At 58.9% G+C, this 230,686-nt stretch carries 196 protein-coding genes, 2 tRNA genes, 1 other RNA gene, 2 pseudogenes and 1 riboswitch (1 of these 202 cut by a window edge); of the genes and pseudogenes, 126 read left to right on the top strand and 75 right to left on the bottom strand.

Features of this window, described 5'->3' with window-relative positions; translation table 11 throughout:
- From F0184_RS00005 to F0184_RS00020, 5 genes and pseudogenes are all read right to left on the bottom strand, one after another.
- Positions 1 to 324, bottom strand: a 324-nt coding sequence (locus tag F0184_RS00005; protein ID WP_244298942.1) for an ATP-binding protein, incomplete at its 3' end; no start/stop codon positions are given.
- A pseudogene (locus tag F0184_RS20840) lies at positions 314 to 691 on the bottom strand (IS21 family transposase); the annotation flags it as partial. The pseudogene F0184_RS20840 and the gene F0184_RS00005, both read right to left, overlap by 11 nt.
- Before the next feature lie 9 nt (positions 692 to 700).
- Positions 701 to 1,198 (bottom strand): annotated as a pseudogene (locus F0184_RS20845) (AAA family ATPase); the annotation flags it as partial.
- 618 nt (positions 1,199 to 1,816) lie between these two features.
- Complete coding sequence (locus tag F0184_RS00015; protein WP_150493190.1) at positions 1,817 to 3,451, bottom strand: BCCT family transporter; 1,635 nt, start codon at positions 3,449 to 3,451, stop codon at positions 1,817 to 1,819.
- A gap of 50 nt (positions 3,452 to 3,501) precedes the next feature.
- Entirely contained in the window at positions 3,502 to 3,921 is a 420-nt protein-coding gene (locus F0184_RS00020) for a universal stress protein (protein ID WP_150494540.1), read from the bottom strand.
- Positions 3,922 to 4,206: 285 nt separating this feature from the next.
- Here F0184_RS00020 and F0184_RS00025 point away from each other — a divergent pair, with 285 nt between their 5' ends.
- Positions 4,207 to 4,734: an NADPH-dependent FMN reductase gene (locus tag F0184_RS00025; protein WP_150493192.1), complete on the top strand. Its 528-nt coding sequence runs from the start codon at positions 4,207 to 4,209 to the stop codon at positions 4,732 to 4,734.
- Between the two features lie 48 nt (positions 4,735 to 4,782).
- Here F0184_RS00025 and F0184_RS00030 read toward each other — a convergent pair whose 3' ends face one another.
- Positions 4,783 to 6,951, bottom strand: coding sequence for a diguanylate cyclase (locus F0184_RS00030; RefSeq protein ID WP_150493194.1), 2,169 nt, complete (start codon positions 6,949 to 6,951; stop codon positions 4,783 to 4,785).
- 276 nt (positions 6,952 to 7,227) lie between these two features.
- On the opposite strand from F0184_RS00030, the gene F0184_RS00035 reads away from it, so the two are divergent.
- The gene (locus tag F0184_RS00035; protein WP_150494542.1) at positions 7,228 to 8,163 is read left to right on the top strand and encodes a 2-hydroxyacid dehydrogenase; all 936 of its coding nucleotides are present in this window, start codon (positions 7,228 to 7,230) and stop codon (positions 8,161 to 8,163) included.
- 12 nt (positions 8,164 to 8,175) lie between these two features.
- Here the strand turns inward: F0184_RS00035 and F0184_RS00040 are convergent, their stop codons facing one another.
- A complete protein-coding gene (locus F0184_RS00040; RefSeq protein WP_150493196.1) occupies positions 8,176 to 9,351 on the bottom strand; it encodes a pyridoxal phosphate-dependent aminotransferase in 1,176 nt (391 codons plus the stop codon).
- A gap of 220 nt (positions 9,352 to 9,571) precedes the next feature.
- Here F0184_RS00040 and F0184_RS00045 point away from each other — a divergent pair, with 220 nt between their 5' ends.
- The 5 genes from F0184_RS00045 (at position 9,572) to F0184_RS00065 (ending at position 14,769) form a co-directional block, all read left to right on the top strand.
- Positions 9,572 to 10,630, top strand: coding sequence for a CobW family GTP-binding protein (locus F0184_RS00045; RefSeq protein ID WP_150493198.1), 1,059 nt, complete (start codon positions 9,572 to 9,574; stop codon positions 10,628 to 10,630).
- A 41-nt stretch (positions 10,631 to 10,671) separates the two neighbouring features.
- Complete coding sequence (locus F0184_RS00050; protein ID WP_443096440.1) at positions 10,672 to 11,625, top strand: WD40 repeat domain-containing protein; 954 nt, start codon at positions 10,672 to 10,674, stop codon at positions 11,623 to 11,625.
- A gap of 19 nt (positions 11,626 to 11,644) precedes the next feature.
- Positions 11,645 to 12,142 carry a DUF2937 family protein gene (locus tag F0184_RS00055; RefSeq protein ID WP_150493202.1) on the top strand — a complete coding sequence of 166 codons (498 nt, stop codon included), beginning with the start codon at positions 11,645 to 11,647 and terminating at the stop codon, positions 12,140 to 12,142.
- A 15-nt stretch (positions 12,143 to 12,157) separates the two neighbouring features.
- Positions 12,158 to 13,750: a gamma-glutamyltransferase family protein gene (locus tag F0184_RS00060; RefSeq protein WP_150493204.1), complete on the top strand. Its 1,593-nt coding sequence runs from the start codon at positions 12,158 to 12,160 to the stop codon at positions 13,748 to 13,750.
- An 86-nt stretch (positions 13,751 to 13,836) separates the two neighbouring features.
- Complete coding sequence (locus F0184_RS00065; protein ID WP_150493206.1) at positions 13,837 to 14,769, top strand: LysR family transcriptional regulator; 933 nt, start codon at positions 13,837 to 13,839, stop codon at positions 14,767 to 14,769.
- A gap of 50 nt (positions 14,770 to 14,819) precedes the next feature.
- Here the strand turns inward: F0184_RS00065 and F0184_RS00070 are convergent, their stop codons facing one another.
- The gene (locus F0184_RS00070; RefSeq protein ID WP_150493208.1) at positions 14,820 to 15,887 is read right to left on the bottom strand and encodes a Glu/Leu/Phe/Val family dehydrogenase; all 1,068 of its coding nucleotides are present in this window, start codon (positions 15,885 to 15,887) and stop codon (positions 14,820 to 14,822) included.
- Positions 15,888 to 16,123: 236 nt separating this feature from the next.
- Between F0184_RS00070 and F0184_RS00075 the strand changes: the two genes are divergently transcribed.
- On the top strand, positions 16,124 to 18,028 hold the full coding sequence (locus tag F0184_RS00075; RefSeq protein WP_150493210.1) for a HoxN/HupN/NixA family nickel/cobalt transporter: 1,905 nt from the start codon (positions 16,124 to 16,126) through the stop codon (positions 18,026 to 18,028).
- Between the two features lie 100 nt (positions 18,029 to 18,128).
- Here the strand turns inward: F0184_RS00075 and F0184_RS00080 are convergent, their stop codons facing one another.
- Genes F0184_RS00080 through F0184_RS00090 form a run of 3 tightly spaced genes read right to left on the bottom strand, consistent with a single transcriptional unit; the run spans position 18,129 to position 20,975 of the window.
- Positions 18,129 to 18,899 (bottom strand): gamma-glutamyl-gamma-aminobutyrate hydrolase family protein, encoded by a 771-nt coding sequence (locus tag F0184_RS00080; protein WP_150493212.1) that lies wholly within the window; start codon positions 18,897 to 18,899, stop codon positions 18,129 to 18,131.
- Positions 18,900 to 18,930: 31 nt separating this feature from the next.
- The gene (locus F0184_RS00085) at positions 18,931 to 19,590 is read right to left on the bottom strand and encodes a response regulator (RefSeq protein WP_150493214.1); all 660 of its coding nucleotides are present in this window, start codon (positions 19,588 to 19,590) and stop codon (positions 18,931 to 18,933) included.
- A gap of 17 nt (positions 19,591 to 19,607) precedes the next feature.
- Positions 19,608 to 20,975: a cache domain-containing protein gene (locus F0184_RS00090; RefSeq protein ID WP_150493216.1), complete on the bottom strand. Its 1,368-nt coding sequence runs from the start codon at positions 20,973 to 20,975 to the stop codon at positions 19,608 to 19,610.
- 189 nt (positions 20,976 to 21,164) lie between these two features.
- Here F0184_RS00090 and F0184_RS00095 point away from each other — a divergent pair, with 189 nt between their 5' ends.
- The 5 genes from F0184_RS00095 (at position 21,165) to F0184_RS00115 (ending at position 28,278) form a co-directional block, all read left to right on the top strand.
- The gene (locus tag F0184_RS00095; RefSeq protein WP_150493218.1) at positions 21,165 to 22,265 is read left to right on the top strand and encodes a TRAP transporter substrate-binding protein; all 1,101 of its coding nucleotides are present in this window, start codon (positions 21,165 to 21,167) and stop codon (positions 22,263 to 22,265) included.
- A 91-nt stretch (positions 22,266 to 22,356) separates the two neighbouring features.
- Positions 22,357 to 23,394 carry a TRAP transporter small permease subunit gene (locus F0184_RS00100; RefSeq protein WP_150493220.1) on the top strand — a complete coding sequence of 346 codons (1,038 nt, stop codon included), beginning with the start codon at positions 22,357 to 22,359 and terminating at the stop codon, positions 23,392 to 23,394.
- A 20-nt stretch (positions 23,395 to 23,414) separates the two neighbouring features.
- Positions 23,415 to 26,081, top strand: a complete 2,667-nt coding sequence (locus F0184_RS00105) for a TRAP transporter large permease subunit (protein ID WP_150493222.1) — start codon at positions 23,415 to 23,417, stop codon at positions 26,079 to 26,081.
- Between the two features lie 74 nt (positions 26,082 to 26,155).
- Positions 26,156 to 26,689, top strand: a complete 534-nt coding sequence (locus tag F0184_RS00110) for a TRAP transporter small permease subunit (RefSeq protein ID WP_150493224.1) — start codon at positions 26,156 to 26,158, stop codon at positions 26,687 to 26,689.
- A complete protein-coding gene (locus tag F0184_RS00115) occupies positions 26,686 to 28,278 on the top strand; it encodes a TRAP transporter large permease (RefSeq protein ID WP_150493226.1) in 1,593 nt (530 codons plus the stop codon). The genes F0184_RS00110 and F0184_RS00115 overlap by 4 nt, the downstream gene beginning before the upstream one ends.
- A 13-nt stretch (positions 28,279 to 28,291) precedes the next feature.
- Here the strand turns inward: F0184_RS00115 and F0184_RS00120 are convergent, their stop codons facing one another.
- Positions 28,292 to 29,044: a response regulator transcription factor gene (locus F0184_RS00120; protein ID WP_150493228.1), complete on the bottom strand. Its 753-nt coding sequence runs from the start codon at positions 29,042 to 29,044 to the stop codon at positions 28,292 to 28,294.
- The gene (locus F0184_RS00125; protein ID WP_150493230.1) at positions 29,041 to 31,008 is read right to left on the bottom strand and encodes a PAS-domain containing protein; all 1,968 of its coding nucleotides are present in this window, start codon (positions 31,006 to 31,008) and stop codon (positions 29,041 to 29,043) included. Before F0184_RS00125 ends, F0184_RS00120 begins: the two co-directional genes overlap by 4 nt.
- Before the next feature lie 251 nt (positions 31,009 to 31,259).
- Between F0184_RS00125 and F0184_RS00130 the strand changes: the two genes are divergently transcribed.
- From F0184_RS00130 to F0184_RS00175, 10 genes are all read left to right on the top strand, one after another.
- On the top strand, positions 31,260 to 33,242 hold the full coding sequence (locus tag F0184_RS00130; RefSeq protein WP_150493232.1) for an AMP-dependent synthetase/ligase: 1,983 nt from the start codon (positions 31,260 to 31,262) through the stop codon (positions 33,240 to 33,242).
- Positions 33,239 to 34,060, top strand: a complete 822-nt coding sequence (locus tag F0184_RS00135; protein WP_150493234.1) for an ABC transporter ATP-binding protein — start codon at positions 33,239 to 33,241, stop codon at positions 34,058 to 34,060. The genes F0184_RS00130 and F0184_RS00135 overlap by 4 nt, the downstream gene beginning before the upstream one ends.
- A 15-nt stretch (positions 34,061 to 34,075) precedes the next feature.
- The gene (locus tag F0184_RS00140) at positions 34,076 to 35,029 is read left to right on the top strand and encodes a branched-chain amino acid ABC transporter permease (protein ID WP_150493236.1); all 954 of its coding nucleotides are present in this window, start codon (positions 34,076 to 34,078) and stop codon (positions 35,027 to 35,029) included.
- A gap of 6 nt (positions 35,030 to 35,035) precedes the next feature.
- A complete protein-coding gene (locus F0184_RS00145; RefSeq protein WP_150493238.1) occupies positions 35,036 to 36,112 on the top strand; it encodes a branched-chain amino acid ABC transporter permease in 1,077 nt (358 codons plus the stop codon).
- A gap of 103 nt (positions 36,113 to 36,215) precedes the next feature.
- Positions 36,216 to 37,547: an ABC transporter substrate-binding protein gene (locus tag F0184_RS00150; RefSeq protein ID WP_150493240.1), complete on the top strand. Its 1,332-nt coding sequence runs from the start codon at positions 36,216 to 36,218 to the stop codon at positions 37,545 to 37,547.
- 74 nt (positions 37,548 to 37,621) lie between these two features.
- On the top strand, positions 37,622 to 38,479 hold the full coding sequence (locus F0184_RS00155) for an ABC transporter ATP-binding protein (RefSeq protein WP_150493242.1): 858 nt from the start codon (positions 37,622 to 37,624) through the stop codon (positions 38,477 to 38,479).
- 37 nt (positions 38,480 to 38,516) lie between these two features.
- Complete coding sequence (locus tag F0184_RS00160; RefSeq protein WP_150493244.1) at positions 38,517 to 39,752, top strand: phenylacetate--CoA ligase family protein; 1,236 nt, start codon at positions 38,517 to 38,519, stop codon at positions 39,750 to 39,752.
- Between the two features lie 169 nt (positions 39,753 to 39,921).
- Positions 39,922 to 41,001 carry a ferrochelatase gene (hemH, locus tag F0184_RS00165; protein ID WP_150493246.1) on the top strand — a complete coding sequence of 360 codons (1,080 nt, stop codon included), beginning with the start codon at positions 39,922 to 39,924 and terminating at the stop codon, positions 40,999 to 41,001.
- A gap of 492 nt (positions 41,002 to 41,493) precedes the next feature.
- Positions 41,494 to 42,495 (top strand): SPFH domain-containing protein, encoded by a 1,002-nt coding sequence (locus F0184_RS00170; RefSeq protein WP_172971917.1) that lies wholly within the window; start codon positions 41,494 to 41,496, stop codon positions 42,493 to 42,495.
- Positions 42,492 to 42,947, top strand: coding sequence for an NfeD family protein (locus F0184_RS00175; RefSeq protein WP_150493248.1), 456 nt, complete (start codon positions 42,492 to 42,494; stop codon positions 42,945 to 42,947). The genes F0184_RS00170 and F0184_RS00175 overlap by 4 nt, the downstream gene beginning before the upstream one ends.
- Positions 42,948 to 42,972: 25 nt before the next feature.
- Here the strand turns inward: F0184_RS00175 and F0184_RS00180 are convergent, their stop codons facing one another.
- From F0184_RS00180 to F0184_RS00190, 3 genes are all read right to left on the bottom strand, one after another.
- On the bottom strand, positions 42,973 to 43,827 hold the full coding sequence (locus tag F0184_RS00180; protein ID WP_150493250.1) for a flagellar motor protein MotB: 855 nt from the start codon (positions 43,825 to 43,827) through the stop codon (positions 42,973 to 42,975).
- Between the two features lie 24 nt (positions 43,828 to 43,851).
- Positions 43,852 to 44,619 carry a motility protein A gene (locus F0184_RS00185; RefSeq protein ID WP_150493252.1) on the bottom strand — a complete coding sequence of 256 codons (768 nt, stop codon included), beginning with the start codon at positions 44,617 to 44,619 and terminating at the stop codon, positions 43,852 to 43,854.
- 244 nt (positions 44,620 to 44,863) lie between these two features.
- On the bottom strand, positions 44,864 to 45,874 hold the full coding sequence (locus tag F0184_RS00190; RefSeq protein ID WP_150493254.1) for a KpsF/GutQ family sugar-phosphate isomerase: 1,011 nt from the start codon (positions 45,872 to 45,874) through the stop codon (positions 44,864 to 44,866).
- Between the two features lie 553 nt (positions 45,875 to 46,427).
- On the opposite strand from F0184_RS00190, the gene F0184_RS00195 reads away from it, so the two are divergent.
- From F0184_RS00195 to F0184_RS00205, 3 genes are all read left to right on the top strand, one after another.
- Entirely contained in the window at positions 46,428 to 47,579 is a 1,152-nt protein-coding gene (locus F0184_RS00195) for an outer membrane beta-barrel protein (protein ID WP_208998259.1), read from the top strand.
- A gap of 79 nt (positions 47,580 to 47,658) precedes the next feature.
- Complete coding sequence (locus tag F0184_RS00200) at positions 47,659 to 48,903, top strand: lytic murein transglycosylase (protein ID WP_150493259.1); 1,245 nt, start codon at positions 47,659 to 47,661, stop codon at positions 48,901 to 48,903.
- Positions 48,904 to 49,221: 318 nt separating this feature from the next.
- On the top strand, positions 49,222 to 50,121 hold the full coding sequence (locus tag F0184_RS00205; RefSeq protein WP_208998260.1) for an SGNH/GDSL hydrolase family protein: 900 nt from the start codon (positions 49,222 to 49,224) through the stop codon (positions 50,119 to 50,121).
- A gap of 43 nt (positions 50,122 to 50,164) precedes the next feature.
- On the opposite strand, the gene F0184_RS00210 is transcribed toward F0184_RS00205, so the two are convergent.
- Together F0184_RS00210 and gltB are read right to left on the bottom strand one after the other, a co-directional pair.
- Complete coding sequence (locus F0184_RS00210; protein ID WP_150493261.1) at positions 50,165 to 51,595, bottom strand: glutamate synthase subunit beta; 1,431 nt, start codon at positions 51,593 to 51,595, stop codon at positions 50,165 to 50,167.
- Positions 51,596 to 51,679: 84 nt separating this feature from the next.
- Positions 51,680 to 56,413, bottom strand: a complete 4,734-nt coding sequence (gltB, locus tag F0184_RS00215; protein ID WP_150493263.1) for a glutamate synthase large subunit — start codon at positions 56,411 to 56,413, stop codon at positions 51,680 to 51,682.
- Between the two features lie 593 nt (positions 56,414 to 57,006).
- On the opposite strand from gltB, the gene F0184_RS00220 reads away from it, so the two are divergent.
- From F0184_RS00220 to F0184_RS00240, 5 genes are all read left to right on the top strand, one after another.
- Positions 57,007 to 57,327 carry a BufA1 family periplasmic bufferin-type metallophore gene (locus F0184_RS00220; protein ID WP_150493265.1) on the top strand — a complete coding sequence of 107 codons (321 nt, stop codon included), beginning with the start codon at positions 57,007 to 57,009 and terminating at the stop codon, positions 57,325 to 57,327.
- A gap of 99 nt (positions 57,328 to 57,426) precedes the next feature.
- Complete coding sequence (gene bufB, locus F0184_RS00225; RefSeq protein ID WP_150493267.1) at positions 57,427 to 58,296, top strand: MNIO family bufferin maturase; 870 nt, start codon at positions 57,427 to 57,429, stop codon at positions 58,294 to 58,296.
- On the top strand, positions 58,286 to 59,059 hold the full coding sequence (locus F0184_RS00230; RefSeq protein ID WP_150493268.1) for an HvfC/BufC N-terminal domain-containing protein: 774 nt from the start codon (positions 58,286 to 58,288) through the stop codon (positions 59,057 to 59,059). Before bufB ends, F0184_RS00230 begins: the two co-directional genes overlap by 11 nt.
- Positions 59,060 to 59,099: 40 nt before the next feature.
- Positions 59,100 to 59,684 carry a DoxX family protein gene (locus tag F0184_RS00235; RefSeq protein WP_150493270.1) on the top strand — a complete coding sequence of 195 codons (585 nt, stop codon included), beginning with the start codon at positions 59,100 to 59,102 and terminating at the stop codon, positions 59,682 to 59,684.
- A 45-nt stretch (positions 59,685 to 59,729) separates the two neighbouring features.
- Positions 59,730 to 60,794: a threonine aldolase family protein gene (locus F0184_RS00240; protein WP_150493273.1), complete on the top strand. Its 1,065-nt coding sequence runs from the start codon at positions 59,730 to 59,732 to the stop codon at positions 60,792 to 60,794.
- A gap of 59 nt (positions 60,795 to 60,853) precedes the next feature.
- Here the strand turns inward: F0184_RS00240 and F0184_RS00245 are convergent, their stop codons facing one another.
- Positions 60,854 to 61,300, bottom strand: coding sequence for an Hsp20 family protein (locus tag F0184_RS00245; protein WP_150493275.1), 447 nt, complete (start codon positions 61,298 to 61,300; stop codon positions 60,854 to 60,856).
- Between the two features lie 818 nt (positions 61,301 to 62,118).
- Between F0184_RS00245 and F0184_RS00250 the strand changes: the two genes are divergently transcribed.
- Complete coding sequence (locus tag F0184_RS00250; RefSeq protein ID WP_150493277.1) at positions 62,119 to 63,183, top strand: alpha/beta fold hydrolase; 1,065 nt, start codon at positions 62,119 to 62,121, stop codon at positions 63,181 to 63,183.
- A gap of 120 nt (positions 63,184 to 63,303) precedes the next feature.
- On the opposite strand, the gene hisN is transcribed toward F0184_RS00250, so the two are convergent.
- Both hisN and F0184_RS00260 read right to left on the bottom strand, forming a co-directional pair.
- The gene (hisN, locus tag F0184_RS00255; RefSeq protein ID WP_150493279.1) at positions 63,304 to 64,095 is read right to left on the bottom strand and encodes a histidinol-phosphatase; all 792 of its coding nucleotides are present in this window, start codon (positions 64,093 to 64,095) and stop codon (positions 63,304 to 63,306) included.
- 311 nt (positions 64,096 to 64,406) lie between these two features.
- On the bottom strand, positions 64,407 to 65,351 hold the full coding sequence (locus F0184_RS00260; RefSeq protein ID WP_150493281.1) for an N-formylglutamate amidohydrolase: 945 nt from the start codon (positions 65,349 to 65,351) through the stop codon (positions 64,407 to 64,409).
- Positions 65,352 to 65,510: 159 nt separating this feature from the next.
- Here F0184_RS00260 and cpdR point away from each other — a divergent pair, with 159 nt between their 5' ends.
- The 5 genes from cpdR (at position 65,511) to F0184_RS00285 (ending at position 68,192) form a co-directional block, all read left to right on the top strand.
- Complete coding sequence (gene cpdR / locus F0184_RS00265; RefSeq protein WP_150493283.1) at positions 65,511 to 65,870, top strand: cell cycle two-component system response regulator CpdR; 360 nt, start codon at positions 65,511 to 65,513, stop codon at positions 65,868 to 65,870.
- Positions 65,871 to 65,997: 127 nt separating this feature from the next.
- Positions 65,998 to 66,072 (top strand) — tRNA-Val (locus tag F0184_RS00270).
- 157 nt (positions 66,073 to 66,229) lie between these two features.
- Complete coding sequence (ykgO, locus tag F0184_RS00275) at positions 66,230 to 66,355, top strand: type B 50S ribosomal protein L36 (protein ID WP_150493285.1); 126 nt, start codon at positions 66,230 to 66,232, stop codon at positions 66,353 to 66,355.
- A gap of 141 nt (positions 66,356 to 66,496) precedes the next feature.
- On the top strand, positions 66,497 to 67,099 hold the full coding sequence (locus F0184_RS00280) for a tetratricopeptide repeat protein (RefSeq protein WP_208998261.1): 603 nt from the start codon (positions 66,497 to 66,499) through the stop codon (positions 67,097 to 67,099).
- A gap of 49 nt (positions 67,100 to 67,148) precedes the next feature.
- The gene (locus F0184_RS00285; RefSeq protein ID WP_150493289.1) at positions 67,149 to 68,192 is read left to right on the top strand and encodes an alpha/beta fold hydrolase; all 1,044 of its coding nucleotides are present in this window, start codon (positions 67,149 to 67,151) and stop codon (positions 68,190 to 68,192) included.
- An 84-nt stretch (positions 68,193 to 68,276) separates the two neighbouring features.
- Here the strand turns inward: F0184_RS00285 and pyk are convergent, their stop codons facing one another.
- Both pyk and F0184_RS00295 read right to left on the bottom strand, forming a co-directional pair.
- Complete coding sequence (gene pyk, locus F0184_RS00290) at positions 68,277 to 69,713, bottom strand: pyruvate kinase (protein ID WP_150493291.1); 1,437 nt, start codon at positions 69,711 to 69,713, stop codon at positions 68,277 to 68,279.
- On the bottom strand, positions 69,710 to 70,195 hold the full coding sequence (locus F0184_RS00295) for a DUF1036 domain-containing protein (RefSeq protein WP_208998262.1): 486 nt from the start codon (positions 70,193 to 70,195) through the stop codon (positions 69,710 to 69,712). The genes pyk and F0184_RS00295 overlap by 4 nt, the downstream gene beginning before the upstream one ends.
- 500 nt (positions 70,196 to 70,695) lie before the next feature.
- Between F0184_RS00295 and F0184_RS00300 the strand changes: the two genes are divergently transcribed.
- The 3 genes from F0184_RS00300 (at position 70,696) to F0184_RS00310 (ending at position 72,205) form a co-directional block, all read left to right on the top strand.
- A complete protein-coding gene (locus F0184_RS00300) occupies positions 70,696 to 71,505 on the top strand; it encodes an N-formylglutamate amidohydrolase (protein ID WP_150493293.1) in 810 nt (269 codons plus the stop codon).
- A 42-nt stretch (positions 71,506 to 71,547) separates the two neighbouring features.
- Positions 71,548 to 71,844 (top strand): DUF1244 domain-containing protein, encoded by a 297-nt coding sequence (locus F0184_RS00305; RefSeq protein WP_206668294.1) that lies wholly within the window; start codon positions 71,548 to 71,550, stop codon positions 71,842 to 71,844.
- Between the two features lie 103 nt (positions 71,845 to 71,947).
- Positions 71,948 to 72,205 (top strand): DUF2312 domain-containing protein, encoded by a 258-nt coding sequence (locus F0184_RS00310; protein ID WP_150493295.1) that lies wholly within the window; start codon positions 71,948 to 71,950, stop codon positions 72,203 to 72,205.
- Between the two features lie 88 nt (positions 72,206 to 72,293).
- Here the strand turns inward: F0184_RS00310 and mepK are convergent, their stop codons facing one another.
- Both mepK and F0184_RS00320 read right to left on the bottom strand, forming a co-directional pair.
- Positions 72,294 to 74,123: a peptidoglycan L,D-endopeptidase MepK gene (gene mepK, locus F0184_RS00315; RefSeq protein ID WP_244298943.1), complete on the bottom strand. Its 1,830-nt coding sequence runs from the start codon at positions 74,121 to 74,123 to the stop codon at positions 72,294 to 72,296.
- A gap of 214 nt (positions 74,124 to 74,337) precedes the next feature.
- A complete protein-coding gene (locus F0184_RS00320; protein WP_150493297.1) occupies positions 74,338 to 75,879 on the bottom strand; it encodes a sigma-54-dependent transcriptional regulator in 1,542 nt (513 codons plus the stop codon).
- Between the two features lie 192 nt (positions 75,880 to 76,071).
- On the opposite strand from F0184_RS00320, the gene F0184_RS00325 reads away from it, so the two are divergent.
- From F0184_RS00325 to F0184_RS00360, 8 genes are all read left to right on the top strand, one after another.
- Complete coding sequence (locus F0184_RS00325; RefSeq protein ID WP_172971919.1) at positions 76,072 to 77,898, top strand: M3 family oligoendopeptidase; 1,827 nt, start codon at positions 76,072 to 76,074, stop codon at positions 77,896 to 77,898.
- A gap of 8 nt (positions 77,899 to 77,906) precedes the next feature.
- Positions 77,907 to 78,818, top strand: coding sequence for a heme-dependent oxidative N-demethylase family protein (locus F0184_RS00330; RefSeq protein ID WP_150493299.1), 912 nt, complete (start codon positions 77,907 to 77,909; stop codon positions 78,816 to 78,818).
- A gap of 113 nt (positions 78,819 to 78,931) precedes the next feature.
- On the top strand, positions 78,932 to 80,305 hold the full coding sequence (locus F0184_RS00335) for an ABC1 kinase family protein (protein ID WP_150493301.1): 1,374 nt from the start codon (positions 78,932 to 78,934) through the stop codon (positions 80,303 to 80,305).
- 88 nt (positions 80,306 to 80,393) lie between these two features.
- Complete coding sequence (locus F0184_RS00340; RefSeq protein WP_150493303.1) at positions 80,394 to 80,675, top strand: aa3-type cytochrome c oxidase subunit IV; 282 nt, start codon at positions 80,394 to 80,396, stop codon at positions 80,673 to 80,675.
- A 56-nt stretch (positions 80,676 to 80,731) separates the two neighbouring features.
- A complete protein-coding gene (locus F0184_RS00345) occupies positions 80,732 to 81,874 on the top strand; it encodes a Re/Si-specific NAD(P)(+) transhydrogenase subunit alpha (protein ID WP_150493305.1) in 1,143 nt (380 codons plus the stop codon).
- A gap of 9 nt (positions 81,875 to 81,883) precedes the next feature.
- Positions 81,884 to 82,357 carry a proton-translocating transhydrogenase family protein gene (locus F0184_RS20735; protein WP_150493307.1) on the top strand — a complete coding sequence of 158 codons (474 nt, stop codon included), beginning with the start codon at positions 81,884 to 81,886 and terminating at the stop codon, positions 82,355 to 82,357.
- Between the two features lie 12 nt (positions 82,358 to 82,369).
- On the top strand, positions 82,370 to 83,764 hold the full coding sequence (locus F0184_RS00355) for an NAD(P)(+) transhydrogenase (Re/Si-specific) subunit beta (protein ID WP_150493309.1): 1,395 nt from the start codon (positions 82,370 to 82,372) through the stop codon (positions 83,762 to 83,764).
- A gap of 82 nt (positions 83,765 to 83,846) precedes the next feature.
- Entirely contained in the window at positions 83,847 to 84,521 is a 675-nt protein-coding gene (locus F0184_RS00360; RefSeq protein ID WP_150493311.1) for a pseudouridine synthase, read from the top strand.
- Positions 84,522 to 84,584: 63 nt separating this feature from the next.
- Here F0184_RS00360 and F0184_RS00365 read toward each other — a convergent pair whose 3' ends face one another.
- The 3 genes from F0184_RS00365 to rpsU all read right to left on the bottom strand — a co-directional run bounded on the left by F0184_RS00365 (position 84,585) and on the right by rpsU (position 86,549).
- A complete protein-coding gene (locus F0184_RS00365) occupies positions 84,585 to 85,175 on the bottom strand; it encodes an NAD(P)H-dependent oxidoreductase (protein WP_150493313.1) in 591 nt (196 codons plus the stop codon).
- 159 nt (positions 85,176 to 85,334) lie between these two features.
- Positions 85,335 to 86,183, bottom strand: a complete 849-nt coding sequence (locus F0184_RS00370) for a tetratricopeptide repeat protein (RefSeq protein ID WP_150493315.1) — start codon at positions 86,181 to 86,183, stop codon at positions 85,335 to 85,337.
- Between the two features lie 138 nt (positions 86,184 to 86,321).
- Positions 86,322 to 86,549, bottom strand: coding sequence for a 30S ribosomal protein S21 (gene rpsU, locus F0184_RS00375; RefSeq protein ID WP_150493317.1), 228 nt, complete (start codon positions 86,547 to 86,549; stop codon positions 86,322 to 86,324).
- 322 nt (positions 86,550 to 86,871) lie between these two features.
- Here rpsU and F0184_RS00380 point away from each other — a divergent pair, with 322 nt between their 5' ends.
- Positions 86,872 to 88,269: an MATE family efflux transporter gene (locus F0184_RS00380; protein ID WP_150493319.1), complete on the top strand. Its 1,398-nt coding sequence runs from the start codon at positions 86,872 to 86,874 to the stop codon at positions 88,267 to 88,269.
- Here F0184_RS00380 and F0184_RS00385 read toward each other — a convergent pair.
- The 3 genes from F0184_RS00385 to F0184_RS00395 form a co-directional block, all read right to left on the bottom strand.
- The gene (locus tag F0184_RS00385; RefSeq protein ID WP_150493321.1) at positions 88,249 to 89,370 is read right to left on the bottom strand and encodes a 5-(carboxyamino)imidazole ribonucleotide synthase; all 1,122 of its coding nucleotides are present in this window, start codon (positions 89,368 to 89,370) and stop codon (positions 88,249 to 88,251) included. The two genes, F0184_RS00380 and F0184_RS00385, sit on opposite strands and share 21 nt — an antisense overlap.
- Positions 89,371 to 89,396: 26 nt before the next feature.
- On the bottom strand, positions 89,397 to 89,885 hold the full coding sequence (gene purE, locus F0184_RS00390; protein ID WP_150493323.1) for a 5-(carboxyamino)imidazole ribonucleotide mutase: 489 nt from the start codon (positions 89,883 to 89,885) through the stop codon (positions 89,397 to 89,399).
- 81 nt (positions 89,886 to 89,966) lie between these two features.
- Positions 89,967 to 90,173, bottom strand: a complete 207-nt coding sequence (locus F0184_RS00395) for a YdcH family protein (protein WP_150493325.1) — start codon at positions 90,171 to 90,173, stop codon at positions 89,967 to 89,969.
- A gap of 342 nt (positions 90,174 to 90,515) precedes the next feature.
- Here F0184_RS00395 and F0184_RS00400 point away from each other — a divergent pair, with 342 nt between their 5' ends.
- Positions 90,516 to 90,695 (top strand): YdcH family protein, encoded by a 180-nt coding sequence (locus tag F0184_RS00400; RefSeq protein ID WP_150493327.1) that lies wholly within the window; start codon positions 90,516 to 90,518, stop codon positions 90,693 to 90,695.
- A gap of 163 nt (positions 90,696 to 90,858) precedes the next feature.
- On the opposite strand, the gene F0184_RS00405 is transcribed toward F0184_RS00400, so the two are convergent.
- Both F0184_RS00405 and F0184_RS00410 read right to left on the bottom strand, forming a co-directional pair.
- Positions 90,859 to 92,499 carry an acyl-CoA synthetase gene (locus F0184_RS00405; protein ID WP_172971921.1) on the bottom strand — a complete coding sequence of 547 codons (1,641 nt, stop codon included), beginning with the start codon at positions 92,497 to 92,499 and terminating at the stop codon, positions 90,859 to 90,861.
- Between the two features lie 86 nt (positions 92,500 to 92,585).
- Positions 92,586 to 93,350, bottom strand: a complete 765-nt coding sequence (locus F0184_RS00410) for a sulfite exporter TauE/SafE family protein (RefSeq protein WP_150493329.1) — start codon at positions 93,348 to 93,350, stop codon at positions 92,586 to 92,588.
- A gap of 186 nt (positions 93,351 to 93,536) precedes the next feature.
- Here F0184_RS00410 and F0184_RS00415 point away from each other — a divergent pair, with 186 nt between their 5' ends.
- Together F0184_RS00415 and F0184_RS00420 are read left to right on the top strand one after the other, a co-directional pair.
- Positions 93,537 to 95,447: a propionyl-CoA synthetase gene (locus F0184_RS00415; RefSeq protein ID WP_150493331.1), complete on the top strand. Its 1,911-nt coding sequence runs from the start codon at positions 93,537 to 93,539 to the stop codon at positions 95,445 to 95,447.
- 120 nt (positions 95,448 to 95,567) lie between these two features.
- Positions 95,568 to 96,371: an SDR family NAD(P)-dependent oxidoreductase gene (locus tag F0184_RS00420; protein ID WP_206668283.1), complete on the top strand. Its 804-nt coding sequence runs from the start codon at positions 95,568 to 95,570 to the stop codon at positions 96,369 to 96,371.
- A gap of 3 nt (positions 96,372 to 96,374) precedes the next feature.
- Here the strand turns inward: F0184_RS00420 and F0184_RS00425 are convergent, their stop codons facing one another.
- The gene (locus F0184_RS00425) at positions 96,375 to 98,189 is read right to left on the bottom strand and encodes an ABC transporter transmembrane domain-containing protein (RefSeq protein WP_150493335.1); all 1,815 of its coding nucleotides are present in this window, start codon (positions 98,187 to 98,189) and stop codon (positions 96,375 to 96,377) included.
- A gap of 359 nt (positions 98,190 to 98,548) precedes the next feature.
- Between F0184_RS00425 and rpmE the strand changes: the two genes are divergently transcribed.
- Positions 98,549 to 98,773: a 50S ribosomal protein L31 gene (gene rpmE / locus F0184_RS00430; RefSeq protein ID WP_150493337.1), complete on the top strand. Its 225-nt coding sequence runs from the start codon at positions 98,549 to 98,551 to the stop codon at positions 98,771 to 98,773.
- A 338-nt stretch (positions 98,774 to 99,111) separates the two neighbouring features.
- Here rpmE and rcdA read toward each other — a convergent pair whose 3' ends face one another.
- Positions 99,112 to 99,651, bottom strand: a complete 540-nt coding sequence (rcdA, locus tag F0184_RS00435) for a protease adaptor protein RcdA (RefSeq protein WP_150493339.1) — start codon at positions 99,649 to 99,651, stop codon at positions 99,112 to 99,114.
- Between the two features lie 385 nt (positions 99,652 to 100,036).
- A complete protein-coding gene (locus tag F0184_RS00440) occupies positions 100,037 to 100,249 on the bottom strand; it encodes a DUF1192 domain-containing protein (protein ID WP_206668284.1) in 213 nt (70 codons plus the stop codon).
- 90 nt (positions 100,250 to 100,339) lie between these two features.
- On the opposite strand from F0184_RS00440, the gene F0184_RS00445 reads away from it, so the two are divergent.
- The gene (locus F0184_RS00445; protein ID WP_150493341.1) at positions 100,340 to 101,341 is read left to right on the top strand and encodes an NAD(P)H-quinone oxidoreductase; all 1,002 of its coding nucleotides are present in this window, start codon (positions 100,340 to 100,342) and stop codon (positions 101,339 to 101,341) included.
- Positions 101,342 to 101,485: 144 nt separating this feature from the next.
- Positions 101,486 to 102,226 carry a DUF1013 domain-containing protein gene (locus tag F0184_RS00450; RefSeq protein ID WP_150493343.1) on the top strand — a complete coding sequence of 247 codons (741 nt, stop codon included), beginning with the start codon at positions 101,486 to 101,488 and terminating at the stop codon, positions 102,224 to 102,226.
- A 156-nt stretch (positions 102,227 to 102,382) separates the two neighbouring features.
- Here F0184_RS00450 and F0184_RS00455 read toward each other — a convergent pair whose 3' ends face one another.
- The 13 genes from F0184_RS00455 to tkt form a co-directional block, all read right to left on the bottom strand.
- Positions 102,383 to 102,766, bottom strand: a complete 384-nt coding sequence (locus F0184_RS00455; protein WP_150493345.1) for a GFA family protein — start codon at positions 102,764 to 102,766, stop codon at positions 102,383 to 102,385.
- A gap of 81 nt (positions 102,767 to 102,847) precedes the next feature.
- Positions 102,848 to 103,882 (bottom strand): peptidoglycan -binding protein, encoded by a 1,035-nt coding sequence (locus F0184_RS00460; protein ID WP_150493347.1) that lies wholly within the window; start codon positions 103,880 to 103,882, stop codon positions 102,848 to 102,850.
- 3 nt (positions 103,883 to 103,885) lie between these two features.
- Positions 103,886 to 104,875 (bottom strand): flagellar motor protein MotA, encoded by a 990-nt coding sequence (locus F0184_RS00465; protein WP_150493349.1) that lies wholly within the window; start codon positions 104,873 to 104,875, stop codon positions 103,886 to 103,888.
- A 172-nt stretch (positions 104,876 to 105,047) separates the two neighbouring features.
- Positions 105,048 to 105,845: an inositol monophosphatase family protein gene (locus F0184_RS00470; protein ID WP_150493351.1), complete on the bottom strand. Its 798-nt coding sequence runs from the start codon at positions 105,843 to 105,845 to the stop codon at positions 105,048 to 105,050.
- Positions 105,846 to 105,902: 57 nt separating this feature from the next.
- Positions 105,903 to 106,466, bottom strand: coding sequence for an elongation factor P (gene efp, locus F0184_RS00475; RefSeq protein ID WP_150493353.1), 564 nt, complete (start codon positions 106,464 to 106,466; stop codon positions 105,903 to 105,905).
- A gap of 155 nt (positions 106,467 to 106,621) precedes the next feature.
- Positions 106,622 to 107,698, bottom strand: coding sequence for a tetratricopeptide repeat protein (locus tag F0184_RS00480; protein WP_150493355.1), 1,077 nt, complete (start codon positions 107,696 to 107,698; stop codon positions 106,622 to 106,624).
- Positions 107,699 to 107,786: 88 nt separating this feature from the next.
- Entirely contained in the window at positions 107,787 to 108,428 is a 642-nt protein-coding gene (locus F0184_RS00485) for a thiamine phosphate synthase (protein WP_150493357.1), read from the bottom strand.
- Between the two features lie 129 nt (positions 108,429 to 108,557).
- Positions 108,558 to 109,625 (bottom strand): class II fructose-bisphosphate aldolase, encoded by a 1,068-nt coding sequence (fba, locus tag F0184_RS00490; RefSeq protein ID WP_150493359.1) that lies wholly within the window; start codon positions 109,623 to 109,625, stop codon positions 108,558 to 108,560.
- 201 nt (positions 109,626 to 109,826) lie between these two features.
- Positions 109,827 to 110,216 (bottom strand): VOC family protein, encoded by a 390-nt coding sequence (locus tag F0184_RS00495; protein WP_150493361.1) that lies wholly within the window; start codon positions 110,214 to 110,216, stop codon positions 109,827 to 109,829.
- Positions 110,217 to 110,242: 26 nt separating this feature from the next.
- On the bottom strand, positions 110,243 to 111,439 hold the full coding sequence (locus F0184_RS00500) for a phosphoglycerate kinase (protein WP_208998291.1): 1,197 nt from the start codon (positions 111,437 to 111,439) through the stop codon (positions 110,243 to 110,245).
- A gap of 19 nt (positions 111,440 to 111,458) precedes the next feature.
- Positions 111,459 to 112,082 (bottom strand): LysE family transporter, encoded by a 624-nt coding sequence (locus F0184_RS00505; protein WP_150493365.1) that lies wholly within the window; start codon positions 112,080 to 112,082, stop codon positions 111,459 to 111,461.
- Between the two features lie 86 nt (positions 112,083 to 112,168).
- A complete protein-coding gene (gene gap, locus F0184_RS00510) occupies positions 112,169 to 113,179 on the bottom strand; it encodes a type I glyceraldehyde-3-phosphate dehydrogenase (RefSeq protein WP_150493367.1) in 1,011 nt (336 codons plus the stop codon).
- Positions 113,180 to 113,301: 122 nt separating this feature from the next.
- Positions 113,302 to 115,290, bottom strand: a complete 1,989-nt coding sequence (gene tkt / locus F0184_RS00515) for a transketolase (protein ID WP_150493369.1) — start codon at positions 115,288 to 115,290, stop codon at positions 113,302 to 113,304.
- A 424-nt stretch (positions 115,291 to 115,714) separates the two neighbouring features.
- Between tkt and F0184_RS00520 the strand changes: the two genes are divergently transcribed.
- The 6 genes from F0184_RS00520 to F0184_RS00540 all read left to right on the top strand — a co-directional run bounded on the left by F0184_RS00520 (position 115,715) and on the right by F0184_RS00540 (position 119,005).
- Positions 115,715 to 116,011: a DUF4164 domain-containing protein gene (locus F0184_RS00520; RefSeq protein WP_150493371.1), complete on the top strand. Its 297-nt coding sequence runs from the start codon at positions 115,715 to 115,717 to the stop codon at positions 116,009 to 116,011.
- Positions 116,012 to 116,017: 6 nt separating this feature from the next.
- Positions 116,018 to 116,389: a cell division protein ZapA gene (locus tag F0184_RS00525; protein WP_150493373.1), complete on the top strand. Its 372-nt coding sequence runs from the start codon at positions 116,018 to 116,020 to the stop codon at positions 116,387 to 116,389.
- A gap of 93 nt (positions 116,390 to 116,482) precedes the next feature.
- Positions 116,483 to 116,637: non-coding RNA, 6S RNA (ssrS, locus tag F0184_RS21095), on the top strand.
- Positions 116,638 to 116,666: 29 nt separating this feature from the next.
- Entirely contained in the window at positions 116,667 to 117,275 is a 609-nt protein-coding gene (locus F0184_RS00530) for a 5-formyltetrahydrofolate cyclo-ligase (protein ID WP_150493375.1), read from the top strand.
- A 32-nt stretch (positions 117,276 to 117,307) separates the two neighbouring features.
- Complete coding sequence (locus tag F0184_RS00535; protein WP_150493377.1) at positions 117,308 to 118,129, top strand: TIGR00282 family metallophosphoesterase; 822 nt, start codon at positions 117,308 to 117,310, stop codon at positions 118,127 to 118,129.
- 129 nt (positions 118,130 to 118,258) lie between these two features.
- Positions 118,259 to 119,005 (top strand): YebC/PmpR family DNA-binding transcriptional regulator, encoded by a 747-nt coding sequence (locus F0184_RS00540; protein WP_150493379.1) that lies wholly within the window; start codon positions 118,259 to 118,261, stop codon positions 119,003 to 119,005.
- 122 nt (positions 119,006 to 119,127) lie between these two features.
- On the opposite strand, the gene F0184_RS00545 is transcribed toward F0184_RS00540, so the two are convergent.
- Positions 119,128 to 119,889, bottom strand: a complete 762-nt coding sequence (locus tag F0184_RS00545) for a sulfite exporter TauE/SafE family protein (RefSeq protein WP_150493381.1) — start codon at positions 119,887 to 119,889, stop codon at positions 119,128 to 119,130.
- 95 nt (positions 119,890 to 119,984) lie between these two features.
- Between F0184_RS00545 and ruvC the strand changes: the two genes are divergently transcribed.
- From ruvC to serA, 18 genes are all read left to right on the top strand, one after another.
- A complete protein-coding gene (gene ruvC, locus F0184_RS00550; RefSeq protein WP_150493383.1) occupies positions 119,985 to 120,500 on the top strand; it encodes a crossover junction endodeoxyribonuclease RuvC in 516 nt (171 codons plus the stop codon).
- Positions 120,497 to 121,114, top strand: coding sequence for a Holliday junction branch migration protein RuvA (ruvA, locus tag F0184_RS00555; protein ID WP_150493385.1), 618 nt, complete (start codon positions 120,497 to 120,499; stop codon positions 121,112 to 121,114). Before ruvC ends, ruvA begins: the two co-directional genes overlap by 4 nt.
- Entirely contained in the window at positions 121,111 to 121,356 is a 246-nt protein-coding gene (locus F0184_RS00560; protein ID WP_150493387.1) for an endonuclease, read from the top strand. The genes ruvA and F0184_RS00560 overlap by 4 nt, the downstream gene beginning before the upstream one ends.
- Positions 121,346 to 122,386: a Holliday junction branch migration DNA helicase RuvB gene (gene ruvB, locus F0184_RS00565; protein WP_150493389.1), complete on the top strand. Its 1,041-nt coding sequence runs from the start codon at positions 121,346 to 121,348 to the stop codon at positions 122,384 to 122,386. Before F0184_RS00560 ends, ruvB begins: the two co-directional genes overlap by 11 nt.
- Before the next feature lie 75 nt (positions 122,387 to 122,461).
- Positions 122,462 to 124,576, top strand: coding sequence for a methyl-accepting chemotaxis protein (locus F0184_RS00570; RefSeq protein ID WP_208998264.1), 2,115 nt, complete (start codon positions 122,462 to 122,464; stop codon positions 124,574 to 124,576).
- A gap of 96 nt (positions 124,577 to 124,672) precedes the next feature.
- Positions 124,673 to 125,143 carry a YbgC/FadM family acyl-CoA thioesterase gene (locus F0184_RS00575; protein ID WP_206668285.1) on the top strand — a complete coding sequence of 157 codons (471 nt, stop codon included), beginning with the start codon at positions 124,673 to 124,675 and terminating at the stop codon, positions 125,141 to 125,143.
- A 297-nt stretch (positions 125,144 to 125,440) separates the two neighbouring features.
- Positions 125,441 to 126,148 (top strand): protein TolQ, encoded by a 708-nt coding sequence (gene tolQ, locus F0184_RS00580; protein WP_150493393.1) that lies wholly within the window; start codon positions 125,441 to 125,443, stop codon positions 126,146 to 126,148.
- A gap of 3 nt (positions 126,149 to 126,151) precedes the next feature.
- Positions 126,152 to 126,601 (top strand): protein TolR, encoded by a 450-nt coding sequence (tolR, locus tag F0184_RS00585; RefSeq protein ID WP_150493395.1) that lies wholly within the window; start codon positions 126,152 to 126,154, stop codon positions 126,599 to 126,601.
- Between the two features lie 9 nt (positions 126,602 to 126,610).
- Complete coding sequence (locus F0184_RS00590; protein ID WP_150493397.1) at positions 126,611 to 127,543, top strand: TonB C-terminal domain-containing protein; 933 nt, start codon at positions 126,611 to 126,613, stop codon at positions 127,541 to 127,543.
- A gap of 58 nt (positions 127,544 to 127,601) precedes the next feature.
- Positions 127,602 to 128,924, top strand: a complete 1,323-nt coding sequence (tolB, locus tag F0184_RS00595; protein WP_208998292.1) for a Tol-Pal system beta propeller repeat protein TolB — start codon at positions 127,602 to 127,604, stop codon at positions 128,922 to 128,924.
- A 149-nt stretch (positions 128,925 to 129,073) separates the two neighbouring features.
- A complete protein-coding gene (pal, locus tag F0184_RS00600; RefSeq protein ID WP_150493401.1) occupies positions 129,074 to 129,559 on the top strand; it encodes a peptidoglycan-associated lipoprotein Pal in 486 nt (161 codons plus the stop codon).
- Between the two features lie 191 nt (positions 129,560 to 129,750).
- On the top strand, positions 129,751 to 130,680 hold the full coding sequence (gene ybgF, locus F0184_RS00605; RefSeq protein ID WP_150493403.1) for a tol-pal system protein YbgF: 930 nt from the start codon (positions 129,751 to 129,753) through the stop codon (positions 130,678 to 130,680).
- A gap of 19 nt (positions 130,681 to 130,699) precedes the next feature.
- Positions 130,700 to 132,001 (top strand): tRNA lysidine(34) synthetase TilS, encoded by a 1,302-nt coding sequence (gene tilS / locus F0184_RS00610; RefSeq protein WP_172971926.1) that lies wholly within the window; start codon positions 130,700 to 130,702, stop codon positions 131,999 to 132,001.
- Between the two features lie 206 nt (positions 132,002 to 132,207).
- Positions 132,208 to 134,127 carry an ATP-dependent zinc metalloprotease FtsH gene (ftsH, locus tag F0184_RS00615; protein ID WP_150493407.1) on the top strand — a complete coding sequence of 640 codons (1,920 nt, stop codon included), beginning with the start codon at positions 132,208 to 132,210 and terminating at the stop codon, positions 134,125 to 134,127.
- A gap of 160 nt (positions 134,128 to 134,287) precedes the next feature.
- Entirely contained in the window at positions 134,288 to 135,631 is a 1,344-nt protein-coding gene (glmM, locus tag F0184_RS00620; protein ID WP_150493409.1) for a phosphoglucosamine mutase, read from the top strand.
- A 217-nt stretch (positions 135,632 to 135,848) separates the two neighbouring features.
- Positions 135,849 to 136,670 (top strand): outer membrane protein, encoded by an 822-nt coding sequence (locus F0184_RS00625; protein WP_150493411.1) that lies wholly within the window; start codon positions 135,849 to 135,851, stop codon positions 136,668 to 136,670.
- Between the two features lie 166 nt (positions 136,671 to 136,836).
- Entirely contained in the window at positions 136,837 to 138,015 is a 1,179-nt protein-coding gene (locus F0184_RS00630; protein ID WP_172971928.1) for a phosphoserine transaminase, read from the top strand.
- An 81-nt stretch (positions 138,016 to 138,096) separates the two neighbouring features.
- On the top strand, positions 138,097 to 139,683 hold the full coding sequence (gene serA / locus F0184_RS00635; RefSeq protein ID WP_150493413.1) for a phosphoglycerate dehydrogenase: 1,587 nt from the start codon (positions 138,097 to 138,099) through the stop codon (positions 139,681 to 139,683).
- On the opposite strand, the gene F0184_RS00640 is transcribed toward serA, so the two are convergent.
- Entirely contained in the window at positions 139,684 to 140,589 is a 906-nt protein-coding gene (locus F0184_RS00640) for a DMT family transporter (RefSeq protein WP_150493415.1), read from the bottom strand.
- A 320-nt stretch (positions 140,590 to 140,909) separates the two neighbouring features.
- Between F0184_RS00640 and F0184_RS00645 the strand changes: the two genes are divergently transcribed.
- From F0184_RS00645 to F0184_RS00660, 4 genes are all read left to right on the top strand, one after another.
- Positions 140,910 to 142,202: an adenylosuccinate synthase gene (locus tag F0184_RS00645; RefSeq protein WP_150493417.1), complete on the top strand. Its 1,293-nt coding sequence runs from the start codon at positions 140,910 to 140,912 to the stop codon at positions 142,200 to 142,202.
- A 221-nt stretch (positions 142,203 to 142,423) separates the two neighbouring features.
- Complete coding sequence (locus F0184_RS00650) at positions 142,424 to 144,262, top strand: hypothetical protein (RefSeq protein ID WP_150493419.1); 1,839 nt, start codon at positions 142,424 to 142,426, stop codon at positions 144,260 to 144,262.
- Between the two features lie 352 nt (positions 144,263 to 144,614).
- Positions 144,615 to 144,719, top strand: a riboswitch (TPP riboswitch).
- A 231-nt stretch (positions 144,720 to 144,950) separates the two neighbouring features.
- Positions 144,951 to 145,604, top strand: a complete 654-nt coding sequence (locus tag F0184_RS00655; protein WP_150494564.1) for an ABC transporter permease — start codon at positions 144,951 to 144,953, stop codon at positions 145,602 to 145,604.
- Between the two features lie 27 nt (positions 145,605 to 145,631).
- Complete coding sequence (locus F0184_RS00660; RefSeq protein WP_150493421.1) at positions 145,632 to 146,573, top strand: ABC transporter substrate-binding protein; 942 nt, start codon at positions 145,632 to 145,634, stop codon at positions 146,571 to 146,573.
- Between the two features lie 79 nt (positions 146,574 to 146,652).
- Here F0184_RS00660 and rpoH read toward each other — a convergent pair whose 3' ends face one another.
- Positions 146,653 to 147,537 (bottom strand): RNA polymerase sigma factor RpoH, encoded by an 885-nt coding sequence (gene rpoH / locus F0184_RS00665; protein ID WP_150493423.1) that lies wholly within the window; start codon positions 147,535 to 147,537, stop codon positions 146,653 to 146,655.
- A 176-nt stretch (positions 147,538 to 147,713) separates the two neighbouring features.
- Positions 147,714 to 148,739, bottom strand: coding sequence for an RluA family pseudouridine synthase (locus tag F0184_RS00670; RefSeq protein WP_150493425.1), 1,026 nt, complete (start codon positions 148,737 to 148,739; stop codon positions 147,714 to 147,716).
- Here F0184_RS00670 and F0184_RS00675 point away from each other — a divergent pair.
- Positions 148,738 to 149,091 carry a DUF6476 family protein gene (locus tag F0184_RS00675; protein WP_150493427.1) on the top strand — a complete coding sequence of 118 codons (354 nt, stop codon included), beginning with the start codon at positions 148,738 to 148,740 and terminating at the stop codon, positions 149,089 to 149,091. The two genes, F0184_RS00670 and F0184_RS00675, sit on opposite strands and share 2 nt — an antisense overlap.
- A gap of 137 nt (positions 149,092 to 149,228) precedes the next feature.
- A tRNA-Glu gene (locus tag F0184_RS00680) sits at positions 149,229 to 149,304 on the top strand.
- A gap of 97 nt (positions 149,305 to 149,401) precedes the next feature.
- On the opposite strand, the gene F0184_RS00685 is transcribed toward F0184_RS00680, so the two are convergent.
- From F0184_RS00685 to F0184_RS00695, 3 genes are all read right to left on the bottom strand, one after another.
- Complete coding sequence (locus F0184_RS00685) at positions 149,402 to 150,193, bottom strand: DeoR/GlpR family DNA-binding transcription regulator (RefSeq protein ID WP_150493429.1); 792 nt, start codon at positions 150,191 to 150,193, stop codon at positions 149,402 to 149,404.
- 59 nt (positions 150,194 to 150,252) lie between these two features.
- Positions 150,253 to 151,572, bottom strand: coding sequence for a coiled-coil domain-containing protein (locus F0184_RS00690; RefSeq protein ID WP_150493431.1), 1,320 nt, complete (start codon positions 151,570 to 151,572; stop codon positions 150,253 to 150,255).
- A 92-nt stretch (positions 151,573 to 151,664) separates the two neighbouring features.
- Positions 151,665 to 152,249, bottom strand: a complete 585-nt coding sequence (locus tag F0184_RS00695) for a DUF1134 domain-containing protein (protein WP_172971930.1) — start codon at positions 152,247 to 152,249, stop codon at positions 151,665 to 151,667.
- Positions 152,250 to 152,446: 197 nt separating this feature from the next.
- On the opposite strand from F0184_RS00695, the gene F0184_RS00700 reads away from it, so the two are divergent.
- The 8 genes from F0184_RS00700 (at position 152,447) to F0184_RS00735 (ending at position 160,937) form a co-directional block, all read left to right on the top strand.
- A complete protein-coding gene (locus F0184_RS00700; protein ID WP_208998265.1) occupies positions 152,447 to 152,890 on the top strand; it encodes a YHS domain-containing (seleno)protein in 444 nt (147 codons plus the stop codon).
- 101 nt (positions 152,891 to 152,991) lie between these two features.
- Positions 152,992 to 153,645 carry a histidine phosphotransferase ChpT gene (chpT, locus tag F0184_RS00705; RefSeq protein WP_150493433.1) on the top strand — a complete coding sequence of 218 codons (654 nt, stop codon included), beginning with the start codon at positions 152,992 to 152,994 and terminating at the stop codon, positions 153,643 to 153,645.
- A gap of 126 nt (positions 153,646 to 153,771) precedes the next feature.
- Complete coding sequence (locus tag F0184_RS00710) at positions 153,772 to 156,564, top strand: hybrid sensor histidine kinase/response regulator (RefSeq protein WP_150493435.1); 2,793 nt, start codon at positions 153,772 to 153,774, stop codon at positions 156,562 to 156,564.
- Positions 156,561 to 157,043 carry a chemotaxis protein CheW gene (locus F0184_RS00715; protein WP_150493437.1) on the top strand — a complete coding sequence of 161 codons (483 nt, stop codon included), beginning with the start codon at positions 156,561 to 156,563 and terminating at the stop codon, positions 157,041 to 157,043. The genes F0184_RS00710 and F0184_RS00715 overlap by 4 nt, the downstream gene beginning before the upstream one ends.
- Positions 157,044 to 157,076: 33 nt before the next feature.
- On the top strand, positions 157,077 to 157,442 hold the full coding sequence (locus F0184_RS00720; RefSeq protein ID WP_150493439.1) for a response regulator: 366 nt from the start codon (positions 157,077 to 157,079) through the stop codon (positions 157,440 to 157,442).
- A 20-nt stretch (positions 157,443 to 157,462) separates the two neighbouring features.
- Positions 157,463 to 158,689 (top strand): protein-glutamate methylesterase/protein-glutamine glutaminase, encoded by a 1,227-nt coding sequence (locus F0184_RS00725; protein ID WP_150493441.1) that lies wholly within the window; start codon positions 157,463 to 157,465, stop codon positions 158,687 to 158,689.
- Entirely contained in the window at positions 158,686 to 159,561 is an 876-nt protein-coding gene (locus F0184_RS00730; RefSeq protein ID WP_150493443.1) for a CheR family methyltransferase, read from the top strand. Before F0184_RS00725 ends, F0184_RS00730 begins: the two co-directional genes overlap by 4 nt.
- A gap of 401 nt (positions 159,562 to 159,962) precedes the next feature.
- Positions 159,963 to 160,937, top strand: coding sequence for an MBL fold metallo-hydrolase (locus F0184_RS00735; protein WP_150493445.1), 975 nt, complete (start codon positions 159,963 to 159,965; stop codon positions 160,935 to 160,937).
- A gap of 116 nt (positions 160,938 to 161,053) precedes the next feature.
- Here F0184_RS00735 and ctrA read toward each other — a convergent pair whose 3' ends face one another.
- Positions 161,054 to 161,746 (bottom strand): response regulator transcription factor CtrA, encoded by a 693-nt coding sequence (ctrA, locus tag F0184_RS00740; RefSeq protein ID WP_150493447.1) that lies wholly within the window; start codon positions 161,744 to 161,746, stop codon positions 161,054 to 161,056.
- A 373-nt stretch (positions 161,747 to 162,119) separates the two neighbouring features.
- On the opposite strand from ctrA, the gene fliI reads away from it, so the two are divergent.
- Both fliI and fliJ read left to right on the top strand, forming a co-directional pair.
- A complete protein-coding gene (gene fliI / locus F0184_RS00745; RefSeq protein ID WP_150493449.1) occupies positions 162,120 to 163,445 on the top strand; it encodes a flagellar protein export ATPase FliI in 1,326 nt (441 codons plus the stop codon).
- Positions 163,446 to 163,473: 28 nt separating this feature from the next.
- A complete protein-coding gene (fliJ, locus tag F0184_RS00750; protein WP_150494571.1) occupies positions 163,474 to 163,881 on the top strand; it encodes a flagellar export protein FliJ in 408 nt (135 codons plus the stop codon).
- Between the two features lie 379 nt (positions 163,882 to 164,260).
- Here the strand turns inward: fliJ and F0184_RS00755 are convergent, their stop codons facing one another.
- Positions 164,261 to 165,391, bottom strand: coding sequence for a DUF2336 domain-containing protein (locus F0184_RS00755; RefSeq protein WP_150493451.1), 1,131 nt, complete (start codon positions 165,389 to 165,391; stop codon positions 164,261 to 164,263).
- Between the two features lie 301 nt (positions 165,392 to 165,692).
- Between F0184_RS00755 and F0184_RS00760 the strand changes: the two genes are divergently transcribed.
- The 9 genes from F0184_RS00760 (at position 165,693) to F0184_RS00800 (ending at position 177,349) form a co-directional block, all read left to right on the top strand.
- Positions 165,693 to 168,038 (top strand): mechanosensitive ion channel domain-containing protein, encoded by a 2,346-nt coding sequence (locus tag F0184_RS00760; RefSeq protein WP_150493453.1) that lies wholly within the window; start codon positions 165,693 to 165,695, stop codon positions 168,036 to 168,038.
- Between the two features lie 175 nt (positions 168,039 to 168,213).
- Positions 168,214 to 169,737 (top strand): glycerol-3-phosphate dehydrogenase, encoded by a 1,524-nt coding sequence (gene glpD, locus F0184_RS00765; RefSeq protein ID WP_150493455.1) that lies wholly within the window; start codon positions 168,214 to 168,216, stop codon positions 169,735 to 169,737.
- A 72-nt stretch (positions 169,738 to 169,809) separates the two neighbouring features.
- Positions 169,810 to 171,300, top strand: coding sequence for a glycerol kinase GlpK (gene glpK / locus F0184_RS00770; protein WP_150493457.1), 1,491 nt, complete (start codon positions 169,810 to 169,812; stop codon positions 171,298 to 171,300).
- 173 nt (positions 171,301 to 171,473) lie between these two features.
- The gene (locus F0184_RS00775; RefSeq protein ID WP_150493459.1) at positions 171,474 to 173,072 is read left to right on the top strand and encodes an ABC transporter substrate-binding protein; all 1,599 of its coding nucleotides are present in this window, start codon (positions 171,474 to 171,476) and stop codon (positions 173,070 to 173,072) included.
- 69 nt (positions 173,073 to 173,141) lie between these two features.
- Entirely contained in the window at positions 173,142 to 173,507 is a 366-nt protein-coding gene (locus F0184_RS00780; RefSeq protein WP_150493461.1) for an ArsR/SmtB family transcription factor, read from the top strand.
- 10 nt (positions 173,508 to 173,517) lie between these two features.
- Positions 173,518 to 174,024, top strand: coding sequence for an arsenate reductase ArsC (locus F0184_RS00785; protein WP_150493463.1), 507 nt, complete (start codon positions 173,518 to 173,520; stop codon positions 174,022 to 174,024).
- Positions 174,021 to 174,707 carry an MIP/aquaporin family protein gene (locus F0184_RS00790; RefSeq protein WP_150493465.1) on the top strand — a complete coding sequence of 229 codons (687 nt, stop codon included), beginning with the start codon at positions 174,021 to 174,023 and terminating at the stop codon, positions 174,705 to 174,707. The genes F0184_RS00785 and F0184_RS00790 overlap by 4 nt, the downstream gene beginning before the upstream one ends.
- Positions 174,708 to 174,905: 198 nt before the next feature.
- Positions 174,906 to 176,147, top strand: coding sequence for an NAD(P)/FAD-dependent oxidoreductase (locus F0184_RS00795; RefSeq protein WP_150493467.1), 1,242 nt, complete (start codon positions 174,906 to 174,908; stop codon positions 176,145 to 176,147).
- A gap of 80 nt (positions 176,148 to 176,227) precedes the next feature.
- Positions 176,228 to 177,349 carry an ATP-dependent DNA helicase gene (locus F0184_RS00800; protein WP_150493469.1) on the top strand — a complete coding sequence of 374 codons (1,122 nt, stop codon included), beginning with the start codon at positions 176,228 to 176,230 and terminating at the stop codon, positions 177,347 to 177,349.
- Positions 177,350 to 177,368: 19 nt separating this feature from the next.
- On the opposite strand, the gene F0184_RS00805 is transcribed toward F0184_RS00800, so the two are convergent.
- On the bottom strand, positions 177,369 to 177,878 hold the full coding sequence (locus F0184_RS00805; protein WP_150493471.1) for a CBS domain-containing protein: 510 nt from the start codon (positions 177,876 to 177,878) through the stop codon (positions 177,369 to 177,371).
- Between the two features lie 221 nt (positions 177,879 to 178,099).
- Here F0184_RS00805 and F0184_RS00810 point away from each other — a divergent pair, with 221 nt between their 5' ends.
- The 3 genes from F0184_RS00810 (at position 178,100) to F0184_RS00820 (ending at position 182,556) form a co-directional block, all read left to right on the top strand.
- A complete protein-coding gene (locus tag F0184_RS00810; RefSeq protein WP_150493473.1) occupies positions 178,100 to 180,523 on the top strand; it encodes a Tex family protein in 2,424 nt (807 codons plus the stop codon).
- 264 nt (positions 180,524 to 180,787) lie between these two features.
- Positions 180,788 to 181,711 carry a fatty acid desaturase gene (locus tag F0184_RS00815; protein WP_150493475.1) on the top strand — a complete coding sequence of 308 codons (924 nt, stop codon included), beginning with the start codon at positions 180,788 to 180,790 and terminating at the stop codon, positions 181,709 to 181,711.
- Positions 181,708 to 182,556, top strand: coding sequence for a phosphate/phosphite/phosphonate ABC transporter substrate-binding protein (locus tag F0184_RS00820; RefSeq protein ID WP_150493477.1), 849 nt, complete (start codon positions 181,708 to 181,710; stop codon positions 182,554 to 182,556). The genes F0184_RS00815 and F0184_RS00820 overlap by 4 nt, the downstream gene beginning before the upstream one ends.
- Positions 182,557 to 182,745: 189 nt before the next feature.
- Here F0184_RS00820 and F0184_RS20480 read toward each other — a convergent pair whose 3' ends face one another.
- Positions 182,746 to 182,886 (bottom strand): hypothetical protein, encoded by a 141-nt coding sequence (locus tag F0184_RS20480; protein WP_172971932.1) that lies wholly within the window; start codon positions 182,884 to 182,886, stop codon positions 182,746 to 182,748.
- A gap of 161 nt (positions 182,887 to 183,047) precedes the next feature.
- Between F0184_RS20480 and F0184_RS00825 the strand changes: the two genes are divergently transcribed.
- Together F0184_RS00825 and F0184_RS00830 are read left to right on the top strand one after the other, a co-directional pair.
- Positions 183,048 to 183,965 carry a LysR substrate-binding domain-containing protein gene (locus F0184_RS00825; RefSeq protein ID WP_150493479.1) on the top strand — a complete coding sequence of 306 codons (918 nt, stop codon included), beginning with the start codon at positions 183,048 to 183,050 and terminating at the stop codon, positions 183,963 to 183,965.
- A gap of 157 nt (positions 183,966 to 184,122) precedes the next feature.
- The gene (locus F0184_RS00830; protein ID WP_150493481.1) at positions 184,123 to 185,178 is read left to right on the top strand and encodes an ABC transporter ATP-binding protein; all 1,056 of its coding nucleotides are present in this window, start codon (positions 184,123 to 184,125) and stop codon (positions 185,176 to 185,178) included.
- Here the strand turns inward: F0184_RS00830 and F0184_RS00835 are convergent.
- Together F0184_RS00835 and F0184_RS00840 are read right to left on the bottom strand one after the other, a co-directional pair.
- Positions 185,175 to 186,875, bottom strand: coding sequence for an ABC transporter permease (locus tag F0184_RS00835; protein WP_150493483.1), 1,701 nt, complete (start codon positions 186,873 to 186,875; stop codon positions 185,175 to 185,177). The two genes, F0184_RS00830 and F0184_RS00835, sit on opposite strands and share 4 nt — an antisense overlap.
- Positions 186,876 to 186,954: 79 nt before the next feature.
- Positions 186,955 to 187,935, bottom strand: coding sequence for an ABC transporter substrate-binding protein (locus F0184_RS00840; RefSeq protein ID WP_150493485.1), 981 nt, complete (start codon positions 187,933 to 187,935; stop codon positions 186,955 to 186,957).
- A 211-nt stretch (positions 187,936 to 188,146) separates the two neighbouring features.
- Between F0184_RS00840 and gndA the strand changes: the two genes are divergently transcribed.
- Entirely contained in the window at positions 188,147 to 189,577 is a 1,431-nt protein-coding gene (gene gndA / locus F0184_RS00845) for an NADP-dependent phosphogluconate dehydrogenase (RefSeq protein ID WP_150493487.1), read from the top strand.
- A gap of 51 nt (positions 189,578 to 189,628) precedes the next feature.
- Here the strand turns inward: gndA and F0184_RS00850 are convergent, their stop codons facing one another.
- From F0184_RS00850 to F0184_RS00860, 3 genes are all read right to left on the bottom strand, one after another.
- Entirely contained in the window at positions 189,629 to 190,447 is an 819-nt protein-coding gene (locus tag F0184_RS00850) for a sugar phosphate isomerase/epimerase family protein (protein ID WP_150493489.1), read from the bottom strand.
- A gap of 81 nt (positions 190,448 to 190,528) precedes the next feature.
- Positions 190,529 to 191,476, bottom strand: coding sequence for a 2-hydroxyacid dehydrogenase (locus F0184_RS00855; RefSeq protein WP_150493492.1), 948 nt, complete (start codon positions 191,474 to 191,476; stop codon positions 190,529 to 190,531).
- A complete protein-coding gene (locus F0184_RS00860; protein WP_150493494.1) occupies positions 191,473 to 191,886 on the bottom strand; it encodes a VOC family protein in 414 nt (137 codons plus the stop codon). Before F0184_RS00860 ends, F0184_RS00855 begins: the two co-directional genes overlap by 4 nt.
- A 618-nt stretch (positions 191,887 to 192,504) precedes the next feature.
- Between F0184_RS00860 and F0184_RS00865 the strand changes: the two genes are divergently transcribed.
- The 3 genes from F0184_RS00865 to F0184_RS00875 all read left to right on the top strand — a co-directional run bounded on the left by F0184_RS00865 (position 192,505) and on the right by F0184_RS00875 (position 195,492).
- On the top strand, positions 192,505 to 193,497 hold the full coding sequence (locus tag F0184_RS00865) for an ABC transporter substrate-binding protein (RefSeq protein WP_150493496.1): 993 nt from the start codon (positions 192,505 to 192,507) through the stop codon (positions 193,495 to 193,497).
- An 86-nt stretch (positions 193,498 to 193,583) separates the two neighbouring features.
- Positions 193,584 to 194,468: an ABC transporter permease gene (locus tag F0184_RS00870; RefSeq protein WP_150493498.1), complete on the top strand. Its 885-nt coding sequence runs from the start codon at positions 193,584 to 193,586 to the stop codon at positions 194,466 to 194,468.
- The gene (locus tag F0184_RS00875) at positions 194,461 to 195,492 is read left to right on the top strand and encodes a quaternary amine ABC transporter ATP-binding protein (RefSeq protein ID WP_150493500.1); all 1,032 of its coding nucleotides are present in this window, start codon (positions 194,461 to 194,463) and stop codon (positions 195,490 to 195,492) included. The genes F0184_RS00870 and F0184_RS00875 overlap by 8 nt, the downstream gene beginning before the upstream one ends.
- Positions 195,493 to 195,568: 76 nt before the next feature.
- Here the strand turns inward: F0184_RS00875 and F0184_RS00880 are convergent, their stop codons facing one another.
- The 3 genes from F0184_RS00880 to F0184_RS00890 are packed head-to-tail and all read right to left on the bottom strand — an operon-like array spanning position 195,569 to position 200,949.
- The gene (locus tag F0184_RS00880; RefSeq protein ID WP_150493502.1) at positions 195,569 to 196,909 is read right to left on the bottom strand and encodes an HlyD family type I secretion periplasmic adaptor subunit; all 1,341 of its coding nucleotides are present in this window, start codon (positions 196,907 to 196,909) and stop codon (positions 195,569 to 195,571) included.
- A 42-nt stretch (positions 196,910 to 196,951) separates the two neighbouring features.
- Complete coding sequence (locus F0184_RS00885; protein ID WP_150493504.1) at positions 196,952 to 199,162, bottom strand: peptidase domain-containing ABC transporter; 2,211 nt, start codon at positions 199,160 to 199,162, stop codon at positions 196,952 to 196,954.
- 11 nt (positions 199,163 to 199,173) lie between these two features.
- Positions 199,174 to 200,949 carry a peptidase domain-containing ABC transporter gene (locus F0184_RS00890; RefSeq protein ID WP_150493506.1) on the bottom strand — a complete coding sequence of 592 codons (1,776 nt, stop codon included), beginning with the start codon at positions 200,947 to 200,949 and terminating at the stop codon, positions 199,174 to 199,176.
- A 175-nt stretch (positions 200,950 to 201,124) separates the two neighbouring features.
- On the opposite strand from F0184_RS00890, the gene F0184_RS00895 reads away from it, so the two are divergent.
- Positions 201,125 to 209,791, top strand: a complete 8,667-nt coding sequence (locus F0184_RS00895) for a cadherin domain-containing protein (RefSeq protein WP_150493508.1) — start codon at positions 201,125 to 201,127, stop codon at positions 209,789 to 209,791.
- Between the two features lie 60 nt (positions 209,792 to 209,851).
- Here the strand turns inward: F0184_RS00895 and F0184_RS00900 are convergent, their stop codons facing one another.
- Together F0184_RS00900 and F0184_RS00905 are read right to left on the bottom strand one after the other, a co-directional pair.
- Complete coding sequence (locus tag F0184_RS00900; RefSeq protein ID WP_208998266.1) at positions 209,852 to 211,264, bottom strand: TolC family outer membrane protein; 1,413 nt, start codon at positions 211,262 to 211,264, stop codon at positions 209,852 to 209,854.
- A gap of 240 nt (positions 211,265 to 211,504) precedes the next feature.
- Positions 211,505 to 213,541 (bottom strand): putative bifunctional diguanylate cyclase/phosphodiesterase, encoded by a 2,037-nt coding sequence (locus F0184_RS00905; RefSeq protein WP_150493512.1) that lies wholly within the window; start codon positions 213,539 to 213,541, stop codon positions 211,505 to 211,507.
- A gap of 577 nt (positions 213,542 to 214,118) precedes the next feature.
- Between F0184_RS00905 and F0184_RS00910 the strand changes: the two genes are divergently transcribed.
- From F0184_RS00910 to F0184_RS00965, 12 genes are all read left to right on the top strand, one after another.
- On the top strand, positions 214,119 to 214,790 hold the full coding sequence (locus F0184_RS00910) for a GntR family transcriptional regulator (protein ID WP_150493514.1): 672 nt from the start codon (positions 214,119 to 214,121) through the stop codon (positions 214,788 to 214,790).
- 451 nt (positions 214,791 to 215,241) lie between these two features.
- Positions 215,242 to 216,033: a DeoR/GlpR family DNA-binding transcription regulator gene (locus F0184_RS00915; protein WP_150493516.1), complete on the top strand. Its 792-nt coding sequence runs from the start codon at positions 215,242 to 215,244 to the stop codon at positions 216,031 to 216,033.
- Positions 216,033 to 217,103, top strand: a complete 1,071-nt coding sequence (locus F0184_RS00920) for an ABC transporter ATP-binding protein (RefSeq protein WP_150493518.1) — start codon at positions 216,033 to 216,035, stop codon at positions 217,101 to 217,103. Before F0184_RS00915 ends, F0184_RS00920 begins: the two co-directional genes overlap by 1 nt.
- A gap of 67 nt (positions 217,104 to 217,170) precedes the next feature.
- Positions 217,171 to 218,454: an ABC transporter substrate-binding protein gene (locus tag F0184_RS00925; protein ID WP_150493520.1), complete on the top strand. Its 1,284-nt coding sequence runs from the start codon at positions 217,171 to 217,173 to the stop codon at positions 218,452 to 218,454.
- An 82-nt stretch (positions 218,455 to 218,536) separates the two neighbouring features.
- On the top strand, positions 218,537 to 219,424 hold the full coding sequence (locus F0184_RS00930; RefSeq protein ID WP_150493522.1) for a carbohydrate ABC transporter permease: 888 nt from the start codon (positions 218,537 to 218,539) through the stop codon (positions 219,422 to 219,424).
- Complete coding sequence (locus F0184_RS00935; protein WP_150493524.1) at positions 219,421 to 220,242, top strand: carbohydrate ABC transporter permease; 822 nt, start codon at positions 219,421 to 219,423, stop codon at positions 220,240 to 220,242. Before F0184_RS00930 ends, F0184_RS00935 begins: the two co-directional genes overlap by 4 nt.
- A 393-nt stretch (positions 220,243 to 220,635) precedes the next feature.
- On the top strand, positions 220,636 to 222,372 hold the full coding sequence (locus F0184_RS00940; RefSeq protein WP_150493526.1) for an ABC transporter substrate-binding protein: 1,737 nt from the start codon (positions 220,636 to 220,638) through the stop codon (positions 222,370 to 222,372).
- Positions 222,373 to 222,481: 109 nt separating this feature from the next.
- On the top strand, positions 222,482 to 223,549 hold the full coding sequence (locus F0184_RS00945) for an ABC transporter ATP-binding protein (RefSeq protein WP_150493528.1): 1,068 nt from the start codon (positions 222,482 to 222,484) through the stop codon (positions 223,547 to 223,549).
- Between the two features lie 24 nt (positions 223,550 to 223,573).
- A complete protein-coding gene (locus tag F0184_RS00950; RefSeq protein ID WP_150493530.1) occupies positions 223,574 to 224,647 on the top strand; it encodes an ABC transporter ATP-binding protein in 1,074 nt (357 codons plus the stop codon).
- A gap of 2 nt (positions 224,648 to 224,649) precedes the next feature.
- Positions 224,650 to 225,513, top strand: a complete 864-nt coding sequence (locus tag F0184_RS00955) for a carbohydrate ABC transporter permease (RefSeq protein ID WP_150493532.1) — start codon at positions 224,650 to 224,652, stop codon at positions 225,511 to 225,513.
- Positions 225,510 to 226,313 (top strand): carbohydrate ABC transporter permease, encoded by an 804-nt coding sequence (locus F0184_RS00960; RefSeq protein ID WP_208998267.1) that lies wholly within the window; start codon positions 225,510 to 225,512, stop codon positions 226,311 to 226,313. Before F0184_RS00955 ends, F0184_RS00960 begins: the two co-directional genes overlap by 4 nt.
- 12 nt (positions 226,314 to 226,325) lie before the next feature.
- Positions 226,326 to 226,649 (top strand): DUF2160 domain-containing protein, encoded by a 324-nt coding sequence (locus tag F0184_RS00965; RefSeq protein WP_150493534.1) that lies wholly within the window; start codon positions 226,326 to 226,328, stop codon positions 226,647 to 226,649.
- Positions 226,650 to 226,763: 114 nt separating this feature from the next.
- Here F0184_RS00965 and F0184_RS00970 read toward each other — a convergent pair whose 3' ends face one another.
- The 5 genes in view from F0184_RS00970 to F0184_RS00990 are tightly spaced (at most 14 nt apart) and all read right to left on the bottom strand, a layout consistent with a single transcriptional unit that may run on beyond the window.
- A complete protein-coding gene (locus tag F0184_RS00970) occupies positions 226,764 to 228,611 on the bottom strand; it encodes a V-type ATP synthase subunit A (protein WP_150493536.1) in 1,848 nt (615 codons plus the stop codon).
- Positions 228,608 to 229,330, bottom strand: a complete 723-nt coding sequence (locus tag F0184_RS00975) for a hypothetical protein (RefSeq protein ID WP_150493538.1) — start codon at positions 229,328 to 229,330, stop codon at positions 228,608 to 228,610. The genes F0184_RS00970 and F0184_RS00975 overlap by 4 nt, the downstream gene beginning before the upstream one ends.
- Positions 229,331 to 229,333: 3 nt before the next feature.
- Entirely contained in the window at positions 229,334 to 230,035 is a 702-nt protein-coding gene (locus F0184_RS00980; protein WP_150493540.1) for a hypothetical protein, read from the bottom strand.
- Between the two features lie 14 nt (positions 230,036 to 230,049).
- Positions 230,050 to 230,499: an ATP synthase subunit C gene (locus F0184_RS00985; protein ID WP_150493542.1), complete on the bottom strand. Its 450-nt coding sequence runs from the start codon at positions 230,497 to 230,499 to the stop codon at positions 230,050 to 230,052.
- Positions 230,496 to 230,686, bottom strand: the end of a protein-coding gene (locus F0184_RS00990; protein ID WP_150493544.1) for a V-type ATP synthase subunit I. 1,603 nt of this gene lie beyond the right edge of the window; only the last 191 of its 1,794 coding nucleotides appear in the window; its start codon lies off the right edge, out of view; its stop codon occupies positions 230,496 to 230,498. The genes F0184_RS00985 and F0184_RS00990 overlap by 4 nt, the downstream gene beginning before the upstream one ends.

Below are 230,686 nucleotides of genomic sequence, written 5' to 3' on the forward strand. Positions count from 1 at the left end.
GAGGAAGACGGCATTGTGAGCCTGCGCGATGAACTCGCAGCGGTGAAGCTGGCGCACGAGTGCCTCGTTGACTTCGCTGCTGGTAAAGTCGAATCCGTTCAGGTCCCTGTAGGCTGGAAAGCGTGCCGCCTTGAGCTGATAGGCCACGGATCTGACCTCCCGCTCCGCCGTCTCGGCCTTGAGCAACTGGGACAGGATCGGGATGGCAGCCTCGAAGGCGGGAGAGCCCTGTTCGGTGAGGTCGCCGACGGCTTGGGCCATGCCGTGCATCTTGAGGCTCTTGAGCATGATGACGACGGCGGCGCTGGCTGGATCATGACGCATGGCGGGCCTCCTTCAGTTTGCGCAGGGCGTCATAGCGTTCGACGTTGGCCTTCGGTTCCTGGTTGAGAGACAGGGCCTGTGGCGCCCGAATGGCTGGAGGGGTCACCGGCTTTCCGTCCGTCAGCCGGTGCAGCAGGTTGAGGACATGCGTCTTTGTCGGAACGCCTGCCTCCAATGCCGTCTCGACTGCCGTCAGGACAGCCTGCTCGTCATGATGAAGCACGAGAGCGAGGATCTCGGCCATTTCCCTGTCCCCGCCAGGCTTCTTGAGCAGATGCCGTTGTAATGACGTGAAGGCTTCCGGCAGTTCGGCGAAGGGGGCACCATTACGAAGCGCACCTGGTTTGCGTTGGATGACGGCCAGATAACCCGCGCCGATGGCCTGAAGCTGGTCCCGGTCCCCGGTGAACAGAACTTTCGCACCGGCATTGTCAGCGGCTGTGAGTAGACCGTGCATTTCCCTTGAAGACAGAAGACCGGCCTCATCGACGATCAGGACTGTGCGATCATTGAGGAAGGGCCTGCCAAGTTCAGATCGGGCCAGCCAAGAAGTCGTCGCTCGTGCCTCGATACCGAGATCGTCTCTCAGTGCGTTCGCGACCCGCCAGGCTGTCGCGGCGCCGACAACACGATACCCTTCCGCCTTCCAGGCTTCGACCAAGGGCGAGAGCAAAGTCGTCTTGCCCGTTCCAGGGGCACCCTCGACCACGGCGATCCGCTGCGGACGAGCCGCATCCTGAACCGCGGTGGTCTGTTCCTCGCTGAGGCCCTTGCCTCGGCAATCGGCTTCAAGCTTCTCTCGCACAATTGCAAAACCGTCCGTCCCGGAGAGCTTCGACGCGATATCGACAATCTCGCGTTCGATGCGAACCATTTCCGGCGTCGAGTAGCCCGGGAAAGGGCGGCTTTTTTGTTGGGTAAACGATCCAGATTCGAACCTGAAACCCGCCCGCAAAAAAGCCAAAACCCCACACCGCCAGAAAAAAAATCCCACCGAGCCGTCGCCCAAATCCAAATCCCAAAACCAGCCAGCTATCTATACCCCGCTAAATAAAACCGGCGCTCTGGTCTGCGTTGGCCATCGAGCTTGTGCGGAAACTCCGCAATCCCATTGCCAAGGACCCATTGCCACAGCATCAGCGCGCAGACGCAGTAAAACTAGTACCGCCGGGCCCCGGACGCGGGAGACAATTTGCGGTCAGATCCATGTGAGGTCGCGGCTGCCGGGTCACCGGAGAACAAGGGGCTGAGTGAACCCGCGGGGCGAGGCGATTTGCATCCTATTGGGGATTGCCGGTGGATTAATCCTGTTGCCAGGTGGCCTCTCAGCGGGGATCCGATCAGCGGGCGCACGCTGTTTTGGATAAACCGCCCGCTGCAGGTGTTCCGGCCAGCAGACCAGCGGGCGTCTAACGGGAACCGAATACACGCCGCTGATCGCTGCTTGAGTGCCTATGCATCTTTGGGTGTTTCAATCAAAACGCCCGACGCTCTAACGCGGTTCGCTGGCCAGTCCCTTGAAAATGGCATAGCAGGCCAATAGCAAGACTATGGTGAAGGGAAGGCCGGTTGACACCGCCATTGCCTGCAAGGCGCCCAGGCCGCCGCCCAGCAGAAGGGCGATCGCGACAAGTCCCTCGAAGGTGCACCAGAAAACACGTTGGGCCACGGGTGCGTCGACCTTGCCTCCCGCCGTGATGGTGTCGATCACAAGAGATCCTGAGTCCGATGATGTCACGAAGAACACGATCACCAGCACAATCGCGATGAAGGAAGTGACGGCCGCGAACGGCAGATCGGCCAGCATGCCAAACAAGGACAGTTCGGGGCTGTAACTTATGATCACGTACTGATTCACTTGGCTGTTGACGTTTGTCAGAACCTGATCGATTGCGGTGCCTCCAAAGGCCGTCATCCAGACCACGGACACGAAGGTGGGGATGATCAACACACAGGTGATGAATTCGCGAACTGTCCGGCCGCGGCTCACGCGTGCGATGAACATTCCGACAAACGGCGACCAGGAAATCCACCAGGCCCAATAAAAAGACGTCCAGCCTTGGCGGAATCCGTCATCTTCCCGCCCGAATGGCATGGACAGAGGGACAACTTCCTTGAGGTACTCTACCGAATTGTTGAATATCCCGCTGAAGATCGAGAGCGTGGGGCCGGCTAAGATGACAAAGCCGAGCAAAAGCCCCGCGATGATCATGTTGATTTCCGACAGAACCTTCACGCCGCCATCAAGCCCCCGGATCACCGAGACAAGAGCCAACGCGGTGATGCCCAGGATGAGAACGACCTGCGCGGTATCGCTCACGGGAATTCCGAACACGAACTCAAGACCGGCATTGGCTTGCTGGGCCCCGAAACCGAGGGAGGTGGCAAGGCCGAACAGCGTCGCGAAAACGGCAAGGATATCGATGATATGGCCGGGCCAGCCCCAGATGCGCTCGCCGAAGATCGGATAGAACACGGAGCGCATGGTCAGCGGCAGCCCCTTGTTGTAGGCAAACAGGGCAAGCGACAATGCAACGACGGCATAGATGGCCCATGGATGAAGCCCCCAGTGGTAAATCGTGGCGGCCATCCCCATGGCTTTTGCGGCCGCGACATTCTCCTCAATGAGGTTTCCGTCGGCGTCGAAGGGGGATGGCACACCGATCGGCTCGGAAAAGGCCATGTGGTAAACGGGTTCAAGAACGCCGAAGAACATCAGGCCGATGCCCATCCCGGCGGCGAAGAGCATGGCAAACCAACCGAAATAGGAATAATCCGGCTCGGCCTCCTTGCCGCCAATGCGGACATTTCCCAGGGGGGTGATGATGAGCGCAAGACAGACCAGCACAAAAACGTTGCCGGACAGGATGAAAAACCAGTCGAGATTGGCGGTGAGCCAACCGCGCATCGCGTCGAAGAGCGGCGCTACGCTGGATTGGAAGGCAAGGGTAAGGAATGTAAAGGCGACAACGGTCAGTCCGGAGATTAAAAAAACGGGATTGTGGATGTCGAGGCCGAAGGGACCGACCCGGGTTTCAATGTTGTCCTGGCCGATTTCGTAGTCGGTCTCAATGAGATTCGCGGCGCCCTCGGGCTCCGGAATCCCGGTCGATATGTCTTCTGTCATGGGAGAGTTCCCTTTCTGTTTCCAATGGTGCGGCGATGTCTCCGTCCTGCCTAATTGTCGCGAATGACAAAAACTGAGGCTTTGCTGCGGCTGGCAATGGTGCCGCCATTCGATGGCCATAAACGGTCGGCGATATTGGGGATGTGGGATGCCATGATCACCACGTCCGCCCCGATATCGTCGACCGCTTTGAGCAGCGTATTGTCCAGATCGACGGTCGGATCGTGGCTGGTGAGGGCTTTGGTCTCCACCGTGATCCCGAAGCGTTCCGCCTCCGAAGAGCCGAAAGCTTCCACTTTTGCGGCAAATTCGCTGGGGTTGTGACCGAGCGCACCCGGGGTGGAGGGCGCGACTGCGACATAACAGATCGGAACCCCGTAATGTCTGGCCAAATCCGCACCGGCGGTCCGGGCCTTTTCCAATTTATCCGCATGCGCCAAATCGATTGGCATCATGATTTTTCGAAACATGTGTCTCCCCTTACTGGCAGTAGGTTTCAAAAGGCGGCAATGATCTCCTTCGTTGAGAACCGCACCATTGCGGGCGGCATTGGGTGATCGGTGAGGAAAGTCTTCCGCCGATCGGGCAACGAGGATGTCGCAGATACGCATTGGGAAAGTGGTATTGCGACAAATGGCGCGGGCATGCCGCGCTTGGTCACCCTAGCAGAGCCGATCTGAGGATGATACCGGTAGCTTGAACAAGTTTGATAAGATATTTATTTCCAAATTACGCGAAACGTGGAGGGGCTATGGATGAAGGATGTCATGTTGTTGGGAAGCTCCGGTTCCTTGCGCAAAGGATCGGTCAACACCTTGTTGGTGAAAGAAGCTGCCCGCCTTTTTGTTCCCGAGACATTCGTTCTCGCAGACATTCGCATGCCGCTTTATGACGGGGATCTCGAAGACTTGGAGGGCATACCGGAAGCTGCCCGGGTGCTCTATGATCAGATGCGGGAGGCCGACGCGATCGTGATCTCGACGCCCGAATACAACAAGGGCGTTCCCGGCGTTTTGAAGAACGCTCTGGACTGGGTCAGCCGCAAGCAACCCATGCCGCTTGCCGGCAAGCCTGTCGCTGTCTTATCCGCTGGCGGCTGGACCGGCGGGGCGCGGTCCCAATACATGCTTCGCCATTGCCTGACCCCATTCGATCCGCGCCTGCTCTCCGGCCCTGAGGTTCTGATTGCAAACGCTGGCACCGCGTTTTGCGAAGACGGACGCCTCAAAGACCCCGCCAGCGTTTCATTGCTGCAACAGCTCATGGACAAGCTGAAGACCTAAGCCGCTCTCCACCGGAATACCGATGGCTGAGGCCGGAGCGGTTCCGGCTCAGATCGTAGCCAGGTCTTTTTGACGGGAATAGATGACGCAGCGGTTCCGGCCTTCTTCCTTTGCCCGGTACAGCGCGTTGTCCGCACGCTGCAACAGAGCGGAGATATCGACGTCGCCGTCTTCGATGGTGGTCAATCCCATGCTGCAGGTCACGTCCCACTCGACCGGTGCTACGCTGCAACTGTTCGCGATTTTGGCCCTGATCCGGTCGGCAACCAACAGGCCGTCTTCGATGGTCGTGTTGTGCAGCAAAAGGCAGAATTCCTCTCCGCCGACCCGACCAAACACGTCTACCGCCCGCAAGGCGCCGTTGACCAGGGCCGCAAACTGTTTCAAGACTTCATCTCCGACCGCGTGACCATATGTGTCGTTGATCGTCTTGAAATGGTCCACATCCATCATGATGGTGGTGAAAGGGCGCCGGGTTCGCCGGAAACGGGCGACTTCGGTGCTTGCGCGTTCAAGGAAAGCCCGCCGGTTCATGATCCCGGTCAGGTCATCGATACTGGCGATGCGTTCCATGCGGATCTTGGCTTCCATCAACGCCTCATGATCGCGGTGACGGGCGATTTCATGGCCGACCCAATCCGCGAATTGGCGAATGATCTCGCAATCGGTCGGGCTGAACTCCCGGCGCCTTGGCTCTGGGCCGCTAAAATTGATCGTGCCGTAGACTTCACCGTCCACAAGCAGCGGCGCGCCGATATAGGCTTGCAGCGGAAATTTCCGGGCGCATGGATGGGAAGCCAGTTCGGACTCGGCCGTATGCGAGACCGCAAATGCACTGTCACTCTGGAGTGTCTTTGCGCAGAATGTTTCGCCCAAGTCGTATTGCTCGCCAACCTGTATTTCCCCGTTGGGACTTTCAGCTCGAACGACCGTGTAGCGATCCTCGATCACATGGCTGATGATCCCGAAAGGCAAGCCGAAATGCTCGCAGCCAAGGCGCACGATTAGATTGATCTTCTCATCCTGGCCGAGTTCCCGGGTTGACGTGATCGCGTAGAGCTCGGCCAGGGTCCGTTCAGTTGTCTTGCGTTCGGTGATATCGACCGCATAGGTGATGACGCCCTCGATTTCATTGAATTCGTTGTATTTCGGAATGTATTCCAGCAACACGTCCCGGGTCATGCCATCGGGAAACAGCATATTGATTTCCATGGTCGAGCTTTCGCCGCCAAGTGCTTTCTCAAACTGCGTAATGCTGGAGTCCAGGTACGCTTTTGGAAGCCTTTCACGTATCCGTGTGCCTTTGAGCTGCTCCGGGCTTGTCGCGAACCATTCCGCGGCAATTCGATTGACGAACTTACAGATCCCATCCCGGTCGGCTTCGACGATTGAGCAAGACAGACTGTTTGCGAGCGTCTCAAGGCTGGCATACGCCGCCCGTGTTGCCGCCTGTGCCTGCTTGAGGGCAGTGATGTCGGTCCGGATTCCGGCAATGCCTCCCGACCGGGTCCGGTGCTCGGAAATCTGCAACCAGCGGCCATCCGCTAGGTTTTGTTCGACCAACGCCCCATCGGCAGCCTGGTGACGTCTCACGCGCTCGGCAAGCCAGTCGCCTTGGCTCTTGTCGCCGGTGTTGTATTGGTTCTGGCTCAGCCCATACGCCACGATTTCCTCGAAGGTACGCCCCGGGATGAGAGCGTTCGCGGATTGCTCATAGATTTCGCGGTACTTCTCATTGAAGATAATGAGCCGATCATCCTTGTCGTAGAGAGCAAAGCCTTCAGAAATCGCTTCCATGGCGTCTTCAAGCGTCTGGGCTGCCTCGCGGGCAGCCATTTCAGCGCTGAGGCGGTCGGAAATATCGCGGGCGAGGATCAACGAGCCGAGGTTTGTGCCACCCGTATTGACCAGACTGGCATTGACGATCTCCGCGCTGAATGCCTCTCCGCTCTTGCGCTTCATGAGCACCTGCGTTCTGGGCGCAGTGCCGACAGAGCGCGAACCGGAGGGCATGTAAAACCGCTTGTGGTCGTCTGGATCGGCGAAAATATCTGCTGCGTCCAGCCCGTCCAGTTCAGACCGGCTATAGCCCAAGGCGGCCTCTGCTGAGCGATTGGCGTAGACAAGTTGGTTGTCTGGGTTGGTGATCAAAACGCAATCCGGTATTGCGCCGAAGGTCGCTTCCAGATCCAGTTCGACTGCGGTCACGTCATTCATGTGTGCTACGCCCGTACTTGCTTCTTTCATGACGAAGCGTGAAGTGAAAATTTTAATAATCTGATACGAGCAATATAAATTTCGACAGAATATTGCTTCTGAATTGTCAATATTGACAGTGTGTTTTAAGTTATCGGCTACGCTTGGCTTTTGGCCGGAAGGGCCACTGTCAAATTTCGCTAGTTGAATCCGCCTGTTTAGAATGGGCCGCACTGGAATCAGTCCGACGTTTTGGAGGTTGCCTTGGGTAAGCCCGTTATCTTGCTGCCGCGTCCCATGTTGCCGGTTGTCACAAGACAACTAACCGAGAGATTTGAGGTGATTTTGCCCTTCAATGACATCGATCCGGACGCGATCGTCCAGGCGGCGGCGCCCCGTGTTCAGGGTCTGGCCGTGATGGGCACCCCCATTGACGCGCGCTATATCGAACGCTTCCCCAAGCTTGAGATCGTCGCGAATTTCGGTGTCGGCTATGACAACGTCGCCGTCTACGATTGCAGCGCCCGCGATGTTGTTGTGACTCACACGCCGGATGTTTTGAGCGACGAAGTCGCGGATATCGCAATTGGGTTGCTGATCATGACGGTTCGCCAATTGGGCGCGGCGGAACGGTGGGTCAGGGACAGAAACTGGCTCCAGAAGGGAAGCTTTCCCTTGACCCCAGGGACGCTCCGGGGACGGACGCTCGGGATATTCGGTCTGGGGCGGATCGGCAAGGCGATCGCGCGGCGGGCGGAGGCTTTCGATTTGAAGATCCGCTACCATGGGCGAAGCCCACAAGCCGACGTTCCCTACCCCTATCACGCCGATCTGGAGGATCTGGCTGCCGCATGTGATACATTGATGATTGCAGCGCCTGGGACCGCCGAAACGCGGCACGCGGTGTCCGAAGGTGTCTTGCATGCCCTTGGCCCTCATGGCGTGGTCATCAATATCGGGCGCGGATCGGTGATCGACGAAGCCGCTTTGATCGATGCCCTTGAGACAGACAGGATCATGGGGGCCGGGCTCGATGTGTTCGCAGATGAGCCGTTCGTGCCGCGTCCCCTTTTGATCCGTGACAATGTCGTCACGCTGCCCCATGTCGGTTCGGCTTCGGTCCATACCCGCAATGCCATGGGGCAACTCGTTGTCGACAACCTTGTCAGCTGGTTTGAAAAGGGCGAGGCTGTCACTCCCGTCCCTGAGACCCCGATAACACGGCGGCCCTGATCCGCCGCTGCGTTAGCTGGGATCTTTCAAGAAGTCATTGATGCGGTCCAGCGCGCGGGAAATGTTTTCGCTGGAGTTTGCGTAGGACAGCCGGATGTAACCTTCGCCCATGATCCCGAAGTCGGGTCCGCCAATGGTGGCAACCCCGGCCTTTTCCAACAAGGCAGAGGCGAGTTCCTTTGCCTTGTATCCAGTGCTCGATATGTTCGGGAAGGCATAGAACGCGCCCTTGGGCGTGCGGCATGTCACATTCGGCAAGGTGTTCAGCCCGTCCACAACCAGCCGCCGGCGTTTGTCGAACTCGCTCATCATCTGTTGAACCGCGTCCTGCGGTCCGGTCAGCGCGGCCAGGCCGGCGTGTTGAGCAGGCGCGTTGACGCAGGACCAGGCGTTGACCGCCAGCTTGCGGGCCTTGTCCATCAGCCCATCGGGCCACAAGGCATACCCCATGCGCCAGCCGGTCATGGCATAGGTCTTCGACCAGCCATCAAGCAGGATCAGGCGGTCGGACAGCTCCTCGAAGCTGGCCAGCGACACGTGTTGCGCGCCGTCATATGTCATCTGACCATAGATTTCGTCCGACAGGACCGCAACGTCAGGGTGGTTGGCCAAACCCGAGACAAGCGTTTCGATTTCCGGGCGCGGCGTCACGCCTCCCGTCGGATTGGCAGGCGAATTGGCAATCAAGAGACGGGTCCGGTCCGTTATCAGGGAAAGGGTCTCTCTTGCGGAAAACGCGAAATCATTTTCCTCCCGGATGGGGACTGGCACTGGCGTCGCGCCGGTGAACTCAATCATGGATCGGTAGATCGGGAAACCGGGATCCGGATAGAGGATCTCCGCGCCAGGTTCGCCGAACATCAGTATGGCCATGAACATGGTCACTTTGCCGCCAGGCACGATCAAAATGTTGTCCGGGTTCGGGTTGATGCCGATGCGCCTGTTCAGGTCAGCGCAAACGGCCTCCCTCAAGGGCAGGATTCCCGTTGCCGGCGTGTAACCGTGGTGACCGTCTTTCAGGGCCTTTATCGCGGCCTCGACAATGTGCTCCGGTGTCTGGAAATCCGGCTGACCAATGCCCAGATTGATGATATCGCGACCTTGGGATGACAGTTGCGTTGCCCGTGCGAGAACGGCAAAGGCATTTTCCTCCCCGATCCTGTCAAATCCTGAAATGGTGTTCAGCATTATCGTCTTCCTCCCAAATGTGCTGGGAAGAGCGATAGCCGAGCTCGGGGGGCATGGAAAGGTCCGGGACGTGCGAAGGCGTTCCGGGGGTGTTCCAGCATCTCATCCGTTCGGGCAACAAACCGCATGAGCCCCTCCCGTTGGCCGGGTCCAGGGCTTATAGTCCCGCCGAGTCGCATGCCGGAGTGCCGGCCTTGCACAAGCATGAAAGGGAGTGGGCATGACCGCCACCGAAACAACAGACCGGGCGCAGATACCGGTCACCGTGCTGACGGGATATCTCGGCGCCGGGAAGACCACGCTGCTGAACCGGATCCTCACCGAGAATCATGGCCAGCGCTATGCGGTGATCGTCAATGAATTCGGCGAAGTCGGGATCGACAACGATCTGCTCGTCGAATCCGACGAAGAGATTTTTGAAATGAACAACGGGTGCATCTGTTGCACCGTCCGGGGCGACTTGATCAGAACAGTCCAGAACCTCATGAAGAGGCGCGGAGCCTTCGATGCTATTGTCGTTGAAACCACTGGTGTGGCCGATCCGGCACCTGTGGCACAGACCTTTTTCATGGATGATGATGTGCGCAAGGCGGCAAAGCTGGATGCGGTCGTCACCGTTGTCGATGCACGCCATGTGCTGCAGCGCTTGGAGGATACTGCCGAGGCAGAAGATCAGATCGCCTTTGCCGATGTGGTCCTGCTCAACAAAACCGACCTTGTGGGCGTGGAAGAACTGACGGCGGTCGAGGCCCGGATCAGATCCATCAATCCCTATGCCGTGCTGCACCGGACTGAAAGGTGCGCCATCGATCTGAAGGCGGTTCTTGATCGCGGTGCCTTTGATCTGGATCGCATATTGTCCCTCGATCCGCATTTTCTGGAGCATGGCCATCACGCCCACGAGTGCAGCCCGGATTGCGATCACGATCATCACGGCCATGGTCACCATCATTCCCATGACGGCCATGCGCATGACGCTCCGCATTCGGTCAAGAGCATTTCCCTGACCGCGGGCGAACTCGACCCGCAGATGTTCTTTCCCTGGATCAATCAGGTAACCCAAGTCCAAGGTCCCAATATCTTGCGGCTCAAGGGAATTCTGGCGTTCAAGGACGATCCTCAACGCTACGTGATTCAAGGTGTTCACATGATCGTTGAAGGGGATCATCAGCGCGACTGGAAGACGGGTGAGGAGCGGGTCAGCCGCCTGGTGTTCATCGGCCGGGACCTCAACTGGGATGTCCTGAAGCAGAGTTTTGCGGCCTGTGCGGCCGGGTAACGAAAGAAAGTAATGTCGTGGCGACACTTGCTCCTGTGGACATGGATGGGTTCATTGTTCGTGCCGGCTTTTTGAAAGGCGTTCCTTTTTTTGTTTCGGGGTCCGGACCGGTTCGGTTTATCGGCGCAGAGCCGAAGGTCCTTACACCCCATGATGGCGGTGTTCTGGCCGCCGAAATCACCAAGGATGGCAACAGCCTGATCACGTCGGGCGACGATGGTAAGATCATGCAGAGCGATCTGGATGGAAACATGGTCCGATTGGCTGAACGTCCCCGGAAGTGGATCGATGTTCTGGCCTGCGGTCCGTCGGGGGCGGTTGCCTTTGCCTCGGGCCGCGCGGCCTGGGTTCGGTTGGCCGACGGCACCGAGAAGGAATTCCAGCATGAGCGGGCGGTAGGAGGCCTTGCCTTCGCCCCGAAAGGTCTCCGGTTGGCCGTCGCGCGCTATGACGGGGCAACGCTCTGGTGGGTGAACACCAGCGGCAAGCCGGTGGAGCTTGGCTGGAAAGGCGCACATCTCGATATTGCTTTTTCTCCAGAGGGCAAATATCTGGTCACGACCATGCAGGAAAACGCGCTCCATGGCTGGCGTTTGGCGGACAGCCAGGACATGCGCATGACCGGCTATCCGGCCAAGGTGAAATCCTGGAGCTGGTCAGTTAAAGGCCGGCATTTGGCGACCGCGGGAGCGTCTGCCGCCATTGTGTGGCCATTCACGGGCAAGACCGGTCCGATGGGTCAAACACCACTTCAGCTCGGTGTTCGGGGCGATTCACTGGTCACTTGCGTCGCCTGTCATCCGAAGGAAGAGGTTGTTGCGATCGGTTACGCCGACGGCATGATCATGATGGTCCGGTTTCAGGACAATGCCGAAGTCCTGCTTAAGCGCCCTGGCGCGGGGCCGATTTCCACACTTGCCTGGGACACGGCTGGAATGCGGATCGCGTTCGGCAGCGAAGAGGCCGAGGCGGGCGTCATCGATCTGCAAGGATGATTGAATTTCCGGAGGCGTGATGGGTCGCATCTTTGTTCTGATTGTGATGCTGCTGGCCGGCGGTGCAACCTCGCAACTTCCAGAATTCAGCCAGCAATACCGCCAGCGGCTCGGCGGGGCGATTGATGCATTGTCCCAGGTTGTTGCAGAGTTTGAACGCGATGCATCGTCGTTCGGGCTCACCACCAGCGAAGCCATAGACAGGCTCGGTACACTGCCGGATGCGTTTGCCCGCCAGAGAGCGCAGACCATTTCCTCCACACTGGTCCGCCTGGATCGGCTCAAAGCGCAGCAAATCGCTTTGACATCGGCAGCGCCCTTTGAGCGCATAGGTGTTTTTCTTGCCGGTATGGATCCGGAACTTGCCCGGGCGACCGCTGGAGACTACGAACCTGCGGTGCCGATCACAGCTGAAGGATTTCTCAGCGCCGGGCTCGGCGGTCTTGCCGGACTGCTCCTTGGCCGAGGCTGCCTCTTCCTGGGCCGGCTGCGGATACGCCGGCGGACGGCGCCGTGATACAGCGAGATAAACATGGATACGATCACTTCTTCAGGTGGGATGGTTGTTGCCCCCCACAAAGCGGCCGCAGAGGCCGGTGCGGATATTTTGCGCGACGGCGGGTCCGCGGTGGAAGCCATGGTCGCGGCCGCGGCGACGATCGCCGTTGTCTATCCCCACATGAACGCTATCGGCGGCGACGGCTTCTGGTTGATCGCCGAACCCGGGAAAGATCCCAAGGCTCTGATGGCCTGTGGCCGGGCCGGTTCGAACGCGACCATCGAACACTATAATGCCAGGGGATATGGCGAGATCCCGGCGCGGGGGCCGCTCGCGGCTGTGACGGTTGCCGGCACGGTTGGCGGGTGGGATGCCGCTTTGAAGGCGGCCAGCACGGTCGGTGCGGCGCGCATGTCCCGAAAGGATCTGCTCTGCTCCGCAATCGGATACGCCAAGGCGGGTATGGCTGTGAGCCGCAGCCAGGCCGCCCTCACGGCCGCCAAACTCGTGGAATTGAAAGACCAGCCGGGCTTTGCGGATGTCTTTCTCGTTGATGGGGAGGCGCCTCCGGAGGGGTATCTGCTGAAACAGCCGCGGCTTGCCGATACACTCGACCATCTGGCGTATGAAGGCTTCGATGAATTCTATCGCGGCGATGTTGGTGCCGCTATTGCCGAAGATCTTGAACGCATCGGCACGCCAATCACGAAAAAGGATCTTGAACGGTTTGAAGCCCGGTTCCGTACCCCGCTGAAAGTGACCCTCAAATGCGGCGACGTGTTCAACGCACCGCCGCCAACACAGGGACTGGCGTCCTTGATTTTGCTTGGGCTCTTCGACCGTCTCGATGTCCCGCACGACCAAGGCTTCGACTATGTCCACGGGCTGGTCGAGGCTACCAAGCGGGCTTTCCTGGTTCGGGACCGCGTCGTCACGGATCCGGACCGGTTGCCTGAACCGGTCTCGGGCTTTCTTGATGCGGAGTGGCTCGACCGGGAAGCAATGAAGATCTCAAGGACACGGGCTCTTCGCTGGCCCACAGACCCGTCGGCCGGGGATACCATCTGGATGGGAGCCATCGACAAGACCGGATTGGCCGTTTCATTCATCCAATCCATTTACTGGGAGTTCGGGTCCGGCTGCGTGCTGCCGAAAACCGGAGTGACCTGGCAGAACCGGGGCGCGAGCTTTTCCCTGCGGCCGGATGCCCTGAACAGGTTGGAGCCGGGCCGCCAGCCATTCCACACGCTTAACCCCGCCATGGCCCGTCTTCGCGACGGACGGACACTGACATACGGGACCATGGGCGGCGAAGGCCAGCCACAGACACAGGCGATGATTTTCACCCGCCATGTCTTGCACAGCATGCCCGTTGGAGAAGCGATCGACAGGCCGCGTTGGCTTTTGGGCCGGACCTGGGGCGATGAGACCACGTCCTTAAGGCTTGAGAGCCGGTTTGACCCGGACATTGCCCGCGACTTGATGCGGGCCGGGCATGAGGTCGTTGTTATCGATGAGGCCTATTCGGATACTATGGGGCATGCGGGCATGATTGCACGCAACTCCGCAGGCGGTCTGGAAGGCGCGCATGACCCCAGGGCAGATGGTGGAGCCGCCATCGCCTAATTCCAGGCGGTTCTTGTCAAATCCGTTGAATTGGGGCTGATTATTTGACCCGGTTTGACTTTGTGCTCAAGTCTCGAGGTTTGTTCATGGACCAACTCACGCGGATGCGCTGCTTCATCCAAGTCGTCGACAACAAAGGGTTCTCGTCGGCGGCACGGGAAATGGGCCGGTCGAAGGCTTTGGTGTCCAAATACATCGGTGAGCTTGAAGACGATCTCGGCGTGCGGCTCCTCAACCGGACAACACGGCAGGTATCCCTAACGGAGGTTGGCGAGGCTTACTACAAGGAGGCGGCCGAGATCCTCCAGCGGATCGACGATCTTCAGGCATCGGTTCAGTCATCTCATCAGGCCGTTCGCGGTCGGCTCCGCATTGCGGCGCCCCGGTCCATGGGAGACGGGCTGATCAACCAGGCGGTGATGCAGTTCCTGGTCGATAACCCTGATGTGACCGTCGATCTCCGCCTCGAAGATCGATTTGTCGATCTGGTCGAGGAAGGTTTCGACCTCGCGATCAGGGTGACGGACCTGGAAGATTCCAGTCTGATCGCCCGCCGGATCGCGCCGTTCCGAACTGTCGTGGTTGCTTCGGCGCAAGTGATCGAAACACACGGGCTGCCCCAGGTGCCACAGGACCTGGCGTCCCGGCCTTGCATCATCGACACCAACTATCGGTTCAAACAGAACTGGGGTTTTGAGCAGAACGGCCAACGCTTGACCGTCAGCGTTCGCGGCCCCGTGGAAGTCAACAGCGCATCCGCCGCCTGCGAGGCAGCGGTCAATCATCTCGGTTTTTTGAGAACGCCGTTGATTTTCGTCAGCCGCGAAGTGCGCAATGGCAGGCTGCAAATCATTCTTGAGCCGTTCGAGCCGCCCCTGCGCGGGATTTACGCGGTTTATCCGCATCGCCGTCATCTGACCGGCAAGGTCCGCGCGTTCGTGGACTTCATGGTCGCCTGGTTTGCGGAGCGCAAAAAGACCAATGACCATTGCCCGTATGAACTACTCCATGTGGACTGATGCGCTGTCGGACCGGTCGCCTCACCCGGCCCGGCTGGGTGTGCTGACCGTTAGACGTGCTGAGTCAACCGCTCCTGCGCCATCTCGTCGGCAATTTGCTCGGGACGCCGCCCTTCTGTTCCGGATCTGCTGAAGATTTCGGTGAGGGTATCACCAATCGCCAGCGTCTTCTCGCGCACCAGCCCGTCGTCCATTCCCGGTTTTGCCAATGCGATGGAAATGACGCCTCCCGCATTGATGACATAGTCCGGAGCATAGAGAATCTGGCGGGCAGCCAACTCAGCACCGTCTTGGGGGGAATGAAGCTGATTGTTGGCAGCCCCGGCGACGATCCGGGCCTTCAATTCGGGTATTGTTTTCGAGTTGAGACCGGCGCCAAGGGCACAAGGTGCAAATATATCAGCCGTCACCGCATGCGCCTCACCCGGAGAAACCGCCGTCGCTCCGTACGCCGCCACTGCCCGCTCGACCGCCGGCGCATGAATGTCTGATACGATCAACCGGGCACCTGCCTCATGCAGATGGCGCGCAAGGGCTCGCCCGACATTTCCCAATCCTTGAAGAGAGACAGATCGGCCGCGCAAGTCATCCGAACCGAAGACGTGCCGCGCTGCCGCCTTGATCCCGGCAAACACGCCAAGTGCCGTATAGGGAGACGGGTCGCCGAGCCCGGTCGCATGTGTTCCGCGCACGTGCTCTGTCTGCCGGGCAACGGCTTCCATATCGGCCGGTGAGACACCGACATCCTCTGCCGTGATATAGGTGCCGGACAGGCGGGCCACATGGCGTCCGAAAGCCTCCATCAGCGCCGGCGTCTTGGCCGTCTTCGGGTCAGCCAGGATGACGGCTTTGCCGCCGCCCAAAGGCAATCCGGCCACGGCATTCTTGTAGGTCATGCCGCGCGACAGGCGCAGCGCGTCCGTGAGGGCTTCCCCGGGATGGGCGTAAGTCCACATGCGGCACCCGCCCAAGGCCGGGCCAAGCGCGGTGTCATGTACGGCGATGATGGCCGAAAGACCGGTTTCAGCGTCCCGCGCGAAGACCACATTTTCGTGGTCGTGAAACTCCGGGTGATCAAAAACGGCGCCGGAAGAGACTGTCTTGAGAATGGCGTTCATTGCATTGGCTCTGGAAGTGATTGTTTGTGGTGCTAATTTGCCGCAACTGAACGGAAAAAGGCCGTTTTTCATCTGCTTTAATGAACGTTTTTGAGAAAAATAACCCGTACGTTGGCCCTACTTCGGGAAATTCTGGTTTCGTTTTTTGAAGCGGTGCGAAACGGAATGGCCTTGATCCTGCCGCCTTCCCTTGTCACATGATGTAATTGAGTAACGCACAATCGCGACGGGGTCTGATGACCAGCTTCCTCCATCTGCTGCCCGCTTTCCGGCATTCTTGGCTGATTGCCGCTTCCCTCTGTTTATTCCTGTCCCAGGCCCTCGCGCACCCGCACGTGTTCGTCGAAGCCAGGTCGGCGCTGGTTTTTGATGACACGGGCAAGGCGACGGCCGTACAACACACATTCCGGTTCGATGACGCGTTTACCGCGTTTGCGATCCAGGGTTTCGACGCCAATGGGGACGGGATCTATTCCCGCGACGAACTCGGCGAACTCGCCCAGGTCAATGTCGAAAGCATGGCGGATTTCGGTTATTTCACCTTCGGAGATGACACACGGATCGAGCTCGATTTCCATCAACCGGAGGAATACTTCCTCGAGTTGGTGACTGTTCCCCTTGAAGATTATTGGGTCATGAAGCCCGAAGATTTCGCGGCCATGCGGGAGGATATTGCTCTCAATGGCGGGTCGATGCCGGCGGATGTCCGGCTTCTTGAACTCACCTTCACCCTGCCCTTCCAGATACCGGTTCCCGCGGACCGTGAGATCACGCTCGATGTCTATGACCCAACCTACTATGTTGACTTCCGGTTTTCCCGGGCCGATGGCGCGCTCGGCGTTATAAACCCGCCAGGGACATGCAACGTCGTCCGGAAGGAACCGCCGCCTCTGGATGCGGCTGCCGCCTATGCGCTGGCCCAAATCGGTCCTGATCAACGCGAGCTCCCACCGGAACTCCAAGCCTATGCCTCCACGCAAATCAATCAGATGATTGTGACATGTGCCGGTGGTGCAGCTGCGGACGAAACCCTTGCAAGCGGTGAGTTGCCCGACGGATCCCGAACGGCGGTCGCCAGCGATCCCTTCGCTGCCGTTCTCAATGAACAGCCGAACGAGTCGGCCCAGCCAATGTCCAGAACAACACCCGGTATGGGCACGGCCGCCTCGGAGGACACCACCGGGCCGGGTGTCCTGGATCGGTGGTTTGGAACAATCGCGGCGTTGCAGAGCGAGTTCTATCAGAAGCTCGTCGGCGAGTTGCGCGCTTTTAACGCGAACCCCAATGCGGCTTGGATCCTGATGGGGTTGTCTTTTGCCTACGGCGTGTTTCATGCCGCGGGCCCAGGTCATGGCAAGGCTATCATTTCGTCCTATGTCCTTGCAAATAATGAGACCTTGAGACGGGGAATTGTGCTGTCTTTCGTCTCTGCACTTGCCCAGGCGGTGACCGCAATCCTTCTGGTCGGCGGGGCGGCGGTCCTGTTCAAGCTGACATCGATCGCGATACAGGACACGGCCCGGTGGCTGGAAATCGGATCCTATCTCCTTGTCACGTTACTCGGTGGCTGGTTGCTCTGGCAAAGGGCATTGCACCCACTGGCTCTTCGGCTGGCAAAACTGGTTCCAGTCCCCGGATCGGAAAAGCTCGCCTTGGCCGGGGGGGCATCTGACCTTGGCGAAACAGCGTCCCATCGGACAAGCGTTCACCACGGCCACACCCATCATCACAAGCACGACCACTCACCGGGTCCCGATGGGGTATGCTCCTCTTGCGGCCATGCGCATGCACCGACGCCAGACATGTTGACGGGCCGACTCTCGCTGTCGCGTGCCGGCTCAATCGTGCTGGCGGTCGGTCTTCGTCCCTGTACCGGGGCGCTGGTCGTTCTGGTCTTCGCGTTGTCACAGGGCATGATCCTGGCCGGTATCGGATCGACCCTGGCGATGGCGGTTGGAACCGGCATCACGGTATCGGTCCTGGCGGCCATGGCCGTTGGGGCAAAGGGGGTAGCCTTGCGCCTGTTCGGTCACGGCAGCCCGGTGGCTGGGCGGGTATCTAAAGGCATCGAGATTGTCGCCGCCCTTTTTGTCTTTCTGCTTGGTTTTACACTCCTGACCGCTGCCATTGGATGGGGTTAGAGCATGGGAGGCCGGATGAACACCGGCCAGTTGCTGTTTTTCATCTAAGGGAGGTTGCAGGTCTCGGACGCAAGGCGGTCCCGGCAGATCATCCGGGAAGCTAGGCCGGCAGGAGTGTTGCCAGCCGCTGCTTGCGGTAGGCGCTTGCGGCATCGCCGAAAGCCTCAAACAGCCGACGGGACGGGCTATCGGTTTCGGCCCAGTATTCGGGATGCCACTGGGTGGCCACAAGGTAGCCCGGAGCGTCCGGAACCGAGACGGCCTCTATGGTGCCGTCTTCGGCACGCGCCTCCACCTGCAAACGGTCTCCCAGCGTGCCGAGCGCTTGACGATGCAAGGAATTCACCCGGACCGGATCCGTGCCGATCACCCGGCCGATCCGGCTGCCGGCCTCGATCACAACCGGATGAGCGATCTTGAACCGTTCATCCTGACTGTCTGAGGCTGGCGCCCTGTGATCGGAGCGGCCGTCGAGGTTCTGGATTTCCGCCAGAAGGGTGCCGCCAAGCGCCACATTCAATTCTTGCATGCCTCTACAGATGGCAAATACCGGAATGCCGCGTTCGACCGCCCGTTTCAGAAGCGGTAGGGTTGTGCTGTCGCGCGCCGGATCGTAAGGGCCATTTGCTTCAGTTGCCTCGCCGCCATACAGATCCGGATGGACATTCGACCGGGATCCGGTTGCAAGAACGCCATCCACGTCGCCAAGGATCGCGTCAATCTCGATCTCGCTACCGAGTGAGGGAAGAATGACGGGCGTTGCCCCGGCACACCGTGTCAAGGCGGTCAGGTAGGTCGAAGGCGCAGCATGCCAAACGTAATTGTCCATGTGCTTGACATCGGCAGTCACCAAAACGAGCGGGCGTGTCATTGTGCGGGGTCCTTCCTATCAGGTGCAGTCGTTATTCCAGAAGCCCAAGCTCTTGCGCAACCTTGTAAAGCTGTGCGGCATTCTTGCTGCCCACTTTTTCCCGCAGGTTCAGCCTGTGGGCTTCAACGGTCCGAACACTGATACCGAGCGTCTTGGCCACTTCCTTGTTCGGCAAGCCCTGCGCGATCGCGCGCAAGACCTCGCGTTCCCGCTCGGTGAGGCCGTAAGGATCGTTTACAGGCGTCCCGGGTCGCGCGCCCACCAGCGTTGGCCCGATCGCCGCGGAAAAATAGTAGCCACCTTTCGCCACGCTCGTGATCGCCGTGATCATCTCGCTCGCCGAGATGTCCTTGAGGATGTAGCCTTTTGCGCCACAGCGCACGACACCGCGCACATATTCGGGATTGTCATAAATCGAGAGAATCAGAACAGCGATCTTCGGATAACGATCCCGGATCGCTTCTGCGGCTTCAAGCCCGTTGAGCAGGGGCATGGACACATCCATCAGCACCACATCCGGCAACAATGCACCGGCCAGTTCCACAGCTTCCCGGCCGTTGGTCGCCTCGCCCACGACTTGCAACAGGTCGACCTTGGACAAGCGCGCCCGGATTCCATCGCGCACCAGTTCATGATCATCCGCCAAAAGGACCGTCACCGGTTTTTCGGATTGTGAGGCTCCGTTGGACATGGTTCGAGGATCCAGTTTCAGGCCGCCCGGCCGGGGTAGGTGGTCTTCTCCAAAGGCAGTTGAACCATGATCAAGGCACCGCCTTTCAGCGAGTTTGAAAAAGACAGTCTGCCCCGATGGGTTTCGATCCGTTCCCGCATGTTCCGAAAGCCAAGACCGCTACCGATCAGGTTCGAACTTGGAAGTCCGGAGCCGTTGTCCTGGACAGTGAGTGTCACCTGCTGATCGTCCAGAGACAGATCGACGTCAACTTCGGTTGCGCCGGAATGACGGGCCACATTCGTCAAACACTCCTGAACAATCCGGTAAAGTGCCGTTTTCGCGGAATCCGACAGGCGATCATAGGCCCGATCCGCCGAGACACAGACCCGGATGCCCGATTGAGATTCGAACTCCTGCCCCAAACTCGTCAGCGCCGAGGCAAGCCCCATGTCGTCCAGGACGCTGGGCCGCAGATCGCGCGAAATGCGCCGGACTTCGGCAATGGCATCATCAAGTGCCTTGAGGCATTTGGTTGCCTGGACCTGCAAGCCCGAAACGGGCCCGGCTTCGCTGTGAATGAGTTCGACACCGTAACGCACCGAGACAAGAAGCTGCGATATGCTGTCATGCAACTCCGAAGAAACGCGTTTTCTTTCCTGTTCCTGGACTTCCATGATCCGGTTGGTCAGTTCTTTAAGACGGGCATCGGCGAACCGCTGTTCTGAAAACCGAACGCTTGCGATTACCGCGCCAACGATCACGATGGCAGCGAGCGCAATGGCGAAGATCACGAGCAGGGTCTGCCGGATGTTGTGGGCGAACCCGGCCTGAATGGTCGCGATTTCCTTCGCGATATCGTCAATGTAGAGACCGGTGCCGAGCATCCATCCCCATCTCTCCAGGAGAATCGCATAGCCGAGTTTTTCTTCGACATATCCCACAGAGGGCTTGTGCCAGACATATTGGTGGAACCCGCCACCAGCCTTTGCGGCGGCAATGAGGTTCTGAATCACGAAGTCGCCGTTCTCATCCTGAAGATCCCACCAGTTGCCCCCTATCAGGTGCGGAAGTTTCGGATGAACCAGATTTGTTCCGTCCAATGCGTAGACGAAGAAATAGCCGTCGTAGTCAAACGTCATGTTCGTCAATATCTGTTTCACTTCCGCCTGGGCGGCCTCGCGTCCCCCTGGTTCGTCGGCATAAATCTGCGAAATCGATGTCAGTGCGAGAGAGATGTAATTGAGAATCTCTTGTTTCTTGGCCGACAGAACCCTTTGTTCGACCGCTTGTGTTTCCGCCTCGATCAGGGCACGGGCCTGAAAGTAGGTGGCTGTGCCGATGAGAAAGGCGACTGCAACCAGGGGGAGCAGGGTGATCAGGAGCAATTTGGTCTTAAATGACACCGCTTTAATCCGCATGTTGCGTCTAAGATCCCGGTTGCGACCCGTTCTTGCCTTCGATTTGGTAGTACTACTTAGACATTGCGCAGAACCACGAATAGCCTAACGGTCGTAGCTTCACCTAGACATACTTCCCAATCGGTGCAAGTGTATCGCCGATTGGATGCATATCCGATATGGGAGGAAAACCTTATGGATCGTCGTTCATTTATCAAGAAAGCCGGCCTTGGTGTCGGGGGTGTTGCCGCCGCATCAACGCTGGCAGCACCGGCCATCGCGCAAGCAAGGTCAGACATGGTCATCGTGTCAACCTGGGGCCGGGATTTCCCGGGCTTGGGCGTTTCCGCACAGCGTCTTGCGGCGCGGATCGGGGAACTGACCGAAGGCCGGATCGCCGTGCAGTACTTCGCCGCTGGTGAACGTGTCGGTGCGTTCGACGTGTTCGACGAAGTGGCTTCCGGAAACGCGCAAGCCTACATCGCCGCCGACTATTACTGGAAGGGCAAGCACCCGGCGTGGTCCTACTTTACGTCCGTTCCCTTTGGTCTGACCTATGCAGAGATCGATGCCTGGATCAAGTATGGCGGCGGTCAGGAACTGTGGGATGAAGTGGCCGACCAGTTCGGTCTCAAGAATTTCGCTGCAGGCAACACCGGCGTTCAGATGGGCGGCTGGTTCAACAAGGAAATCGAAACCGCAGACGACCTGAAAGGTCTGAAAATGCGGATTCCGGGCCTCGGCGGCGACGTGATGGCGAAGCTGGGCGCCTCTCCGGTTTCTCTGCCGGGCGGTCAAATCTACGAAAATCTGGTGTCCGGCGCGGTCGATGCAACTGAGTGGGTTGGTCCTTACAACGACTACTTCATGAAGTTCTATGAAGCTGCAAAGTACTACTACTATCCTGGCATGCATGAGCCGGGTTCCCAGTTGGCACTGGGCCTCAACAAGTCCTGGTTCAGCACGCTGTCTGCCACCGATCAGGCGATCATCGAAGCCGCGTGCAACGAAGAAAACGCCCGGCAGATGGCCGAAACCAATGCTGAGAACGGTGTATACCTCAATCGCTTGATCACCGAGCATGGCGTTGAGTTGAAGCAATTCAGCGACGAGGTCTATGACGCATTCGGTGAGGCAGCCGAGGAAGTGTTCGAGGAAACAATCCAGCACTCGGACCTTGCCGCTCGTACGCATGAGAGCTTCGCCAAAGCGCGTTCCGAGTTGGGCCGCTGGATGCTTCTGGCTGACACCGGCTACACCCAGCAGCGGAACCGCGTTCTGGGCATCACCGTCTAACGGGTCCCAGTTTTCGAGCGATACAAGGGGGCGGACACGGGTCCGTCCCCCACTTTCTATATAAAACAAAACAAAAAGGGGCACCTTCGCCATGACTGCCATGGGCGGCGTTGAAGACGGCGTGTCTGCTGGTGGGACATCTTCCCAGGGAACACATAAAAGTGCGGTGCCGTACCGGACCTTCGGCTGGTTGGTCCTCGTGGTGATGGCAGCCTTTGTCTTAAATAACTACCTCACCTATTGGCAGGACCTTCCGGGAGTAGCGCCGATCTTCGGTGGCGCAGCCAACGGGTCCATGCCGATTATCTGGTCGTGGCTGCAACTCGGTCTCTACGCCGCATTCGTTATCTGGGCGGTGATGCATGTCCAGCGGACCAAAACGGTCAGCTTGCGTGATGACAGCAAGCGCATCAGCAATATCAATGCCTACTTGATCCGGGCCATGTTCTGGGCGGTTTTGCTCGTCGGCCTGACCGATTCAGTTATCTCGTTCTTGCGCGTGGAGGGATTGCTGGCCGCCGTGGTTGGGGAAGACTTGGCGTCAAGCTTGGGGCGCTCCCAATTCCGGGGCGCCTATGTGCATATGCCCCTGGTGGGATTGTCGTTCGTGATCGCCGCGTTCACCCGTACGCTCGGTTTCATCTGGCTTGCATTGCTTGTCGTCATGGCCGAGTTGATGATCGTGATTGGCCGGTTCATCCTGTCTTACGAACAAGCCTTCATGGCCGACCTTGTGCGCTTCTGGTATGCCGCGCTGTTCCTGTTTGCCAGTGCCTATACTCTGTTGGAAGAAGGCCATGTCCGGGTCGATGTTTTTTATGCCGGGATGAAAGCCAAGACCAAGGGCTACGTGAATGCCTTCGGCTCTCTCTTTCTGGGTATGACCCTGTGCGCCGTGATCCTTTACATCGGCATGGGCGGCAAACAGAACGCCATCAACGCCCCCATGCTGGCCTATGAGGTCACCCAGGCCGGTTTCGGGCTTTATGTGAAGTACCTGATGGCCGGGTTCCTCGGCGTGTTCGCCGTCACAATGATGGTTCAATTCGTGAGCTATTTCCTCGAAGCTGTTGCCGACATCCGCGGTGAACCGGGTGGCCGGGATCACTCCTCGACCGCTGCCCACTAAAGTTACCGAGATCGCCCGATATGGAACTTCTCTTCCTTGCCATCCTCGTCGTCCTGATGGCCTTCGCCCTTGGCGCCGGCTTTCCGGTCGCATTCGCTCTTCCCGGGTCTGCTATCCTGGCCATCGGCCTGGCGGCTGCGACCGGATATCTGTTTTCGTCCGGCCCGGATGCATTCTTCGACAGCGGTTCGGCCATGCAATGGCTAAGTGCCGGCGTCACCAACTTTCGAGGGATCTACTGGGAGGCGGAACGGGATACGCTGATAGCCATTCCGCTCTTCGTCTTCATGGGCATCATGCTTCAGCGGTCCAAGATCGCCGAGGACTTGCTTGTCACCATGGCCCGGCTGTTTGGCCCGGTTCCCGGCGGCCTCGGGATTTCCGTGGTCTTCGTGGGCGCGCTTCTTGCCGCAACGACCGGTATTGTCGGCGCGACCGTCGTCGCCATGGGCTTGATCTCCCTCCCAGCGATGCTGCGCAACAATTACTCGGTCCCGCTGGCGACCGGCACGATTGCTGCGTCCGGTACCTTGGGCCAGATTATTCCACCGTCGATCGTGCTCATCATTCTGGCCGATCAGTTGGCCAGTGCGGTCGATCAGGCAGGCAACCTGCGGCAGACCCTTTACCGCGATTCGACGGGCGAGATTTCGATGCCCTCGGATTTCGCGGTGACGTCGACCAGCGCCGGTGAAATGTTTCTGGGCGCCTTCCTTCCGGGCCTCGTCCTGGTCGGGCTGTACATGCTGTTTATCCTCGGTTTCGCTCTGTTGAAACCGAAGTCAGCGCCTGCCGTTCATGAGGAAGGCACGTTCGACCGGCAATTTGCGGTGAAGGTGTTCACCACGCTGGTGCCGCCGCTTGCTCTCATCTTCCTTGTTCTGGGCTCCATTCTCGGCGGCATCGCCACCGTGAACCAGGCTGGTGCGATCGGTGCCGTTGGCGCCATGATCATGGCCGGTTACCGGCTGAAGGAAGGGGAAAAGGGCGCTTATTCACCTGCCATAATCGCCGTCCTCTCGCTGCTTGGCCTTGCTGTTGTGATCAGTTTCTTCGGCGAGGTGAACATCAAGCGGATTGAGACCAGCGACGACATGCTGGGTCTCATTCTGGCACTGATCGCCGTATCCCTCGTTCTGTTCGCGATCGCCTGGAGCGGATGGCGGACCTTCAAACTCGAAGACACGCTTCGCGGCGTCATGATTGAAACGGCCAAGACCACATCGCTGGTTTTCGTCATTCTGCTGGGCGCCGCGATGCTGACCTCCGCGTTCCGCGCGTTCGGCGGTGAGCATCTGGTGAAGGAGTTCCTCCAGGGGCTTCCCGGTGGATTCTGGGCGCAATTCCTGATCGTCATGCTCGTGGTGTTCATCCTCGGCTTCTTTCTCGATTTCATCGAGATCGCCGTGGTCGTGGTCCCGATTGTCGCCCCGATCCTGTTGGCGGATCCCTCGGCCAACGTGACCGCGGTCTGGCTGGGCGTCATGATCGGTCTGAACATTCAGACATCTTTCCTGACCCCGCCTTTCGGCTTTGCCCTGTTCTACTTGCGCGGGGTGGCGCCGGCGGTGGTGAAAACGCTGGACATGTACAAGGGCGTGGTCGCCTTCATCGGACTGCAGTTGTTTGCCCTGGTCATCGTCGGATTCTATCCGCAACTGGTCAACTATCTCCCGAACCGCCAGTCGCTGCTGTCGGAAACAGCTCCGCCCCCCTCCAACCCGCGTCTGCAATACTGCATGGAAAACCTGATCTATGAGGATTTCCAGCGCAACGGCGACACCGTGCTCGCTGCGATCAACACCGCGGCCAGCCTCGACTACAGCTATCTTCCCGAAGATTCCCGGGATTCCATGGCCGAGAGTTTCGAAAAGGCACGGCAGGCAATCCCGCAGATGAATGCCATCCGGGAAGCCGAGGATGCGGTGGCGGTGGCCGCAGTCGACTATCGTCCGCTTCACGTTGAAGTTCGCGCGCTTGAACGAGACGCACGACGTTATGAGCAGAGGATCGAGGAGCTGAAGATTATCGTCCAGCGCTCCGGCCCGACAGGCGTCTACACTGCCGAGCAAGGGGAACTTGCGCAGTCTCAGATCGATCGATACACGGCCGAAAAAGAGGCGCTTCTCGCGCAAATCCCCGAGGAGTGGGATCCGAGGCATGACGCGTTTGCTCAGATCCAGGGCGCGGAAACCAAAGCCCGGCGCGACTACCGCCGGACGGTGGACGATGCCTACGAGCCGCTTCTCGAACTCAAGACCGTGCTCCGGCAAGCCGATCAATTGGCGGCACTCGAGCCGGTCATCGCCGGGTTGAAAGACGAGATCCGCCAGCTTGAAAAGGACGCCGCTGTCGACCGGCTGGCCGAAGTCCGGTCGATGATCGGAGACATCGAAGGCGCTGGTTCGGTCCGCGATGGCGTCAATGAAGCCCGAAGGATCATGCGCGGGGATAATCCCGACCTGGCGGCGGCTGATGCCGAGATCGACAATTCGCTTGCGGCGCTGGCGGCTGACCTTTCGTGGCGCAGGCGCGGCGAAGCGGAGTTGCTGCCAGGGCTGCTCGCTTACGATGAGGTCATCAAGCTCAACATCGGCCTCCGCCAGCAAGACCGGCTGCCAAACGACATGGCACTTGATGTCGCGGCTTGCCTCTCCGATCACAGGGACGTGTCCCTCAACTTCTAAGCGGCACGGCTCTTGATCTAAACGGCGGGACGGGTGACTGTCCCGCCGTTTCATTTTGGATTTGGAGTCCCGCCGTGACCGTTCTTGGGCACGTATCGAAAGCCGCCGAAAGGTTGAATGCCGCGATCGGGTTCGTGTGCGGCTGGCTGCTTCTCATCATGATCGGCGTCCAGTGCGCCGTGGTTGTTCTGCGGTATGCGCTTAATGCCGGATATGTGTGGATGCAGGAGGTCGTGGTTTACCTGCATGCCAGCGCCGCCCTGTTGGCCTGCGCCTATGCGCTGTCCAAAGGGGCGCATGTCCGGGTGGATATCATCTACCGCCATGTTGAGCCCGGCACCCGACGGGTGATAAACCTTTTCGGCACCGTGCTCTTTCTGCTTCCTCTTGTCGGCATAATCGCCGCAACAGGCTGGCCCTTTGCCGCATCGTCCTGGGCCGTGTGGGAGCGATCCGCCCAACCCGCAGGGCTTCCGGCGGTCTTCCTTTTGAAGACCCTGATTCCCGTATTTGCCATTCTGCTTGGAATTCAGGCGGTTGCCTGCTTGCTTCTTCCCGGTGACAGGTTTCCTCACGATCGCCCAACCAATCCAGATCCGACACAATGACCGATGCTTCCGCCCCGTTTGACTTGATCCTGCTCGCGGCGGTTTGCCTTGCTCTGATGGCCGGTTTTCCCGTGGCATTCACGCTGGGCGGAACAGCTGTGCTTGTTGCGGCAACAGCGAGTGTCTTTGGCGCGGACATCGCATGGGGCGCTGTGCCCTTGCGGATCTACGGGATCGTTACCAATCCGACACTCCTTGCCATTCCCTTCTTCGTGCTGATGGGTTTGGTTCTGGAGAAGTCCCGTCTTGCCGAAGACCTCCTGCTGGCGATGGCCGGCGCGTTCCGGAAAACACGCGGTGGGTTGCTCCTTTCAGTCACGCTGGTCGGGGCCCTTCTTGCGGCCTCCACCGGCATTGTCGGTGCGACTGTGGTGACGATGACGCTCATCGCCCTGCCCAGCCTGCTCAGATCCGGCTACCCGCCCGCACTATCCGCCGGTTCGATCGCAGCGGCCGGCACCTTGGGCCAGATCATCCCGCCATCCATTGTCCTGATTGTGTTGTCCGACCAGATTTCGACCGCCTACCAAACAGCCCAACGGGCCCAAGGCGCCTTCGCTCCAGATCCCTTCTCGGTGGCGGATCTGTTCGCCGCCGCGCTCCTTCCCGGTCTTTGTCTGGTCGGGATGTATCTTGTCTACCAGTTCATCCGGTGCCGGTCTGGCGCAGCCGAGATGCTGGTTCCAGAACCCGTTCTGCCCGCCTTTCCGCAAGCAGACCCTGCACCTCCCATATCGCAGAGGACAGGAGCGGCCTTCATTGTGTTGGCGCCCCTGGTCCTGATCCTGTGCGTTCTGGGCGCCATCCTTGGTGGCATGGCAACAACGACGGAGGCTGCTGCCCTTGGCGCTGCGGGGGCTATCGTGCTGGCCGGTTACCGTGTGTCGGGAAACAGGCCGGTACTGCTGCTGCTCCCCGCGTGCGCAGTGGCTGGCCTGATCGTGGGCAAGCTGGCGCAAGACATGACAAGTTTGCAGCCAGGTCCAAATCTGGTGGCCACGGCCTTCACCGTGTTATGTGCGTTGGGTCTGCTTGGGGGGCTTGTCCTGAACATCCGTTTCTTGCATCGGGCCAACCTCCTTGGACCGGTGCTCGACAACGGGATCCAGATGATCGCTATGATTTTCGCGATTGTCGTCGGTGCGACTGTTTTCGCCCTCATGTTTCGGGAACTGGGCGGGGATCAGACCATCGATACCGTGCTGTCCGGGCTTCCAGGTGGAACACTCGGCGCAATTCTTGCCGTGATGCTCGTCATGTTCATTTTGGGGTTCTTTCTCGATTTTCTGGAAATTGTCTTCGTCGTGGTCCCCCTTGTCGCCCCCATTCTTCTCCAGATGACTCTCCCAGATGGCTCCATGGTCTCTCCAGCCTGGCTGGCGGTGATGATGGCGGTCAACCTTCAAACATCCTTTTTGACCCCGCCGTTCGGTTTTGCATTGTTTTATTTCCGCGGCGCGGCCGGCGACCTGGTCAGCACAGTCCAGCTATACAAAGGTGTCGCCCCTTTTGTGGGATTGCAGCTTTGTCTGCTCGTTTTGCTGTGGTTGATGCCCGGTCTGGCGACATGGTTGCCGTCGGTGCTTTGACAAGTCTTGCCCGTTAAAGCCAGTCCACATTTGCCGTGAACATATAGCCAGCGCCGTAAACCGTGCGGATCAGGTCCGCTTGATCAGGCAGACTCAGCTTCTTGCGGATACGCGAGATCCGCACATCGATGGAGCGGTCAAGACTGTCGTCGCGGCCGCCATGTTCCAAGAGATAGTCACGGCTAAGGACCCGCTTGGGCGCCCGAAGCAGAGCTTCGAGCAGATGGGCTTCCCCGGTCGGCAAATAGGTCTCCTCGCCGTGGTCCGAGATCAGGCAGTGGGATTGCGGATTGTAGGTCCATCCGCTGAAACTGGCGCGCAACGGCCCGTGCTGCGGGGCTGCGACCCGGCCCTCGGAAGACCTGCGCAGGATCGAACGGATCCGGGCAACAACTTCGCGCGGATCAAACGGCTTGACAACATAGTCGTCGGCCCCGAGTTCCAGACCCATCACCCTGTCCGATGCGTGGCCACGTGCCGAAAGAACCAGAATCGGTACTGAGGAGTGTTTCCTGATCTCGTTTATGAGATGCATCCCCTCCATGTCCGGAAGACCGAGATCGACGATGCAAACATCGGGGACTTCGTGGTCAAGCGCGGCAAGGAGGGAGGCGGCGCTGATAAAAGCCTTTGAGTCCATCCCGAATGGCGACATGGTTTCCGTCAAAATCGCGCAGATATCCGGCTCATCGTCCACAATGAAGGCGAGCGTTCTTTGGGTCTGTCCAGCCGGGGGCACGGCGCGGGGCGGATCTTGCAACGTCATCGATCGGTGATCTGCTTTAGAGTTCGCGCGAGGCTTCCACTTTCAAATGGTTTTGGCAAGACTGGAAAACCGCAATCGTCGGCGCGACCATCTGCGCCCGTCCAGTTCGCATAGCCTGTCATCAATGCGATTCCGAGATCCGCGCGCGCGGCTTTGATGTCCCGGGCGAGGGTCAGTCCGTTGATTTGCCCGGGCATGACTATGTCGCTTAGGACGCCGCGCAACTCCGGCAGATCGGCCGCAAGATGGCGGGCATCTTCCGCGTCTTCCGCAACCATGACCGTGTAGCCCAACTCGGTGATTTGGCTGGCAAGCACCGCGGCCACATCCGCGTCGTCTTCAACAAGCAGGATTAATTCTCCGGCTCCGTGTGGAACGTCGACCATCTCCGCAAGGTCGCTCCGGCCGTCAGAGCGAGGGCCTGCTTTGGCCCCTCGCGCCAGGGGCAGGTAGAGCGTGATGGTTGTTCCGCGCCCGGGGGTGGATTGAATGTCGACGGCGCCCCCGGCCTGTTTCATGAACCCGTAAACCATGGACATCCCAAGACCACTGCCAGTCCCGAATGTCTTGGTCGTGAAGAAAGGTTCAAAAACACGCAATTTCGTGACCTCGTCCATACCGACCCCGGAATCGCTGACCGTGATGGCTGCATAAGGGCCAGGGACCATGTCCAGGGTTTCGGCAACCGGCTTTTCGATGTTCTGCGTGTGAAGTGCAATCGCGAGAGTGCCTCCGTCCGGCATGGCGTCACGTGCGTTGAAAGCCAGGTTCACAAGTGCCGTTTCAAGCTGGGTCGGGTCAATCTTCGCTGTAATCGGCCTGCTCGCTCCCGGTTCCAATGTGAGTGTTATCGAAGCTGGCAGTGACCCGTTCAGCAGGGTGCTCACATTGGCGATCAAGCCTGACAGTTCCACCGTTTGCGGTGTCACTGTTTCGCCCCTGCTGAAAGCGAGAAGCCGGTGGGTGAGGTCGGAGCCCCGCCGGGTGGCCTTCAGCATCGGGGTGAGATGCTTTTCCATCTCGAGAGCGTCCACGGCGCCGTGTTTCCGGCTGAGGCTGAGGAGATTGCCCATCAAAATGGTCAAAAGGTTGTTGAAGTCGTGCGCCAGACCGCCGGTCAATTTGCCCACCGCATCCATGCGCTGTGATTGGAGCAACGTCGCTTCATTTTGCTTTTGCTCGCTCACGTCCAGCGACAGGACAAATGCGCCCAAGGTTCGTCCGTCCTTGGTCATGTCCGGGATCAGGGTTGAGCGCATGTGGACCGTGCCGCCGTCAGGAGCCTTTCGGGCGTATTCGTAGGAAACGGCATTGCCCTCGAAAGCTTTGGCAATATGAGGCTCGATCTCGCGGAACAGTTCTTCGCCAACGACCTCCGGTCCTGTTCGGCCCACAATGGAGGCCACCGAATGCCCGAACCACTCCGCGTATCTCCGGTTGGCGAACCGGAAGACAGGACCGGGCGCCATATAGGCGATCAGGGCCGGAATGTTATCCGTCACAAGCCGAAGCCAGTCTTCAGACTGCTGCAGGGCCCGGGTACGCTCTTGTACGGTTTGTTCCAGTTTTTCCTGGCGCCGCCGTGTTTCCGTGACATCCGTATAGGTGGTAACGAAACCACCTTGCGGCAGCGGAGTGCCACTGACCGCGATGATTTGCCCGTTTGGCCGGACCCGTTCGAAATAATGGGGCACAAACTGCTGAGCCCGCTCGAGGCGGCGCTGGATCTTGCCTTCGATATCGCCCGGACCATACTCGCCCCGTTCCGCATTCACGCGAAGAAAATCCGCAAGATGGGCGCCCCGGTGAGCGAGACCGGGTGGAAAATCCAGCATTTCCCAAAGGCCGCGGTTCCACGCGACGAGTTTCAGATCCGCGTCGAATACTGAAAAGCCCTGGTTCACATGGTCGAGTGCAGCTTGCAGCAAATCGAGCTGAGATTGGAGCTGGTCTTCTGGTTTCATGCCGGGAGCTTAGGAGGCGCTGGCCGTTCTGGCCAGAGCCAAAGGATTTTGCACGGCACAATAGATGAAACAATTCGTCATAATTGAAACACACTGCGGCAAACCGGCCGGACTAGCGTTTCGATACTGTCTGACGAGCGCTTTGTTCGACGTGGGAAAAATAGACCTTGAAGGCGGCCCGCTGGAGTTGTTTCATCAGATCAGAAACGCGACCCTGAAAACGGGGCGAACTTCTAGGGATGGAAAACGCTATGGCAAGGCTGGCCGAAGCTGCCTCTGGCGGCGAGGACACCTTTCCGAAGATCCTTCTGCGCAATGCGCGGGTCTTCGGTGACCGGACCGCTGTCCGGGAAAAGGATCTGGGGATCTGGCAAAGCTGGACCTGGTCCGGGGTGCTTGATGAAATCCGGGCTTTTTCAGTTGGGTTGAAAGACCTGGGGCTTGCCCCGGGCGACAAGGTGGCGATCATTGGGGCCAATCGGCCACGCCTGTATTGGTCCATGGTCGCGGCGCAGGCGCTCGGCGCCATACCCGTTCCAGTCTATGCAGATTCTGTCGCTGAGGAAATGGCGTTTGTTCTTGGCCATGCCGAAGTCAGATTTGCGGTCGTGGAAGACCAAGAGCAGGTGGACAAGCTCCTGTCCATGGACAATCTGCCGACGCTTGAACACGTGATCTACGATGAGCCCCGGGGCCTGCGGGATTATGATCACACGCGCCTTCATGCCTATACCGACGTTCAGGATCGGGGCCGAAAGCTTCTATCGGCTGACGCCGGCGCGACGGCCGCCTGGGAGCAGGGGTTCCAAGATATGAACGGCCGGGACCTCGCCGTCATGCTATACACGTCCGGCACGACCGGGCGGCCCAAAGGTGTAATGCTGTCCTTCGACAACCTGATTGTCTCCGCCCGCAATGGCAACGCCTTTGACAGCTTGAACGAGACCGAGGAGGTTCTGGCCTATCTGCCGATGGCTTGGATCGGAGACCACGTCTTTTCACTCGCCCAGGCCTTTACCGCCGGATACTGCGTCAATTGCCCAGAAAGCCTGGACACCATCGATGTCGATCGGCTTGAAATCGCGCCGACCTATTTCTTCGCTCCACCACGGGTCTTCGAAAACCTCCTGACCCGGATCATGGTGCGGATGGAGGATGCCGGCCGCATCAAGCGAAGCATGTTCCACTTTTTCATGGGAGTGGCCCGGCGGTCAGGGGAAAAAATCCTGAATGGGGAAGCTGTTCCCTTTACGGACCGGGTCCTCTACCGGCTTGGTGAGTATCTGGTCTACGGACCCTTGAAAAACCGGATCGGCTTCACCCGGCTGAAGGTCGGATATACGGCAGGGGAGGCAATCGGCCCGGAGATTTTCCAGTTCTTCCGCGCGCTCGGCCTCAATCTCAAACAACTCTACGGTCAAACCGAGGCCAGCGTGTACATCACGCTGCAGCCAGACGGTGAGATTTTCGGTGACACGGTTGGTAAACCCGCGCCCGGAGTGGAACTGAAGATCGCCGATAACGGCGAAGTGCTCTACCGTTCTCCGGGTGTCTTTGTCGGATACTACAAGAACGATGAGGCCACGAAATCGACAAAGACACCCGAAGGCTGGGTGCACACCGGCGACGCAGGAATTATCGCGGAAAACGGCCATCTGAAAATTATCGACCGGGCAAAGGATGTCGGAAAACTGACCGACGGCTCTCTGTTTGCGCCGAAATACATCGAAAACAAGCTCAAGTTCTTCCCGAACATCAAGGAAGCCGTGGCCTTTGGTCACGAGCGCGACAAGGTCTGCGTGTTCTTGAATATCGATCTTACCGCGGTCGGATCCTGGGCTGAGCGCAACAACGTCAATTATGCGTCTTATCAGGAGCTTGCGGCACACCCGGATGTCTACGGAATGATCCAGGCTCATGTGGATCAGGTGAACAAGGACCTGTCTCAAGAGCCGATGATGGCCGGCGCGCAAATCCACCGCTTCTTGATTCTTCACAAGGAGCTTGATGCAGATGACGGCGAACTGACCCGCACCCAAAAGGTTCGCCGGTCGTTTATCGCGGAGCGCTATGAGCCCCTGATCGAGGCCCTTTATGATGGGTCGACGTCCAAGCATGTGCGGACCGAGGTCGTGTATGAGGACGGCCGGAAAGGGGCGATTGAAGCCACGGTCGAAATCCGGGAACTGACCCCATACCCAGCGAGCGGCGCGACGCGGGAGGCTGCCGAATGAATGCTATCGTGACCAAGGAGAGCCTTCCCGAGCCGCGGCCGGCAAGTGAACGGGAACTGCTGCTGCGGGTCGATAACGTGTCGCTCTCCTTCGGCGGCGTGAAAGCGATCACCGATATTTCCTTCGACATCCGCAAGGGTGAAGTGCGTGCGATCATCGGGCCCAATGGTGCGGGGAAAACATCGATGCTCAACGTGATCAATGGTTTTTACCACCCCCAGGAGGGAACGATCACCTGGCGCGGCGAGGTCCGGCGCAAGATGAGGCCATACGAGGCGGCCAGCCAAGGAATCGCAAGGACCTTCCAGAATGTGGCCCTGTTCAAGGGCATGACCACACTCGACAACATCATGTCCGGACGGTCGCTCAAGATGAGCCGGAACTTTTTCTGGCAGCTGTTGTGGCGGGGGCCAGCCGAACGGGAGGAGATCGAACATCGGCGCAAAGTCGAGGAGATCATCGACTTCCTGGAAATCCAAGCGATCCGTAAAACGCCGGTTGGCCGGCTTCCCTACGGCTTGCAGAAGCGTGTCGAGCTTGGCCGCGCCCTTGCCATGGAGCCCGAGCTGCTTCTGCTGGATGAGCCGATGGCGGGCATGAACCTTGAAGAAAAAGAAGACATGAGTCGCTTCATCCTCGACGTGAACAGCGAATTTGGAACAACAATCGCACTGATCGAACATGACATGGGGGTGGTCATGGATCTGTCGGATCGCGTTGTTGTTCTCGACTATGGAAAAAAGATTGCGGACGGGACCCCGGAAGAGGTCCAGGCCAATCAGGCCGTGATCGACGCTTATCTCGGCGTCAGCCACTAGCCGAGGGGAAGAACCATGCTTTACGACATTTTTGTCGATCCGTTCGTTCAGATGTACCAAATGCCGGACTTTTTCCTGCAAGTGCTCTGGGAAGGTTTCGTCGCGGGGATCCTCTATGCGCTGATTGCGCTGGGCTTTGTGCTGATTTTCAAGGCCTCGGGTGTTTTCAACTTCGCACAGGGTATCATGGTGGTGTTTGCCGGCCTGACGCTGGTCGGTCTGCACGAAAACGGTGTGCCTGCCTACCTGGCCCTGATCTTGACCATCGGTGTCATGGCTGTTCTGGCTTACGGGATCGAGCGCATTGTCATGCGGCCGCTGGTCAACCAGCCAGACATCATCTTGCTGATGGCGACGATTGGCCTGACCTATTTCTTGATCGGATTTGGCGAGCTGATCTTCGGCGGAGAGCCCAAGCGCATGATCACCGAGGAGCTGGGATTGCCAACCGGTTCGACCGCGTTTGAATTCGGCGAACGCGGACTCGTGATACTGCAGCACATCGATATTGCCGCCGCGGTGATCGCGATCTTGATGGTGGGCGCGCTTGCGGTGTTCTTCAACAAGACCAGGATCGGACGGGCGCTCCGCGCGGTCGCCGACGACCACCAGGCCGCTCTGTCGGTTGGCATTTCCCTGAACCAGATCTGGGCCATCGTTTGGTTCGCTGCCGGCCTTGTCGCGCTGGCCACGGGCATCATGTGGGGCGCGCGCTCCGACGTGTCCTTCGCCCTGGAAATCATCGCGTTCAAGGCCTTGCCGGTCCTCATTCTGGGCGGGTTCACGTCCATTCCCGGTGCGATTATCGGTGGGTTGATCATCGGGTTCGGCGAGAAAATCGCAGAGCTCTACTGGGGTGGTCTCGTCGGCGGGGGGATTGAATCCTGGTTCGCCTACATCATCGCCCTCATCTTTCTGCTGTTCCGGCCGCAAGGTCTCTTCGGCGAAAAAATCATCGAACGGGTGTAAGTCGACATGTTTTACCGTGAAGCCGGACAATTCAAGACAAGCTACGAGGCGGATCAGGCACTCTTTCCGATCCGTCAGGACAAGATCGGCCTTGGGATCATCCTTCTTGTCGCATTCGTTGTGATCCCGCTGACCGCCAACGATTTCTTCCTGGCCTCGGTCATGATCCCCTTCCTGGTCTTCTCGTTAGCCGCTATCGGGCTCAACGTGCTGACGGGTTTTTGCGGCCAGCTGTCGCTGGGAACAGGCGCTTTCATGGGGGTCGGGGCATATGCAGCCTACAAACTGACCACGATCTTCCCCGACGTGAACGTGATTTTTCTCGTTCTGGTATCCGGGTTTTTCTCGGCTGCGATCGGTGCCATCTTCGGGTTGCCGAGCTTGCGCATCAAGGGGCTGTATCTGGCCGTGACCACGTTGGCGGCGCAATTCTTCCTGGAGTGGTGCTTTATCCGGATCGGCTGGCTGTACAATTACAATGCGTCCGGTGCGATCGAGATCCCGACCCGTGAGATGTTCGGAGTGATCATTTCCGGCGCGGAAGCAACGCCGCTGGCCCGGTACTTTGTGGTGCTAACCATTACGGTTTTGATCGCCTTCTTGATCGCCAATGTTCTTCGCGGGCGCATCGGCCGGTCGTGGATGATGATCCGGGATATGGACATCGCGGCGGAACTGATGGGTATCCGACCGTTGCAGACCAAGCTGATGGCGTTTGCGGTTTCGTCCTATGTCTGCGGCGTGGCTGGCGCGATGATGGTGTTCTTCTGGCTCAACGCGGCCGAGCCGTCGTCCTACTCCATCACACTGTCGTTCCAGATCCTGTTCATGGTCATTTTGGGTGGCCTGGGCAGTGTAGGGGGCGCTTTTATGGGGGCGGCCTTTATCTGGATCCTGCCGATCGTCCTGCGGGCCATTCCGAACATGCTGGATGTCGACATAGGGGCAGAGACGGTGGAGCATCTTGCCTTCATGGTTGTTGGCGCCTTGATCATCTTCTTCTTGATCGTCGAGCCGCACGGGTTTGCCCGGCTATGGCAAATCGCCAAGCAGAAACTCAGGGTCTGGCCGTTCCCCTATTGACGGCCAACCCAACAGCCATCCGGACGTCGGACCGGTCCGGGGAGGATGGCTCAATCGGTCCGGTGGCTTCTGGAAGCTTTCAGATCCGCAAGGGAGGAAATGAATGAAACACTTGAAAACCTGGGCATGCGCCACTGCTTTGGCTGTTGGCGTTACGGCGGGTGCCGTCGCACCTCAGCCGGCCCAAGCACAAGACACAAACTATGTGCCGCTTCTGACTTACCGCACCGGCCCATTCGCTGGATCCGGCATTCATATCGCAAACGGCATGAATGACTATCTGCAGATGCTGAACGAGCGCGATGGCGGCATCGGAGGCGTACCGATCGCAATCGAGGAGTGCGAAACCAGCTACAACGCGCAAAAGGGCGTGGAATGCTATGAGGCGACCAAAGGCAAGGGAGCTCTGGTCTACAATCCGTATTCCACCGGCATCACCCTACAGCTGATTCCGAAAGCCTCGGTGGATAAAATCCCTGTTCTTTCCATGGGGTACGGATTGTCCGCGGCAGCCGTGGGCGATGTGTTTCCCTGGGTTTTCAACGTGCCCGTAACGTATTGGGACGGCGCGTCCGTGGTGATCAACTACATCGCCGATCAGGAAGGTGGTCTGGACAGCCTGAGCGGGAAGAAGATCGGCTATATCTTCCTGGATGCCGGCTATGGCCGCGAACCGATCCCCCTGCTGGAACAGTTGGCCGAAAAACACGGTTTCGAGCTTCTGCAATATCCGGTGCCTGCAAACCAGATGCAAAACCAGTCTTCTCAGTGGCTCAATGTCCGGCGTGACCGGCCCGACTACATGATCATGTGGGGTTGGGGGGCAATGAACCCGACGGCGATCAAAGAAGCCGTGAAGATCCGCTATCCGATGGACAAGTTCATTGGTGTCTGGTGGTCAGCCGGCGAGGACGATGCCGCCGCCGGCGGGCAGGACGCGGCCGGTTACAAGGCCTTGAACTTCTCCGGCGTCGGTATGGATTTCCCGGCTCTCCAGGACATCAAGACCCTGGTTGTGGATGCAGGCAAGACCCAGACCGATCCGGCGAGCATTGGGACCACTCTGTATAACCGTGGCGTTCTGAATTCCGTTATTATCGCTGAAGGGATCCGGACCGCACAGGAATTGACCGGCAAAAAGGTCATCACCGGTGAAGACATGCGGGTGGGCCTCGAGGCATTGAACCTGACGCAAGAACGGCTCGCCGAAATTGGCCTTGCCGGGTTTGCCCATCCAATGAAGGTAACCTGTGAGGACCATGCCGGCAGCCATCCTGTGTTCATTCAGGAGTGGGACGGCGAACGCTTCGTGAAGGTGACTGACTGGATCGAGCCGATGACCGACGTTGTCCGGCCGCTGCTCGAGGCTGCTGCGGCAGACTATGCCGAAAAGAATGCTCCGTGGCCGGAGCGGACTGAAGCCTGCGCTCAGTAGGACCCATGACCGGCGCTTCGCGGTCGGATCCGCGAAGCGCTTCCCCCGAAATGGCTTTGGAGCAAGCGAAACCCATGTCGACACTGGAACTTGACCGGACCGGCGACAAGACCAGCATCACCGAGGCGCAGGACACGATCCTGACCGTGAACAATATCGAGGTGATCTATGATCACGTGATTCTGGTGTTGAAGGGTGTGTCTTTGACCGTCCCGCGAGGGGGGATCGTCGCGCTTCTGGGGGCCAATGGGGCCGGCAAGACCACAACCTTGAAGGCCGTCTCCAACTTGCTCGGTGCGGAACGGGGCGAAGTGACCAAGGGCAAGATCGTCTTCGAAGGCGAGGAGGTCCAGGCCCTGTCCCCCAATGATTTGGTGCGACGTGGTTGTATTCAGGTCATGGAAGGTCGCCACTGTTTCGGCCACCTCAGTATCGAGGAAAACCTCCTGACGGGGGCCTATACCCGCAAGGACGGGGCTGCGGCCATCAAGTCAGACCTTGAAATGGTCTACACCTATTTTCCCCGGCTAAGGGAGCGCCGGAATTCCCAGGCGGGCTATACCTCTGGCGGCGAGCAGCAGATGTGCGCGATCGGCCGGGCCTTGATGAGCCGCCCAAAGATGATCCTGCTGGACGAACCATCCATGGGACTGGCGCCGCAGTTGGTGGAAGAAATCTTCGAAATCGTCAAGCAACTGAATGACAACGAAGGCGTGTCCTTCCTGCTCGCCGAGCAAAACACGAATGTCGCTCTGCGGTATGCGACCTATGGATACATTCTCGAAGCCGGCCGGATCGTTCTGGATGGTGATGCCAAGGCATTGCGGGACAATGAGGATGTCAAGGAATTCTATCTGGGCGTGGGTGGCGAAGGCCGCCGTTCGTTCCGGAACGTGAAGCACTACAAACGCCGGAAACGTTGGCTGTCCTAGGCAACGGTTCGCGGGGACGAGACAAGCGGAGACGATCATGAGCGGGCTATATGAGCCGCGCGAGGGCCAGGAACCGGCCGCGCGTGAACAGGACCTGTTTGGCAGATTACCGGGCCTTTTGTCCCATGCGGTAGAGAACGCAGCGGGGTGGGCAAGGCACCTTCACGGTCACGATGTGGCCCGTGTGGCGGATCGGGCCGCTCTGGCGGCGCTTCCGGTCCTGCGCAAGTCCGATCTCATGGCCCATCAGAAAGAAAATCCGCCCTTTGGCGGCTTTCTTGCCGCCCCCCTCCATCATGCAACCCGGGTCTTCATGTCCCCCGGGCCGATCTGGGAACCGCAGGGCGCCGGTTCCGATCCATGGAATGGCGCGCGGGCGCTCTTTGCCTCCGGTTTCCGGCGTGGCGACGTTGTTCTCAACGCGTTTTCCTATCACCTTACCCCGGGCGGGTTCATTCTCGATCAGGGCGCGACGGCCATGGGTTGCACCGTTTTTCCGGCCGGGGTGGGCAATACGGACATGCAGGCGGAAGCAGTGGAGGTCCTCAGGCCCGCCGGTTTTATCGGTACGCCGGATTACCTCAAAGTGCTTTTGGACCGTGGCGCGGACCTTGGCCGCGACATGTCGTCGATCGTGAAAGCCCTCGTTTCCGGGGGGGCATTGTTTCCTTCGCTGCGCGACGAGTACGCGGCCCGCGGTGTTGCCGTGGCCCAGTGCTATGCCACAGCTGATCTCGGCGTCATCGCGTATGAGAGTTCCGCGCGAGACGGCATGATCGTGAACGAGGACTACATCGTTGAGATCGTCCGCCCGGGAACCAACGATCCGGTACCGGACGGTGAAGTGGGCGAACTTGTGGTCACCGCTTTCAACGAAATCTATCCGCTGATCCGGTTTGCCACAGGGGACCTGTCCAAAATACTGCCTGGGCCGTCCGCCTGCGGCCGCACAAATATGCGGATTGCCGGCTGGATGGGCCGCGCGGATCAACGCACGAAGATCAAGGGGATGTTTGTGGATCCTGCGCAGATCGCGGAGATTCAAAAACACCATGCCGAAATCAAAAAGGCCCGTTTGACGGTCACGCGGGCCGAAGAGGCGGACAAGATGGTGCTTTCGATCGAAGCTATCGTTGTTGAGGATTCGTTGGCGGATGCGATAGCCGCCACCTTGCGCGATGTGACCCGGCTCAAAGGCGAAGTCGAAATCGTTCCGCTTGGAATGCTTCCGAATGACGGTAAAGTCATCGCGGACGAGCGTGAGTACGGCTAACCACTTTACCAGCGGCGACCTTCCGGAAATGGCCAATATATGGCATGTTCGTTATGCTCTGTGCGGTGATCTGGCATCATCGACATGCGTACACACCTAAGCGGGTTGGATAATTCGGCTCGCCTAATTATGTACGTTTCGAGTCTCAACATCGTGCCACGGATTAGCCATGACCGTTCAACCGACTGCCCCCCTTGCCGCTGACCCAAACCTTGAAATGCGGAAGGTGAAGCTGCCGGCCGACCATCCAAAGGTCAAGACGGGCAAAATCGGTGTCCTCCTCGTCAATCTTGGAACGCCGGATGCGACATCCTATTGGCCGATGCGCCGTTACCTCAGGCAGTTTCTGTCGGACAAGCGGGTGATCGAATGGCCCAAGGCCGTCTGGTACCCGATCCTTTACGGCATCGTGCTGATGACCCGTCCGGGGAAATCCGGCAAGGCGTATGAGGAAATCTGGAACCACGAAGCCGACGAATCGCCCCTGCGCACAATTACCCGCAGCCAATCGGACAAGCTTCTCGAATCGATGGGCAATCATGGCGGCCGGCTTCACATCGATTGGGCCATGCGCTACGGCCAGCCGTCGATCCCTGACCGTTTGAAGGCCCTAAAAGATGAGGGATGCGATCGAATTCTGGTTTTCCCGCTGTATCCCCAGTATTCCGCTACGACAACGGCAACCGTGAATGACGAGGTGTGCCGCACCCTTCTCGATTTGCGCTGGCAACCTGCCATTCGGACCGTGCCCGCCTACCACGATGATCCGGTTTATGTGACGGCGCTGGCCAAATCCGTTGAGCGTCACCTCGAGACGTTGGACTTTGAACCCGACCTCGTTCTGACCTCGTATCATGGCATTCCACAGTCCTACTTCCGCCGCGGCGACCCCTACCATTGTCATTGCCACAAGACGACACGCTTGATGCGAGATGTTCTTGGCTGGGATGAAAACAAGCTCCAGACCACCTTCCAGTCCCGGTTCGGCCCCGAGGAATGGCTACAGCCCTACACCGACAAGACCGTTGAGCAGCTTGCCAAGGATGGCGTCAAGAACATCGCTGTGATGAATCCCGGTTTCGTGTCGGACTGTCTGGAAACGCTCGAGGAAATCGCGGGCGAGGCGGGTGAAATATTCGAGGAGAATGGCGGGGAGCATTTCAGCCATATCCCCTGTCTCAACGACAGCGACCTTGGAATGGAAGTGATTGAGCACATTGTGCGCCGCGAGTTGTCTGGCTGGCTCTGATCTCTTGCCATCCTTGCGGATCGCATGCTGCTGAACACGGTGCCAACTTCGGTTATCCATCGACCGGCCCGGACACCGGTTTTCAACCGGACGTAAGATCGGTTTGCCGTTGAGATCCAGGATGTTCAACCTTCGCCGGTTCGACTGGCGGCAAGGCTGTGGCGGCGGGCGGCGATGTTCGCCCGAAAGATGGTTTGAATGCTTCGACAGCTTTCGATGCTCTAAAACTTGAAGATTGCCGGCAATTCTCCCGGTCAGATTGGAGCGTACCTCTTCAAGCTGACCCGGAGTCGTTCCAGTGCTGAAGGGCGCTTTTTGGCCGGCCGGTTTGCACAGGTTTTTGATCGCGCTTGCAGGTGCGCGGTCCAGCAGTCCTCAAAATGCAATATCCAGCGCCTACCTTTCAACGGGTATGCCGGAGCATCACTGGATTGCCGGTGATTTCCGGCGCATACTCTCGCCGCCTGATCATCGCGCTCGCCGGAGATATCCATGCCCGTTGAAATTCTGGGGTTTGACATTGCCCTGATCATTCTGCTCTCCCTCGTGATCCTGGTCATCTTGTCGGGCGTGAAAACTGTTCCGCAAGGCTTCAACTACACCATCGAACGGTTCGGCCGCTATCGCCGGACTCTTGCTCCAGGTCTCAATCTGATCGTCCCTTTTGTCGACAGGATCGGTCACAAACTCAATATGATGGAACAGGTTCTCGATGTTCCTGCGCAGGAGGTCATAACCCGTGACAACGCGACGATCACTGCGGATGGGGTGACGTTCTATCAGGTTCTCGACGCGGCCCGGGCGGCCTATGAAATCTTAGGCCTGCAGAATGCAATCCTGAATCTGACGATGACCAATATTCGCTCAGTGATGGGGTCGATGGATCTGGATGAACTGCTGTCCAATCGCGACGAGATCAATTCCCGGCTTCTTCGGGTTGTCGATGCGGCGGCCGAGCCGTGGGGCATCAAAGTGACGCGTATCGAAATCAAGGATATCAATCCTCCACGGGATCTGGTTGAGGCGATGGCCCGCCAGATGAAAGCAGAGCGCGAAAAGCGGGCCGCCATTCTGGAAGCGGAAGGGAAGCGGCAATCGGAAATCCTGCAGGCCGAAGGAGAGAAGCAATCCCTCATTCTTGAGGCCGAAGGTCGGCGCGAAGCCGCTTTCCGCGATGCGGAAGCCCGGGAACGGGAAGCCGAGGCCGAAGCCAAGGCAACGCAAATGGTCAGTGACGCGATAGCGTCGGGAAATGTCCAGGCGATCAACTACTTCGTGGCCAGCAAATATGTCGAGGCTTTCAAGGAACTTGCGACATCACGCAATCAGAAGACGCTGATCCTGCCCATGGAAGCGACCTCGCTGCTCGGAGCCCTGACCGGGATTGGGGAGATTGCGAAAGAGGCCTTCGGTAAGGACGGGGATGCCGAACCATCGCGGTCTTCCGGCCGCGTTCCGAACACCGCGCCGCCCCGAAACGGGGACGGCACATGATCGCCGGTCTTGTTGAAGAGCTTCGCCCGTGGACGTGGTGGATCCTCGGGCTTTTGTTGCTCGGCCTTGAGATCCTCGCGCCGGGAACGGTCTTCCTGTGGTTCGGGATATCCGCGATCCTCGTCGGGACCTTCGCGCTGTTCACCGACTTTCCGTGGCAGGTTTATATCGGGCTTTTTCTGGTCTTGTCCCTCGTAAGCCTCGTGCTCGGGCGCCGGCTGGTCTCCAGGCTGAGTGAGGAAAGCGGAGATCCCAACCTCAACCGGCGGGGGAGCAGGTATATCGGCCGGGAATTTACGCTCCATGCGCCCATCCAGCAAGGAGAGGGCCGGCTTTCGATAGATGACACGGTGTGGCGGGTTTCGGGCCCTGATTTACCGGCGGGCACGCGCATCCGGGTCGACCGTGTCGATGGTGCGCGCCTTGTTGTCATCGAAGCAGGAGAAGCCTGAAGCCCGTCTCAATGGGAAGGCTTTTTCAGGGGGAATGCCCTGGCGGGATTGGCGGCTCTTCCTTTTTCAAAAGGATCTCGATCCGCCGGTTGGCCGCCAGAAACGGATCGTTCGGAAAAAGCGGCTCGGTATCGGCCTTGCCGACGACCGCGAAGAACTGGTCTTTCTGAACGCCGTATTCGGCCAGGATCTGGCGCGCAACATTCGCCCGCTCCGATGACAGGTCCCAGCCTGTGTAGGATGGATCGATGTTTTGCCGCCCGGCGGTCGTGTGCCCGGTGATCTCGATACGGTTGGGCATCTGGGCCAGAACCGGAGCCATCTTGGCAATCAGGCGGCGGGTCGTTTCATAGGGAAATTTCGACCCCTCGCGGAACATCGACCGTCCATCCTGATCAACCAGCATGATGTTCAGTCCCTCCTCCGTCTCGACAAGAATGATGTTGTTCGAAATTTCGGTGATTTCGGGCATTTCCTGCCAGGCCTGCCTGAGCGATGCCGCAGCTGTCGCAAACTGACGCGGTTTTTCGATGTCCGCCTCAAGCGTATCGTGTGTATTGGCCTCAGGACCTTGCTTCCGGCGCCGGTCGTGTTCCTCATTGGCGAAATCGGAATCCATTGAGTGCTCAACCTGGCTGACATCCTTCATGTACTCCCGGATCGGGATGCCGTTGACCTCGATGACCCCGGTTCTCTTGGAATCCTCCTTCACGCCGAAAGCTTCACGCATGGATCCGGCCACGACTTGAAGTTTCTCCTTGTCCTGGATCGAAAAGGAAATGATCAGAACGAAGAAGCAGACGAGCAGCGACATCAGATCGGCAAAAGTGACCAGCCACAGGGGCGCACCGGGATCGACTTTTTTCTGCTTCTTTGCCAAGGCGTTTCTCGTGTGAGGTTGAACCTACGCGGCGGCTTCCAGCGCTTCCCGGTCCTTGCCAGGAAGGTAGGCTATCAGCATTTCCCGGATTAGAGCCGGGCTCTTTGATTCGCGGATCTGCATGACCCCGTCGATGATGAGAGTCTGGTTCAACTCATCCCCATCGAACTTGGCGTCAAGCTTGTCGACAATGGGCAAGCAGATGATGTTTGAGATCAGCGCGCCATACAAAGTCGTCAGAAGGGCGATGGCCATGGATGGGCCGATCGCGGATGGATCGTCCATGTTGGCCAGCATTTGGACCAGGCCGACCAGGGTCCCGATCATGCCGAACGCGGGAGCCGAGTCGCCCAAAGCCTTGAAGACCCGCTTGCCTTCGGAGAGGCGGGTAAGCTGCAAGTCGCGCTCCCGCTCCATCGATTCTTTGATGAACTCAATATCGTAGCCATCCGCTATGTACTGCACCCCCTTGCCGAGGATCGGATCGGAAACGTCGACATTCTCCAAACCCAGCGGGCCGGACTTCCGGACGATTTCGCCCAAATGTGAGATCTCTTCAATGAGATCGCGTGGCGACGCGCTTTTGCCTTGCAAAGCCACTTTGAAGCCGGTCGCAAAGGCAGCGGCAATGTCTGACAGCTGGAAGCGGATCAACGTCGCGGCAAGACCGCCGCCGACAACGATCAGGATCGAGGGAACGTCAACGAATTGGCCGAAGCTTCCGCCAAGAAAAATGGCGGTTACAACGATGCCGAAGGCACCGACAATGCCGATAAGGGTCGCCAGATCCATTCCACACACCAACAAAGGGGCCCGAAGCCCGATGCAACTCGGTGTGCAGTTTAGGAGGAGTAACGCTAACTATTCCCTAATCCGTCCGCGAAGAGGGCACCAAAAAATGCAATAGACACGCACGCTGACGGACATGTGATGAGAGTGGAACCGCGAATGTTAAACAAACGCTCAAGAATTGTCCTGATACCTGAAACGCGTTCGGTGTCCGGCCGGAGGCAGCTTCCAGCTTGTTGTCAATTGATCAGGCCGCGCCGATCCGAAGCAGATCGTGAAGATGAACGATACCGATCGGTCTTTGGTCTTCGACCACAAACACCGAAGAGATGGCCGACGAATTGACCATTTCCAGGATGGATGCCGCCATCATGTCCTTTGAAACCGTCTTCGGGCCCGCTGTCATGATTTCAGACACGCTCTTGTCCAAAAAATTCGTGCTGATATGACGGCGCAAGTCGCCATCCGTCACGATGCCCACCAAGCGGTTCAGCTCATCCTGCACGCCAAGGACACCGAAGCCCTTTTGGGTCATGAGAACGATCCCGTCCCGCATGATGGTGTATGCCTGCACGAGCGGAAGAGCCTCGCCCTTGTGCATGATGTCCTTGGCCGTCATAAGACTTGCGCCGAGGCGCCCCCCTGGGTGGAAGACCCGAAAGTCCTGCGCTGAAAACCCGCGTGTTTCCAGGAGAGCAACGGCAAGCGCGTCTCCCATAGCCAGCTGGATAAGGGCGGAGGTGGTCGGCGCGAGACCGTGGGGACACGCTTCGGCGACGCTGGGGAGCTTCAAGACAATGTCTGACGCCCGGCCAAGCGTACTGTCGGATCGTGACGTGATGGCAATCAGCGGGACGCGAAAACGCCTTGTGTAGGCAACGATGCTGGCAAGTTCCTGCGTTTCACCCGACCAGGACAGTGCGATCACAGCGTCTTGCTCAGTTATCATTCCAAGATCGCCGTGGCTGGCCTCGCTGGCATGAACAAAAAACGCGGGCGTGCCGGTGGACGCCAGACTGGCGGCCAGTTTGGTCCCGATATGGCCGCTCTTGCCGATACCGGTCACGATCAGACGGCCGCTCAAGCGGTTGATGAGTTCGACGGCATTGGCGAAAGGCAGGGCGAGATTGTCTTTCAAGGCGGCCCTTAGAGCGCTCATTCCCGCCATTTCGGTCTCAAGGGTTCGCTCCGCAGAAACGAGAGCTCGGGCGCCCGTATCGCTGGTCACGGCAGATGTATCGTTATGTGCAATTGCCATCTTGTTTCCCGGTCATTCTTTTTCGCGTCCTGGACCGCGAATTTGGCTTACGTCAGTCTGAGAGCGCCCGCAACTGCGTCCCCGTGTTTTTAAGGCAATAGGACCTTGCCCGCTTTGTTCCGCACCGGCGGTCATCTTGCAATTTGCAAGCAGAAGAAACCAGTCATTAACCATAGGCTTGTATCCATTTGGCTTGACTGATCCATCCCCTACCCAGACCGGGAAAGTCATGGCGCGTGCCTTTGCCCCACTTGCTGCATTGCTCTTTCTCTGTCAACCGGCAGAGGCTCAGAGTGTTGGTCCCGCGTTGCGCGGCACCATCACGGAACAAGAACCCGCTATGGATGTGGCTGCTGCCCGCGCCGACGATCTGAGCGTTCTTGGCGACCGGCCAAGCATTTTTCCTTCTGAGTTCAACCAAGGTCAATCCAATGCCGCCACCGCCGAGACCGGGTCAACTGGCTTGGGCAGGGCCGGACGTGTTGAGCCTGTCACCCGGTTTTCTGATCGGATTGTGGCCGTTTCGGGGATATCCAACAATTCTGGCGGTGGATTGGATAACAACGTTTTCGGTGGCGATACCGAGTTCGACGCTGCCGAAGGGTTTCGCGTTGGCACATTCACGATCTTTCCCGAATTCACGGTCAGCGGGGGATGGACGGACAACCGGTCGCAAACCGCAAATGGCGATTCTGGAAAATTGTACACGATCGCCCCCAACATCACGGCACGTTCGGAGTGGGCGCGCCATCAGCTCGATTTCGCCTTGAGGGGCACCTATACGGGTTTCCCGGACGCCAACGATGATGACGATCCCAACCTCACGGTTTCCAGCAGCTTGCGGCTGGACCTCTCGGCGGCCACCAGCGCGACGGGCGACGTGTCCTATTCCTATTCCCGGGAAGACCGGTCCAGCGCGGAAAGTGCAAATGGCGCGAGCGACATTCACATCTTGTCCGGCTCCCTGTCTGCGACACGTGCGGCTGGCTTGCTTCGCCTGACTGGATCGGTTGGAGCGGACCGGACCATTTACACCAACGATGACACTGGCTCTGCTACCGATACAAGTGCGCGCGACAACACGCTCTATTCAGCGGGCCTGCGTCTGCAAAGCAATGGGGGCGGGGTCCTGTCGCCATTTGCCGAAGCGGCCGCCTTGGCCCGCCGATTTGACCGAGACTGCACCGACGCGGCATGTGAGAACCGTGCATCCACAGGCTACGAACTGCGCGGTGGAGCCGTCATTGACGCGGGTCCGAAGGTTGCTGGCGAAATCGCAGCGGGCTGGCGGGTAGAAAATCTGGAAGACAACCGTCTTGATCCATTGTCCGGCATGCTCATTGACGCGTCTTTGGTCTGGTCGCCTAGCCGCTTGACAACGGTGACCGCCGGTCTGGGGACGGACTTCGCGACAACGGATATCGATGGTGCGAGTGGATCCATCATTTATTCCGGTGACTTGCGGCTTGCGCGCGGGTTTACCAGCCGGTTGGTTGGGGAGGTCGGCGTAGGCTACAGTTACCGCACCTATCAGGGGGTCGCGATTGACGAGCGCACATTCACAGGCCTCGCGGGACTTACCTATGCGCTCACGAGCACGCTCGCGCTGACCGCCGACTATACTTATCGCGATTTTGACAGCTCACAGGCGGGGGCGGACTATACCGAAAACAGGATCGAGGCCGGTATTCGTATTCGGCATTAACCTCTTGGTCACCATTTTGCCCGAGATCCATGGAAGGGGTAATGGGGCATGCAGGCGGCGGCACGAGGAGGCCTGGGAAATGTTTGGTGGGCGGCACTTTAAGATTTCGAATGCGTTCCGGGCAGCGCTTGGCTGGGGCCGGGTTCTGCTGGCTGCCGGGGCCTTTGCCGCCTCCAGTGCGGCCGCGCAGGCGGATGCCGGTTTTGACCGGTTCATCGCGGACTTCTGGCCGACCGCCCAAGCAGGCGGAGTGACAGCGCAGACATATCGCCACGTCTTTAACGGCATGGAGCCAGACAACGACACGGTGCGATTGATGAACCGCCAGTCCGAGTTCGTGAAGCCAATTTGGGAGTATCTGGACACCGCCGTCTCTGAAACACGTGTCAATCGTGGCCGCGAACTGCTCGTGGAATATGCCGATGTGCTTCGCACCATCGAAGCCCGTTACGGCGTCGATCGGGAAGCGGTGCTCGCCATCTGGGGGATGGAGACCAACTACGGATCTTTCATGGGCCGTCACAACGTGATCCAGGCGTTGGCGACATTGGCTTATGCTGCACCTCGGCGGCAGGAATTTTGGCGGCAGGAACTTGTGAAGGCGCTGTTGATCGTCCAGGGCGGTCATGTGCGCTTTGAGGACATGGAAGGGTCATGGGCTGGCGCAATGGGGCATACCCAGTTCATGCCGACCAGTTGGAAAGCCTATTCCGCCGATTACAACGGCGACGGCCGCCGCGATATCTGGACCTCCATTCCCGATGCCCTGGCATCCACCGCCCTCTATTTGCAAAAGCATGGATGGCAAACCGGCAGGACCTGGGGCTACGAGATCAAGGTGCCGGCCAATTTCGATTTCACCATTGCAGATGACGATACCGAGATGACACTGGAGCAGTGGACTCGCCTCGGTGTGCGGCGGGCCAATGGTGCTGCATTTCCGCGGCCTTCGGACAAGGCCATTCTCGTCATGCCGGCAGGTGCGGCTGGGCCGAAATTCCTGATGTTGCGGAATTTTTACGTTATCAAACGCTACAACAACGCCACGGCCTATGCGCTTGCCGTTGGACATCTTGCTGACCGGATCATCGGCGGCGGCCCTCTGGCGGGCGACTGGTCGCGGGAATACCTGCCACTGAAGCGATCCGAAGTCGCCGAACTGCAATCCTATCTGAACCAAAAAGGGTTCCATGTGGGCACGGTTGATGGGCGGATCGGACCGGCCACCCGGCGTGGCATCCGAGCCTATCAACAGTCCCGGGGCCTTGTCCCTGACGGATACGCCTCGGTGGTTTTGCTGGCGAAAATCAAGCTGGACAGTTAATCTCCCGCCATGACGGCTGAGCCGGGGAGATGAATGGACATGCTTTTAGCGCGGTCCTTGATCGTGTTTAACGTTTCAAAGCCTGGTATCGTGCTGTGCTTGGTCATGTGTATTGGGCTTACCTTGTTGTGGGCCCAAGAGTCCCTCCACGCTCAGAGCGTCCAAGCTCCCATCCAGCTGGCCCAGAGCGAAAACCAAGGCTTTAATCCGTTTCGCGCTCTTGGCCGGATCTTCCGCAATGATCGCGAGTCCGAGCGTGAGCGGTCGCGTTCGAATGCTCCTAGACAGAACCGGCAGCCCGCCGTCCCGCAAGCTCCAGTGCTAGTGGAGGAGCCGAAAGACCCGGACGCGGGCGTAATTTTGGTTGTGGGCGACCGGATGGCGCGCGGTGTTGCGGATGGTTTGCGGCACGCTCTGGCCAAGCAACCAATGGCCCGGGTGGAAGAAATCACCCGGGACGACATGGGTCTTGCGGGCGACACCGCCCCGGATTGGCCGCAGCTTGTCCTGTCAAAGGTTCGTGGGGCCAATGTGGAGGCTGTGGTCGTGATGCTCGGCCGGCACGATCTGAGCAAAACTTTTCCCGCCGAGCCACCGACCGAGTTCATGACCGACGCTTGGCAACGGACCTATCGGGACAAGGTCGATGCCCTGGTCAGGGCGGTCCGACGCGAACGTCTGCCAATTGTCTGGGTTGGTTTGCCGCCAACCAATACCCAGCTCATGAATGCTGATTTCACGACGCTCAACGGCATCTTCAAGGATGCGAATATTGAGCGCCGGGCCCGGTTTATCGATATCTGGGATATCTTTTTATCCGATGCTGGCGAGTATACGTCTTTTGGTCCCGATGTTGATGGAACCAACCGCCGTCTCCGAACGTCGGACAGGATCGGCTTTACTTGGGCGGGGCATCAGAAGATCGCGTTCTTCGTGGAGCGCGAGTTGATACGCCTTCTCGGCGGCTTTGGCGGATTGGTTTTTGAAGGCGTGGACGACGACCCGAACTTCATGGTGCTGACCGGCCGTACAACCTCCCCGGAAGCTGAACTTCTGGGAGGCGATGCACGCATGCCTGAACCTGACACCAACTCGCAGACATACAGATTTCTCGTCCTAGGGGAGCCAATAGCAGCGGTTCCCGGACGTGTGGATAGTCCCCTATTGGCCGTCCGGCCCGGGTCGAGCCAGACGGCTGGGGCGCCGAGCGGGTCCTGATCGAGAACCCGGGGGACTGACCGGGTTCATTTGTTGATATCAATCAGCGTGGCAAATCGCTGGATCCCGTAAGGTATTCATCGACCGAGCGCGCTGCCTGCCGCCCTTCGCGGATAGCCCACACGACAAGCGACTGGCCCCTTCGCACATCGCCTGCTGCGAAGATTTTATCGATGCTTGTTTTATAGTCTTCGGTGTTGGCCTTGACGTTGGTGCGGCCGTCCAGCTCAAGGCGTTCGTTTGCCTGTGCAATGAACGTATCGAGGGCGGGTCCGGAAAACCCAATGGCCGCCAGCACCAGATCAGCCCGCAAGACAAACTCCGTTCCCGGGATCGGTTTGCGGCTCTCATCCACCCGGGCGCATTTCACGCCCGTGACGTGGCCGTCTTCGCCGACAAGGCCGAGGGTCGCCGCGGCAAATTCCCGCTCAGCGCCTTCGGCCTGGGACGAGGAGGTGCGGAACTTCGTCGGCCAGTACGGCCAGATCGCAAGCTTGTCTTCCTTCATCGGCGGGATCGGACGGATGTCCAACTGGGTAACGGACAGGGCGCCTTGCCGGAAGGCCGTGCCCACGCAGTCCGAGGCGGTGTCGCCGCCGCCGATGACGACAACATGCTTGCCTGCGGCCCAAATCGGCGCTTCGGGCCTTTCCGGTTCGCCCCCGACGCGCCTGTTCTGCTGGACCAGATAGTCCATGGCCCAGTGACAACCGTCGAGTTCCATGCCTTCGACCCCGGGGTCACGCGGGCGCTCGGCTCCGGCGCACAGGATCACCGCGTCATGCCGCTCGGCAAGCTCGTCGAGCGAGGTGTCGACGCCAATGTTCACATTGTAGTGGAAGGTCACTCCTTCCGCTTCCATCTGTGCGACACGGCGGTCGATGTGATATTTTTCCATCTTGAAGTCGGGAATGCCGTAGCGCAAAAGGCCGCCCGCTTTCGGTTCCCGTTCATAGACGTGAACCGTATGCCCGGCACGGGCCAGCTGCTGCGCGGCGGCCATCCCGGCCGGACCGGATCCCACGATCGCGACCGCTTTGCCGGTTTTGCGCATCGCCGGTTGGGGCACAATCCAGCCTTCTTCGAAGCCCTTGTCGGCGATGGCCTGTTCGATGCTCTTGATGTTGACCGGCACATCTTCGAGGTTGAGGGTACAGGCCTCTTCGCACGGCGCGGGGCAGATCCGTCCGGTGAACTCCGGGAAGTTGTTTGTCGAATGCAAGTTCTGCAGCGCAATGTCCCAGTCACCGCGATAAACGAGGTCGTTCCAGTCCGGTATTTGGTTGTTGACCGGACAGCCCGTGGGGCCATGACAGAACGGAATGCCACAATCCATGCAGCGGGCTGCCTGATTTGCGATCTCGCCGTCGTTCAACGGAATGGTGAATTCACGGAAATGGCGAATGCGATCGGAAGCAGGCTGATACTTTTGTTCCTGCCGGTCGATCTCTAGAAATCCGGTGACCTTGCCCAAGGTAACCCTCCTCAAACGTCAATTGTTTCCCTTGCGGCTGCCATCCGGCCCGAAAGAGCCGGAGAGCCACCCTTCATGATGCTGTTACTCGGCCGCAACCATGCCCATGCGCTGTTCTTCCATTTCGCGAAGGGCACGGCGGTATTCCAACGGCATGACTTTCACGAACTTTGGACGGTATGTTGTCCATTCATCCAGAATGGTTTGAGCCCGCGAAGAGCCTGTGTGCTCGATGTGCTTGGTCAGCAACTGGCGCAAGCGCTCGTCATCGTGGCGTGTCATGTCGCCCGACACATCGACGCGGCCTTTGTGCTCAATGTCGCCGCCATGATGGTGCAGCTTCTCAAGCAGATCGTCTTCTTCCGTGACCGGCTCCAGATCAACCATCGCAAGATTGCAGCGCGACCCGAAGGTGCCGTCCATATCCAGAACATAAGCGATGCCGCCCGACATGCCAGCCGCAAAATTTCTGCCGGTCTGACCAATCACGACGACAACGCCGCCTGTCATGTACTCGCAGCCGTGGTCTCCGACGCCTTCGACCACCGCGACGGCACCTGAATTTCGAACGGCGAAACGCTCGCCGGCCACGCCACGGAAATAGCATTCGCCGGTGGTTGCGCCATAGAGAACCGTGTTCCCGACAATGATGCTGTCCTCGGCAATGATGCGCGTGTTTTCAGGGGGGCGGACGATAATCCGGCCGCCTGAGAGCCCCTTGCCGACATAGTCGTTGGCATCACCGACAAGTCGCAGAGTGACGCCTTTTGCTGCAAAAGCGCCAAAGGCCTGTCCCGCTGTTCCCGACAGGTTCACCTGCAAGGTGTTATCGGGGAGCCCTTTGTTGCCATAACGTTTTGCAATCTCACCCGACAGCATAGCCCCAACGGACCGGTCAACGGACGAGATCGTTTCCTCGATAACCGTCGGTTCCCGGTTTTCAAGGGCAGGCCCTGCCGCGGCGATCAGCCGCCGGTCCAGAATGTCGTCAATCGGATGTTGCTGGGTTTCGGTCCAGCGGATGGCGTTAGCAGGGGCATCCGGTTTGAAGAAGATCCGGCTGAAATCCAAGCCTTGCGCCTTCCAATGGCGGATCGCCGCATTCTTGTCCAGAAACTCGGAACGCCCGACCAACTCCTCCAGTTTCGCGACCCCCAGTTCAGCCATCATTTCGCGGACCTCTTCGGCAACGAAGAAGAAGAAGTTGATGACGTGCTCGGGTGTTCCCTTGAACCGTTTGCGCAGCACCGGGTCCTGCGTCGCGATTCCGACCGGGCAGGTGTTGAGGTGGCACTTGCGCATCATCAAGCAGCCGGCCGCGATGAGCGGGGCAGTTGAGAAGCCGAATTCATCGGCTCCCAGGAGCGCGCCCACCAAGACGTCCCGGCCAGTCCGCAGGCCGCCGTCGACCTGAAGGCAAACGCGGGAACGCAGTCCATTCAGGACCAGGGTCTGCTGTGTTTCGGCCAAACCGATTTCCCAGGGAGAGCCGGCGTGCTTGATTGAAGTCAGCGGGGAGGCGCCCGTTCCCCCGTCATACCCGGAAATGGTGATATGATCTGCCCGGGCCTTCGCCACACCAGCCGCGACGGTCCCCACGCCCACCTCAGACACCAGTTTGACCGAGATATCGGCCGCCGGGTTGACGTTCTTCAAATCGTAGATCAGCTGAGCGAGATCCTCGATCGAATAGATGTCGTGGTGCGGGGGCGGAGAGATCAGACCGACCCCTGGTGTCGAATGACGCACTTTCGCGATGACCGCATCCACCTTGTGGCCGGGCAGCTGACCGCCTTCACCCGGTTTTGCGCCTTGTGCCACCTTGATCTGTATCATGTCCGAATTGACCAGATACTCCGTGGTCACCCCGAAACGGCCCGACGCCACTTGTTTGATTGCGGAACGCTGCGGGTTCATCGAGCCATCGGGAAGCGGATTGAAGCGCTCAGGCTCCTCTCCGCCTTCGCCGGTGTTGGACTTTCCGCCGATCCGGTTCATGGCAACGGCAAGCGTCGCATGTGCTTCCTTGGAGATCGAGCCAAAGGACATGGCGCCGGTAACGAAGCGCTTGACGATGTCTGCTGCGGGTTCGACGTCGCCAATGTCGATCGGTTTGCGACCCAGTTCTTCGGCCGTTTTGATCCTGAAAAGCCCGCGAATGGCGTAGCGTCCGCTCTCCTCATTCACAGCTTTCGCAAAATCCCGATACTTCTCGGGAAGGTTTGAGCGAACGGCGTGTTGGAGATATGCAATGCTGTCCGGTGTCCACATGTGGCTTTCGCCCCGGGTCCGGTACGCATACTCGCCCCCGACCTCCAGGGACCGGCGCATGACTTCGTAATCTCCGAAAGCGGCAGCGTGCCGACTGACCGTTTCCTTGGCCACTTCGGCAAGCCCGATGCCCTCGATCATCGTCGCGGTGCCGAAGAAGTATTTGTCGACAAAAGCGCTTGAGAGACCGACGGCATCGAAGATTTGGGCGCCGCAATAGGATTGATAGGTCGAAATGCCCATTTTGGACATAACCTTCAATATACCCTTGTCGATCGACTTGATATAGCGGTGCACGACCTCATCGGCGTCCACTTCCTCCGGGAAGTCCATCTCCATATGCATCGACAACAGCGTTTCGAAGGCAAGATACGGGTTGATGGCTTCGGCGCCGTATCCCGCCAGCACGCAGAAGTGATGGACTTCACGGGCTTCACCCGTTTCCACGACAAGTCCAACCGAGGTGCGTAGGCCCTTCCGGATCAGGTGGTGGTGGACCGCAGCCGTCGCAAGCAAGGCCGGTATCGCGATCCGTGTCCGCGAAATCAGCCGGTCGGAGAGGATGATGATATTGTTGCCGTCATGGACCGCTTTTTCCGCGCGGTCGCACAGTTCCGTCAGGGCCTTTTCCATCCCCTCAGCGCCTCTGTCCGCCGCATAGGAAATATCCAGCGTTTTCGCCGCGAACTGGTTATCCGCGATATCGCCAATGGCGCGGATTTTTTCCAGATCCTCGTTTGTCAAAATGGGCTGACGCACTTCCAGCCGCTTGGAGGTCGAGGCCCCCTTCAGATCAAAGATATTCGGGCGCGGCCCGATGAAGGACACCAGGCTCATGACCAGTTCTTCGCGGATCGGATCGATTGGCGGGTTGGTGACCTGAGCGAAGTTTTGCTTGAAATAGGTGTAAAGCAGCTTTGACTTGTCCGAGAGCGCTGAAATCGGCGTATCGGTGCCCATGGAACCGATGGCTTCCTGGCCGATGGTTGCCATGGGCTGCATCAGCAGCTTGATGTCTTCCTCTGTGTAGCCGAAGGCTTGCTGGCGATCGAGCAGGCTTTCCCCCGCAACGGGCGCGCGCATGCGGACTGGCGGCATGTCTTCCAGAACGATCTGCGATCGGTGCAGCCAATCCTTGTAAGGGTTGGCTGTCGAGAGCTGGCGCTTGATCTCGTCGTCCGAGATGATGCGGCCCTCATCAAGATCGATCAAGAGCATGCGGCCCGGCTGAAGCCGCCATTTGCGCACGATCTTTTCTTCCTCGACCGGAAGAACGCCGACCTCGGAAGACATGATTACGAAATCATCTTCGGTTACAATGTAGCGGGCCGGGCGCAAACCGTTCCGGTCCAGGGTCGCGCCAATTTGGCGGCCATCGGTGAAGGCCACCGCAGCCGGACCATCCCATGGCTCCATCAGGGCTGCATGATATTCGTAGAACGCACGCCGGTTGTCGTCCATCAGCGGGTTCCCCGCCCATGCTTCCGGGATCAGCATCATGGCGGCATGAGCGAGTGAATAGCCGCCCATGGTGAGGAATTCGAGCGCGTTGTCGAAACACGCCGTGTCCGATTGCCCCTCATAGGAGATCGGCCAGAGTTTGGAGATATCGTCGCCCAGCAATGCCGACGACACTGAAGCCTGACGTGCGGCCATCCAGTTCACATTGCCGCGCAGCGTGTTGATCTCGCCGTTGTGGGCGACCATCCGGTAGGGGTGGGACAGGTCCCAGGACGGGAAGGTATTTGTCGAAAAGCGCTGGTGAACGAGAGCCAGGGCTGAGGTGAACCGCTCATCGCGCAAGTCGGCATAATAAGCGCCGAGCTGATAGGCGAGGAACATGCCCTTGTAGACAACGGTCCGGCTGGACAGCGAAACGATGTAAAAGCCATGTTTGACGGCGTCAGTCTCGGCCCGAACGGTGTTTGAAATCACCTTACGCAGGACATAGAGGCGGCGTTCGAACTCATCCTGGTTTTCACCGGTCTTCCGCGCGATGAAGACCTGCTTCGACACGGGCTCCGTCGCGGCGATGTCCGGCGCCTTGGAGAGGCTGGAATTGTCAACAGGGACGGTCCGCCAGCCGATCAGTTCCTGACCTTCGGCCGCGATAACCCGCTCGACGATCTCCTCGCACTTCGCCCGCAGCGTGCCGTCTTGCGGCAGAAAAAGGAAGCCGACCCCGTAGGCGCCGGTATCCGGCAGAACGGTCCCCGCGGTTTCGAGCTCCGCCGCGAAAAAGCTATGGGGGATTTGAACGAGCATGCCAGCACCGTCGCCCATCAAGGGGTCAGCCCCGACCGCGCCGCGATGGGTCAGGTTTTCGAGAACCTGCAGGCCATCCTCCACCACCTTGTGGGACTTCTCGCCCTTCATATGGGCGACAAATCCCACGCCGCATGCGTCATGTTCACGGGACGGAGTGTAGAGCCCTTTCTCAGCAGCCAGGTCCAGCCGTTTACGCAACGCGGTCGGTTCTGCCGTTTTCGTTGCGGTTTCTGCGGTGGCTTGCATGGCTGTGCTGCCCGTCAGCTCGTGTCTCGTCATGTGCGCCCTCTTGCATTCCGTTTTCCGCCGACAATTGCGCCCGGTCTCGTTCGGGTCGCGTCCCTTTAAGAACGCGGCTCGTGCGACACCTTGGCGATTTGCCGCGGTACTGCCGAAGTTTCTAGCGCTTCGCCCCCATAAAGCGAACCGCTCCCTTTGACGCAGCGGGATATCCGCTGCCGGAAACACGGTTTCCGCGATTGCCGGCATACACCACCATGCCGCTCGGTCCGCCCAGGCTTTTCCGACTTGTTGCCAGCTCCAAGCTTGGCTTGGGAAAAGGGACAGTAATCCTGTCCTATCCAGGGCGCCGCGACCATGACAGATTTCGCCGCCATCGGCAAGAGCGTTTATTTACCCGATTATTATAATTATTTCGCGCAGATTATTCCATGCGATGGGATGCGTCTCAGGATGCGGGTTCATTGAAATTTTCTTGCGCATGGTTCCAACTCGGCGATGAGCCTTTAACATGAGTGTCACGCCCGTTTGATTTCCCATTGAACTGCTGGCGGATCATGGTCGATCGCATGGCGGACGGCAAAGCTATCGTTCGCCGTGCTTTTGACGAAGAAACCGATGAGGTTGGAGCAATGACGAGCAAGACAGTAACAGCGGCAGTGGTTGCCGGCGCGGTGGCAACCGCGCTTGGCGGATTGTCCGTGGCAACGCCGGCCCATGCCCAGGCAAAGGAAAAATGCTATGGTATTTCTCTGAAGGGCCAGAACGATTGCAAGGCTGGACCGGGCACCACCTGTGCCGGGTCATCGACCATCGACTATCAGGGCAATGCCTGGACGCTTGTCCCGAAGGGTGACTGCGTAAAGTACGGTGTGGACGGGGGCGAGTTTGCGTTGCCCGATGGTCGTAAGGGGTCACTGACTGAACTCGATCGTGACAACCCGCAAGCCTGATGGTGTTTTCGATCTGATACCGGCCGAGACGCCTGATTTCCGCCCGGGTTGCCCGGGCGGCCGCCGATCTCGAAACGGAACCGAGGAACAGCGATTTTCATGGTTCGACCCAAACTCCTTTTGGCAGAAACCGCGGGTGCCGGCCTCAAAGCCGAACACGCTGTGGAGATCCTGCGAACCTCGCCTGAAGTCGGGTTTTTCGAGATCCATGCCGAAAACTATATGGGCGCGGGCGGCGCGCCCCATCGGATTTTGTCTGCGATCCGGGACAGGTATCCAGTCTCACTGCATGGTGTTGGATTGTCGATCGGAGCCGAGGGGCCGCTCGATCGGGATCATCTTTGTCGGTTGAAAGCGCTGAATGATCGTTATCAGCCGGCGTTGTTTTCCGAGCATCTAGCCTGGTCCACACATGATACGACCTATTTCAATGATCTTTTGCCGGTTCCCTATACCGAAGGCGCATTACGACGCGTGTGTGACCACATTGACGAGGTCCAGAACACCATGGGGCGCCGCATGCTTCTGGAGAATCCGTCGACCTATGTCGCCTTTTCGCAAAGCACCATGACTGAGCTGGATTTTCTCCGCGAAATCGTGGTGCGAACGGGCTGCGGGCTGTTGCTGGACGTCAACAATGTCTTCGTTTCCTGCACGAACCATGAAATGGCACCCGAAGAGTATCTATCCGCTTTTCCGCTCGACCATGTCGATGAGATCCATCTTGGCGGACACGCGCCGGACACCGACAGTGCGGGGCGCCCGTTGCTGATTGACACCCACGACCGCGAGGTGGACGAGGCGGTTTGGGCCCTGTTCAGATCGGTGATCGACGTTTGCGGACCGGTTCCAACCCTGATCGAATGGGATAATGACGTGCCCCCATGGCCTGTCCTGTGTCATGAGGTCGCCGCCGCGTCAAAAATCCTGCGCGCGCGGGCGAGCGGCGAGATACGGCATGCGAGTTGATCCGAAAGCCCCGGCCGCGCGAGACTTCGCCGAGGGTTTGCTTTTCCCCGGTCATCCGGTTCCCGCGGGCGTTGTCGGACCTGATGGCGCCCCGGACCTCAAGCGGTTCAACGTCTACAGAAACAATGTCATCGCCAGTCTGACCGACGCTTTGGCGGCGACCTACCCGGCCGTCCGCCGTTTGTTGGGTGAAACCTATTTCTCCGCGCTCGCCCGGGAGTTCATTCGCGCCCATCCGCCCCGGTCGCCTGTCTTGATTTGGTTCGGCCAAGCCTTCCCGGGCTTCATGGAGACATTTCCGCCGCTTGCCGGCTATCCCTATCTGGGCGACGTGGCGCGGGCGGAGTGGTTCTGGCTGCAAGCGTATCATGCCGCGGATGTTGCTCCGCTCGATCCGGCTCTTTTGCAGGCCGTTCCCTCTGATGGTCTGGGATTGGTCCGCTTCCAACCGCATCCGGCGGCATCCGTCGTCCGGTCGCGTTTTCCGGTTCATTGCCTGCTGCAAGCCAACAGGTTCCTTGCGGGCCAGGAGGTTGATGTGGACATGACGCAGTCCCAGGACGTCTTGATCTCAAGGCCGGATGTCGACGTGCTGGTCGTGAGGTTGAAACCCGGCGGTGCCGTGTTCACGCAGGCGCTTCTCGACGGAGTGGCGCTTGAACAGGCCGCGCAACAGGCGTCTGAAACAACCGAGGGCTTTTCGTTGGCGCCATGTCTGCGGGACGTTTTGGCAAGCGGTGCGCTTGCCCATATGAACCGTTGATCTGAAATTTGATAGTTTTGACAAATTGAGGGCTTCAATAATGCGTGCTTTGACCGGTTTTCTTGTGCGGATCTACACGACAATGTTCGGTGCGCTGGAGCGCCTCACCAACGGCTGGTTCCTGGGCCTGGCCGCGCGATTCGTCTTCGCGAGTGTTCTGTTGATGTACTTCTGGAATTCGGGTCTGACCAAACTTGGAAACGGCTTCCTTGGTTTCCTGTCGCCAAGTGCCGGCGCTTATGCCCAGATCCTTCCTCAAATGATGGAGCAAGTCAGCTACGATACCAGTCAGATTGCGTTTTTTCCCTTCGGACTAATCGTTTTGCTTGGAACTTGGGCTGAATTCATCCTCCCGCTGCTGATCGTGGTTGGACTTTTCACGCGGGCCGCATCGCTGGGGATGATCGTGTTCATTATCGTGATGAGCTACGTGGATGTTGTCGGTCATGGGGCGGATCCGAGTACGATTGGGGCATTGTTCGACGGGAACCCGAGTTCGATGATCGCGGACCAAAGGCTGCTTTGGATCTTCCTGTTGCTGGTGCCGCTTCTCAAGGGGCCGGGATGGGTGTCCCTGGATGCGCTTTTCGGTGCGTCCTACCGCAGACGCGAGCGGTATTATTGAGCAGGCTTCTTGCCCTGTGAGGGCCACTCTGCCAAAACGCCGGTCATGAACTTTGCCAGCGACAACTGGGCGGGCGCCAGCGCTTCCGTGATGGAGGCTCTGGCCCGCCATTCGGCCGGGGTTACGCCCGCTTATGGATCGGATCCGCTCACGGAGGCTGTTTCCGAAAGGTTTAGCGAGATTTTTGACCGGCAAGTCGCGGTCTTCTTCGTTCCAACGGGCACGGCGGCAAACGCGCTGGCCTTGTCGGCCTATGCCCGGCCGGGCGGGGCGGTGTTCTGCCATGCGGATTCCCATATCCAGGTTGACGAGTGCGGCTGTCCTGAATTCTTGACCGGAGGGAACAAGCTTGTCGGTCTGAACGGGACGGGCGGAAAGATCACGGCATCTGGGCTTGGCAAGACCATGCAGGCGTTTCCCGATGGTGTCGTTCATCATGGCCAGGTTTCCGCCGTTTCCATCACCCAGGCGACGGAAAGCGGAACCGTCTATGGACTGGATGAAATCCGGGCCATCAAGACCGAGGCGTTTGCACGCGGAATTCCGTTGCATATGGATGGGGCCCGTTTCGCCAATGCCCTGGTTTCGCTGGACGTATCGCCCGCCGAGATGACCTGGAAGTCCGGCGTCGATGTGGTGTCCTTTGGCGCGACGAAAAACGGCTGCTGGTGTGCGGAAGCGGTGGTGTTTTTCGATCTGGAGGCGGCGCGCGGGTTTGAATACCTACGGAAACGGGCGGGGCACCTGTTGTCAAAGAGCCGATTCGTGGCCGCGCAGTTCGATGGCTATTTCCAGGATGACACGTGGCTTGCCACGGCGCGTCACGCCAACGCGATGGCCGGACGCCTTGCCGCGGGTATTCTGGAGTTTGGCGGCCGCATCCCATGGCCGGTTCAGGCCAATGAGGTCTTCCCGGTCCTCAAGCGAAGCGTTGTCGAACAGTGTCAGGCTGCCGGAGCGAAGATTTATGAATGGCCGACATCTGCCTTGTCTGTTGAAGATGCGCCCGCCCCCGACGAAGTCATGGTCCGGATGGTCACGAGCTTTGCGACAACCGAGGCCGATGTCGATGGTTTTCTGTCCGTTCTTGCTGGCGCAGAAGCGGCCTAATTAGATAAGAGCGCCCTTGGCGGGGCGCTCTTGACGATACGCAGATTGCATACGCGGCTTTAGTGGGCCGTGTTCTCAATCTGCTTTTGAGAGCCGGAACCGATCTCTATTTTGCGCGGTTTCATGGTTTCCGGCAGTTCGCGCACGAGATCGATATGCAAGAGCCCGTTTTCCAGATGGGCCCCGTCGACCCGGACAAACTCCGCAAGCTGAAACCGGCGCTCGAAGGCGCGCGAGGCGATACCGCGATACAGGATTTCACGGTCGGCATCGCTTTCGGGTTTTTCACCCCGGATCGTCAGCACATGTTCCTTTGCTTCCAGTTCCAGCTCACTGTCGCTGAACCCGGCAACGGCCATGGTGATCCGGTAGGCGTTTTCCCCGGTGCGCTCAATGTTGTAGGGCGGGTAGCTCGGGGTTTCCGATGCAGCGTTGTCCAGCATGGAAAACAGGCGGTCGAAACCGACCGTCGAGCGATACAGGGGGCTTAAGTCGAAATGACGCATGATACATGTCCTCTTCTTTGAGCAACATTCACGTTGTTTTGCCGTCGGCTTCCAGTCTGGAGGCAAGCCTCGGCAATCTCACACGCGGACCCAGTCTTCGGCGTCCGCATCAAGTATTTGGGGGCTGGATCGTGAGGTTTCAAGGGTGCCGGTCCGAAAGGCTTTCGTGAAAAACCGGCCACCTGAACCTGGGATGAACAGGGCTTTCCGGTCCGGTTCAAGTGTCAGCCACCATTCTGACTCCATCACGCGCTGGGCAGCGGGGCTCATCAGATGGAGAAAAGATGATGATCACTTTCCATTCCTCAAAAGCGAGACGGGCGTTGGCTCTGATTGCACTCTTGGCTTCCGTTGCCGCGCTGCCTCTGCCGGCTGCTTCGGCCAGTCCGCAGGCTTCGATTTCGAACTCCGGTGGGGTCGCTGCGGGGTTCCGCAGTGTGGAGCACCCGGGCCGTGCTGGCGAATTCCGGCATGGTCCCGATGAAAGATGGCTCCACCGGAAGCTTGGGCCCCGCCAAATCCGCCAATCGCTCCGCCAGCGCGGGTTCTACCAGATCCGGTTTCTCAAAGAGCGCCCACATGTCTACGTGGTTCGGGCGATAGGATGGCGCGGGCATCCCGTTCGTCTGGTCGTCGATGCGCGCACAGGTGAAATTTTGCGCGGGCGGCCGATCCGAAACGGTTACAATTGGGGTTACGGGTGGTCCCAAGGCTGGTGAGATACCTAGCCAGGAGAATGTGGTCCTCCCGCCGTTTCGGCTTGAGCCAAATGCGGGGGGCCGTTATCAGGGAGGGACCCGTTTGCATGCGATCCCTCCATGACACTGTCCGACATTCCTGAAAATCCCGTCCCCAGAGGGGCCAAAGCCGGTTTCGTCGTTACACGTGACGGTGTTCAACTCCGCTATGCGCATTGGCCTGCCCTTGGCTCCCGCCGGCTCGGAACGGTCACGATCCTGCAGGGCCGGGCGGAATTCATCGAAAAATACTTTGAAGTGGTCACGGACCTGCGCGACAGAGGGTTTGCGGTGGTGGCGTTTGACTGGCGCGGACAGGGCGGCTCTGACCGTCTCTTGGGCAACCGCTTCAAGGGGCATGTGCGAAGCTTTGCCCAGTATCGCGAGGACCTGCGTACTGTTCTCAAACAGGTCTCGCTCGCGGAGTATCCGGGACCGCATTTCGCGCTCGCCCATTCGATGGGCGGTGCCATTCTGCTGTCGGATTCGGCCCGGCTTCGCACCATGCTCGACCGCGCTGTCCTGTGCGCACCCATGATTGCCTTGCCCAGAGGGCAGTGGCTTCCGGATATATTTGGTGGTTTGCGCCGCCTGGTCAACTCGGCAACTTTCGGTTTTTACAAGGTTCCGCCGGACATCCGCAGGTTTGGCGCGACCTCAAGGTTTTTGAACAAGGTCGTTTTTCCATTTGTCCGGGTTCTTGGCTTTCTCGGATTGGGCCGTTTTTTCCTTCCTGGTGGCACCGGCGAGATCCTGCTGGATTTTGAAACCAATCGCCAAACCAGCGACCGGAGCCGGTTTGAGCGCTTCAATGCGGTGCTGAAAGCCACGCCGGAGCGGGGCATTGGGGCCCCAACGATCGGCTGGCTGAGCGCGGCCATAAAGACGATGCGCAAGTTTTCGCTGCGCGAGACGGGACCCGGGATCAAGCTTCCCTGCCTAGTGATCGCGGCTGGACGTGACCGCATTGTCTCGACGCCAGCGATCGAGGAATTCGTCTCCCGAGTGAAGGTCGCCGGATATATTGAGATCGCCGGAGGCGAACATGAGCTGCTGATGGAGGCCGATGTGTATCGGGATCAGTTTTTTGCCGCGTTCGATGCATTCATCCCGGGGCTTGACGGTCGGAAGGATCCTGAGGCCTAGCTGTCACCGCCAAGTAGGGTGGTCACGCGCTTCCAGGGTGTGGGTGCCGCCGATGTTGCCGATGGCACCCGCAAGCACGCATTCCAGGCTCAGAATCTCCGCCGCGTGCGCATGGCCGGCTCAAACCGCGACCGTGTTCAGGCGGGCCAGGAGCGCGTCGTGGAGGCGCGCGTCGCCGCTTGCCAGGATTTGACCGCCATCCGCGGGCGACCCTCCTGTCCAATTCGACACGATCCCGCCCGCGCCTTCTACAATCGGAACCAGGGCGACGATGTCATAGGGCTGCAAGCCCGATTCGATCACCGCGTCCCCCAGGCCCGCGGCGACCATGCTGTAGCCATAACAATCCGTGCCATATCGCACCAGTTTCGCCTCGGTTTCGATGCTGTCGAAGACCTCCCGTTCGCCGGGCGAAAAAAGCGCCGGTGTTGTGGTGAAGATCACGGCATCGGCAATCGACCCGCAAGCCCGGGAGGCGAGCTGCTTTCTTCCGATTGGGCCTTCATACCAGGCAGTGTTCCCGTCGCCGGCATACCGTTCGTTGACATAGGGCTGGACCATCATCCCCAAGGATGGGATTCCGTTCGAGCGAAGTCCTATGAGCGTTCCCCAAGTCGGAAGCCCCGTAATGAATGCGCGTGTCCCGTCGATGGGGTCGAGGACCCAGACATGCTCAGCTTCCAGGTTTTCCGAACCGTATTCCTCGCCCAATATGCCATGCTGCGGATGGCGCGCATTGATCAGGGTTCGCATTGCCCGTTCGCCCGCCTTGTCGGCTTCGGTGACCGGATCGAAACCGGCTGTCAATTTGTTCTCAATGGCCGGTTCGGCACGGAAAAACGGCATGATGGCGGTGCTGGCCGCCTCGGCCAGTTCGTCCAGGAATGGCGCTAACTCATGCGAATTTTGCATGTCTGCTATGTGTCCTGATAGGGGCTTGCAGCCTAAAGCTTAGGCATATCGCGATTTTCTCGCATATTGTGGCGTCTGGTTCAGCACTTTATTTGGGAGCCATGTGTGGAGAGGTCTGTTTTCCAAAGTTCAAATCAGGTCCTGGGGGTAGGGGGGGCTGGCCCAGGGGTTGACCTTTGTGCAATGCGGTGCGATCTTATTGCAGCGCGAAAGGACATGTTGTCCAAGTACCGCCGCCCTCCTTGGGCGTTTCCTCCCTAGACTCGGGCCGCCTTTCAAAGGCGGCCTCTTTTTTGCCGTGCTGGCTGGGCTCACTCTGCGGCAATTGCGTCGGCGGGGAATGCGGCATCCGGTATGGTCATCAATTCCGCGGCAAATGCGGCAAGATCCCGTGCGAGCCGCATGAAGCCCGTGTGCCGGACATGTTCGACTTCATCCATATAGAGACCGCGGTTGATTTCGATTTGCAGTGCGTGCAGCCCGCTTGCCGGGCGGCCGTAATGTTCGGTGATGAACCCGCCGGCATAGGGTTTATTCCGCGTCACGCGGTAGCCCATGCCAGTCAAGAGATCGGCGGCGAGATCGGTCAGTTCCGGCGCACAGCTTGTCCCGTAGCGATCTCCAAGGACGAAGTCGGCACGTTTGTCGGTTCCCTGGCATTTCACGCTGGATGGCATCGAATGGCAATCAATCAGGATCGCGTGGCCGAAGGTGACGTGGGTTTGGGCCAGCAAGCGCCGTAGCGTGGAATGATAGGGCTTATAGATGTTTTCCACCCGATGCAGCGCTTCGGCTACCGGTAGACGGTGCTTGTAGATTTCATGGTTTTCGCTCACGACGCGCGCAATGGTTCCAAGGCCGCCGGCCACGCGCACCGATCTGACATTGGCATATGACGGAAGGCGTCCGTCAAACATCTTTGGGTCGAGTTCGTAGGGTTCGCGATTGACGTCAAGATAGGCGCGAGGAAAGTTCGCGCGCAGCAATGGAGCGCCCTGGGTGACCGCGGCAAGGAACAGGTCATCCACAAAGGCGTCCTCTGAACGGCGGATCGCCTTTTCATCCAGCCGGGAGACCTCGAGAAAGGAGAGCGGGTATTGCCGTCCGGAATGAGGAGAGTTGAACACAAACGGCACGCGTTGGTCTGCCGGAGCCAGCAATTCGAAGGGTGGTAGCCCGTTAAAATCGACCTGTGTTTCATTAGCCGGATGATGCGGCGTGATGTCTTGCAAAAGCTCGGCCCCCGTAGCTGCCATTGTATGGTGCCAAGGAATCAACATGCCGTCCACAAAAAGACAGTGTAATTCACCGCCAAGCCATTTCACGCTATCTTTGCGGGGAATTCCGACTATAACCGCTCTGTGTGTGCCGGTAAGGTACGTCCGTCAAAGTTGTCCAGATCGATGGTTGTTAATATGCCGCGTATTCTCCTTGCGGAAGACGATAATGACATGCGCAGGTTTCTTGCCAAGGCGCTCGAAAATGCCGGGCATGATGTCATTTCCTTTGACAATGGAAAAAGTGCGTATGAACGGTTGCGCGAAGAGCCTTTTTCCCTGCTTCTGACCGACATTGTCATGCCCGAAATGGACGGCATCGAACTCGCCCGGCGGGCAACGCAACTCGATCCAGATCTCAAGGTGATGTTCATTACCGGGTTCGCGGCCGTGGCTCTTAATCCAGGATCCGAAGCACCAAAAGACGCCAAGGTCCTGTCGAAACCTTTCCATCTCAAGGATCTGGTTCAGGAAGTGGACCGCATGCTGGCCGCATAGAAGACCGCGTGTCGTTCCGGGCGGAAAAGAGTGCGCCACTTCCCCAAAAAGGGGCTTGCGCTCTAGATCCAAGCCCGTTATATCGCATCCCACCACGGCGCCGGGGGGTGCCGAAACCGAGAAATTCGGGCGTGTAGCTCAGCGGGAGAGCACTTCGTTGACATCGAAGGGGTCACAGGTTCAATCCCTGTCACGCCCACCATTTTGAAGATCGGGTTCTGAAAAGGCTTGGTCAAATTCGCGCCTCGGGTCTGTGCGCTGATCTTATGATCACATGCGCCGGCCGGGGAAAGGTCAAAGGGCGCCGACGGCGCTCTTTTCATGTTTAGGCAAATGAGGCCCTTTCGAGGGACAGCGTCATGAAAATCAAGAACTCGCTCAAAGCTCTGATGGGCCGTCATCGTGAGAATCGCATGGTTCGCCGTAAGGGCCGCGTCTACATCATCAATAAGAAGAACCCGCGTTTTAAAGCCCGCCAGGGCTAAGGGCCGCCGCGCGCTGTTGGCGCGGCGAAAATATGCGGTTTTGACATCTTACGCATTGACCGCCGCTGCCGTCGCTCCATAATCGACGGCATGCGGCTTTTACTGTTTTCCACCTTATTGTGTTTTTCGGCTTGGGGGGCAATGGCCCAGCCGGTTCCAGACCTGGGCCCGGATCTGGAGCCTCCATCCGCCGAAGACCTGCATGCGCTGCCGGATATCGACGAAGATCAAGGCGCCCGGGCCGTGGGCGAAGCCCCGGAGGACAGGTCCGTTCTGGACAGTCTTTTCGCTGAATTGGCAACGGCCTCGTCCGATGAGGACGCAACCTGGATCGCCCGAAAGATCCAGACCGCCTGGTTGCAATCGGGCAGCGATACGGTTGACGTCCTGATGCGCAGGGCTGGCGAAGCGATGAAGGCCGAAAAGACGGCGCTCGCGCTTGACCTTCTGGACCGCATCCTTGTTCTTCAGCCGGATTTCGCAGAGGCATGGAACCGCCGTGCCACTGTCTATTACATGCAAGAAGAGTTCGGGAAGTCGCTTGCCGACATCGAACGGACGCTGGCCCTTGAGACCCGGCACTGGGGCGCCATGAGCGGTCTGGCGATCATTCAGCGCCGACTGGGTCAGGAAACGCAGGCTCAGGAAACCTTCAAGAGGGTTCTCCAGATTTACCCGGGGCTGGAAAACGCCCGGAAGGCCCTGGATGAGCTTGAGGCCAAGAACGAAGGTGAGCCGATCTAGGAGGCGGCCTTAGGCGTATAGGTACGGCTATGACACGCATGGGACCGCAATGCTCTCGACAATCCTGGTCGCAATCATCACCCCACTCATTTGCCTTGCCGGTTACACCGCCTTTCGGACTCGGGAAATCAGCCGCCGCCATCGTGCGGACGGAAGCTTTGCGGAAATCTACGGTACGCGGCTCCACTACCATATGTTGTCCGCGACCAAGCATCCGGACCGCCCGTTTTTGGTTTTCATTCATGGCGCCAGCGGGAATGCACATGACCAGATGCTTGCGTTCAAAGAACGTTTTGCAGGGGAGTTCCCCCTGCTTTTCGTCGACCGCCCCGGGTTGGGATTTTCGGATCGGGACATGGCCGGCCATGCCTCTCCGAAAGCGCAAGCGGAACTCATCGGCGGACTTTTGAGACATCTGCAAATCGAGGCCGCCGTCGTTGTTGGACATTCTCTGGGAGCCGCTATTGCCGCGGCACTCGCGCTGGAAGAGCCCGATAGGGTCAAGCGTCTCGTTTTCTTGGCGCCTGCCACTCACCCCTGGCCAGGTGGCGTCCACTGGTACTACTCCGTGGCCGCCATGCCCGTCATCGGGTCGCTGTTTTGCTGGACACTGACCCTGCCGGTTGGGGAGCGGCTGGTTCCAAGATCCCTGGCCAATGTTTTTCAGCCCGCTGCACCGCCCGCCGGTTATGCGCGGACGATCCGTCTATCCCTTCTGTTTCGCCCGAAATCCTTTCGCGCCAATGCGATGGATATCGCGCTTTTGAAGCCGCATCTGGTCAATCAATCAAAACGTTATGGCGAAATCACACAACCGGCCGTGATCGTGACGGGAACGCAGGACACGGTGGTGTGGCCGAGCATCCACAGCAAAGGCTTAGAGAGCGATCTTCCGAATGCCCGGCTGGTTGTTCTGGACGGCGCGGGTCACATGCCCCACCTGACCCACGGTGCAGAAATCGAAGCGGAAATACGGGCGGTTTGCGATGGGGTGTCTGTGGACGCACCCGGCCTTCTTCGAGACGCGGATGTCGGGTATCCGAACGAAGACGAAGACGAAGCCGCAGTCGGGCGCGCCTTTGTGGGTGCGTGAGCGATGCACACAGCGGCTGGCCTTTTGGGCGGGGCCGAGCACTGGGCACCTTCTGGGCGCCCAATGCTCTAATCGATTGAAAGCTCAAATGCCGCCTTTGCCGTCGCTGCCAACGAAGGCAATCCTGAGCATATTCGTGGATCCCGGTGTGCCAAATGGCACACCCGCGGTCACGATGATCCGTTGACCGGGCTTGGCGAACCCTTCCGAACAGGCAATGCGGCATGCGCGATCGACCATGTCGTCTTCCGTGTTCGCATCCTCGCTCATCACGCAATGAAGACCCCAGCCGAGCGCCAGACGGCGGGCAGTGGACAACACCGGTGACAATACGATTATCGGGGATGAAGGCCGCTCTCGCGACGCGCGCAGGCCTGTGGCGCCCGATGTCGTGTAGCAGATCACGGCAGCCAGGTTCAACGTTTCGGCTATCTGCCGGGCTGCGGCCGATATGGCATCGGCACCGGTTGCTTCCGGGTCGGTGCGTTGCGCGTGAATGATCGCCCGGTAGTTCTTGTCTTGCTCGACTTGCTGGGCAATGCGGTCCATCGTGGCGACGGCTTCGACGGGATAATCCCCTGCCGCCGACTCCGCCGATAGCATGATCGCATCCGCGCCTTCAAAGACAGCCGTGGCAACGTCGGAGACTTCCGCTCGTGTCGGCACGGGTGCGGAAATCATTGATTCGAGCATCTGTGTCGCGATCACGACCGGCTTGCCGGCGCCGCGTGCGGCGCGCGTGATTTGCTTTTGAAGGCCGGGCACCTGCTCAAGCGGCATTTCAACGCCGAGGTCGCCGCGGGCAACCATGATGGCATCCGACAGCTCGATAATTTCCGCCAAGCGGCCGATTGCCTGGGGCTTTTCAATCTTGGCAAGCACGCCTGCCCGCCCGCGGGTGATCTTGCGGACTTCGGCGATGTCATCCGGGCGCTGGACGAATGACAGGGCGATCCAGTCGACATTCTGATCAAGTGCGGCGATCAGGTCGCGGTGGTCCTTTTCTGTCATGGCACTGGTCGCGATTTCCGAATCCGGAACGCTGACGCCTTTGCGGTCCGACAAGCGGCCCCCGACAACCACTTCCGTCACCGCTTTCTTGGGGCTCGCTTCCAGCACCTTCAGCTGGATTTTGCCGTCGTCCAGCAGCAAACGGTGGCCTGGCTCGAGCGCTGACAGGATTTCCGGGTGCGGTAGGTGGACACGCGATCGGTCACCGGGCGCCGGATCGGCATCCAGGGTGAATGTCTCACCGTTTTGCAGGTCGACCGGGCCATTGCTGAACTGTCCGACCCGCAGTTTTGGCCCCTGCAGGTCCGCAAGCACACCTATTGGCCGTCCCACCTTCTCCTCAACAGACCGGATGCGTTCCACCAGCATCCTCAATCGATCATGATCTGTGTGACTCATATTGATGCGGAAAACGTCCGCACCTGCTTCAAACAGCTTTTCGATGATGTCTTGTTCTGAGGAGGAGGGACCGAGAGTAGCTAGAATTTTAACCCGCCGGTTTCGCCTCATCGCCCACCTGTCCCTTGTTGCACGGGTTCTGTGAGCTGGACTGTCCAACTGCTTTGTTCGCCCGTGTCTATTTCAAAAAAACCTGTCCGCTCGTAACCGCGAGCAACGCAATCTTCTATTCCGCGGATGGTGAATTCTTTTTCTCGGGTGCACATGAACGCGCGCCCACCCCATTCGCCGAATTGGTCGTAATCCACCGCATAAATATAATAATAGCGTGACACCAATGTCCCCGGCACGAGTGTTTCACACGCACTGGGGGAAATGTTCCACCAGCCTTCTGTGACCCATTCATTGTCGCTCTTGTAACCGATCGCAACGCCGACTTGGCTTTCTGTCTTGTTGCACAAACGCAAATCAGCTCGCGCATCGTCCGACCCAAGTAGCAGAAATCCGCATGCGAGGACACTCAACGCGACGGCGCTGGTCAGGCCGTGTCTTCGGCGTCCTGTGGACCTGGATCGTTTCGGGTTTGAAGCCATGTGTGGTTTTCGTCTCGCGGCTTGATAGACATTTGTTTTTTGCGCGCAGGCATCGCGGATGTCAACGATACCGGAGCGAAAGTCGTTGACAGAACGATTCGCAGATCTTGCCGGAACGCATGAAGACTATCGGACTTTGTTTGCCGTCGTCTTAACGCCGAGAATTGAGGCGTCAACATGGCGGCAAGGGGAGCCGCATGCTGCACGGAGCCAGAGAAACCCTGCAAATGAAGGGTGTTTGCCTTATGTCGTTTCCATAATGTTAAAATTCTTGTTCCCCGGCTTTCATGAGGGTCTAGCGGATTTGACCCGGTGGAGGGGGGTGGGAACTGAAACCCGACCGCAAAACCGGCTGTGGTCAAGCGCCGGGCATGGTTTCTGTGGAGTGTTCAAATTGCCGCCACTCGTGGTAAACCGGCAGCCGACAGGGCGCTTTCCGGATGTGGGTTCCGGCGCGCGTATCCATCGACTTGGTCATCAAATCTCAACCGATCCGACTGATGCAACAAACGGCTTCCGGCTACACCGATTTTTCACCGTTCGAAACCATGTCCGGCAAACCGGACAGCGGCATCCTGCTGCTCTGTGACCATGCGCGCAACGAAATGCCGGCCGACTATAAGGATCTTGGCATGCCGCGCGCCCAATTGGAGCGGCATATCGGCTATGATATCGGGGCGCGCGCGCTGACGATTGCGTTGGCAAGGCGGCTCGGCGCCCCTGCTGTCTTGTCGACCTACTCCAGATTGCTGATCGACCCAAATCGCGGCGAAGATGACCCAACGCTCATCATGCGGCTGTCGGATGGAGCCGTTGTGCCGGGCAATGCGCGGATCGACAAGACCGAGCGGGCCCTGCGGATCGACCGGTTTCACCGGCCGTATCATGACGAGATCGACCGGGTTCTGGATCAACTGCTTGCCGATAGGCCGCCGCCGGTTATCGTTTCGATCCATAGTTTCACGCCGGTTTGGCGGGGCGTGCCGCGTCCTTGGCATGCGACGGTCCTGTGGGATAGGGACCCGCGGGCTGTGGACCCGATGATGGAGGGCCTGCGCGCCCAAAGAGATCTCGTCGTGGACGACAATGAGCCGTACGATGGCGCGCTCAAAAATGACACGATGTACCGCCATGCCACCCTTAGGGGTTTGGCGCAGCTTCTTCTGGAAATCCGGCAGGACCTCATCGCCGGTCCGGACGGGGTTGAGGAGTGGGCGGACCGGCTTTCCCCGATCCTCGCGAGCATTGCGAAGCGCCCCGAATGCCGGAAATTGGAGAAATTCGGGTCCCGATGCGATGCCGACACTTGAATGGACAGCTACAGCGACGACGAACCGCAAGAGGGTATGACCATGGATGAAAAGACCAGAACAGAACTCGAAGCTGCTGCATTCCGCCGGCTTGTGGCACATCTGCGGGAGCGGACGGATGTGCAGAACATCGACATGATGAACCTGGCCGGCTTCTGCCGCAATTGCTTGTCCAACTGGTATCAGGAGGCGGCCAGGGACAGCGGCCTTGACATGGACAAAGCCGACGCCCGGCAGGTGGTCTACGGCATGCCTTACGATGAGTGGAAGGAGCGGTATCAGACAGAAGCGAACGAAGCGCAAAAGACAGCTTTTGAACAAAATAAGCCCGCCCATTGAAGCGATCCCCAACCCGGCTTAGAAAGCGGTCCATCCGCGCGGCCCCTTCGGGGGCTTCATCTACTTTCCCAACAAGACCAACAAGAGTTCAGGAGTAAAATGCATGTCGGATCCAAGTGGCGTCGCCGGTGATCAACTTCGCGCGTTTGTGGAGCGGATCGAACGCCTTGAGGAAGAAAAGAAGGTGATCGCCGATGACATCAAGGATGTCTATGCGGAAGCCAAGGGCAATGGTTTTGACGTTAAGATCCTGCGTAAAGTGGTGTCCTTGCGGAAAAAGCAGCCGCACGAGCGGGAAGAGGAAGAAGCCGTGCTCGACCTGTACCTTCAAGCACTGGGTATGAACGGCCCGGCAAGCTGATTGCCGCATGATCCCGATGCAGGTTTGATGTGCACCGGACAATGAAAAAGGCGGCCTGGCGCCGCCTTTGTTTTTGAGCCTGATCCTGTCAGCGTGCAAACGTGACGGGGAGAACGACAATCGCCGGCCCGTCAAAGCGGTCGGTGCGCAACGTTCCGTATGGGATCTGACCAAATCCGCCACTTACAAAACGGTTGCCGGGTTGGACAAGGGTCGTGAGGGTGCGCTGGTTTGGATGCCTCAAGCTGGCAAAAAGTGCATGGCGCATTGTTCCCTCGCTGGACAGCAACTTCGGTTCGGACTTGTCCGGCAAGCTGGCAAACCCGGCAAGCGGGTCCTTGATCTGATCCCGCGGGATACGTCCTGCGACCGACGGACGCGGTCTGTCATCCGAGCGCGGAGCTGCGGAACTCGCCGGTGACCGCGGTGCTTCCAGCGATCTTGCGACAGGCGTGCCGAGAGGAGCCGCCGGGATGGCCGTTGCCGATGCATAGGCAAGTGTGGTTGGGGCCGGCGCCAAAGTGCCTTGGGGCGCGCCCGGGTTCCGTATGGCCGGTCCTGCTGCCGCAACGATGGCTGCGACCGGGTCGTTTCCGGATACATTGTCTGGCGCAGGTGCGGGTATTGGTGCCGTCGCCGCCGTTTGCGATGCGGCAAGCAACGCGGGCTGCGGTTTCTTGTTCGGAATGATCCCTGCAATGTCGAATCTGTCGGCGTCGGCCGGACCTTGTGGCGCGGATGCTGGGTTCGGCGCATTTTGTGCCAAGGCAATCCGCTGCGCATCAAGAGTGCCGGGAGGTGCGGATTCAGGCGGCCGGGCGCCTGCCAGGGCGGGTTTTTCGGCGGGTGCGATGTCGGTGGCCGATGCAAGGGCGATCGGTGCCTCCGGTTGATCCGCAGCGGATTGCGCGACAAGTTGCGGCGCCACACTTGCCTTGGCAATCGGGATCGGCGGGGCCTCGACCACGGGCGAAACAGCGCTGGCGACACTGCGATTGGCCGGCTGGGTTTCCTGCTGAGGCCGCACGGCGCCCGGCGGTGTCGGCGCATCGTTGCCGCGCCCGAACAGGGTTGCGAGCAGGTTTCCGCCTTCTGAGGGTTCAGCGGGACTTGTGGCAGGCCTGACGATGTCACCCGGATTGGACAGGCTTTGTCCGGTCGTTCGTGGCTGGGACGGAGCCGAACTTGCGAACAGCGTTCGTCCGGACTGGCCCCGGTTGACGATCCCCAGTTTTCCGGACCGTTCCGCGGCTTCGGCCACCTTGTAGCCGCTGAGCGGCTTCCCGTTGCTGGGCAGATGGAGGGTCTTTCCGTCCGGAAAGAGTTGTGCCAATTCGTTCCGGCTCATCCTGGGCCAGTGGCGCACCCGGCCCGTATCCAAATGCACAAACGGCGAGCCCGAGCGCGGATAGTATCCGACCCCGCCAACCTGCCGCTTCAGCCCCGCCTTGCGCAACGTGGCGATGTTGACCCCGGGAATGTAAAAGTCCATCGCCCGGCCAACCGTGTGCATGCTTTTCTGCGCCACGCCACCGGAGCGCTTTCTCAACATATTGTTGGTCGCCGGGGACCGGTAGCTGGATACAACGTGAATGTAGTCCCGCGCACCGACCTCCTGATAAACTTCCCAAACGAGATCGAGCAGTTCCGGGTCGATTTTGGTGATTTCGTTGCGGCGCCAATCGCGGAGAAACCGGTTGGCTTCGCGCAATCCGGCCGGAATGTAGCGGCCATTCTTTTTGAAGGTGACGCTTACACGTTCCTTCGTGTGGGTGTTGTAGAGCTTCAGAGTGCGCGTTTCAGCGTAAGCTGCCCCGGAGAGCAGCCAAACCAGGCCCATCATCGCAATGATGGCCAGAGCCGCGCCACGCTTCAGCCCTGCAGCGGTCTCGTTTTCAAACAACCGTGTGCGCAACAATCTCGTCTCGTCGTTCGTTGAAGGCCAAATGGCCAACTCGAGCCCCCCACCGGAGAAGGAGACTATCCCCACCAGGTTAAGAACCTTTTACCCTATTCCTGTTTGCGCGCCAAACGTGGCGGAAATGCAACGGCGTCTTTGCCCAAGGGATTATTTTCGGCTTTTCCAAGGCCCACCAAGGCCTGTTTGACGGCCCGAATTCTTCTGGCTCGAATCATGCGGCCGCATCTGTGCCGTTTTCGTCGATCCCGTATTCCTTGAGTTTGCGATACAGCGTGGACCGTCCGATCCCAAGCCGTTTGGCCACTTCGGTCATGCGGCCTGAATAATGCGCGATTGCCGTTCGGATCAGTTCCGCCTCCACGTCCTCCAGCTTCCGGATATGTCCCTGGTCGTCGAGGCTTCGGGTGAACCCGAATGGAGCCGCTGTTTCAAAACCTGTCGACGGCAATGGCTGTGACGCGTGGTGCGCCGGCGCATTCGAAGACGATCTTGGCGCTTGTTGTGTCTCTAGAGGCGGGCGTGCGGATGCAACAGGCGCGGCGGGCGAAATCGGATGGTCAAGGGCCGCGGCGACCTGGGGGAAATCGTCGACCGAAAGCTCTGCCCGATCGCACAATACCACGGCCCTGAAAACGGCATTCTCGAGCTGACGGATGTTCCCGGGCCAGTGGTAGGCCTGCAAAAGGTCGAGAGCGTCCGTTTGGATCGAAGAGACGTGGGGCTTGCGCTCCTCCGCCGAAAAGCGGGCCAGGAAATGGCGCGCCAGGGCTGGGATGTCTTCCTTTCTGTCACGCAACGGCGGGATCCAGATCGGAAAGACGTTCAGCCGATAGTACAGATCCTCGCGGAATGCGCCGTCCTTGACCTGGTCGATCAGACGGCGGTTTGTTGCGGAGATCAGGCGAAAATCCACTTTAACCGGCCGTTTCGCGCCGATCGGGTCGATCTCGCTTTCCTGCAAGGCCCGCAGCAGCTTGACCTGGACATCCGGAGGGAGTTCGCCCACTTCGTCTAGGAAAAGCGTCCCGCCATGGGCTTCCTGGAACTTGCCGATATGTTTCTCCGCAGCGCCCGTAAAGGCCCCTTTTTCATGACCAAAGAGGATGGACTCCACAAGGTTTTCCGGGATAGCGCCGCAATTCACCGTAACCATGGGCTTTGCCTTGCGGTCGCCCGAGCCCTGGATCGCGCTGGCGATCAGTTCCTTGCCGACCCCGCTTTCCCCCTCGATCAGGATCGGAATGCTGGAGGATGCGGCGCGCTTTCCAAGATCGAGCACCCGTTCCATGGAAGGGGAGTGGGTAATGATATCGGCAAAGGTGAGCGTTCCGGTTGCTTGCTTGCGGAACCGGGTAATCTCGCCTTCCAGTGCGGACACCTTAAGAAGATTGCGAATCGAAACGTTCAAGCGCTCGGGGGCCACGGGTTTGATCACGAAGTCCTGCGCGCCTGCATTCATGGCGCTGACGACAACATCGATCCCGCCATGCGCGGTTTGCACGATTACCGGCGTCGAGATTTTTTCAGCGCGCATCCTGGCCAGAACGCCGAGCCCGTCCAGTTCCGGCATAACCATATCGAGGATCACAAGATCGAACTCGCTGGCCTGTGTTCCGATCATCATCTTGATCGCTTCGGCGCCGTTTTCCGCCAGTTTCACTTTGTGTCCCGATTTCTGGACGACTTCTTGAAGGAGCCGCCTCTGGATCGGGTCGTCATCAACAATCAGAACTCTACCGCTGGTGGATTGCATATGACTTGCCTGCCGATTTGTGGGGGTGTCTCAATTCGGTCCACTCTGGTCGCAAACCGGTAAACAAATCGTCCAGCCAGCCCTATAAATTTCAAGGCCGCATCATTGCAGGTGTCCGCAAAACAGGCCTACACAAGACGAGACCTTTCCTGGTTCGGGCCGAACGACGAAAAGCTTATCTGGAGAAACAGCATGCCAATCACCGACGTCGCGTATACCGCAGCCAACGCCTCGGCCTCCGCAGATGTCGGGTTGCTGCCGGAATGGAACCTGCAAGATCTTTACGCCGGGTTGGACGCGCCCGAGGTCGCAAGGGATCTGAAAGAAGCTTTGGACCGGTCCAAGACCTTCGAGGCGTCCTATAAAGGCCGGTTGGCGGACCTTGCTGCCGGAAACACGCCGGGTCTGGTGACGGCGATCCGCGCCTACGAGGAACTGGAAGATGGTTTGGGCAAGCTGATTTCCTATGCCGGACTGGTTTATGCCGGGAACACGACCGACCCGGCGGCCCAAAAGTTCTATGGCGATATTCAGGAAAAGATCACCGCGGCGAGCACACATTTGCTGTTTTTCACTCTGGAGATGAACAAGATCGATGATGCCGTGATGGATGCCGCGCTTTCCGACGCGGGCCTTGCCCATTACCGGCCTTGGATTGATGACCTGCGCAAGGACAAGCCCTATCAGCTTGAGGACAAGGTCGAGCAGTTGTTCCACGAGAAAAGCGTGACCGGGCGGGGCGCCTGGAACCGGCTTTTCGACGAAACCATGGCCAGCCTGACTTTTGAGGTCGACGGCGAGGCGTTGACCCTTGAGCCGACCTTGAACCTCTTGCAGGACGCCGCCTCCAACAAGCGTGAAGCCGGGTTTCAGGCGCTCAGCAAGACATTTGCCGACAATCAACGCACGTTCACGTTGATCACCAATACGCTGGCGAAGGACAAGGAAATTTCGGACCGCTGGAGGGGATTTACGGATATTGCGGATAGCAGGCATTTGGCCAACCGTGTCGAGCGGGACGTCGTCGACGCTCTTGTCGATGCGGTTCGCGAAGCCTATCCCCGGCTTTCCCATCGGTACTATCGAATGAAGGCCGGTTGGCTGGGCATGGACCGGATGAATATCTGGGATCGCAATGCGCCTCTTCCCAAGGCCGACACCAGGGTAATTCCGTGGGTCGAGGCCCGCGATACGGTTCTGGCGGCTTATGGCGGCTTTTCCGGAGAGATGGCGGAGATCGCGCAGCGGTTCTTCGACCGCGGCTGGATCGATGCCCCGGCCCGGCCGGGCAAGGCGCCTGGTGCTTTTGCCCACCCGACAGTTCCGAGCGCGCATCCCTATGTGCTGCTCAACTATCAGGGGAAGACCCGCGATGTGATGACGCTTGCACATGAATTGGGGCACGGTGTCCATCAGGTTCTGGCAGCCCAAAACGGACCTCTCATGGCGCCGACACCGCTGACGCTGGCAGAGACCGCGAGCGTTTTCGGAGAGATGCTCACATTCCGCGCCCTTTTGGAGAAGGCATCGACACCAAAGGCACGGAAGATCCTCCTCGCCTCCAAGGCGGAAGACATGATCAACACGGTCGTGCGCCAGATCGCTTTCTATTCCTTTGAACGTAAGCTGCATGAGGAGCGCCGCGCGGGCGAACTGACATCCGTTCAAATCGGCGAACTCTGGATGTCGGTTCAAGGTGAAAGCCTCGGCCCGGCCATCAAGCTGAATGACGGGTACGAAACCTTCTGGAGCTATATTCCGCATTTCATTCATTCGCCGTTCTACGTTTACGCTTACGCTTTCGGCGATTGCCTGGTGAATTCGCTGTATGCGGTCTATGAAGAAGCCGAAAGCGGCTTCCAGGAGAAATATTTCGGCCTGCTTAAGGCTGGTGGGACCAAACATCATTCCGAACTGCTTGCCCCCTTCGGTCTGGACGCCAGTGATCCGGCCTTCTGGAAGAAGGGATTGCTGGTGATCGAGCGGTTGATTGATGAGTTGGAAGCCCTTGAGGAGTGAAGGCCCTGATGGCAGTTGTGCAGCCGCCGTACGCCCACAGGCCCTATGACGGGTCTACCCGTCCTTTCACGGTCGGATTGACCCCGATCAGTGAGCCCGAATGGCTGGAACCGGATGCAAATCTGGTCCCCCATCTGCGCCGCAAGGACGAGCTTCTCGCCATCGACCGCGCCGCAGTTGTGCGAACGGAGGATGGGACGGAGGACGCGCAGGACGAAGTACTGCAACTCGTTCTGCAAGCGCTTCGCGGCATGCATGGCGGTTGCTACCAAGTCGGACAAGAAGAGGTCATCATCGACGGTCAGGTCTCGGTGCCGCTTGCCGGGGCTGATCCAATGGTGACCGCGGCGCGGCTTATCCAGGAGGATCTTGTCCTGATGCGGCCAGCGCCGGGTGGATACCGGTTAGTCGCCGCCTGCCTTTGTTTTCCGTCCTCATGGTCGCTGGCGGAGAAGTTCGGTCAAAGCATGCCGGAAATCCATGAAAATGTTCCCGGTTTCAACGGATCGCGCATGGGAAACGTCGTGGCACGGCTCTTTGACAATCTTCGGGTTGGCCAACTAGTGTGCCGCTATAATTGGTCGATCTATGATGACGCCAACCTGCATCACCCAAAACCAAAGCAGATTGCACCGCAAGTGAGCGCTGACGGCGAAAGCCTTGTGGGACGCCTTTTTTTGCGTGTCGAACGGCAGACGCTCAGACGGTTGGCGGGATCGGGCGACATTCTCTTCACGATAAAAATTCACCACGATCCGCTGTCCTTGCTCCGGAGTCAGCCTGACCGTGCCGGCATCGCGGCTGGTTTGAAACAGCAGCTTCTGGCGCTCGAGCCCGCGCAATTGATCTACAAGGGACTGACCCAGCATCAGCAAGCCCTTGCGGCGGAACTCGACCGGCTCTCTGACTTGGAAACTTGACCGGTCCGGGATGCGTTCCAGCCTGGTTACTGGTTCTTTTCGTTCCGGCATCTACATAAGAGATGCGCGGGGGCGTCCTCCCGCAACTTCATGAACTGGAGCGACCTGTCACTATGGCGAAAGATCGGGAAAGCAATCGGTTTTCAGCCCGCGTTGGGCGCTATGCCCGCGTCGGCACGGGAGTGGGAGGTCTCGCGGCAAAAGTGGCCGGTGCCCGGCTGTTCGGGATGGAACTGGACAACGAGAAAAACGCCGCTGAACTTGCCGCGGCGCTGGGCGGGCTCAAGGGGCCGTTGATGAAAGTCGCCCAGCTTCTCTCCACCATCCCGGACGCCCTTCCGCCCGAATACACCACGCAACTGGCCCAATTGCAGGCCAACGCACCGCCTATGGGGTGGGCGTTTGTCAAGCGCCGGATGCGCGCGGAGCTGGGGGCGGATTGGCAGTCCGAATTTGGCAGTTTCGAGAAGGAACCGGCGGCGGCCGCGTCCCTCGGGCAGGTTCACCGGGCGGTTGCGAAGGACGGCCGTGTTCTAGCTTGCAAGCTGCAATACCCTGATATGGCATCTGCGGTAGAAGCAGACCTCAGGCAACTTCAGGTTCTGTTTTCCGTGCATCGGCGCATGCAGCCAGCAATCGATACCCGGGAGATTGCGAAGGAAATCAGTGCCCGGGTGCGCGAAGAACTGGACTATGTGCGCGAGGCCGCGCAGATGAGCATCTATCGGACGATCCTGGAACCGGATCATCGCATCCGTGTGCCGGATGTGATCGAGTCGCTTTCCACCCAGCGCTTGCTCACCATGGGATGGCTCGAAGGCCGGCCCATGCTCGATTACAAGGAACACTCCCAGGAAGAGCGAAATTTCCTCGCGCGAACGATGTTCCACGCCTGGTGGCACCCGTTTAGCCATTTCGGCTTGATTCATGGGGATCCACATCTTGGAAACTACACCGTTTTTGGGGACGGCGACGACCCTCACGGGATCAACCTGCTCGACTATGGGTGTATCCGGATTTTTCCTGCAGGATTTGTGAAAGGCGTTGTCGATTTGTACATGGGGCTCCTGGAGGACGACGATGAGCGGATCGTGTCGGCCTATGAACGCTGGGGGTTTCGCAACCTGAAGCGCGAAGTAATCGATGTCCTCAACATCTGGGCAAGGTTTATTTACGGGCCGTTGTTGACGGACCGGACGCGTGCCATAGCCGAGGGGATCAGTCCGGCAGAATATGGCCGGGGCGAGGCGTTCAAGGTGCACAAGGCCCTGAAAGAATTGGGGCCCGTGACCGTCCCGCAAGAATTTGTTTTCATGGATCGTGCGGCAATAGGCCTCGGGGGCGTCTTTCTGCATTTGCGCGCGGAGCTGAATTTTTTTCAGCTTTTCAATGAGCAAATCGACCAATTCGATCCTGAAATCGTGGGGCAGCGGCAACAAGATGCGCTGCAGGCGGCTGGTTTGCAGGTCATGCATTCGGCAGCCTGATCCGGGGCTTCTCTCTCTAGCCGTTGCCCTGTGTGTTGTCTTTATTGTAAGGGTTGCTGCTGAAGAGCGTTTTTAACCGGGGGACTGAATGTCTGAACAAAATGCGCCCGCGATGGACTATCAGGAGCATGAGCGCACCTATGAGGGGTTCATCAACTTTTCCAAGATCGGAACAATCGCTGTTCTGAACGTTGTTCTTTGCCTGATCATGTTCGCATTCGGCGGCGGGGCAGCCTTCTTTTTCGGCTGGGTCATGCTTCTGGCGGCAACGGTCGCAGCCGGCATAGGGATGGCGCTCGGGGAGTCTGGATGGATACCTCCGGCTGCCGTCTTCGGCCTGACGGTCCTGATCGCGATCGTCACCGTTTAGTATTCCAGGCAGGCACCCCGGCTCCGGGGTGCCTGTTTTTCTTTGGGAGGATTTTCATGAAAATTGCTGTGCCGCGCGAGACTGACGCGGTCGAGACGCGCGTGGGCGCGACGCCGGACACGATCAAGAAACTGGTCGGTCTCGGTGCGACCGTTACCGTTGAAAAAGGCGCCGGGTCTGGATCGCGGATCCCGGATACCGACTACGAGGCCGCCGGCGCAACGATTGCCGACGACACCGGCGCCGCTCTTGGCGAAGCCGACGTTGTCCTGAAGGTTCGCCGCCCGGATGCGGATCAGCTCAAGGCCATGAAAAAGGGCGCGCTGGTGATCGCGACCATGGATCCGTTCGGGAACGAGGCCGAAATCCAAGCCATGGCCGATGCGGGCATCGTTGCCTTCGCCATGGAACTGATGCCGCGCATCACCCGGGCGCAGGTCATGGATGTTTTGTCTTCCCAGGCCAATCTTGCTGGGTATCAGGCCGTGATTGACGCCGCCGCGGAGTATGGCAAGGCCATGCCGATGATGATGACTGCCGCAGGCACCATTCCGGCCGCCCGGGTATTCATCATGGGCGCTGGTGTGGCAGGTCTCCAGGCTATTGCCACGGCCCGCCGTCTTGGCGCGATCGTGACAGCCACCGATGTGCGCCCCGCGGCCAAGGAACAGGTCGAATCCCTCGGTGCCAAGTTCATCGCGGTGGAGGACGAGGAATTCAAGCAGGCAGAGACCTCAGGCGGCTACGCCAAGGAAATGTCCGATGAATACAAGAAAAAGCAGGCCGATCTAATTGCGTCCCACATCGCCAAGCAGGACATCGTGATCACGACGGCGTTGATCCCGGGGCGTCCGGCGCCGAAGCTTGTGTCCAAAGACATGGTAAGCAGCATGAAGCCGGGTTCCGTACTTGTCGATCTCGCGGTCGAGCGCGGCGGAAATGTGGAAGGGGCCAAGCTTGGCAAGATTGCCACGGTATCGGGTGTGAAGATTGTAGGCCATGCCAACATGGCGGGCCGGATCGGCGCATCCGCCTCGGCGCTCTACGCCAAGAACCTGCTCGCGTTTCTCGACACGATGGTGGACAAAGAAACCAAGGCACTCAATCCGAATTGGGACGACGAACTAATAACGGCCACACTGCTGACGCGCGATGGCAAGGTGGTGCATTCCGCCTTCGCCAAGGCCACCGGTGAATAGGGGGGAGTAATGAGCGATTTGTCTCAGGCCGAGGCGCTGGACCGGGCCGAAGCGGCTGCGGCTGCGGCGCGCGAAGCCGCCGAAACCGCCGGTCAGGCCGCCCAGGCAGCACAAGGCTATGCCGACCAGATTGCCGCGGGCGCACTCGATGCGGCGGTAAACGCGGCCGGCGCGACCGGCATGATCGAGCCCTTCGTGTTCCTTTTCTCCATTTTCGTGCTGGCGATTTTCGTCGGCTACTATGTGGTTTGGTCGGTGACGCCGGCCCTGCACACGCCGCTGATGGCGGTGACGAATGCGATTTCTTCGGTGATCGTCGTGGGCGCCATCCTGGCGGTTGGCGTTGACGCGTCGGCTGGGGAAGGAGCGACGGCCGCGCGGGTGCTCGGGTTCATCGCCCTTGTCCTGGCTAGCGTGAACATCTTCGGTGGCTTCCTCGTCACCAGCCGGATGCTTGCCATGTACAAGAAAAAGCAGCGGTAAAGGGGCCGGACCATGTCAGCAAATGTAACTTCGATCCTTTACCTCATTTCCGCCGTTCTCTTCATCATGGCGCTCCGTGGCCTGTCGAGCCCCGAAACGTCGCGCCAAGGCAACATCTTTGGCATGATCGGCATGGGCATTGCGGTGGTCACCACCCTGTTCGCGTCCGGTCTGTCCGGCATATCCGGTCTCTTGCTCGTGGTGGGTGTGGGCATTGGCGGTGCCATCGGGGCACTCATTGCCCAGCGGATCGCGATGACAGCCATGCCGCAACTCGTCGCCGGGTTCCACTCGCTGGTGGGGATGGCGGCTGTCTTGGTCGCCGCCAGCGCGTTTTATGCACCGTCCGCTTTTGGTATCGGGGCACCCGGAAACATCTACACCTCTGCGATCATCGAAGGGGCTATCGGGGCCGCCATCGGGGCAATCACCTTCACCGGGTCGGTTATCGCATTTTTGAAGCTTGACGGGCGCATGTCCGGAAAGCCGATCATGCTGCCCGGCCGTCACGCGATCAACATCGGACTGGCCGCGGCCATGGTGATCCTGACCATCGTGATGGTCACCTCCGAGAGCATGACGGTATTCTGGCTTCTGGTAATCGTCGCGCTTGTTTTCGGTGTTTTGATCATCATTCCGATCGGCGGGGCGGACATGCCCGTTGTCGTGTCCATGTTGAACTCCTATTCGGGCTGGGCGGCGGCCGGTATTGGCTTCACCGTCTCCAACATGGCCCTGATCATCACCGGGGCGCTGGTCGGCTCGTCTGGCGCGATCCTGTCCTACATCATGTGCAAAGGCATGAACCGCTCATTCATCTCGGTCATCATGGGCGGCTTCGGCGGGGAAACCTCTGGCGGATCGGGTGGCGACGGCGAGGAGCGCCCTGTCAAGCAAGGCGCTGCCGACGACGCTGCGTTCATCATGAAAAACGCGTCAAAGGTCATCATCGTTCCGGGCTACGGCATGGCGGTCGCCCAAGCGCAGCACGCTCTGCGTGAAATGGTGGATGCCCTGAAAGAGGAAGGCGTGGAAGTCAAATACGCCATCCATCCGGTCGCCGGACGGATGCCCGGGCACATGAACGTGCTTCTTGCGGAGGCCAATGTGCCGTATGATGAGGTGTTTGAACTGGAAGACATCAACTCCGAGTTCTCGCAGGCCGATGTGGTCTATGTGATCGGTGCGAATGATGTCACGAATCCGGCCGCGCGCGATGATCCAGACTCGCCAATTTACGGCATGCCGATCCTCGATGTGGACAAGGCCGGAACAGTTCTGTTCGTCAAGCGCGGCATGGGCTCCGGCTACGCGGGCATCCAGAACGAACTCTTCTTCCTCGATAAGACCATGATGCTTTTCGGCGATGCGAAAAAAATGACCGAGGAAATCGTCAAGGCAATCTAAGCGGTCGGATCCGACCCGCAAGGAAGGCGTGGACCAATGGTCCGCGCCTTTCGTTTTCCCGGGCATGCGATATAAGCGTGCCATGACAGTCGCTTCCCCCAATCCACCCTTTGTCTACGATCCGCCGCAGGACCCATGGCTGGATATTCTGCACCAGGACGCGGATTTGCTTGTGCTGAACAAACCAAGCGGGCTGTTGAGCGTGCCGGGCAAAGCACCAGAGCATGCCGATTGCATTGAGAAGAGGGCCAAGGCCACCTTTCCGGAGGCCCGCATCGTGCACCGGCTGGATATGGACACGTCCGGGGTCATGGTTCTGGCGTTGAACGCGGCGGCCCACCGGCATCTCGGTTTGCAATTTGAACGGCGGAAAACGCGCAAGACCTATTTGGCGGACATTTGGGGGCGGCCTGACAGCGATGGCGGCGACGTGAACCTGCCGCTGCGCTGCGACTGGCCCAACCGGCCGAGGCAAATGGTGTGTCATGAGCATGGCCGGTCGGCCTTGACCCGTTGGGCTGTTGTGGGGCGCGGGGCGGCGAGCACACGGGTGCAACTGATGCCCCATACCGGCCGCTCGCACCAATTGCGGGTTCACATGAAAGAGCTCGGCCATCCGATCTTGGGTGACCGGTTCTATGCCGATGGAGATGCGCTTGCCGCCAGCGACCGTTTGCGTCTGCATGCGGCGGAACTGGTCTTGCATCATCCGGCGAACGGTTTGCAGGTACAATTCTCAGTGAAGTGCCCCTTTTAGCAGTTTGGACAGCGCGCAGGGCATATTGCGGATCGGCCTTGAAACCGGTTGGGGACCTTTGATTTAGCGGACCCTTCTGCCGAGCTGCTCAACCTGTCTCAGCCATTTTTGGCGCTTGGCGTCTCCAACCGCTTCAACCATCCCGAAAACGGTATCACGCACCGGCTTGAAGCCGATAAACTTGAAGATGTTCCGCTCCAGACTCTTCAGGCTGTGAGCGCCATAAAAATATCGGTAGATCAGGGTCGGCATGCCCATTGTCACGATGATCCGGGCCGACTTGCCTTTGAACTTCCCTATAGGGAAGCGGGCTCCTTCCGGCTGCTCGAAAACGGTCTCTTTGTGAAACACCTGTTCGAGAAACGCCTTGGTCGCTGCTGGCAAGGTGCCAAGCCACAGTGGATAGATGAGAACGACATGGTCCGCTGCGATCAGGCTGTTCGCCGCCGGCTGGAGCGCAGGTGGAACCGGCCCCGCGTATTCGGCTTCCGAGCGCAGAAGGTCGAACTCCAGGTCACCGATTTGGATCAGTTCACATTCGTGGCCGGCCGCACTGGCTCCTGCCAGATAGGCTTTCGCGATGGCCGAACACAGGTGCGATGGACTGGAATCCGGGTGGCCATTGACAATAGCAATCGATCGTACCTGGGCCATGGCGTATCCTTGGAAAGCTTCGCAGGACGTCTCGATCCTACATCCTTCGGAGGATACTGCGTTTGACCCAAGTCACCCGGGATTGAAATGCGGGGAACAGGGTGAAGAGTGACCCGACCGACCGGCGGAAAGGCCCGCTGTTCGGCGGGGGACCAGACCTCAGAGCGTCCGCTGTCCGCGATTGACCCTGGCCAGACCGTCGCGTGCGAGGTCGTTTGAATTGTCCAGATTGAGTGCTCTGGTGTAATTTCGGCGCGCATCGGTCGTTTCGCCAAGAAGCTCAAGAGCCACGCCCCGATTGGCCCATGCCACGGATGAATCACGATCAAGATTGACTGCCACCGAGAGGTCTTCCAAGGCCGCGTTCGGGTCATTCACCTTCAGATACGAGATACCGCGGGCGATATAGGGTTCACTGACATTCGGGTTCAGCCCGATGGCCGTCGCGAAGTCCTCAATCGCTGTGATGTGCTGGTTCTGGGCCTGATAGATCAAACCACGATTGTAAAAGGCCCGTGCATCGGAACTGTTGCGGGCAATCACGGCATTGAAGTCCGCCAGTGCAGCTCCGTATTGCCCCTTTTGCCTGTAGGTGTTGCCCCTGCCGACCAGTGCGGCATCAAAATCGGGCTTGATGTTGATCGCCCGGGTGTAATCGGCGATCGCCGCATCCAGTTGCCCCCGGCGGCGTTCGACCAGCGCCCGGTTCGCATAGGCCTGATGGGACGACGGGTTCAGCTGAAGGGCGCGATTGAAGTCCTCGAGCGCGTTATCCAACCGCCCGGCCTGGCCATAGGCGATGCCGCGTGTGTTGTACGCATCCGCATCTTGCGGATTCGATTCAATAACGGCGGTCAGGGACGCAATGTTCGCGGTAGACCCCACGGCTGTGTTGACGGGCACGTTGGAATAGACACCGCCGTCGCTCTGGCAGGCGGCCAGTCCGAGCACCAGGCCCGCGTAGATCAACGCGCGCAAAGGGCGGTTCGGCTGATGGTCTGGTCGCATCGAACGGTGTCGTGAAGTCATGGTCACCAGTCAGGCAGCAGCGCGATTGAGGCCTCAATGAAAAAAGCCGGCCGAAGGAACGGCCGGCTGATCAGAAGCAGGCTGCTTGCCGCCTCTTTTCCGTTGCCAAACCGCAGATTAGCGGGGTGCGGACTTTCCGGGCATCAGGCCTTCACGCTGTGCGCGCTTGCGAGCCAGCTTGCGGGCGCGGCGGACCGCTTCGGCTTTTTCACGAGCCTTTTTCTCGGAAGGCTTCTCGAAGTGGCCGCGGAGTTTCATCTCGCGGAACACGCCCTCACGTTGCAGTTTTTTCTTGAGCGCTTTCAGCGCCTGATCAACATTGTTGTCGCGAACCAGTACCTGCACGCTTCATTTCCCGTCTTTAAGTGTCGCGTCTTATGCGACCTGATAAAACCATACCAAGCTTCGGACGCAGCCGGGAGAGCATAAGGACCCGCCTATACCCTTGAACGATCTCAGGTTTTGGAGGGTACAACGCTTGCGCCGCCGCTGACGCGTCGTTCATTTCGGCGCTCTAATATCAGAGGTCTTGGTTTTTGTCCACAACCCGGGATCAAGAAATTGCCGTACGTGCTGGCCTTGGCGCATGTGGACAGGCGGCTGAAAGCGGACTAGAGGGGTGTTCCCGGCCGTTTTGCCGGCGTTTCACGTAAGTCTGGAGGCACCGATGGCCAGCGAGCGGATCAAGGCTGCCGGCGACCGTTCCATGTCGGCCCTATGGCGAAGCGATATTCGCCCAACGCTGGCGCTTGGTTTGCCACTTGCGGGGGCTCAGCTGGCGCAGATGGCGATCAATACCACCGATGTATTGATGATTGGCCGGCTCGGAGCGGAGGAACTCGCCGCAGCCGTGCTTGCCTTCAATGTCTACATGCTGATGTGGTTTTTCGGCATGGGCGTCATCCAGGCTGTGATTCCCTTGGCTGCCCGCGCCCGAGGACAACGCGCGATGCGGGATTTGCGCCGCTCTGTGCGCATGGGCTTCTGGGTGGTGTTCCTCTACTGTTTCCCGGTTTGGCTCGTGATGTTTTTCACTGCCGATATTTTGAAGGCCTTGGGCCAAGATCCGGCGGTTTCCGACATGGCAGGGCAGTATATGCGGGTTCTGCAATGGACGTTGCTGCCCGCCCTTTTGGTCATGGCGGTCCGCGCATTCTTGACCGTGATGGAACTTGCACAGGTGGTTCTTTATGCAACCATTGCAGGGGCTGTCGTGAATGCGATCCTCGACTATCTCCTGATCTTTGGAAATTTCGGTTTTCCGCGTCTCGAACTGGTCGGTGCAGGACTGGCTTCGGTTGGAAGTTCGCTCGCGACATTCGTTCTGCTCGCATTTTATGCCGGGTTTCATCGGAAGCTGAAAAGGCTTGCGATTTTCGGCCGGATTTGGAAGCCGGATTGGCCTGTGTTCTTCCAGATCTGGCGGCTTGGCTGGCCCATCGCTGTCACCATTGTCGCCGAAGCGGGATTGTTTTCCGCCTCCGCCATCATGATCGGCTGGATCGGGACCATGGAGCTTGCCGGACATGGGATCGCCCTACAGATCGCCTCACTTACGTTTATGGTGCCTGTGGGGCTTAGCCAGGCGGCCATGACCCGTGTAGGTCTCGCGGCGGGCCGCAAGGACTATGCGGCGATTGGCAGAGCGGGGTGGACTGCCTTCGCGGTCACATTCTGTTTCATGGCCGTTTTTGCCGTCTGCTTCTGGACCATGCCGGAAACTTTGGTCGGGCTTTATCTGGATTTTGATAACCCCCAGGCGGAAACCGTTTTGGCTTTCGGCGCGTCCTATCTGATTGTGGCGGCGCTTTTTCAGCTTGCGGATGGGGCGCAAATCATCGGAATCAACAATCTGCGTGGATTGGGCGATACGACGGTGCCGCTGTTCTATGCCCTGTTCGGGTATTGGGTTGTCGGGCTCGGCTTGTCCCTCGGCCTTGGTTTTTGGCTCGGATTTGATGGCGTCGGTGTCTGGATCGGTTTGGCGGGCGGGCTCGCGACGGTCGCCATTCTTGCAAACCGGCGGTTTGCCCGGCGGCGGCTGCTAGGACTTTTGACCGGATGAACCGTTCCCGGCCTGGTGCGGCGTGATCCGGTTCCAGTGGCCCATTTTCCGTCCAGGGCGGCTTTCCGTTTTTCCGTAGAGGTGAAGCCGGGCCGAGGGGTCTCTCAGGATATCCGGCCAGCTATCGCAGGCATCGCCGATCAGATTTGTCATCACGGCATCGGAATGCCGCTCGAACGTGCCGAGCGGCCACCCGGCAACGGCGCGTATGTGCTGTTCGAACTGATCGCATAGGCATGCGTCCTGGGTCCAGTGTCCCGAATTGTGAACCCGGGGTGCGATCTCGTTCACGAGCACCGTTTCACCAACTGGCGACGGTACGACGAACAGCTCGACCCCCATCACCCCGACATAGTCCATGGCCTCGGCGATCCTGATCGCCATGGCGCGTGCCGTTTCAGCAAGTGCGGGTCCGATCCCAGCCGGGACGGTGGAGGTGTGGAGAATGTGGTTCCGGTGCAGATTTTCGCTGACGTCAAAAGCGCCGCACGTGCCCGCCGCGTCGCGGGCCACGATAACCGACATTTCCCGGTCGAACGGGATGAGGGCTTCCAGCACGGCAGGCGCGTTCCCAATCCGCTCCAGCGCGGTGTCGGTATCTTCTGCGGCCCGGATCATGACCTGGCCCTTGCCGTCATAGCCGAACCGCCGGGTTTTCAGAACGCCTTGGCCGCCGAAGGCGGCAAGCGCGGCGAAAAGATCCCCTTCGTTGGCGATATCCCGATAGGGCGCGACGTCTGCGCCGGCCGCCTCAAGGAATTGTTTTTCGGTCAACCGATCCTGGGATATTTCCAGCGCCCTGGCCCCCGGGCGCAGAACAACACGGTTTTCGAGGAAAGCCGCCGTTCCCGCGGGCACGTTCTCGAATTCGTAGGTCACCGCGTCGCAGGTTTCGGCAAACCGTTCCAGAGCGCCTTGGTCTTCATAGTCCGCAATGGTATGCGCATCAGCCACTTCAAATGCCGGGCTTTGCGGATCTGGACAGAAGATATGTGTTTTCAATCCCAAAGGGGCGGCCGCCAGAGCCAGCATGCGGCCGAGCTGGCCACCCCCAAGAATGCCGATCGTGTCGCCGGGACGAAGAGAGGCGCGTAGAGGCATGACGTGAGTACCCTCGATGACCGGCTTCAGGCGTCGACCGGAAAATCTGCGACGGCATCGGTGCGGGCTGCCCGGAATGCCGTCAAACGTTGGTCGATGTCCGCATCGGACAGGGCGAGCACCGCCGCGGCGAGAAGCGCGGCGTTGGTCGCGCCAGCCTTGCCGATCGCGAGTGTTCCGACCGGAATGCCACCGGGCATTTGGACGATGGACAAAAGACTGTCCTCGCCTGAAAGAGCCTGACTTTGGACCGGAACCCCAAAGACTGGCAGCGTGGTCAGTGAGGCTGTCATGCCCGGCAGGTGGGCCGCGCCGCCCGCACCGGCAATGATGACCTTGAAACCGGCGCCTTTCGCGCTTTTCGCAAACTCATACATCCGCTCCGGCGTTCGGTGCGCGGAGATGATGCGCGCTTCATAGCTGATCTGGAGTTCCTCCAAAATGTCCGCGGCATGTTTCATCGTGGGCCAATCCGATTGGCTGCCCATGATGATGGCGACATCAATCTGTTTCATGAAGGAGCTCCAGAACGCACGGTCAGAAATCACACGGAGTATTGATGCCGCTTGACGAATGCAAGAAAAAGGTCCTCATCATCAGGCGATAATGTCTGGAAACAGCTGATCTTCCAAAGCGCAAATCCGGTCCTTGATGACAAGCTTCTTTTTCTTCAGTCTTTGCAGTTGAAGGGCGTCAGCATTCGCGCTGCCGGCAAGCGCTGCGACAGCCGCGTCGAGGTCGCGGTGCTCCTGACGGAGTTCGACCAGTTCGGCGCGTAAGGCTTCTTCGACGGATAAGGCCATGCCAGGAGTTCCCGAACTGCGGAGGACCTGATTTTCCTAGAGCAGAAGTTGGTCACAAGACAAGGTCTTGTTCGTATCTTGGGCGATCTTCGATCGGTTCCTGTGCGCTGTTTGGCTTGTCTCAAGCCCATATCGGGGGCTCCAGGCAAATGCCGCAATATGGGCCGCGCAGCATAGGCCAGCTTTTCGCGGTGCCGCGTTCACCATCTGGCAACGATAGAAAAACTCCCATGCTGTTCAATATCCGCAATATTTGCCAGCTATGCACAATCGGCAATCGACAAGGCCTTTCAGCTTGTGGCACGCTATTCGTATTGAGCCAACAGACAGGAGGACTTGTTGATGTCCATACAGTCACATCTCGCAGAACTTCAGCGCCGTCATGAGGAAATGGAACGCCAAATTGAGGACGCGAGGCTTCACCCGAGTTTTGACTCCCTGGAACTGGCGGATCTGAAACGAAAAAAGCTAAAGCTAAAGGATGAGATCGAACGAATACGCCACAAGCACACCGTCCATTGACCGTGTTCTTCTGGAAAAACAACGCCGCGGTTCACCGTGGCGTTTTTTGTTGGTGGACAGTGTCTGTACCGGCAGGCGACCAGCCGGCTCCTTCTTTCCCACCGAAGCTGATCGGCTCCAATAGGCCGGAGTGTTGTGCGCTCCGCTTCGAACGCCCCAGGCTCTAGAGTAATCGGGCCTGTTCGCGCAGGGCGAATTTCTGGATCTTTCCCGTCGAGGTCTTCGGAAGCTCGCAGAAAACAATGGTCTTCGGCACCTTGAAGTGGGCCATGTTGTCGCGGCAGAAGGCGATGAGATCGGCAGAGGTCGGCTCCCGTCCCTCTTTCAGCTCGACAAATGCGCAAGGCGTCTCCCCCCATTTTTCATCCGGCCGGGCCACCACGGCGACGACCTGGACGTCCGGGTGCTTGTACAGGACATCTTCCACCTCGATCGACGAGATGTTCTCGCCACCTGAAATGATGATGTCCTTTGAGCGATCCTTGAGTTGAATGTAGCCGTCCGGATGAAGCACGCCGAGATCGCCGGAGTGAAACCAGCCGCCCGCGAATGCTTCCGAGGTTGCTTCTGGGTTTTTCAAGTAGCCCTTCATCACCACGTTCCCGCGGAACATGACTTCGCCGATTGTGGTTCCATCGGCCGGAACGGGCTCCATCGTGGCGGGGTCGAGGACCTTGAGGTCTTCCAGGGCAACATAACGCACACCCTGGCGGGCCTTTTTCCGGGCCTGCTGATCCGCCGGCAGTTGGTCCCACTCCGATTTCCAATCATTCACGACGGCTGGGCCATAGACTTCCGTCAGTCCATAAAGGTGGGTGACATTGAAACCGGCCTGGCTCATCGCCGCCAGAACACTCTCCGGGGGCGGTGCGGCTGCGGTGAAAAATTCGATCTTCCGGTCCAATGGGCGTTTCATCTCGGCAGGGGCGTTGAGCAGCGTCGACATGATGATCGGTGCGCCGCAGAGATGGGTCACGCCTTCGTCCGCCAGCAGGTCCCACAAGGTGTTGGGCCGGACCCAGCGCAGGCAGATATGCGTGCCGGCAACAATGGAGATCGACCACGGGAAACACCAGCCATTGCAGTGAAACATTGGCAGGGTCCACAGATAGACCGGATGTTTCGACATCGACGCGGTGATGATGTTGGCCTGGGCAAGCAGATACGCGCCGCGATGGTGATAGACGACCCCTTTCGGGTTGCCTGTGGTGCCGGATGTGTAATTGAGCGAAATCGCGTCCCATTCGTCGGTGGGCAGCGACCAGGCAAAGTCCGGGCAACCCGTATCCACAAACGATTCGTAGTCGAGAGTTCCCAGCAATTCACCGTCTTGCGGGAAAACCGGATCCGAATAATCGATGATCACCGGTTTGACCTTGGCGAGGCTCAGCGCTTCCTTCATCACGCCGGCATATTCGCGATCCGTGATCAGCACCTTGGTACCGGCGTGATCGAGCTGAAAGGCGATGACCGCTGCGTCCAGCCGGGTGTTCATGGAATGCAGAACCGCACCGGTCATCGGAACTCCGTAATGGGCTTCCAGCATCGGCGGGACATTGGGCAACAGAACGGAGACCGTATCGGCCTTGCCAACACCGATCCGGCTGAGTGCCGACGCGAGCTGGCGGCAGCGGTGGTAAAAGGTCCGGTAATCCATTCTCCGGCTTCCGTGCACAACCGCTATCTGGTCGGGAAACACGTCGGCGGATCTTGCCAGGAAGCTCAACGGGCTCAGCGATGCGTAATTGGCCGGCGTCTTGTCCAGGCTGGTCTCGTATGGATTGCTCGCGGCGTCCATCGTCATGTCCTCTCATATGTCATGTCGGCGCCATGAAACCGGTGTTTGGCCGGCAACGCAATCATCAGAATGACTGGGGTGCAAACGGCGCGCTAACTGAAAAACGATGCGAGCCCGTCATAACAAAGCTTGAGGCCGATGATGCCCATGAGGGCATAGATGAGCTTGTAGAACAGGTTCGCATCGATGATGCGGACAAGCCGGACGCCAGCGAGTGTTGCCAGCGGGGCGATCGGCAAAAGCACAAGCGAGGTCATCAAGTTGGTTCCATCGAACTGCCCCAGCATAAAGTAGGGAACCAGCTTAACCGCGTTGACCGTGGCGAAGAAAACCACCGCCGTGCCGGCAAAAAGCGTCGGCGCCAGTCGCAACGGCAAGGTGTAGAGCTGAAATGGCGGCCCGCCGGTATGACTAACAAAACTTGTGAACCCTGCTACCGTGCCCCAGATCAACCCCTTGGGAACGCTATGCGGAGCCGGCCTGGAAGCCACGTTTTTCTTGAGCAGATAGTCGGCAACGAACACCAACGACAAGATCCCGATCAGCAAAGTGACGAATGCGTCGTCCACATAGGCCGCTGTCGCCCATCCCACCGCAATCCCGCCAAAGGCGGCGGGCAGCAGGATCGCCAGCGTGCGGCGGTCCGCCTCGCCCCGGTATGCGATGAGCGCAATGATATCCATGACCACCAGGATTGGGAGCATGATTCCGGCCGCCTGCACGGGTGATACGACGAGGGCCATCGCCGGAACACCGAGCATTGCCAGAGTTCCGCCAAACCCGCCTTTTGACAATCCGACGACAAAGACAGCCGGGAGGGCCGCAACATAAAACCAGGGATCTGTGATGGGAGTCATGTCGGATGGGGCTGGAGAGAGCGTAAAGCAAGCAATGCACGCCTTCCGGACCTACGTAAAGCCCTGCTCCCTTCTAATGTCGTATCGGCACTGACTTGTAAGAGCGGATATGTATGCCGCAATGTAAGCGAAAACCGCGCCGTTGTGGAGCTAAGAGACGGCGCAGCGTTTGGGAGGAGGCAAATCATGGCGAGCCGCTATTCGGAAACCTATGGCGAGTGGAAAAGCAACCCGGAGGCCTTCTGGCGCAAGGCTGCGGGAGAGATCGATTGGGTTCAGGAAGGGACGGACGTCTTCGATCCGGATCTGGGTCAATATGGCCAGTGGTTCCCGGACTGGGAATGCAACACCTGCTACAATTGCCTTGACCGGCATGTTGAAAACGGACGGGCAGATCAACTCGCGGTCATTTACGACAGTCCGATCACCGGACAGCAAAGAACATTGACCTATGCGGAGCTACTCGCTCGGGTTGAGGCTGTCTCCGCTGTCCTTCAGGACAAGGGAATTGGAAAAGGTGACCGGGTGATCATCTACATGCCTATGATCCCCGAAGCGGTGATTGCGATGCTGGCCTGCGCGCGCCTTGGCGCCATCCACTCGGTTGTGTTCGGAGGCTTTGCGGCGCACGAACTGGCGACCCGGATCAACGATGCCACGCCCAAAGCGATCATCGCCGCCTCCTGCGGAATCGAGCCCGGCCGGGTCATCGCCTACAAGCCGTTGATCGATGCGGCCATCGAACAGGCCGCGCATAAGCCGGAAAGCTGCTTTGTCTTTCAGCGTCCGGAGCAGGTGGCCAGCCTTGAGGAAGGCCGGGACTTCGATCTGGGTGTCCTCATGGAAACAGCCCTGGCGGAGGGGCGCCGGATCCCATGTGTCAGCGTCAAAGCGACCGATCCGCTCTACGTCCTCTATACCTCCGGGACCACGGGCCAGCCCAAGGGCGTGGTGCGGGACAATGGCGGTCACATGGTGGCGCTGAAGTGGTCGATGCATAACCTTTACGGGATCGATCCGGGCGAGGTTTTCTGGGCCGCTTCGGATGTCGGCTGGGTCGTGGGGCACTCCTACATCGTCTACGGGCCCTTGCTGCATGGATGCACCACGATCGTTTTCGAGGGCAAGCCGGTTGGGACACCCGATGCCGGCGTTTTCTGGCGGGTCATCTCGGAGCACAAGATTGTCTCCTTGTTCACGGCCCCCACGGCCTTCCGCGCCATCCGCAAGGAAGACCCGGAGGGGACTTTCATCGAAAAATACGACCTGACGCATTTCCGGTCCCTGTTTCTGGCCGGGGAGCGCGCGGATCCGGAAACCGTCAAGTGGGCTGCGGAGCAGTTGAAGGTTCCCGTCATCGACCATTGGTGGCAAACGGAAACCGGCTGGTGCATGGTGGGCAACCCGTTGGGGCTGGGCGCACTGGAGATCAAACCGGGCTCGCCCACCGTCCCGATGCCGGGATATGACGTGCGGATCGTCGACGATTCCGGGCAGCCTCTGCCCGCGAACACACTTGGCAATATCGTCGTCAAGCTGCCCATGCCGCCCGGATGTCTGCCAACGCTGTGGAACGCGGACAAGCGCTTTTTCGACGCCTACCTGGCCGACTTTCCAGGCTACTACAAGACTGCTGACGCGGGTGTCATGGACGATGATGGATATCTTTCGATCATGTCCCGGACGGACGATATCATCAACGTGGCCGGCCATCGATTGTCCACGGGTGCGATGGAAGAGGTCTTGGCGCAACACAAGGATGTGGCCGAATGCGCTGTCGTCGGAATTCATGACGCCCTGAAAGGCCAGTTGCCCTGCGGGTTCGTCGTGCTCAAGTCCGGGGTGGAGCGGGAGCATGCCGAGGTCGAAAAGGAGCTGATCAAGCTGGTCCGCGACCAGATCGGGCCTGTGGCGGCATTCAAGATCGCCATCACCGTGGACCGGTTGCCGAAAACCCGTTCGGGAAAAATCCTGCGGGCGACCATGCGCCAAATCGCAGACGGGGAGGAGTATCGGGTGCCCGCCACGATCGATGATCCCGCTATCCTTGATGAAATCACCGAGGCTCTCAAATCGCACGGAATTGCGGCGTCCTGACCCGGACGCCGTAAGGGAAGGGTAAAACGGCCATCGACAGGTGCTGTGCGCGTGCCTATGGTCGGCCTTCTTCGTGCGGCTCGTTGTGACCTGGGCCGCCTTTTGTTCGATGATCCAGATATGGGGTTTTCCGTGACTCTCGAAAACAAGGTGGCCATCATCACAGGCGCGGCGCGGGGCATCGGTTTGGCCGTCGCCAAGCGTTTCGTCATGGATGGTGCGAAGGTTGTCATTGCCGATGTCGACGACACGGCGGGACATGAGGCGGAAGAGGATTTGAAAAGCCTCGGCGAAGCCACCTATATCCATTGCAATGTGGCGGAACGGCTTGATGTGCGAAATCTGGTCGCCGGGACGCTGAACGCTTATGGCGATATCGATGTTCTCGTGAACAACGCAGGGGTGGTGGCCGGATCGAGCTTTCTGGATCTGGACGAGGAGGATTTCGACCGTGTCCTCGCGATAAACCTCAAGGGCACCTTCCTGTGTTCACAGGCTGTGGCACGGCATATGGTGGAAAAGGTCGAGCAGGGCGGCGATCCCGGGTCCATCATCAACATGTCGTCGATCAACGCGGTGGTCGCCATTCCGGACCAAATTCCCTATTGCGTTTCCAAGGGCGGCATAACCCAGTTGACCAAAACAACGGCTCTGTCGCTCGCGCCCTATGGAATCAGGGTGAATGCCATCGGTCCGGGCTCGATCATGACGGAGATGCTGGCGACCGTGAATTCGGATCCGGCCGCCCGGAACAAGATCTTGTCCCGCACGCCGATGCAGCGGATTGGCGAGCCTTCTGAGATCGCCGGCGTTGCGGCCTTTCTCGCATCGGCAGATGCGAGCTACGTGACCGGCCAGACGATCTTTGCCGATGGTGGCCGTTTGCCGCTGAATTATACCGTTGCGGTTCCGGACGGCGATTGAGGATTATGGCGAGACCGCCTCGGCGGTCTCCCTGATGCCCAGGCCGCTGACCCCTGCCTCGAACTGCAATTTGGCCAGTTTCGCATAGAGGCCGTTCTTGCTGGACAATTCGGCGTGGGTGCCGGTTTCAACGATCCGCCCCCCGTCCATCACAATAATCCGGTCCGCCTTCAAGACGGTCGCCAGACGGTGGGCGATGACGAGTGTTGTGCGTCCCTGCATCAGGCTATCGAGCGCCTGTTGCACAAGGCTCTCGCTTTCCGCGTCAAGCGCGCTTGTCGCCTCGTCCAGCAAAAGGATCGGCGCATCTTTCAAGATGGCGCGCGCAATGGCGATTCGCTGCCGCTGGCCTCCGGAGAGCGTGATTCCCCGTTCTCCGACCAATGTGTCATAGCCCTCCGGCATGCCCTCAATAAATGGCGCGGCCAATGCGGCTTGGGCTGCCGCCTGGATGGCATGGCGATCTGCATCGGGGCGGCCATAGCAAATGTTTTCAGCGACGCTTGCCGCAAAGATCGCTGTGTCCTGGGGCACCAGAGCGATCGACGCACGGAGTTCTTTCGGGTCAAGCCGCTGGATGTCTGCGCCGTTGATCGTGATATGTCCCGAGGTTGGGTCGTAGTAGCGCATCAACAGGTGAAACAGCGTTGATTTTCCGGCGCCGGACGGTCCAACAATCGCGACTGTTTCGCCCGGCTCGATGGTGAGTGAAACGCCGTCGAGGACCGGCAGTTCCTGTGCGGTCCGGTAGGCAAAGCGCACATTGGCGAAAACAATCTCGCCGCGCGGTTCTGACGGCAGTCTCACCGGGTCGGGCGGAGCGGAAATCTCGGGGTCTATATCCAGCAGATCGCTGAGGCGTTCCGCGGCTCCCGCCGCCTGAGACAGTTCCCCCCAGACTTCCGACAGGCTGGCCAGAGCGCCTGCCGCCAGAATGGAATAGAGCAGAAACTGGCTGAGTTCTCCTCCGGTCATCCGGCCTGAGAATACGTCGCTTGCGCCGATCCACAAGACCGCGACGACGCTCGAGCCTATGATGAATATGGCGAAGGCCGTCAGGATGGAGCGGGCTGCCGTTGCTTTCCGGGCCGCTGTGAAGGCCCGCTCGACCGCCTCGGAAAACCGCTGGCTGGCGATACGTTCATGCGTGAAGGCTTGCAGGGTGCGGATCGCGCCGAGCATTTCATTTGCATAGGCGGATGCATCGGCCAGAGTGTCTTGCGCAAACCGGGACCGGCGGCGGACCGACCGGCCGAAACCGATGAGCGGAACGAGGATCACCGGGATCGCGGCCAGAACGATGATTGACAGGCGCGGGCTCGTGAAGACCATCATGACACTGGCCCCGATGAACATCACGAGATTGCGCATGGCGACCGAGGCACTCGCCCCGAAGGCGGACTTGATCTGGGTGGTGTCGGCGGTCAGGCGGGATAGGATTTCGCCGGATTTGGCACTGTCATAAAAGCCGGGGCTGAGATGCGTCATATGGGCGAAAACGTCCGCACGAACTTCCGCAACAATCCGCTCGCCTATCCACATGACGAGGAAGTACCGCACGGCGCTCGCAAGCGCCAAGCCACCGACCACGCCCATCAGCAAGCCGAAATACGCGTTGATCAAGGAGGGATCGTCTGCTCCGAAACCATAGTCGATCATCCGGCGGACCGCTGTCGGCAAAATGAGCGTGATGACCGCCGCCGTGATCAAGGCGGCCAGCGCAGCGAAAGCCATGTTCCTGTGCCGTTTCAGATATGGAAACAGGCGCACCAAAGGGCGCAGGGAGCGGCCGCGTTTCGGCTCTGGGTCGTTTGCCATCAGGATCCAATCAGTTCCTTGTTCTTGAACGCCAATAGACCGTTTTTCTAAGGATCGTGGCAAGCAGCCGCCACTGCTTTTTCGCAGTGATCTGTTGAACCGATGAGCTGCAGACAAATTGCCGCGGTAGAAACGGCGTCCGGACCGAGTGCCGATGACCGGTTGCGCCGGATCGATTTTCGATCTCCGGGACCTCCATTGTCCTGAAACTCTTGGAATGCGGCTTGTTTCCCAAGGGATCCTGGAGTATACGCGCCCATGATTATCGATGGCGTGGGTTTAAGCGGCATCAAAAACAACACACACTCTGGGCGGCTGGATCCCTTGAACTGGCCGTGGAGTGCAGGAAAGGAACAGCCATGAAGACGGATATTCATCCCGACTACCACACCATCAAGGTTGTGATGACCGATGGGACGGAATTTTTCACCAGGTCGACTTACGGCTCCGAGGGTGACACGCTGCAGCTCGATATCGATCCGAATTCCCACCCGGCTTGGACCGGTGGTGACCGCCAGCTGATGGATCGCGGTGGCCGCGTCTCCCGCTTCAAGAACAAGTATGCAGGTTTTCTCGGTTCCTGAGTTTGCTGCCGAGCCGAATACAAAAGCCCCGTCCGTTCGGCCGGGGCTTTTTTCTTGTTCGGTTTGTGGCAGGGGCCGTCTGTCATGTGAAGACGCTTTTGATACCGGCGGCGAGGCGCCGTCCACTTCCAACGCACCGCTCGCGGCCCGTTCGTGACGGATAGTTCAAGTAGCTGAATAGACGGTTGACCGCCCGCCGCGCCACGCGGACAAAGGTGCGCCGGTAGCAGATCCGTGCCCTGGAAGACATCCGGCGTGGCGATCCGGTGTCATTTTGACACGGCTGCCTCAGGGCAGTTTCGCGCCCCAGGGGTGGGCTCCAGCGCTGGCACCGGGCGTCAGCGCGTGGTGCCGAAAGCCGCGCTCAGCTGATTGAGCTGCGCAGCCACCGGGTTGGTCTCCGTGCCGGCGATTTCTTCGGGTTCAGTTTGGCGGTACAGCATTTGGTCGAGGTGCACGACCCGCTCTTGCAGACGGACGGACCGCGTGATCAGCTCCCGCAGTGTCTCCGGCAGAAGCGGCCATGAAGCCCCCCCGGTCGCACTGGACAGTCTTTCCAATCTCACCTTGTTCTTGTCGCTCCCGGCCTGTTCTCTCGACATCTCGCCTTCATTCACCGCCCGCTGGAGCAGGAGCCAAGACGCCAGTTGCATCAAACGGGTGGTCAAACGCATCGACTCGGTGGCGTAGGCGAGCGATCCGGCGCGCTCAAGTTCCTTGGCTTCGCGGCGGCCATCGCCATCGAGATACATGGCTGTTTCCTCAACCAGCGACATGCCTTCTTGAAACAGCGCCTGGAAGTTGTCAGAGGCCGCAAGCCGGTTCGCGAACTGCACCGTTGCGGGCGTTTTGGCCTTGAGCTTGTGATCGTCGGTCATCTGTCGATACGCTTTCCTGCTTGAACCCGATATCCCACAGGCCAACGGCACATCAACATTGTGTATGCGGTGTACCGGTTTGGGACGCTGTGAGCGCTCGGTGCCGAAACTGCAAGCCATGTGCCAATCGGCCGGATGCCTGTCTTGCGCTCTGTTACCGAACATAAGGCCATTGGAAGGCAAAAAAAAGAGCCGCGGAACCGCGGCTCAAAGTCTATTAACAGGGAGGCGTCAAACAGAGTGGACAGGAGCCACTCCAAATCCAGATGACTGGATACACATATTTATGATTTGGAAAGATTAATAAGTGGTAAATGATTAAAATTTTACGTTTACGTGTACAGAAGCGTCACTTGATGTAGGGTGCCGAAAACAAATAACTGTCCTATTTTACATTGTTTTCTGCGAATAATGCCTTTGCGGCATCGCGAATTTTACTGCGTTCCGACAACGTTGCCTCGGTTCTTTCGATTTCCCGCTGAAGCTGAGCGATCCGCTCCTTGAGATCGGCTTCCGAAAGCTGTGACAGATCCTCGCCCACCTGAACCGGCTTTGGATTATTGGCTGGCATGTGGCCGTCCTCGTCGAATATGCCCATTCCGATCTCCTGTCGCCTCTCTCCGGTTGCGCCATTGTCACACTGGATAGAAGTGCCTACACAACATAAATCGTTCATAGGGGACTTAGCATGACCGATCTGCCCAGCACCATGACCGCTATCGCCATCTCAGAACCGGGCGGGCCTGAAGTGCTTAAACCGGTGAGCCGCCCGATTCCCGATCTGGGGCAGGGCGAGATCCTGATCCGCGTTCACTCCGCGGGGGTGAACCGCCCAGATATCCTGCAACGTAAGGGCGCCTACCCGCCGCCCAAGGATGCGTCCGATCTGCCCGGACTTGAGGTGGCCGGCACAGTCGTCGCGCTTGGAGAAGGGTGCCAAAGATATCTTGTCGGCGATCAGGTCACAGCACTCACGCCGGGTGGCGGCTATGCCGAATTCTGCAAAACCCCCGAAGATCATGCGCTTCCCGTTCCCATAGGCCTATCCATGGAACAGGCAGCGTCTTTGCCGGAAACCTTTTTCACCGTGTGGAGCAATGTGTTCGACCGGGTCGGATTGAAGGCGGGTGAGCGTTTTCTTGTGCATGGCGGGTCGTCCGGAATTGGCACGACCGCCATTCAATTGGCCAAGGCCTTCGGCGCGGAAGTCTTCTCGACGGTTGGTTCAAGCGAAAAGGCAGAAGCGGTTCAAGCGCTGGGCGCCGATCACGTAATCAACTACAAAACGGAAGACTTCGTCGAGGTGGTCCGTGACACAACGAACGGTGAGGGCGTTCACGTCATTCTGGATATGGTTGGCGGCGACTATGTGATGAAAAACTGGAAGGCCGCGGCCGTGGAGGGGCGGGTGTGCCAGATTGCGACACTCAATGGTCCGTCGCCGGACGTCAATCTTTCGCTCTTGATGGTCAAGCGGCTCATTCATACGGGTTCGACCCTCCGCCCGCGGGACAATGCATTCAAGGCCGCGATCGCGAAGGCTCTGGAGGAAAAGGTCTGGCCGCTTCTGTCGTCGGGCGCCGTCAAGCCCGTGATGGATTCGAGCTTTGATTTGCGGGACGCGGTTTCCGCTCATGAGCGGATGGAGAGCTCTGGCCACATCGGAAAGATCATCCTGACGGTTCGTTGACTGGCGGATCCGGCGGGATTGTTCGAACACGGTTTGCGTTTGCCGGGAGATGCCCTTATATTGCAGCCAATCCCCGATTAACTCGTATTCTGCAATGCTTTTTCGCCTGGCCCGGCGGGGAAGCCTACAAGAGGAATGTAACTGATGGCGAACACGCCGCTGATGCCGAAGGCAACCGCCGTCTGGCTCGTTGACAACACCGCCTTGACGTTTACCCAGATCGCGACCTTCTGCAAACTTCATCCGCTGGAGGTGAAGGCGATCGCCGACGGTGAGGCGGCACAGGGTATCAAGGGACTCGATCCGATCCTCACCGGCCAGCTGAGCCGGGAAGAACTTGAACGCGCCGAGAACAACCCAAATCACACGTTGAAGCTCCAGGGCTCGAAGGTCGTGGTGCCCGAAAGCAAGCGCAAAGGGCCGCGCTACACTCCGGTCTCGCGCCGGCAGGACCGTCCGAATGCCATTCTCTGGCTGGTGCGCAACCATCCGGAACTGAAGGATGCGCAGATTATCCGCCTTGTCGGGACCACAAAGCCGACCATTGCCGCGATACGGGACAGAACCCATTGGAACTCGGCGAACCTCACGCCTTCCGATCCTGTAACGCTTGGGCTGTGCAGTCAGCTTGAACTGGATATGGAAGTCGAAAAAGCGGCCAAGGATGCGCCGTTGCCGTCCCAACCCGAGGTCTCCGAAACCCTCATGTCCGTGGAGGAATCGACGTCGGATGACGCGATTGCGGCAGCCTTCACATTCAATACTTCAAAGCCGAGGGAAGAGCCGGAAGAAGAAGAGTTCGATCCGGATGCGGTCTTTGCCAAATTGAATTCTCTGAAGGGCGAGCGCGGCGGAGACGACAGCGACGACGACAACGATCGGTAGGCATCTTCGGCCTGGCATTTTGGACGAACGGTTGGGCCATGCCTGCCGTTCGTTCCTCTCCAGACTGGTGGCCCTGTGCGAGTGGGCAAAAAGCACCGAAGAACCGCTTTCATCTGGTTCTCAACTCCCGGACGCGGCTGTGTTCAATCCATCCCGTCAATATGTCTCGATCTGCGGCAGGCCATCTGTGATGTCATAGTAGTCTGCCTTGTCCTTGACGAAGATGTGTTTGCTGACCTCGAGATTTGTCGGGGTGTCGAGGCATCCTGCGGCGATGGCGATCCCCTCTTCATCATTCAGCCGGTAAAAGAGGCTGGAGCCGCAGAATTTGCAGAAGCCCCGCTTGGCGAAGCCGGATGACGCGTACCAGCTCAGTCCCGTGTCGGCGGTGAAACGAAGTTTCTCGAAAGGTGCTTTGGTGGATGCCCAAAGGTGGCCACTGGTGCGCCTGCACTGGCTGCAATGGCAGACCGTCACGGTTTCGCGGACGTCTCTCACTTCAAAGCGGACTTGTCCGCACTCACATCCGCCCTTTTGCATGTCCTGTTCCTTGCACAATGAGCCTTGGTGCATTCCCGGTCGGATTGATCGCGAAGCGTTTCAATCCAACCGCGAGTTCCTTTAGCGTTCGGTCAGTTTCAGTTCGATCCGGCGGTTCCGGGCGAGCACCTCTGGGCTGTCGCCTTCCTCCAGTGGCTGGAATTCCCCGAACCCAGCCGCCACGAGGCGATCCGGCGCGACACCTTGATCAATCAGGTAGCGGACAACGGAAATCGCACGGGCCGCGGACAGGTCCCAGTTGTTCCGGAACCGGCCGGTACCGGATAGCGGGCGCGCGTCGGTGTGGCCATCCACCCGCAATACCCAGCTGATTTCATCGGGGATCTGGACGGAGAGTTCGTTGATTGCTGCGGCAAGCTTGTCCAGCTCGTCCTGGCCCGCCGGATTGATCTGATCAGAACCCGAATCGAACAGCACTTCGGACTGGAAAACGAAACGATCGCCAACCACGCGAATATCGGATCGCTGAGAGAGGATTTCCCTCAATCTCCCAAAAAAGTCAGACCGGTATCGCGATAACTCCTGCACCCTCTGCACAAGCGCGGCATTGAGCCTGCGTCCGAGGCTGGCAATCTTGGCCTGACTTTCCGCTTCCTTTGCTTCTGAGGCTTCAAGCGCGGCATTGGCCGCGGCGATCTGACGCCGCAGGGCCGCGATCTGCTGGTTGAGCAACTCAACCTGGGCCAGGGCCCGCTGACTGACCTGTTTCTCTTCATCCAGCAACGACTCAAGCCGGGCTGCCCGTCCACCGGCGGCGTCCGCCTCGCCGGCACGGCTGTCCAGAAGGCCAAGCAGATTGTCCCGCTCGCTTTCCACATCAGACAAGCTGGCCTGGAGGCCGGAGATCGTGTCTTCAAGTTCACGCGCGCCGGCGCGCTCTAGGGCCAGAAGTTCGGTCAATTCACTGATCTGGGCGTTTAACCGGTTGAGAACCGAATCCCTGCCGGACAACTGCTGCGACAGGAAAAACTGCGCAAGCATGAAAATCGACAGCAAAAAGATGATGACAAGGAGCAGCGTGGCCATCGCGTCCACGAAGCCTGGCCAATAATCCGTAGTGGGTGTCCGGCGGCGGGCCCGCAAGCCTCCAGCCATGCCTTACTCCTTCGCGCGATCAAACGCGGCTGCGATTGAGGTCAAGAGCCCCTCGATGCGTTTTTGCTGCTCGCCCTGGCTTTCCGCCCAGTCCCGCATCATCTGTTGTTCGGAACGCACATGCTTGACCAGCCCTTGGATCCCTTCGGCAAGGTTGGCCATGGCTTGCGCCGCATTGCGGCTTCCGCCTTCTTCGACCGACTTTTGCAAGGCGGCGATGGAGGCCTGGATCTGTTCCGTATGAGTCGGTTGCATCGCGAACAGGGCGTTGTCCTCGGGCTCCAGATCGGTCACGGTCGACAGCCAGTCTTCGAGTTCGGTGTAAAACCGGTTCTGGGCCTGTCCGGCCTGAAGGTCCAGAAAGCCGAGGATCAGCGATCCGGTCAGACCGAACAGAGAGGAAGAAAACGCCGTCCCCATGCCCGACAATGGGGCTTCCAGACCGGCTTTCAAATCCTCGAAAATGACGTTGGAGTCACCGGACCCAACATCCAGGGACTGGATCGTTGCGCCAACCGAACTGACGGTTTGCAATAGACCCCAGAATGTTCCCAGAAGGCCAAGAAAAACCAGCAATCCGGTCATGTAGCGGGAGATCTCCCGCGATTCTTCCAGACGCATCCCGATCGATTCGAGAATTGACCGCGCGGTCGCGGGCGTCACTGTCATGTCACCGACCTTGTTGCCCAGGAGCGTTGCCATGGGGGCAAGCAGCCGGGGCGAACGGGTGTCGAGGCCCGGATCACCGAGGCGGAAGTTGTTGACCCATGCAATTTCGGGAAACAGCCGGATGACGCGGCCGAACAACAGCAAAATTCCAAAGGCGGCCACCATGATGATCAGGCCGTTCAGGCCCGGATTGCTCATGAAGGCGGTAGCGATCTGCTGATATAGAATAAAAGCAATAAAGGCGACGATCACCAGGAAGATGATCATGAAGGACAGATATGCCCGCGGACTGGACAGGCTGTAAGGATCGAAGTCGCGTGCCATAATTCGCCATTGTCGCCTATTAACCGTAGCCGATTGATAGCGCGATTTGATTGGCGAAGAAAACCGTTAATCCCGGCCCCGTGCGCCTTAACCACGATTAAGGCGCCGTGCGGGCCAGATTATGCGCGCGGGCGCAGCGGCTGCGCGGGACGGGGATCAGGATGGCGTGGCGTCAGACGTCGGATGCCGCTTTTATGAGGCGCAGCAAATGCTTGTGGGCGTATTCGTTGCCTGCGACGACGTCGCCATTTTCGAGCATCTTGTCCCGGCCTGAAAAGTCGCTGACATAGCCGCCAGCTTCCTTGACCAGCAAGATCCCGGCCGCGATGTCCCACGAATTCAGGTTGTGCTCCCAGTAGCCGTCCATGCGGCCGGCGGCTGTCCAGGCAAGATCCAGCGAGGCGGCGCCGCACCGGCGAATACCGGCAACTTCCGGCATGACATGCCGCAGTTCCTTGAGGGCTCGTCCGTGATCTCCGTGCCCGATGAAAGGCAGGCCCGTGCCCATGACCATTTCTGGAAGTTCCATCCGTCCCGCAACGCGCAAACGGCGGTCGTTCAGAAAGGCGCCCCGACCGCGTTCGGCCGTGTAGAGCTCGTCCATAACCGGATTGTAGACAACCGCGGCAACAATCTGTCCCGCACGTTCCAGCGCGATCGATGTGGCGAAGATCGGTATCCCATGGAGGAAGTTGGTGGTGCCATCGAGCGGGTCGATATGCCAGCGGTGTTGTCCGTCCGTCCCTTCGACCTCGCCGCTTTCTTCCATTACCAGACCATAGGTTGGCCGCGCCTTGGTAAGTTCGGCGCGAAGGATCTCTTCCGCCTTGCGGTCGGCTGCCGAAACGAAATCACCAGGCCCCTTGCGGGAGACCTGAAGGTTTTCCACTTCGCCGAAGTCGCGCACAAGAACCCGGCCTGCCTTGGTGGCAGCCTGGACCATGACGTTCAGTATCGCGGTGCGAGCCATTTGCTATACCGTCTTTTTGGGTGGCCCGGGATCCGGGCCAAACCGGAAAAATGGGGATCAGTCGGCGCGCTTCACGTATTCAAGCGAACCGGTGTCGACGATAATACGCTCGCCCGCCGTGATGAACGGCGGAACCATGACGCGGACCCCGTTCTCCATGATGGCCGGCTTGTAGGAGGAAGACTGGGTCTGGCCCTTGACGACGGCATCGGCCTCGCGGATTTCGAGCGTGACATACTGGGGCAGGGTGATGCCGATCGGGCGCTCGTCATGAAGTTCCACAGTCACCATCATGCCATCTTGAAGGAAGGCCGCCCGGTCACCGACGAAATCGGCCTGAAGCTCCAACTGCTCATAGGTCTCGGTATCCATGAAGATCAGCATTTCTTCTTGGGTGTACAGGTACTGGAAGTCTTTCTGCTCCAGACGGACCCGTTCCACCTTGTCCTCGGACCGGAAACGCTCATTGAGCTTGCGGCCATCCAGCAGGTTTTTCATTTCCACCTGGGCAAAGGCGCCGCCTTTGCCCGGTTTCACGTGTTCGACCTTTACGACCGCCCACAGGGTATCCTGATGCTGAAGGACATTGCCCGGCTTTATTTCGTTTCCGTTGATTTTCATGGAGCAACCGATTTCACATTGAGTAGGGATCTGTCAGCGCGACAGGTGGATAGGAACAGGCGCGCTGTGAGGTTGGCGTCTGTCCATCACACTTACGCGCACGTTTCAAGGAAAAAACACGGTAAACGCGCGGGATGAAGCATTCTACCGGGCGGTCACGGTGTGGGCCTGTTCAGATCATCGGTGGGCGCCATGATTGTTGCGGTGTAGCGCTCGGCCTGTTTGCGGGCGTCTGCGAGCTGTGTTTCCGGCAGGCTTGAGACAAAACTGTCGAGCATCATGTCGGGAACGCCCGCCGCGCGTGCCACATAATGCCATGCCGCGGCATTGACCGGATCGTATTCCATTCCCCTCCCATTGGCATAAAGCCTGGCGAGCCGGTTCATGGCCACGGGATTTCCCTTTGTGGCGGCCCGCTCGAACCAAGCGGCGGCTTCCGCCTCGTTCGGATCGACGCCCCGGCCCTGAAACCGCAGGATGCCGTAATAGACTTGCGCCGACGTATGCCCACGGCGGGCGGCCCGTCCGAGCCAGAACGCGCCTTGGCCGGCATCCGGCTCTCCGCTCAAGCCTTCGAGATAGGACAGGCCAAGGGTATACTGGGCTTCTGGATCGTTGCCATGAGCCGCTTTCTCAAGGAGTTCGCGGGCTTTCGCTTCGTCATACGGTCGGCCTTCACCGGACTGGTACAGGATGGCAAGATTGTATTGGGCATTGGCAAGGCCGGCATTTGCGGCGATTTCGAAGTAATCCGCTGCTTTCGATTTGTCCTGCTCCACACCTTGGCCGAGGAGGAAGAATTGGGCGAGGCGCACGGCGGCGTCGGAATTTCCCTGAGCGGCGGCAAGCGAGTACCAGTCCGCGGCCTTGCTGTAGTCCTGCTTGATGCCCTGTCCGGTTTCGTGGAGAACGCCGACGAGCGTTTGCGCGGCGGGATCGCCCGATTCCGCGAGCGGCGTCGCAAGCGCCAAGGCGTTCAGATATAGCCCGCGTTGATAGGAGCCGTAAGCGATGTCCGCCGTAAGCTGACCATCGGGATCGATTTGAGGCGGGCCAATCTCGAAGGCGTTGATAAGCCGCCGGGGTTGATCCGGAGCGCCGGTTTCAGCGTCCGGACCGGGCAAGATGTCTGCCGGGGAGGGCGTTCCGATTGACGGCAAGTCTTGTTGCGTTTCGACGGGGGACGGATCCGCCTGGTCCTGGGCGGAGGCCGCAGTACAAAGCACTGCCATAAGCAGCGCGGCCCCCAGCCCGGATCGCTTGCGCGGGGTAGACCTATTCAGATCTGGCGCCGCCGAAAGGGGTGCGTCCGTCATCGACTTAGTCGCCATCGTCAAACGGGTATTGCTCCAGTATCGTGTTTGCCTCGCGTACCGCTGCCGCGGGACCGTCGGCATGCTGCCAGATCGCGTCCTTCAAAGCCACGAAATCCGCACCTGTTTTTGCCGCTTCTTCCGCGGAGGCCGTGATATTTCCGGCGAGGGCGACACAGGGCGTTTGGAACAATTCAGCCCACCAGCCGGCTCTCTGGATCGTTTTTGGATGTGCCTCTTCCCGTTCGTCGAGGTCAAGCCGGCCATAAAACAGGTAGTCAATACCGGTTTCTGCCCACTCCATATCCTCATGCTTGAGCTTGGTTCCGCCCGCTCCAACGATCCGGTCAGGCTTGAAGCTTTCGACGGCCAGTTTGAGGTCTTCCAGTGAGGTATCGATATGAACCCCGTCGGCGCCCGAGCGCCCGGCCGCCTGGGTGTCTCCGTACACGATCGCGGCGCCGCCGCCCTTCTGGATGATGGGCACCAGCTGTTCGGCGGCCTTTTGGCGGTCTCTGGACAAGGCGTCCGGCATGTAGATCAGCACGCAAGCAACATCGCCGCCGGACAATGCGGCTTCAAGCTGCGTTCCAAAGGGGACCGGATCAAAGGCCGGGGGCGTGATGAGGAAGAGGCGTGGCCGGTTCACGGAGGATCTCTTGAATAACGGTGCAAGGAAAAGTGTGATCCTTGTCCCTAAAGACGGCAAAAGAGGGACGCAAGGTCCCTCTCCCACTACAAGGCTTCTTTTTGGGTCCCGGGGCTGAAAGATGACCCCCTATCCAATCTTCGGATCAAGGCTGCCATCCTTGTAGCGGCTGGCCATCTCGGCAAGTGTAGCAACACGGGTAATTTTCGAAGCCTTTCCCGCCGTATTGAATGCTTCCAGCCGCTCGGCACACAGCTTCTGCATGGCGTCGCGCGCAGGCTTCAGATACTTGCGGGGGTCGAACTCGCCAGGGTTTTCCGCCAGGATTTTTCTGATCTGCCCGGTCATCGCCATGCGATTGTCCGTATCGATATTGATCTTGCGGACGCCGTTCTTGATGCCGCGCTGGATTTCCTCAACGGGGACACCCCATGTCTGAGGCATTTTCCCGCCATACTGGTTGATGATGTCCTGCAGATCTTGCGGCACGGATGAGGAGCCATGCATGACAAGATGGGTGTCGGGCAGCCGGCGGTGGATTTCCTCGATCACATGCATGGCCAGAATGTCGCCGTCGGGCTGGCGGGTGAACTTGTAGGCCCCGTGACTGGTCCCCATGGCGATGGCAAGAGCATCCACCTTGGTTTCCTGCACGAATTTCACCGCTTCATCCGGGTCGGTCAGAAGCTGGTCATGGCTCAGCTTGCCCTCCGCGCCATGGCCGTCTTCCTTGTCGCCCATGCCGGTTTCAAGAGACCCGAGCACGCCAAGCTCGCCTTCGACCGAAATGCCGCCGAGGTGAGCCATGTCAGTGACGGTCTTGCTCACGCCGACATTGTAGTCCCATCCGGCGGGGGTCTTGCCGTCAGCTTCGAGTGAGCCGTCCATCATTACGGAGGTGAAGCCGGCCTGAATGGCGGTCATGCAGGTGGCCGGCTCGTTGCCATGGTCCAAATGCACGCAAACCGGGATATGCGGATAGATTTCCGCTACCGCGTCCATCATGTGCTTCAGCATGATGTCATGGGCATAGGACCGTGCACCGCGGGAGGCCTGGATGATCACCGGAGAATCGGTCTGATCCGCTGCCGCCATGATGGCCAGCGCCTGCTCCATGTTGTTGATGTTGAACGCAGGTACCCCATAGTCATGCTCAGCGGCGTGGTCGAGCAACTGGCGAAGCGTGATCCGAGCCATTCATATCTCCCGTTTGTCGGTGTCATCGGTCCCGTCCGTTTGACCGCTATCGGGTGACACCTTTCTGGCACTGCATAGTACCCCGACGTTCTAGCAAAGCCCGCCATATTTGGAAGACGGCGGGTGGCGCTTAAATCAATTAAATTCCGGAGCCCGGCGGGTTTTCGTGCCGCGGTATTAATTCGTGTTCCGAAATTAATGTCAGGGCAGGGGCGGGCGTTCAGAGGCCGGTGAGCTGATATCCACAAAGGTGCCTGCAGGGTCTTTCAGGATCATCCGCCGCTGGCCATAAGGCATGTCTGTTGGAGGCTCGACAATCTCATATCCGCGCTGCAAAGCAGCGGCGTGCACCGTGTCGCAATCGGCTACGACAAATGTGACCAAGATGCCGGACGGGATGCCGCTGGCACCGTCCGGAACGACGTTATGGGAACGGTCAAGAACGCCATACTCGAGATCCGGCCGATCCGGATGCGTCAGGATGATGAACCAATCGGAGTTGAAATGCCGGGTCATCCCCAGGAGGGTCTCGTAGAAGGCGGCTGCATGCTCGACATTTTCGGCCAAGATGCTGGTAAAACAGCGTTGCATTCGAACCGCCTCCCGTTATTTGGGTCTTAACTCTCCAAGGCCTTCACGCCGGGGAGTTCTTTGCCTTCAAGCCATTCGAGAAAGGCCCCTCCAGCAGTCGAGACATAGGAAAAAGCCTCGGCCACTCCCGCATGGTTCAACGCTGCCACCGTATCTCCGCCGCCGGCGACCGAGTTGAGCTTGCCGGCTTTTGTCCGTTTGGCGGCATGTTGGGCGGCCGCAACGGTCGCCGCGTCGAATGGCTCGATCTCGAAGGCCCCGAGGGGACCGTTCCAGACAAGCGTTTTCGCCTTGTCAATCGCGTCCCGGATCATGTTGATTGTCGCCTCGCCCGCATCCAGGATCATGCCATCGGTGGGAATTGCATCGACCGGCATGCGCCGGTGCTCCGCCCCAGCCTTGAACTCGCGGGCTACCACGGCATCGACCGGCAGGATGATATCGCACTCGCCCAGCTTTGCCGCATTCATGATCTTTTGCGCGGTGTCGGCGAGGTCGTGTTCGCAAAGCGATTTGCCAACGTCCAGACCATTGGCGGCCAGAAAAGTGTTGGCCATTCCCCCGCCAATCACCAGCATGTCCACCTTGGCCACCAGGTTTTCAAGCAAATCGATCTTCGATGACACCTTCGCGCCGCCGACGACGGCGAGAACTGGCCGCTCCGGTGCCCCGAGGGCGGACTGCAACGCCTCCAACTCTGCCTGCATGGTCCGGCCCGCAAAGGAGGGAAGCAAACGTGCTATGCCCTCGGTCGATCCATGGGCGCGGTGCGCTGCGGAAAAGGCATCATTTATATAGAGGTCGCCATTTTGTGCGAGCGCTTTGGTGAACTCGGGATCGTTCTTTTCCTCACCGGAGTGGAACCGGGTGTTCTCTAAAAGGAGAATGTCGCCATCCGCCATGGAGGCAATCGCCTCCGCGACTGCATCGCCAATGCAGTCGGGGGCGAAGCCAACCGGTTTGCCAAGCAACTCAGCGACGGCGGGAGCGACAGGGCCGAGCGACATGTCCGGAACTGCCTGGCCCTTGGGGCGCCCGAAATGCGCCAGCAAGATCACCTTGGCGCCCTTGCCCGAGAGTTCCCGCAAGGTCGGCAGGACCCGTTCGATGCGGGTTGTGTCCGTGACCTTGCCACCATCCATGGGCACATTGAGGTCAACCCGGACCAGAGCCCTTTTGCCGGCAGCCTCGGTGAGATCGTCGAGTGTCTTGTATGTCATGATCTATCCTGCGTTCACGGTGTCAGGGACGGGAGGAGTTTGTGGTCGCGGCAAGGCCGATGCCGAACAAGGTCAGCAAAATCCCAAAGGACCGTTCCATCCACAGCTTGATCTTCATGAACCCGAGACGCACCACGGGCAACGTGAAGAATATCGTCACGAGCACAAACCAGAGAAACACGCCACCCGCCATAATCGCGCCATAGCCGATCTTGGTCCAGACCGCCGTCTCGGGTGACGTGACCTGTAGGAACACGCTGAGGGCGAACATGGTGGCCTTCGGATTCGTCACGTTGGTCAGGAAGCCCCAGCGCAACGCCTTCATCGGGTGCATGCCAGTCGTGTGCGTATCGACAGGCCCGGCAGGCGAGGCGGACCGGAACATCGTCACCCCGAGGAAGATCAGATAGGCCGCGCCAATCAGCTTCAGCGCGTTGAACAGAAGGATCGACTGGGACACGATCAGGCCGATGCCGGCAATCGCGTAGGTGACATGAACCGCAAGCGCCAGCGCGATGCCAAGCGCGGTCATGATGCCTGCGAGACGTCCACCGACCAGCGCATTGCGCAGGACAACCGCGAAATCCGGACCGGGGACAATCGCAACCACGACAGTCAGTGAAATGACGGCAAAGAGTTCAAGCATGGTGGGGCTTTCGTGAAAAAGGCGGAAGCGTTTGCGCGCTCCCGCCGACGTTTGATTAACTTGCCATTTCCAAGGCGTCATCCAGGTTAGATCAGCTTTGCCATCGCCACCGCCGTATCGGCCATGCGGTTGGAGAAGCCCCATTCATTGTCGTACCAGGTCAGGATCCGGACGAAGGTGCCGTCCATGACTTTCGTTTGATCCATGTGGAAGACCGAGGAATGCGGGTCATGGTTGAAGTCCATGGACACCAGCTGCTCCTCTGTGTAGCCGAGAATGCCCTTCAACGGGCCGTCGGCGGCTTCCTTGATCGCGGCATTGACTTCCTCGGCGGTCGTTTCCCGGCTTGCTATGAAGTTGAGATCAACGACGGACACGTTCGGGGTGGGAACCCGGATCGCGACACCGTCCAGTTTGCCGTTCAACTCGGGCAGAACCAGCCCAACAGCCTTGGCGGCTCCGGTGGAGGTCGGGATCATGGACATGGCGGCGGCACGGGCCCGGTAGAGATCCTTGTGCATGGTGTCCAGCGTGGGCTGGTCGCCGGTGTAGGAATGGATGGTGGTCATGAAGCCTTTTTCGATGCCGAGCTTTTCGTTCAGCACATAGGCGACCGGCGCCAGGCAATTGGTGGTGCAGGACGCGTTCGAGACAACCAGATCCTCTTTGGTCAGACTGTTGTGATTCACACCATAGACGATCGTTTTGTCGGCACCTGTCGCGGGGGCCGATACCAGAACGCGCTTGGCGCCCGCGTCGAGGTGGGCGGTCGCCTTTTCCTTAGCGGTGAAGATGCCGGTGCACTCCATGGCGATATCAACGCCGAGTTCGCCCCACGGCAGGTCTTTCGGGTCACGGATCGCGGTCACTTTGATCGGCTTGCCGCCGCCGACGGAAATCGTGTCGCCGGAAACGGTAACCTCGGCCGGGAAACGCCCATGGACGGAATCGTAGCGCAGCAGATGCGCGTTCGTCTCCACCGGTCCCAGATCGTTGATGCCGACAATCTCGATATCGGTGCGGCCGGATTCAACGATCCCGCGCAGAACATTCCGCCCGATCCGGCCGAAGCCGTTGATTGCTACCTTCGTTACCATAGTCCACTCCCGCTCTCGGTGCGCCTCGAGCACACCCGTTTATTCCCGCTCCGGCAAGCGGTCCCATGCCGGTCTTGTGAATAGGCCAGGTTTCAAAAAGTCCTGGCATGTTTCTGGCTGGATCAGCCCGAAATTCTGGATTTGGCTGCTGCTACAACAGCGTCGCTGGTGATTCCGAAGTGCTCGTAAAGGCTTTTGTACGGACCGCTTGCCCCGAAACCGGACATGCCGATAAAGGCGCCGCCCGTGCCGATAAAGCGGTCCCAGCCCATGCGGATACCTGCTTCAACCGCGATCTTGACCGGACTGTTGCCCACGACAGCATCCTGGTAGTCGTCCGATTGCTGCTCGAACAGTTCGAAGCACGGGACGGACACAACGCGGGTCGCGATGCCCTCTTCCGTCAGTTTCGCGTGGGCCGCAGTTGCGATTTCCACTTCCGATCCGGAGGCGAAGATTGTGACTTGGGCTTCGTCATCGCTATCGATGAGAACATAAGCGCCGCGGGCACACAGGTTTTTGTCTTCGTATGTCTTGCGCTGGGAGGCGAGATTCTGCCGGGTCAAGGCGAGGATCGATGGCGTCTCCTTCGCCTCCAGGGCGAGCTGCCAGCATTCCAGGGTCTCTGTGATGTCCGCCGGGCGGAAGAAGTTAAGTCCGGGAATGGCCCGCAGCGCGGCATAATGTTCCACGGGCTGGTGGGTCGGCCCGTCTTCGCCAAGACCAATGGAATCGTGGGTCATCACATGAATGACGCGCTGTTTCATCAAGGCCGCGAGGCGGATTGCCGGACGGCAATAGTCGGAAAAGACAAGGAAGCCGCCGGAATAGGGGATCAATCCACCGTGCAGCGCCATGCCGTTCATGGCCGCAGCCATCCCATGTTCCCGTACGCCCCAATGAATGTAGCGGCCGGAGAAGTCATCCGGCGTGACAGGGGCCGTCTGTTCTGTCTTCGTGTTGTTTGACCCGGTCAGGTCGGCCGACCCGCCAATGGTTTCAGGAACCACGCCATTGATCACTGACAGAACGGCTTCTGAGGCCTTTCGTGTCGCCATGGTCGGTTGATCATCCGCAAGCTGCTTCTTGTAGGCTTGCAGGGCTTCGTGCAGATCTGCGGGCAGATCGCCGCGCAACCGGCGCTCGAACTCGGCTCGGGTGTCCGCGTCCTTGTTGGCGAAGCGTTTTTCCCAGTCCTTGCGAGCGTGGGCCGATTTCAATCCGGCAATCCGCCAGGCGTCCAGAATATCGCTTGGAACGTCGAACGCATCATGGGGCCAGTTGAGCGCTTCGCGCGCGCCCTTGATCTCGTCGGCGCCAAGCGGTGCGCCATGAACCTTGGCCGTGCCAGCCTTTGTCGGAGCGCCGAAGCCAATCGTGGTCTTGGCCGCGATCAGAGTCGGTCGGTCGCTGGCCTGAGCCTGCCTGATCGCCGTCTCGATTGCGGACGGGTCATGGCCGTCAATCGACAGTGTGTTCCAGCCCGAAGCTGCAAATCGAGCCACCTGATCGGTGCTGTCCGTGAGGCTGACGGCACCGTCGATGGAGATCCCGTTGTCGTCCCAGATGACGATCAGCTTGTTCAGCTTGAGATGTCCGGCCAGCGAAAGCGCTTCCTGGCTGATGCCCTCCATCAGGCAGCCATCACCCGCGAGTACATATGTGTAATGATCAACCAGGTCGCTTCCGAATCGGGTCTCGAGCAGGCGCTCGGCGATGGCCATGCCAACGGCGTTGGCCAGCCCCTGGCCAAGCGGACCTGTCGTGGTCTCGATGCCCGCGCCATGCCCGTATTCGGGATGCCCAGCGGTTAGTGCGCCGATCTGACGAAAGTTCTTCAACTGGTCGAGCGTGAAATCCTCATAGCCGAGCAAGTACAGAAGGCTGTATTGCAGCATTGAACCATGACCGGCTGAGAGCACGAAGCGGTCACGATCCGCCCAGTTGGGAGCGGTCGGGTCGAATTTCAGGAACTGCGTGAACAGAACCGTGGCGATATCGGCAGCGCCCATGGGCAGGCCAGGGTGACCGGAATTGGCTTGCTCGACGGCATCGACAGAGAGAAAGCGGATCGCATTCGCCATGCGCTGATGTTTTTCAAGATCGGTCATCGTCGTCCTGTTTGTTGGCGGCGGCCTCGCCACAACTGATCTGTCAGCCCGATGCTTGAATCTCGGTGCGGAAGGGGCACAGCACCCGGACCCGTCGGAAACCCAGCCAGCATCGGCCGAAAAGGCGCCCGACACATATCAGGAACGTTCCGCAAGTCAACAAAGGCGCCCGGGTTGCGATGAACGACGCGCGGCCGCGCTTTGTTCGGCTTTGTCACGTTTCCATTGACGCGAATAATAGTCAGCTTCTAGTGTTTGGAGCGGGTGTCTTGGCGAGTGTTGCCAAAGCATCAATCGGTTGGCGTTCAATCTTGTCATCTCACTTAATGTTGAGGAAATTTGCGAGCCCGATCCCCCGTAATCTGGAATTGGGATTATATGCACGAAGATCGCCGGAAAAGGCCGGCCTGGGAAAACAGGGACAATGGCACAAACCGATACGACTCCCGTCCTCTCGCTTGAAGCTGCTTTTGAACGTCTAGAGCGCGCGGTCGGCGGCCTGGAGAGCGCGGTGCAAAGACGTGTCGATGCCGATCGGTCCCTGAACTCTCTGGAAGACGATATCCAACGACTGGGGCAGGACCGCGCGGAACTGGCCGAGACCCTCGACCGGGCGCAAGCCCGGGCAGAACGGTTGGAAGAAGCCAATAGAGATGTATCCCGCCGGCTGGTGACGGCCATGGAATCCATCCGCTTCGTCCTCGAAGAACGGGGCAGCTAACTGGCGATGGCGCAGATCACGGTTACGATCAATGGCAAGACATTCCGGATGGCTTGCGATGATGGCGAGGAAGAGCGCTTGATGGGTCTGGCCCGGCGGTTCGATGGCTGGATTTCAGAGCTCAAAGGCGCTTTCGGGGAAATCGGGGATCAGCGGCTTACCGTCATGGCCGGGATCATGGCCACCGATCAGCTCTCCGAGGCTGAGCGCAAACTTGATGAATTGACAGCAGAATTGACGGCACTGCGGCATGCGCAAGAAACCGCTGCATCGAGCCGGGCCGCCAGCGAAGGGGAAATTGTCCGACTGATCGATCGGACCGCCTCTCGGCTCGAGGTTTTGAGCGAAAGCCTGAGCAAAACTCTCAAGACACAGTAGGCTGTTGGCGCCCCAATTTCGATTGGTTGGTGTTTGCACCCCATCTGCGCGCACATGGGGTGGCGTTTTATCAGCCTGGGCCTTATATCTGGTAGGCGGCTGCGCGGCCCGTGAGGAAACATTTCCCCGGGGCCTTACGCTTTCTCGCGGGAGCTGTCCCTGCTTCGGACCGTGGTCTGTCGCACACGGCGCCCACCTACTTTGTAGGTTCCCGGGATCGCACATTCCCACGGTCGGGCGGCTGCACCTCATCTGCAATCCGGCGTGGAGTTTTCCGATGGGTGTTGTCCAAGTCCCGAAAGTGACGGACAAAAAAGCGTCTTTGCGGAAAATGGCTCTCAAGCGCAGGATGGCCTTGGATCCAACCTATCGGATCGAGGTTGCATTGAGTGTTGCCGAGTATGCGGGGGATCTTGATCTCCCGGACGGCGCGATCGTGGCCGGGTACTGGCCAATTCGGGATGAATTGGACCCCCGTCCTCTTCTGGCGCGCTTGCGCGAGCGCGGACACCTTCTTTGTTTGCCAGTCGTTGCCGAACCGCACCTTGTGTTCCGGGCTTTTGACCGGGAGAGCGATTTCGAACCTGCGGGATTCGGAACCATGGCGCCTGGTGCCGCGGCGGAGGAGCTTCGCCCCGATGTGCTCTTGATGCCGTTGTCGGCCTTCGATGGCGTCGGGAACCGTATTGGTTACGGCAAGGGGCACTACGATACAGTGATTGCCGCCCTGGAAGGGACTGGTCCCGTTGTGTGTATCGGGCTTGCATTCGACACGCAAAAGGTGGACACCGTGCCCGCGGAGCCCCACGATAAACGTCTTTCAGGCATACTGACCGAAAGTGGATTTCAAAGGTTCGCACAACCGCCCGGCGCAGCGTCCGGGTAGGGACGGTTCTAAAAACTTATCGGGCAAGGACGATGCGGCTACTGTTTTTGGGGGATCTTGTCGGCCGATCCGGCCGCACCGCCGTCATTGGACAATTGCCGGGTTTGGTCGAGCAATACCGTCTGGATTTCGTGGTGGTGAATGGCGAAAATTCCGCTTCCGGTTTCGGCATCACGGAGGCCATTCTTCAAGATGTGGTCGATGCCGGGGCCGATGTTGTCACAACGGGCAACCACGTTTGGGACCAGCGCGATACGCTGGTTTATATCGAGCGGCAGGATCGTCTGCTCCGGCCGGTCAACTTTCCCTCTGGAACACCGGGGCGCGGCGCGAACCTCTTCACCGCACGAAACGGCGCGCAGGTTCTGGTCGCCAACGTGATGGGCCGGGTTTTCATGGAGTCCCTTGATGATCCGTTTGCTGCGATCGATAACGTGGTCAACGACTGTCCGCTCGGTCAGGTCGCGGACGCGATCCTGATCGACGTTCATGCTGAAGCAACCAGCGAAAAGCAGGCTCTGGGCCATTTTCTCGACGGCCGCGTGAGCGTGGTCGTGGGAACTCACACCCACGTTCCCACAGCCGACCATCAGATCCTGCCCGGCGGTACGGCCTATCAGTCGGATGCGGGCATGTGCGGCGATTACGACAGCGTGCTCGGCATGGAGAAGGACGAGCCCGTCCAGCGCTTCCAGCGCAAGATCCCCGGCGGCCGCTTTACTCCGGCCTTGGGTGAAAGCACGATTTGTGGCCTTGCTGTTGAAACAGACGACCGGACCGGGTTGGCCACCCAAGTTGCCCCGTTGCGCATCGGCGGCCGGCTGGACCAGGTTGTTCCCCATTTTTGGAGCTGACGGGGGATGCCGTGATCTGCCCGATCCGGCGAAACTCCTGAGCCGTCAATGCTGGATTTCAGCTTCGCCTTTGCATATAAGCGTCGCGATCCTATCCAAATAGCCGTCGCACACAGCCTGAGAAGAACCATGGCAGGACATTCAAAATTCAAAAACATCATGCACCGCAAGGGGCGCCAGGACGCTGCCCGGTCGAAGATGTTTTCCAAGCTGTCCAAGGAAATCACCGTCGCCGCGAAAATGGGCGATCCGGATCCCGATTCAAATCCGCGCCTGCGTCTGGCCGTTCAGAACGCCAAGGCGCAGTCCATGCCCAAGGACAACATCCAGCGCGCGATCAACAAGTCCCAATCCGGTGATGCGGAGAATTACGAGGAAATCCGCTACGAAGGATATGGTCCCGCCGGCGTCGCCGTTGTGGTGGAAGCCTTGACCGACAACCGGAACCGTTCGGCCTCCAACATCCGGTCTTATTTCACCAAATGTGGAGGGTCGCTCGGGGAGACCGGCTCTGTTTCGTTCATGTTCGATCGCGTTGGCGAGATAACCTACAAGCGAGAAGCAGGGGAAGCCGACGCGGTGCTCGAGGCGGCGATCGAAGCGGGCGCTGAAGATGTGCAGTCTGACGAGAACGGTCACACTGTCTATACGGCATTTGAAGATCTGAATGAGGTCGCAAAGGCATTGGAAACCGCGCTGGGCGAGGCGGACTCCACCAAAATCATCTGGAAGCCGCAGAACCTGATACCCGTTGATGGGGAAAAGGCGCAAACGCTGTTCAAGTTGATCGACATGCTTGAGGACGATGACGACGTGCAGAATGTGTACGCCAATTTCGATGTTGACGACGCTACCATGGAACAGCTTGCATCCTGAGGCGGCCCGACCGATTTCAAAGCCCCGGCGTGCCGGGGCTTTAACTTTCTGACAAGCCGGTCCGGTTTTTGCCTGGGTTCAACAGGCGGATCGGCGGGCAATCCGCCAAATGCCAGGCGAAGCTATCGCAGCAGAGGGTCCAGAGCTGGCATGCTGGTGATCGCAGCCAGTCCGATGAGGCTGTAGGCGACCCACCGATAGATCTTTGGATCCGCTGCGCCAAAGCCTTTGGAGCCAAGGTAAAGGCCAAGAGCATAAGCGGGAACCGCGGCGATCAGTAGATGGAACACCGCGATCGTGAAGAACCCGTTGATGAAATACGCGACAAATGTTCCGACGCTCGCAAGCGCGAAATAGACAATCAGGTTGGCGCGGACGACTGCCGGCACTTCTTTGCCCGTCAGCCAAAACGCGACAACAGGTGGGGCGGACACCTGACTGACGCCGGCAAGAACACCGGCGACACTGCCCACGCCGAAGGAAACAGGCCGCGTTGGCCGGCCTTGATACCGCCACCCGGACACAAGCAGCGCCAGCAATGATGTCACGATTGCGAAAAGAACCCACCGGAGGGTCAGGATGTCTGCGTTTGCCAGGAGCCAAGCCCCGGCATGAACGAACACGATCGATCCAGCGACGACAGGCAGGACGGTCGACCAGTCGCAGATCCTGATCGCTCTCACGATCAAGGGAGCGGCAACCAGACCGTCGATGAACAGGAAGGTGGCCGCCGCCGTCACTGGCGAAATGAAACTCGCGGCGACCGGCATGAAGATCATGCCCGCCCCAAAACCGGCGAACCCGCGCACGCATCCCGCAATGAAAATGACGGTGCCCAGAAGCGCGAGAAGCGCTGGCGAGAAGCTTGCGAACACGTCAAGCATGACGTGACGATCGGGCACAAAATACTGACATGCGCACAGCGGTACGCTCCGCTTTGGCTAGCGTCAAGACGAAAGCTTTGTTACCGCTTTGTTCCATGATGACTCCGATTCGAATTCTTGGGATTGACCCAGGGCTGCGGCGCACCGGCTGGGGCGTGATCGAAACGCTGGGCAACCGGTTGTCTTTCATCGCATCGGGCACGGTCACCTCGGACAATAGACTGGAGCTTGCCCGCCGCCTGGTCCAATTGCATGACGGGCTCGCGGAGGTTGTCCAGCGGCAGGCGCCTATGGAAGCTGCCGTGGAACTCACTTTCGTCAACAAGGACGCGGGGGCGACGTTGAAACTGGGGCAGGCGCGCGGCGTTGCTTTGCTTGTTCCGTCGCTCGCCGGTCTGCAGGTGGCGGAATACGCGCCCAATCTTGTGAAGAAGACCGTGGTCGGGACAGGGCATGCCGAAAAGGAACAAATTCGGGCAATGGTCAAGGTTTTGATGCCCAAAGCCGTGTTTAACAGTGATGATGCCGCCGATGCGCTTGCCATTGCCATCTGCCACGCGCATCACCGTAAAGCGCCCTTGGGACGTTTGGCGCAGGTGGGGGGCGTATGATCGGAAAGTTAAAAGGGACCTTGGAGAGTATCGGCGAGGATCATGTCATCCTTGACGTTCATGGTGTCGGCTATCAGGTGTTTTGCCCTTCCCGGGTGCTGCAGGGGCTGCCGCGACCAGGAGAGGCGGCGGTTCTCCACATTGAGACAATCGTTCGCGAGGATATGATCCGCCTGTACGGCTTCGCCCAGGAAGCGGAACGGGAATGGTTCCGGCTTCTGATGACAGTGCAGGGCGTTGGCGCGAAAGTCGCTCTGGCTGTCCTGGGGATTCTGAAGGCCGGTGAGATCGCCAATGCCATCGCGCTGTCGGACAAGGCGACCATTTCGCGCGCGCCGGGTGTTGGCAGGAGGGTGGCCGAACGCATTCTGGCGGAACTGAAAGACAAGGCGCCGGGGTTTGCCTCGGTTGACGGTCCGACGCTTGCGGTTGCCCGGGACGTGTCCGAAAACCTTGCGGCAAGACCGGTTGCGGATGCGGTATCGGCTCTGACGAACCTGGGCTACGGCCAGCCGCAAGCGAGTGCGGCTGTCGCGAAGGCCATCCAGACCGCCGGCGATACCGCCACAACAGAACAATTGATCCGTCTTGGCCTGAAGGAGCTTGCCCAGTGACCGCTGTCATTTTCGGCCTCATCGCTGTCGTTTTCATCGTGTCCGGCCTGGGCGGGATCATGTTTATTGACCACCAGTTCGCGAAATCGGTGGAGGGCCGGATTTATGCGGTGAAGGGGCGCCGGGTGGAGACGGACGACCCCTTCGTGCGCAAGCAATTCCGTAAGTTTTACGCCCTGCGCGTGGCCTATGCCATGTTCCTGCTTGTGATGCTGATCTGGGTGGCCGGCAATGTCGGATGATGCCCGGCTGGTCACGCCCGAAATTCGCGGCGACGAAATCGACAGCACGATGCGCCCCCAGGCGCTGGACGACTTCGTTGGACAGGCGCAAGCGCGGGCCAATCTCAAGATTTTCATAGAGGCGGCCAAGGCCCGGGGAGAGGCTCTCGATCATGTGCTGTTCGTTGGGCCGCCGGGATTGGGCAAGACCACGCTTGCGCAGATCATGGCCCGGGAATTGGGTGTAAATTTCCGGGCGACATCGGGGCCCGTGATTGCCAAGGCAGGGGACCTGGCGGCGCTGCTCACCAATCTTGAAGAGCGGGACGTACTCTTTATCGACGAGATCCATCGCCTCAATCCCGCGGTGGAAGAGATCCTTTACCCCGCCATGGAGGACTATCAGCTCGATCTCATCATCGGGGAAGGGCCGGCGGCCCGCTCGGTCAAGATCGATCTGGCCAGGTTCACGCTTGTTGCCGCAACGACCCGGCTTGGTCTTCTGACCACGCCTCTGCGGGACCGGTTTGGCATACCGGTCCGTCTGCAGTTTTACACCGTTGCCGAACTTGAGCATATCGTCAAACGCGGCGCGCGGATCATCGGTGTGGGGATGGCCGAGGATGGCGCCCGCGAAATCGCGAAACGGTCCAGGGGAACCCCGAGAATCGCAGGCCGCCTGTTGAGACGCGTCCGAGATTTTGCGGTCGTGGCGGGCGCGGACACGATCAATCGGGAACTGGCGGACAAGGCCCTGTCGCAGCTTGAGGTGGATGCCGCAGGACTGGACAGTCTCGATCTGCGCTATCTCAACCAGATCGCACGGAACTTTGGCGGCGGCCCGGTCGGCATCGAGACGCTGGCGGCTGCCTTGTCGGAGCCGCGCGATGCGATTGAAGAAATCGTCGAGCCCTATTTGATCCAGACCGGCTTCTTGCAGCGCACGCCACGGGGCCGCGTGCTCAGTCCTCAGGCGTTTGCCCATCTTGGCATGGCGGTGCCGCGCGAAGGCGTGGCTGCGCAACCGGGCCTGTTCGAAGACCCTAGGTAGTTTTGACGCACCCATTAAAACTTTATTTGCGATCCGTCATGAATAATCCGCTCGCGCTTTGATGCGGGGGGAAGAATGATCAGAAAAAGACTGTCGACAAAACTTGCCTTGATGTTCCTGGGCGGAGCGCTGGGCATGTGCGTGGCTATAGTCGCGGTTACGGCAAATCTGGCGGGTGGCGTAGCAAATCGTCAGGCTGATACGGCACTTTCGAGCGCCACCTACGGCAAGCAGCGGGTTCTGGAGCTTGCCGTGGCCCAGGTGGCGGACAATGTGCGCTTTTTCCTGCCGCTTGAGGAAGCGAAGAACAGCTTGATGAAAATGCTTGTCGGCTGGAAGAATCTTGGCGAGAATCAAACGGCGCAACTGCGCGAAATCTTCGTGACGAACAATCCCCATGGCGAGGGGGAGCGGCACCTTCTGGTCGAACCAGAGGTGACCAACTACTACGTCACCAATCACCGTGAAATCCATGAAACGTTTGCCGGCATGATGTCCAAGGGCGTCTTTTCCGATGTGGCACTCATCGATCCGGACGGCAACATTACCTACAGCTATGGCAAGGATGCGGTCTATGCCCGGACCATCGATGCATCCGAGATCGCGAATCATCCGGTCGTCAAGGCGGCAGCCCCGCTGATGGAAAAGGCCAAGGCCGGGGCGATTACGGCCGGCGAGCTGGCAAGTTCGGGATTTGTCGCCGACGAGAATGGCGCGGTTTCGCTCGTGATTGCGGGACCTGTATTCTATCTGGACCGGTTTTTCGGTGTTGTCGCCTTCACGGCGGATATGCAGCGCATCTCCAGCCTGTTGAACGAAGCGTCCGGTTTGGGGAACACCGAAAAAACCATTCTTGTCGATGCGAACGGACTGGCGGTCGAACTCGATATGGCCGGAACGGTCAGCACCGTCCTCGGCGCTGCCTTGTTGGACGCTCCAAAAGGCGAAATCGCATTGTCCGACGGCACCTACCGGTATGCCAAATCCACAGGTGACATTGTCGGACAGCCGTTTGCCGTTGCCAAGGCTCTCCAGCAAAGTGAGCTTGCAACCGCCCGTGATCAGATCGTTTATGGCGTCATCATTACCGGCGTTCTCTGCCTTCTGCCGGTCGTTTTGATCATCTGGTGGCTGACCACCCGTATGTTTGCCCCTTTGCAAACCCTGTCGGGTTCCGCACGGCGGATTGCGGATGGCGATTTGGACGTGACAATCGAGGCGACAGACCGTCACGATGAGATCGGTGACATGGCCCGGTGTGTCGAGGTCTTCAAAGACAATTCGGTCGAACGCGAAAGACTTGCTGCCGAACGCAAGCTCGGGCACATCGCCCGCGAGGAGCGGGAGCGCAAGATCGACGGGTTGATCGGCGCGTTCCGTGCGGAGGCCCAGCAAGTGCTTGCGGTGGTCGAGGACAATCTGGCGCGGGTCGAGGATCTGTCGAACGCCTTGTCGGAACGGTCCAGCGCGTCGGAACAACGCGGGCGCGGGGCGGTCCAGGACGCGGAACAGGCCTCTGCGAATGTCCAGGCGGTTGCGTCTGCCACCGAGGAACTGAATGCGTCAATCGCCGAGATCTCGCGGCAGGTGCAAACCACCTCTGAGATTGTTGGGCGCACGACCGAGAGTGCCCAGGCCTCGAACCAGAAGATCGCCGGATTGGCGGAGGCCGCAAACCGGATCGGGGATGTCGTGTCTCTGATTTCGGAGATCGCGGAACAGACCAACCTTCTGGCGCTCAATGCCACGATCGAAGCGGCCCGCGCGGGCGAAGCCGGCCGTGGCTTTGCGGTGGTTGCCGCTGAAGTGAAGGAACTGGCAACCCAGACATCCAAGGCCACGGAAGAGATTTCAACACAGATCGCCGCAATCCAGGCCTCGACAACGGATGCGGTGGGAGAGATCAGCCGTGTCTCCAGTTCAGTTGGCGAAGTCAATGAGTACACCGCCTCGATCGCCGCTGCGGTGGAACAGCAGGGCGCGGCCACCGGCGAGATTTCCAGAAACGTCGGGGAAGCTGCCCACGGAACGCAAAATGTGTCCGCGGTGGTCTCCAGTTTGAACGACGACGTGGTCGAGAACGCGCAAGCCGTCGAACGCATGCGGCAGGCTTCTGCGGAAATGAAGGCGCAGGCGGGCAAGCTGAGAGAATCCGTCGAGAGCTTTTTGCAGGAAGTGGCCGCAGCCTGATCTTCTGATTTGGCGAACACCAAAATCCGGTCGGGACTGGTCCTGGCCGGATTTTTTGTTTAGAGGCTGATGCCACGCTGGAAGGAGACAGCTTCGATGGATTGGCCCGATCTTGCCGGACGCCTGAATGGGCAAACCCATGAGTTGCCCGTGCGTGTCTACTATGAAGACACCGACTTCACCGGCATCGTGTACCACGGAAGTTATGTGCGATTCTTCGAGAGGGGACGTTCGGACCTTTTGCGGTTGGCGGGCATCAACCACGCCGACCTGCGAGACGGCGGCAGAGACGGTCCGGCGCTGGCCTTCGCAGTGCGCCGGCTGAACCTCGATTTCTTGAAAACGGCAACGATCGACGATCTTTTGATCGTGCGCACCATCGTGCGCGAACATCGCGGTGCCCGTATTCGGCTGGATCAGTCCATTTGGCGCGGCGATGATCTTTCGGTCAAGGCCGATGTCGAGGTCGCCGTCATCACGTCGGCGGGCAGACCGACCCGGCTTCCGTCCCCGGCCGCTGGCAAGCTGGCGTCCCTCGTGAGCGCCGGAGACCTGGATCAAGGGTGAGAGCGCCCCCTAGGGAACCGCGACACCGAAGACGGCTGAGCAGCGTGAGGCGTCCGGCGTTTGATCGAGCGATTGGCTAAAACAGGATCGCTTGTCTTAAGGAAGCAGTAACCATAGTTGAGTCCATTAGAGGCGGCGGGTTTTCTGCGCGAAAGTCCCAGTTTTGCCTGATTCGGAGCCCATGGAGGCACCAATGGCAAATGGACGTCCGGAAAACCAGCGTGAGCCTACGGGGACCGCAGGGCGCGGCCCCGAACCGTTCCGACAATGCAACATGGCCAAGAGGTCTCAAGATCAATGGATCAACTCGTTCAGTCCACTTTGGCGGCGCCGGAAGGCGAGCTGTCGTTCTTTGCTCTGTTCTGGCAGGCGCATCTCATCGTCAAGCTCGTCATGGTTGGGCTGTTGATCGCGTCCGTTTGGTGCTGGGCGATCATCGTTGACAAGGTAATGCTGCTCGGGCGCATGATGCGGCAGATGAACCGGTTCGAGAACGTGTTCTGGTCTGGTCAATCTCTGGAAGACCTCTATGGCACGCTCCAGAACCGCTCCAACCAGGGCATGGCGGCATTGTTCGTGGCGGCGATGCGAGAGTGGAAGCGCAGTCATGAAGGGGCGCGCCCCGCAATCGCCAGCCTTCAGCAGCGGATCGACCGGGTCATGGACGTCGCGATCCAGCGGGAGGCCGAACGGATGGAAAGCCGGCTTCTGGTTCTGGCGTCGGTCGGATCGGCAGGGCCGTTTATTGGCCTGTTCGGCACGGTTTGGGGCATCATGACATCCTTCCAGGCGATCGCAAACTCTGAAAGCACCAATCTTGCTGTTGTCGCACCCGGTATTGCGGAAGCGTTGTTCGCGACCGCGCTGGGCCTTCTCGCCGCAATTCCGGCGGTTATTGCCTACAACATGCTGAGCAATCGCGTGGCGAAGGCGGTGACGCGGATGGAAGGGTTCGCCGACGAATTCTCCGCCATTTTGTCACGCCAGATCGATCAGGGACTTTAGGCCATGGGCATGCAGACAGGTGCAGGCGGCGCGGCCGGTGGACGGCGGGGACGTCGGCGCCGGCGCAACCAAATGATCAGCGAGATCAACGTGACGCCCTTTGTGGACGTCATGCTTGTTCTGTTGATCATCTTCATGGTGGCCGCGCCTCTTCTCACGGTTGGCGTTCCCATCGATCTTCCAGAAACCCGGGCGAATGCGCTCGAGGGAGATAATGAACCGATCACGATTTCGGTGAACGCAGACGGTCAGATTTTCATTCAGGATACCGAGATCGCCATTGATGAAGTTGTCCCGAAACTCGAGGCAATTGCCGAGAATGGCTACGAAGAGAGGATCTATATCCGCGGCGATCAGAACTCTGACTACGGCACGATGATGCGGCTGATGGGCCGGATCAATTCGGCAGGTTTCAACCGGCTTGGTCTCGTGACCCTGCAAGAACAGGACTAGTGGCACACGATGCGTGTCGGTCTTTTCGCTTCTATGGCCGGTCATTCGGCCATCATCGTCTGGGGGCTTTTGGCGCTTCCCGATGCTGGGAGCTTTCCGACACCGTCTGTCGAAACACTGCCCGTGGAACTCGTATCGGTTTCCGAGTTTACGCAGTTGCAGCTTGGGGAGCGCGACGCGGACCAAGTCCGCGATGTTTCGGCTCTTGCCCCCACCGAGACGCCGGCCGAGGAAGTGCCCGCACCCGTGGAGCGCCCCGCAGAGCCACGGCAGGTCCAGCCAACCCCGCCAGCTCCAACACCGCCAGCCCCGACACCACCTGAGCCGACCCCGCCGGCCCCGACGCTGGAAACGGAACCCGAACCGGTCCCGGACGCCGCTGCGGAGGCTGGCCCTGCTCCCGAAGCAGCCCCCGTTTCCGAACCGGTGCCAGCAGCCGATCCGGCCCCGCAACCGATCGTGACTACTGCGCGCCCGCGCACCAAACCCGCTCCACCCCGGCCGACCCGGCAGGAGCAGGATTTCAATTCCAACCAGATCGCAGCACTGTTGAACAAGGTTGAGCCGTCGGGCGGGACGACATCGAACACGGATCAGCCGGCCTCGTTGGGAACCCGATCGGGACGGGAAAACATCCGGATGACCCAGTCGGAGCTCGATGCCTTGCGAAGTCAGGTGTCGGCATGCTGGAACCCGCCGGTCGGGGCCGCCGGCGCCGAGGATCTGAGTGTCCGCGTGCGGTTCAATCTGTCTCAATCGGGCGAGGTATCCGGTGGGCCGGAAGTCTTGAACTCCAGCACCAATCCGGCCTTCCAGGCCGCGGCCAGCAGCGCGGTGCGGGCCGTTATGCGTTGTGCTCCTTACTCGTTGCCGATCGCGAAGTATGATGATTGGCAAGAAGTTATTCTCAATTTCGACCCCAGAGAACTTTTGGGTGGTTAAAATGTCAAAAAATCAAGGACATGGAGCTTATATGCTTGCATTTTCCCCCGCTTGGGACATGGCCCGCACGCTGAAGGCGGCTTTTGCCATCGTTCTTGGTTTCGCCTGCCTCGTTCTGATCAGTCAGCCGGCTCGAGCCTTGATCGAGCTCGACATTACCCAAGGCAACATCGAGCCGCTTCCCATCGCGCTGCCGGATTTCGCAGCGGGCGGCGGAGATCCGAAACTGGCCTCCGACATGACCTCGGTCATTGCCGACAATCTCCGGCGTTCGGGATTGTTCCGGCCACTGGATCCGGCCGCATTCATCCAGAAGAACATGGGCGTCGACACCACCCCGCGTTTCGGCGACTGGCGGACCATCGGCGCGCAGGCGCTGGTCAGCGGTACGGTTTCCCGCCAGCCCGATGGACGGCTGCGGGCCGAGTTCCGCCTTTGGGATGTGTTTGCCGCCGAGCAAATGCTTGGCCAGCAATTCTATACGACCCCGGAAAACTGGCGCAGGCTTGCCCATATCATTTCGGATGCGATCTATGAGCGCCTGACCGGAGAAAAGGGATATTTCGACACGCGGATCGTGTTCGTGGACGAAACAGGCCCCAAGGACGCCAGGGTCAAACGCCTTGCGATCATGGATCAGGACGGGGCCAACGTCCGCTATCTGACCCGTGGGGATGAACTCGTTCTTACACCGCGGTTCTCCCCGACCAGCCAGGAAATCACCTACATGTCCTATGCGGGCACGGACCCAAGCGTCTACTTGCTCAACATTGAGACGGGGCAACGCGAGATCGTGGGCAACTTTCCGGGAATGACTTTCGCTCCGCGCTTTTCCCCGGACGGTCAGAGCGTGATCATGAGCCTGCAGCAGGGCGGCAATGCGAACATCTTCAAAATGGATTTGCGGTCGCGCCGGACGACCCGTTTGTCCAATTCGGCGGCGATCGACACGAGCCCGTCCTATTCGCCGGATGGCCAGCGTATCGTGTTCGAATCCGACAGAGGCGGCTCCCAGCAACTCTATGTCATGAGCGCCAACGGCCAAAATCCGCAGCGTATTTCGTTCGGCCCAGGGCGCTATTCGACACCGGTCTGGTCACCTCGCGGAGATTTGATCGCGTTCACCAAAATGCACCAGGGGCGGTTCATGATCGGCGTGATGAAGCCTGACGGCAGTGGAGAACGCATCTTGACCGAAGGTTATCACAATGAGGGGCCGGCTTGGTCACCAAATGGCCGTGTTTTGGTGTTCTTCCGCGATACCCCTGGTGCGAATGGCGGACCGCAAGTTTGGACCGTGGACCTGACCGGCTACAATGAACAACGGCTTGGAACACCGGCCTTCGCGTCTGATCCATCGTGGTCTCCGTTGCTCGACTAGCAGGCTGGCAATCCCGAATCCTAAACGGGGTCGGTAGGGTTTCGTTTACCATGTTTGCCAATCGCGCCTTAACCCTCTTTGGATACAAGCTGTTCACCATGCGCTCGGGTGGGCATGTCCGGCAAAGGCCGGGTAGTAGGAGTTGATAGATGTTGGTTGTGAACAAAATCGCGCAAGGCGCGCGGTTTGCGGGTGTGGTCGCGGTCATGATGTTTCTGGCCGCCTGCGCCCAAACCAAACCGGACCTGGCGAGCGGCACTGCGGCGCCGGGCACGGGACAGGACTTTGTCGTCAATGTCGGAGACCGGGTGTTTTTCCTTGAGGATCAGTCGACATTGACTGCGCAAGCGAGGGCAACGCTGGACAAGCAGGCGCAGTGGCTGAACCGGTACTCAAGCTACACGGTTACGGTCGAGGGCCACGCGGACGAGCGAGGAACACGCCAGTACAACCTTGCTCTCGGTGCCCGCAGGGCGAACGCCGCCCGGGATTATCTGGTCGCAAATGGTGTTCCGGCTGCGCGCATCAAGACGATTTCATACGGCAAGGAACGGCCGGTCGCTGTTTGCAACAATGACAGCTGCTGGTCGCAAAACCGCCGGGCAGTCACGGTCTTGAACAACGCGACCAACTAATCCGGGCCGCCGTGCGATTGTTCGTTTGAACAAACACACGGATCGACCGGGAAAGCTTGACCGCTGGGCCTGTCCCGGCGGTTTTCTTTTTGAGTGCCGTCAAAATTTGGCCGAACTCGAAGCGCCGATATGATATGCAGGCGCTTGATTGGCGGATGCATGAAGGCTGGCATGCCCAATAGGAGGAATGAATGATTAAGCTTCGCTTTGCGGTCATGACGCTCGCAATTGCGTTTGTTGCGACGAGCGTGGTGCCTTCGCATGCTCAGCTGTTCGGGCGCAGAACAGACGATGCAGCGGTTCGCATCAATGAAATGGAAGAACGGCTGCGCGCGCTCACCGGACAGCTCGAACAGCTTTCCTTCCAGCTTCGCGAATTGCAGGAGCAGATGCGCCGCATGCAGGAAGACAACGAGTACCGGTTCCAGCAGCTCGAGGGCGGCACGCCGCGCGATCGCTCAGATCTCGGCAATCCCAGCTCCTTGGGCTCGGCGCCTTCGACCGATCTGGCCGGATCTGTCGGGACCCTTGGAACACTTTCGACCTCCGGATCCGGCGATGGAGCATGGTCGGCCACCGGCGGCTACGAGCCCGGCGGCAATACCGGGCTTCCAGGCAGCGGACCGATAGATCTGTCCGCCCTTGCCGGTGGCAATGCCTCTGCGCTTCCGGGGGGTGGCGGCTTTCAATCCAGCCCGGGTCTGGGCTCACAGGCGGCCAGCCTTGGTTCGTCCGGCGATCCGCGCATGGATTACGATCAGGCGTATAGTTCAGCGGTGAACGGGGATTACCGGGGCGCGGAGGCCGGTTTCCGGACCTTTCTCGAAACCTATCCCAATCATGAAATGGCGCCGAATGCACAATACTGGCTAGGCGAAAGCCTGCTAGCGCAACAAAATTTCCGGGATGCTGCGGATGCGTTTCTCAAGACCTACACCGAGTATCCGCAAACCAGCAAAGCGCCCGACAGCCTTCTGAAACTTGGGGTGTCCTTGCGCGGTCTGGGCGAAGCCAACGCGGCCTGTGCAACGTTTTCCGAGCTCTTGAACAAATATCCGTCTGCCGCTCCGGCAGTGCTCCAGCAGGCGCGGGATGAACAGCGTCGCGCGCAATGTTCCTGAGACGGAGAGCCATCGTGGAATGGGTCTGACGTCTGACGAAATCGACAGCATTTTCCGACCACAGTTCCCTCTTTGCCGCCTCGTTTTGGGGGTGTCCGGCGGGCCGGATTCCCTTGCATTGCTCTACTTGTTTCATGAGTGGACAAAACGGGTGGGATGGACCGGTGATATTCTGGTTGCGACAATAGATCACGGACTTCGGCCGGAGAGCGCCGCCGAGGCCCAGCAGGTTGGCGAACGGGCCCGGGCAATGGGATTGCGGCACGTTGTTCGGACGTGGGAGGGGGAAAAGCCATCCTCCAACATTCAGGCGCAGGCGCGGGCGGCCCGCTATCGCTTGTTCGCTCAGGAAATGGCAAGCATCGGCGCCGACGCGCTCGTCCTTGCCCATCATTTGGATGATCAAGCCGAAACATTTCTGGATCGCCTCACGCGCGGTAGCGGGGTGTATGGTCTTGGGGCGATGATCGGAGACGATAGCGGGGGACCGGAAGGCCTGCGCATCATGCGCCCCTTTCTGGAGGTGCCAAAATCGGCCTTGATGGACGCGCTGCGCGCGCGCGGGATTCCATGGGTATGCGATCCGAGCAATTATGATCCCGCCTATAAGCGCGCCCGGCTGCGCCAGATCATGGGCGGTCTTGCGGAAGAAGGGCTGACATCACAGCGCCTTGCTGACACCGCGCGGCGCATGCGCCGCGCCCGCGAGGGGCTCGACTATTGCTGCCGTAGCATTTTGAACGCACATTTGGTCTGTCACCCGGCTGGTCCTGTCAGACTTCCGTGGAACTCGATCGGTGACCCGCCCGAGGAGATCCGCCTTCGGCTTTTGGCGCATTTGATCTTGGGAGTCACCGGACAGCAAGCGCCCGGCAGGCTCGCGAAACTGGAAGGCCTGCTGTTCACCCTTGAAGCGCATGAGCGTGTGAAACAGACACTGTCCGGTGCCGTGGTACAACGGCAGGATGACACCTTGTACCTTTGGAAAGAGGTGGGGCGAACGCCCCCGGCCGTTTGTCGGGTTGCGGACCTGGTTGCCGCCGCGCAGGCCAACGGTCGTCCGGCAATATGGGACGGGCGCTATCACCTTGGCCTCGAGGGCGCGGGCTTTTTGAACTCAGATGTGGTGATTGGTCCACTGGTTCGTGCGCCTGGCCCAAGAGATGGCCTCACTTTGCCATCCGACTTTCCGGTGGCGGCTTTCGCGTGTGCGCCTGCCTTTTGGGACAGCGAAGGTCTTCTGTACGTGCCGGATTTGTTTCAAATGCGTGGTTCTGAGGCCGCTTATCCTTTGTCCTTGAAGCGGACCGGGCTGTTTTAGGCGGTCCGGCGGACCCCGCATTGGTGTTAATCGGCGCCGCCTGGTACTCTGACGCGGGTTTTAAACCAGGTGCTCATCTTAAGGAAATTCATAGACGCTGTGCGCAAGAATGGCGCACCGCCTTGGCATTGGGCTTCCGCCGACCTATCTTGCCAGTTAAGATGGAAATCCGAGTATAGGCCGTGTCGCACGGTCAAGGGATCGAAATGAACGCACACTTCCGCAATTTTGCCCTGTGGGTGATCATCGCATTGCTGCTGATCGCTCTTTTCCAGCTGTTTCAAAGCCCAGCTCAGCGCGGGGCCACGAATGAGATAGCTTTTTCGCAGTTCCTTGACCAAGTCGATCGGGGAGAGGTTCGCGAGGTCACGATCCAGGATCAGCAAATATCGGGAACGACCACGACTGGACAGTCGTTCCAGACCTATGCGCCAACCGGAGCCCAGTTCGTGGATGAACTGCGGGCGAAGCAGGTTGCCATCAATGCGCGCCCGCCGGCCGAGAATTTCTCTCTCCTTGGCGCTCTGATCTCCTGGTTGCCCATGCTGATCATCCTCGGGATCTGGATTTTCGTGATGCGTCAGATGCAAGGTTCGGGCGGCAAGGCGATGGGCTTTGGCAAATCCAAGGCCAAGCTTCTGACCGAGGCTCACGGTCGGGTCGTGTTTGACGACGTGGCCGGAATCGACGAAGCGAAGGAAGACCTGCAGGAAATCGTTGAATTCTTGCGCGATCCTCAGAAGTTCCAACGACTTGGTGGCCGCATCCCGCGCGGGGTTCTGCTCGTCGGCCCCCCGGGCACGGGTAAGACCCTGACCGCTAAGGCTGTTGCGGGCGAAGCAAATGTGCCCTTCTTCACTATTTCGGGCTCGGACTTCGTTGAGATGTTTGTCGGTGTCGGTGCAAGCCGTGTCCGCGACATGTTCGAACAGGCCAAAAAGAATTCGCCGTGTATCATCTTCATCGACGAGATCGATGCGGTCGGCCGTCACCGGGGTGCGGGCCTTGGCGGGGGGAATGACGAGCGTGAGCAAACCTTGAACCAGCTTCTCGTGGAGATGGACGGGTTCGAGCCCAACGAAGGCATCATCATCATTGCGGCGACCAACCGGCCCGACGTGCTCGATCCGGCGCTGTTGCGTCCGGGCCGCTTCGACCGCCAGATCGTTGTTCCGAATCCCGACATCACCGGCCGCGAGAAGATCTTGAAAGTCCACATGCGCAAAGTGCCTTTGGCGCCCGATGTGGATGTGAAGGTTCTGGCGCGGGGAACCCCCGGTTTCTCTGGCGCAGACCTCATGAACCTGGTCAATGAGGCGGCTCTTCTGGCGGCTCGGCGGTCGAAGCGTCTCGTCACCATGGCGGAGTTTGAAGACGCCAAGGACAAGGTAATGATGGGTGCCGAGCGCCGCACGCTGGTCATGACCGAGGAGGAGAAGACGCTCACCGCCTATCATGAAGCGGGACACGCGCTGGTCGCTCTCCACCAGCCTGCTTCGGACCCGATTCACAAGGCGACCATCATTCCGCGCGGTCGGGCTCTTGGCATGGTCATGCGGCTGCCCGAGAAAGATCAGGTGTCGTTGACACGAGCCAAGTGCAAGGCGGATCTGGCTGTTGCGATGGGTGGCCGGGTCGCTGAAGAAATGATCTTCGGCTACGAGAAGGTCACGTCCGGCGCGTCCGGGGACATCCAAATGGCGACGAAGCTCGCCCGCGCCATGGCGACCCAGTTCGGCATGTCGGACAAGCTTGGTCCGCTTCTATACGGGGAAAACCAGGAGGAGGTTTTCCTGGGCCATTCCGTCGCGAAAAGTCAGAATGTGTCCGATGAAACCCAGAAGATTGTCGACGCCGAAATCAAAACCTTCGTCAATCAGGGATATGAGACCGCGAAGCACATTCTCACCGAGCATGAAGATCAGTTGCACACCATTGCCAAGGGTTTGTTGGAATACGAAACGCTCTCCGGCGATGAGATCCGCGATCTTTTGGATGGCAAGCCACCTGTTCGGGATACTGACGACGATCAGCCTGTCGGACGCGGGTCTGCGGTCCCGGTCGCTGGCATCAAGCGCGGCGGCGGGGAGCCGAGCGGTGGCATGGAGCCACAACCCCAAACCTGATCGGGCTTTCCCTGGAAGGTTCATGACAAAACCCGGCGCTTCCCGCGCCGGGTTTTTCAGTTATGAACAAGTTACAAACAATCATAATATGTGAAGCGTTTTTGCCGCAGCTTTGCGATAAAACACCGCAAAGTGAATAAGAACCGGGCAGTATCAAGAAATGCGGAAATACTTCGGAACCGATGGGATTCGCGGACGGGCCAACACATCCCCCATGACAGCGGAAATGGCGTTGAAGGTGGGAATGGCAGCGGGGCTATCGTTCAAGAACGGCGGTCACCGGCACCGCGTGGTGATCGGGAAGGACACCCGGCTTTCCGGGTACATGCTCGAGAACGCTCTGGTCGCCGGTTTCACATCCGTGGGTATGGACGTCTTCTTGCTGGGCCCCATGCCGACGCCCGCTGTGGCCATGTTGACCCGGTCTCTTCGGTGCGACCTGGGGGTGATGATTTCAGCGTCCCACAATCCGTTTGAAGACAACGGAATCAAGTTCTTCGGCCCCGACGGCTTCAAGCTCAGCGACGAAATTGAATTGCAGATCGAAGGCCTTATGGAGGCTGATCTGAGTTCGCATTTGCCAGGTGCATCGGAGTTGGGCCGGGCCAAGCGGATCGACGGCGCGCAGCAGCGCTATATCGAGTTTGCCAAGCGAACCTTACCACGGGAGATGAGCCTTGAAGGCTTGCGGGTGGTCATCGATTGCGCGAACGGGGCGGCCTACAAGGTCGCGCCCGAAGCCTTGTGGGAACTCGGCGCCGAGGTGTTCTCGATCGGCGTCCAGCCGAACGGGTTCAACATCAATCAGGAATGCGGGTCGACATCCACGGCCGCATTGAGCCGCAAGGTTCATGAAGTCCGGGCTGATATCGGCATCGCTTTGGACGGAGATGCGGATCGCGTCATTATCGTGGACGAAAATGGTGCCACAATCGATGGGGATCAGCTCATGGCGGTCGTGGCGCAATCGTGGCAGTCCCAAGATCGGCTATCGGCCCCCGGCATTGTTGCGACCGTCATGTCAAATCTGGGTCTCGAGAGGTATCTGGACGGACTTGGGTTGGGCCTCGCGCGAACAAAGGTCGGCGATCGTTACGTGGTCGAGCGCATGCGGGCAGATGGATACAATGTCGGGGGAGAGCAGTCGGGCCATATCGTCTTGTCGGACTTTGCGACCACCGGAGATGGCCTTATTGCTGCTTTGCAGGTTTTGGCCTGCGTGAAGGATCAGGATCGCCCTGTTTCGGAAGTGTGCAAGCGTTTTGACCCGGTGCCGCAAATCCTGAAGAACGTCCGCTACAGTGGCGGCAAGCCTTTGGAGCTTGACGAGGTCAAGATGGCGATCAACGAGGGCGAAGCGCGGCTTGGCAATCAAGGGCGCCTTGTGATCCGGGCTTCGGGCACGGAACCGCTCATCCGCGTCATGGCAGAGGGCGATGATGCCGATCTTGTCAATCAGGTTGTCAATGATATCGCCGGTGTCGTGAAAAAGTCCGCGGCATAAGCGGCTGCCAGTGAATGGCATCCCCGACAGTCAAAGCAGAGATCGCAATATCTTACGGTTTCGTAAACGCTCGTTTCTCGTGTTCATAAATACTTAAGGTAAAAAAGCTCGGTTAAAGAATACGGTTAAGTGGTTCTTAATCAGTTTTCTGCATGTTCTGACAGTGACCCAGGTGCGCCCTGCTTCGCAGCGGACGCTCGATTTGGAGGACGAGAACATGGACAAGCTTTTCAAGAGACTGTCTTTGGTCGGCGTCGCGGTACTTCTGTCCACTGCGGGTAACGCTGCGGACCTGCCGCCGCCGATCATTGAACATATTCCCCACGTGCCGGCCGCAGCACCCGGCGGCTTCTACTTGCGTGGTGACATCGGCTACAAGATCTACGGTGATCCGTCGGGAAGTTTCAATGACCCGATCGTCGGTGACCTGCGTTTTCAGCGCGAGAGCGTCGACGACACGTGGATGGTTGGTCTTGGTGTCGGTTATAAATTCAACAGCTATCTGCGTACGGACTTGACAGTCGACTACGAGGCTCCGGCTCAGGTTAAGGGCTACGCACCCTGTTTCGGCTGTGTTGGCGGCTTTTCGACCGAGACGGCTGACATCGATGTCTGGACCGTCATGTTGAACGGTTATCTGGATATCGGGACCTGGAACAATATCACGCCGTATGTCGGCGGCGGTATTGGCGCGGCATGGGTCAACACCAGCGGCCAGACGTCCGTGAACCCGGGTGTTGGCGGGACAACCACCACCACTTACGATGGCTCGAACAGCGAATGGAATTTCGCCTGGGCGCTGATGGCGGGTGCGTCCTATGCCGTGACACCGAATTTCGCGATTGATGCGGGCTATCGCTACAAGGATCTTGGCGAGGCCAAGACCGTCCGTCTTCACGACGTGGGAACCGGCAGCACGCGGATCAAGTATGAAGACCTGACCGCACATGAATTCCGCCTCGGTGCGCGCTACACGTTCAATACGGCAGCGCCCGCACCGAGCTTCCTGCATTCCGGGCCGATTAGCAGCAATTTCTGACTTGGTTCGCGACTGAGCAATGACCAAAGGGCCGGCAACCGCCGGCCCTTTCCATTTGGAACTGGCGTTCATGTAAGGAGTATTTGACTGGCCGATTGGTCCGGCGTAGGTGTTTTGGCGGGCCACCCCTCCCCACCGAGGGGCAACTATCTGAAAGGGTAGTCTGATGATCGACCGCAATGCTCAGCCGGATGTTCGTCCGGCCAATCCCCATTTCTCGTCCGGACCGTGCTCGAAGCGCCCGGGTTGGACGCTTGAGGCTCTGAAGGACGCGCCCCTTGGCCGTTCTCACCGGGCAAGTCCCGGAAAGGCGAAACTTGCCGAAGCCATTGACCTGACCCGGTCCGTTTTGCAAGTGCCCGATGACTACCGCATTGGCATAGTCCCGGCCTCGGACACGGGGGCCGTCGAACTTGCCATGTGGTCGCTCCTTGGCGAGCGGGGCGTGGACATGCTGGCCTGGGAAAGTTTCGGCTCTGCTTGGGTCACCGATGTTGTCAAACAGCTGCGTTTGGAAAAAGCCCGTGTTTTGGAAGCGCCTTACGGACAACTGCCTGACCTGTCATCGGTGAATTTCGACCATGATGTGGTGTTCACCTGGAATGGAACCACCTCAGGGGTCCGGGTTCCGAATGCGGACTGGATCCCGGACAATCGGGCTGGTTTGACGATCTGTGACGCCACCTCCGCGGCCTTTGCACAGGCCTTGGATTTCTCCAAACTCGATGTCGTGACCTTCTCATGGCAAAAAGTCCTGGGTGGTGAAGCCGCCCATGGCATGCTGATTCTGAGCCCGCGGGCCGTGGAACGCCTGGAGACCTATACTCCGGCCTGGCCGCTTCCCAAGATTTTCCGGCTTACCAAAGGGGGCAAGCTGAACGAGGGCATCTTTCGCGGTGAAACGATCAACACGCCGTCCATGCTCTGCGTCGAAGACTATCTGGATGCCTTGAAATGGGCTGCAAGTATTGGCGGCTTGTCAGGGCTCATGAGCCGCGCGAACGAGGCATTGCGGATCCTGGAGACCTGGGTTGCTCAGACCCCTTGGGTGGATTTTCTCGCCGAAGATCCCGCCACCCGGTCTAACACCTCGGTGTGTTTGCGCGTCAGCGATCCGGACATCACCGGCTTGCCGGACGCGGATCAACTGGCCTTTTCAAAAGCCATGGTCCGCGCGCTTGAAGCCGAGGGCGTCGCATTCGACATCGGGTCCTACCGGGACGCGCCGGCCGGTTTGCGGATCTGGACCGGTGCGACGGTTGAGCCGTCCGATGTCGCGAAGCTGACCCCATGGCTCGACTGGGCCTTCACTCTTGCCAAGGCGAAACACGCCGAAGTGGCGTGACAAGGCCTTCTCCAGCATGTCAGTCGGCGGGCGGCGTGCGCGCTGCCCGTCCCGTTGCGTCAAGCGAACTGGGAGGGGTCGATGGCTCCGCGTGTATTGATTTCAGATAAATTGTCAGCTGCCGCCGTTCAGATTTTCGCGGACCGGGGCGTTGATGCGGATTTTCTGCCCGACATAGGGAAGGACAAGGCCCGGCTCCAGGAGATCATCGGCGGCTATGATGGCCTTGCGATCCGCTCTGCCACGAAAGTCACGGAAAAACTGATTGGAGCTGCCGGACGGCTCAAGGTCATCGGCCGCGCGGGGATCGGCGTGGACAATGTCGATATCAAGGCGGCAACCAGCCGCGGTATCATTGTGATGAACACCCCCTTTGGCAACGCCATCACCACCGCAGAACATGCACTGTCCATGATGATGGCCGCTATCCGGCAAATTCCGGCTGCCGATGCCTCTACCCAGGCAGGCAAGTGGGAAAAGTCGAAGTTCATCGGGAGGGAACTGACCGGCAAGACGCTGGGCTTGATCGGTTGCGGCAATATCGGGTCGATCGTCGCGGACCGGGCTTTGGGCCTGAAAATGAAAGTGATCGCCTATGATCCCTTCCTGACCCCTGAGCGTGCCATTTCTCTGGGGGTGGAAAAGGTGGAACTGGAGACACTGCTGGCGCGTGCCGATGTCATTTCCCTTCATACCCCTTTGACCGATAAAACACGAAACATCATCAACGATGAGACCCTTGCCGCGATGAAGCCGGGCGCCGTTCTGATCAATTGCGCGCGCGGCGGGTTGGCGGACGAGATGGCCGTTCGCGCGGCCCTGGATTCTGGAAAACTCGGGGCGGCTGCTTTTGACGTATTTGTGGAAGAGCCCGCCGAAACCAACCCGTTGTTCGGGGCGCCCAACTTTGTCGCCACCCCGCATCTGGGAGCATCCACCCTGGAGGCACAGGAAAATGTTGCGCTCCAGGTCGCGGAACAAATGTGCGACTATCTTCTTCATGGCGCTGTGACCAACGCGTTGAACATGCCTTCGATCTCGGCAGAAGAAGCGCCGAAGCTGGCGCCCTTTGTCCGGCTGGCCGAGCAACTGGGTCTGTTTGCTGGCCAACTTACCGAGAGCGGGATTGAAACGGTGCGGCTGGAATATGCCGGCGCGGTCGCCGAGTTGAAGACAGAAGCCCTGACGGCCGCCGCGCTCACGGGTCTGCTCACACCGTTGCTCCAGACTGTCAACATGGTATCCGCACCGGCGCTGGCGGCCGAACGCGGGCTTTCGGTTGAAGAGCTTCGCCGCGGGAAACGAGGCGCCTATGAAACGTATATTCGCCTGACCGTCGTAACGGAAAGACAAGAGCGCTCCGTGGCCGGCACCGTTTTCGCAGACGGCAAACCCCGGATTATCCAGGTAAAGGGCATCAATATGGAGGCCGAACTCGGCGCCCACATGCTCTACATTACCAATGAGGACAAGCCCGGTTTTATCGGGCATTTGGGCACGGAATTGGGCTCAGCCGGGGTGAACATTGCGACATTCAATCTGGGCCGCAGCGCGCCTGGGCAAGATGCGATCTGCCTGGTCGAGGTTGATGGCGAAGTGCCCCCGGATGTTATGGCCCGCTTGCAGGCTGTTTCGCATGTGAAGCAGGTCAAGGCCTTGCGGTTCTAGCTAGGTGGATCGCCAGGGTTTGCTCGCGACCAGCGAGACCGCCCTGCCGTCCAGAATGACCAACCCGGTGAGCAGCAGCACCAATCCAATCAAATGGCCGGTGTCTAGCTGCTCGCCGAGAAGAGTTGAGCCGAAAAAGATCGCGGTTCCCGGAACGATCAGCGTCACAAGCGAGGCATTGGTCGCGCCCGCTTCGGCAAGAAGCCTGAAATAGATGAGGTAGGCAGCGCCGGTAGCTACAATACCGAGTGCGAGTACATTCAACCAGGCGAGGCCGGAGACGGCAGCGGGGGACCAGGCTTGGGCCGCGAAAAGGGCAGGAACGACCAGCAAGAGACTCGATCCTGTCAGTTGTCCTGCTGCTGAAACGATTGGTTCCGAATTCCTGAAAGTCTTCGCGTAGGCTGCTGCAAAACCGTAGGACAAGGCTGCGCCAAGGCATGCAAGCTGGGCTGTAATAGGCGTGGAAACGAGGCCCATCAGGCTGTTGGACAGCATGAAGACAACACCGGCAAAACCGATCAAAACACCCGCTAAACGGTGCCATGCCGCTTGTTCCTGGGACAGCCACACGACGGCAATCACGTAGGTGAAGAGCGGCGTGGCGGCGTTCAAGATGGACGCAAGGCCCGCGCCGATCTGGGTTTGGCCCCAAAGGACAAGAGAAAACGGAACAGCATTGTTCAAAAAGCCCATGATCAAAAACGGCTTGAAGGTCTGCCAACTGACAGGGAAAGTCCGGCCGGTCAGTTTTAGCAATGCGTGAAGCATCAAGCACGCTGAGAACACGCGAAAGAAGGCGAGCGTGAAAGGCGGGATCTCGGCAACGGCTACCTTGCCGAACAAAAAAGAACCGCCCCAGATTGCGCCAAGGCCGATGAGCAGGAACCAATTGCGGATGGTCATTTCGGGTGTCCGTGCGTGGAAGCGTGTCAGATGAGTATCCAGTCGCCCAATATGGGAGGCGTCAGCCACCCGTTTTCCGATGTCGAACCTTGAAAGCTTCGACTGACCGGTGGCCTGGGTCCTCCTTTGGATGCCAAGACATTGCAAAAACGGGCTTATTCTTTTCCAAAGACATCAATGCAAAAACCCGGAACTATGGTCTCGCAAGTTGCCCGGCAAATGGCTATAGTCCGGCGCGTTTGCCCCGGACCGCGCGTTCGGGGTTTCCTGTGTTTGCGCAGCGTGTGCGCGGTCGGCCGCTTAGGAGGGCGTTTGAAGTAATGGCGAATGTGGTTGTTGTCGGGTCACAGTGGGGCGATGAAGGCAAGGGTAAGATCGTCGACTGGCTCTCCGAAAAAGCCGACGTCATCGTGCGCTTTCAAGGCGGGCACAATGCCGGTCACACACTGGTCATCGATGGGGTCAGCTACAAGCTGTCGCTTCTGCCGTCCGGGGTCGCGCGACCAGGCAAAATGTCGGTGATTGGCAATGGGGTTGTTCTGGATCCCCATGCGCTGGTTGATGAAATTGCCCGTTTGGGCAAACAGGGCGTTGTTGTCACGCCTGAAACGCTGCGTATTGCTGAAAACGCGACCTTGATCCTGTCTCTCCACCGGGAATTGGATGCCTTGCGCGAGAGCTCCAATACCGGCACCCGGATTGGCACCACCAAGCGCGGCATTGGCCCGGCTTACGAGGACAAGGTCGGACGGCGCGCCATTCGCCTGATGGATCTCAAAAACCTGACGACCCTGCCCGCAAAGATCGACCGGATGCTGGTGCATCACAACGCCTTGCGCCGGGGGCTTGGCCAGGATGAAATTTCCGCGCAAGCCATCTACGATGAATTGTCGAGTGTCGCCGCGCAGGTCCTTCCCTATATGGATTCGGTCTGGCGTTTCCTCGATCGCAGCCGCCGGGAAGGCAAACGAATCCTGTTTGAGGGCGCTCAGGGCGCTCTGCTGGACATTGATCACGGAACCTATCCGTTCGTGACCTCATCCAACACGGTGGCCGGTCAGGCGGCCACGGGCTGCGGCCTTGGCCCGAATTCCATCGATTACGTTTTGGGAATCACGAAGGCCTACACGACCCGTGTGGGGGAAGGCCCGTTTCCGACCGAGCAAAAAAATGAAATTGGGGAGTTTCTTGGCACCCGCGGGCACGAGTTTGGCACTGTCACCGGCCGCCGCCGGAGGTGTGGGTGGTTCGACGCCGTTCTCGTCCGGCAAACCGTCTGTACGTCCGGCATCAGCGGTATCGCGCTGACCAAACTGGACGTGCTGGACGGTCTGGAAGAAATCAAGATCTGCGTCGGCTACGAACTCGACGGCGAGCGGATTGACTACCTTCCTGCATCTCAAGGAGCTCAGGACCGGGTGGTTCCCATCTATGAAACGATGTCCGGGTGGCAGGAATCGACCGAAGGTGCCCGGTCTTGGGCGGAGTTGCCGGCACAGGCGGTCAAGTATGTCCGACATATCGAGGAACTGATCGGCGCGCCAGTGGCGCTGCTGTCGACCAGTCCAGAGCGCGACGACACGATTCTTGTGCAGAATCCGTTTCAGGATTGAGACATGTAGTGGATCGGTTCCAATACTGTTCAAGGGGCGAATCTGTCATGCGGGGATGCCCCACAACCGACCAAATCGTCCGGTACCGGTAAATACTTCCTCGCGGCAGGCGGGGGCGGGCGTTAAGAAATAGTATGTCGGGCTGGAACTTGGTATATGCCTGACAGCGGCGGACAAATGCGACTGGAAACGGGCTAACTGGACGGCCAACGGGCAAGGGAATGGCTGACTATTATTCGATTTTGAAAAGAACGATCGCCTCGCTGCCGGAAAGCAACGGCGCTGCCCGGCGGAGTGTGTACAGCAGGGCGCGAAATGCGATCGTGAATCAGCTGAAAGCCTATGAGCCCCCGCTTTCGCCCTCCGAGATTACGGCTGAGCAGCTGCGTCTGGAAGAAGCTATCCGCAAGGTTGAAGCTGAAGCGGCACGCGAAAGCCTGGGTCTTGGACCTTCGGTGAAAACCGCGCCTGCTTCTGGTCCGGCCGGGGTTTCCACTCCTCCAGCATCGGTTCCGCCCCAGGCCGCAGCGCCTGAAGCTTCCTCCCAGCTTTCCAGCGGATACGGTCAGGCGTCGGTGGCGCCTGATACGAACATCGGCGCTGGACGCGGTCCGTCTCAAGAACCGCCAGCGGCGCCTTACGTCGCGCCCGGCGCCACCGAGCCGCAGCCGTCCGGCGAACGCCAGGAACCTAGCGCCAGTGGAGAGGTTCCACCGGCGAGGGACGAACGGGAACCGGGTGAGCGCGTCGGCGCCGTTTCTAGCGGTGCGGTAGCGGGCAACCGCCGGTCTTTCGACGATCAACCGGAACAAGGTCTGCCGGAACCGCGTCAAGAGCCCGCGTTTTCCAGCCCTTCAGCCAGTGTTTCAGACGATGACGATAGCCTGTTCGTGGCCGAGACAAGCGCCGACGGCAATCCGATCAGGCCAGGGTCGATTGCGGCTGGGCAAGTGACCGATGCGGGCCGCAGGGGCGAGCGAAAGTCCCGGAAGCGCGCGGCGGAAGCCCTGTCGACGGCGCGCCGCCCAAGTATGCTGCACATGCTCTTGATCGCCGTTCTCATTCTGATCTTGGCCAGCATAGGGGGCGTAATTTATTCCCAACGCGATCTGATCGCCAGCCTCACAGGACCTTCGCAACCGGCAGAGCCTGAAGGGCAGGCCTCGGTGCCGGTTGACGATGTCTCGGATGCACCTGGTGAAGAGGCGAACGGCGCTCCGCAAAAGAACACAGCCCGGCTGCTGGACGGGAATGGCGAACCGCCGGTCGCGCCAGATGCGCGTAGCGTGACAACAACATTGATCACGCCGGGACAAACCGAAACCCGGCTTATCGAGCCCGATCCGCCTGTATCGCCGATCGATGTTCCGGCCACCCCTCCCGTGGAAACACCGCCACCCGCAGGGGATGACGGGTCCCTCGATGCGGCGACACCGAACGACCCGGCGTCTGCTGAAGGTCAACAGTTCGCCGCCGTTGCGCCGGAAACAGCAACTGCCCCGGGGCCGGATACGCCTTCGGCGCAAAGGTCCATTCTTTATGAAGAGGGCGCGGAGGCGAGCGGCGCGGGAACCGCCTCACAAGGCGCCGTTGTGTGGCGTTTGGAAGATGAAACCGCCCTCGATGGTCAGAAGCAGGTTGTGCTTGTCGCGGATGTCGAGATCCCGGAACGGAACGTGCGGGTCAACTTGCGGATCAAGCCGAATGACGACAATTCGCTCCCGGCCAGCCATCTGGTTGAAATCAAGTATGAACTTCCAAAGGAATTCGCGTCCGGAACGGTCGTGAACGTACCGGGTCTGGTGATGAAGCCGACGGAGGAAGCCCGGGGTGATGCCCTCCTGGGCGCATCGGTCAAGGTTTCAGAAGGATATTTCTGGATCGCGTTGTCCAGTCTGTCGAGCGAACAGGAGCGGAATCTCGGTTTGTTGCGCGAACGCGGCTGGATCGACATTCCAATGCTCTATACAAACGGCAAGCGAGGAATCCTGACCCTGGAGAAGGGGGCAACCGGATCCGACGCAGTGGAAAGAGCCATTGCGGCCTGGGCGGCAGGTTGAAGCACCGGGCGGTATCCCGGAAACTTGGAAAATATTACGGGCCCGAATAACGCGCAGCCGCGAATGCTTTCGATCATTTGCGATTTGCCGCGCATGGATCTGCTGCCAAACAAAGCGATTAAATGTGTTTTGAGTTCGGTGGGCGTCCCCTGGATCATCTCCTGAGAGGGTTCAATCGCCCCGCGATCGTTCGCATCCGGACAAGACGTTCTACCACTTTAAAACTGCGAGCGTTTTTCACGGGTAGTTTTGAGTGTGCCGCGTCAACCGGACCGAGGATTGCGCCACTCCGCCTCCATGAAAATCATGGTGGTCACGTCTTGCCTTTTTTCTCCCGCCGGGGCATGGTCGGCCCCGGTCCGAGGGGTGTTCCAGAACCGGAACTGAGATGGCAAGCGCCGAACCCTTAGAACCTGATCCGGGTCATGCCGGCGAAGGGACGGAATTACCTTTAGCCTATCCCGGATCTCCAGTGTCATTTTCGGTTGTTCCGAAGACGGGAGATCCTTGCGTGTTTGAAAACTCGGCGCTCGCGAGCGCTTCACCCCTCTTGGCCCGAACATTTCGCGGCCCTTTCACCGCAATCGGATTGTCGGTACTCAAACGGCTGGCGCGGTTCCTGGCGGGCCTCGGCATCTTCCTGGTTCTTTGGCACTCCCTTGTGACGGTTCTGGATATTCCGCCGTTTATGCTGCCCGGACCCTTGAAGGTCGCCGAGGCGTTTCAGGCCCGTGGGGCCTTCCTGCTCGAGCATGCCGCCATCACCGCTTCAGAAACCCTTCTGGGCTTCTTCTTTGGTGTGCTGGCCGGCACATCCATCGCGTTGATCATGTGGCTTTTTCCACTGGCCCGGCGGGGACTGTTGCCGGTTGTGCTGGTGACCCAGGCCCTGCCTGTGTTCGCGATTGCCCCCATTCTCGTGCTTTGGCTGGGCTTTGGGCTCGCGTCCAAGGTCGTTATGGCGGTTCTGGTAATTTTCTTCGCCGTGACCTCGACCTTCTATGACGGACTGCGCCGAGCAGATCCGGGATACACCGATCTGGCACGCCTTTATCGGGTAGGACGGTTGAAGGAGCTCATCTACTTCCGGTTCCCTGCGGCTCTCCCGGCCTTGGCGTCCGGCGTCAGGATCGCGGCCGTTTTTGCGCCGATCGGCGCCATTGTGGGGGAATGGGTTGGGGCCAAGGGCGGCCTCGCGTTCATTATGCTGCAGAGCAATGCGCGGATGCAAACCGACGTGATGTTCGCCGCCCTGATCTTGTTAGCCCTGATGGTTCTGGCGCTGCGCTATTCGGTCGAATGGGCAGCCAGAGCCATGGTGCCCTGGCAAGCCGAAGACTGATTTCCCAAACACAAAAAGGAGACTTCCATGAAAAGACGCGTGATCGCGGGGCTTTTTGCCATTGCGGCGCTGCTGGCGGTGCCCGCGCAAGCACAGGACAAGCTGACGGTGCTGCTCGACTGGTTCACCAACCCGGACCATGCGCCAATCGTTGTCGCCCAGCAAAAGGGGTTCTTCGCGGCCGAAGGTCTGGACGTTGAGCTGATCGAGCCGGCTGACCCGGCCATGCCGCCAAAACTCGTGGCTGCCGGGCAGGGGGATATCGCTGTATCCTATCAGCCGACGCTTCATGCGCAAATCGAAGAAGGCTTGCCGCTGAAGTGGATTGGCACGCTCGTCGCGACCCCTCTCAACTCGCTCATTGTTCTGGAAGATGGACCGATCAAGGCGTTGGAAGACTTGAAGGGCAAAACGATCGGCTTCTCGGTATCCGGGTTTGAAGACGTGATGCTCAATCAGATGCTGAAATCGGTGGGCTTGAGCATCAAGGACGTGGAGCTGATCAATGTCAATTTTGCCCTGTCGCCGTCCTTGATGTCCGGCCAGGTCGATGCCGTTATCGGGGCCTACCGCAATTTCGAACTCACGCAAATCGAGATCGAAGGCAAGACCGGCAAGGCCTTCTTTCCCGAAGAACATGGTGTGCCCGTCTTCGACGAATTGATCTATGTCGTCCATAAAGACCGGACCGATGATGCCCGCTTTGCCCGCTTCATGGCGGCAATAGAAGCGGCCACCGTCTATCTGATCAACCATCCGGATGAGGCTTGGGAAGCATTTATCGCGGCTTATCCAAGCCTTGACGACGAGCTCAACCGCCGGGCATGGGCGGATACGCTTCCCCGGTTCGCCAAGCGGCCCTCCGCCTTGGATCAGGGCCGGTATCAGCGCTTTGCCGAATTCATGGCAGAAAACGGATTGCTGGAAACGGTCCCGCCGGTAGACAGCTACACCGCCGAGCTGCGTTAGGCCGGATCAAAACAAACACCGCCGGGCATGACCCGGCGGTGTTTGGTGTCGGATTGATGGCCATTTAATGCGGCCCGATTTATGCGGCGGGCAGTTCGCGGCTCCGCGCGGCTGTTTTCACGGCCTTTTGGACCTTTTCGAAAGCCCGCACTTCGATTTGACGCACGCGCTCACGGCTGACGCCGAACTCGGTCGAAAGGTCCTCCAGGGTCATGGGATCCTCCGCGAGACGGCGGGCCTCGAAAATACGGCGCTCACGCTCATTCAGAACCCCCATCGCGTCGCCCAGCATCTGGCGCCTTTGATCAAGTTCTTCCTGATTGGCCAGCATCGTCTCCTGGCTCTCGCTCTCGTCGACCAGCCAGTCCTGCCATTCGCCGGCATCGGCTTCGGCACGAACGGGGGCGTTCAAGCTCGCATCCCCGCCCAACCGGCGGTTCATGGACACCACTTCTTCCGGTAAAACTCCGAGTTTCGTGGCGATCTCATTTACCTGCTCGGGCTTCAGATCGCCCTCATCCAACGCTTGGATTTTGCCTTTCAGGCGGCGCAAATTGAAAAAAAGACGCTTCTGGTTTGCGGTCGTGCCCATTTTGACGAGCGACCAGGACCGAAGGATGTATTCCTGAATAGCCGCCTTGATCCACCACATCGCATAGGTGGCAAGACGGAACCCCTTGTCCGGCTCGAAACGCTTGACCGCTTGCATCAGGCCGACATTGCCTTCGGACACAACCTCGCCGATGGGCAGACCATATCCGCGGTATCCCATCGCAATCTTGGCAACGAGGCGTAAATGCGACGTCACCAGCCGTTCGGCCGCCTCGGGATCTTCATGCTCTTTGTAGCGCTTGGCGAGCATGTACTCTTCCTGCGGCTGGAGCATCGGAAATTTACGGATTTCGTCCAGATAGCGGCTCAGGCCGCCTTCTCCGGACGTTAGCATCGGTACATTCTGGGCCATAAATGCGCCCCCTTTCTCCCAAGTCTTGCGTTCCCTCCCGGCGATGCCGTGGAGCGTCCACAGTCACCCCGCTTGGTAGAGGCAAACGCATTTCTTCCAGCGTCCGTGATCGGCACGCCGAAATTTAATATAGGTAGAAATATGCCATTTGCATGGCGCCGAAGTGGAATCAGAATCTAAAAATGGCGAAAACCCGATAAAAGGTCATTAAAATCAGATGGGTAGGGACTTTCGAACCTGAGAGTTTCTCCGGTGACCGGATGGGCAAATGCCAAAAGGCCGGCATGGAGCGCCTGCCGCGAAAACCGCTCGACGCGGTCCTTGAGATGGGGCGGCAGCCGATTGGCCTTGGTCTTGAACCCTGTCCCGTAATCCTGGTCGCCAATCAAGGGGTGCCCGATATGCGCCATATGAACACGGATCTGGTGAGTGCGACCGGTCTCCAGGCGGCATTCGACAAGGGCGGCAACGGATGGATCCTGCGCCGGGCCGAAGCGTTCTTTCACCTGCCAATGGGTCACCGCATGGCGGCCGCTGGTTTTGACCACCGCGATCTTCTGCCGGTTGGCTTGTGATCGGGCAAGATTGGCGTTGATCGTTCCCTTCAAACTTTGAGGCGCGCCCCAGACCAGCGCAGAGTAGGCGCGCTCCAGAGGGCCTGTCTTGCCATGATCCGCAAATTGCGCGGCCAGGCCCTGGTGTGCCTCGTCTGACTTCGCAACAACCAGAAGACCGCTTGTGTCCTTGTCGATGCGGTGGACAATTCCGGGCCGTTTGACGCCGCCGATCCCCGACAGGCTGTCGCCGCAATGGTGGAGAAGCGCGTTGACCAGCGTCCCCGTCCAGTTCCCGGCGCCGGGATGCACCACCAATCCGGCGGGTTTGTCCACGACGATGAGGTGAGCGTCTTCGAAGACAACCGTAATGGGGATGGCTTCCGCTTCCGGATCCGCATCAACCGGCTCAGGCAGAGTGATCGCGATCTCCCACCCTTCATTGACCCGGTGTTTGGGCTCCACTATCTTCCGGCCGTCAACGGTGACTTCACCGCTTTTGATCAGCGTTTGGATGCGATTGCGGCTGAGCGTTGGGATATGGGCGGCCAACACGGCATCAAGACGCTTTCCGTGGTCGTCTGCGGCAATCCTCAAATCGTATTGCAGATCCGGATCTGTCGGATTCTGCTCACTGGTGTATGACATGACAAATCCCAAACTGCGCGACGATGAGCTTGACGAGGCTCCTCTCGATCCGGCGGCCCAGCGTCTGCAAGTTAAATTGCGCCGCCTTCTGCTTGGATCATCGCTGATCATGTTTCTTGGCTTCGTCGCCGTCTTCGCAGCAATTATCTATAAGATCAATGAGCCAAGTGACGATGAAGGCGTGATCTTCGCCGAAACGATCGTTCTTCCCGAACCCCTGGACATTCGAAGCGTCAATCTGTCGGATGGGGTTCTGACGCTTGTCGGAGGGCAAGGGGGAGCGACAGTGCTTGTCTTTGTGGATGCGCAATCTGGCGAAGTGCTTGGAACCTCCCGTGTGTTGAGCAGATAGTCGCATCCGGCTAGCGGGCGCGGCCGCTTGTAAGCCGGGTTATTAACAGGTGCCGGAATTTTTGTTGCCTGGTGGCCTTGCGCAGTCTGCGTCGGCGCCTTATACCGCCGGGTATCAGCACTTCGGTGCTGCACCGCGCGCCCATCGTCTAGCGGTCTAGGACGCCGCCCTTTCACGGCGGAAACACGGGTTCGAGTCCCGTTGGGCGTGCCACTTCTTCCAACAAGCCAATTGCAGTCTTTTCTGGTAATGACCTGCCTCCGCGGATCTGTCGGGCGCATGTCCTGTGCAACCCGATCCGGACAGAAGTTCATTTTGCGCGAGATGCGACGGCAATTTGATCCGTGTCCGTTTCAAGCAATGTGACATCGTGTTCCCTGGCGATTTGTGCCATTTGCCGGGATGGGCATTTATCCGTCACGAATGTTGTCACTTGGGAAAGATGCCCCACCCGAACCGGGGCAGTGCGCTCGAACTTGGTACTGTCGGCCACCAGCACAACATGCCGGGCGTTCTGCATGATGGTTTGGGTTACCCGCACCTCCCGGTAGTCATAGTCGAGCAAGGATCCGTCCGGATCGATGGCGGATGCCCCGATGATCGCGAAATCGACCTTGAATTGGGCCATGAAATCGACCGCTTGTTCGCCGACGATGCCGCCGTCCGCATGGCGAAGCACGCCTCCGGCAATCACAACCTCGATCTGGCTGTAGCCCCGCAGGAGACTGGCCACGTTGATATTGTTGGTAATGACCATCAGGCCGCTGTGCTGAAGAAGCGCCTGGGCTACAGCCTCGGTCGTCGTGCCGATATTGATGAACAGGGAGGCATTGTCGGGGATCAATGCAGCCGCCCGGGCCGCAATGTCCGCTTTTTCCCGGCTCGAGATAATCCGCCTTGCCTCGTATCCGACGTTTTGCACACCGGATGACAGAAGGGCGCCGCCATGGGTGCGCGCTAAAAGCCGGCGTTCACACAATTCGTTGAGATCTTTTCTGATGGTCTGGGGGCTGACCTCGAACCGTCTTGCCAGATCGTCAACCGTGACCCGGCCGTTTTGCCGGGCAATTTCCAATATCGCATTGTGGCGCGCGATGAGCATTGCGGGTTGCTTTCGTTTCCTACCAAAGGCGAAGGGTTAAATCACCCTAAACAGCCTGGTCATGCAACACCCATCTTTTTCGCCGGCTGGCTGGGAGAGGTTTGTTTGGTCTTGCGTTTTGGCGCTGCCGGGTCCGTTTTCTCACCTTTTTCCCTGGCCGAAACGCTCGCTGTCTGGTCTGCGGCTGAGCCGGTGACTGCACCCCGCTGGGCATTGACAACCCGGCGGACCAGATCTCTTGCCGCCGATGGGACGGGATGGGTGTCTGCCGGAACTTCGGCGGCCTTTTGACCCTGCTTGTTTGGAACGTCCACCCCCTGTTCGGCACCGACCTGCCCCCGGCGGGGTGTCTTGGATTTGCCGGGTTTTGCGGTCCCTGCCATGTCCGAATTTTTGTTAGCCGTGCCCGCTTTCGCATTTGCCGAGGATTTGGATGCCAGGATGGCCTGGACGATTTCATGCAACTCTTTGCGCATGTCCGCGAGCAGCGGCTGGTTCAGGTCGCGCTGTAGTTGCTGAAGCTTGGTGCGCGCACGGGCGAGCGTCCTGTCCCGGTCGTGAAGCTCCGCTTTGAGACGCGCGCGATCGGCCTGAATGGCCCGCAGTTCATTGTCCGTGTGCTCGCTCTGGCCGGCGCGGGCCCCACTGGTAAAGTCCAGTTGCGCGGTCAGGCGGGTGACATCGCTCTGTGCGGATATGTACTTTGCTTCGCTGTCAATCAATTGGCGCTCTAGGTTGGCGATGATGGCGCGTTCGTTGCCTTGATCGAGTTCCGGACGAAGCAACACGCTGCTCGCAGCCCGAGTCTCCGCTTCGGCAAGCCGTGTCTTGAGGACCGCGATTTCCCTCTCCAGACTGGAAACCGTCGATGCAGCTGCCATGTCATCAGGTGGAAGCCAGCCGAGTTTCGCGTCGCGCTCGCGCCGCAAACCTTCCGCTTCATTGCGAACAGCGGCGAGCGTTCGCTCCATGCTTTCAATGCGCGCCTTTGCGGTTTCCAGGTCTTGTCGCACAGCCTTCGCGGCTTCGATCTTCGCATTCGCGACATCAAGTTCCGTCCGGAGGGACACCAAGTCTGCGGCGTGGGCCTCTTGCAGATTGACGAGCTGAGCCTGCAATTCGCCCGACTGCCTCTTCTGCGCAGTCAGTGCGTCGCGCTCTGTTTCAAGCCGCCGCTCGAGCCGTCTGAATTCGACCGCGTGCCGCGCCAGGGCCTGGTCCTGGGCGGCGCGGACTTCCGCGTAGGTGGACGGATTGGTTGCATCTATCGCTTCTTTGGTGAGCCGGACAGCGCGTTTATAGAAAGCGGGAAAGACCGCAAGACTCAGCAGACCTGATACGCAGAATCCCAACACGATGTACATCGCTGCTTCGATCAAGGCCGACTCCCCAAAGCTGGCATCAAGCTTCTCCGGCTATCAATAGCTCAGCGGGCCGGTAGCGCCAAGTGTCCCGTTTGCGCTGCGTCATGTCAAAACGGGTTCCACGTCGGCTCAGCCGTAAACTTCAGATAACCGACATTCACGCCAAGGCGCGCGCCCACGCCCGCCCGGACAGGAACCACATATGTGTTGTGATTGCTCAACACAGTCATGCCGACACCGCCAACAAGATATGCCGACCCGTTCACACCCAGGTACCGCTGGTACATTGAATCGACGGAAGGGAGATTGTAGATCAGCATCATCACGCGCGCGCCATCGCCGCCAAAATCCCAGCCGACCGATGGACCTTGCCAGAACACCTTGTGGGTACCCGCGTTCCGGGTGTAGAGCGTGCCCTCTCCGTACCGTGCGCCTGCGACAAAAGCCCCCGCGCCTTCCTCTCCCAGTATATAGCCATTGGGTTCACCATAGCTGCTGAATGCCCGCTCGACGACGGAGGCCAGGCCGCCGGATACCGTCCCGAAGAACTTGTGCCCGGCCACGACGACTTCGTCCTCGCTGTAGGTATCGGGTTGCGCGGTGGTCTGAGCCAAGGCGGCCGGAAGTCCCGCAAGCGCAAGACCCATGAGGCCGAAAGCGATGTTTAGTATCGTTTTCCGCAAAACCGTCATTTTTTTCTACTCCACGTTCCTCGAAGGGCAAGCCGTGCTGGCGGTGGCCGCTTGCGCTATTGTTGGCATAGTTTGCCCGATTCGTGCTTGGATGGGGCAATAACGGGAAACTATGCCGTGTCAGATCGATAGTGTTGAATTCAGACGGAGGTATGGCTGCGTTGAGGGCCGGTCGAAAAGTCCACAGGCGACTTGTTGTGGCGGCGTTGTGTCTCTTGATCGGCTGGGGTGCGGCCGTGACCGCGCGTCCGCAGATATTTGTTCCGGACCCTGTCTCTGGATATGCGCTAGGCGGACATGACCCGGTCGCCTATTTCGTTGACGGCTACCCGCGAAAAGGCCGACGCGACTATGTGGCTTCCTGGGGTGGGGCCGATTGGATCTTCGTGAACGAAGGCAACAAGGCTGCATTTGAGGGCGCGCCGCAGACCTACGCCCCGCTCTTTGCCGGTTGTGGCGCCTATGGTTTGGCCGAAGGTTTTGCAGCCGCGGGAAGTCCTTTGATCTTCGCATTTGTCGAGGGGCAATTGGTCTTCTTCTATTCCAGGGTCAACCGCTTCCTGTTCCTGATCAATGCCGGCCAGTTGCGTGAGGACGCGGACGGAAATGCGCGGATAACCGGCTGCGTGCCGGATCTGTAAGGGTCTTCACACCTTGGCATTGCTGGCAGTGGCATGTAACGCTTTGGGATCTTCCGCGATTCGAGCGGTGAGCAAAATGCCAGACGAGATTTGATAGCGCCATGCCCGAACTGAAAGAGCTTTCGTCCCTCGATTTGTCTGCCCTGGTTGCAAGCCGCGTCTGTCACGACATCATCAGTCCTGTCGGCGCGATTACCAACGGCCTCGAAGTACTCGACGAGGAGGGGTCCGAAGACATGCGCGAGTTTGCGATGGATCTCATCCGCAAGAGCGCACGGCAAGCATCGGCGAAACTTCAATTCGCGCGGCTGGCATTTGGGGCCGCTGGGTCGGCCGGGGCCGAAATCGATCTTGGCGATGCGCAACTCGTCGCGGTTGGATTTATGGAAAATGAAAAATCCAACCTCGATTGGCAGGTTGCACGGCATTTGATGCCGAAAAATTACGTAAAGTTGCTTTTGAACCTCATCTTGATTGCAAACCAGTGCGTGCCGCGCGGGGGCGATATCACCGTAACGATGGACGGATCACCGTCCGATCCCGGCTTTAGCCTGAGGGCGGAAGGGCTTAATCCCAGGATACCGCTGGGAATGGCCGAGACGTTGAGCGGTCAGGAGCCGGAGCGTGTTGATGCTCATTCCGTACAGCCGATTTACACAGTCCTGCTTGCAAGAGAATGCGGTATGACTCTCAGCATCCAAAAAGATGACAATGTGGTCAGCATTGCGGCCAAGAAGACTGAAGAACGAATGTAAAATAAGAAGCTGTGCGCTTCAGCGTATCTTAACTGTTTGACCTCACTCTCTGTGACTATGGACATCCGGGTCCAGCCGCCTCTGCCTGGAGGCGCGGAACAGTCATTAGTCGGGTGAGAGCAGGCCATGGACGACCTTCTTAGGGAATTTATTACCGAGACCAATGAAAGTCTCGATGTCGTGGACGTCGAACTGGTCAAGTTCGAACAAGAGCCAAACAACGCCACGATTTTGGACAATATTTTTCGTCTTGTTCATACAATCAAAGGCACTTGCGGCTTCCTAGGCCTGCCGCGGCTCGAGGGCATCGCCCACGCCGCCGAAACGCTGATGGGCAAGTTTCGGGATGGCGCTCCTGTCACACAGGAAGCCGTTTCTCTCATCCTGACGTCGATCGACAAGATCAAAGACATTCTGTCGGAGTTGGAAGACGCCGAAGGAGAGGAACCCCAGGGTGATGACAGCGAGCTGATCGCCGAACTCGAGGCAATGTCGGCGAAGGCCGATGCGGCAAAGAATGGCCCGCCAGTCGAAGAACAAGGCTCAGCCGCATCGCAGGCCGCCGCCGAGGAAGCCGACAGCACCCCCGACCAGACTCTGGAGCGGCCGCTGCGTCCGGGCGAGGTGTCTCTCGATGAACTTGAGCGTGCCTTCCGTGAGACGGAAATCGAAGTCGAAATAGCCGATGGCGACGGAGACGCGGATACCGCCGCACCGGTTGCCCAGGTTTCCGAAAGCGCCAAAATCGAAGCCACCATGAAGATTGCTGACGCAAAGGCTGCCGCAGCGTCCGACAAACCCGCAGCCGAGAAGGCGCCGGGTGAAAAGAAAGCCGGTGGCGGCGTTTCCAATAAAAGCATTCGGGTGGCTGTCGATACGCTTGAGCACCTGATGACGATGGTGTCCGAGCTCGTTCTGACCCGAAACCAGCTTCTCGAAATTGTCCGGCGTCATGAGGACAGTGAGTTCAAGGTTCCGCTGCAGCGCCTGTCCAACGTCACGGCCGAACTGCAGGAAGGCGTGATGGCCACGCGGATGCAGCCGATCGGTAACGCTTGGCAGAAACTGCCTCGTATTGTCCGCGATTTGAGCCAGGAACTCGATAAGCCGATCGAGCTTGACATGCGCGGTGCGGAAACCGAGCTCGACCGTCAGGTTCTCGAACTCATCAAAGACCCGCTCACACACATGGTGCGCAACTCCGCCGACCACGGCTTGGAACACCCTGCCGAGCGCAGAGCGGCCGGTAAGCCGGAGAAGGGCACGATCACACTCGCTGCCTATCACGAAGGCGGGCACATCATCATCGAAGTAAAGGATGATGGTAAAGGTCTCGACGTCGCCAAGATAAAGTCGAAGGTTCTGGAGCGTGGTCTCGCGACCGAGGCCGAATTCGACAAGATGACGGACGCCCAGATCCACAAGTATATCTTTGCCGCCGGGTTCTCAACGGCTGCAAACGTTACCAGTGTTTCCGGCCGCGGCGTCGGCATGGACGTGGTGCGCAACAACATCGAGCTGATCGGCGGTACGGTCGATCTTCGTTCGACGCCGGGCAAGGGCACGGCCTTCATCATCAAGATCCCGCTCACGTTGGCAATCGTTTCGACGCTCATCGTCGAGGCCGGTGGCGATCGCTTCGCCATCCCGCAGCTGTCTGTGGTTGAACTGGTGCGTGTCCAGACCAATTCCGAGCACAGGATAGAGCGGATCAAGGACACCCCTGTCCTGCGCTTGCGGAACAAACTGTTGCCGCTCGTGCATATGTCCCATCTGCTTGGCATCGCCGAGGCCAAGGTGGCCGAAGAGGCGTTCGACGCGGACAACGGATTTATCGTTGTCATGCAGGTCGGCAGCCAGACCTTCGGGGTTGTTGTCGACGGGGTCTTCCATACGGAAGAAATCGTGGTCAAGCCGATGTCCACGATGCTGCGGAACCTGACCATGTTCTCCGGAAATACAATTCTGGGCGACGGATCGGTCATCATGATCATCGATCCGAACGGGGTCGCCAGTGCCATGGCAAGCCATGCATCCAGCGCCGTGGCGGAGCAGAACGAGGAAGAGGAGGCCGAGGAGCTCAGCCGCAAGGCCATCACCAATACTTCGGCGATTTCCCTGCTGTTGTTCCGGGCCGGTTCTCCAGAGCCGAAGGCGGTCCCGCTCTCGCTCGTTACCCGTCTCGAAGAGTTCGAGGTCAGCAAGATCGAGCGGTCCAACGGACGCGATCTGGTTCAGTATCGCGGCGCGTTGATGCCTTTGGTCTATGTCAACGATGGGGATTGCCACAAGACGGAGGGGACACAGCCTATGCTTGTATTCTCCGACAGCGGCCGATCCATGGGTCTTGTTGTCGACGAGATCGTCGACATCGTGGAAGACCGCATGAACATCGAAGTCGGTTCGGAACGTCCGGGCATCCTCGGGTCCGCGGTCATCAAGGACCGCGCGACGGAAATCATCGACCTTGGGTACTACCTCCCGCAGGCCTTCGAAGACTGGTTCATGCGCAAGGAAATGGATATCGAGGCGCTGACCAAGAAGGTGCTTTTTGTCGATGACTCGCCATTCTTCCGGAACATGCTCACGCCGGTGCTCAAAGCGGCCGGCTACGACGTGACGACCTGCAACGGACCGGGCGAAGCCTTCGAACTGTTGGAAAACGGCGCGAAGTACCATGCGATCGTCAGCGATATCGAGATGCCTGAAATCAACGGCTTCGAATTCTGCGAGGCGCTCCGGCGGGATCCGAGATTCCGCAACATTCCGATCCTTGCCCTGTCCGCAATGGTGACGCCGGCCTCGATCGAGCGGGGCCGCCAGGCAGGGTTTGACGACTATGTCGCCAAATTCGACCGTCCGGGGCTGATTGCTGCTCTGAAAGACGTCTTTTCGGGTGAAATGGGAGCTGCGGCATGACAATGCTGGAAAAAAACATCAAGGCAACCGGCAGTGACATGATCCAATATGTCACGGTCGTGATCGGAGGTCAGTTGTTCGGCTTGCCGATCTCTCAAGTGCATGACGTGTTTGTCCCGGAGAGTGTTACGCGGGTTCCGCTCTCCGCGCCGGAAGTGGCGGGCGTGCTCAACCTTCGCGGCCGGATCGTGACCGCAATCGACATGCGCCGCCGGCTTCATTTGCCGCCACTTGAGGAAGGCCAGATGATGGCCGTCGGGATCGAGTACAAGCATGAAAGTTACGGTCTGGTGATCGATACGGTTGGCGAGGTGCTCACGTTGCCGATCAGCAGTTCGGAGCCAAATCCCTCCAATCTGGACAAGCGTTGGGCGGAAATATCCGGTGGGGTGCATCGGCTTGATGGACGATTGATGGTGATCCTGGATGTCGACCGGTTGCTGGGGGCCATGTTCACCGAACCAATGGTCGCGGCTTGATTGACGTAGGGTGAAAAACTTGGGGAGAGCCCGATGAAACAATGCCTCGTAGTGGACGATTCAAGTGTCATCAGAAAAGTCGCGCGTCGTATTCTCGAAGACCTGAACTTCGAAATCACCGAAGCTGAAGACGGACAGCAGGCTCTTGATGTCTGCCGGCAGACCATGCCCGATGCAATCCTGCTGGACTGGAACATGCCCGTGATGGACGGACTGGAGTTTCTGACCAGTCTGAGGGGAGAAGCTGGTGGTGAGAAACCGGTCGTTGTTTTCTGCACGACCGAGAACGACGTCGCCCACATCGCCCGTGCCATTCGTGCCGGTGCCAATGAGTACATCATGAAGCCTTTCGACCGGGAAATCGTGGAAGCGAAGTTTCAGGAAGTTGGTCTCATTTAACGGCATGGCGGACCCATTGAATGGCATTTGCGCAAACAACCATAACGACCGGTGCAAAACCGAGCAGTGATCCAATCAAAGTCATGGTGGTCGACGACGCTGTCGTGATCCGCGGGCTGTTGAGCCGCTGGCTTGATGCCGATCCGGATATATCCGTCGTCAGCTCCCACAGAAATGGCAAACTCGCGGTCGACGATATCGAAAAAAGCAACCCCGACGTCGTGGTCCTCGACATCGAGATGCCGGAAATGGACGGCATGACGGCTTTGCCTTTGATGCTGGCGAAGAAGCGGGACCTCGTCGTGATTATGGCGTCCACTTTGACCCGCCGGAATGCGGAGATCAGTCTCAAGGCCCTGTCCTTGGGCGCCGCCGATTACGTTCCAAAGCCAGAATCCACCTCGGAGGTCACAACGTCGGTCGATTTCCGCCGGGAGCTCATCGACAAGGTCAAGGCGCTTGGCCAACGTGCGATCCGGATGCGAGGACCCGCGCGCCCTGCACGGGCGATGCGCGCCGAAACAACGGCAGGCCGGGCGGCGGCGCCGGTCCAGAATCGCGTAGAACAACCGGTGAACACGCGGGAAGCTTTCCGAAGTGCACCGGCGGCGCCGGTTGCCAAGGGAAAAGCGCCCATCAAGCTGAAGCCGTATTCCTCGGTTCGGCCGCGGGTGCTCGTGATCGGGTCGTCAACCGGCGGGCCGCAGGCGCTTCAGGACGTGATGAAGGAAATTGGCACGGCCATGAACGACGTGCCGGTTCTCATTACCCAGCATATGCCCCCGACCTTTACTTCAATCCTTGCCGAGCATGTTGGCAAAGCAGCGTTGCGCCCGTCCAAGGAAGGGGATGACGGTGAGGTGGTGCGTCCAGGCAATATCTATGTTGCGCCGGGCGGCAAACACATGATCGTGGAGAAGACGCCTGCGGGCGTGACGATCCGGCTCACCAACGGTGCGCCCGTTAATTTCTGCAAGCCCGCGGTCGATCCCTTGTTTGAAAGTGCGGCAACGGCTTTTGGCTCCGCGACCCTCGGCTTGATTTTGACCGGAATGGGACAAGACGGTGCCGAAGGCGTGCGGAAGATCTCGGCTGCTGGTGGTAGTATCGTGACCCAGGACGAAGAAAGCAGTGTCGTGTGGGGGATGCCAGGTGCTGCGGCAATGACCGGGATGTGCAGCGATTGTCTGCCGCTGAAGCAAATTGGACCGAAGATCGCTCGTGTTCTGAAGGGGAGTACCCGATGACACCAACAGAATTCGAGTTCTTGAAGAAGTTTTTGAAAACCCGGTCGGGTTTGGTGTTGTCGAATGACAAGCAGTATCTGGTCGAGAGCCGTTTGCTTCCGGTTGCCCGGACCGCGAAACTGGAAACGCTGAGCGCGCTGGTTCAGTCGCTTCAGCGTGGCGGAAACCGGTCAATGGAGGAAAACGTGGTGGAGGCCATGACCACCAATGAATCCTTCTTCTTTCGCGACAAAACGCCGTTTGAGCATTTCAAGGATACGATGCTTCCGCATCTTCTTGAGAGCCGCGCGAGAACAAGAGCGATCAAGGTCTGGTGTGCAGCTTGCTCCACTGGTCAAGAGCCTTACTCCCTATCGATCGTTCTCAAGGAAGAGGCCGCAAGGGTCGCCGGTTGGCGGATCCGGATTCTGGGAACAGACCTTTCGAACGAAGTTCTCGATAAGGCGAAAGCCGGAATCTACAGCCAGTTCGAAGTCCAGCGGGGACTGCCGATCCAGCTCTTGCTGAAATATTTCGAACAAAAGGGTGATGTTTGGCAGATCAACCCTGGACTGCGGGCGATGGTGGAATGGCGCAAGCTCAACCTTCTTGAAAGCTTCTCCCATCTGGGCGAATTCGACATCGTGTTCTGCCGCAATGTGTTGATCTATTTTGACCAGCCGACGAAGACGGAAATCCTCGATCGCCTCGCCAAGAGCTTACCTGAAGACGGGTACCTCGTCCTGGGGGCAGCCGAAACGGTGGTCGGGCTGACCGAGGCATTCAAGCCGGTGCCGGGAAAACGCGGCTTGTTTCAAAAGAAGCAGGTCGCCAATACGACCACCCGGCCCGTGCCCGCGCGCATGGTTGCTGGAGCCGGACTTACCAGATAACTCTCGGTATCGTGCACGCGATCGGAAAACGATCGGGAAAGCCGGCGGATCGCCGGCTTTTTCATGTCCCGACTTTGGCTGCGCTCGCCCCGGGCCGTACGTCACCGGTCACTGGGCCCGGTCTTTGCGAAATGAATGGGCTCCTGATCGCGCATCGTGTCTCTCCAAACCGTTGCTATTCGCGATAGATGACCCCCGAAATCATCTAAGCTTGTGATCTATTGGAAAAATATCGGAAAACGCCCTTCGTTCGCAGTTTCGTGAACGGAGCAAACAAGAAGTGGCCAATTGCCGCGGGAGCGCCAAATACCTGTTGGCTCCGGCCCGTCCTCACGAAGTTTTTCGCGAGGCGGATCGTTGACATGAAATTCTGCTCATGAAGAGCGATTGGGAGTGATGGCATGACATCGATCAATGTGAATTTGACACGCCGCGGGGCCCTTTTGGGCGGCGGAGGGCTGATAATCGGGGCAGGGATGGCAATAACGGCCGGCCCCGCGTTCGCTGCCGCCGAGCAACAAGGGGAAATGGTCCGACCAGTTGCCCGGTTCATGGTGGGCGATTTCGAAGTAACTACACTTCTGGATGGCGCCGTTACGGTGGGCGAGCCCCAAAACACATTCGGTATGAATGTTGACGCAGACACCTTCGCTGCCACCTCGGCCGACAATTTCATACCCGCCGACACCTTCAAGGCCTTTTTCACACCGACTGTCGTGAACACGGGGTCTGAGTTGATCCTTTTCGATACAGGCGTGGGCGAAGGCGGGCGGCCTGCGCGCGGGAACATGCGGGCTGCCCTTCAGAGCGCCGGCTACAGCCCGGAACAGGTGGATGTAGTGGTGCTGACGCACATGCATCCGGACCACATCGGTGGATTGATGGAAGCGGGGGCGCCTGCATTTCCAAACGCGCGGTACGTGACCGGCAGGGCAGAATACGATTTTTGGGCTCCCATGGATCCTGGATCCAATGGCGTTGCACGGTTGGTGGCGCAGAACGTGGTCCCGATAGCCGGCAACATGACATTTCTAGAAGATGGTGGCAGCGTCGCACCAGGCGTGACAGCGATGGCAGCGTTTGGCCACACACCCGGGCATATGACCTACATGCTGGAAAGCAACGGTCAGCAATTGCTGCTTGTCGCCGATATGGCGAACCACTACGTCTGGTCGCTGGCCAAGCCTGACTGGGAAGTCCGTTTTGACATGGACAAGGAAGCTGCGGCAGCGACACGGCGCCGCGTGCTCGCGATGCTGGCCGCTGACAGGCTGCCCTTCGTCGGCTATCACATGCCGTTTCCAGCAGCCGGCTATGTCGAGGTGGACGGGAACGGTTTCCGCTATGTTCCCGTTTCCTATCAACTCAGTCTGTAAGAAGCGCAATCAATCGGGGACTGCGGCCGGGATACCGGCCTTACACCTCAGCTCAAACAAAAACTCCCGCTGCATGCGGGAGTTTCCACTTCACATGACGGTTTGATCCGAGCGCGTCAGGCCGCGACCTCGATATCGGGCTCGCGAAGCACATAGCCTCGGCCCCACACGGTTTCGATGTAGTTCTTGCCCGACGTTGCGGCCGCCAGTTTCTTGCGCAGCTTGCAGATGAACACGTCGATGATCTTCAGTTCCGGCTCGTCCATACCGCCATAAAGATGGTTCAGGAACATCTCCTTGGTCAGGGTTGTTCCCTTGCGCAGGGAAAGCAGCTCCAGCATCTGGTATTCCTTACCGGTCAGATGCACGCGCTGGCCGCCAACCTCGACGGTTTTCGTGTCCAGGTTCACCTTCAGGTCGCCGGTCACAATCACGGACTGGGCGTGTCCCTTGGATCTGCGGACAATCGCGTGGATGCGGGCGACGAGTTCATCCTTGTGGAAGGGCTTCGTCATGTAGTCGTCAGCGCCAAACCCCAGGCCGCGAACCTTGTCCTCAATTCCAGCGTTGCCGGACAGGATGAGGATTGGCGTTTTAACCTTGGATACGCGCAGCGTCCGCAAGACCTCATAGCCGGACATGTCCGGCAGATTGAGGTCCAGCATAATTATGTCGTAATCATACAATTTACCGAGGTCGATACCTTCCTCGCCGAGATCCGTCGTGTAGACATTAAAGTTCTCGGATTTGAGCATCAGTTCGATGCTTTGCGCTGTTGCGCCATCGTCCTCAATCAACAAGACACGCATGCCAATCCCCTTATGTTGCCTTTCCTGGGCAAGTCGCAACGGCTGTGTCGGCGCCTGCTACGAAGGACTGCGATTAACCCCGACTCATGCTTAGAGCCTTATGGTTAACAAAATCTCATTCCCACCGGCAAGCTTGGCCGCAATGATTCTGTGCACAAAGGCTAAAGGCTTGACTTCCCGAAAAAAAACCGGGGATGGGCCAGTTAAACCTTTTGTTTAAGAAACCGGCTTAGCCGACTCTCACAGGACTCATATTCGCAAAGCCGTTAGGACTCGTAACTGGAGCTCGCCTGACGACGTTCTGTTCATTAAGATTAAGCAGAGACGTAAACGATCCGTTACCAAAACCGTTAACAGGCGGAAGGAATCGACATTGAAGCCGCTTTTTGCCGAAATCGATTCGCTGATGGGCACCGAAATCTACGGACGGGTGGTGGCGGTGCAGGGTCTTCTGGTTGAGGTGGCGGGGCCTTTGCACGAAATGAGTGTCGGGGCCAGGCTCCTGATCGACAGTGGGGAAGAGCGGCCGCCGGTTTCGGCGGAAGTGGTTGGTTTTCGCGATGATCACGCCCTTTGCATGCCATTTGCCGGGCTTGAGGGGGTCCGGATGGGGTGCCGGGCGATCATCAGCGCGCGTGAAAGCAGCGTGCATCCGGCCCATTCCTGGCTCGGCCGTGTCGTCAACGCAATGGGTGAGCCCATCGATGGCAAGGGCGATCTGCCCAACGGCGAAACGCCACGTTTCTTGCGCAGCGCGCCACCGCCCGCCTCCCAAAGAGCGCGCGTTGGCGCACCGCTCGACCTGGGCGTCCGGGCCCTCAACACTTTTGTGACCTGTTGCGAAGGGCAGCGGATGGGGATCTTCGCCGGATCCGGGGTGGGGAAATCGGTGCTCATGTCGATGCTGGCTCGCAATACGCAATGCGATGTGGCTGTAATAGGCTTAATTGGTGAACGCGGCCGGGAGGTGCAGGAATTCATCGAGGATGATCTGGGGGACACCGGACTTGCGCGTTCGGTTGTGGTTGTCGCGACATCCGACGAAAGCGTCTTGATGCGCCGCCAGGCGGCCTACCTCACGATGACTGTGGCCGAACATTTTCGAGATGAGGGGGCGAACGTCCTGTGCATGATGGATTCGGTGACACGGTTTGCGATGGCGCAACGTGAGATCGGCCTGTCAATCGGCGAGCCTCCGACTTCGAAAGGTTACACGCCGACGGTCTTCACCGAACTGCCGCGCCTTTTGGAGCGCGCCGGACCGGGCAAAGTGGGAACGGGGTCCATTACCGGGCTGTTCACCGTCCTCGTGGAGGGCGACAATCACAATGAACCCGTCGCGGATGCCGTCCGTGGCATTCTGGACGGTCACGTCGTCATGGAGCGCGGCATTGCCGAACGGGGGCGATACCCTGCCATCAATGTGCTAAAGTCTATTTCCCGGACCATGCCGCGCTGTGTGCCAAGTGAGCACCTGCCGGTACTTCGGCGGGCCAAGCAATTGCTGTCAACCTATACGGATATGGAAGAACTCATTCGTTTGGGAGCCTATCGGAAGGGGTCGGACCCGATGGTCGACGAGGCGATCGCGAAATTCGGGAAAATCGACGATTTCTTGAATCAGCAAAAAGACGAGTGCACGTCGTTAGCCGAAGGATATCGTCAGCTTGCCAACCTTTTGGAAATGACTCCGGGCTAAGGTTGGGCTGCTAGGGGAGTATTGAGTGATGAAAACCCGAGACAGTCTGATCCGGTTGAAGCGGTTTCAGGTCGACGACAAGCGGCGGCAACTCGCTCAAATCGAGGCCATGATTGCTGAATTCAATCGAATGGCTGATGAGCTGGACGACCAGATCAAGTCGGAACAAGAGCGTGTTGGGATCACGGATGTGACCCATTTCGCCTACCCAACCTTTGCCAAAGCCGCTGCGACCCGCCGCGACAACTTGCGCAATTCAGCCAGCGAGCTCGACGAACAGCTTCAGCGCGCTCAGGATGAACTGGCGGAAGCAATTGAAGAATTGAAAAAGTTCGAGCAGCTTGAAGAGCGGGATCAGCAACGTGAACGCTTGAGCGCCGAGGCGGCCGAACAAGAGCAACTCGACGAAATCGCAAGCCGGTATCGCGCCCGCTGAGACGCCAGTTGCGAAGCGCTTGCTTGGGGGTATCGCGTTTCGGAAGCCGCTCGCGCCTTGGGCGCATCCTTTTGCATGTGCCTAGCGCATCGTGCGTTTTGCTTGAAACGCCCAAAGATGCGCGGTCACTCAAGAAGAGATCATCCAAGGGGTGTGAAATCGGCTCAGATGAAACGCCTGCCGATCTAGCCGTCAGAAGGTGTGAGCCCTTTCCGTCGATTGATTGCTCCGCCAGGTTTCGAACCGGGTTGTGGGCCAAAGATGAGCTGTGCGAAGGCCGGGGACCAGATCGGTTTTCGCTCGCCCGGCATCACTCGAAAATGAAAATCTGATCGATCTTCGGATGGCTGTGCATCCGGCTATTTTTAGAAGCTCTTGCCTAGAAACCCGCCGCCAATGTCAGTTTGCGATTCAAGGAACCCTTTTTCTCGGGTCTGACCCGTTTGGGCCGTTTGGCTGCAAACTCGCTGTTGCGACGAACGGGCGTAGCTTCAACATCTGCCTGGAGGGCTGCGAACGACCTGCGCCATTCGGCCGCTTCCCCGCTTGGCAGCTTCAGCTTCTTGCTCCTGACAGTTGCGAGGAAAGCGAGCGTATCGGCGTTCAATCCGGTCAGCATTGCCAAGCGTGCCCCATCTTCCGGCTCCCCGTTAAAAACAATGTCGCGTATTTTAGGTTCCCGTTGGCCGCTGACATGGGCCAGCAGGCGCGCCACGTCTTCAAGGCGCTCGTCCTGGAGCAGAAGGGTGAGGATATCGTTGAGGTTCGCGCCCTCCTTCTGGCACGCAGCCCAAAGGCCCATCGAGTTCTTTTGGGTGTAAGCGGCCCCCAAATTGCGTCTCAGGCTTCTCAAATACTGCAGGTGCTCCCTTTGTTCCGGAGACAGGGATTCCTCGATCAGCTTGCGAAGTTTGTGGCGGGTGTTGGTGTCGACATAGGGCAACATCTGCTTGTAGTTCGACGGCGTTAGGTCCTTGCGCAAGAGCAAGGCGTCGCATGTCCGTGCATCTTTCATGGCCCTCCTGATGAGAAGCGACAGCGCCTTTTGGGAAAGCTGGATCTGAAGATTTTCAGCGATAATCCGATGGACGGCGATGCTGCCGCGCCCGACCAGCTGTTCCGAGACAGGCTGTGTCAGGTCGGGTCGTCTTGCGAGTACCTGGAGATGGGGATCGGGCAGACTCATGGAGAGTTTAAGCAAGACCGGTTCCCGGAACCCGCGGTAGCCAGTGAGGATCGGATTGGCGACAACGGGTTGGTCCTGCGCCAGCTGAAGAACCAGCCATTCTGGAAGAGTGCCGCATGCGGAGACCAACTCGGCGACATGGGCCCTGTCTTCCAGGGGACTTAACGGGTAAAGCAGCCGTATAATCTCCGAAAAAATGCGGATATCCGCCTCACTTCTTCTTGGCAAGCTGCTGGCGACTTGATCCGTAACCTTGCGCAACAAGGTGCTGCGGGACTCCTGCAAGTTGTCACTCGTCATTTCCACCACTGCATATTTCATCATTGTCCCCCCTTGTTTTTGAGGGTGTTCTTCACACTGTTATTTTTGCGTTACTTTTCGGGGTCAGAGTGTTTTTTTTCGTGATTTTAAATACTTAACGTAACGGCATTTTCTGATTTCGGGCCTTTGCTTGCGGCAGGAACCAGGAGCAATGGGCGCGGCACGGTTCCTGAGGGCTCTAGGAAAACAGCGGTCACCGGCATTGTTCCTGACGGCGAATGATGTAGGTTTCCGGCAACTCGGCCCAATCGCAGCGCTTCAGCGATGCGCTGGTTCCGCGCCAAGACGACGCAAAGGCTTTGACATGAAATATCTCGCCCTGCTGGTTTGCTCTTTCTTGATCTCAGCATTGCCAGAAGCGACGCTTGCACAGCTCCCTTCGCCGCCCCCTTCTGCCGCCAACTCATCGCAAGAGCCGGTCACGCCGGAGGCGGTCGAACAGGCCGGCGAAGTGCTTCTGCGCTTTCTTGACAGTGCCGAAGGCCGCAAGGCGCTGAACGATTATCTTCAAAACAGCGGCGCCACGGATGAGCCAACAGCACAGACCGCTCCGGCGGCAGACGGTCAAACCGCTTCGGCGGCGCCGGAGGCCAAAGCCGACGCCGATGCCGCCGCAGTTGCCGAAACAGAGGCGGTTTCGCAAACATTCGCCGTCCGTCTCGGGCAGTATACGAGAGTTGTGGCCGACGATTTCGGTTTGATCATCGAGCGCGTGAGAGCCTCCTTGAGAGGCATTGCCCTGCTGGCCACTGGCGAATTGCAAATCCGATGGGACAGGGTTTCAGAAGCCTTCCTGTCTCTTGCAACCGTCTTGCTTTCCGCAACGGTCATTTCGTGGCTCGGGCGCTGGCTCGTTGCAAAGGTCTATGATCGCCTGGATGTAAAGGCACGTTACGGGGGATGGACGACCCGGACCGGCATCCTGATCTTCACCAGCGTTCTGGACGGGCTCGCTGTTCTCCTTGGCTGGGGTGGTGGCTACGTGGTTGCCTTGGCAAGTTTTGGCGGCTTGGAAACCGGTGTGACCTTGCTCGAAAGTCTCGCTCTCAATGCATTTCTGTTTTCGGGTCTGGCCTTGGTGGCTCTGAGGTTCGTATTCGAGCCGGGCCGCCCGGCTTTGCGCTTGCTGCCCTTCGACGACTGGGCGGCAGGTTATTGGACCCGATGGCTCGGTTTTGTCTTTGTGTTGCTGATATATGGAATCATGCTGGGCGTTCCGCTTGCCAACCAGACCGTGTCTTTCGTCTTTGGGAATGCTGTTCGTTTCCTTGTCGTTTTGTGCGCGGCAGCAACGATCGCCGTTTTGATCGTCAGGAATAAAAAACGGGTTGAGGACGGTATCCGCACTTACGCCGAGAACTTGTCCGGCGACCTTGGCAAGAAGTCGATGACGCTTCTGGCGCGCACCTGGCACATCATCGCGTTCTTCTATGTGCTCATGACATTCCTGATCTGGTTGTTCCGCCCCTATGATGCGACCCAAATCATTGTGCGATCGACCGGACTGTCCGTTCTCACCATCATGGCAAGCGTTCTGGCATCGCTCATGATGACAAGGGCGATCGTGCGTGGAATCCGGCTCCCGGACAGCCTTCGAGAATCCCTGCCAGCCCTTCAAGGAAGGTTGAACGCCTTTGTGCCGAGGATCCTGAAGATCTTCCGGTTTGCTGTCGGGGTTCTGACGGTTTTGTTGCTGCTCGACATCTGGCACATTGCGAGCTTCACGACCTGGGCCCGCAGCCCGCAGGGCGCCGACGTCATTGGCCGGTATGGCTCGGCGGTTATGGTGCTGCTATTCGCGTTTGGGATCTGGATCGCCGTCATGTCCTGGGTGGACCTCAGGCTCCGGAGCCGCTCCGGATACGTCGTGACTGCGCGTGTTCGGACCTTGTTCCAGTTGTTCCGAAACGCCTTCACAGTGGTCATTATCGTGATGGCAAGCTTGCTTGCTCTTTCTGAAATCGGCATCAACATTGGCCCGCTCATCGCCGGTGCCGGTGTTGTTGGTCTAGCGATCTCGTTCGGCGCGCAAACTCTGGTGAAAGACATCATCACGGGCGCCTTCATCCAGATCGAGAATGCGATCAACGAGGGCGACGTGGTAACGGTCGCCGGGACCACAGGTGTGGTGGAACGGCTAACCGTACGCTCAGTGCGCATCCGGGATCTTGACGGGACCGCGCATATCGTACCGTTTTCTTCCGTCGACATGGTCTCGAACTTCATGCGCGATTTTTCCTACCATGTGGCGGTCATTGGCGTGTCTTACAGCACCGATATCGCGAAGGCCAAAGGCGCGATGGTCGAAGCGTTCAACCGGCTTCGCAATAGCGACCTCGGCCCAAAGATACTTGATGACTTCGAAATGCACGGTGTCACCATGTTCGGAGACAGCGCGATCAATATCCGTGCCCGTATCAAGACCTTGCCGGGCGAGCAATGGGGCGTCGGGCGGGCATTCAACGAGTATGTCAAGCAGGTGTTTGACGAGGAGGGAATCGAGATTCCCTTCCCGCAGGTTACATATCATGCGGCGCCTCCGCCGGCGATGGCCGGCAGGCCGTCAAAGAAAACCGAGAGCGTCGATGCGGATCCAGAAGGCGCCTCGCCAACACAGGCCGGTTCGGACGGCCCCGCGGAAGACCGTTAAAGCGCCCGATTGCCCCTGTTGTCCCGGCCATATCCTGGATCGCGGCAATTGTCCGCGTTTTGGGCGTGGGCTTGTCCGGTCTTATTCTCTTTCCTTTCATTGAATTTCGATCTGTTTCGCTTTATTTTCGGTTCCATCGAATAAACGCGTATTGCCTATCTGCCGGAGGCTGGCCATGACGCCTGACTTTGACCTTGTCGTAATTGGCGGGGGGATCAACGGAACTGGAATCGCCCGGGATGCGGTGGGCCGCGGTGCCTCGGTCCTGCTGGCCGAGATGGGGGATCTGGCGGGCGCCACTTCGTCGGCGTCGACCAAACTCATTCACGGTGGTTTGCGGTATCTCGAATATTATGAATTCGATCTGGTCCGAAAGGCGCTGAAAGAACGCGAGGTCCTCTGGAAGGCGGCCCCCCACATTGCGTGGCCCATGCGTTTCATCCTGCCTCATCACAAGGATTTGCGTCCTGCCTGGCTCCTGCGTTTGGGGCTTTTCCTCTACGACCACATCGGTGGCCGCAAGCTTCTGCCCGCCACTCGGACGGTTCCGCTCGACCGCGGTCCTTTCGCCCAGGGACTCAAGAGCATGTTTCGCAAGGGCTTTGAGTATTCGGATTGCTGGGTCGAGGATTCCCGCCTAGTTGTTCTAAATGCCCGCGATGCAGCCGACCGGGGCGCGGAAATCGCGACCAGGACGAAATGCATCAGCGCCCGCCGCGAAAACGGCCTGTGGCGCGTTGTTCTGCGCGACCTGAGCAGCGGAACAGACCGGACAGTGACAGCAAAGGTCCTGGTCAACGCGGCTGGTCCCTGGGTTGCCGAGATGCTGACCGGGGTTGTCGGGGCAAACCGGCGGTCGAATGTCCGGCTTGTCAAAGGCAGCCATGTGGTTGTTCCCAGGCTGTTCGACCACGACCGGTGTTTCATTTTCCAAAATGCCGACGGCCGCATCATTTTCGCGATCCCCTACGAAACCGATTTCACCTTGATCGGTACGACAGATGTCGAGTTCGAAGGGGATGCGACGGGGGTTCAGATCTCGCCCGACGAAATCTCCTATCTGTGCGCTGCCGTCAGCGAATACCTGAAGGAGCCGGTGACGCCCGATGACGTGGTGCACACCTATTCCGGCGTCAGACCCCTCTATGATGACGGCGCCAGCGATGCGAAGGCGGCCACGCGAGATTATGTGCTCGAGCTTGAGGGCGGCGAGAATGGGGTGCCGGCACTTCTATCGGTATTTGGAGGTAAGATCACAACCTATCGCAAATTGGCGGAGCACGTGCTGGAAAAGCTGGCGCCGTTTCTCCCTTTCAAGACGGGAGAATGGACGGCCGGTGCGTCGTTGCCCGGCGGTGATTTCCCGGCTCAGAAGTTCGAAGAGGAAGTTGCCACGCTTCGGAAGGACTTCGGGTTCCTTGATGAGCGGTTCGCCCGCCGGCTGTGCCATGCCTATGGCCGCGACACCTGGCGTCTGCTGGCCGGTGCGGCGAGCGAGGCTCATCTGGGCCGTAAATTCGGGGCGGACCTTTACGAACGTGAGGTGCGTTGGCTGATCGAACGCGAATGGGCGCGCACAGCTGACGACATCTTGTGGCGCCGGAGCAAACTTGGCTTGAGACTGTCCAAAGAGGAAGCCGGGGCCTTGGACGAATTTGTCGTCTCCGAGGTTGCGGCGCTGGCAAATGCTGCGGCATAACACAATCCATCAAAGCCTTTGAGCGAGGGGCGTTCGCCCACCAATCAATAATAATCCAAAAGGGAGGCGGCCATGGGCGGAGCGATCTTGGCCATTGATCAGGGAACGACATCGAGCCGGGCCATCGTTTTTGGCGGCGACTTTCAACCGGTCTCGGTGGGGCAGCAGGAATTTCCGCAGCATTTTCTAAAATCCGGCTGGGTGGAACACAATCCCGAGGACATTTGGACCAGCACATTGGCCGTTTGCCGGGATGCCATTGCAAAATCCGGCATGGCTGCGTCGGAGATTTGTGCGATTGGCATCACCAATCAAAGAGAGACCACGCTGGTGTGGGATCGCCTCACCGGCGAACCGGTCTACAATGCGATTGTTTGGCAGGACCGCAGGACATCGGCTTTTTGTGCCGACCTTCGCGCACGCGGCCTGGAAGCAACGTTTGCGGCGAAGACAGGATTATTGCTGGATCCCTATTTCTCGGGCACGAAACTCGCCTGGATTCTCGACAGTGTTGAGGGTGCTCGCGCCCGCGCCGAGAAGGGGGATCTGGTCTTCGGGACCGTCGATACCTGGCTGATCTGGAAGCTTACCGGCGGCGCGCGTCACGTGACGGACGCCACCAACGCCTCCCGGACGCTGATCTACAATATCCGGGAAAACGCCTGGGACCCGGAACTGTGCGAATTGCTTGGCATTCCGATGTCGATGTTGCCGGAGGTCCTCGACAGCGCCGATGATTTCGGCGTGTGCGAAGAGAGCCATTTCGGCGCGCGCCTGTCCATTCTCGGTGTGGCCGGGGATCAACAGGCGGCGACGGTCGGGCAGGCTTGTTTCGAGCCGGGGATGGTGAAGTCGACTTATGGAACCGGATGTTTTGCGTTGATGAACACCGGATCCGACCCTGTGCCTTCCAAGAACCGGATGCTGACAACGATTGCCTACCGTTTGAACGGCCAAACCACCTACGCGTTGGAAGGATCGATTTTTGTCGCGGGCGCTGCGGTCCAATGGCTGCGTGATGGGTTGGGGCTGATTGAAAACGCATCTGAGTCTCAGAAGCTGGCCGAACAGGCCGATCCAAACCAGGATGTTTATCTGGTTCCGGCGTTCGTCGGGCTTGGTGCGCCGTATTGGGACGCGGATGCCCGCGGGGCGCTTTTTGGCTTGAGCCGGGCCACCGGGCCAAAAGAAATCGCGCGTGCCGTGCTGCAAAGTGTCGGCTTTCAAACGTTCGATCTTCTCGACGCGAAAAAGGAAGACTGGAAATCCGACACCGAGACCGTGTTGCGGGTCGATGGCGGCATGACGATTTCCGACTGGACCATGCAGTTTCTGGCCGACATTCTTGGGGCGCCTGTCGACCGTCCCGCGGTGCTTGAAACCACGGCATTGGGGGCGGCCTGGCTCGCCGGATCGAAGGCAGGGGTTTGGCCCGGCCAAGAGGAGTTCGCGAAAAGCTGGAAGCTGGAAAAGCGGTTCGAGCCGAAAATGGACGCGGCAACGCGCGACCGTCTCATCGCCGGATGGCGCGATGCCGTGCGCCGGACCCGTTCCGACTTCTGATAGGTCCCTCTCTGCCTTTCACCAGTCGCATCGCCGCTCAATGAGATGGCGATGCGGCCGTTCTTCCGCGCAGCGATGCCTGAAAACCGTTAAAGTTCAGCCCCCCGCTACTCGTCATCGCCACCCGGACTGTTCTAGACTGACCCAAACGGTTGGAACGGGCGGCGGTTCAGATGAAGCGGTTCTTGGGAATTTGGCTGGTGGCCTTGGCGACTGTCTTGGGCGGCGGGGCTGTTGCCGCCAAGACCTTGGTGTTCTGCTCCCAGGCATCGCCAAACGGGTTTGACCCTGCCCTCCACACCGACCCGGCAACGCTGAACGCGTCTTCCCGGCAAATCTACGACCGCTTGGTCGAATATGCGCCTGGTTCAGGCGACATTGTTCCTGGTCTCGCGGAGCGATGGACCATTTCTGAAGATGGCTTGAGTGTCACCTTCTCGCTGCGTCGGCAGGTTTCCTTTCACTCCACGCCTTACTTTGCCCCTTCGCGGTTCCTGACCGCTGATGATGTCGTGTTTTCGTTCCGGCGGCAGATGTCCGAGCGCCATCCGTGGCACGCCTACCGGGAGGGCGAGACGTGGGAGTATTTCAATAGCCTGGCGCTGGCGACCCTTATTGACGACGTCGTCAAGATCGATGATCAAACTGTCCGGTTTGTTCTCCGGCGGCCGCATGCCCCGCTATTTGCCACGCTGGCGATGGACTTTGCTTCGATTCTTTCGTCCGAGTATGCCGAGCAGCTTGCTCAGGCCGGCGCGAAGTATCAACTGGACCGCCGGCCGGTCGGCACGGGTCCTTTTGTGTTTGCCGATTATGAGGAGAGCGAGGTCATCCGGTATAAGGCCAACGCCGTTTACTGGAAGGCCCCGCCGGTAATCACTGAATTGGTCTTTTCGATCACGCCCGACGCTGCAGACCGCCTGCGCAAATTACAATCCGGCGAGTGCAGTCTCATGCTGGAGCCAGATCCCAAGCACATCCCGGTGTTTAAAGAGGATGGCCAAATCAAACTGCTGGAGAAGAGCCGTCCGGATATCAGTTACCTTGCGTTCCGCACCACAATCGCGCCATTTGACAATAGTCTGGTGCGCAAGGCGTTCAATTTCGCGATCAACAAGCAGGCGATCGTGGACCGGGTTTTTCAAGGGCGCGGTGAGGTTGCAAAGTCCGTTCTTCCGCCGGGCTCCGAAGCACGCGATGAAAACCTGAATGACGCGTTCTATGACCCGGGTCTGGCGATCCAGCTTCTGGAAGCCGCCGGTGTCGAGGATCTCTCGATGACCCTGCTGGTCATGCCGTCCGGCCGGACGTACAATCCGGATCCGGGTCTCATGGCGCGGATGATACAAGCCGATTTGCAGCGTATCGGCATCGAGGTGAAACTCGTGACACCGGCGTCCTTTGGCGAATTTCTGGTCCGGGCGCGGTCCTCGGTCCGGGACGCGGGCATTTTGTATGGAACAACCAGCCGAATGGCCGATCCCGGCCAGTTTCTGAGTGACCAGCTTGGCTGCGATGCCGCCGACGGCTTCAACCTTGCACGGTGGTGTCTCGAGGCATTTGATGATTTGCTGCAGCAGGCAGAACAGGCCTACGATCAAGACGATCGCGATGGCCTCTACCGCCAGGCACAGGCGCTTTTCAAGGATGCAGCGCCATGGGTGGCCATCGCGCATTCGCGAGAGTTTGTGCCCATGTCGCAGAGCGTGACGGGATTCGTCCCCGATCTGTTCGGAGGCCTCCGTTTCAACGGCGCGGATATCGTGGAGTAGGGTGCTGCGGGTTCTCGCAGGGGTCAGAAAAGGGGTTTTGTTTTTCCATATTTCGAGTATTCTCGAATTATGGAAAAAACTGAAGCGCTCAATACTCTGGCAGCTCTTGGTCAGGAAACACGCCTTGATGTGTTCCGCCTGCTCATAAAGGCGGGCCCGGGAGGTATGTGTGCCGGAGCAATTGCCGAGCATCTGCAGGTTCGTGCCAATACCCTATCGACCCATCTGAGCGCCTTGTCTCGGTGCGGCCTTGTGCACGCCGCCCGCGACGGGCGCTCAATCACCTATTCCGCCCGTATCGACCAGATGCAGAATCTCATCCTCTACCTGATGCGCGATTGTTGCGATGGCAAGCCAGAGCTCTGCGATCCCATCGCGGGCGCCCTGGTCGGATTTGACCAGACCGACGCATCCGGTCCGACAAGCCGTTTTTGAAAGAGTGATCATGCGCCGTGTCATGTTTGTCTGCACCGCCAATTCCGCCCGTTCGGTGCTTGCTGAAGCCATTCTCAGGCATCGGGGGGGGCGGCGGTTCGAAGCCTATTCCTCCGGCTCAAGTCCGCGGGGAACAGTGAACCCGGACGCCCTGCTGTGCCTTGCACGCCACGGTCTGCCAACGACGGGCTACCGGTCCAAGAGCTGGGACGAATTCGCAAGTGAAAAGGCGCCGGTTCTGGATCTGGTCGTGACCGTTTGTGACAGCGCGGCTGGCGAATCCTGCCCGGTCTGGCTCGGGCATCCTATGACCGTGCACTGGGGTATTCCCGATCCGGCATCGGTTGATGGTGACGAAGCGGTCCGTGCGGCGGCTTTTGATCTGGCCTTTCTGCGGCTGTCCAAACGCATCAGTGCGTTCCTCGATGAGGGCGATGACGTCTTTGACGCTCCTGATGGCCGGGATCGGCTGAATGCCATCGGAAAACTCGATCTGCAGCCGGAGCCATCCGAATGAGTGATTATGACGTGTCCCGTCGTCTCGCGGCAGAAGCCCTGGGAACGGCCATCCTTGTTTGCACGGTGGTCGGATCGGGGATCATGGCGGACAAGTTGTCCGACGACATCGCCGTCTCGCTTCTTGGCAACACGATTCCAACCGGCGCTATTCTGGTGGTTCTCATCACGATTTTGGGACCTATTTCCGGGGCGCATTTCAATCCCGCGGTCACTTTCGCCTTCCTGTTGCGGGGTCAGATCGCGACAGGTCTCGCAGGGGCCTATATCGCGGCGCAATGCCTCGGCGGTATATCGGGGTCCATGCTGGCGCACCTCATGTTCGAACTGCCCATCGTCCAGACCTCTGCCACGATCCGCACCGGAACCGGGCAATGGACGGCGGAAGTCGTTGCCACATTCGGACTGGTGGCAACCATCCTTGCCGGTCTCAAGTTTAAGGAAAGCGCCATTCCGTGGCTGGTGGGCCTTTACATCACGGCGGCCTACTGGTTTACCGCTTCCACCTCCTTCGCCAATCCGGCTGTCGCCATTTCCCGCAGCCTGACCGATACGTTTTCGGGAATCCGGCCGATCGATCTGCCGGGATTCTTGCTGGCGGAGTTCTTTGGCGCGGCCCTTGCCGTGCTCGTGTTTGGCTGGCTTCTGACGTCGGCGAAATCCCGTATCGAGCAGCCCTCATGAAAACCCGGGCTTGAGATCACGCTTTTGCGTCCGAGGGAAGAATCCTGTAGGCCCTGCCTGCAGGACAGTTGTCCGTTGGGCCGGTCTGCGTGCCCGATGCCGGTTCCCAGTTTGAAGATGCCGCTTGTGCATCGCCGCGTTTGGGGTGAAAGCCGGACCGTGTTCTGATGATTTTGAGAGATGTTCCGGAGAACGTGCATGTCCGGCTTGAAAGTCGTTGTTGTCGGGTCGGGTATCGTTGGCTTGTCGACTGCAGCCGTCCTTGTTCAGCGCGGGTGCTCGGTCACCATTCTTGACCGTGACGCGGTGGCTGCCGGCGCGAGCCGCGGCAATGCGGCGGCCATCGCCTGGACGGATGTTGCGCCGCTGGCCTCGCCCGGTATCTGGAAGGATGCCATCAAGTGGATGATGGATCCGCTTGGCCCACTGACCGTCCGCCCGGCTTACGCGCTGAAGATCCTTCCCTGGATGCTCCGTTTCCTGGCTGCATCCAGGCCCGCGCAAGTCGCCGCGAGCACCAAAGCTCTGGCGGCTTTGAATGCAGGGGCCCTGCCGGCGTGGGACCGGCTGTGGCGGGCGTCCGGAACGCACAATCAGGTGCGTTACGACGGATGCCTGGAGGTGTTCACCGATCTGCGGAAATTAGCCGCGACCCGTGCGTCCTGGGCGGAGCAGAGACGCTACGGGATTGAGGTTCGGGAACTCTCGTCGGTAGGGATCAGGGATCTTGAGCCAGCCCTGTCGGACAAGGTGGTTGGTGGCGCACTGGTGCCCGGCTGGGCGCAAGTCGATGATCCCTACCATTTGTGTCTGGATCTGGCGGACTGGCTGAAGACCCAAGGCGTGCATTTCCAAACCGCTTGTGTGGAGGCAGTCCAGCCAGGCGCAGATTGGGTCGATCTGCGGACTGCCCAAGGGGATACGGTTCGAGCGGACAAGGCGGTCATTGCCTGCGGTGCGTGGTCGAAGAGCCTGGCGGCGCAACTGGGGGACCGGGTCCCGCTGGACACCGAGCGCGGCTATAACATCACCGTCAGCAATCCCGGCGTCGACCTGCTCCGTTTCATCATGTTGCCAGGCCATGGATTCGTCTTGTCGCCCCTGTCCACCGGATTGCGGATTGGCGGAGCGGTGGAATTTGGCGGTCTCGATCTTCCGGCCAATTGGAAACGTGTATCGGCCATGGTGACCCGGGCGAAGGAGATCGTTCCGGGCCTTCAGGCTTGCGAGGGTAAGACCTGGATGGGGTTCCGGCCTTCGCTGCCGGACAGTCTGCCGGTCATAGGACTTGCATCCGCGAGCCCGCATATCTGCTACGCCTTTGGTCACGCCCATCATGGATTGACCCAGGCAGCCACCACAGGGGAACTCAGCGCGCAGCTGTTGTTCGGCGAGACACCGTCCATCGATCTTGCGCCGTTTGGCGCCCAACGCTTCTGATTGTCCGTGCGGCCCCGTAGCACCATAAGGAAAAACCGGGTATTGAGGCTTTTTGAACTAGAACGAAACGGGAATCGGGGATGAGCTGGTCGCCGGAGCAGGACAGAGCCCTTACCGAAGTTGCCGACTGGTTCCGGCGTGGCGACCGGCAGGTCTTTCGCCTTTTCGGATATGCGGGCACCGGCAAGACGACGCTGGCCCGGCATCTGGCCGAGGGCATCGATGGGGACGTGGTTTTTGGAGCGTTCACGGGAAAGGCGGCCCATGTTCTGCGGCAAAAAGGCTGCGAGGACGCAGGCACCATCCACTCGCTGATTTACCGCCCGCGCTCTTCCAAAGAAGAAGAGGACTTGGACAATGACGAGGAAGATTCGGGGCCGCAATTCGCCTTGAAGCGCGACAGCGCTGCGGCCACTGCAAAACTGATTGTCATCGACGAGTGTTCCATGGTCGACGAGGACCTAGGTAAGGATCTTCTGTCTTTCGGGACCCCGGTTCTTGTTTTGGGCGATCCGGCTCAGTTGCCGCCAGTCAAGGGCGGGGGCTATTTTACCGAAGCCGAGCCCGATGTGATGCTGACGGAGGTCCACCGTCAGGCGCAGGACAACCCGATCGTGCGTATGTCCATGACCATCCGGGACGGCGGCCAGCTCGATTATGGCACGTTCGATGAAAGCAGCGTCATTCATCGCCGGGATATTGACAAGGATCAGATCCTCAGCTGCGATCAAGTGCTGGTGGGGACCAATAAGACCCGGCGGCTTTACAATGGCCGGATCCGCGAGCTGAAAGGCTTCACCACTCCGATGCCCGCGGTCGGTGACAAGCTGGTGTGTCTGCGCAACGACAAGACCAAGGGGCTGCTGAACGGCGGGCTTTGGACCGTCGAGCGTCTGCGCCCGCCGCGCGGCAACACCCTCCGGTTCGATGTGCTGCCCGAGGATGAGACCGGGAAGAAGGCGGTCAAGGTGAAGGTGCTTCCGGCCATGTTCGAGGATGGGGCGGAGCAGGTGCCCTTCGCCCTCCGGCGGAATTCAGACGAATTCGACTACGGTTATGCGCTGACTGTCCACAAGGCCCAGGGTTCGCAATGGGACAATGTGGTTTTGTTCGACGAAAGCTGGGCGTTCCGGGAACACAAGGCGCGTTGGTTGTACACCGCCGTGACACGGGCTGCCGAACGCATCACCGTGGTTCGTTAAGCCTCCCGGATCCCGCCTTCTATCCGGCTGTGATGAATACCATCGCAATGCCGTAGATCAGCACCGCGGCGATGATCCAGATGTACTGGTTGTTGGTGCCAAGTCGCTTTTCGACCCTGTCGCTCGCGATCTTCAGGAGTTCCGGCCAAGTGTAGGAGACGAAGTCGCCCTGGGTCATGATGGAAACGATCCGGCCCTCGTCATCGACGACCGGCAAGCGGCGGAACCGTTCGTTCGACATGACACGCAGCCAGTCCACGACCTTGTCCGTATCCCGAGCGAGCCGGAGGTTGGTGGTCATGATGTCGCTAAGCAGGGTTGTTTCGGGGGATTTATTTTCGGCCACGATCCGTCGCAGAAGGTCCCGCTCGGTCACAAGGCCGACGACCTTCCGGCTTTCATCAGTGATGACGACGGATCCGATATTGCGCGCCGACATTTCCTTGGCTGCTTCCAACACGCTCATCTCGGGCGATGCGGTATAGGGAGCCGGTTTCGACAGGTATTCGATGCGGTCCTTGATCTGCATTGTTCCCTCCTGCTGATGTTGGTGGGTGCGTTTGTTTGACGCAAAGCCTACGTTCGAAAGCTGCGAGTGGTTCGTTCAGGTTGCCGGAAACTGCTGTATTCGAAGTGCATGGGCCAACTGCATGGTTACACCACGGTGGATGAACGCGCGTTGTCTCTTTATTGCCCGCGTTGGCGGCTCTATCGTCGCGTCCCTGATTTCAAGAACGGATCCGATCATCGATGTCTGAAATGCCCGCATTTTCCGCCCCACCCGCCTCTGCAAAGCCTTTGGGGCTCCCGGCGCAGGCCGCTCTGCGGATTGCAACGCAAATTGCCGGGGAGATCGGGTGTCAGGCAGGGCAGGTGAATGCGGCCGTTCAGCTGCTCGACGAAGGATCGACGGTTCCCTTCATTGCCCGGTACCGGAAGGAAGCGACCGGCGGTCTGGACGACAGCCAGCTTCGCAAACTGGAAGAACGCCTGATTTATCTGCGTGAGCTGGAAGACCGGCGGGTAGCGATTACCAAGGCGATTGATGAGCAGGGCAAGCTGACCGGCGACTTGTCGGACAAGATCGCGGCTGCGCAGACCAAGGCGCAGCTTGAAGACCTTTACCTGCCGTTCAAGAAGAAGCGCCGGACCAAGGCGCAGATTGCCAAGGAAGCCGGACTGGAGCCGCTGGCCGATCTTCTTTTGGGCGATCCTTCCAGGACGCCCGAAACTGAGGCTGCGGCGTTCGTGGATGCCGAGAAAGGTATTGCCGACACAAAGGCTGCTCTGGACGGAGCGCGTCAGATCCTGATGGAGCGTTTTGCGGAAAACGCGGACCTTGTCGGGCGCCTGAGGACCTATCTGCAAGAGCGGGGTGTGGTGCGGTCCGCGCTGATTGACGGACAGGCAGAGAAGGGCGCGAAGTTCGCCGACTACTTCGATTATGAAGAACCCTTGGCCAAGATCCCCAGTCACCGGGCCCTGGCCCTTTTTCGCGGGCGGAACGAAGGCGTTCTGGCTGTCGAGCTGGTGGTCGATGCGGATGACCCGGCCCCGGTTCCTCCGGTGGTCCGGAAGGTGGCCGATGCCTATCACATCGCTGACAAAGGCCGTCCGGCCGACAAATGGCTGATGGAGGTTGCCCGCTTTGCCTGGAAGGTGAAGCTCGCACTGCATCTGGAACTCGATCTCATGGGCGACCTCCGTGAACGCGCCGAGGAAGCCGCCATCGAGGTTTTCGCCAAGAACCTGAAAGATCTCCTGCTGGCCGCGCCCGCCGGTTCGAAGACCACTCTTGGTCTTGATCCGGGCATCCGCACAGGCGTCAAGGTTGCGGTGGTGGATCAGACCGGCAAGCTTGTCGACACCGCCACGATCTATCCATTTCAACCGCGCAATGATCTGTCAGGGTCCCGGAATGCCCTTCTGGCGCTGATCGCCAAACACAAGGTTGGTCTGATCGCGATCGGTAACGGCACGGCAAGCCGCGAAACCGACAAACTTGCGGGCGAGGTCCTGGCCGATATCCCTGCAGCAAGCCGGCCGATCAAGGTCATCGTCAACGAGGCAGGGGCCTCGGTCTATTCGGCGTCCGAACTGGCGGCCAAGGAGATGCCGGATGTGGATGTGTCCCTGCGCGGTGCCGCATCCATTGCCCGCCGGCTGCAGGATCCGTTGGCCGAGCTGGTGAAGATCGAGCCGAAATCCATCGGCGTTGGTCAGTACCAGCACGATGTGAACCAGACGAAACTTGCCCGCGCGCTGGATGCCGTGGTCGAGGATGCGGTGAATGCGGTCGGGGTCGATCTGAACACCGCGTCACCGGCGCTGCTGTCGCGGATTTCCGGGTTGAGCGAGAGCCTCGCCAAGGCGGTGGTCGAGCACCGGGAAGCCATCGGCCGGTTTGACAAGCGCAACCAGCTGAAGGATGTGCCGCGCCTTGGCGCGAAGGCTTTTGAGCTTTGCGCCGGTTTCCTACGCATCAACGATGGTACTGAGCCGCTTGACGCATCGTCCGTTCACCCTGAAGCCTATCCGCTCGCCAAGCGCATCGTGAAGGCCTGCGGGCGGGACGTGCGGCAGATCATGGGTGACAGCGCGCTCATTCGCGGCCTCGATCCGAAAGAATTCATCGACGAACGGTTCGGCCTCCCCACCATCAAGGATATCCTGTCGGAGCTGGAGAAACCGGGACGCGATCCGCGCCCTGAATTCAAAACGGCCACGCTTCAGGACGGGATTGAGGACATCAAGGATCTCAAGCCCGGCATGAAACTGGAAGGCACGGTTACAAATGTCACGAATTTCGGCGCCTTTGTGGATGTCGGCGTCCATCAGGACGGGCTTGTCCACGTCTCGCAACTCGCCGACCGGTTTGTCGATGATCCGCACAAGGTGGTGAAGGCCGGTGATATCGTGAAGGTTACAATCCTGGAAGTCGATGTGCCGCGCAAGCGGATCTCGATGACGATGAAATCCCAGGCGGATTATCAGGGGCAGCGGGAGCGGAGCCAGCAAGACCGTGGCGGGCAGCGGCCAGGTTCCGCGCCGCGAGGCCCAGCACCCGGCGGAAAGGGCTCCGGACAACGGCCGCCCAATCGCGGCGATGAAGCTGGCGGTAACAACGCCATGGCTGCAGCGCTGGCTGCCGCTATGAACAAGAAGCGGAAGTAGGCGATCGGCGCATCCGGGCATGTCTTGTCCGGTTTCGCCTTCAGCATGCATCGAAACCATAAGACGGTTGACGGGGATGGGACATCGTCATCCGGAAAATTTGTGCCATTTGGTGACATAATTCAACAATAGGTCATCTAATCACCATCTGTAGATGAGTGTGTTCAATTATAGATTTAGATCACAAGTCTCCCGTTGAGATAATCTGAGCAACGGGCGATAAGCTCGGCACGTCAATTGCTTCTCAAAAAACTGGAGACTTTCGTGCCGCGAACACCCGTTTGCGAATGGCCGACCCTTGCCTTGATTCTGGGTGTATCGGTTGCTTGGTCCGGTCTTGTCGCTCTGTCCGGCGCAATGCCCATCTGGATCGCGCTGCCACTGGCCGCCCTGGCCGTGACCCTTCACTCATCCTTGCAACATGAGGTCTTGCATGGCCATCCGACGCGCCATGGCTGGATCAACGAGGCCTTGGTCTATTTTCCGATCGGCTTGTTCATCCCCTACCGACGGTTCAAATCTCTCCATTTGCAACATCACAACAATGACCGTCTGACCGACCCTTATGACGATCCGGAAAGCTTTTATCTGGCCTGGGCCGACTGGCAGCGATTGCCGCGTCCGATCCATTTGATCCTGGTTGCGAACAACACACTTGCCGGGCGTCTCACGATCGGTCCGGCTGTCTCGCTTGTCGGATTTTATGGATCCGAAATCCGGCTGTTGTTGCAGGGACATGAAAAGGTGTGGAACGCCTGGATGCATCATGCGCTGGGTCTTTTGCCCGTTTTGTGGTTCGTTTCGCAAATCGCAGGGCTGCCGATTTGGTTGTATGTTCTTTCGATTGCCTATCCGGGAATGTGCCTCTTGATGCTGCGCACCTATGCCGAGCACAGGGCCCATGTGTGCCCCGAGGCCCGCTCGATTATCGTCGAATCTTGCCCGGTATTCTCCTTCCTGTTTTTGAACAACAATCTGCATGTTGTGCATCACAGTCATCCGCAGGTGCCTTGGTACCGGTTGCCCGGTCTCTACCAGGCTCGGAAAACCGCGTGGAAACGCCGCAACGGCGACTATGTGTTCAAGGGCTACGGGGCCCTCGCCCGGCAGTATCTCTTCAAGGTCAAGGAACCCGTCGTGCATCCTCTCGTCGGCAACCAGACACCGGAAAGCAGGAGGATCGGTTGACGGACGTTGTGACGAACGATGCCGGCAAACAGCTGAAATCGCCGGCCTTGCCGGTTTTCCTGCCCATGTATGATTGGCCGGAGATTGGTGAGGCGACACGCACGCTCGAAGCGGCACTTCAAGCGGCTATCGCGGATCGCTTGAGCGACCTGAAGGCCGGACCTGACCCGTCTCCCGGCGCGACCCTTCTGGCGCGCTGGCAAGACCCTTCGCTTTTGCTGAGCCAGACCTGCGGGTTCCCGCTGGTCACCACGCTAGCCCGAAAGGTGAGGCCGGTTCTCACGCCGCATTATGGCGCGGATGGCTGCTCGGGTCCAAATTATTGCAGTTTCGTGCTTGCACACAAAAAAAGCCGCTTGGCCGGATTGCGCGACGCACAAGGGCTGCGGGTTGTCTTGAATGGATGGGACAGTCAATCGGGCTTCAACGCACTGCGCTTCGCGCTCACCCAGCTTTCGGGAGACGGGCCGTTTTTCGGGAGCGTCCAGATCAGCGGGGGCCACATGAGATCCATGGAGGCCGTGGCCAACGCGGGAGCCGACATATGCTGCGTCGATGCGGTGTGCTGGACTCTGGCCCAGTCCTACCGGCCCGACATCGCGGCAAAGCTGAAGCCAATCGCGCGAACACCATCCGTTCCGGGCTTGCCCTGGGTGACATCATCGGCAAGACCGGGGGAAGAGGCGGCTGCCATCCGGTCCGCTGCCGAAGAGGTCTTGAACAGTCCGGTGCTGGTTGACATCAGGAAGACACTGCTGATCATTGGGTATTCAATTTTGAAGGTAACCGACTATGCCGTCGTTATGGCCATGAAAACGGCCGGGGAAGAGGCCGGTTGTCTTTAGAGTCTTGGGCGTTTTTATGAAACGTCCAAAGATGCTTGGCAGTTCAAGAAGCGATCAGTTTTGGGTATCCAATCGATTCCGAATTAATATCCGCTGGTCTATCTGCAAAACCAACGGTAGCCCCAAGACAAAAAAACCGGCCACCAAAAGGTGACCGGTTTCATGGCCGTGCGATCATCGCGCGGAATGTCAAGAGCGACGGCCCGTTTGCAGGTTCTTGCGTTCCTCGGAGGTACGCAGGGTCTGGTTCATGCGGGCAAGATCGGCAGCGGATTGAGTGGATACGACTCCCATCAAAGCCGTGCCGAGAATTTGGTTGAGAAGGACCATGTCGTTTCCAATCCCTGTCTCGGTTGTGGGGTGACTTGCGGTCCACTGCTAAAGAATTGGGCCGCTTGACGCCGATATGGGCATTTCCGTCTTTTCAATCAATCGAATTGCACTTAAGTCTCAGTTCAGAAAAATTGATCTGTTAAGGTTCGGTTACAAACATGGAAAAGCTCCCCGCCGCCGCGACAAAACTGATCGATATGGAGCTCTATCGCACCTTCCTGCTTATTGCGGAAACCCAAAGTTTTTCAAAGACTTCAGAGATCGTCGGCCGGACGCCATCCGCGGTGTCGATGCAGATCAAGAAGTTGGAAACCATGCTTGGTGTTTCCGTTTTTGCAAGGGAGGGTCGCAGCGTGCGCATAACTGCGGAAGGCGAAGCGCTGCTTGGATATGCCCGCCGGATCCTGATGCTGAACGAGGAGGCTGTGTCGCTCTTCCTGTCACCTTCCGTGGAGGGCATGGTGCGGTTTGGTGCGCCTTCGGATTTTGGCACGCGTCATTTGCCGAATTTCCTCGCCCGCTTTGCCCGGTCGCATCCTGGTGTGAATGTCGATGTGAGCTTGGATGGCAGTCCGATGCTCGCCGAGAAATTCAAGAAAAAGGAACTTGATCTGGTGCTCTATACGGCGCGGCCAGATAGTGAATTGGCCCGGCGCGGAGAGACCATATTTGCGGAACCGCTTGTTTGGGTCGGTCTGGAAGGGGGAATTGCATATGAACGCGACCCTTTGCCCCTGGCGGTCTCGACATCTGGATGCCCCTGGCGCCGGGCGGCCCGGATCGCGCTCGACAAGGCCGAAAAGCCCTACCGCATCTCCTACACCAGCTTTCACAGTGCCGGGCAGGAGGCTGCCCTGGTTGCCGATCTTGCGGTCGCGCCGTTTCCGGCGAGTGTCGTCGAACCTCCACTTCAAATTCTCGATGAACGCCACGGCCTGCCGCCTATCGGGGACTATCATATCATCATCGAACAACGCCCGCGTTCGGGCCGGGCGACGCAAGCCTTTGCCGACCATGTTGTCGAGTGTTTCCGGGACATTTCCGTTGGACGGTTTGGTTCTTCAGCCACCGCTTGACCCCTCGCGTCTCCTTTGCCCGACCTGAGCTCATCTGTTTCGGATCAAAGTGGCTTTTTTGAACGATCTGCACAAATCCGGTCTGGTCTCAGCGTTTCCAGCCTTATCTGCGTTTTCTCGTAATGCGATCGTTACAAATGACGGGTAAGGCCCGGCCATGTCCATTCGTCTGTCTTCCTTGTGCAAAAGCTTTGGCGATCACCTTGCCCTTGACCATGTGTCGGTCGAGATCGAAACGGGCGAGTTTTTTGTCGTCCTGGGACCGTCCGGTTGTGGCAAATCCACGTTGCTGCGCTGTATTGCCGGGCTGGAAGCCATTGACAGCGGGGAGATCGCGCTGGGCGGGCAGATGATGGCCGGACCGCGGACATTCGTTCCGCCGGAGCGGCGCAATGTCGGGGTGGTGTTTCAATCCTATGCGCTCTGGCCGCATATGTCGGTCGAGCAAAATGTTGCCTTTCCTCTTGAAACAGCCGGTCTTGCCAGATCGGAGACCGCTGACCAGACGGCTGCCTGTCTTGAAATGGTGGAGCTTGCGCCTCTGGCCAAGCGCCGCCCGGCGGACTTGTCGGGCGGTCAACGGCAAAGGGTTGCGTTGGCACGATGTCTGGCTCAGTCCGCCAGGACCATCTTGATGGATGAACCGCTGGCCAATCTCGACCCGCATTTGCGCAGCGCGATGGAAGAGGAACTTGCCGAGTTTCATCGCAAAAGCGGCTCAACCACGATTTTCATTACCCATGATCAGCGCGAAGCCATGGCCCTGGCCGACCGTATTGCCTTGATGAAGGACGGCAAGTTGTTGCAGGTGGATGCGCCGGATAAGCTCTATTCCCGCCCGGCCAGCGAAATGGCGGCGCAGTTTATCGGCCGCAGCACGATTGTGAATGCGACCGCGATGCAGGTTCAAAACGGCCGTGCGCGGGTCCATTGGGCGGACCAGCCAATCGACGTTGCGTGCCCGTCCTCAACGCGCCCGGGACCAGTCCGCTTGATGATCCGCCCGGAACATCTCAAGCCCGCGGATGACGGAGCTCTGGCCTCGATTGTCCAGCGGGCAACCTATCGCGGCGGCTATTGGGAAGCCCATGTTCGCATCGAGCGGACATCGGAGGAGGTGCTTGTAAACCTGGCGACCCGTGCCGGGTCCGGCGACGAACTGCATCTCTTCCTTGATGGGGGCTGGGTTGTGCCGGCGGACGGTCCGCTTTAATTCCGCCAGGGAATGGTGCCTGCCGGAGCCCGTTGCGCCAACCCGTTCATCGCCAGCATGATGCAGATCGTGGCAAGCACCACGACGGTGGACATGGCGGCCGCCAGAGTTGTGTAGCCACCGTCTTCGTAGTTGAAGATCGTGGTCCCGATGGTTTCATTCCCCGTCGACCACAGAAGGGCCGAGACGGTGATTTCGTTGTATGCAGTCAGGAACACCAGGATTGCCCCGGAAGCGGCCGCCGGCGCAATCATCGGCGCGAAGATCCGCCGTAGCCGGCGCCCGAAACCGGCCCCAGCAACCTTGGCCGCCTCTTCCAGGCTTCCATCGATTTGCAGGTAGGCAGCCGTCACCGGCTTCAATCCAATCGCCAGGAAACAGGAGACGTAGGCCACGAAGATGATCCAGAGCGTGCCGTAGAGCGAGACATTGATAATCGGCAGCGGCCGGATGAATGCCAGAATAAAGGCAATCGACATGACAATTCCCGGAACGGCAAATGCGATTTCCGCCTGGGCGCCCGCAGCTGCGGCTGCACGGCGATGGTTTCGTCTTTTGTGGGTCAGAAAATATCCCAGCAGGAGGCTGACCAAAGCGATCGCGATCGCGGCAAGTCCGGCAATCAGACTTGAGTTCGCAAAGGCGCGAACGGTCACCGATTGGCGCCACAAAACCTCCGCGAAGTTCTCGAATGTCAGTGTCGACCAGGTCAGTGGCAGCCCATAGGTCTTGACCAGCGCTGTGGCCAGAAGGGAGGCGGCCGGCAAGACAAGGACCGCTGCGACGAAGCCCCAAAGCAAAGCCTCGATGAGGATACGGTTCTTGCCAAGGGAAAGTGCCAGAGCATCCTGCGGCAGGCCGATCAGGGCAGTGCGCATGCGTTTTTGCAACCCAGTTTGCAGCAGGATCGCCAGCAGGGCGACCGCTGCCAGTATGACTGAGATCACCGCGACGTTCGGGAGAACGTCCGGTCCGAAACTGGCCAGCCTGCGCCACACCAGAACCGGCAGCGTTGTATAGCGCGCCGGAATGCCGAGCATGGCATTGATCCCGAAATTTCCGAGCGCGGCCACAAACGACAAGGCAAACCCTGCCAGCAACGAGGGCGCCAAAAGCGGTAGGGTGATCTTCCAAAGCATCCGGGAAGCGCCCGATCCGCAAACACGGGCTGCGTCGGAAAGCTCCCGGGGGAAGGATCTCAAAGCGGCGCGCACCAAAAGGAACACCAGGGGGCTGTGCTGCAAGGTCAAAAGAAGCACCAAACCCTCCCGCGAGTACAGCGGATGTGTCGAACCAATTTCCGGCGCGATACCGAACCACTGAAGAACCTGGCTCCCCGGTCCAAGTGCCTGGATCCACGCAATCGCCGTGACATGCGGTGGTATCATCATCGGCAGGAGAATGAGAAAGACCAGAATACCTTTCGCGCGGACATTCGTGAGACCGATGATCAGCGCGAGAGCGGTGCCCAGAACCGTCGCGCACAGAGCAGACAAAGTGCTGCTTTCAATGGAGTTCCAGAGGGCTTGTTGAACCGAACGGCTGTTCAGGGCTTCCAACAGCGGGGTCAGTGTGAATCCGCCGGTGCCGGTCAGACCGATTTTGAACAAAAGCAAGAGCGGCAGCCCGCAAATCAGGGTGGCTCCAGCCACGACAAGGCCAAGCGAAACGGTTTCTGCCGAAAAAGAAGCGCGCAAGGGATCGGGTGTCCGGAATAGGTGGCATCCCGGCCAATGACTGGCCGGGATGGATGTTGCGGTTGAATGCCGTTGGTGTTTAGCCGCCGAAAATCTCGGAGAACTTGAGCTTGTTCGCTTGATCCTTGGCAAGCGCTTCGGCGGGATCGAACTCCATCAACTTGATCTGATCGCGGGCTGGAAAGCCTTCGGGCGGAGCGATGTCCGGATGGGCCGCCAGGTAGCCCTGGCTGGCGGCAAGCTGCTGTCCCTCAGCGGACAGGAGAAAGTCAACGAACGCCTTGGCTGCATCCGGGTTTTGGGCGGTCGAAAGAATCCCGACCGGCTCGGTCACGGCGGACACGCCTTCTTCCGGGAACACGAACTCGACTGGCGCGCCATCCAGCTTGCTGCGGATCGGGAGGAAGTCGACCACGAAGCCGTAGAGCTTCTCTCCACCGGCAACCGCCTTGTATGTTCCACCGTTCCCGCCTTGCGGGTTGGCCCCTTGCTCGAACAGGGCCTCATAATAGGCCCAACCGAGCTCCGGGTTTGAGGTGAGGGCCGTCATGTGAATCGTTGCCGCGCCGGAGGTGAGCGGCGACGGCATGGCGATTTTGCCTTTGGCTTCTTCCTTCAAGAGATCCTTGTAGGAAGTTGGCTTCATCGGAGCATTGGTGTTGTAGACGATGCCCGTGGTGATCAGTTTGGTCGAAAAGTAAGTCTTGCCGGGATCCATGATCGCCGGATCGTAGGCCGAAATGTCCGCATCTTCATGGGCCATCAATCGCCCTTCCGCTTTCAGGCTTTCCATGGTGACCATGTCGGCGATGAGGAGGACGTCCGGCTTCGGGGCTCCCGCTTCAAACTCCGCGCGCAGTTTCGCCATGATTTTGGTGGTGCCGTCGCGGACCCATTCGACCTCAACACCCGGATGCTTTGCCATGAAAGCATCAACGGTCTGCTGTGCATCCTGGTTGGGCTGGGATGTGTAGAGAACAAGCTTGCCGGAAACATCGGCCGCCAACGCCGAGGCGGATGTCGCAACCAGAAGGCCGGCTGCAATCAGGAATTTTTTCATGCCACTAATCCTTTTGCGATGGGCCGCAGGAGAAGGCTGCGGTCGTCCGTGACCTATCAACAATTCATGACAGTTTTTTTCAGGATTTCCGTAATTCGACGGATGCGTTTGCTGTGAGCGGCCGGCGCAAGCAATTGCGCTGGCCACAAGGGTCCGCTATTCGGACGCTTATCTGTCGCCCAATTTAATCGATTGAAAGAAAGGATCCTTCATGCCTCATCCGATAGTCCAAGAGCATGCCGAAATTGGTCTGATCGGTTTGGGGACCATGGGCCGCAATCTTGCCCTCAACATTGCCGAAAACGGCTATCGGATCGCTGTATTCAACCGTACCGCGCAGAGGACAGACCAGTTTGTCGCCAAGGCCGGCGATCTGGCGGAGCGGCTTGTGCCATCCCGGACGATCGAGGAGTTCGTCGCGTCCATCAAGCCGCCGCGGGCCATAATCCTCATGGTTCCCGCAGGTGAGGCTGTTGACGCGCAGATCCAGGTTTTACGCCCGCTTCTGGATCCGGAGGATCTGATCATCGACGCAGGCAACGCGAACTATCACGACACCAACCGCCGGGCCGCGACGGCCTTGTCAGGGGGCCCGCATTTCATGGGAATTGGGGTATCTGGCGGCGAACAAGGCGCGCGTTTCGGACCGTCGATCATGGCAGGCGGCGACAGATCCGCCTTCGCCAGGGTTCAACCGCTCCTTGAAGCGATCTCGGCCAAATTCGAAAACGTGCCTTGCGCCGCCTGGCTTGGTGAGGCGGGAGCGGGGCATCTGGTCAAGACCGTTCACAACGGGATCGAATATGCCGACATGCAAATGATCGCCGAAGTCTACGGCATCATGCGTGATGGTTTGAAACTGGACAATTCCGCGGTTGCGGATGTGTTTGACGGCTGGAACCAGGGTGTCTTGCAGTCATATCTGATCGAAATCTCGGCCGAAGTGTCCCGCACCCGCGACCCGGACACCGGCAGGCCGATGCTGGATGTGATCCTCGATCGTGCCGGCCAGAAGGGAACCGGCCGGTGGACGGCGATCGAAGCGCTGATGCTCGGGACGCCGGCAGGAACAATCGAAGCCGCAGTCGGAGCGCGCGGCATGTCGGCCCGCCTCGAAGAGCGCAAAGCCGGCGAAGCGGTGTTCGGTTCGGCGCCAAGACCTATCGCCCAAGGCTTGCTTGGACCTGAGGTGCTGGAACCGGCCCTGCTGGCGGGCAAGATCCTGTGCTATGCGCAAGGGTTCGATTTGATCTCGGCAGCAGCCCGGCAATATGGCTGGGCCATGCCGGTGCCCGAAATCGCCCGTGTTTGGCGGGCGGGCTGCATCATCCGCTCCGCACTCTTGAATGATATGGCATCGGCCCTTGAGGAACAGCCGGGCCGCAATCTCATCCTGGCGCCATTCTTCGCCGACACGCTCCGGCGGAGCGAGGACGGGCTGCGCAAAACCGTGGCCATGGCGACGCTCCACGGTTTACCGGTTCCTGCGCTGTCCGCCGCCTTGTCGTATTTCGATATCATGCGGACCGGCCGGTCCACCGCGAACATCATACAGGGTCAGCGCGATTTCTTTGGCGCCCATGGATTTGAGCGCACCGATATGCCGGGAGACAGCTTCCATGGCCCATGGGCGATCGCCTAACACAGGCACACGGGACAGGCAGCTTCCCGCGCGCCTGTCCCGTGGTAGTGTTCATTGTGCGAGGCCAAGGGCTTTCATTGCATCAATCGATTGTCTGATCTGACTGTGGTCGCGCAACTCGATGATCAGCCGCGGATTGCTGGTCGCCGCAGTAAGGGCTGCGAATACCGATGGCCAGTTGATCGTGCCTTCGCCGAGGGACCAGTGGCGATCCGCATACCCATCCGCGTCCTGCAAATGCACATGGTGCAGGCGGTTGCCGGCAAGTTTGACGAAGTAGTCGACCGGAGGCGCACCGGTGCTGCCATGCGCATAGTGGGCATGGCCGGTGTCGACGGAAAGGCCGACAGACGGCGACTGGAAGCTGTCGGCGAGTTTCAGGCGGTCATTGGGGTCCTTGTCCTCGATGTTCTCGATCACGAGCATGCAGCCGATGTCCTCGGCCTGCTTAACGGCCTCCCCCATGCTCAGATGGCAGAGTTCGATTTTCCGTTCTTTGCCGCGCTCATAATTGTCGAGATTGTTGAAGTCCCATGTGGAAAACGGGCTGTGAACGACCATGTGGGTCGCCCTGATCGCGGCGCATATATCCAGGGCTTGCTTGAGGCGTTTCTTGACGATTGTCCGGACATCCGGGTCGACGGTGTCCAAGGCGAACCCCCAAAATGGCCCGTGGATGCCGATCCGGCCTTCATGGCCGTCAAGCACCGTTTTGCTGCGGGCAATGGCGTCCGCTGCGCCGGAGTTCAGCAGGTCTGCGTTGATGAAGTCCTGGATCTCCACATCTCTGGGGAGCTCTCTCATGAGCTCCCGGTTCATCTCGTAGGTGTCGAGCGTCAAGGCCGCGCCGAGGATCGGAGGATGGGTCATTTGGCACCGTCGGGGTCAGGGTCAATCGGCAGGTTTCAGACCACTTAGTCTGCCATGGATTACAGTATGACGACGCCTGCCTCAGTAGCCACGGCTATGGTCCACATGGTCGGGAATGGCGCCGGTCTCCAGGTAGGTCCGGATGTTGCGTGCCAGCAGCCGGCAGGCCGTTTCCGGGATGGTCGGGGCCGAAATATGCGGCAGAACAGTGATTTTCGGATGGGACCAAAGCGGACTGGAGGCCGGCAGGGGTTCCTCGTCGAACACGTCCAGAACCGCATGATCCAGATGGCCGCGATCCAGTTCCTGCAAAAGCGACCTTGTGTCGATGATCGGACCGCGGGCAAAATTGATCAGGCTAGCGCCCTTCGGCAAAGACTTGAGGGCATCTGTGTTCAATAGTTCCCGGGTTTGCGCTGTCAGCGGAACAAGAACGACTGCAATATCCGTGCGTTCCAATATGGACCGGAGCCCGGTGTCGCCATGCGCGGTATGAACACCGTTGAGGGTTCTGGGTGTCCGGCTCCAGCCTGCAACATCGAAGCCGTTATCCATTAAACGCAGCGCGGCTGCAGTGCCGAGCCGGCCGAGCCCCAAAACGCTCACCCGCCGCTGATGCGGCAAACGCAACCGGTGTTCCAGCCAGAGCCCCACGCGTTGCTGCTGGGCATATCGCGGCATGTCGCGGTGCAGGTACAACGTCCAGGCAAGAACGGCCTCAGCCATTGTTTCGGCCATTTGGGGATCGGTCATGCGGACGATCTTGGGGCCATCCTCCGGCAACTCGGCGGTCAAGCGTTCCACGCCGGCCCACAGGCTGTGCACCCATTCCAGGGCCGGAAGCCTTCTCAGATCCCGAACGTCCGGATTGGCCACGATCGCCACCTTCGCCGCGGCGGCCTCAGCGGGCGACAGGTGTTCCAAGTGCTTGACACTGGCTATTGTCCGCAAGGCTTTGGGCAGTTCAGTAAGCCAAACGTCCTGTTCGGCCGGTCCCGCGCTGGAGACAAAGGGCACCACAGGCTTCATTGCGCAAAAATTCCGCTTTCGTCCCGAAAGCCTTTCACTTCGATCGGATTTCCGCTCGGATCCTTGAAAAACATCGTGCTTTGCTCCCCCGGCTCGCCCTGGAACCGGATCGTCGGTGCCATGATGAAGTCAAGACCGGCGTCTTTGAGACGGTCCGCTAGCGAGGTCCAGCTGTCCATATCCAAAACCACACCGAGATGCGGCATCGGCACCATGTGCTCGCCGACCTTGCCGGTCAAACTCGTCTCAAACGGTTTTCCAAGGTGAAGGGAGATCTGGTGACCGAAGAAGTCGAAGTCCACCCAGCTGTCAGTACTGCGCCCCTCGCGGCAACCCAAAAGTCCTCCGTAGAAGGCTCGAGCTTCATCAAGGTCGTTGACATGATAGGCAAGGTGGAAAGCGGAGCGCATGAGGATCTCCTGGTGCGGTCAGGGTTGAAAAGACTTGCCGCCATGTTCAGCGGCGTGGGCGTCTGGGCGGATAGGAGGCAGCTTCGTTCATTGGTCCGTCCCAATATCTTTTATGAGGGGCCGGCCCTGTCATCAACACCGGGGCGGCATCGCTGAGGGTTTGCGAATCGTGGAATACCGGCATTTTATTCGTTAGATGACGCAAATTTGTCAGTTTATGTCGCAAATCGCGGTCTATGAGTATGATTCATGAGAGGTGACGCTAAATCACCCTTCAACTGTTGAACCTTCTGTCGCATAATGCAATGCTAGATCTCGACAGGTTTGGCGATTGCGTGATTGAGTAGATTGAACTCTCAGGTGAATCGGCTGTCCTGGAAATATAGATGTTCACTGGGTGAAAAGGGCAAGTATGCATTCGAAATCGGTCTTAAAAGTCAGTCTATTATTTCTATAGGCTGCCACAGATCTGGTTTTTCGTTTTGACAACTCTACACTCGTTCAAGCGCATTTGCGAATATTGATGAATTGGTTATGGGCTGTCGTGCGTGGGCGTCCTGACGACGCATGCCGGGCTGTTGCCCCGTGAACCAACCGACCAGAAACGGGAGTACTGGAATGAAAAAACTATTAGTAACCGTGGCCGCCACGGCCCTCACATTTGCTGCCGGTTCGGCGATGGCCGAGGAATGCGGCACCGTCACAATGGCGGAAATGAATTGGGCTTCGGCCGGAGCAATCGCGAATATCGACAAGATCATTCTCGAAAACGGCTATGGCTGCCAGGTGGAGCTTGTGACCGGCGACACCATGCCGACGTTCACGTCCATGAACGAAAAAGGGGAGCCGGATATCGCGCCGGAGCTTTGGATCAACGCCGTCCGTGAGCCGCTCGACAACGCGGTCGCGGAGGGGTCGCTGATCATTGGCGGCGAAATCCTGAACGAGGGCGGTGTCGAGGGATTTTGGGTCCCAACCTACCTTGCGCAAGAGCACAACATCAAAACCGTCGAGGATGCTTTGGCGCGACCGGAACTTTTCCCCGGAGCCGAGGATGATACGAAAGGCGCGTGGTTTACCTGTCCGACCGGTTGGAATTGCCGCATCACGACCGGAAACCAGTTCCGGGCTTTCAATGCCGAGGAAAAGGGCTTTGAGCTTGTCGATTCAGGGTCGGCTGCCGGCCTTGATGGATCGCTGGCGCGCGCCTACGAGCGCGGCGATGGATGGCTGGGCTACTATTGGGCCCCTACAGCCATTTTGGGTAAATATGACATGACCTTGCTTGATATCGGTGCGCCGCACGACAAGGAGCATTGGGACAATTGCACAGTAATTGAAGATTGCCCGGACCCGAAGCCGAATGCCTGGGTGAAGTCCGAAGTCTTTACCGTTGTGACAGACGAGTTCGCTGAGAAGGCGGGCGTGGCGATGGACTATGTCAAGAAAAGGACCTGGGACAACCAGACCGCCGGCAAGGTGCTTGCCTGGATGCAGGACAATCAAGCCACAAACGAAGACGGCGCGTACTATTTTCTCGAAAACTTCGAAGATGTCTGGACCAACTGGGTTCCGGAAGACGTCGCCGAGAAAGTCAAGGCCGCCCTTTAAGCTGTGTTAGGCTTGCAAGACACGATCGGCTCCGTGCACCGGCACGGAGCCGTCAAACATGAAACCAGCACCATCGGGGAAACAGGATGGACCTAGTCGAATTCCCGTCGCTGAGCCGGGGTACACTTCGCGATATGCGGATCGCTATCGACGGAGCCTTCAGAGAGTTCACCAGGGCTTACGGCGAGACGCTTGAACAGATTTTCGAGCCGGTTGAAGACTTTCTTGTTTTTCTCGAAGGGCTTTTGATCGATTCGCCCTGGCCGATCGTGATCGCCGTTCTTGTCGGCTTGGTGTATCTGCTGAGCCGAGACGTCAAGATTTCTGTCGGGTCCTTCATCGCGCTGTTTTTGATCGGCGTGTTCGGCATGTGGGAAGACACCATGCGCACCATTGCGATGGTAAGCGTCTGCACGATGCTGGCTATCATATTGGGGATCCCGATCGGCATCTTGATGGCACGGTCCGATCGGGCGCAGGGCTTCGTGAATCCGGTTCTCGATCTCATGCAGACCATGCCGAGTTTCGTGTACCTGATCCCGGTCGTCATGATATTCGGTTTGGGGAAGATTCCCGGCCTCATCGCGGTCGTGATCTATGCCATTCCGCCCATGATCCGCCTGACCAACCTCGGCATTCGGCTGGTCGACCCGGATGTGCTGGAAGCCGCCGATGCCTTTGGTTCCAACGCACGGCAGAAACTTGTCAATGTGCAGCTTCCCCTGGCGCTCCCAACCATCATGGCCGGTATCAACCAAACCATCATGATGTCGCTGGCGATGGTCGTCGTCGCCTCGATGATTGGGGTGAGGGGGCTGGGGCAACCGGTGCTGAATGCCATCAACAACCAGTATTTCACCATGGGTGTGATGAACGGCCTCGCAATCGTGGCCATCGCCATCATTTTCGACCGCGCTACACAGGCGTACGGAAAACGCCTGCAAAAGCATTCGGAGGTGGTTCATGGCTGATCCCGACGGAATCGAGATCAAGCATCTCTACAAGATATTTGGCCCGAACGGTCAGGACATGGTTCAGCTGGTCAAGGACGGGATGCCCAAGGCCGAACTGAACGAGAAGCACAATCATGTTCTTGGTCTGAACGACATCAACATTTCCATGCCTGGCGGCAAGATCCAGGTGGTGATGGGGCTGTCCGGATCCGGGAAATCGACGTTGATCAGGCACATCAATCGTCTGATCGACCCGACTGCGGGCGAGGTTCTGATCGGCGATGCTGACGTGTGCAAGATGTCGCGGACAGAGCTGCGGGAGTTCAGACGCCACAAGACCGCGATGGTGTTTCAGAAGTTCGCCCTTTTACCGCACCGGACGGTGATGAAAAACACCGTCTACGGTCTGGAGATCCAGGGTGTTCCGATGAAGGAAGCCGAGGAGCGGGCCGCCCGGTGGATCGCGCGGGTCGGATTGGAAGGGTTCGAAGACAACTATCCAAACCAGCTATCCGGAGGCATGCAGCAGCGTGTTGGCCTTGCCCGGGCACTCACCAACGATGCGGACATCCTGTTGATGGACGAAGCTTTCTCGGCGCTTGACCCTTTGATCCGCATGGACATGCAGTCGGTGCTGCTGGATCTCCAGCAAGAGCTCCACAAGACGATTGTCTTCATCACTCATGATCTGGATGAGGCGTTGCGGCTTGGGGACCGGATCGCCATCCTGAGGGATGGTGCGGTCATTCAACAGGGGACGGGGCAAGAAATCGTCCTTCGCCCGGAAGACGAATACATCGCGGATTTCGTGAAGGAAGTGAACCGCGGGCGTGTAATCAAGGTCGATACGGTGATGGACCGGTCGCGCAAGCTCGAGGGCGGGATCACCATCCCGCACGGCGTCATGCTTGAAGAGGCTGCCAAGACCTTCGCCGATACCGGTCAAAGTGAGGCGAACGTTGTGAACGGATCGGGGGCTCCGCTGGGCGTCCTGACTGTTCAGGACACGATTACCGCCATGGTGACACCGGCGGTCCATTGACGCCGGGTGCGCCGAAAACGACACGCCCCCGGACCATGCTTGGCCCGGGGGCGTTTTTTTGAACGGTCCTTTTGGACTATCGCTCGGTGAAGATTGTCCGCATGGCCCGGGTGACCGGGTTCAACAGATAATTCAGGATCGATTTGGAGCCGGTTACGATCTGTCCATTGACCTGCATCCCCGGAAGCACCGGCCGTTCATTGGCGCCTTTTCCAATGGTTTGACCGGGAAGGGTCAAAATGGCCTCGAAGTAATACTGCCCGCGTTCGTCCTGAAAACTTGACGCGGAAATGGTCTGAACCTCGCCAGACAAAGTTCCATAAATGTTTGGATCGTAGCTGGTGATGGTGATGTCTGCCGGATCGCCGACATTAATATGGCCGATGTCCTTTGGATTCACGCGAACCTCAGCCACCAGATTCTCGGACAGGGGCACGATCTCGACAATCAGGTCGCCCGGATTGACCACGGCCCCGCGGCCGGATTGTGCGACCGACTTGACATAGCCGTCGACTGGCGCCCGGACGAACAGCCGATCCTGCTGATCGCGGAGCTTGTTCATTTCTTCCTGCAGTTCAACCCGTTCCTGGGCGATGCGCGCGCGCTCATCCGCCACATCCCGGTTCACTTCGGCGCCCGCCTGGGCCAATGCCGCCCGGGATTCGGTGAGTGTTTCACGCGCTTGCGCGAGGTTGCCAAGCAACTGTTGTAGCGCGACCTGGGCCCGCTGATACTCGGCCTTCGCCTCCAGATAGCGGCGGCGGGACGTGTATCCGTCTTTCAGCAGGCCTTCCTGAATGCTGAATTTCTCACGTTCAATCTCGACCTGGCTTTCTTGAATGGTCACCTGGGCTTCCAGGCTGGAGATTTCGGCCTCCCGTTGCGCTACCCGTGCTTGATATGCCTGTTGTTCGTCCGCCACCGCCCGCCGGTTGGCGGAAAGTGCAGCCCTTTGCTGATCGCTCAGCCCGTCAATCGACACGTCAAGCCGCAAGCCGACTGTTTCCGGATCCGTATATTCCTGGGCCAGCAGGCGCTGTTCCTCCAGCTCCAGATAGGTCAACCGGCTCTGCAACCGTCCGAGTTCGGATGTGGTGTCGTTGCGCTCAAGCCGGGCGAGGGGCGCGCCGGCCCGCACCAGTTCCCCTTCCTTGACAAGGAGTTCTTGGACAATCCCGCCTTCAAGGTGCTCAACGGCGAGGATTTGCCCCGCCGGGGTGATTTCACCGACCGAGTTGGCGACTTCCCGGATCTGGCCGAACGCGGCCCAAACCAGCAAGGCGAGCGTCGCGAGTGTCAGGCCGATGAGAAGACGGGAGTAAAGCACAGGCGGGACACCGTCTTCCATCTCCAACGGCAGCCCAACCCGCCCGTACACGGCCGTTTTGAACGAATCAGTTTGTTCTCGCGTACTCATTGTCGTTCCTCACACTCATTCCCGCATCCTGGCCAAAAGCCGTTAGGCTTTGGCGGTTTGCGCACCCTGACGGGCCATGATTTCATCCAACACTTCTTCGGGTTTGCCTGAGACGGCGACCATGCCGTTCTTCATGGCCACGACATGGTCGGCCATACGCATATGGCTCGGACGGTAGGTCGTCATGATGACCGTCGAAGCGCCGCGTACGGCATCAATCTTGTTCATCAGCAGCTTGTCGCCGTCGAAATCGAGGTTTCCGGCCGGATCGTCCAGCACATAGATCGGCGCCGGCCGGATAAAGGCCCGTGCAAGCAGTATGCGCTGCTGAACGTTATCGGGGATCCGGCTCAAGAGTTGCCCCGTCAGACGGGTATCAATCCCTTGCGGCAGAAAATCCGAGTAGTGATGCAGGCCGAATTCTTCAAAGATTTTCATGAGTTCGCTGTCGTCGGCCTGGGGGTCCGCCATTCGCAGGTTCTGCGCGATGGTTCCGTAGAAAAAGTCGAACTGTTCGGGCGCATATCCTATCGCGTTGCGCCACTCGCCCGGATCAAGCTGGCGAATATCCTGGTCGTCCACCAGGATGGCCCCCATTTGCGGCCGGTAAAGACCCAAGATAGCCCGGATCAAGCTTGTTTTCCCGCATCCGCTTGGTCCGGTCACGGCGACAACCGAGCCCTGTTCGATTTGCAGCGAGAAATTCCGCAGGGACGGCTCCTGGCGCCCAGGATAGCGCAAGACCACGTTTGAAAAGCGCAACGTGCCCCTGAACTGCCGATAGAGACTCGGCAGTTTTCCCGGTTGCCGCTCCATGTCCAGCTTCAAAAGGCCATTGATGCGTTCCACGGTCTGCTGGGCTTGTCCCAATTGGGTCAAGCTCATGAATGCCTGGTGCATCGGATTGAGCGAACGCCAGGACAGCGCCATCACGGCAATCAATCCGCCCTGTGACAGGTTGCCGTTCATTGCCATGACGGCGCCAAATCCCAGAACCCCAACACCGCAAATGGTCATCATCATCTGCGAGAGCGTTTGCATGACGTGGCTGAGTTGCTTCGTCTTCAGGTTCTTTTTGGCAAAGTCTGCGGAAAGGGTGTTGTGTTTTTCCAGCCAGATATCGTCCGCAGACAGGTCCCGTATCGCCTTGTGTTTCATCAAGGTCTCGACAGTGATGTTTTGAAGGCGGGATTTCGCTTCGCCTGCGATGTTGATTGCCCGTTTCATGCGCGGGATCATGGTGAAGGCCGCAACAACGTAGACCAAAAGAAGACCGGCCGGCAAAAGAGCAAGCGGACCGCCGATGAGCGCCAGCACCAAAATGAACAATGCCGAAAACGGTAGGTCGATCAGGGCGTTGGCCAGGTTTCCATGAAAGACGTCGCGAACCCCGTCAAACTGCTTCAGGCGCGTGATCTGCGCGCCGATGGGCGCGGCGGCCGTCATTTGCAGGGGAAGATGCAGGAAGTGCCGGAACGTGGTTGTCGAGATAACAGAATCGAGCCTGGACCCGAAATAGGCCTGCAGTCGGGCCTTGGTCTTCTTGACCATCCCTTCCACGATGAGAATGACACCGATACCCGCCAGCAAAGTGAGCAGAACCATTGGCGAGCGGGCGCCGATCGCCTTGTCATAGACGTTCATGACAAACAGAGGCAGCGCCAGCGCCAGGAGATTTGCGAGGAAACCAACCGCCAGGATCGCCATAACCGTCCCGCGGAACTGGTAGAACAGCCGCGATGACCAGTGCTTGAATTCCGACGGCCGGGCTCCGGCAATGGTGTCATCCGGGTTGATGAGGTAGACCGTGGCTGTTTTCAAAGCCGATGGTCGAACCGATACTTCTTCGTTGGATTTCCCGCTGAAGGCCGTGAGTTGACCGTCATTGCGGCGGCCTAAACAGACCAGAACATCTTCTTCGGTTTCAATCAGACAGGGGAAATGCTCTGCTTGCAAACTGCCCGGCCGACGTTGGCTGGCGTTGCTGTGGTAGTTGAGCCGGGTGAGCACCGCCCGAAGATCGAAGACAGATTGAATGCCTTCCAAGTGCGGCAGGGCCTCGAAGAGGTGCCGCTCCATGCCGTTCCAGCCGAGAGCCTTGAGGAGCGGCAGGAGGCAGTTTTCGGCAGCCGACGCTCGATCTGGCCGGCTGCCTGTCTGTTGGCGCAAACGCGCATCGAGATCGAGGGCGGTTTGGGGCCGTTCTGCCGAGGCTTCCAGCGACCCGGTGTCGGAAAGGGCTGCAAGGGACATGACTTACGACCTCAGCTGGCGCGACGTGTGTTGTCTGAAGAAGGGCGCGCACGCGCGACTGTGCGGGCCGGTTTGCCCGGAGTTGGACGTGACGAAGAGGCCAATTGACCATTCTCGATGATGTATTCAATGTCTGCGATGGCCCTGAACGACGGTCTGTGGGTGACGATCACAAGAGTAAGCTGGCCTTTCAGTCGCTGAAGAGCTTCCATCAGCGCGGTTTCGCCACCATGGTCCAGCGCGCCGTTGGCATCGTCCAGAAGCAGAATCTTGGGTTCTTTCGCCAGGGCCCGGGCGATCGCAATGCGCTGCAGCATGGAATCCGTGAGATTTTCTTCCAAGCCTGCGCCGAGCACCGTGTCGTATCCTTTCGGCAGGAGATGAATATCCTTTTCAAGTCCGATCAGGTTCGCCGCCATGCGCGCTTTTCTTGGATCCGCCTGTGAGCCGAAGAGCGTGAGGTTTTGCAGGATGGTGCCGGTGAACATCTCCGAATCATTACCGACATAAGCGATTTGACTGCGGAGACTTCGCTGGTTCTCGCCAAAAAGATCGTGCCCGTCGATCAGGATCCGCCCGGCTGTGGGTTTCAGGTCACCACTGATCAGGCGAGTGAGTGTCGACCGGCCGCTGCCGTCATTTCCTTCAAAGGCAATGATCTGACCTGCCGGGATCGACAAACTGATGTCCTTGATATCGAAGGTTGAGCCGGTCGCGTATCTGAAGGAAACGTTCTCCAGCGAGATGTTACCAGTGACCGGGATATGCTGGCCGCGCGTTCTCGCCTCGCGCGGCAGATCGAAAAGTCTGCTGGCCTCGCGATAGTCATGCTGAATGCGCTGCATATCCGTCCAGTGATTGATGCCGCGCAGCATGGGTTGGACGACTTGACCGGCAAGCAGTGTGCAGGCAGCCACCGTTCCTACGCTAATCATGCCCGCCATGGCCAGAAATGCCCCCGCCGAGACGACGAAAACAGTCGTCAGGACGGTGAAAAGCCCCGACAGGTTACGGCCATGGTTCGACAGTTCGATATAGTCGTATCCCTGCTGGGAAACCTGTTTTTGCAGGCGCTCGTACCGGCGCATGATCAGGGGTTCCAACCCGATACCCTTGATCGTCGGCAGGCCGCTCAAAACTTCAAGGATGAAATCGTATTTTCGCCGATCCTGCACGGACCGGTTTTCGATGAGTGTGTTCAGCTTGCTGTTCGTGCGCGTGGTGATGACGGCAAACAGTGCCAGCAGCGCAATCGGAACCAGTCCCACCGGTCCCCCGATCAGGAACAGAACAACAAGGAAAATCAAGCTCGCAGGAATGTCGATGACCAGCAGGCGTGCCTGTCCGCCATAGTGATCCCCGAGCGCCTGCAAGGACCGCAGCGAGTCCATTTGCTGGGATACCGAGGCTTGCGCACTGAAGTCCGACCGGGCGTAGAGAATACGCCTTATGGCTTCGAGATATGCACCGTGCGAATACTTCATGGCCTGCCAGGCGACGAGGTATCCGCGAATGATTTTGAGGAGGGCGTCAATCGCCAGAACGCCGCACAGTCCCAGCACGAGAACAACCAGAGTGTCTGTCGCCTTGTTGGGAAGTATCCGGTCGTAGACCTGGAGAATGGTGAGTGGCAGGGCCAGCCCGAGAATGTTGACCAGGATCGAGGCGGCGACAACGGATCTCGGCAAGGCAGGCGCGGTCACCTTCTTGCCGGTTTCCGAGCTCTCAAATGCCAGCCCCGGCAAGGAAATGTTGCCGAAAAAGGATCGAACGAAATTTAACATCATGCCAGCCTCCTGGCGGCTAGTTATGCATGTAAAAATTTCAAAAGTGTTTACCAAGCGGCAAATCGATTATTCGAAAAATTGCTTAGAAACTGCAGTTTATTCGATCAGTTTACGTATTTATTAATGTACCGATGGCCTTGTTCCCCAATGTAATGAGTTGGAGTGCGTCAGAGCCATGAGCGTGAGCAATACAAAACCGGTCGACGAAAACGTGAAATCTGGGCAAGCGGCTGCTTCGGATGGTGGCGGTTCTACGGTTTCCAGTCTTGATGCGGCGCGGATGGGAGCGCAATCCTCCGACTTGTATCGTTCGGCGGACAGCAACGACTACAAAATGTCTGTTGATCCCGGTGAGAGCAGCGAGGCGACGCTGGCCAATTTGTTTCAGGCCGTGCCAATCGATGCCGAAGGCATCGGGGGGGTTCTGCCTGACGGACAAGCGAAAGGCGATGGCGATAGCTTAATCTCCGATATCGATCTGGCGCCCGATGGGATTTCAGGACCGGCCGGCACGCTGCCGATCGGAACAACCGGCGTTGACCCGACAGAATCTACCGAAGATGGCGATGGCGATGCTTTTGGCGGGGGCGGCGGCGGTGCTCCCGAAGCCACCGGACCCGATCTCGGCTTGGACGAGTTCGACCTCGGCGGCGAAGGTGTGGATGTCGCAAGCCGGGAAGCTGGCCCTGGCATCGGCGGCGGCGATGGGACACCGGAACCGGAACTGGCCGGTGACGATCCGGGCGATGATGACGAAGGCGATGATGGCGGGCCCGTCACACCCAATGCAGCCATCGGTCCGGTGACAGATGCGAACGCGGCCGCAAATGCTTTTGCGGAGGACGCGGGTGCGGGCACCGTCGTCGGCCTGACCGGTCTGGCCGTGGATCCGGATGCCGGAGACACGGTTACCTACACTATCGACGATCCCCGCTTTGTGATTGATCCGGTAACAGGGGTCGTCACGATTGCGCCGGACGCGGAGTTCGACACCGAAACCGAGCCGACCGTCAGCGTCACGGTGACGGCCACGTCAAGTGACGGATCCTTCTCCTCCCAGACTTTTTCGTTGACCGTGACCGATGTGAACGAGGATCCGGTTGGTCCCGTCTCCGATGCCAACCCCGCCGCAAACACGATTGGCGAGGACGCCGCCGGTGGAACAGTGGTCGGCCTGACCGGCCTGGCGGTGGACCCGGATGCAACCGACACGGTTACCTATACGATCGACGACCCCCGCTTCATTATTGACCCGGAAACAGGTGTTGTGACTGTCGCACCGGATGCGGAATTCGATGTGGAAACCGAACCCACGGTCTCCGTGACCGTTACGGCGACCTCGACCGACGGCTCAATCTCGACGGAGACCTTCGAGATCACGATCACGGATGCGAATGAATTCCCGATCGGTCCTGTGGTTGACGAGAACGCGACGGACAATTCGATTTCCGAGGACGCGGTGCCTGGCACGGTCGTTGGGATCACGGCGTTTGCCGACGATCCGGACGTGTCCGACGATGTGACCTACTCGATGTCTGGCGACGACCGTTTCGTGATCGACGCGGACACGGGCGTGATCACGGTTGCCGATGGTGCAAGCTTTGACGCGGAAACCGAGAGCGCGGCGTCTGTGACGGTGACGGCCACATCCGACGACGGCTCAATCTCGACGGAGACCTTCGAGATCGCGATCACGGATGCGAATGAATTCCCGATCGGTCCTGTGGTTGACGAGAACGCGACGGACAATTCGATTTCCGAGGACGCGGTGCCTGGCACGGTCGTTGGGATCACGGCGTTTGCCGACGATCCGGACGTGTCCGACGATGTGACCTACTCGATGTCTGGCGACGACCGTTTCGTGATCGACGCGGACACGGGCGTGATCACGGTTGCCGATGGTGCAAGCTTTGACGCGGAAACCGAGAGCGCGGCGTCTGTGACGGTGACGGCCACATCCGACGACGGCTCAATCTCGACGGAGACCTTCGAGATCGCGATCACGGATGCGAATGAATTCCCGATCGGTCCTGTGTCGGACAGCGACGCATCGGGCAATGTTGTTGCCGAGAATGGAACGGGCGGTGAGTACACGGGCGTGACGGCGTTCGCGAACGATCCGGATGTGACGGATATCGTGTCTTATGCTTTGACGGGCGGCGATGACCGGTTCGAGATCGATCCGGATACGGGCCGGATCTCGGTGAAGAGCGGTGTGAGCTTCGATCATGAGACGGAAACCGCGCTTGATGTTGAAGTCACGGCCACGTCTTCCGACGGGTCGACGTCAACGGGCACGTTTACCGTCAATATCGGCGATGTGAACGAGGCGCCGGATCTGGTCGTGGATTACGGCCCGGTCGGCACCAACCTGATCAAGAACGGATCGTTTGAATCGTTCGATGTTGCGCCTGGGACCTGGAAGCAGTTCGCGGACGACAGTTCGGGCGCGTGGACGAGCAACGGCAAGATGGAGATCTGGGACAACTTCAACGGCGTTTCGGCGACCGAAGGCGACCAGCATCTGGAACTGGACTCGGACTCCAACGTCAATTCGATTTCCCAGACGGTCGAGACGTCTTTGGGTCAGGTTTATGACTTGTCCTTCGATGTTCAGGCGCGCACCAATGACGCCTCGAATACGGTCGAGGTCTATTGGAACGGGGAACTGGTCACCAGTGTTGATCCGGCAGCGGGCAACTGGCAGACCGTTGAGCTGAAGGTCGTGGGAACCGGGGGGAATGATGTCCTCGAGTTCCGCGAGACGAGCGAAGACAACAACACGTTCGGCGCCTTCATCGACAATGTCGAACTGACCGGCACGGACCGGATCGCGATTGTCGAAGAAACCCCTGGCGTTGAAGTCGTGCCGCTTTCGGTGATCGACCCGGATGCGGGCGACACGCATACGTTCACGGTGTCCGACGACCGGTTCGAGGTGGTCGCCAAGGACGGCTCCTATGTCTTGAAACTGAAGGACGACCAGGCGCTCGACTACGAGACGGAGACGCAGGTGACCCTCCAGGTCACGGCGACCGACAGCGGCGGGCTGTCGGATACCGAGACCATTGTGATCGATGTCCTGGATATCATCGAAAACACCGAGCCTGTCGGTCCTGTGAGCGACACGGACAGCACCCGGAATGCGGTGATCGAGAACGCGTCGGGCGGGACCGTGGTTGGTATCACGGCTTTTGCGAGCGATGCCGATGCGGGGGATACGGTGACCTATTCGATCACCGATGACCGGTTCGAGATCGACGCGGATACGGGTGTGCTCACGGTCGCCGCGGGCGCGGATATCGATCGCGAGACGACCCCGACCATCGATGTTGAGGTCACGGCGACCTCGACCGACGGCTCGACCTCGTCCAAGACCTTCAGGATCGAAGTGGGCGACGACACCGGCGAGTTCTCGATCGGGCCTGTGTCGGACGCCGATGATGCGTCCAACCAGATTTCCGAGACCGCCGGCGGCGGCGAGGACACCGGTCTCACGGCCTTTGCCGAGGACAAGGATGCGACCGACACGGTCACGTATGAGCTCAGCGGCGACGACCGGTTCGAGATCGATGCCAATACCGGGGTTGTGACCGTCAAGGACGGGGCAAGCTTCGATGCGGAAACCGAGCCGACGGTGACTGTCACGGTCACGGCGACCTCGACGGACGGATCTTCCCAAACGAAGGATTTCGACATCGAGGTCCAGGACGGCAACGAAGCCCCCGACCTCATCGTGCATCTGGAGGACGGATCCAGGGAGTTCATCGTCAATGGAAGCTTCGAGACTTTCTCCGGAACCCTGTCTGGCACCGACGGAACGGGCTGGTATGACGTGCCGGATTCGATCGATGGATGGACCTATGAGAACGTTGATATCCATCAGGCTGACCGGCATGGTGAAGGCACCACAGACGGCGACCACCGTCTTGACCTGACCGCTGACGAAAACGGTACGATTTCGCAGGAAATCGACGGGATGCTGGACGGCCAAGTCTACAGTCTCAGCTTCGATCTCAACTCGCGTGGCAACAAGCCCGGAGAAGGCGTTGCCGAGGTCTATTGGAACGGCGAGTTGATCGACACGCTCGACCCGACCGATCTGGGCGCGGATTGGCAGAGCTATAGTTTTGATATTGTTGGCGGCTCCGGTGATGGAACGAACACTTTGACCTTTGTGGACAAAGGCTCGGACAACAGCCATGGCGTTTACATCGACAGCGTGTCCATCAAATCAGACAATCGGACTGCCATTCTCGAGGAATTCAAGGGTGCCGAGGTTGCTCCGCTTTCGGTGGTTGATCCGGATGCGGGCGACACGCATACGTTCACGGTCTCCGACGACCGGTTCGAGGTGGTCGCCAAGGACGGCAAGTACCTCTTGAAGCTGAAGGATGATCGGGCGCTCGACTTCGAGACCGAACCGCAGGTGAGCGTCGAGGTCACGGCCACCGATCAGGGCGGGCTGTCGGACACGGAGACCATTGTCATCGATGTCATCGATATCGATGAGGACATGGGCCCGATCGGTCCTGTGTCGGACAGCGACGCATCGGGCAATGTTGTTGCCGAGAATGGAACGGGCGGTGAGTACACGGGCGTGACGGCGTTCGCGAACGATCCGGATGTGACGGATATCGTGTCTTATGCTTTGACGGGCGGCGATGACCGGTTCGAGATCGATCCGGATACGGGCCGGATCTCGGTGAAGAGCGGTGTGAGCTTCGATCATGAGACGGAAACCGCGCTTGATGTTGAAGTCACGGCCACGTCTTCCGACGGGTCGACGTCAACGGGCACGTTTACCGTCAATATCGGCGATGTGAACGAGGCGCCGGATCTGGTCGTGGATTACGGCCCGGTCGGCACCAACCTGATCAAGAACGGATCGTTTGAATCGTTCGATGTTGCGCCTGGGACCTGGAAGCAGTTCGCGGACGACAGTTCGGGCGCGTGGACGAGCAACGGCAAGATGGAGATCTGGGACAACTTCAACGGCGTTTCGGCGACCGAAGGCGACCAGCATCTGGAACTGGACTCGGACTCCAACGTCAATTCGATTTCCCAGACGGTCGAGACGTCTTTGGGTCAGGTTTATGACTTGTCCTTCGATGTTCAGGCGCGCACCAATGACGCCTCGAATACGGTCGAGGTCTATTGGAACGGGGAACTGGTCACCAGTGTTGATCCGGCAGCGGGCAACTGGCAGACCGTTGAGCTGAAGGTCGTGGGAACCGGGGGGAATGATGTCCTCGAGTTCCGCGAGACGAGCGAAGACAACAACACGTTCGGCGCCTTCATCGACAATGTCGAACTGACCGGCACGGACCGGATCGCGATTGTCGAAGAAACCCCTGGCGTTGAAGTCGTGCCGCTTTCGGTGATCGACCCGGATGCGGGCGACACGCATACGTTCACGGTGTCCGACGACCGGTTCGAGGTGGTCGCCAAGGACGGCTCCTATGTCTTGAAACTGAAGGACGACCAGGCGCTCGACTACGAGACGGAGACGCAGGTGACCCTCCAGGTCACGGCGACCGACAGCGGCGGGCTGTCGGATACCGAGACCATTGTGATCGATGTCCTGGATATCATCGAAAACACCGAGCCTGTCGGTCCTGTGAGCGACACGGACAGCACCCGGAATGCGGTGATCGAGAACGCGTCGGGCGGGACCGTGGTTGGTATCACGGCTTTTGCGAGCGATGCCGATGCGGGGGATACGGTGACCTATTCGATCACCGATGACCGGTTCGAGATCGACGCGGATACGGGTGTGCTCACGGTCGCCGCGGGCGCGGATATCGATCGCGAGACGACCCCGACCATCGATGTTGAGGTCACGGCGACCTCGACCGACGGTTCGACCTCGTCCAAGACCTTCAGGATCGAAGTGGGCGACGACACCAGCGAGTTCTCGATCGGGCCTGTGTCGGACGTCGATGACGCGTCCAACCAGATTTCCGAGACCGCCGGCGGCGGCGAGGACACCGGTCTCACGGCCTTTGCCGAGGACAAGGATGCGACGGACACGGTCACCTATGAACTGAGCGGTGATGACCGGTTCGAGATCGATGCCAATACCGGGGTTGTGACCGTCAAGGACGGGGCAAGCTTCGATGCGGAAACCGAACCGACGGTGACCGTCACGGTCACGGCGACCTCGACGGACGGGTCTTCCCAAACGAAGGATTTCGACATCGAGGTCCAGGACGGCAACGAAGCCCCCGACCTCATCGTGCACCTGGAGGACGGATCCAGGGAGTTCATCGTCAATGGAAGCTTCGAGGTGTTCGAAGGGCCCCTAGGTGGAAAGGATGGCACTGGCTGGTATGAAAACCCGACCAGCATCGAAGGATGGGCCTACCAGGACGTTGATGTTCATCAGCAGGGTCATTTGAACTTCGGGGCCACAGATGGGACACATCATCTGGATTTGGCTGCCAAGACCAATGGAACCGCGTCGCAGCAAATTGACGGTATGTTGGACGGTCAAGTCTACGCGCTAAGCTTCGACATGAAGTCGCGCGGCGGCGAGGGGCAAAGTGTTGCCGAAGTCTACTGGAACGGCGAGTTGATCGATACGATTGATCCCGCCAAGACCGGCAGCGATTGGCAGTCCTTCAGCTACAATCTGGTCGGTGGTGCGGGTGACGGCTCTGACACGCTGACATTCGTCGAGATCGGATCCGACAATAACGGCGGTGCGCTGATCGACAGCGTTTCCATCAAGTCCGATGGGCGCATAGGTGTCGTGGAGGAATTCAAGGGCGCCGAGGTTGCTCCGCTTTCGGTGGTTGATCCGGATGCGGGCGACACGCATACGTTCACGGTGTCCGACGACCGGTTCGAGGTGGTCGCCAAGGACGGCAAGTACCTCTTGAAGCTGAAGGACGATCAGGCACTCGACTACGAGACCGAACCGCAGGTGAGCGTCGAGGTCACGGCCACCGATCAGGGCGGGCTGTCGGACACGGAGACCATTGTCATCGATGTCATCGATATCGATGACGGGAACCCGGTCAACGAGCCGATTGGCAAGGTCAGCGATACAGACAACGCGGCGAATGTTGTCATGGCAGGCGCGGCAGCCGGTGTTGTCGTCGGGATCACAGCGTTTGCCAAGGATGCCGATGCAGTCGACACCGTGACCTATTCGATCACCGACGACCGGTTCGATATCGATGAAGTGACGGGCGTTGTGACCGTTGCGGACGGAGCGGATTTGATCCCCGGCGATCAGATCGGGCTTCAGGTCAAGGCTACATCGTCCGATGGGTCATCCTCGTCCAAGACCTTCAAAATCGATGTTGAATCTGTCAATGAACCCGTGGTGGCAAACGACGATGCGGCCACAGTGGGGCTGACGAAAACATCCTTCTATTACACAGACGACGATGGTGAGCTCCATCTCATCAGTTCGGACGGCAGTGATACCGTAATCGGTTCGACGGGTGTCGGCGCGTTGACGGACATCGCTCTGGACAGCTCGGGCAATCTATACGGGATCACGTTCAGCAAGCTTTATGTGGTTGATCCCGATACAGGCAAGGCAACGAAGATCTCTTCTTCTTCGTTCGGGACCTCCATGAATGCGTTGGAGTTCGCACCCGATGGCACGCTGTATGCGGCCAGCACCAGCGGGAAGCTATACACGCTGGATCCGGCGACCGGGAAATCCACCTTTATCGGTCAGATGGACTATGGGTCGGCCGGCGACCTCGCGTTTGCCGGAGGCAAGCTCTATTTGTCGGCGTCGGACGGCTCGATCGTTGAAATCGATCCGGGGTCTGGCGCGACTCTGGCTGTGGTGGCGAAGCTGCCGGTCAGCAATGCTTTCGGACTTGTCGGCGATCCGGCCGGGCAGATCTATGCGTTCACCGATGGCGGAAAAGTGTTCCAGATCGATCCCGATACCGGAACAGTGTCAAGGCCTGACGACTATGCGATGAAGGACAGCGGCTGGGGGGCGACCGAAACCACGGATTCACTCGGCCAAACCGCCAAGGTGGAAGGCAACGTCCTGTCGAATGACCTCGATCCGGAAGGGGCGATGTCTGTGACCAGCGTCTCCTTCAATGATGAGAACTTCGCTGCGGGAACTCAAATCCAAGGTGACTATGGCTCCCTGACGATCAACTCGGACGGCAGCTACACCTACCTTCTGGATCCCGACAGCGCTGCGGCACAATCGCTTGCCACCGGGGCTTCAGACGACGAAGTGTTCACCTATACCGTGACCGACAGTGGCGGGAACACCGACACCGCGACCCTTACCGTGACCGTGAACGGCTTCGATGATGGGCCAGCGGTTGCCGAAACACAGGTCGTTCCGCTTGAGGATGACTCAAGCAGGACCTCCAGATCGGGTCCGGTCCGTTGGGACAATGAAGTCGACCTGAGTGGTGGAACGAAGGTCGCCGACAAGGAGGCCGGCGATGAGTATTTCGATGACGGCAACACGTTGTTCGGCATGAGCAGTGAAGAGCTCAGCAAAGACGACGCGGAAGATACCGGTCTTTACAACAACTTTGATGACGATCTGGGCTTTGAACAGGACAATGAGATGCCCGGCAGCGATGATGGCGGCGAATCTATGGTCGCATTTGCTGCCCAGTCCGGAAGCGGCGGCGAAGGGTCCGGCAGTTGGATCGAAATGAGCGAGCCCGGTGCAGGTGACAAGTCCGGGGAAACGGGCGCGGATTGGTCTGTGAATCCGGTCGAGGACCCCCTCGACGATCTGGGTGGATCCGGCGGCCTGTCGGAAGACTCTGGCGGTTTTGTCGAGCTGGCCCAAACCGGAAGCCAGGACTTTTCCGACCTGGAGAGCGCTCAGATGTAGGGCGGCTGACAAAACAGGCCGGCGGTCAGATGACCGCCGGCCTGTTTTTTGTGCCTCAAGTCACTGGATTGGCGGCAACCGATCGACGTGGACTGTCTCAAGGGGCGGTTGGCTCTCGGCAAAGACAACCTCTCCCATTGCAATTTCCCGCTCGGAAGGTTCCAGCCGCAAGGTCCAGGTGTTGAATTCCGGGATATAGCGGGGAACCGGAGCCGGCAGTTCTTCTATGATCGAAAAATTGTGTGGTGCCAGGCGGCCAATGTTCGCCAGCAGGAAAAACTCCGCCAGGCGAGCGTCGTACCGGGCCCGCTCATAGTCCACCTGGCTTCTCAGCAACTCACGCTCTCCGTCCAGAACGTCGAGCAAGGAGCGTTGTCCGCTTTCAAACTCGACTTCCAGGCCCTTCACGGCCCTGCGGTTGGCCTCGATCGCGCGCTGCGCGGCTTCCGCCCGGCGCTTGGACGCATTTTCCTGTTTGACCGCGCGGATCACATTCTCACGGATAACCTGCTGAATGTCATCGAGCTCGTATTCCTGCTGTGCAGCGGTATACTTTGCCCGCCGCACCGAAGCGATATTGCGGCCGCCGGTAAAGATCGGCGCAGTGACCCGGACCCCGAGACGGAAATCCTCGTCATCGAGATCCGTGAGATTGCCGCGGTATCCATTCGTCCAGCCGCCTTCAAGATCGACCCGTGGCATCATGTCGCCAACCGAGGCGCGTGCGGCATAGCGGGCTGCCCGGGCATCGTTCGTTGCTGCCCGGATGGAGGGATTGTTGGTGATCGCGATCGATATCGCATCTTCCATGCCATTGGGGCGCAGGGAGGACGGCACGCCAGGCCAACCGATCTTCCCTGGCTCTTTTCCCGTTAGCCGCTCATAAAGCGCAACGGATGCGGCCAGATCACCCTGGGCCTGGTCTCTGTTGCCCTCTGCTTCCGCGAGGCGGGCAAGGGCCTGTTCCACATCTGTCCGGGTCGCGTCGCCTGACTTGTAGCGGGCTCTCGCCGCCGCCACTTCCTCTTGAACCGTCCCGACATAGCGCTTGAGCCGGTTGAGGATGGACCGGTCCCGGCAGATCCGCAGATAGGCATCGGCTGTATTGAACAGCAGCGTTTGTTCCGCGCCAATCAGCTGATGGCGGCCCGACTCCGCTTCCTCATGCGCTTGGTTTAACCTGTTGACGGCGGAGAAACCCTGAAACAACGGCTGCGACAGGGTGACGCCCAGTTCATGGAAGAATGCCCGGTCGCTATCGCCGTCGCGGCCGTTGCGGAATGCATTGTGCTGGCTTGTGAATGATCCTTGAACCGTCGGCAAGAACTGGGACCGGGCGGTCCAAATGCCCTGGTTGGTCGCCTGATAGCGTTCCCGCTCCGCCTTCAAGCCCGGATTCAATGCGTAGGCCGCGGCCATTGCCTCTTCCAGGGTTTCGGCATGTGCATGCCCCGATACAGCCAGAGTGACCATGCTCACACATGCGAGGGATCGAACCAAACGGCGCGAAAGAACGCGAATAAAACGAGGGAATTCTGATCGATGGGTCATGGCTTTACCATTCGTTTAACTTATTTATCATGGTAAAGAGCCATAGTTAATCAAACGTAATTACACGCGATTCAGCCAAGAATAATTTCATCGACAGAATTTACAGTGCCGACTGAGAGTATTTGAATTCTTGGTCTGTTGCTTCGCCGCAGAGCTCATCCATCACGGATGCGCCCTCAGGTGTTTGAAGTGTTCGGGATCCGGGCGCTTGGGAAAAGCAGCTTCGGGGATTTGCAGAGCGTTGATGGGCTTGCTGAACAAATAGCCCTGCACGGCAAAGCATCCGGCTTCCTTCAGGAACCGCAGTTGCCGCTCATTTTCCACCCCTTCGGCCAAAACCGGGATTTTGAAACTGTGACCCAGCAGCACAGCAGACCGGATAATTGCCCGTGAACGGGCGTCCGTTTCGATGGATTGCGTGAAGACCCGGTCTATCTTGATCTTGTCGAACGTAAAGTTTTGAAGCGTGTTCAGGGATGAATAGCCTGTACCGAAGTCGTCCAAAACCACTTTCAAACCCATTGTCCGCAGCTTGTTGATCGCCACTGTCACCTTGTCGGGCGTCTCGATGGTGGAGGTTTCCGTGACTTCGATTTCCAGCCGCTCCGGATCTAGCCCAGTGTCTGCCAGCACGGCTTCAACAAGACCTGGAAAGTCGGATCGCGACAACTGAACGGGAGAGGTGTTCACCGAGACGCTCAAGTCCGGGCGCCAGGTGGCGGCCTCTCGGCAGGCTTCCCGCAGAGCCCATGCGCCGAGATCCACAATCAGTCCGGTATTCTCAGCAATCGGGATAACATCGATCGGGTTTAGCAGCCCCTTTACAGGATGCTGCCAACGGATAAGGGCCTCATATCCATAGACACTCCGGTCTCTGATCCGGACTAGGGGCTGAAAAACGAGGCGGAACTGGCCGTCTGAGATCGCCGTCTTGAGGTCGGCGGCGAGGCAGGCGCGCCGCCGGTAGGCTTCCTCCAAGCCATCGCCATATGGCCTTGTTTGGCTATTGCCGAGTCTCTCGGCCTGGCTGGATGCCAGTCCAGCCTGAAAGACGAGTGTTTCCAGATGCCAACTGTCATCTGGCATCACCGCCAGTCCGATGCTCGGTTCCAAGGATATCCGGTAGTCGGCTTGTTTGACCGGCGTGAGCGCAGCCGCGCGCAAGCGGTTGGCAAACACTTTTGCATCTTCCGCAGAGTCGAGGTCGGTTTTTATCGCGACAAATTCATCGCCACTAAAACGGCAGAGATATTCATCCCTTTTCAGAGCGTCAGATAAATTCGAGGCAAACGCTCTGAGAATCCGGTCGCCGGCTGCAATTCCGTGGAATTCATTGATCCGCTTGAATTTCGAAAGACTGAGACAGACGACCGCGGCCCGCTTTCCGGCATCGGCAGCAGATCGCAGTTTCGGATCTATGAAGTTGGTCAGGTGATCCCTGTTGGGAAGCCCGGTCAATGTGTCGTGCAGCGCTGCAAATTTGAGGCGACTGATCATGCCGGCTTGCGTTTTGACCTGAGCAACCAGCACCGATGAAACTGTTAGGCCAAGCAGGAGAATGGCCGCAGTGACGCAGGCTAGCAGAAAGAGGCTGCTCATATGTCCCCAGAAGATGGCCGGCCCGTCCGAGGTTCCGCCATTTTGCATCGAAAACAGATACAGGCCGACATTGGCGACAGTGAAAAAGACAAGGCCGGCAAGCGCGCCCAAAGTGCTTTTTTGCCGGGACATGCAGGCAAACGCGAGGGCGCTGAACATCACACAAAGCAGCAAAGCCTGAATCTGGGTCAAGAGGTTCCAGCTCTCGTGCCCCTCGTGCACTGCCGACATCTGGCCGATGAGGTGGACTGTCCATGAGCCAAAGCCGATGATCGCACCTTCGATCTCGGGAATCCCAGCCCGTTTCGCTATCGGGTGCAAACTGGAAGCGGCTGCCGCGTAGATCATGGCAGCCAGGAATGACAGAGCAATTTTAATACTCGAAAAGACCTGAGGTTGAATGGCGTCGAAGCTCAACAATGGGATCATTTGAACGGTCCAGATCGTGGTTCCGATCACCACGACCGAGACTGTCCGACGCAGTGCCCCGGATGCTGCATGCAATCCGGGCGATAGGCGCACATGGAGGTGCAAGATGGCGAAGCTACCCATCATGCAAACCAGAATTGCAAACAAGAAGTAAATCAACTCAATATACAATGATCCCTCACGCTTGACGGTCTGTTTGAATACAGTGCCTGCATGTTGACTCAAAAAGTCACAACGAAATTCTAATTTCCTGCAATTGAACGCGGGAAAATAAAGTAAAAATCTCGAATACTAAAATTGACAATTAAGTTGAAAAAAACAGTAAATGATTAGTTCCGATTCATAATCGATCTTTCTATTCATATGTGAATGTATGGGCAATTTCATATCTTGATGTATTCGCGATCAAATCAATATTTTGCTACAATTCGAATTAGTTCCTTAATTTTTCATAACCATTTTTGCCTCAAAAGCTATCCATGGAGATTGATGAATATCGATTAGCCGGCGTCCTATGCGGATCTGGCAACAGAGGGTAGGGTTGAAACATTAGATTTGATCAATGTAATGCACGTTCCTTCAGCAGATATTCCGCCTTATTTTCTGAAAATAGTCAGGGATATGGTCCGTTATTCTATATGAAATAAATGATAATGTGTCCTTTATTACATTGTAAGCTGCTGTAGGCAATTTGGGGTGTCTTCCCGCGAAGTGGTGTTGAAAAGCTAAAAACAGATTGTTTTAAAACATGACCCAGACTGCAAAAATAACCCGCGTCGGCGACGCCTATGACCGCCTCAAGGCTGACATTTTGTCGAGCGCTCTGCCTGCGGGTTACCAAGCACCAGAACCGGATATTGCTGTCAGGTTAGGCATGAGCCGAACGCCCGTTCGTGAGGCCCTGATCCGGCTGGAGGCGGAGGGGCTGGTGTCGCTTGTGCCCAGGCGCGGTGCCTTGGTTGTTGGAATTACGGCGTCTGATCTTGAAGAAATCTATGAACTTCTTTCCGTGTTCGAGAGCGCCGTCGCGGCAGGAGTTGCACGCAAGGGTCTGACGCCCGGTTCACACGAAGAACTGACGCTTTTGGCGCAGCAACTGGATAACTTGGGCGCAGAAGCAGATGTCGATGGGTGGGTGCAGTCCGACCGTTCTTTTCACTGCAGGCTCGCCGAATTTTACGGCAATATGCGGCTGCTTCGTCAAATGTCCGGCTTGTTCGATCAAGTGCATCGCGCGCGCCTCATACTCCACGGTCTTGCTCCCGCAGAACTGGGGCCAAGAGGGGTACACGCCTCGATCCTGGCGGCCATTTCCGCGCGGGACGCCGATCAGGCGCAACGGCTTGCCCGGGAACATCGTCTGGACACGCTTGCCGCTCTGAAGGCGCAGTTTCTGGGGAGCCGTTTGCCGGCCCTGTAGACCTTTTTCTGCGAACGGCGCAAATCATATCGACCGTTCGGATAACACCGGTGGTCTTATCCCCCCGAAGGGATCAGCGCCCGATGGAAACCTGTTCCGGCTTCTCTTCAGTTGAACTGGCCGTTCTTGCCAGACTTGCGCCCGCCAGCGCCTGCCGGAATTGATGCGGGTCCGCTGTTTGGCGCGGCGGACCGGACTTTCCCGACATACTGCCCATGAACCTGCCGTCACTTGGAGACGCGCCTGGGATGTCTGACGGCTGCGCGCATTCGATTGTCACGACATGTTCATATGAACGTTCAAATATGTTCATATGAACTGGATAAGGTCATTGTAAATCGTTGATCGGAAAAGTGAAGCAAGTTCAACCGGGTCATTCGTTTCCCGGTCAGGGCTAGCCAGAGTCACGATGCGGTTTCATAGGGGTGGAAAGCGGTCACGTAGGGGTCAAATGCTCGGCAGTATCGACATAACAAAGCGGCAAGCGGAGATTGCGGATCTTGTTCACACGTCCGGCTTTGCCTCTGTTGAGGATCTGGCCGAGCGGTTTGAGGTGACGACCCAAACGATCCGCCGGGATGTCAACGGCTTGTGCGAACTCGGTATTCTGCGGCGTACGCATGGCGGCGTCGAACCGCCCGCGCAGCCGGCAAACATTCACTACAGCACCCGTCAGATCCTCAATCTTCCAGAGAAACGGAAGATCGCGGATCTCCTGGCTCAGGATATCTACAGCGGCCAGTCGCTGGCCTTTTCCATCGGCACCACGCCTGAAATCGTGATGCAGGCGCTCGTTCAGCATGAGAACCTGTCGATCTTCACAAACAACCTGAACGTGGCGTTCACCGCGTCGTCCAACCCGACCTTTCAAGTGACCATTGCCGGTGGGCGTCTTCGGCATGGCGATCGCGATATACTTGGAAGCGGAACACAGGACTTCTTCGCCCGCTACAAGGTCGATGTCGGTATCTTTGGGGTCGCAGGTGTCGATGAGGACGGCACCTTGCTGGATTTCCATGAAGACGAAGTTGCGGCCCGGCAGTCCATCCTTGCCAATTGCCGCCAGTCGTTCCTGGTTCTCGATAGAACGAAGTTCGGCAGGTCGGCTCACGTACGGGGCGGGCACATCACCGAGGTGTCGGCCGTCTTCAGCGACCAGCCGCTGCCGGCCGGAATCGCCCGATTGCTCAACCCTGGTGAAACCAGGGTAAAGGTGGCGCAGACCGCGGCAGGAGAGCCGTGATGCTTGAACGGGCCCTTTCGCGGACGGGGCAGGCCATCACCCTGTCGTCGGTTTCCAAGATTTGGGCGGGCAACCGCGCCGTTGACCGCATCTCCGTGGATGTCCCGGCCGGATCGTTCACGGCGCTTCTCGGCCCGTCGGGCTGTGGAAAATCGACAACCTTGCGCATGATCGCGGGCCTTGAAACGGTGGATGAGGGTACGGTCGAGATCGGCTCCAGGGATGTCACATCCAGACCGTCCGCCGAGCGCGACATTGCGATGGTTTTCCAGTCCTACGCGTTGTTTCCGCACCTGTCCGTCGCGGAAAATATCGTGTTTGGTTTGAAGGTGCGCCGGGTTCCGCGCGCAGAGCGCGATGAGCGGCTGAAGCGCGTGGCCGACTTGCTCGGCTTGTCGTCTCTGCTTGAGCGTAAACCCGCGCAACTCTCCGGGGGGCAACAGCAAAGGGTTGCCCTTGGCCGCGCCATCATTGGCGAGAAGCCGGTCTGTTTGATGGACGAGCCGCTCTCCAATCTCGACGCGAAGCTGAGGCACGAGATGCGCCTCGAAATCCGCGCCCTGCAGCAGAAGCTCGGCTTTTCGATGATCTACGTGACGCATGATCAGGTGGAAGCCATCACGATGGCCGATCAGGTGGTGCTTCTAAATGGCGGACGAATCGAACAGGCGGCTGACCCGAGGACGCTGTATGAAAAACCGTCGTCCCCGTTTACGGCCAGGTTCATCGGCACGCCGCCCATGAATCTGTTCGCGGCAAGTCTGCTGGTCCCGGACCGCGGCGGCCCGGAGCATATCCTCGGATTGCGCCCGGAAAACGTGCGCCTCGACCAGGCCGGCCCCATCACGGTGACTGTCAAAGCTGTCGAATATCTCGGCGCCGACCTCTTGGTCGACGGGATCCTTGGTGCAGCGTCATTTCAGGTTCGGTTGCCCGCCACTCAAAATGTTGCGCCGGGCGACACCATCCGGCTCGGTTTCGACCCCGGGCAACTGCATGTTTTCGACCAGACGTCGGGCACGCGCCGCGATGATCTGGCGGCTGAGATTGGAGCACATTTGTGCTCCTGACCTTCTGTGCTGGCCGGCTCAGACCAACCGCTCCTTGCGGAGGCTCAAACAAGGGAAGTCCGAAGTCATGTTGAAGTCAAAATTTATGAAAGCCGTCGCGGCGACCGCTTTCACATTCAGCACCTGGGCGTCCGCTCAGGCTGTTGATCTACAGTTCTACTTTCCGGTTGCCGTTGGCGGGAAAGCTGCTGAAACGATTCAGGAGCTGACCTCAGATTATATGGCACAGAACCCTGGCGTGACCATTGATGCGGTCTATGCCGGGTCCTACCAGGACACAGTGGCCAAGGCGATCACGGCGTCCCGTGGTGGCAACCCGCCACAGCTGTCGGTGATCCTGTCCGTCGACATGTTCACCCTTATCGATGAAGACCTGATCGTGCCGTTCGACGACTACCTGGCGTCTGACGAAGACAAAGCCTGGCTCGCGGGCTTTTATCCGGCCTTCATGGAAAACAGCCAAACAGGTGGCAAGACCTATGGCATTCCGTTCCAACGCTCCACACCGGTACTTTACTGGAACAAGGAAGCCTTTGCAGAGGCAGGCCTCGACCCCAACGTGCCGCCGGCAAACTGGGACGAAATGGTCGAGTTCGGCAAGAAGCTGACCAAGAAGGACGCATCGGGCAACGTCACGCAGTGGGGTGTGCGGATCCCGTCCTCTGGTTTCCCCTATTGGCTCTTTCAGGGCTTGACCACCCAAAATGGCGTGATCCTGGCCAATTCCGAAGGCAACCGGACCAACTTCGATGATCCAAAGGTGGTTGAGGCGCTGCAATACCTCGTCGATCTGTCCCAGAAGCATCAGGTTATGGCGCCGGGCATCATCGAGTGGGGCGCGACCCCGAAGGCGTTCTTCGAAGGCCAGACAGCCATGATGTGGACCACCACCGGCAATCTGACAAATGTGCGTGACAACGCGCCTTTTGAATTCGGCGTTGCCATGCTGCCGGCCAAGGAGCGCCGCGGTGCCCCGACCGGTGGCGGAAACTTCTACCTGTTCAAGGGTGCGTCCGATGAGCAGAACCAGGCGGCGGTGGACTTCGTGAAGTGGATTGCCGCTCCCGAACAAGCTGCGAAATGGGCCATGGCCACCGGCTATGTCGCGCCGCGTGCGGATACCTGGGAGACGGATGTCATGAAGGCCTATGCAAAAGACTTCCCGCCGGCTCTCGTCGCCCGCGACCAGCTTGAGTTCGCGGTTGCCGAATTGTCGACCTACCAGAACCAGCGCGTGACAGGCATTTTCAACGATGCTCTTGCCGCTGCCATTACCGGACAAAAGACCCCGGAAGAGGCCTTGAAGGAAGCACAGGCCCAGGCCGAAGCCGTGCTGGTTGAATACCGTTAATGCAATCTGTCTGGCGGTTGCCTGTCACTGGCCGCCGCCAGACGTTCCTTGTCTTGTTGCGCATCCCAAGATCGGATCGGTCATGAAGGCGACCAGGTTTAAGAGAGACTGGATCCATGGATGGCTGCTGTTGCTGCCGGCCATGGTCTTCCTCTTTGCGTTCACGCATATCCCGGCCGTCACCACGCTGATCAACAGTTTCTACTCGACGCCGCGCGGCCAACGGCCGGCCAGATTTCTCGGGCTGGACAATTACGAACGGATGTTGGCTGATCCGGTGTTCTGGAAGGTGCTGTGGAACAATCTTTGGTTTGCCCTTGGCACGATCCCGTTGTCCATCGCGCTCGCAATTGCCATGGCCCTCTGGGTCAATGACAAGCTGGCGGGCCGTGGCTTTGTTCGCATGGCCTATTTCACTCCAACTGTGTTGCCGTTGATCGCCGTGGCGAACATCTGGCTGTTTTTCTACACGCCGGGCTTTGGCCTGTTCGATCAGCTGACCCGCGGTCTGTTCGGGTGGCCAGCCTCCAACTATCTCGGCGATCCGGACACGGCGTTGAACGCGATCATTGTGGTCACCGTCTGGAAGGAAGCCGGGTTTTTCATGATCTTTTATCTGGCGGCACTCCAAGCGATCCCGGTTTCGCTCAAGGAGGCGGCCCAGATCGAAGGTGCGGGACGCTGGACAATCTTCTGGCGCATCACGTTTCCATTGCTCATGCCGACGACGCTCTTCGTATCGATCAATGCCGTGATCAATTCTTTCCGGCTGGTCGACCATATCTTCATCTTGACGGACGGCGGGCCGGACAACGCCTCCTCTCTGCTGTTGTTCTATATCTACGAGACGGCCTTCCGATATTGGGAAACCGGCTATGCCGCGACTTTGACGGTTGCGCTTCTGGTTCTGTTGTCGCTGCTCGCCATCGGTCAGTTTTTCCTCTTTGACCGCAAGGTGCATTACAAATGACCCGGATTTCTGATGCATTCGACCGGTCGCTCAATACGGTCGCGGCCTGGGCTTTGGGGGTGCTTTGGGTTCTGCCCCTGGCCTATGCGATCTGGACGGCGTTCCACCCGGCTGCCTATGAAGCCCGGTTCGACCTGTTCGCCCCGATCACATTCGAGAATTTCGTGAAGGCCTGGGAAGCTGCGCCTTTCGCGCGATATTTCCTGAACACCTTCATTCTGGTGACCCTGATCCTGGCGTGCCAGTTCTTCCTGTGCACCCTGGCCGCATACGCCTTTGCCCGTTTTGAGTTTCCCGGCAGAAACGTTCTGTTCGCCCTCGTTCTGCTGCAACTTCTGGTCATGCCGGATATTCTGATTGTCGAGAACTACAAGACCATGCGGTTCTTGGATCTCGTCGACACGATCCCTGCCATCGCCTTGCCTTATATCGCCTCCGGATTTGGGATTTTCCTGCTCCGTCAGACCTTCATGACCATTCCCAAAGAACTCGATGAGGCCGCCCGTGTCGAAGGCGCTTCTTTTCTCGGCGTCTTGTGGCGCGTCTATATCCCGCTGGCAAAGCCGACCTATCTGGCCTACGGACTGGTCTCTGTCAGCCACCACTGGAACAACTTCCTGTGGCCGCTGATCGTCACCAATTCTGTAGAAACCCGTCCGGTAACCGTAGGCTTGAGCGTGTTTTCCTCGATCGACAGTGGGATCGAGTGGTCGGTCATCAACGCGGCGACGCTGATGACATCCGGACCGTTGCTCATCGCGTTTCTGCTTTTCCAACGCCAGTTCGTGCAAAGCTTCATGCGCGCCGGGATCAAGTGAGCGCGGGGCGCGCTCGTTTCTGTTGTGGATCAATTCCTGAATGATTGCGTCAAGCAAGCGGCGCCGCTAAGGGTGTGCCAGAACCCGATCCGTCTTGGGGTCTAAGACGCTTGCCGGAGTTTCGGGTTTTGCTGTTGGCTCGGCGAATTGCGGCTTTGGCGGCCCATTTTCGGCCGGTTAGACTGCTCCGGCCTTCCGCCAGCCAATGTGGACGAGGACACTGCCGAAGTGTCCAAGAATCTGAATTACTTCATGTATTTCTTTATTTCGACCGACTGTTGGCAGGCCGCCCGTTTCATATCCCCCGCTCACCGGCAGATTTCCATTGACCTTCATTTTCTTTCGTCTGATATTCGTTTACCCGCTAAAAATGCTACATATCGGGAGGAAAGCATGAAACACAGGTTTATGTCCGCAGTTGCGGCGGCCGCGCTGCTTGCGTCTTCAGGAGCGGCTTTTGCCGACATGGAAGCCGCTCAGCGTTGGGTCAATGATGAATTCCAGCCTTCAGTCTTGAGCAAAGACGAGCAGATGGCTGAAATGGAATGGTTCATCCAGGCGTCGGAACCGTTCCGTGGGATGGAGATCAACGTTCTGTCCGAAGGCATCCCGACTCATGAATACGAGTCGCGCGTTCTGACAAAAGCGTTCGAGGAGATCACCGGCATCAAGGTCAATCACCAGATTCTGGGTGAAGGCGAGGTCGTGCAGGCGGTTCAGACGCAGATGCAGACCAACCGCAATCTTTATGATGCCTATGTCAATGACTCGGATCTGATCGGCACGCACTCCCGTCTCCAGGCCGCGGTCAACCTGACAGACTGGATGGCGGGTCCGGCCAAGGACGTGACTTCGCCGACGCTGGATCTGGAAGACTTTATGGGTCTCAGCTTCACGACCGGTCCAGATGGCGACCTTTATCAGTTGCCTGATCAGCAATTCGCCAACCTTTACTGGTTCCGCAAGGATTGGTTCGACAATCCAGACTACCAGGCCCGGTTCAAGGAAAAGTACGGCTACGATCTCGGCGTGCCTGTCAACTGGTCCGCTTATGAAGACATTGCCGAATTCTTCACCAACGATGTTCAGGAAATCGATGGCGTCCGGATCTATGGGCACATGGATTACGGCAAGCGCGCGCCGGATCTCGGTTGGCGCATGACCGATGCCTGGCTGTCCATGGCAGGTGCCGGTTCCGTCGGCCTTCCAAACGGACGTCCGATCGACGAGTGGGGCATCCGGATGGAAGAGGGCTCCTGTAACCCGGCAGGTGCTTCTGTCTCCCGCGGTGGCGGAACCAATGGCCCGGCGGCTGTCTTCGCCATCCGCAAATGGGACGAATGGCTGCGGAAATATGCCCCGCCGGCGGCTGCCGACTACGACTTCTATCAGTCGCTTCCGGCTCTGTCCCAGGGCAATGTTGCCCAGCAGATCTTCTGGTACACCGCGTTCCTGGCCGACATGGTGAAGCCGCGTTCTGAAGGCAACAACACCGTGGACGAAGAAGGTATGCCGCTGTGGCGCGCCGCGCCATCTCCGCACGGTCCATATTGGGAAAAAGGCCAAAAGGTCGGCTATCAGGATGTCGGATCCTGGACGATCTTGAAGTCCACACCGGAAGATCGCGCCAAGGCGGCTTGGCTTTACGCACAGTTCGTAACGTCCAAGACCGTCGACACCAAGAAGAGCCATGTTGGGCTGACCTTTGCACGTGACAGCACGGTCCGCCACGAGTCCTTTACCGAGCGGGCTCCGGCACTTGGCGGTGTCGTCGAGTTCTACCGCTCGCCTGACCGCGAAATGTGGACCCCGACGGGTGTCAACGTTCCGGACTATCCGAAGCTGGCTCAGCTATGGTGGCAGCAGATCGGTGATGTGAACTCCGGTGCCTTCACCCCGCAGGAAGCCATGGACCGTCTTGCGGAAGAGATGGACACGATCATGGCCCGCATGCAGCGCGCCGACGAGCGCAACAACACCTATGGTGGTTGCGGTCCCCGCCTGAACGAGCCGAAGGATCCCTCCGAGTGGCTCGGAAAGGGCGGTGCTAAAGCGAAACTGGAGAACGAGAAGCCGCAAGGCATCACCGTCAACTATGACGAACTCGTCGCCGGCTGGCAGCAGCAATAAGCATCTTCCCGATGCACTCAGCACTCCCGGGGCGCAACCCGCGCTCCGGGAGACTTCTTAAGCCCCGCCCGGTCCATGTGCCGGGCTGGCCAAATGTGCGAACATTTTCATGTCACTTGAACTGATCAACGTGTCCAAGCGGGTCGGTGTGGACCAGCACATCTATCCAACGGACCTGAAACTGGACCCAGGCTGTATCAACATTCTGCTGGGTACCACCCTGTCCGGCAAGACGACGCTCATGCAGATGATGGCCGGGCTTGATCCGCTCACGACGGGATCGCTCCGGTTCAACGGCCAGGATGTGACCAAGACCGCGGTGCAGAAGCGGAATGTGTCCATGGTCTATCAGCAGTTCATCAACTATCCGAGTTTTTCCGTTTTCGAGAATATCGCCTCGCCGCTCCGGGTCGCCCGCGTTGCCGAAAACGAGATCAAGCGGCGCGTGGGTGAGATGGCCGAGCTGATGAAGCTCTCCGCCATGCTCGACAGGCGCCCATCCGAGCTTTCCGGAGGACAGCAACAGCGAACCGCAATGGCGCGTGCGCTCGTCAAGGATGCCGATCTGGTGTTGCTCGACGAACCGCTCGCCAATCTGGATTTCAAGTTGCGCGAAGAGTTGCGCGATGAGCTGCCGCGTCTGTTTGCCGATCGAAACTGTGTTGTCGTTTATGCGACGACAGAGCCGGTTGAGGCGCTCTTGTTCGGAGGAAAGACCGCCACATTGAACGAAGGCCGGGTGACCCAGTTTGGGGATACGGGGAGCATTTACCGGGCGCCGACCGATCTGATCAGCGCTAAGGTCTTCTCCGAACCGCCCATGAATGAAGCGGCCGTGACGAAGGCGGGTGAGACAATGACGCTGGACGACGGCACATCTTGGACAGCGTCCGGGACGGCCGCGTCCCTGGGCGATGGGCAGTATACCTTGGGCCTCCGGCCCCACCATGTCGTCCCCGCGCAAACCGGCCGGCAACCGGTCAAGGTGAAAGGCGTTGTCCAGGTCGCTGAACTCAGCGGATCAGAGAGCATGATCCATTTCATGCTCGCCACGCACTCATGGGTGTCCCAGTCGCACGGTATTCATCCGGTTGAGGTTGGCGAAATGGAGGAGTTCTACGCCGATGTGGCGGAAGCCTTCTATTTCGATGCCTCAGGCCAACGGATCACCGGATAAGCCGGCAGGGAAGGAGACGCCAAAATGGCAAAAATCACGCTGAAGGGCCTGCGTCACAGCTACATGCCCAACCCGTCCAAGCCGGCCGACTACGCCTTGCAAGAGTTGAACGTCGATTGGGAGGATGGCGGAGCTTACGCGCTTCTGGGCCCGTCCGGTTGCGGGAAAACAACGCTCCTCAATATCATTTCAGGCCTTTTGACACCCAGCCACGGGGAGATCCTGTTCGATGATGAGGATGTCACCCGCATGCAGCCGGACGAACGGCACATTGCCCAGGTGTTCCAATTTCCGGTCGTGTACGACACGATGACCGTATACGACAATCTGGCCTTTCCGCTTCGCAACCGCGGTGTTCCGGAACCGGAGGTCGACAAGCGCGTGCGCGAGATCGCGGACATGATCGATCTCACGGAAACGCTTCAGAACCGCGCGGCCGGCTTGACCGCTGATGGAAAGCAGAAGATCTCGCTGGGCCGGGGCCTCGTGCGATCGGACGTCAATGTCATCATGTTTGATGAGCCGTTGACGGTGATCGATCCGCATTTGAAGTGGCAGCTTCGGTCCAAGCTGAAGGAACTGCACCAGCGGGTGAAGACCACGATGATATACGTGACCCACGATCAAACCGAAGCCCTGACCTTCGCAGACAAGGTTGTGGTCATGAAGGATGGCCAGGTGGTCCAGATCGGAACCCCCGTGGAGTTGTTCGAACGCCCGCAACATACTTTTGTGGGGCACTTCATCGGATCGCCGGGCATGAACGTTTTGCCCTGCGAGGTCCGGGGCGGGCAGGCGTTTTTCGAAGGGGAACCGGTCGCGACCTGGAATGCCGTGCACGCTAAGGAAGGCGCCAAGCTTGAAGTTGGGGTCCGGCCCGAATTTGTCTCGTTTTCGGAGAAGGGACTGGCGGTGGAAATCACCAAGGTGTCCGACGCGGGCCGGTTCCAGATTGTCGACACGCGCAAGGGCGGCCGGAGCATCAAGCTGTTGGTGCCGGATGGCGCTGAGATCCCCGAAAAGCATGCGCATGTCAGCTTCAAGACCGACCATACCCAAGTCTACAGCGACGGCTGGCTCGTGACGGGAGGGGAGTGATCATGGGAAAGATTGAAAACCAGAAAGCATGGTTTTTTGTGCTTCCGGTACTGTTTCTGGTGGCCTTTAACGCTCTCATCCCGTTGATGACGGTGGTGAACTACTCCGTTCAGGAAACCTTCGGGGACAATACGTTCTTCTGGGCGGGCCTGATGTGGTTCGAAGAGGTGCTCCTGTCCGAGCGTTTCCACGCGTCGCTGATGCGGCAGATGATTTTCACCTTCTCGATCCTGGCGATCGAGATCCCGCTTGGGGTCGCCATCGCGCTGACCATGCCGCGAAAGGGCCCCTGGGTCCCTGTGTGTCTTGTCCTGATGGCATTGCCTTTGCTCATTCCGTGGAATGTCGTCGGGGCAATGTGGAACATCTTCGCTCTGCCGGATATCGGACTTTTGGGCCGCACCCTGAATGCCATCGGGTTTGACTACAACTTCACCCGCCAACCTGGGGATGCATGGTTCACCATGATCCTCATGGATGTCTGGCACTGGACGTCGCTCGTGGTGCTGCTCGCCTATGCCGGCCTTGTCTCCATCCCCGACGCCTACTATCAGGCCGCGAAGATCGACGGCGCCAAGCCATTCGCCATTTTCCGCTATATCCAATTGCCCAAGATGAAGCGGGTTCTGACGATCGCCGTGCTTCTGCGCTTCATGGACAGCTTCATGATTTACACGGAGCCGTTCGTTCTCACCGGCGGAGGTCCGGGCAACTCGACAACCCTTTTGTCCATCGATCTTGTCAAGATCGCGCTCGGTCAGTTCGATCTCGGTCCGGCTGCGGCCATGTCGCTGATCTACTTCCTGATCATCCTGGCGATGAGCTGGGTCTTCTACACCGTCATGATGCGTAACGAGGCCAAATGATGAGAAACCTAAGCCGCTTCGTGCCCGCTCTCTACATTCTGTTCCTGTTGCTGCCGATCTATTGGCTGGTCAACATGTCGTTCAAAACGACGAATGAGATCCTGGGCGACTTCACGCTCTGGCCCCGGGAATTCACGCTAGAGAACTACATCACGATCTTTACCGATCCCACCTGGTACATGGGCTATGTGAATTCGCTCGCCTATGTGTCGATCAATACGGTTCTGTCCGTCGCCGTCGCGCTGCCGGCCGCCTATGCGTTCTCGCGCTACCGTTTCCTCGGCGACAAGCATCTGTTCTTCTGGCTCCTGACCAACCGGATGGCGCCGCCGGCGGTGTTCGCACTTCCCTTTTTCCAGCTGTATTCCGCTGTTGGGCTGTTCGACACATACTGGGCCGTGGCGCTGGCGCATACGCTGTTCAACATTCCGCTCGCGGTTTGGATCCTGGAGGGGTTCATGTCCGGTGTGCCAAAGGAACTCGATGAAACCGCCTATGTCGATGGCTATTCGTTCCCGCGGTTTTTCATCAAGATCTTCATTCCGACGATCGCGGCGGGCATTGGTGTGGCGGCCTTCTTCTGCTTCATGTTCTCCTGGGTGGAATTGCTGCTCGCCAAGACGCTGACGGCCGTGGATGCCAAGCCAATCGCGGCAACCATGACCCGAACCGCGTCCACATCCGGCTACGATCTGGGATTGCTCGCGGCCGCAGGCACGCTGACGATCATACCCGGAGCCATCGTGATCTATTTCGTCCGCAACTATATCGCCCGCGGCTTCGCTCTCGGACGGGTGTAAGGGAGACTTGTCATGCAAGAAGTCGTCATGTTCTCCGGTGAATGGTGGAGCGAACCACTCGGCACATGGATGGCCTGGACCCGGGCGACCGCCGCATTTTTCCTGTTCGTTTTCACTGCCGTGACAACGATGGGCGTGTGGGAGTATTTCTCGCCCGGCGGCGGGCCGCGCCGGGGGATCATCGGGCTCGATACGACCCGGGGTGACCGGTTGTTCATTTCCCTGCTGGGCAGTGCTTTCATCTTCCTGGCATGGTTGGGGCTCATGGGGCCGCCGCTCTGGGCCCCACTGGGTATCGCGATCCTTTACATGATCTGCGTTTTTCTGTTCGTTTAAGCTGTGACGGGTGCTTGGGAGAAGGCCGCCATTGGCGGCCTTTTCGTTTGTACCAGTCAAAACCTTTGGGCGTTGTTTCCAGGGCCCTTGCGGCCGACAATCGCCAGCCCGGGATCACTCCGCGGCTTCCTCGCCATAGCGGCTCGGCGCATGGCGGATCAAAGCCTCGATCCTGCCTTTCAGTTCGTCCCGGTCCTTCGAGCCTTCGGCTGAATAGTTCAGGTTCTTGAAGAGGGAGGTCAGCTCGGTGAAGAACCGGCGGGCCTCGTCCTTTTCCGGGAAGTCAAAGGCATGCTTGGCCACCCGGTACACGATACCGAACGTCTCCTGCTGCCGGGGCAGGGGCGCGGATGCGTCGACATCGTCAAACGCATCTTGCTGCAGATAGACCATGTCGAGGAAGAGCGCCTTTTGCTGAACGATGAAGTCCTCGATTGAAATGCCCTCTTCACCGGTGACCTGCATCATGCGGTTGACCTCGTCCCCCCGCCGCAGCAAGTCGATCATTTCCTCGACCTGGGCGACCCAATCCGATCCCAGATTGGTCTCGTACCAGGTGGCCAGCTGCTTGTGATAACGCGACCAGGAAAGCAATGGGTCGACCGCAGGATAGAACCGCTTATAGGCCCGTTCCGCCGACAAGCCGAGAAACGTTTTCACCGTGCCGAGCGTCGACTGCGTGACCGGCTCTTCGAAGTTGCCTCCGGCAGGCGACACTGTTCCGATCATGGTCAAACTGCCGATCTTTCCGTCACCGGTGCGGATGACGCCCGCGCGCTCGTAAATGCCCTTGATGGAACTGTCGAGATAGGCGGGAAAGGCCTCTTCTCCGGGGATTTCTTCCAGTCGTCCGGAGGTTTCGCGCATGGCTTGTGCCCAGCGGGATGTGGAGTCGGCGATCAGCAGGACGTCGAAGCCCATTTGCCGGTAGTACTCGCCAAGCGTGATGCCGGTGTAAATCGATGCTTCGCGCGCGGCAACCGGCATGGAAGACGTGTTGCAAATGATAACGGTCCGGTCCATCAGGGTCCCGCCGCCTGACGGGTCCGATTGGTGCGGAAACTCCGTGATGGTCTCCACCACTTCCCCCGCGCGCTCGCCGCAGGCGACTACTATCACGATGTTGACCGCCGAAAACCGGGAGATCAGGGATTGCAGGACTGTCTTTCCCGCGCCAAACGGCCCCGGTATGCAGCCCATTCCTCCGCGAGCGATGGGGAAGAAGGTGTCGATCAGGCGCATCGTGGTGATCAGCGGCTCACTCGGGTAGAGGCGTTCGGCCCGTCCTGAGGACACGAGCCGATCCGGGATCGGGCGGCGCACTGGCCAATTCTGAACCAGGGTCAAATCCCGGGTCTTTCCCTGTCCGTCGGACAGTGTGGCGACCACATCCTCGATGGTGAACGTCCCTTCCCGGATGCGTTCCACGGTCCATGCTCCGTTAAGCGAAAAGGGCACCATGATCTTATGTTCGAACCGGCCTTCGGGGACAGTGCCGATGACATCGCCCGCCTGAACCATGTCACCGGATTTCCGGACCGGCTGAAATGCCCATTTCCGTGTGGTGTCCAACGGATTGGTCAAAACGCCCCGCGGAAGGAAAAAGCCGTGGTCCGCCGCGATTTCGGCAAGCGGGTTCTGAAGACCATCGAACACGGTCGACAAGAGGCCAGGTCCAAGAGCGACGGACAACATGTCGCCGCTTTGGATCACCTGATCGCCGATCCGGACACCGGCCGTGCTTTCGAATACCTGTGCTTCAGCGGACTTGCCGCGCACACGCAAGACTTCAGCCTTGAGGTATTCGCGGGGCTTGCCCTCGCGTTCGGGACCATGCGGTATGATGTAAACCACCTCATTCTTGATCAGCGGGTGGTCTCCGAGCGGCGAAAGGGTCACCAGATCGTCTTGGACGGCGATGATTTCTGCGGTCGGTTCGGGAAGGTGCAAATGGCTGCTCATGAAGACAACTCCTCGGCGGGCACACGAACAGGGCCGCCCGGCAGATCTGGCGCCGTTGCCAGAACCGCGTCGATTAAGCCGGACAGGCGCTGCGCGGCCTTGTCCTGACTGTAGGCCGCCCACCGGGCGAAAACCGTCCATTTCAGGACATAAATGACGACCGCTTCGAAATCGAAGGCATGGTTTTGGCCATAGTGGTCGATTTGGCGGATGACCTCGGTCAATGCCGTGCGCTCGACGCTCAAATGATCGCCGGCCAACATGGCCTGGTTCGCCTTGGCGATCCACGGCATGAAATGGCCAAGCCCAAAAGCCTGATCCGACCAATTTGCGGCGATTGCCGAATTCCACCGGCCGTATCCCCAGCTGTCGACATCGCCCGGGGTCTGCTGACCGTCTCTGCGGCGGCGCAAGGCAGCCATCAAGGTCCGGGTTTCCATGCGGCCGGACACCAGGTGCTGGAGGTCCGGATGGTCGCTCAAGTCGTCAATGACGGACCTGGCCAGGCTTATGATCTGCTTGTCGTCCTGCAAAGGTGCTACGCCTGCCCATGCTGTGACTTGTATGACGCGATCGAGCAGACGCCTGTGACCGGGTGTCAGCATGCCAAGGCGCTGTTCCAGCCGGAAACGGGAAATCGGAATGTCGGCCTTGGCGAACAGCCTGCCCAGATACGGCAGGCTCGTGGCCAAGGTGATGTAGCGCATGCGCTCGGACATGGCCTACCTCAAAACCCCTTCCATGACCGCGCGTAGCCGGGGTTGCAGGTGCGCCTTGAGCAATTCCGCTACGGTGTCCTCATTCATGTCGATGGAGATGTTCTTGTCTGTCAGCTTGATCGAAATGCCGTTTTGTCCTGGCGCGGACGAGAACGTAACGCCCTTCCGCAGCACGTCACCGGCCAGCGCAAGGACGAAATGGGTAAGGGTTCCAGGCTGAACCGCCTCGGGAGATTGCTTGAGCTCTTCGAAGGTCACGGCCCGTTCCGGCAGAACGATTTCCATCTTGTCCGCCGCCGTGACATCGGCCGCTTCCTTGGCCTTGCCCGCCACGGTGATGATCAGCTTTTGAACAAAGGTTTCATCCGCAAGCGCGACACCGATCAGACGTTTCGCTTCGTCCTGAATCCGCCGGTCAAGCTCGTTGCGAAGCGACAGAACCATGTCTCGCGCGGCGATTTTCAAGCCGTCGCGCGTGGCTGCCTCCTCGCGTGCGGCCTCAGCCTTCGCCGTGTCGACAATTGCTCTGGCCCTGGCCTCGGCATCGGCGACGATTTTGTCCGCTTGGGCGCGCGCATCGGCGAGAATGCGGTTTGCTTCCTCTTGCCCGGCGGAGACACCTTCCGATTTCAACCGGTCGATCAACGCCTGAACGCCGGCGCCCGGATGTGTGGATTGAGGATCGCCTGCTTTGCTATCAGCCATCTTGGTCTCCCGGTTCAGTTCGGAATGGAGCCGGAAAGGACAAGGGCGAACACGAGGGCAAACACCGAGAACCCCTCCAGAACGGCCGCGGGGGCGAGCGATACGCCGAAGATTTCCGGTTTGGCCTTCGAGGCATGAATGGCCGAGGCCAGAACCTCGCCCTGCCGGATACCCGAGTACAGCATGGCGAAACCGGCGAGTACCCCGATGCCGAACAAGGCAGCGGCCGATTCCGGGGTCATCGTTTCCCGTTGCAGCGCGAACATGATGACGATCCCGTAGATCACCTGAGACGAGGGCATGAGTGAGACCCCGATAAACCGGCCATAGCCGCCATCTGAATCCAGCATGGCTCCAATGGCCGCGCTGCCCCCCAGCGCACATCCCCAAGCGCTGCCGATCGCACCCAGGGCAACCGGGGCGTAAAGTCCAAACCAACCGAGTGCCAGTACGAATTCGTTCACAGGCCTGTCTCCTCTTTTTTGAAGGGGCGGAATGGAGTGCCTTCGCCCTTCAAACTCCAATTGAAAAACTCTATGACATTGAGGCGAAGGCCATGGACGGTACCGCCGATCAGGCCAAGGCCGATATTGATCATGTGGCCGACCGCCAGCACAAGCAGGGCGATCAAAAGGCCAATGCCTGGAACGG

This window comes from Roseibium aquae, assembly GCF_008711285.1.
GTDB classification, from domain to species: Bacteria; Pseudomonadota; Alphaproteobacteria; order Rhizobiales; family Stappiaceae; genus Roseibium; species Roseibium aquae.

What these genes read in the sequence shown, in the direction of transcription:
- F0184_RS00015 (WP_150493190.1), bottom strand. Translation starts at nt 3,451, where the DNA reads ATGACAGAAGACATATCGACCGGGATTCCGGAGCCCGAGGGCGCCGCG.
- F0184_RS00020 (WP_150494540.1), bottom strand. Translation starts at nt 3,921, where the DNA reads ATGTTTCGAAAAATCATGATGCCAATCGATTTGGCGCATGCGGATAAA.
- F0184_RS00025 (WP_150493192.1), top strand. Translation starts at nt 4,207, where the DNA reads ATGAAGGATGTCATGTTGTTGGGAAGCTCCGGTTCCTTGCGCAAAGGA.
- F0184_RS00030 (WP_150493194.1), bottom strand. Translation starts at nt 6,951, where the DNA reads ATGAATGACGTGACCGCAGTCGAACTGGATCTGGAAGCGACCTTCGGC.
- F0184_RS00035 (WP_150494542.1), top strand. Translation starts at nt 7,228, where the DNA reads ATGTTGCCGGTTGTCACAAGACAACTAACCGAGAGATTTGAGGTGATT.
- F0184_RS00040 (WP_150493196.1), bottom strand. Translation starts at nt 9,351, where the DNA reads ATGCTGAACACCATTTCAGGATTTGACAGGATCGGGGAGGAAAATGCC.
- F0184_RS00045 (WP_150493198.1), top strand. Translation starts at nt 9,572, where the DNA reads ATGACCGCCACCGAAACAACAGACCGGGCGCAGATACCGGTCACCGTG.
- F0184_RS00050 (WP_443096440.1), top strand. Translation starts at nt 10,672, where the DNA reads ATGGATGGGTTCATTGTTCGTGCCGGCTTTTTGAAAGGCGTTCCTTTT.
- F0184_RS00055 (WP_150493202.1), top strand. Translation starts at nt 11,645, where the DNA reads ATGGGTCGCATCTTTGTTCTGATTGTGATGCTGCTGGCCGGCGGTGCA.
- F0184_RS00060 (WP_150493204.1), top strand. Translation starts at nt 12,158, where the DNA reads ATGGATACGATCACTTCTTCAGGTGGGATGGTTGTTGCCCCCCACAAA.
- F0184_RS00065 (WP_150493206.1), top strand. Translation starts at nt 13,837, where the DNA reads ATGGACCAACTCACGCGGATGCGCTGCTTCATCCAAGTCGTCGACAAC.
- F0184_RS00070 (WP_150493208.1), bottom strand. Translation starts at nt 15,887, where the DNA reads ATGAACGCCATTCTCAAGACAGTCTCTTCCGGCGCCGTTTTTGATCAC.
- F0184_RS00075 (WP_150493210.1), top strand. Translation starts at nt 16,124, where the DNA reads ATGACCAGCTTCCTCCATCTGCTGCCCGCTTTCCGGCATTCTTGGCTG.
- F0184_RS00080 (WP_150493212.1), bottom strand. Translation starts at nt 18,899, where the DNA reads ATGACACGCCCGCTCGTTTTGGTGACTGCCGATGTCAAGCACATGGAC.
- F0184_RS00085 (WP_150493214.1), bottom strand. Translation starts at nt 19,590, where the DNA reads ATGTCCAACGGAGCCTCACAATCCGAAAAACCGGTGACGGTCCTTTTG.
- F0184_RS00095 (WP_150493218.1), top strand. Translation starts at nt 21,165, where the DNA reads ATGGATCGTCGTTCATTTATCAAGAAAGCCGGCCTTGGTGTCGGGGGT.
- F0184_RS00100 (WP_150493220.1), top strand. Translation starts at nt 22,357, where the DNA reads ATGACTGCCATGGGCGGCGTTGAAGACGGCGTGTCTGCTGGTGGGACA.
- F0184_RS00105 (WP_150493222.1), top strand. Translation starts at nt 23,415, where the DNA reads ATGGAACTTCTCTTCCTTGCCATCCTCGTCGTCCTGATGGCCTTCGCC.
- F0184_RS00115 (WP_150493226.1), top strand. Translation starts at nt 26,686, where the DNA reads ATGACCGATGCTTCCGCCCCGTTTGACTTGATCCTGCTCGCGGCGGTT.
- F0184_RS00120 (WP_150493228.1), bottom strand. Translation starts at nt 29,044, where the DNA reads ATGACGTTGCAAGATCCGCCCCGCGCCGTGCCCCCGGCTGGACAGACC.
- F0184_RS00125 (WP_150493230.1), bottom strand. Translation starts at nt 31,008, where the DNA reads ATGAAACCAGAAGACCAGCTCCAATCTCAGCTCGATTTGCTGCAAGCT.
- F0184_RS00130 (WP_150493232.1), top strand. Translation starts at nt 31,260, where the DNA reads ATGGCAAGGCTGGCCGAAGCTGCCTCTGGCGGCGAGGACACCTTTCCG.
- F0184_RS00135 (WP_150493234.1), top strand. Translation starts at nt 33,239, where the DNA reads ATGAATGCTATCGTGACCAAGGAGAGCCTTCCCGAGCCGCGGCCGGCA.
- F0184_RS00140 (WP_150493236.1), top strand. Translation starts at nt 34,076, where the DNA reads ATGCTTTACGACATTTTTGTCGATCCGTTCGTTCAGATGTACCAAATG.
- F0184_RS00145 (WP_150493238.1), top strand. Translation starts at nt 35,036, where the DNA reads ATGTTTTACCGTGAAGCCGGACAATTCAAGACAAGCTACGAGGCGGAT.
- F0184_RS00150 (WP_150493240.1), top strand. Translation starts at nt 36,216, where the DNA reads ATGAAACACTTGAAAACCTGGGCATGCGCCACTGCTTTGGCTGTTGGC.
- F0184_RS00155 (WP_150493242.1), top strand. Translation starts at nt 37,622, where the DNA reads ATGTCGACACTGGAACTTGACCGGACCGGCGACAAGACCAGCATCACC.
- F0184_RS00160 (WP_150493244.1), top strand. Translation starts at nt 38,517, where the DNA reads ATGAGCGGGCTATATGAGCCGCGCGAGGGCCAGGAACCGGCCGCGCGT.
- hemH (WP_150493246.1), top strand. Translation starts at nt 39,922, where the DNA reads ATGACCGTTCAACCGACTGCCCCCCTTGCCGCTGACCCAAACCTTGAA.
- F0184_RS00170 (WP_172971917.1), top strand. Translation starts at nt 41,494, where the DNA reads ATGCCCGTTGAAATTCTGGGGTTTGACATTGCCCTGATCATTCTGCTC.
- F0184_RS00175 (WP_150493248.1), top strand. Translation starts at nt 42,492, where the DNA reads ATGATCGCCGGTCTTGTTGAAGAGCTTCGCCCGTGGACGTGGTGGATC.
- F0184_RS00185 (WP_150493252.1), bottom strand. Translation starts at nt 44,619, where the DNA reads ATGGATCTGGCGACCCTTATCGGCATTGTCGGTGCCTTCGGCATCGTT.
- F0184_RS00190 (WP_150493254.1), bottom strand. Translation starts at nt 45,874, where the DNA reads ATGGCAATTGCACATAACGATACATCTGCCGTGACCAGCGATACGGGC.
- F0184_RS00200 (WP_150493259.1), top strand. Translation starts at nt 47,659, where the DNA reads ATGTTTGGTGGGCGGCACTTTAAGATTTCGAATGCGTTCCGGGCAGCG.
- gltB (WP_150493263.1), bottom strand. Translation starts at nt 56,413, where the DNA reads ATGACGAGACACGAGCTGACGGGCAGCACAGCCATGCAAGCCACCGCA.
- F0184_RS00220 (WP_150493265.1), top strand. Translation starts at nt 57,007, where the DNA reads ATGACGAGCAAGACAGTAACAGCGGCAGTGGTTGCCGGCGCGGTGGCA.
- bufB (WP_150493267.1), top strand. Translation starts at nt 57,427, where the DNA reads ATGGTTCGACCCAAACTCCTTTTGGCAGAAACCGCGGGTGCCGGCCTC.
- F0184_RS00230 (WP_150493268.1), top strand. Translation starts at nt 58,286, where the DNA reads ATGCGAGTTGATCCGAAAGCCCCGGCCGCGCGAGACTTCGCCGAGGGT.
- F0184_RS00235 (WP_150493270.1), top strand. Translation starts at nt 59,100, where the DNA reads ATGCGTGCTTTGACCGGTTTTCTTGTGCGGATCTACACGACAATGTTC.
- F0184_RS00240 (WP_150493273.1), top strand. Translation starts at nt 59,730, where the DNA reads ATGAACTTTGCCAGCGACAACTGGGCGGGCGCCAGCGCTTCCGTGATG.
- F0184_RS00245 (WP_150493275.1), bottom strand. Translation starts at nt 61,300, where the DNA reads ATGCGTCATTTCGACTTAAGCCCCCTGTATCGCTCGACGGTCGGTTTC.
- F0184_RS00250 (WP_150493277.1), top strand. Translation starts at nt 62,119, where the DNA reads ATGACACTGTCCGACATTCCTGAAAATCCCGTCCCCAGAGGGGCCAAA.
- hisN (WP_150493279.1), bottom strand. Translation starts at nt 64,095, where the DNA reads ATGCAAAATTCGCATGAGTTAGCGCCATTCCTGGACGAACTGGCCGAG.
- F0184_RS00260 (WP_150493281.1), bottom strand. Translation starts at nt 65,351, where the DNA reads ATGGCAGCTACGGGGGCCGAGCTTTTGCAAGACATCACGCCGCATCAT.
- cpdR (WP_150493283.1), top strand. Translation starts at nt 65,511, where the DNA reads ATGCCGCGTATTCTCCTTGCGGAAGACGATAATGACATGCGCAGGTTT.
- ykgO (WP_150493285.1), top strand. Translation starts at nt 66,230, where the DNA reads ATGAAAATCAAGAACTCGCTCAAAGCTCTGATGGGCCGTCATCGTGAG.
- F0184_RS00280 (WP_208998261.1), top strand. Translation starts at nt 66,497, where the DNA reads ATGGCCCAGCCGGTTCCAGACCTGGGCCCGGATCTGGAGCCTCCATCC.
- F0184_RS00285 (WP_150493289.1), top strand. Translation starts at nt 67,149, where the DNA reads ATGCTCTCGACAATCCTGGTCGCAATCATCACCCCACTCATTTGCCTT.
- pyk (WP_150493291.1), bottom strand. Translation starts at nt 69,713, where the DNA reads ATGAGGCGAAACCGGCGGGTTAAAATTCTAGCTACTCTCGGTCCCTCC.
- F0184_RS00295 (WP_208998262.1), bottom strand. Translation starts at nt 70,195, where the DNA reads ATGGCTTCAAACCCGAAACGATCCAGGTCCACAGGACGCCGAAGACAC.
- F0184_RS00300 (WP_150493293.1), top strand. Translation starts at nt 70,696, where the DNA reads ATGCAACAAACGGCTTCCGGCTACACCGATTTTTCACCGTTCGAAACC.
- F0184_RS00305 (WP_206668294.1), top strand. Translation starts at nt 71,548, where the DNA reads ATGGATGAAAAGACCAGAACAGAACTCGAAGCTGCTGCATTCCGCCGG.
- F0184_RS00310 (WP_150493295.1), top strand. Translation starts at nt 71,948, where the DNA reads ATGTCGGATCCAAGTGGCGTCGCCGGTGATCAACTTCGCGCGTTTGTG.
- F0184_RS00320 (WP_150493297.1), bottom strand. Translation starts at nt 75,879, where the DNA reads ATGCAATCCACCAGCGGTAGAGTTCTGATTGTTGATGACGACCCGATC.
- F0184_RS00325 (WP_172971919.1), top strand. Translation starts at nt 76,072, where the DNA reads ATGCCAATCACCGACGTCGCGTATACCGCAGCCAACGCCTCGGCCTCC.
- F0184_RS00330 (WP_150493299.1), top strand. Translation starts at nt 77,907, where the DNA reads ATGGCAGTTGTGCAGCCGCCGTACGCCCACAGGCCCTATGACGGGTCT.
- F0184_RS00335 (WP_150493301.1), top strand. Translation starts at nt 78,932, where the DNA reads ATGGCGAAAGATCGGGAAAGCAATCGGTTTTCAGCCCGCGTTGGGCGC.
- F0184_RS00340 (WP_150493303.1), top strand. Translation starts at nt 80,394, where the DNA reads ATGTCTGAACAAAATGCGCCCGCGATGGACTATCAGGAGCATGAGCGC.
- F0184_RS00345 (WP_150493305.1), top strand. Translation starts at nt 80,732, where the DNA reads ATGAAAATTGCTGTGCCGCGCGAGACTGACGCGGTCGAGACGCGCGTG.
- F0184_RS20735 (WP_150493307.1), top strand. Translation starts at nt 81,884, where the DNA reads ATGAGCGATTTGTCTCAGGCCGAGGCGCTGGACCGGGCCGAAGCGGCT.
- F0184_RS00355 (WP_150493309.1), top strand. Translation starts at nt 82,370, where the DNA reads ATGTCAGCAAATGTAACTTCGATCCTTTACCTCATTTCCGCCGTTCTC.
- F0184_RS00360 (WP_150493311.1), top strand. Translation starts at nt 83,847, where the DNA reads ATGACAGTCGCTTCCCCCAATCCACCCTTTGTCTACGATCCGCCGCAG.
- F0184_RS00365 (WP_150493313.1), bottom strand. Translation starts at nt 85,175, where the DNA reads ATGGCCCAGGTACGATCGATTGCTATTGTCAATGGCCACCCGGATTCC.
- F0184_RS00370 (WP_150493315.1), bottom strand. Translation starts at nt 86,183, where the DNA reads ATGCGACCAGACCATCAGCCGAACCGCCCTTTGCGCGCGTTGATCTAC.
- F0184_RS00380 (WP_150493319.1), top strand. Translation starts at nt 86,872, where the DNA reads ATGGCCAGCGAGCGGATCAAGGCTGCCGGCGACCGTTCCATGTCGGCC.
- F0184_RS00385 (WP_150493321.1), bottom strand. Translation starts at nt 89,370, where the DNA reads ATGCCTCTACGCGCCTCTCTTCGTCCCGGCGACACGATCGGCATTCTT.
- purE (WP_150493323.1), bottom strand. Translation starts at nt 89,885, where the DNA reads ATGAAACAGATTGATGTCGCCATCATCATGGGCAGCCAATCGGATTGG.
- F0184_RS00395 (WP_150493325.1), bottom strand. Translation starts at nt 90,173, where the DNA reads ATGGCCTTATCCGTCGAAGAAGCCTTACGCGCCGAACTGGTCGAACTC.
- F0184_RS00400 (WP_150493327.1), top strand. Translation starts at nt 90,516, where the DNA reads ATGTCCATACAGTCACATCTCGCAGAACTTCAGCGCCGTCATGAGGAA.
- F0184_RS00405 (WP_172971921.1), bottom strand. Translation starts at nt 92,499, where the DNA reads ATGACGATGGACGCCGCGAGCAATCCATACGAGACCAGCCTGGACAAG.
- F0184_RS00410 (WP_150493329.1), bottom strand. Translation starts at nt 93,350, where the DNA reads ATGACTCCCATCACAGATCCCTGGTTTTATGTTGCGGCCCTCCCGGCT.
- F0184_RS00415 (WP_150493331.1), top strand. Translation starts at nt 93,537, where the DNA reads ATGGCGAGCCGCTATTCGGAAACCTATGGCGAGTGGAAAAGCAACCCG.
- F0184_RS00420 (WP_206668283.1), top strand. Translation starts at nt 95,568, where the DNA reads ATGGGGTTTTCCGTGACTCTCGAAAACAAGGTGGCCATCATCACAGGC.
- F0184_RS00425 (WP_150493335.1), bottom strand. Translation starts at nt 98,189, where the DNA reads ATGGCAAACGACCCAGAGCCGAAACGCGGCCGCTCCCTGCGCCCTTTG.
- rpmE (WP_150493337.1), top strand. Translation starts at nt 98,549, where the DNA reads ATGAAGACGGATATTCATCCCGACTACCACACCATCAAGGTTGTGATG.
- rcdA (WP_150493339.1), bottom strand. Translation starts at nt 99,651, where the DNA reads ATGACCGACGATCACAAGCTCAAGGCCAAAACGCCCGCAACGGTGCAG.
- F0184_RS00440 (WP_206668284.1), bottom strand. Translation starts at nt 100,249, where the DNA reads ATGGGCATATTCGACGAGGACGGCCACATGCCAGCCAATAATCCAAAG.
- F0184_RS00445 (WP_150493341.1), top strand. Translation starts at nt 100,340, where the DNA reads ATGACCGATCTGCCCAGCACCATGACCGCTATCGCCATCTCAGAACCG.
- F0184_RS00450 (WP_150493343.1), top strand. Translation starts at nt 101,486, where the DNA reads ATGGCGAACACGCCGCTGATGCCGAAGGCAACCGCCGTCTGGCTCGTT.
- F0184_RS00455 (WP_150493345.1), bottom strand. Translation starts at nt 102,766, where the DNA reads ATGCAAAAGGGCGGATGTGAGTGCGGACAAGTCCGCTTTGAAGTGAGA.
- F0184_RS00460 (WP_150493347.1), bottom strand. Translation starts at nt 103,882, where the DNA reads ATGGCTGGAGGCTTGCGGGCCCGCCGCCGGACACCCACTACGGATTAT.
- F0184_RS00465 (WP_150493349.1), bottom strand. Translation starts at nt 104,875, where the DNA reads ATGGCACGCGACTTCGATCCTTACAGCCTGTCCAGTCCGCGGGCATAT.
- F0184_RS00470 (WP_150493351.1), bottom strand. Translation starts at nt 105,845, where the DNA reads ATGGCTCGCACCGCGATACTGAACGTCATGGTCCAGGCTGCCACCAAG.
- efp (WP_150493353.1), bottom strand. Translation starts at nt 106,466, where the DNA reads ATGAAAATCAACGGAAACGAAATAAAGCCGGGCAATGTCCTTCAGCAT.
- F0184_RS00480 (WP_150493355.1), bottom strand. Translation starts at nt 107,698, where the DNA reads ATGGCAGTGCTTTGTACTGCGGCCTCCGCCCAGGACCAGGCGGATCCG.
- fba (WP_150493359.1), bottom strand. Translation starts at nt 109,625, where the DNA reads ATGGCTCGGATCACGCTTCGCCAGTTGCTCGACCACGCCGCTGAGCAT.
- F0184_RS00495 (WP_150493361.1), bottom strand. Translation starts at nt 110,216, where the DNA reads ATGCAACGCTGTTTTACCAGCATCTTGGCCGAAAATGTCGAGCATGCA.
- F0184_RS00505 (WP_150493365.1), bottom strand. Translation starts at nt 112,082, where the DNA reads ATGCTTGAACTCTTTGCCGTCATTTCACTGACTGTCGTGGTTGCGATT.
- gap (WP_150493367.1), bottom strand. Translation starts at nt 113,179, where the DNA reads ATGGTAACGAAGGTAGCAATCAACGGCTTCGGCCGGATCGGGCGGAAT.
- tkt (WP_150493369.1), bottom strand. Translation starts at nt 115,290, where the DNA reads ATGACCGATCTTGAAAAACATCAGCGCATGGCGAATGCGATCCGCTTT.
- F0184_RS00520 (WP_150493371.1), top strand. Translation starts at nt 115,715, where the DNA reads ATGGCACAAACCGATACGACTCCCGTCCTCTCGCTTGAAGCTGCTTTT.
- F0184_RS00525 (WP_150493373.1), top strand. Translation starts at nt 116,018, where the DNA reads ATGGCGCAGATCACGGTTACGATCAATGGCAAGACATTCCGGATGGCT.
- F0184_RS00530 (WP_150493375.1), top strand. Translation starts at nt 116,667, where the DNA reads ATGGGTGTTGTCCAAGTCCCGAAAGTGACGGACAAAAAAGCGTCTTTG.
- F0184_RS00535 (WP_150493377.1), top strand. Translation starts at nt 117,308, where the DNA reads ATGCGGCTACTGTTTTTGGGGGATCTTGTCGGCCGATCCGGCCGCACC.
- F0184_RS00540 (WP_150493379.1), top strand. Translation starts at nt 118,259, where the DNA reads ATGGCAGGACATTCAAAATTCAAAAACATCATGCACCGCAAGGGGCGC.
- F0184_RS00545 (WP_150493381.1), bottom strand. Translation starts at nt 119,889, where the DNA reads ATGCTTGACGTGTTCGCAAGCTTCTCGCCAGCGCTTCTCGCGCTTCTG.
- ruvC (WP_150493383.1), top strand. Translation starts at nt 119,985, where the DNA reads ATGATGACTCCGATTCGAATTCTTGGGATTGACCCAGGGCTGCGGCGC.
- ruvA (WP_150493385.1), top strand. Translation starts at nt 120,497, where the DNA reads ATGATCGGAAAGTTAAAAGGGACCTTGGAGAGTATCGGCGAGGATCAT.
- ruvB (WP_150493389.1), top strand. Translation starts at nt 121,346, where the DNA reads ATGTCGGATGATGCCCGGCTGGTCACGCCCGAAATTCGCGGCGACGAA.
- F0184_RS00570 (WP_208998264.1), top strand. Translation starts at nt 122,462, where the DNA reads ATGATCAGAAAAAGACTGTCGACAAAACTTGCCTTGATGTTCCTGGGC.
- F0184_RS00575 (WP_206668285.1), top strand. Translation starts at nt 124,673, where the DNA reads ATGGATTGGCCCGATCTTGCCGGACGCCTGAATGGGCAAACCCATGAG.
- tolQ (WP_150493393.1), top strand. Translation starts at nt 125,441, where the DNA reads ATGGATCAACTCGTTCAGTCCACTTTGGCGGCGCCGGAAGGCGAGCTG.
- tolR (WP_150493395.1), top strand. Translation starts at nt 126,152, where the DNA reads ATGGGCATGCAGACAGGTGCAGGCGGCGCGGCCGGTGGACGGCGGGGA.
- F0184_RS00590 (WP_150493397.1), top strand. Translation starts at nt 126,611, where the DNA reads ATGCGTGTCGGTCTTTTCGCTTCTATGGCCGGTCATTCGGCCATCATC.
- tolB (WP_208998292.1), top strand. Translation starts at nt 127,602, where the DNA reads ATGGCCCGCACGCTGAAGGCGGCTTTTGCCATCGTTCTTGGTTTCGCC.
- pal (WP_150493401.1), top strand. Translation starts at nt 129,074, where the DNA reads ATGTTGGTTGTGAACAAAATCGCGCAAGGCGCGCGGTTTGCGGGTGTG.
- ybgF (WP_150493403.1), top strand. Translation starts at nt 129,751, where the DNA reads ATGATTAAGCTTCGCTTTGCGGTCATGACGCTCGCAATTGCGTTTGTT.
- tilS (WP_172971926.1), top strand. Translation starts at nt 130,700, where the DNA reads ATGGGTCTGACGTCTGACGAAATCGACAGCATTTTCCGACCACAGTTC.
- ftsH (WP_150493407.1), top strand. Translation starts at nt 132,208, where the DNA reads ATGAACGCACACTTCCGCAATTTTGCCCTGTGGGTGATCATCGCATTG.
- glmM (WP_150493409.1), top strand. Translation starts at nt 134,288, where the DNA reads ATGCGGAAATACTTCGGAACCGATGGGATTCGCGGACGGGCCAACACA.
- F0184_RS00625 (WP_150493411.1), top strand. Translation starts at nt 135,849, where the DNA reads ATGGACAAGCTTTTCAAGAGACTGTCTTTGGTCGGCGTCGCGGTACTT.
- F0184_RS00630 (WP_172971928.1), top strand. Translation starts at nt 136,837, where the DNA reads ATGATCGACCGCAATGCTCAGCCGGATGTTCGTCCGGCCAATCCCCAT.
- serA (WP_150493413.1), top strand. Translation starts at nt 138,097, where the DNA reads ATGGCTCCGCGTGTATTGATTTCAGATAAATTGTCAGCTGCCGCCGTT.
- F0184_RS00640 (WP_150493415.1), bottom strand. Translation starts at nt 140,589, where the DNA reads ATGACCATCCGCAATTGGTTCCTGCTCATCGGCCTTGGCGCAATCTGG.
- F0184_RS00645 (WP_150493417.1), top strand. Translation starts at nt 140,910, where the DNA reads ATGGCGAATGTGGTTGTTGTCGGGTCACAGTGGGGCGATGAAGGCAAG.
- F0184_RS00650 (WP_150493419.1), top strand. Translation starts at nt 142,424, where the DNA reads ATGGCTGACTATTATTCGATTTTGAAAAGAACGATCGCCTCGCTGCCG.
- F0184_RS00655 (WP_150494564.1), top strand. Translation starts at nt 144,951, where the DNA reads ATGCTGCCCGGACCCTTGAAGGTCGCCGAGGCGTTTCAGGCCCGTGGG.
- F0184_RS00660 (WP_150493421.1), top strand. Translation starts at nt 145,632, where the DNA reads ATGAAAAGACGCGTGATCGCGGGGCTTTTTGCCATTGCGGCGCTGCTG.
- rpoH (WP_150493423.1), bottom strand. Translation starts at nt 147,537, where the DNA reads ATGGCCCAGAATGTACCGATGCTAACGTCCGGAGAAGGCGGCCTGAGC.
- F0184_RS00675 (WP_150493427.1), top strand. Translation starts at nt 148,738, where the DNA reads ATGACAAATCCCAAACTGCGCGACGATGAGCTTGACGAGGCTCCTCTC.
- F0184_RS00670 (WP_150493425.1), bottom strand. Translation starts at nt 148,739, where the DNA reads ATGTCATACACCAGTGAGCAGAATCCGACAGATCCGGATCTGCAATAC.
- F0184_RS00685 (WP_150493429.1), bottom strand. Translation starts at nt 150,193, where the DNA reads ATGCTCATCGCGCGCCACAATGCGATATTGGAAATTGCCCGGCAAAAC.
- F0184_RS00695 (WP_172971930.1), bottom strand. Translation starts at nt 152,249, where the DNA reads ATGACGGTTTTGCGGAAAACGATACTAAACATCGCTTTCGGCCTCATG.
- chpT (WP_150493433.1), top strand. Translation starts at nt 152,992, where the DNA reads ATGCCCGAACTGAAAGAGCTTTCGTCCCTCGATTTGTCTGCCCTGGTT.
- F0184_RS00710 (WP_150493435.1), top strand. Translation starts at nt 153,772, where the DNA reads ATGGACGACCTTCTTAGGGAATTTATTACCGAGACCAATGAAAGTCTC.
- F0184_RS00715 (WP_150493437.1), top strand. Translation starts at nt 156,561, where the DNA reads ATGACAATGCTGGAAAAAAACATCAAGGCAACCGGCAGTGACATGATC.
- F0184_RS00720 (WP_150493439.1), top strand. Translation starts at nt 157,077, where the DNA reads ATGAAACAATGCCTCGTAGTGGACGATTCAAGTGTCATCAGAAAAGTC.
- F0184_RS00725 (WP_150493441.1), top strand. Translation starts at nt 157,463, where the DNA reads ATGGCATTTGCGCAAACAACCATAACGACCGGTGCAAAACCGAGCAGT.
- F0184_RS00730 (WP_150493443.1), top strand. Translation starts at nt 158,686, where the DNA reads ATGACACCAACAGAATTCGAGTTCTTGAAGAAGTTTTTGAAAACCCGG.
- F0184_RS00735 (WP_150493445.1), top strand. Translation starts at nt 159,963, where the DNA reads ATGACATCGATCAATGTGAATTTGACACGCCGCGGGGCCCTTTTGGGC.
- ctrA (WP_150493447.1), bottom strand. Translation starts at nt 161,746, where the DNA reads ATGCGTGTCTTGTTGATTGAGGACGATGGCGCAACAGCGCAAAGCATC.
- fliJ (WP_150494571.1), top strand. Translation starts at nt 163,474, where the DNA reads ATGAAAACCCGAGACAGTCTGATCCGGTTGAAGCGGTTTCAGGTCGAC.
- F0184_RS00755 (WP_150493451.1), bottom strand. Translation starts at nt 165,391, where the DNA reads ATGATGAAATATGCAGTGGTGGAAATGACGAGTGACAACTTGCAGGAG.
- F0184_RS00760 (WP_150493453.1), top strand. Translation starts at nt 165,693, where the DNA reads ATGAAATATCTCGCCCTGCTGGTTTGCTCTTTCTTGATCTCAGCATTG.
- glpD (WP_150493455.1), top strand. Translation starts at nt 168,214, where the DNA reads ATGACGCCTGACTTTGACCTTGTCGTAATTGGCGGGGGGATCAACGGA.
- glpK (WP_150493457.1), top strand. Translation starts at nt 169,810, where the DNA reads ATGGGCGGAGCGATCTTGGCCATTGATCAGGGAACGACATCGAGCCGG.
- F0184_RS00775 (WP_150493459.1), top strand. Translation starts at nt 171,474, where the DNA reads ATGAAGCGGTTCTTGGGAATTTGGCTGGTGGCCTTGGCGACTGTCTTG.
- F0184_RS00780 (WP_150493461.1), top strand. Translation starts at nt 173,142, where the DNA reads ATGGAAAAAACTGAAGCGCTCAATACTCTGGCAGCTCTTGGTCAGGAA.
- F0184_RS00785 (WP_150493463.1), top strand. Translation starts at nt 173,518, where the DNA reads ATGCGCCGTGTCATGTTTGTCTGCACCGCCAATTCCGCCCGTTCGGTG.
- F0184_RS00790 (WP_150493465.1), top strand. Translation starts at nt 174,021, where the DNA reads ATGAGTGATTATGACGTGTCCCGTCGTCTCGCGGCAGAAGCCCTGGGA.
- F0184_RS00795 (WP_150493467.1), top strand. Translation starts at nt 174,906, where the DNA reads ATGTCCGGCTTGAAAGTCGTTGTTGTCGGGTCGGGTATCGTTGGCTTG.
- F0184_RS00800 (WP_150493469.1), top strand. Translation starts at nt 176,228, where the DNA reads ATGAGCTGGTCGCCGGAGCAGGACAGAGCCCTTACCGAAGTTGCCGAC.
- F0184_RS00805 (WP_150493471.1), bottom strand. Translation starts at nt 177,878, where the DNA reads ATGCAGATCAAGGACCGCATCGAATACCTGTCGAAACCGGCTCCCTAT.
- F0184_RS00810 (WP_150493473.1), top strand. Translation starts at nt 178,100, where the DNA reads ATGTCTGAAATGCCCGCATTTTCCGCCCCACCCGCCTCTGCAAAGCCT.
- F0184_RS20480 (WP_172971932.1), bottom strand. Translation starts at nt 182,886, where the DNA reads ATGGTCCTTCTCAACCAAATTCTCGGCACGGCTTTGATGGGAGTCGTA.
- F0184_RS00825 (WP_150493479.1), top strand. Translation starts at nt 183,048, where the DNA reads ATGGAAAAGCTCCCCGCCGCCGCGACAAAACTGATCGATATGGAGCTC.
- F0184_RS00830 (WP_150493481.1), top strand. Translation starts at nt 184,123, where the DNA reads ATGTCCATTCGTCTGTCTTCCTTGTGCAAAAGCTTTGGCGATCACCTT.
- F0184_RS00840 (WP_150493485.1), bottom strand. Translation starts at nt 187,935, where the DNA reads ATGAAAAAATTCCTGATTGCAGCCGGCCTTCTGGTTGCGACATCCGCC.
- gndA (WP_150493487.1), top strand. Translation starts at nt 188,147, where the DNA reads ATGCCTCATCCGATAGTCCAAGAGCATGCCGAAATTGGTCTGATCGGT.
- F0184_RS00850 (WP_150493489.1), bottom strand. Translation starts at nt 190,447, where the DNA reads ATGACCCATCCTCCGATCCTCGGCGCGGCCTTGACGCTCGACACCTAC.
- F0184_RS00855 (WP_150493492.1), bottom strand. Translation starts at nt 191,476, where the DNA reads ATGAAGCCTGTGGTGCCCTTTGTCTCCAGCGCGGGACCGGCCGAACAG.
- F0184_RS00860 (WP_150493494.1), bottom strand. Translation starts at nt 191,886, where the DNA reads ATGCGCTCCGCTTTCCACCTTGCCTATCATGTCAACGACCTTGATGAA.
- F0184_RS00865 (WP_150493496.1), top strand. Translation starts at nt 192,505, where the DNA reads ATGAAAAAACTATTAGTAACCGTGGCCGCCACGGCCCTCACATTTGCT.
- F0184_RS00870 (WP_150493498.1), top strand. Translation starts at nt 193,584, where the DNA reads ATGGACCTAGTCGAATTCCCGTCGCTGAGCCGGGGTACACTTCGCGAT.
- F0184_RS00875 (WP_150493500.1), top strand. Translation starts at nt 194,461, where the DNA reads ATGGCTGATCCCGACGGAATCGAGATCAAGCATCTCTACAAGATATTT.
- F0184_RS00880 (WP_150493502.1), bottom strand. Translation starts at nt 196,909, where the DNA reads ATGAGTACGCGAGAACAAACTGATTCGTTCAAAACGGCCGTGTACGGG.
- F0184_RS00885 (WP_150493504.1), bottom strand. Translation starts at nt 199,162, where the DNA reads ATGTCCCTTGCAGCCCTTTCCGACACCGGGTCGCTGGAAGCCTCGGCA.
- F0184_RS00890 (WP_150493506.1), bottom strand. Translation starts at nt 200,949, where the DNA reads ATGATGTTAAATTTCGTTCGATCCTTTTTCGGCAACATTTCCTTGCCG.
- F0184_RS00895 (WP_150493508.1), top strand. Translation starts at nt 201,125, where the DNA reads ATGAGCGTGAGCAATACAAAACCGGTCGACGAAAACGTGAAATCTGGG.
- F0184_RS00900 (WP_208998266.1), bottom strand. Translation starts at nt 211,264, where the DNA reads ATGGTCACTCTGGCTGTATCGGGGCATGCACATGCCGAAACCCTGGAA.
- F0184_RS00910 (WP_150493514.1), top strand. Translation starts at nt 214,119, where the DNA reads ATGACCCAGACTGCAAAAATAACCCGCGTCGGCGACGCCTATGACCGC.
- F0184_RS00915 (WP_150493516.1), top strand. Translation starts at nt 215,242, where the DNA reads ATGCTCGGCAGTATCGACATAACAAAGCGGCAAGCGGAGATTGCGGAT.
- F0184_RS00920 (WP_150493518.1), top strand. Translation starts at nt 216,033, where the DNA reads ATGCTTGAACGGGCCCTTTCGCGGACGGGGCAGGCCATCACCCTGTCG.
- F0184_RS00925 (WP_150493520.1), top strand. Translation starts at nt 217,171, where the DNA reads ATGTTGAAGTCAAAATTTATGAAAGCCGTCGCGGCGACCGCTTTCACA.
- F0184_RS00930 (WP_150493522.1), top strand. Translation starts at nt 218,537, where the DNA reads ATGAAGGCGACCAGGTTTAAGAGAGACTGGATCCATGGATGGCTGCTG.
- F0184_RS00935 (WP_150493524.1), top strand. Translation starts at nt 219,421, where the DNA reads ATGACCCGGATTTCTGATGCATTCGACCGGTCGCTCAATACGGTCGCG.
- F0184_RS00940 (WP_150493526.1), top strand. Translation starts at nt 220,636, where the DNA reads ATGAAACACAGGTTTATGTCCGCAGTTGCGGCGGCCGCGCTGCTTGCG.
- F0184_RS00945 (WP_150493528.1), top strand. Translation starts at nt 222,482, where the DNA reads ATGTCACTTGAACTGATCAACGTGTCCAAGCGGGTCGGTGTGGACCAG.
- F0184_RS00950 (WP_150493530.1), top strand. Translation starts at nt 223,574, where the DNA reads ATGGCAAAAATCACGCTGAAGGGCCTGCGTCACAGCTACATGCCCAAC.
- F0184_RS00955 (WP_150493532.1), top strand. Translation starts at nt 224,650, where the DNA reads ATGGGAAAGATTGAAAACCAGAAAGCATGGTTTTTTGTGCTTCCGGTA.
- F0184_RS00960 (WP_208998267.1), top strand. Translation starts at nt 225,510, where the DNA reads ATGATGAGAAACCTAAGCCGCTTCGTGCCCGCTCTCTACATTCTGTTC.
- F0184_RS00965 (WP_150493534.1), top strand. Translation starts at nt 226,326, where the DNA reads ATGCAAGAAGTCGTCATGTTCTCCGGTGAATGGTGGAGCGAACCACTC.
- F0184_RS00970 (WP_150493536.1), bottom strand. Translation starts at nt 228,611, where the DNA reads ATGAGCAGCCATTTGCACCTTCCCGAACCGACCGCAGAAATCATCGCC.
- F0184_RS00975 (WP_150493538.1), bottom strand. Translation starts at nt 229,330, where the DNA reads ATGTCCGAGCGCATGCGCTACATCACCTTGGCCACGAGCCTGCCGTAT.
- F0184_RS00980 (WP_150493540.1), bottom strand. Translation starts at nt 230,035, where the DNA reads ATGGCTGATAGCAAAGCAGGCGATCCTCAATCCACACATCCGGGCGCC.